We start from the raw sequence: 222,034 nt of genomic DNA on the forward strand, positions 1-222,034 counted from the left end.
GAACGTTCCGAGTGCACGATGCCGCGGCCGGCCGTCATCCAGTTGACCTCGCCGGGCAGGATGGTCTGAGTGTTGCCCGCGCCGTCGCGGTGCACCATGGACCCTTCGTACAGGTAGGTCACGGTGGACAGGCCGATATGGGGATGCGGGCGCACGTCTATGCCGGTACCGGGCGCAAACTCGACCGGCCCCATGTGATCCAGGAAGACGAACGGCCCGACGGTGCGGCGCTGCGCGGACGGGATGGCGCGGCGCACGGAAAAGCCGCCCAGGTCGCTGGTGCGCGGCACCACGACGGATTCAATCTGGCTTTCGCCGGCTTCGGACAAGGTGGACATGATCAGACTCTCCGGGTTGTAGGGCCAATGGCCATCTTAAGGCCTGCCGCTTGCATGGAAAAACAGCGGCGGGCGGGCTTCATCAGCCCGCCCGCCCAGGGGCTTTACGCCAGGTCGAACACCAGGACTTCGGCATTCTTGCCGCCCGAGAGCTCCACGAGGGTCTCGTCGGTGATGGCCAGAGCATCGCCAGCCGAAAGCTCGACGCCGTTGACCGTCAGGCTGCCACGGGCCACGTGCACCCAGGCGCGGCGGCCAGCGGCCAGTTCCAGCGCGGCGGACTCGTCGCCATCGAACAGGCCGCCGTACAGCCGCGCGTCCTGATGGATCTTCATCGAACCGTCAGCGCCATCCGGCGACACCAGGGCCTGCAACCGGCCGCGCTTCTGCTCGTCGCTGAAGCTGCGCTCTTCGTACTCCGGCGCGATGCCGGCGACGTCGGGCTCGATCCAGATCTGCAGCATGTGCGTTTCGCGGTCCGACAGCGGGTTGAACTCCGAGTGCATCACCCCGCGGCCGGCGCTCATGCGCTGCACGTTGCCGGGCTGGATGGTCGAGCCGCTGCCCATGCTGTCCTTGTGGGCGATCGCGCCGTCCAGCACATAGGTGATGATTTCCATGTCGCGGTGGCCGTGCGTGCCGAAGCCGCGGCCGGCCGCGATGCGGTCGTCATTGATCACGCGCAGGGCGCCGAAGCCCATGTGGGCCGGGTCGTAGTAGTTGGCAAAGGAAAAGGTGTGAAACGAGTCCAGCCATCCATGGTTGGCGTGACCCCGTTCAGCAGCGCGGCGAGTGGTAAGCATTGCGGACTCCTATTTCAATAATGTGAATGGTTGTGCAGCCTGCCTTTCGTCACCTCCTTTCGGAGCGAAACCGCTGCACCACCGGCATGAGTGATATTGTGCGCGTGCGCCCCCGCCTGTTTGGCGCTATATTTTGACGGAACCATTCAAATTTTTTGAATACTCATTCCAGGCACATCCATGCAAGCCATCACCCCCGAACTGCTGATCCTGGTGGACGCCATCGCGCGCCACGGCAGCTTTGCCAAGGCGGCCCGTGAACTGGGCAAGGTGCCCTCGGCGGTGACCTACTCCATCCGCAAACTGGAAGACGGGCTGGACGTGCTGCTGTTCGACCGCTCGGGCCACCGCGCGCTGCTGACGCCGGCAGGCGAAACGCTGCTGAAGGAAGGCCGCCACGTGCTGCAGTCGCTGGACGACCTGGCCTGCCGCGTCAAGCGCATCGCCACGGGCTGGGAAGTGGAACTGCGCATCGCGGTCAGCGCGGTGCTGCCGTGGCGGCCGTTGTACGACCTGATCGAGGAGTTCCAGGCGCTGGGCAGCGCCACCACGCTGCGCTTTTCCAGCGAGGTGCTGAGTGGCAACTGGGACGCGTTGACTTCCGGGCGGGCCGATCTGGTCATCGGCGCGGGCGCCGCCGGCGAACCCACCGGCCCGTACCGCTCGCAAGCCATGGGGCAATCGCAATTCGGCTTCTGCGTGGCCGCGCACCATCCGCTGGCGTCCCTGCCGCAGCCCCTGAGCCGTGCGGACATCACGCGCTACTGCGCGGTAGTGGTGGCGGATACGTCCCGCAACCTGGCGCCGCAGACGCGCGGCATCCTGGCCGAACAGCCCACGCTGGTCATGCCCACCATGCAAGCGAAGATAGACGCCCAGGTGCGCGGCCTGGGCTGCGGCTACCTGCCGCTGACGCTGGCCGCGCCCTATCTGGCGCAAGGATTGCTGGTGGTATGCGAGACGGACGAAGGCATGTCCCTGACGGAACACCTGACCTACGCCTGGCGCTCCGAGCCCCCCGGCGAAGCCTTGAAATGGTGGCTGCAGAAACTGAAGTCGCCGCGCCTGTGCGAGAGCCTGCTGGGGATGGGGTAAGGCGCGCGGCCGCGCGCCCTACTCGTCCTCGATACCCAGCTCGCGCAGCTTGCGCGTGATGGTGTTGCGGCCTATGCCCAGGCGCGAAGCCGCTTCCACGCGGCGGCCGCGACTGGCGTCCAGCGCGCTTTGCAGCAGGATTTTCTCGAACTGGCGCGTCAGCGTGGCCATGACCGCGGGCTCGCCACGCTCCAGCCGGTACTGCGCGTCGCGCACCAGGGAATCCTGCCAGTTGCGCGATGAGTCATCACCCGCCGGCGCCGCGGCCTGCACCACGGCACCCACGCCGGCCATGGGCGCGGCGGGACGGGCAAGCGCCGGACCTGGCTGTTGCTGATGCTCCATGGCGCGGATTTCCGGCGGCAGGTCGGCGCGCTCCACCGTCTGGCCGGGCGCCATTACCGTCAGCCAGTGACAGAAGTTCTCCAACTGGCGCACGTTGCCCGGAAAATCGAACTTGGACAGCACGGCCAGGGCTTCCGGCGTCAGGCGCTTGACCGGCACCCCCAGCGCGCGGGCGCTGGCCGTCAGGAAGTGGCCGGCCAGGGCCGGGATGTCCTCGACCCGTTCGCGCAAAGGCGGCAGGCGCAGCCGGATCACATTCAGGCGATGGAACAGGTCCTCGCGGAACAGGCCCTGCTCCACGCGCTGCTCCAGCGGCTGGTGGGTAGCAGCAACGATGCGCACGTCGACGCGCACCGGCTGCGCACCGCCGACGCGGTAGAAGCTGCCTTCGGCCAGCACGCGCAACAGGCGCGTCTGCAATTCGATCGGCATGTCGCCGATTTCGTCCAGGAACAGGGTGCCGCCGTGCGCTTCCTCGAAGCGGCCACGGCGCAGGTTGTTGGCGCCGGTGAACGCGCCGCGCTCATGGCCGAACAGCTCGGCCTCCAGCAGGTCGCGCGGGATGGCTGCCGCGTTCAGCGCCACAAAGGGGCCGCCGGCGCGCACGCCATGGCCATGTAGGGCGCGCGCCACCAGTTCCTTACCGGTGCCGGACTCGCCCGTGATCAGCACGGTGACCTTGGATTGGGCCAGCCGGCCTATCGCCCGGAACACTTCCTGCATGGCGGTGGACGAGGATTGCGTCATCATCCAGCGTTCGTTGTTCTGCGCCGACTCCCCCTGCCCTTCAGGCCCTTCGGGCTGGGCGGACTCCTGCATGGCGCGCTGGATCAGCGCCACCGCCTCGTTCACATCGAAAGGCTTGGCCAGGTAATCAAAAGCGCCGCCCTGGAAGGCGGACACGGTGCTGTCCAGGTCCGCGAACGCAGTCATCACGATCACGGGCAGGCCGGGATGGCGTTCCTTCAGCTGGCGCAGCAGTTCCAGGCCATTGCCGCCCGGCATGCGGATATCGGAAACCAGCGCGGCTGGCGTATCCGCGGCCGGCTTGTCGCGCGACAACGCGTCCAGCACGTCGGCCGATTGGGAAAAGCTGCGGGTGGGCACCCCGGCGCGCGCCAGGGCTTTTTCCAGGACCCAGCGGATGGCCTGGTCATCGTCGACGATCCATACGGGTTTCATCAGAGTGCAGGCTCCATCGGAAGGACCAGGCGGAACTCGGTGCGGCCGGGCCGGGATTCAAATTCGATGATGCCGCCGTGCTGCTGCACGAAGTCCTGCGCCAGGCTCAGGCCTAGGCCGGTGCCTCCGGCGCGGGCCGTGACCAGCGGATGGAAAATGCGGTCGCGGATCTGGTCCGGCACGCCGGGACCGTTGTCGATGATGGACAGCTCCAACGCCAGGCGGTGCTGCCGGTGGGCCAGCATCACCTGGCGCGCCACGCGCGTGCGCAGCGTAATCACGCCGGGTTCGGTCTGCGGTCCCTGCGGCCGCGCCACCAGTTCTTGCGCGGCATTGCGGGCCACATTCAGGACGGCCTGCATCAGGCGGGCGGCGTCGCCCTTCAGGTCCGGCACCGAGGCGTCGTAGTCGCGCAGCAGCGTGACGTCGTTGCGGAACTCGGCCTGGATCAGCGCGCAGACGCGCTCGCAGATTTCATGGATATTGACCGGCCGCGCGTTCAGCGGCACACGTTGCGGGCCGCTCAGGCGGTCCACCAGCGCCTGCAGGCGGTCGGCTTCGGAAATGATGACCTGGGTGTACTCGGCCAGGGCCGCGCTGGGTAGCTCGGCTTCGAGCAGTTGCGCGGCGCCGCGCAGGCCGCCCAGGGGATTCTTGACTTCATGCGCCAGATTGCGCAGCAGTTCGCGGTGGGCCTCGATCTCGTCAACCAGCCGGTGGTTGCGGTCGGCCAGCACGCGTTGCTCGATCTCGCGGGTTTCTATCAGCACGGGCCAGCGCTGGCCCGTCAGTCCGACGGTCGTGACGGAGACTTCCACGGATTCGGCGGCGCGGCGCAACGAGGCCAGTTGCCTGACGTCGGCGTAGCGTCCGGCAGCGGCGCGGTCGATGGAGGATTGGATGTTTTCCGGACTGTCGAACAGCGTGGCGGCGGATTGGCCGCCCAGTTGCTTGCGCGAGCGGCCGAACAGGTCTTCGGCGGCCGCATTGGCGTATTCGATATGACCGCGTGCGTTGACCAGGAAAACGGACGTGGCTAGCAAATCGAGAGCTTCTACATTCATTTTCTACATACCCGAATGTGAGGGGACGGCGGAACGCGACGGCCGCGCCGGAAGCCGGCGCCCTGCCCGCCAGGCGCAGCGCCTGGCGGGTAGCACGTCGAACCGCGATCTGGCGGTGCGCTTGCTGCGGGCCCTGGTTTCTGCCTGCAGCATCGCGCCACCTCCAGCTACTGCCTCAAGCCATCAGAGGCTGTAGTACATGTCGAACTCGACCGGGTGCGGCGTCATGCGCAGACGGTTCACGTCGCCCATCTTGAGTTCGATGTAGGCGTTGAGCATGTCGTTGCTGAACACGCCGCCGCGGGTCAGGAACTCGCGGTCGTTGTCCAGGGCTTCCAGCGCTTGCTCCAGCGATGCGCAGACGGTCGGGATCTTGGCGTCTTCTTCCGGCGGCAGGTCGTACAGGTTCTTGTCGGCGGGATCGCCGGGGTGGATCTTGTTCTGCACGCCGTCCAGGCCGGCCATCATCAGGGCCGAGAAGGCCAGGTACGGGTTGGCCAGGGGGTCCGGGAAACGCGCTTCGACGCGGCGGCCCTTGGGGTTGCCGACGTACGGAATGCGGATCGAGGCCGAACGGTTGCGGGCCGAGTAGGCCAGCTTCACGGGCGCTTCGTAGTGCGGAACCAGGCGCTTGTACGAGTTGGTGCCGGGGTTGGTGATGGCGTTCAGCGCGCGGGCGTGCTTGATGATGCCGCCGATGTAGTACAGCGCGAATTCCGACAGGCCGGCGTAGCCGTTGCCCGCGAACAGGTTCTGGCCGTCCTTCCAGATGGACTGGTGGACGTGCATGCCGGAGCCGTTGTCGCCGACGATGGGCTTGGGCATGAACGTGGCGGTCTTGCCGTAAGCGTGGGCCACGTTGTGGATCACGTACTTGACGATCTGCGTCCAGTCGGCGCGCTGCACCAGGGTGCTGAACTTGGTGCCGATTTCGAGCTGGCCGGCGCCGGCCACTTCATGGTGGTGCACTTCGACCGGCACGCCCATCTGTTCCATCAGCAGGCACATTTCCGAACGCATATCCTGGAAGGAATCGACCGGAGGCACGGGGAAGTAGCCGCCCTTGACGGTGGGACGGTGACCAGTATTGCCGCCTTCGAATTCCAGGCCCGAGGACCAGGGCGCTTCTTCCGACTTGATCTTGACGAAGGTACCGGACATGTCGCTGTTCCAGGTCACGCCGTCAAAGACGAAGAATTCGGGTTCCGGACCGAAGTAGGCGGTGTCGCCCAGGCCGGAGGACTTCAGGTAGGCTTCGGCGCGCTTGGCCAGCGAACGCGGGTCGCGGTCATAGCCCTTCAGATCGGAGGGTTCGACCACGTCGCACGACAGGATCAGGGTCGGTTCTTCGCGGAACGGATCCAGGTTGGCGGTGGACATGTCGGGGATGAGCAGCATGTCGGAGGCTTCGATGCCCTTCCAGCCCGGGATCGACGAACCGTCGAAGGCCTGCCCGCTTTCCAGCTTGTCTTCGTCGATCTGGCTGACCGGCACGGAGATGTGGTGTTCGCGGCCAATCGTATCGGTAAAGCGGAAATCCACGAATTTGACTTCGTTGTCGGCGATCTGTTTCAGGACGTCTTTCGGGCTTGCCATGTCATCTCCATTAGATAAAAAGGTCGAGGGCTATACCCGTCGACTGGCATAAAAGAGGGAAGCAATAAGCGTGCCAGGTTTTACCCCCGGGATTCCCCGGGGAAGGCAGCTGGGTCACGGGAAAATGTAGCACCATAATGGTGCAAATAGTGGGGCACGTCAGCCCCACTATGGTGCATGCACGCTACAGGAACATTTCCTGCAGGTCGTTGAGGAATCTCCAGCCCAGCGGGGTCGCGCGCAGACGGGTCGGATCGGCATCCAGCAGCCCGCGCTTGGAGGCCGCCTCCAATTGGTGCGCGATGGCGGCCAGCGACAGGCCCGTGCGTTCGTTGAAGGCAGTGGCGGCGACGCCGTCCTTCAGGCGCAGGGCATTCAGCATGAACTCGAACGGCAGTTCGTCCGGGCCGACCTGGCGGCTTTCGGCAATGTGGCTGCCGTCGCGCGCCATGGCTGCCTGCATCCAGGAGTCCGGACTGCGCAGCCGCGCCTCGCGCAGGATGCGGTCATGGAAGGACAGCTTGCCGTGCGCGCCCGGCCCCAGGCCCAGGTAGTCGCCGAACTCCCAGTAATTCAGGTTGTGCCGGCAGCGCGCGCCGGGCTTGGCATAGGCCGAGACCTCATAGCGGGCCAGGCCGGCTGCCGCCAGTTCGGCTTCCACCGCGTCCTGCATGGCGGCGCTGGTGTCGTCGTCGGGCAGGTCCTCGGGCGGGAACTTGGCGAAGACAGTGTTGGGCTCCATCGTCAGGTGATAGAGCGACAGATGCTCCGTGCCGAAAGCCACGGCTTGCCGCAGGTCGGCCACACAGGCCTCCAGGGTCTGGCCGGGCAAGGCGAACATCATGTCCAGGTTCACGCGCGAGACGGCGCGCTGCGCCATCTCGATCGCCGCCCTCGCCTGCGCGCTGTCATGGATGCGGCCCAGCTTCTTCAGTTGCGCATCGTCAAAACTCTGGATGCCCAGCGAGAACCGCGTCACGCCGCTGGCGGCATAGTCGCGGAAGCGCCCGGCCTCGGCCGTGCCGGGATTGGCTTCCATCGTGATCTCGGCGTCGGGCCACAAGTTCAGACAGGCGCGCAGCATGGCCAGCAGTTCGTCCAGCCCCTCGGACGACAGCAGGCTGGGCGTGCCCCCGCCGATGAAAACCGACACCACCTGCCGCCCCCAGATGGAAGGCAGCGCCTGTTCCAGGTCGCTGCGCAGGGCATCCAGATAGGCGCGCTCGGGGATCTCGCCCGGCGCCGCGTGCGAGTTGAAGTCGCAATAAGGGCATTTGCGCACGCACCAGGGCACGTGCACGTAGACCGACAGCGGCGGCAGGCTGGACAACGTGGCGCCGGCCGGCAGCTTCAGGCGCGACGGCTGCGCGCCCATGTCGTTGCGGATGGGAATGATGATGGACATGCGTAATTCCTGGACCGGGCGCCACGCGGCGCCCTCGTCAAGCCTGGCTCAGCTTGCTCAATAGTTCGCGCAGGGCGCGGGCACGGTGGCTCAGCCGGTTCTTTTCCTCGGGATCCAGGGCTGCGGCGGTCAGGGCCTGGTCGGGCAGGTAGAAATGCGGGTCGTAGCCGAAGCCGTTGGCGCCTTCGGGCTGGTCGATGATCTCGCCGTGCCACAGGCCTTCGCCTATCAGGGGCCGCGGGTCGTTCTCGGCGCGCACCAGCGCCAACACCGCCACGTACCAGGCGCTGCGGTCCGCCACGCCGGCCAGCTTGCGCACCAGCAGTTCGTTATTGGCCTGGTCGGATTTTTCGCCGCCATGCATCTTGGCATAGCGCGCCGAATACACGCCAGGCGCGCCGCCCAGCGCCGCCACGCACAAGCCGGAATCGTCGGCCAGCGCGGGCAGCCCGGTCAGCCGGCTGGCATGGCGGGCCTTGGCCAGCGCGTTCTCGACGAAGGTGACGTGCGGCTCTTCGGCTTCAGGCACGCCCAGTTCGCCTTGGGGCACCAGCTCCATGCCCAGAGGCGCGAACAAGGCGGAGAACTCGCGCAGCTTGCCGGGATTGTTGGAGGCCAGCACGACGCGGCGCAGGGAATCGGGAATCTTGGGAGCGGTCATGGGCAAATTGTATAGGGCGCGGGTCCGATGCGCCGCCGCCGGGCGGGATGCCCCCGCCCGCTCGAAGGATATGCCTTCGGCCGGGGTTGACAGTGATACGTACCCTAATTGAAGATGGCGCGCCCGTCGTCGACGCAACAACGCCGACATATTTTCTTGTCAATATGATCAAACTTGTCACTGATAGTATCTGAACGCACCGGCGATGGACCCCATTCACGCTTTGCCCCGGCCGGTAGCGGCCCGCGCGCCCTCATCTTCCCAGGACAGCGCGTCAGCGCACATGAGCCTGGCCGGCATCCTGCGCGAACGGCTGTTGCGCCCGCGCTTCCAGCCCGTGGTCGACCTTTCGCACAGCCGCATCTACGGCCATGAAAGCCTGATCCGCGGCCCGGCCGACACCGCCCTGCACTTTCCCGACGCGCTGTTTGCCGAGGCCCGCCGCCAGGGCCTGCATCCGCAACTGGAACTGGCCAGCTTCCGCGCCGGCGCCCAGGGCTTTCATCAGCACGACGCCGCCGGCATGCTGTTCCTGAACCTTTCCGGCTCGGCGCTGCTGCACTACTGGACCCTGTGGGGCGAAGAAATGCCCCAACGCCTGCTCAAGAACTGCTCGCTCGCGCCGTCCAGCATCATCGTCGAACTCACCGAACAGGATCCGCTGTCCGAACACATGGCGGAGCTGTCCAGCGCCTTCGCCTGCCTGCGCGAACACGGCATGCGCGTTGCGCTGGACGACTACGGCGTGGGCAACTCCAATCTGCAGCTCTGGGCCGAGATGCAGCCGGACCTGGTCAAGATAGACCGCTATTTCTTCGACGGCATCGGCCAGGACGAGCGCAAGCAGAACATGGTGCGCGCCATCCTGAAGGTGGCGCAGCACCTGGGCACCACCATCGTCGCCGAAGGCATCGAAACCGCCGAGGACCTGGCCGTGGTGCGCGAACTGGACATCCGCTACGCGCAAGGCTGGCTGCTGGGCCGGCCGGAAGAAATGCTGCTGACCGAGCTGGCGCCGCCGCTGCGCGATTCGCTGCGGCAGCGGGCGCCAGCGGCCGCGCTGCAACGCGGCATCGGCGGCACCGCCGCCAGCCTGCGGGTCGAAGCACCCGCGGTGCAATTGAGCGGGCACACCAACGACGACGTGCACCGGCTGTTCATCGAACACAAGGAGATGCACGCGGTGGCCGTGGTGGACGACGACAACCGCCCGGTCGGCATCATCAACCGCCGCGACTTCTCGGAACACTACGCCCAGCGCTATACGCGCGAACTGTTCGGACGCGACGCCTGCTCCACCTTCATGAACGCGGAGCCGGTGCTGGTGGACCTGAACGTATCCATCGACCAGTTGAGCCATGTGCTGATTTCCGAGGACCAGCGCTACCTGATGGACGGGCTGATCATCACGCACGAAGGCCGCTACGACGGCCTGGCCACGGGCGAAACGCTGGTGCGCTCGGTTACCGAAATGCGCATCGAGGCGGCGCGCTACGCCAATCCGCTGACCTCCCTGCCCGGCAACATCCCCATCAGCCGGCACATCGCTACGCTGCTGGAAGATGCGGATGACTTCACCATCTGCTACGGCGACCTGAACAACTTCAAGCCCTTCAACGACGTCTACGGCTATTGGCGCGGCGACGACATGATCATGCTGACCGCCGACGTCATCAAGCGCCATTGCGACCCGCAACGCGACTTCGTCGGCCATGTGGGCGGCGACGATTTCGTGGTGCTGCTGCGCAGCCCCGATTGGATGGCGCGCGCCCAGCGCATCATCGCCGAATTCAACGAGCGCGCGATGGACCTGTACGACGACGAGGGCCGCCGCAACGGCGGGATCGAAGCCGAGGACCGCTACGGCGTGCCCCGCTTCTTTCCCTTCGTGACGCTGGGCGTCGGCGCCCTCACCGTCACGCCCTCGCTATGCGAGCGCATCCGCCCTGAGGACATCGCGTCGGCCGCCGCTCATGTCAAGCACAAGGTCAAGCACGGGAACCTGTCGCTGGTGGCCGAGCGCTACACCGGCGGCATCCTGCCGCAGCTCGACAGCTAAGCCCTGCCCAGCCGCGCCACCGGCCGGCTGGGCGATCTGGAACACCGCCACCGCCCTGCGCAAGCCCTGCGCCTGCGCTTCCAAGGCAGCCGCCGCAGCCGCCGTCTGTTCCACCATGGCGGCATTCTCCTGCGTCGAGCGCTCGATGTCCGCCACCGCGTGGTTCACCGAGGCGATGCCGGCGGCCTGCTCTGCCGTGGCGCTGGAAATCTCGGCCACGATCTGCGTCACCCGGTCCACCGACTGCACCATGTCGCGCATGGTGTCGCCCGCCAGGCTGACCTGGCGCACCCCCGCCTGCACGCGCGCCGCGGAGTCCTCGATCAGGCCCTTGATCTCCTTGGCCGCCTGCGCGCTGCGCTGGGCCAGCGAGCGCACCTCGCCCGCCACCACCGCAAAGCCCTTGCCCTGCTCGCCCGCGCGCGCTGCTTCCACGGCGGCGTTCAGCGCCAGAATATTGGTTTGAAAGGCGATGCTGTCGACCACGCCGACGATCTCGCCGATGCGGCGCGCGCTCTCGGCAATGCCCTGCATGCTCTGCACCACTTCTTCGACCGCCGCGCCGCCGCGCTGCGCCAGCTGGGTCGCGCCCAGCGCCTGGCGGCTGGCCAGGTCGGCGTTGCCAGCGGTCAGCTGCACCGTGTGCGCCAGCTGCATCATGTTGGCCGACGCTTCCTGCAGCGAGCCCGCCTGGCGCGCGGTGCGGTCCGACATGTCCGCCCCGCCCGCGGCGATCTCGCCCGAGCCGGTATGGATTTCCTCGACGCCGTGGCGCACCGAGGCCACGGCCGCCGACAGCCCTTTCTGCATGCGCCGCATGGCGCTATACAGGACGCCAATCTCGTTGTCGCCGCGCATGGCGATCGCGCCCGTCAGGTCGCCGTCGGCGATGCGGTCGAAATGCGCGCCGGCCTCGTTCAGCGGCCGCAGGATGCCGCGGCGGAACGCCAGCCGGATCAGCACGGCCAGCAGCAACACCAGGGCCAGCACGCCGGCCGCCACCGCGATCACCCGCTGCAGCGTGAGGCTGGCGCTGGCCACCGCCGCCTGGCCCTGGTCGCGGGCATAGGTCTGGTAGGCGTCGGCCTGCTTGACGTAGGCGGCGCCGCTGCCCGGCAGCACCTTGTCCACCAGGCGGTTCACCTCGATGCCGTTCCAGCCCTTGATGGCCGCATGCATGGGCGCCAGCGTCTTGTCCGCGAAGGCGGCATAGGCGGCCAGCACCGCGTCGAACAACGGCGCGCCCTCGGCGCTGGCGTCGGGGTTGGCGCGCAGGCGCGCCAGGCTGGCCGCCGCCTGCTTGAATAGCGTCTCAGCGTGCGCCAGGGACTCGTTGCGCGCCTCTTCCAGGCCGCCTTCCATTGCCGTCTTGGCATCCGTCAGCGCGGCGCGCGCCTGGAACAGCCGGCTGCTCATGTCGGCCAGGTCGCCGGCCCGTTCGATGCTGCCCCGGCCCAACGCTTCAATGTCCGCGCGGTTGTCCCGCAGCACCGAGATTCCGGCCGCCGCCGCCAGCGCGAACAGCACCACGAACAACGCAAGAATGGCCGACACCGCCGTCGTGACCCTGATGTTTTTCCGCATATCAGTCCATACAAAACCTGCCGCCAGCGGCGGCGTTCACAGGGATTATGGACATCCAGTTTGGCAATTTCTTGACACAACCCCGGCGCCGGGATGACAAACTCCCGTCACGAAACCGAACCCCGTATTAAGCAATTGTGAATTGGCAGGGCCCGCGGCTTGCGGCACATTCAATGCTGTAACGATCCATCACCCATATAGAAAACAGCAACATGCCCAACGCCTCCCACGCCTATCAGGACATCCGCGAAGCCGTGCGCGACCTCTGCGCCCAGTTCCCCTCCGAATATTTCCGCAAGGTCGACGAAGAACGCGGCTACCCCGAAGCCTTCGTCCGCGCGCTGACCGAGGCCGGCTGGCTGGCTGCGCTGATCCCGCAGGAATACGGCGGCTCCGGCCTGGGCCTGACCGAAGCCTCGGTCATCATGGAAGAAATCAACCGCAGCGGCGGCAACTCCGGCGCCTGCCACGGCCAGATGTACAACATGGGCACGCTGCTGCGCCACGGCTCCGAAGCCCAGAAGCGCGAATACCTGCCGCGCATCGCCGCCGGCGAGCTGCGCCTGCAATCGATGGGCGTGACCGAACCCACCACCGGCACCGACACCACCAAGATCAAGACCACCGCCGTCAAGCGCGGCGACCGCTACGTCATCAACGGCCAGAAGGTCTGGATCTCGCGCGTGCAGCACTCGGACCTGATGATCCTGCTGGCGCGCACCACGCCGCTGGACCAAGTCACGCGCAAGTCGGAAGGCATGTCGATCTTCCTGGTGGACCTGCATCACGCCGTCAAGCACGGCATGGCTATCCGCCCGATCCCCAACATGGTCAACCACGAGACCAACGAGCTGTTCTTCGACAACCTGGAAATCCCCGAAGAAAATCTGATCGGCGAGGAAGGCAAGGGTTTCAAGTACATCCTGGACGGGCTGAACGCCGAACGCACCCTGATCGCCGCCGAGTGCATCGGCGACGGCTACTGGTTCGTGGACAAGGTCACCGCCTACGCCAAGGAGCGCATGGTGTTCGGCCGCCCCATCGGCCAGAACCAGGGCGTGCAGTTCCCCATCGCCCGCGCCCACATCAACGTCGAAGCCGCCAGCCTGATGCGTTACGAAGCCTGCCGCCTGTTCGACGCCCATGAGCCCTGCGGCGCTCAGGCCAACATGGCCAAGCTGCTGGCCGCCGACGCGTCCTGGGAGGCCGCCAACGCCTGCCTGCAATTCCACGGCGGCTTCGGCTTCGCCACGGAATATGATGTGGAGCGCAAGTTCCGCGAAACCCGCCTGTATCAGGTTGCGCCGATCTCGACCAACCTGATCCTGTCCTACGTGGCCGAACACATCCTAGGCCTGCCCCGTTCCTTCTGACCGGATCCCGACATCAATGACCGTTGTCAAAGACACCCCGCACCTGAGCGCCGAGCTCGCGGCCTTTGCCGCCAACTTGCGCTATGAAGACATCCCGGCCCCGGTACTGCGCCGCGCCGAGGACCTGCTGCTGGACTGCCTGGCCTCTATCCTGGCGGGCGCTTCCGCCCGCGCGGTGCAGGCCATCGACCGCTATGCCGCCGCCATGGGTCCGGCCGACGGCCCCAGCGAAGTCCTGATCACCCGCCGCCGCACCACGCCGCTGTTTGCCGCCATGGTCAACGCGGCGGCCGCCCACGTGGTCGAACAGGACGACGTGCACAATGGTTCCGTGTTCCACCCCGCCGCCGTAGTGTTCCCGCCGGCGCTGGCCGTGGCCCAGGCCTTGGGCCGTTCGGGCCGCGACCTGCTGGTCGCCTCTGTTGCGGGCTACGAAGTGGGAATCCGCGTCGGCGAATTCCTGGGCCGTTCGCACTACAAGATCTTCCACACCACCGGCACCGCCGGCACGCTGGCCGCCGCCGTCACCACCGGCCGGCTGCTCAACCTGTCGCCCGAGGAAATGCTGCACGCGCTGGGATCGGCCGGCACGCAGGCGGCGGGCCTTTGGGAATTCCTGCGCGACGCCGCCGACTCCAAGCAACTTCACACCGCCAAGGCTGCCGCCGACGGCATCACCGCGGCCTACCTGGCGCGCGAAGGCTTCACCGGCGCGCGCCATATCCTGGAGGGCCCGCAAGGCATGGCGGCCGGCATGTCAACCGACGCCGATCCCAGCCGCCTGTGCGACCGGCTGGGCGAGCGCTGGGCGTTGGCCGAGACCTCGTTCAAATTCCACGCGTCCTGCCGCCACACCCATCCGGCCGCCGATGCGCTGCAGCAGGCGTTGCGCGACAACAATCTGACCGAGGCCGATGTCGAACGGGTCGTGGCCCACGTGCATCAGGGCGCCATCGACGTGCTGGGCCCGGTGGTCAATCCGCAGACCGTGCACCAGTCCAAGTTCTCGATGGGTACCGTCTTGGCCCTGATCGCCCGGCAGGGCCGCGCCGGCCTGGCGGAATTCGACGCCGGCCTGGACGATCCCGGCGTTGCCGCGTTCCGCGGCAAGGTCGAAATGGAGTTGGACGCGGAAGTCGACGGCGCCTACCCCCAACGCTGGATCGGCAAGGTCACGGTCTACACCCGCGACGGCCGCAAGCTGCATGGCCGCGTCGACGAGCCCAAGGGCGATCCGGGCAATACCCTGAGCCGCGCCGAAATCGAGGACAAGACGCTAAGCCTGGGCCGCTACGCCGACGCCGCCACCGAGCTAGAGCTGCGCGGGCTGATCGCGGCGATCTGGAACCTGGAAAAAGCGGAGAAGCTGGGAGCGCTGCTGCCGCGGGGTTGATGGCGACAGACTGCTCGACGGGTTGGCCGGAATGAGTCCGTCCAACCCGTCATTTTTTTGTGCCGATCAGGTCAGCGCCGCTCGCTGTTCGCGCACCAGGCCAGCGATGCCGCCTTCGGCCAGCACCAGCATCGTGTCCAGTTCCGCGCGGGTGAAGGTCGCGCCCTCGCCCGTGCCCTGCACTTCCACGAACGCGCCGCCGCCGGTCATGATCACATTCACGTCGGCGTCGCAGGCCGAGTCTTCCTCGTAATCCAGGTCCAGCACCGCGCGGCCCTGCACCAGTCCCACCGACACCGCCGCCACCGCGTCGCGGATCGGGTTCACGGCCAAGTCGCCGCGCTTCATCAGCAAGGCGATCGCTTCGGACGCCGCGACCCAGGCGCCGGTAATGCTGGCGCAGCGCGTGCCGCCGTCGGCCTGCAGCACATCGCAATCCAGATGCAGGGTGCGCTCGCCCAGCGCCTTCATGTCGAATACCGCGCGCAGGCTGCGGCCAATCAGGCGCTGGATTTCCTGCGTGCGGCCGCTCTGCTTGCCGCGCGCGGCCTCGCGATCGCCGCGCGTGTGGGTGGCGCGCGGCAACATGCCGTATTCAGCCGTTACCCAGCCTTCCCCCTTGCCCTTCAGAAAAGGCGGTACTTTCTCCAATACGCTGGCCGTGCACAGCACATGGGTGTTGCCGGCCTTCACCAGCACCGAACCTTCGGCGTAGCGCGTGAATCCGCGCTCCAGGCTGAACGGCCGCAGTTCGTCGACGGCGCGGCCCGAGGGACGGGCGATGGCGGGGGGTGTGGTCACAGGCAGACTCCAGACGTGGCTTAGATCCGCCGCATTGTACGGGGTGGCGCCGCAGGAAAACGCCGCTTGGAGTATCCTGCCGCGATATAACCGGTACAAACACAAGGGTCCGCGCCGAAATACCGGCTGGCGCGGGCTGGGCCGCAACCGGTTCCCAATAAAAAGCATTACCAGGACACGCACATCATGATTCGCAGCATGACCGCTTTCGGCAACGCCCGCGCAGATCTCGAGCAAGGCACGCTTGCGCTCGAATTCCGCAGCGTCAACAGCCGCTTTCTCGACCTCTATTTCCGCCTACCCGATGAATTGCGCCACGTCGAAACGCCACTGCGCGAACTGCTGACCGCCAACCTGGCGCGCGGCAAGGTCGAGATCCGCGTCTCCTACACGCGCAACGCCAGCACCGACTTGTCCAAGTTGGAACCGGCCTGGCTCGAAAGCCTGGCCGAACAGCTGCAGGCCGCACGCCGCATCCTCCCCGACATCGCCGCGCCGCGCCTGGTGGAACTATTCAACTGGCCTGGCCAGCGCGCCAACGATGCGCTCGACCCGCAAGTCTGGGGCGCCGCCTGCCTGCAGGCCGCCCAGCAGGCCCTGACCCAATTGCAGGAAGGCCGCGAGCGCGAAGGCGAACGCCTGGCCGGCATGATGCGCGAATGCGCCGACGGCGTGGCGCGCATCGTCGAACTGGTGCAGGCACACCTGCCCCAGTTGCTGGCCGACCATCGCGACAAACTGGCTTCCAAGCTGCGCGAAAGTGTGGAATCCGCCTTCCCCGGCGGCTTCACCCACATTTCCGGCGCGGAACTGTCGGAACGCCTGTCGCAGGAAGCCAATCTGTTCGCGCTGCGCATCGACGTGGCCGAAGAGCTGTCGCGCCTGCGCTCGCACCTGGAAGAGCTGCGCCACCTGCTGGGCGACGGCGGCGGCAAGCAAGCCTCCGGCAAGAAGAACGCCGGCAGCGCCGGCAAGCGCCTGGACTTCCTGTTCCAGGAAATGAACCGCGAAGCCAACACCCTGGGCTCCAAGGCCGGCAGCATGGAAGTCACCCGCGCCGCCATGGACTTGAAGCTGCTGATCGAGCAGATGCGGGAACAGGCGCAGAACATCGAGTAAGCACATGCCCGGGCGGCGCGCGATCTGAGCGCCCCCGCCTTTGGTGCAAGAAGGCAGCCCTTACCTGCTGGATGGACGGTCCAGTACGTAAGGGCTGCTTTTCGTCTGGTTTTTGAGATGAGAGGGGCCAGGCGATCATCCACATCTGTTGATATAGCCCACTACCGCGCTTGTCGCCGGGGGCGCGTTGCCAATCAACATCTACGTGGGCAGAAAACATCTTGAACACCGCATTCGACTGCATCAGTCAGGCTTTGCAAGCAGTCGTCCCTGTAGACCATGATTGACATTTCTGTATGTCATGGTTCACAATAAATCCAATTGAAGTCGTCCAAAGTCGCGAGTTCAAAGTTTGGCATGACAATCTGCGCGACAGGATTGCCCGCGCACGCATTACAGCCAGAATCAACCTTGCCGAGCACGGCAATCTGGGCGACTGGAAGCCCTTGCGCGATGGCATTTCGGAAATGCGTATCGACGTCGGTCCCGGCTATCGCCTGTACTTCACCCGCCGCGGCAACAAAATAATTGTGTTGCTGTGCGGTGGCGACAAGGCAAAGCAGGACATTGACATCAAGCGCGCCATCGATCTCGCCAAAATGCTGAAGGAGTGAACCATGAGCGAACATCTCAACGCCGACATCCCCGCAGGATTCAGCCGATGGGATGCCGCTGACACCCTCAAGACCGATGAAGATGCCGTACTGTATTTCGAAGCTTGCCTGGCGGAAGACCCAGGCGATGGCAGCCTGATCCGAGCGGCCTTGGGCGACATCGCCCGCGCGCGCGGCATGAGCCAGCTTGCCCGCGAGACGGGTCTATCCCGCGAAGGGCTGTATCAGGCGCTGTCCGCCAAAGGCAACCCGGAGTTCAGCACCATCATGAAAGTGATCCGTGCCTTGAGACTCAAACTACACGCGAAGATTGCACACACTTGAGAGACTTGTGCAGGTTGCGTTACCGCAGCCCGCAAGGAGGCAGCACTCATGCCGCCCCCTTACTCGCCAGCCTCTCAGCGCGCCTCACCCGCCGCAGGCTCCCCCCGCAGCGCTGAATCCAGATACGCGCTGCGCGCCCGCGCATCGGGGAACTTCATGTCACGGTAGTTCACGAAGCGCGAGCCGCGCGCCAGCCGGTAGCCGGCCCAGATCAGCAGGAACAACGGAATCCCGATATAGGTCGCGACCACGCCGCCCCAATCGATCTTGTCCTGCAGGAACGCCTGATAGTTCTGTCCCAGGGTAATGATCAGGCACAGCACAAAGGCGAAGATCGGCCCGAACGGAAAGAACGGCGACACATAGGGCAGATCGGCCAGGTTGTGGCCCTGCTTGACGTAGCCGCGGCGGAACCGGTAGTGGCTGATGGCGATGCCCAGCCAAGCGATGAAGCCCGTCATGCCTGACGTGTTCAGCAACCAGATGTAGACCGCGTTGGGGCTGAAGATGAAGGTAAAGAAGCACAGCGCCGCCACGGCCGTGGTCGCCAGCAGCGCCCACAGGGGCACGCCGTTGCGCGAAATGCGGCCGAAAATGCGCGGCGCCTTGCCGTCGCGCGCCAGGCTGTAGAGCATGCGCGTGGCGGCATACATGCCGGAGTTGCCCGCCGACAAGACCGACGTCAACACCACCGCGTTCATGACCGAAGCCGCTCCCAGCAGACCGGCGCGTTCGAAGATCAGGGCGAAGGGGCTGACGCTGATGTCCTCGACCTCGTTGCGCAGCAGATGCGGATCGGTATACGGAATCAGCAGGCCGATGACCAGGATGGCCGCCACGTAGAACAGCAGGATGCGCCAGAATACCTGGCGCACCGCGCGCGGCAGGTTGCGCGCAGGATCCTTGGATTCGCCCGCGGCGATGCCGATCAGCTCGGTGCCCTGGAACGAAAAGCCCACCACCATCGCCACGCCGATCAGCGCCGCGAAGCCGCCCGAGAAAGGCGCGTCGCCCACCGTCCAATTGGCCAGGCCGCCGGTCTCCCCGCCGCGGATGATGCCCAGCAGCATCATCACGCCCATGGCCACGAACGCCAGCACGGCGACCACCTTGATCAACGCGAACCAGAACTCCGCCTCGCCGAAGCCGCGCGCCGACATGGCGTTCAGGCCGAAGGTGATAGCCAGGAACAAGGCGCTCCAGTAGAAGCCTGGCACGTCCGGAAACCAGTAGGCCATGACGAGCTGCGCCGCCACCAAGTCCACCGCCACGGTCACCGCCCAGTTGTACCAATAGTTCCAGCCCAGGGCGAAGCCGAAGCCATCCTCGACGTAGCGCGCGCCGTAAGTGGAGAAGGATCCCGAAACCGGCATGGCGGCGGCCAGTTCGCCCAGGCTGGTCATCAGGAAATAGACCATGATGCCGATCAGCACATAGCCCAGCAGCGCGCCGCCGGGGCCGGCCTTGGCGATGGTCGCGCCCGAGGCCACGAACAGCCCGGTGCCGATCGACCCGCCTACCGCGATCATGGTCAGGTGGCGCGCGGACAGCGTGCGGCGCAGCTCGGAAGGCCGTTCCGCCTCCGCTGTGCGCGTGCCGCCTGAGCGACGTTCATCGTGTTCCGATGGTGCCAAAATGCATTTCCTTCAGGTCATGAAGGCACCCGCGCCACGCGCCCGGGTGCCTGGGGATTTCCAAGCAACCGGCGAGGATAGCGCAAGAGGCCCCATCCGGTGAAATCGCGGGGCCTCGGGGACGGATCAATCAGGCTATTGAAACGCCGTTTCCATGAAGGTGCGCAGCTTGCGCGAATGCAGGCGTTCCGGCGGCATGTCGCGCAGTCGCTCCAGCGCGCGGATGCCGATTTCCAGGTGCTGGTTCACCTGCCGGCGATAGAAGGCGCTGGCCATGCCGGGCAGCTTCAACTCGCCATGCAAAGGCTTGTCCGACACGCACAGCAAGGTGCCGTAAGGCACCCGGAAGCGGAAGCCGTTGGCCGCGATAGTGGCGGATTCCATATCCAGCGCGATGGCGCGGGACTGGGCAAAACGCTCCACCAGCTCCAGATGGTCGCGCAGCTCCCAGTTGCGATTGTCGATGGTGGCGACCGTGCCCGTGCGCATGATGCGCTTCAAGTCCCAGCCCGACAGCCCCGCCACTTCTTCGACCGCCTGTTCCAGCGCCACCTGCACCTCGGCCAGCGCAGGCACCGGCACCCAGGTGGGCAGGTCGGCGTCCAGCACGTGATCCTCGCGCACATAGCCGTGCGCCAGCACGTAGTCGCCCAGGCGCTGCGAATCGCGCAGGCCGGCGCAATGGCCCAGCATCAGCCAGGCGTGCGGACGCAGCACGGCGATATGGTCGGTAATGGTCTTGGCGTTGGACGGACCCACGCCGATGTTCACCAGCGTGATGCCGGAATGGTCGCCGCGCACCAGGTGATACGCCGGCATCTGCGGCAGGCGGACCGCCTGGTCCTCGTCACCCGGGCCGCTTTCGCCGCGGCGCGTGATGCGGTTGCCCGGTTCCACCAGCATTTCATAGTCTTCGTTGCCGCTGGCCATGAGCGCGCGGGCGCGGGCGCAGAACTCGTCCACGTAGAACTGGTAGTTGGTGAACAGCACGAAATTCTGGAAGTGCGCCGGCGCGGTCGAGGTGTAGTGCTGCAGGCGGTGCAGCGAATAGTCCACGCGCTGGGCCGTGAAAGGCGCCAACGGCTTGGGCTCGCCCTCCTTGCCGCGCCAGGAACCGTTGACGATGGCATCGTCCGTCACCGCCAGGTCCGGCACATCGAACAGGTCGCGCAGGGGCCGCTTGAGCGCCTCCAGGTGCTCGCCTTCGACATAGGCGCCCTCAGGGAAAGCGAAATGCAGCGGGATGGGCGAATCGGACTCGCCGACTTCCACCGCCACGCGGTGATTCTGCAGCAACTGGCCCACCTGCTCTATCAGGTAGTCGCGGAACAGCGCGGGCTGGGTGATGGTGGTCTGGTAAATGCCTGGCTCGGCCACGTGGCCGTAGGACAGCCGCGTGTCGATCGGGTCGTAGGTTTCCACCACGATGCGGATGGCTGGGTAGTAGGCGCGGGCGCGCTCACGGCCGTTGGTCGAACCTTTCAGCACTTCGCGGAAAGCGGCGCGCAAGAAAGCGGTGTTGCGCGCATAGATTTCAATCAGGCGCTCCACCGCCGCCACCGCATCCTGGTATGGCTCGAAGGGCAAGGCCTCGGGCCGGCTCATGGAAGACAAAGGGTGCACTGCGTTCATCATCGAGCTTTACTCCGCTTCTCACCTTATCTGTTTCAGCGGCCACCGCCGGCTTGCTGTGCCGCAGGGCCGATGCCGCCGATTATGCCCGAGCCAGCGCAAGATGAAGTGTCATATTCAGGCCTGCCGAAGCGGCGCGGCGCCGTAACGTCTGCCGACAAGAATGCTGCATTGCACTACAAATGTAATGAAACATTATTCCATTACAATCATGTGGCAATCCGGGGTTTTGCGTCCCGGTGTTGCCCCCCCTTTCCGCCGGCTTGCCTGTCCAGGCAAAGCCATGCCGCCCACTCCGATTCTTGAAGTGACGTAATGACGCCGCCCACGCGAAAAGCCCGAATTGCCCAACTGCGCATTCCCGTATTCCTGTCAGCGCCCATCATCGCCCTGACCCTCTCCTGGATCCCCGACGCCGCCCAGGCGTCCATCCGCCCCGAGCAGGCCCGCCCCTCGCTCACCGGCCTGCGCCTGGCGCAGGAACCCACCGTCCCCACCCTGCGCGACCGCGTCGTGCAAGCCGGCCTGGAGGCCATCGGCACCCCCTATAGCTGGGGCGGCGACGATGCTGAAGGTTTCGATTGCAGCGGACTGGTCCTGTACGTCTTCCGCGAAATCGCCGGCCTGGAACTGCCCCGCACGGCCCGCGCCCAGCGCACCGCCGGCGAATCCGTCGCTGGCAAGCAGGAGCTGCGCCCTGGCGACCTGGTGTTCTTCGCCACGCGCGGCCGCGGCGTGACCTCGCACGTCGGCATCTATATCGGCCAAAACAAGTTTGTCCACGCCCCGCGCCGCGGCACCAAGGTGCGTGTGGATGAAATGAAGAATCCGTACTGGACCAAGCGCTACGTCGGCGCCCGGCGCTACCTGGATATGCAACCGGGCCAGATGCTGGCCCAGGCCTCCGCGCCCTGACGAAAAAAAAGCGCGCTTGCGGCGCGCCATAGGGGCGGCACCACAGCCTGCCGCGGCCAGTCCTCGATGGACGCGCCGCCGCAGGCTGAACGCGTTTCAGCCCCGGCCCACGAAGGGCATGTTGGTCGCCATGATGGTCATGAATTGCACATTGGCTTCCAGCGGCAGGCGCGCCATGGCGGCAACCGCTTGCGCCACGTGCGCCACGTCCATGCGCGGTTCCACCTTGGTGCTGCCATCGGCCTGCAGGATGCCTGCGGCCATGCGTTCGGTCATATCGGTGGCGGCGTTGCCGATGTCGATCTGGCCGCAAGCGATGTTGTAGGGCCGGCAATCCAGCGAAATCGACTTGGTCAGCCCGGTCACCGCATGCTTGGTGGCGGTGTAGGCGATGGAGAACGGACGCGGCGCGTGCGCCGAGATCGAACCGTTGTTGATGATGCGCCCGCCGCGAGGATTCTGTGCCTTCATCACGCGGATGGCGGCCTGCGCGCACAGGAACATGCCAGTCAGGTTGGTGTCGACCACCTCGCGCCAGACAGCGACGGGCAGCTCCTCGATCGGCATCGCCGGCGCGCCGCGCCCGGCATTGTTGAACAGCACGTCCAGCCGGCCGTATTCGCGTTGCGCCGCGTCGAAGAGCTCGCGCACGGCCTGCTCGTCCGACACATCCGTGGGCACCACCAGCGCCCGCACGCCATCCTCGCCCGCCGCGGTGCGAGTCGCTTCCAACGGTTCGCGGCGGCGGCCGGCCAGCACGACCCGATAACCTTGCGCCAGGAATTCCAGCGCCACCGCGCGGCCTATACCGGTACCGGCGCCGGTGACCAGCGCTACGCGCGGGTGTTCGATCTCGTTCGCTTGCATCGGATTCTCCTTGTTATCGATCGGCGGAATGCTACCCGAATCGTTCTGGCGATGCTGCAAGCGAAGGTTCCAGCCGTGACACTTACGCAGCCGTCACACGCAAGCAAAAATTACGCGGCACGGCAGCTTGCCGGAAAGCGGGAGACGAGGCGATTTTCCGCAAGCGCCCGCACCTCGCGGTTGCCTGCGCACGCGGCTTTTCTTCAGGCATATCCCACCGCGGAAACGCGCGCAGCGCATGCCACCGAACCGATAATCCCGTGTTGATCCGTCACAAGTTTTTATATAATTCCTAGAAATTAGCTTATTACCAAAAATCCAAAGATACCTATGGAGCAGCATCCATGACCCCAAGGTCCCTGACTGGCGCACTCGTCCTCGGCGCGCTCTACACCGCCTCGGCCGCAGCCCAGGGCGCGCCTGACGGCAAGCAGATCAGCACCCAGGGCGCGAATGGCGCGCCCGCCTGTATTACCTGCCATGGCGCCCGTGGCGAAGGCAATCCGGCCGCCGGTTTTCCGCAGCTGGCCGGCATGGGTAGCGCCTACCTGGAAGAACAGCTCGAAGCCATGGCCAACGGTTCGCGTATCAGCCCCGTCATGGCCGCCACCGCCAAGGCGCTGGACCCGGCGCAGCGCAAGGCCTTGTCGCAGTACTACGCTTCGCTGCCGTCCACGTTGGATACCGACAAGCTCGCCGCCACCGCCATGCATCCGGTCAAGCCGGCCGACACCGGCGCCTGGCTGGCCACCCGCGGCGCCTGGGATAAGAACGTGCCGGCCTGTAATCAGTGCCACGGGCCGGGCGGCATCGGCGTCGGCGCGAATTTCCCCGCGCTTGCGGGCCAGCCCGCCGCCTACATTGCGGGCCAACTGCGCGCCTGGCAACAAGGCCAGCGCCCGCCGGGTCCGCTGGGCCTGATGCCTGCCGTGGCCACCCGCCTCTCCAGTGCCGAGATCGACGCCGTGTCCGCTTACTACGCAGGCCTGCCCAAGGCCGCCGACCAGCTTGCCGCGCAAGCCAACACCGCTGCGGGAGCCCAGCAATGACCGCCACCAGCCTGCGCCTGCTGTCCGCCGCCTGTCTGTTCGCATCCGCCGCCACTTTTGCGGCCGAACCCCGCCCATCCTTCACGCCGCCGTCCGCCGCGTCCATCCCCGACAACGATTTCGGCAAAGCCGTACGCGAAGGCGAGCAGATCTTCCTGCATACGCCGCAGAAGGCCGGCAAGTTCGTCGGCAACGACCTGAACTGCGCCAGTTGTCACCTGGATGCCGGCCGCCGCGCCGATTCCGCCCCGATGTGGGCGGCCTATGTGCTGTACCCGGCGTATCGCGCCAAGAATGGCCACGTCAACACCTTGGCCGAACGCCTGCAAGGATGTTTCCGCTTCAGCATGAACGGCAAGGCGCCAGCCGCCGACGATCCCACGCTGACCGCGCTGCAGACCTATATGTTCTGGCTGGCCAGCAAGGCGCCCACCGGCGTGGTGCTGGAAGGCCAGGGCTACCGCAAGTTGCCGCCGCCCGCCCAGAAAGCGGACTACGTGCGCGGCAGCGAGGTCTACGCGCAGTATTGCGCCGTCTGCCACGGCGCCGAGGGCGGGGGTCAGAAGAACGGCAAGCATTGGGTATTCCCCGCCCTGTGGGGCGCGGACTCGTTCAACTGGGGCGCGGGCATGCACCAGATCGGCAATGCCGCCGGCTTCATCAAGGCCAATATGCCGCTCGGGCAGGCCGGCATGCTGAGCGACCAGGAAGCCTGGGACGTCGCCTACTTCATGAACGCGCATGAACGCCCGCAGGATCCGCGCTACACCGGCTCGGTCGCCGCGACCCGGGCCAAGTACCACGACTCCGACGACTCGCTGTACGGCATCGAGGTCAACGGCCACCTGCTGGGCAGCGACTCCTCACCAGCCGGAGGCAAGCTGACCCAGGCCGCCGCCAAGGCTGGCGGCTGAATCCGGAAGGCGCAAATCACGCGGCAGGCTTGCGGGTTACCCCCTGCCCGGCCGCGTGATTTGTTATTCTTCGTGTCTCAGCATCACACGCCCGCCACATTCATGTCCGCCAATCCCGGAAACGTCTTCATGGTCGTCGCGCCCAGCGGCGCCGGCAAGTCCAGCCTGGTCAAGGCCTTGCTCCAGCAAGACCCCTCCATCCTGCTCTCCATTTCCTGCACCACCCGCGCGCCCCGCCCCGGCGAGGAAGACGGCCGCGAATACCGCTTCGTGTCGGCGGACGAGTTCAAGCTCCTGCGCGAAGGCAACAATCTGCTGGAATGGGCCGAAGTGCACGGCAATTTCTACGGCACGCCGCGAGACCGCATCGACGAAGCCACCCGCGCCGGCCGCGACGTGCTGCTGGAAATCGACTGGCAAGGCGCGCGCCAGGTGAAGCAGCGCTTTCCCGGCGCGATCGGCGTGTTCGTGCTGCCGCCGTCCATCGATGAACTCGAAAGCCGGCTCAAGGCGCGCGGCCAGGATGCGCCCCAGGTGATCGCGCGCCGCCTGATGGCCGCGGGCGGCGAAATCGCCCACGCGCCTGAATGCGAATATGTTATTATTAATCAAGAATTTAGCGTGGCCTTGTCGGAACTGACTCAAATAGTTAGCGCCGCGCGGCTGCGCTTTTCGTCTCAGGCCGCCCGCCACAGCCAGTTGTTCTCGCAACTTGGCATCCCGGCCGAGCACTGAGCCGAACGCATTCTCCCTATCCTCCATCAGCACCAGGTGTCCTAATGGCTCGCATTACCGTCGAAGACTGTCTGAATCAAATCCCCAATCGTTTCAAGCTCACGCTGGCCGCGACCTACCGCGCCCGCGAGTTGGCGCAAGGCCATGCCCCGCGCCTGGACAGCAAAGACAAGCCCACGGTCACTGCCCTGCGCGAAATCGCGGGCGGCCTCACCGGCGTGGAAATGCTGCGTAAAGTACCCACCTGATCGTTTCCGGGGGCGGCAAGCATGGCTTTTCCCGGGCTGAAGTACGCTTCATCAGGTCTGCTTGCCGCACTGCGTGCCGGCTCCCGTCTCGGGCGCCGCACGGGCAAGAAAGACAAGACTCCCCCCACGCCACCGTCCGTCGCCGCGCAAGAAGCGGCGGACGCGACCGCCTCGCCGGTCGCCTCGCTGGCGCCGCTGACCGAAATCATCGGCAGCTATCTCGACAAGAAAGACGTAGAGCGCGTGCGCGAAGCCTATCGCTTCGCGGACCAGGCTCACCTGGGCCAGTTCCGCGCCAGCGGCTCGCCCTACATCTCTCATCCCATCGCCGTCACGGAAATCTGCGCAGGCTGGAAGCTCGACGTCAACGCGTTGTCCGCCGCCCTGCTGCACGATGTGATGGAAGACCAGGGCATCGCCAAGCACGAGCTCGCCGAGAAATTCGGCCCTGAAGTCGCCGAACTGGTCGACGGCCTGTCCAAGCTGGACCGCCTGGACTTCGCCACCAAGGCCGAACAACAGGCCGAGAGCTTCCGCAAGATGCTGCTGGCGATGGCGCGCGACGTGCGCGTCATCCTCATCAAGCTGGCCGACCGCCTGCACAATATGCGCACGCTGGACGCGGTCAATCCGGAAAAGCGCCGCCGCATCGCGCGCGAAACCCTAGACATCTACGCGCCCATCGCGCACCGCCTGGGCCTGAACCTGCTGTTCCGCGAACTGCAGGATTTGTGCTTCGCGGCCATGTACCCGAACCGCTACCAGGTGCTGTACAAGGCCGTGCTGGCCGCGCGCGGCAACCGCCGCGAAGTCATCACCAAGATCGCCGATTCGGTGCGGGCCTCGCTGCCCGCCGCCGGCATCGAGGCCGAAGTCACCGGCCGCGAAAAAACGCTGTACGGCATCTACCGCAAGATGGTCGACCAGAAGAAGTCGTTTTCCGACGTCCTGGACATCTACGGCTTTCGCGTCATCGTGCACACCCTGCCCGAGTGCTACCTGGCCCTGGGCACGCTGCATCAGCTCTACCGGCCCGTGCCCGGCAAGTTCAAGGACTACATCGCCATTCCCAAGGTGAACGGCTACCAGTCCTTGCACACGACTCTGGTCGGCCCCTACGGCACGCCCGTGGAGTTCCAGTTCCGCACGCGCGACATGCATCACGTGGCGGAAGAAGGCGTGGCCTCGCACTGGCTCTACAAGGGCGCGGACCTGACCCTGAACGACCTGCAGAAGCGCACCCACCAGTGGCTGCAGTCGCTGCTGGACATCCAGAGCCAGACCGGCGACTCCGGGGAATTCCTGGAGCACGTCAAGGTCGACCTGTTCCCCGACGCCGTCTACGTGTTCACGCCGCGCGGCAAGATCATCTCGCTGCCCCGCGGCGCCACGCCAGTGGACTTCGCCTACGCGATCCACACCGACATCGGCAACCAGGCGGTGGCCGCCAAGGTCAATGGCGAATTCGTGCCCCTGCGCACCGAGATGAACAGCGGCGACACCGTGGAAATCGTCACCTCGCCGGCCTCGCGTCCAAACGCGCAATGGCTCAACTACGTCCGTACCGGACGGGCGCGCTCCGAAATCCGCCACTACCTGCGCACGGTCAAGTACGAAGAGTCCGTGGCCTTTGGCGAACGCCTGCTGGGCCAGGCGCTGCAAGAACTGCACATGCCTCTGCCCGCCACCGACGACCCGGCCTGGCAGAAGCTGGCGCGCAGCACCGGCGCCAGCTCGCGCGAGGAAATCCTGGCCGACATCGGCCTGGGCAAGCGCCTGGCTGCCGTGGTGGCGCGCCGTTTCGCGCCCGAGCATCAACTGGTGGCGACCACGGCCGCGGCGGTGGACGAGCTTACCTCGGCGCGCAGCGCCCCCATCCTGATCCAGGGCAATGAAGGCCAGGCCGTGCAATTGGCGCCTTGCTGCGGCCCCCTGCCCGGCGACCCCATCATCGCCGGCATGCGCATGGGACACGGACTGGTGGTGCATACCGCCGACTGCCCGGTGGCGATGCGCCAGCGCCTGCGCGAGCCGGAACGCTGGATCAATGTCGCCTGGGACGCCCACACTGCCAAGCACCTGGCCACGCGGCTGGACATCGTCACGCGCAACGAGCGCGGCGTGCTGGGACGGCTGGCCGCGGAAGTCACGGCGGCCGACGCCAACATCGTGCACGTCACCATGCACGACGACGCAGTCGCCACGGTGTCGCTGCATCTGACCATCCAGGTCGACAGCCGCAAGCACCTGGCGCAGGTCATCCGCGCCATCCGCCATGTGCCGCAGGTGCAGAAGATCGTGCGCGTGAAAGGCTGAGGTGCAAAGCGGATGTGCAGGGCTGAACCCCGCCCTGCACGCCGCAATCAGGTCACGTGCTGCAGGAAATCCTTGAGCCGCTGGCTGGGCGGATTGCTCAGCAATTCGCCCGGGGGCCCATCATGGGCGATCTTGCCGGCATCAATGAAGATCAAACGGCTGCCCACCTTGCGCGCGAACTCCATCTCATGCGTGACCACCACCATGGTCATGCCCTCCTCGGCCAGGTCGCGCATGACCTTGAGGACTTCGTGGCGCAGCTCCGGATCCAGCGCCGACGTGGGCTCGTCGAACAGCATCAGCTTGGGCTTGATGGCCAGCGCCCGCGCAATCGCCACGCGCTGCTGCTGGCCGCCGGACAGCTCCGACGGATAGTGGTTCATGCGCTCGGCCAGGCCAACCTTGGCCAGCAGGCTCTCGGCCAGTTCGCGCGCCTCGGCGCGGCTCTGGCCGCGCGTATGCACCGGGCCGAACATGACGTTTTCCAGCGCGGTCATCTGCGGGAACAGGTTGAACTGCTGGAACACCATGCCCGCTTCACGGCGGATCTCGCGCACTTGCGCGGCCCCGCCGTTCACGCTCAGGCCATCGACCAGCAGGTCGCCGCCATTGATGGTTTCAAGCACGTTGATGCAACGCAGGAAGGTGGACTTGCCGGAGCCCGACGGCCCAACCACCACCACGACCTCGCCCGCGTCGATGTTCAGCGAAATCCCGTTGAGCACCATGGACTCGCCGAAGTTCTTGGTGACGTTGTGAAATTCGACCATGCTCATAGTATGCGCATCCTTCTTTCAACCAGATGCAGGGCCAGCGCCATGAGGCCGGTCAGGATCAGGTAAACGATCGCCACCGCCGACCAGATCTCGACGGCGCGGAAATTGCTGGCCATGATTTCCTGGCCCTGGCGGGTCAGCTCGGCCACGCCGATCACGATAAACAGCGACGAATCCTTGAGGCTGATGATGCATTGGTTGCCCAGCGGCGGAATCATGCGGCGAAACGCCACCGGCCCGATGATGTGCAACAGGATCTTGTGGAACGGCAGCCCCATGGCTTGACCCGCTTCCTTCAGGCCCTTGTGCACGGATAGCAGTGCGCCGCGCACGATTTCAGAGATATAGGCCCCGGAATTGATGATGAGCGTGACAATCGCCGCCCATTCCGCGTCCACCCGGATGTTCGCCAGCAAGGGCAAGGCGAAATAGATGAACATCACCTGCACCACGATGGGCGTGCCGCGGATGACCGCGACGTAGACCTGCGCGATGGCCGACAGCACGGGATGCCCATAGGCCCGCGTCACGCCTGACAGCGCGCCCAGCAAGAAGCCGCCAAACAAGCCCCAGAACGTGATCTTGATGGTCATGAGCGTACCCTCGAGCAGATTGGGTAGCGCGTCCCTGATTACAGTCCAGTCAAACTCCACGATATTCCCCCTATGGCGCGGCGCCGCGGCATGGCACGGCGAGAGCGGCGCGGGACCGCCCGCCGGACTGCGGCGCAGCGGCCGGCATCAGCCGGCGCTGGCCGCTGCCGAGCGGTCCCGGAACGCAAAGCGAACCCGTATGCTCAGGGCTTCTTGCCGAACCACTTGGTGTAGATGGCGTCGTACTGGCCGTTGGCCTTCAGCGTGGCCAGGGCCTTGTTCACCTGCGGCACCAGATCGCTGCCCTTGGGAAAGGCTATGCCGTAGAAGTCGCCGCTCTTGACCGAACCCACCACCTTCACGCGGCCCTTGCCCGCCGTATTGGCGTAGTACTGGACATTGGGCGTGTCGTGCACCGCCGCGTCCACCCGGCCCGTGGCCAGTTCCAGATAGGCGTTGTCGATGTTCGGGAACAGCTTGAGCTTGGCGTCCGGCACCTGGGCCTTCAGGAAGTCCACGGTGGCGGTGCCGGTCTTGACCGCGACGGTCTTGCCGGCCAGGGACTTGGCGTCCTTGATGTCGGTGTTCTTTTCGCCGACCAGGATGGCCAGGCCGCTTTCGTAATAAGGATCGGAGAAGTCGATGACCTTCTTGCGGTCGTCGCGGATCGTGATGCCGGCCAGCGCCGCGTCGATGTTCTTGGTCTGCAGGCCCGGGATGATGCCGGCGAAGTCCATGGGCTGCAGCTTGTACTTGAGGTTGAGTTCCTTGGCGATGGCCGCCCAGAGATCCACGTCGAAGCCCACATAGGTATTACCCTGCTTGAACTCGAACGGCACGAAAGCGGTATCGGTGGCCACCACCAATTCCTTGCCTTGGGCCTGCGCGCCGGAGGCGGCGCCGAACATGGCCACGGACAGGCCGACCAGCGCGGCGGCGACTTTGCGTTTGATCATGAAACTCTCCTCTTGGGGACCAGTCGGCACCCCGGGGTTGTTGTAGGGGCATGATTCCTAGGCCGCGCCGGGGTCTCCGGCACAGCTTACCGCCGATCTTAACGCATACGTCCCCACCCGGCAGCGGCCGGAAAATTTACAATCCGCATGACACCCGGAGGATTCCCATGGCCTACAAATATGTGCGCATTGCCGGCAACCGGCGTCAAACCGGCCTGGCGCTGGGCAAGCTGGCGCGCCCCCTGATGGCAACCTACCTGGAGCAAAGCCGCAGCTGGGATGCGCTGCGGCCGTGGCGCGGCCACGCCTTCCTGGACGAGTTGGCACGGCAGGCGCAAACGGCGCTGCCGGCAGTCTGGGAAGAGCTGGAAGGCATGGCGGAAGGCCTGCGCATGCCGATCGAGGACGTGCTGCTGTGGAACTGCCGCGGCGACCTGCTGCACAGCACCACCGACGGCTGCACGTCGGTCGCACTACGGGCGGCGGACGGCACGCGCTGGATCGGCCACAACGAGGACGGCGATCCCTACTTGCATGGGCGTTGCCATCTGGTCGACGTGGCGCTGGACGACGCACCCGGCTACGTCAGCTTCTATTACCCCGGTTCCCTGCCCGGTCACACCTTCGGCGCCAACCGCGCCGGGCTGGTCCAGACCATCAACAACCTGCGCATCCGGCAACGGCATCCGGGCGTGCCGCGCATGCTGATGGCGCGCGCGCTGCTGGATTGCGCCACGCTGGACGAGGCCGTCGGGCTGCTGCGCGAACTGCCGCATTCCGGCGGCTTCCATCACACGCTGGGCGCGGCCGGCGACCCGCGCCTGCTCAGCGCCGAAGTCGCGCCGGGCTCGGTCTCCATCCTGGAGATCGGCACGCGCTACGGCCATGCCAATCACATCGTGCATGCGGACATGGGCGGCGTGGCGCAGCTGGTCACGGACTCGTCGCGGGCGCGGCAGAACCGCATCGAAGGAATCGTGGACGGCTGGTCCGGCAGCACCGGCCGCGACGATGTGATCGCCGCCTTGCACGACACCGAGGGAAAGCTGCCGATATTGCGCACCGCGGCGGACGATCCCGATGACGAGAACACCTTGGCGACCGCGCTATTCGAGATCGGAGAAAGCGAAGTGACCCTGCGGGTTTACGACCGCAAGGCGAAGGCGGACATTGCGCTGGACGTGATGTCGGACACGGAATCGTAGTCATCCGCCACGCCCGAAAAACAACGGCCGCGTCATTGCTGACGCGGCCGTTGCTTCATCCGCTACGGGTCAAGCCTGGCCGTAGCCCCCGCCTCCGGGGGTTTCAACGACGAAGATGTCACCCGGACACAGCTGCGCGCTGTCTTGCGGCCCCAGTTCCTGTACCGAACCATCGGCGCGCTCGACCGAGTTGCGGCCCATGGCGCCGGGCTGCCCGCCTGCCAGGCCGAACGGCGCGTACAGTCGGTTGTTCGACAGGATCGCCGCCGTCATGTCTTCCAGGAAGCGGATGCGGCGCACGCCGCCGTCGCCGCCCGGATAGCGGCCGGCGCCGCCCGAACCCTTGCGGATTTCGTAGGACTCCAAGCGCACCGGAAAGCGGAACTCCAGCACTTCGGGATCCGTCAGGCGCGAATTGGTCATGTGCGCCTGCACCAGCGAAGTCCCTGCGAAACCTTCATCGTGGGGACCCGCCGCATCGATGCGCACCGGACCCGCGCCCGTGCCGCCCGAGATGGTCTCGTAGTACTGATGGCGCGCATTGCCGAACGTGAAGTTGTTCATCGTGCCCTGGCTCGCGGCCAGCACGCCCAGCGCGCCGTACAGCGCGTTGACGATGCACATGGAGGTTTCCACGTTGCCCGCCACCACCGAGGCCGGCGGATTCGGGCGCAGCATCGAGCCTTCCGGCAGGATGATGGACAGCGGCACCAGGCAGCCGTCGTTCAGCGGAATATCGTCATTGACCAGCGTGCGGAACACGTACAGCACCGCCGCCACGGCGATGGCGCCGGGTGCGTTGAAGTTGTTGTCCAGCTGGTTGGACGTGCCGGTGAAATCCACCACGGCGCTGCGCGCCTGGGTGTCGACCTTCACGGCTACGCGGATCATCGCACCGTTGTCCAGCGGATACTCGTAGCTGCCGTCCTTCAACACCGAGATCACGCGGCGCACCGCTTCCTCGGCGTTGTCCTGCACATGCCCCATGTAGGCGCGGACCACCTCCAGGCCGAAGTGGTCGCACATGCGCAGCAGCTCCTGCACGCCCTTTTCGTTGGCGGCGATCTGCGCGTGCATGTCGGCGATGTTCTGGTCCGGATTGCGCGCGGGCCAGCGGCCCGAGCCCAGGATGCCGCGCGCGGCGGCTTCGCGGAACTCGCCGTTCTTCACCAGCTGGAAGTTGGTGAAGAGCACGCCTTCGTCTTCCACCGTCTTGGAATCCGGCGGCATCGAGCCCGGCGTGGTGCCGCCGATGTCGGCATGGTGCCCGCGCGACCCCACGTAGAACAGGATTTCGCGGCCATCGCGACCGAACACCGGCGTGATGACCGTGACGTCCGGCAGGTGCGTGCCGCCGTGGTACGGATCGTTCACCACGTAGGCGTCGCCGGGCTGCATGCGACCCGCGTTGGCGCGCATGACCGTGCGGACGGACTCGCCCATGGAACCCAGGTGCACAGGCATGTGCGGGGCATTCGCGATCAAACGGGCCTGCGCATCGAAAATCGCGCAGGAGAAGTCCAGCCGTTCCTTGATGTTGACCGAATAGGCCGTGTTCTGCAGGCGGTAACCCATCTGCTCGGCGATCGACATGAAGAGGTTGTTGAAGACCTCCAGCATGACCGGATCGGCCTGTGTGCCGATGGCGCGGCGTTCCGGACGAGCTTCGACGCGGCGGATCACGAAGTGATCCTGCGCCGTCAGTTCAGCCTGCCAGCCTGCTTCGACCACCGTGGTCTGGTTGGGCTCGGAAATGATGGCGGGCCCCGCCACCACGTCGCCGCCCGCCATGTCCTCGCGCACATACAAGGGCGTGTCGCGCCAGGCGCCGCCGCTGTACATGCTGACGACGCGGCTGGGAGCCAGGGCGCCATCGCGCAGCCGCGCGGTGGTCGCTTCGCTGACGCGTTCGCCGCCGCCCGTGGCTTCGACGGAGATGGTTTCCACCACCAGCTCGCGGTTGGGCATCAGGAAGGAATAGCGCAGGCGGTAGGCCGCCTCGAAATCCTTGCGCGCCTGGTCCAGGTCCGTGTAGGCCACTTCCAGCGAGGTGTCCGTGCCGCGGTACTTCAGGTGCAGGCGGCGCTGCACGCTGATATCGCTTTCGGCCACATGCTGGCGGCGCAATTCGCCCACGGCCTGGCCGGCCAGCTCGTCCAGCTCGCCCTGGAGCGCCTGCATCAGGTCCGCGTCCAGCACCTTCTCGACCGTCTTCTGGCGCATGTCGGTCTGGTCGGCCAGGCCCATGCCATAGGCCGACAGCACGCCGCCCAGCGGATGCGCGAACACGGTCGTCATGCCCAGCGCGTCTGCGACCAGGCAGGCATGCTGGCCGCCCGCGCCGCCGAACACGGTCAGCGCGTATTCGGTCACGTCATGGCCGCGCTGCACCGAAATGCGCTTGATGGCCTCGGCCATATTGCCCACCGCGATTTCCAGGAAGCCCTCGGCGAGCTGTTCCGGACTCATCTCGCGGCCGGTGGCCGCACGCACTTCGTCGGACATGGCCGTAAAGCGCGCCACGACCGCGTCGCGGTCCAGCGGCTCATTGGCCTCGGGGCCGAAGACCTTGGGGAAGAAATCGGGTTGGATCTTGCCCAGCAGGACGTTGCAGTCCGTCACCGCCAGCGGGCCGCCGCGGCGATAGCACGCGGGACCAGGGTTGGCGCCGGCCGAATCCGGACCCACGCGCAGCCGCGCGCCATCGAAATGCAGGATCGAACCGCCGCCCGCCGCCACCGTGTGGATACTCATCATGGGTGCGCGCATGCGCACGCCGGCCACCTGGGTCTCGAATTCGCGTTCGAATTCGCCGGCATAGTGAGACACGTCGGTGGAGGTGCCGCCCATGTCGAAGCCGATGACCTTCGGAAAGCCCGCGATCTCGCTGGTGCGCACCATGCCGACGATGCCGCCGGCAGGCCCCGACAGGATGGCGTCCTTGCCCCGGAAACGGTGCGCGTCGGTCAGGCCGCCGCTCGATTGCATGAACATCAGGCGGATGCCCGGCAGTTCGCCAGCCACCTGGTCCACATAGCGCATCAGGATGGGCGACAGATAGGCGTCCACCACCGTGGTATCGCCGCGCGACACGAACTTGATCAGCGGGCTGACCTCGTGCGAGGCCGACACCTGCGGGAAGCCCACTTCACGCGCGATGCGGGCGGCGATGCGCTCGTGTTCCGGCGCATGCCAGGCATGCATGAAGACGATGGCGACGGCGCGGATGCCGCTGTCGTAGGCGGCCTGCATGGCCGCGCGCAGCGCTTCCTGGTCCAGCTCGCGGATCACCTCGCCGTCGGCGGCCACGCGCTCGTCCGCTTCCACCACGGATTCGTACAGCATCTCGGGCAGAAGGACGTTGCGATCGAACAGGCGCGGACGGTTCTGGTACGCAATGCGCAGGCCGTCGCGGAAACCCTTGGTCGTCACCAGCAAGGTGCGCTCGCCCTTGCGTTCCAGCAAGGCGTTGGTGGCCACCGTGGTGCCCATCTTCACGCACTCGACCTGATCGGCGGGCACGGGCTGGCCGGGCGCGATGCCCAGCAGCTTGCGGATGCCGGCCACGGCCGCGTCGCGGTACTGCTCCGGGTTTTCCGAGAGCATCTTGGCCGTGGTGGTCGTGCCATCGGGACGCCGCGCCACGATGTCGGTAAAGGTACCCCCACGGTCAATCCAGAATTGCCACTTCATAGCTGTCCTTGCAAACAAAGAGTCGCCGCGGCGCATGCGGCCGCGCGCGGATAAATGGAATCAAAGAGAGGTCGCCGCGCGGGCGGCCTGGTCGTACAGGCCGGACAGCGCGCGCAGCGTGTGCGCCAATTGGCGGCTGTAGTCCAGCCCGCCCCCACCCGGCGCGTCCAGGCCGGCGGTCAGGCATTGTTCGCGGATCTCGGCGTAGCGCTTGAGGATGGCCGCGCCGTCCGGGGTCACGCTGTAGAAGACTTCCTTGCTGTTGCGCTCGCCTTTGACCACGCCCAGGCGGTCCAGCTTCTTGAGCGCATAGCTGACGATGTGCGTGTCCTCGACGTTCAGCGTGAAGCAGATGTCGGCCAGCTTCTTGGGCCGTTCACGGTGATAGACATGATGAAAGACCATTACGTCGGTGGGCGTCAGGTCGGGCAGCCCGGCCGCCGCCATGCAGCGCACGGTCCAGCGGTCGAAGGCGTGGCTGGCGATCATCAGGCCGAATTCCACCTCGGAGAGGTCGGGCGCGCTGCCGCCGGCCAGATGGGCCGACGATGCAATCAAAGCGGGTGTCATGGGAGCCGCAAGCCGAGTTTATATGAGTGAAATACTAATAATTTATCTATATTTCATCAATAAAAAATACGAACGGAGCGCCAGAAATCCCCTCTTTCGAGGGAATACCCCTAGAAAACTCCAAACCAGAAAGGCGGTTTAAGGCGCCGACCAGCCCATGGGCAGATTGGCCCGGATCAGCCCGCCTGCGATGGAAATCCGCGGCGCGATCTCGGGCATGGGATCGCCCGGGCCGAACCAGCGCGCATCGGCGATCTCGTCTTCCTGGACACGTATGTCCCCCGACACGTAGTCCGCCGTAAACGCAACCATGAGCGAATGCGGAAACGGCCAGGATTGGCTACCGAAATACTGCAGGTTGCCGACCTTCAAGCCGACTTCCTCGTGGACCTCGCGATGGACGGTCTGCTCGATGCTTTCGCCAGGCTCGACGAAGCCTGCCAGCGCGGTGTAGCGCGAGGTGGCCGTGGTGGTGTGGCGCGCCAGCAGAATGCTGTCACCCTTGCGGATCAGCACCATCATGGCCGGCGAAATACGCGGATAGGCCGAAAAGCCGCAGGACGGGCAACGCAGGCAAAACTCGGTGGGCACGCGTTCCGCCGGCGTGCCGCAGACGCCGCAGAACCGGTGTGTGCGCGCCCATTCGGCAATCTGGTAGGCGCGACCGGCCAACGCCATGCGTTCATCGTCCAGTACGCCGAACAGCGAGCGCAGCTTCCTGAAGGCATAGCCCTGCGGCGGCTCCACGCCGGGTTCGACATGCACGGTGCGGTACGGCGAACCGGGCAGCGCCCAGATCGGCTGCAAGGCCGCCGCCGCCAAGCCTATCTGTACGCACAAGGCGGTGTCCGGCAAGACTGCGGACGTCTCTTCAACCAGCAATTCATCACGACGGAAAACGAAGTTCACACGCGCCTCTGCACCATGCATTCGATACGCAATGTTAGAAGAAAAACGGCCGCTGCATTGCGTTTGCGCAAAGATTGAACCCTCAATGATCGACGCTGCGCGCGGCTGTTAGGAATAACCCGTAAAGACGCGATTTCACGCGCCCTGCCGCCGCATAGCAACATAGAATGGCACGGCTTTTCAGCTGCGCGTCATCGGCGCAGCGCACTCTTTCGCAATGCCTTTCGGGCACAACCCGGCTTCACCATTCGCAAAGAAGGACCCACCCATGCACAAGAAAATTTCCCTGCTCGCCGGCAGCATCGTCCTGGCGTTCAGCGCAGGCGCACAGGCGCAAACGAAATGGGATCTGCCCACGGCCTATCCGGCCAGCAACTTCCACGTCGAGAACCTGACCACCTTCGTCAAGGACGTGGATACGCTGTCGGAAGGCAAGCTGAAGATCACGCTGCACAACAACGCCTCGCTGTACAAGGCGCCCGAGATCAAGCGCGCGGTGCAAGGCAATCAGGCGCAGATCGGCGAGATCCTGCTGACCAACTTTGCGAACGAAGACCCGATCTACGAACTGGACGGCCTGCCCTTCCTGGCCACCGGCTACGACGCTTCGTTCAAGCTCTACCAAGCGCAGAAGCCCTTCCTCGAAAAGAAGCTGAATTCGCACGGCATGACGCTGCTGTACGCGGTGGCCTGGCCGCCCCAGGGCATCTTCGCCAACAAGGACATCAAGCAGATCAGCGACATGAAGGGCCTGAAGTGGCGCGCCTACAGCCCGGTGACGGCCAAGATCGCCGAACTGGTCGGCGCGCAGCCCGTCACGGTGCAGCAGGCTGAACTGGCCCAGGCCATGGCCACCGGCGTCATCGATTCCTACATGTCCTCGGCATCGACCGGCTACGACACCAAGACCTACGAGTACATCAAGAAGTTCTACGACACCCAGGCCTGGCTGCCGAAGAACGCCATCATCGTCAACAAGAAGGCGTTCGACGCGCTCGACCCCGCGACCCAGGCTGCCCTGAAGAAGGCCGGCGCGCAGGCCGAGGAGCGCGGCTGGAAGCTGTCGCAGGAAAAGAACAAGTGGTACCAGGAAGAGCTGGCCAAGAACGGCATGGAAACCATCAAGCCCACGGTCGAGCTGAAGGAAGGCCTGTCGGTGATCGGCAAGCGCATGCTGGACGACTGGCTGAAGAAAGCCGGCGCTGACGGTCAGGCCATGATCGACGCCTACAAGAAGCAGTGATATTTCCATGCGCCGCTTTCTAGATGGTTTATACGGCGCGGCCGGCCTGCTGGCCGGCCTGTGCACGATCGGCGTCCTGGTGTCGGTGCTGGCCGCGATCATCGCGCGCCAGCTCAGCATGAACATTCCCGGCACGGACGCCTATGCCGGGTACTTCATGGCCGCCGCGGGTTTCCTTGCGTTGGCCAGCACGTTCAAGCACGGCGAGCACATCCGCGTCACGCTGCTGCTCAATTCGCTCAAGCCGGCCGCCGGCCGCAAGCTGGATATATTCGCCCTGGCGGTCGGCTGCCTGCTCGCTTCCGCCTTCGCGTTCTTCAGCGTCAAGCTGACTTACGACTCCTGGCAGTTCAACGACATCTCCACATCCAACGACGCCACGCCGCTCTGGATTCCCCAGCTCAGCATGGCCGTGGGCACGGTGCTGTTCCTGGTCGCCCTGATCGACGAGCTGATCCGACGCTCACGCGGCCTGTCCGCCGCCACTTCGCAGCAAACCCATGAATGAACTACTCGTCATAACCCTATTGGTCGTCTCGATCTTCGCGCTGCTGGGCTGCGGGGTCTGGGTCGGCCTGACCCTGGCGGGAACCGCCTGGATCGGCATGGAGATCTTCTCCAGCCGGCCGGCCGGCGACGCCATGGCCGTCACCATCTGGGGCGCGTCCTCCAGCTGGACGCTGACCGCCCTGCCGCTGTTCCTGTGGATGGGCGAAATCCTGTTCCGCACGCGGCTGTCCGAAGACCTGTTCAAGGGGCTCGCCCCCTGGCTCAACCGCCTTCCCGGTCGGCTGCTGCACACCAACGTGATCGGCTGCGCCATCTTCGCGGCGGTCTCGGGTTCGTCCGCGGCAACCTGCGCCACGGTCGGCAAGATGACCATTCCGGAACTCACGCGCCGCGGCTATCCCGAGGACAAGATCCTCGGCACGCTGTCGGGCGCCGGCACCCTGGGCCTGCTGATCCCGCCATCCATCATCATGATCGTGTACGGCGTGGCGGCGGACGTGTCCATCGCCAAGCTGTTCATCGCGGGCATCGTGCCGGGCATCCTGCTGGCCCTGCTGTTCATGGGTTACATCGCCTGGTGGGCGATCCGCAACCCCAGCCAGGTGCCGGCGGCCGATCCGGGCCTGTCGCTGATGCAGAAGCTGTCGCGTTCGCGCCACCTGATCCCGGTGATGCTGCTGATCGGCGCGGTGCTGGGGTCGATCTACACTGGCATCGCCACCGCCACGGAAGCGGCCGCGGTCGGCGTGGTGGGGGCCCTGTTCCTCTCCGCGCTGCAGGGGTCGCTCAACCGCTCCACCTTCATGCAATCGCTGCTGGGCGCAACCCGGCTGTATTGCATGATCGCGCTGATCCTGGCGGGCGCGCAGTTCCTGACGTTGGCCATGGGCTATATCGGCCTGCCGCGCGCGCTGGCCGAATGGATCGGCGGACTAGGCCTGTCTCAATTCTGGCTGATCATGGCGCTGATGGTGTTCTTCATCATCCTGGGCTGCTTCCTGGACGGCATTTCCATCGTCGTGCTGACCATGGGCGTGCTGCTGCCCACGGTGCAGGCCGCCGGCATCGACCTGATCTGGTTCGGCATCTTCATCGTATTCGTTGTGGAAATGGCACAGATCACGCCGCCGGTGGGGTTCAACCTGTTCGTGCTGTCCGGCATGAGCGGCAGGGAATTGCCCTATATCGCGCGCGCCTCGCTGCCCATGTTCTTCCTCATGATCCTGGCGGTGCTGCTGCTCTATGCCGTGCCTGGCATAGCGACGTGGCTGCCGCTGCACATGACGCTGTAGCCTGGCGCCAACATGAAACCCCGTTCCTGCAACGGGGTTTTTTTTAACCCCTGCCCGCGCACTCTACCCGCCCCCTGTTTTGCGTTCCTGTAAACCAGGGAAAACTCCAAAAAACTACAGGTGTTGTTTGCTCCTCAACTTTTCTAGAATTCCCAGGCGCTGATACGTTGCAACATTACGGCGTATATGTGCATATGCGGCCATCGCCCGGACCCGCGCTTACCCAAAGCGTCGGAGCGACGGCCCAGCGCCTGACGATCCGCCAGGCGCGACCAGCCGGGCCAAAAGCCCGGCGCCATTAAAAATAGCGCTACCCAGGAGGAGCCCCCCGCATGAAACGCATCACTCTATCCCTCGCCCTTGCAGGCCTGGGCCTGGCCGCCGGCACGGCCCAAGCCGAAACCAGCGTCACCCTCTACGGCATCGCCGACGTCAGCATCCGCTACCTCAGCACCAGCGCCGGCAGCGTCGGCGCGGACGGCAGCCGCGTGTCGATGGAGAACGGCGCCATTTCCAACAGCCGTTGGGGCCTACGCGGCTCCGAAGACCTGGGCAACGGCAACCGCGCCTTCTTCCGCCTGGAAAACGGCTTCAACATGCAGAACGGTCGCGGCTCGGATCCCAGCAAGACCTTCAGCCGCCTGGCCTATATCGGCCTGGACGGCGGCAATATCGGCGCACTGACGCTGGGTCTGCAGAACACGCCGATGTTCGACCTGCTGGCCGACTACTTCGACCCGCTGACTGTCGGCAACTACGACCAGAACGCCTGGCTGCCCGCCGCCATGTCGCGCGTGCGCACCAACAACATGACCAAGTACTCCAACACCATTGGAGACCTGGCGTTCGTGCTGTCCTGGGCCAACGGCGACGACTACAACGACCACAAGGCCGGCCAGCAGTACGGCGCCAGCCTGCGCTACACCGTGGGCAACCTGGGCCTGGGCGCGGGCTACCAGCAGACCTACGACGGCACGGATTCCGATCTGCGCCAGCGCGTCTGGAACCTGAACGCGTCCTATCAGTTCGAAGGCGCCAAGGTGTTCGCCGGCTACTACAACGGCCGCGACGAAACTGGCTGGGTCAACGCCGTCATGGGCGGTGCCCAGGCTCCCGGCCTGGACCGCAAGGACAACGGCTACTTCGCCGGCGTCACCTGGCAGGCCACGCCGCGCTGGGCCATCACCGGCGCCGCCTACTACGACCAGAGCAAGAACGTGGTCGAAGACGGCGACAAGGGCAAACGCTACGCGCTGGTCGCCGTGGCCGAGTACTCGCTGTCCAAGCGCTCGCAGATCTACGGCACCGTGGACTGGAACAAGGTCAGCGATGCCGCCAGCGGCGAAATCACCGGCAAGAGCAACCAGCTCGGCGCCGCAGTGGGCTTCCGCCACATCTTCTGATGACTGTCCGCGCCGGACGCCTTGCGCGTCCGGCGCGGTTTCGTCACATCCCCCGATTTACATCCCCAGATACGCCTTGCGCACCTCGTCCGAGGCCGCCAGTTCCGCCGCTTCGCCCGACAGCGCCACCCTCCCGCTCTGCATCACATAGGCGCGCGCCGCGACTTCCAGCGCTTGCGCCATGTTCTGCTCCACCAGCAGGACCGACAGGCCGTCGTCGCGGTTCAGGGCCGCCAGCGCATCAAATACCTGCTCCACCAACAACGGCGACAGACCCAGGCTGGGTTCGTCGATCAGGAGCAGGCGCGGGCCGCTCATCAGCGCCCGGCCGATGGCCAGCATCTGGCGCTCGCCGCCTGACATGGTGCCGGCAAGCTGCGCGCGGCGCTCCTTCAGCCGCGGGAACAACGCGTATACCCGCTCCAGGCGTTCGCCGTAGACGCGCTCGTCCCGCACCGTATAGGCGCCCAGGCGCAGGTTCTGCTCCACCGGCTGGCGTGCGAATACGCGGGCGCCTTCGGGGATCATGGAGATCCCCTGAGTCACCAGCCTGTCCGGCGGCGTGCCGGTGATGTCCCGGCCTTCGAACACCACCCGCCCGCCCTTGGGCTTGACCGCCCCGACAATGGCCAGCAAGGTGCTGGACTTGCCCGCGCCATTGGCGCCCAGCAAGGCCGCAATCTCGCCCGGCCTGACTTCCAGCGACACACCGCGCACCGCCTGCACGCCGCCATAGGCCACGCTCAGCTCTTCCACTTTCAGCATCGCATCAGGCACGGTGCTTTCTCCCCAGATAGGCTTCGATCACGGCCGGGTTGCGCACGATCTCCTGCGGCGCGCCCTCGGCGATCATCTGGCCGAAGTTCAGCACCAGCACCCGCTGGGCCAGCCGCATGACCACCTCCAGCACGTGTTCCACGATGATGAGCGTGACGCCCGACGCATGGATGCCGCGCAGGATCTCGGCCAGGGCGATGGCCTCGGCCGGGTTGAGGCCGCCCGCCACTTCATCGAGCAGCAGCATGCGCGGCTCGGTCGCCAGCGCCCGCGCCAGCTCGACGCGCTTCTGCCCGGCCACGTTCAGCTCTGCCGCCCGCACGTCGGCGCGCTCGGCCAGCCCCACCAGCTCCAGCACGCGGGCGGATTCGCGGCGCGCGTCCTGCAGGCGCGGATGGCGCAGCAGCGCGCCGACCATGGCGTTCTCCAGCACCGTCATCTGGCCGAAGCTGCGCGGGATCTGATACGTGCGCACCAGGCCCATGGCGGCCACCTGTTCGGGACGGCGTCCTATCATGGACTGGCCATCGAAGGTCACCGAGCCGGAGGTGGGTTCGTGATGCCCCACCAGGCCGTTGAACAGGGTGCTCTTGCCCGCGCCGTTGGGACCGATGATGGCGACGATTTCACCCGCTTCGACCGACAGCGAGATGTCCTTGTTCGCGACCAGGCCGCCGAATTGCTTGGTCAGGTTCTTAACGTCGAGCAGAGCCACGGCGCCTCCTCAGTGTGACCAGCCCGCCCGGCAGGAACATCGTGACCAGCAAAATGGCCAGGCCGAAAACCAGCAGGTCCAGGCCCATGCCCGAACTGCCCCACAGCACGCGCGTGCCCTCGGACAGCGGCAGCAGCACCGCCGCTCCCAACCAAGGACCGATCAGCGTACCGACTCCGCCCAGGATCGTGACCAGCACGACCTGCACCGACATCGTCAGGTTGAACATGGACTCCGGATCGATGAAGCCCACGTACATGGCGAAGAAGCCGCCCCAGACCCCGGTCATGCCCGCCGACATCACGAAGGCCAGCATCTTGTAGCGGTCGGCCGGCACGCCGAGGCTGCGCGAGGCCGCCTCGTCGCCGTTGATCGCTCGCCAGTAGAAGCCGGTCTTGGAATGCACCAGGAAGAAGGTGGCGCAGAAGGTCAGGAACGCCAGGCCCACCGCGATCCAGTAGTACGGCACCTTGCTGCGGAACAGCAGCATCCAGGCAGCGTCGCCGATCGGCGCCTCCAGGCCGACCGCGCCGCCCGCCCATTCCCAGTTGATCATCAGCAGCAGCCCGATCTGCAGCAGCGCGATGGTGGCCATCGCGAAGTAATGGCCAGACAGCCGCAGCGTGGGGCCGCCCACCAGCCAGGCCAGCGCCGCGCTGATCACCCCGCCCAGCGGAATGCCCAACAGCGGCGTGAGCTTCAGATGGTGCAGCAGCAGCAACGTGGTGTAGCCCCCCACCCCCACGAACACGCTGTGGCCAAAGGAGATCCGTCCCAGGAAGCCGCCGACGAGGTTCCAGCACGCGCCCAGCGCGCCGAACATGATGGCCAGCAACAGCACCTGCAGGGTGAAGGCGTCCTTCACCACCAGCGGCACCAGGGCCATCAGGATGGCGGCCACGGCCGCCGCCGCGACCGGCCACTTCGGTACGCCCGCATACGCGGCGTCGATTCTGTTTGTCTTGTTCATCTCACCACCGCCCGAATAGGCCGCGCGGCCGATACCAGAGAACCAGGATGAACAGGATGAACACGCTCACCGTCTTGAGCGCAGGCGCGACGAAGTAGCCCGTCATGGCCTCGATGATCCCGATCAGAATCCCCGCGATGAAGGCGCCGGGCAACGAACCGAAGCCGCCCATGCACACCGCCACGAAAGCCAGCAGGCCGAACACCGTGCCCACCGAGGGAAACACGTAGAAGAAGGTGGTCAGCAAGGCGCCGGCCAGGCCCACCGCGGCGCTGCCCAGCATCCAGACCTGGGCGTTGACCCGGTCGGGTGAAATGCCCACCAGCGCCGCCACCTGGCGGTCTTCCGCCACCGCCTGCAAGGCATGGCCCCAGCGCGTGCGGTACACCAGGATGAACAGCGCGACCACTACCACCAGCGCGATCAACCCCGTCACCACCTGTGGCCTGCCCAGCGAAATGCCAGCCACCGTGACGCTGCCTGACACCAGGGTGTCGGGCAGGCTGCGGTAATCGGGACTGAAGGCGATGAAGGCGACCTGGCGCAGCACCAGCCCCAGGCCGAAGGTGGCCAGGATGACCGCCATCGCCGGCCCCTTCTGCAAGCGGCGGATGATGAGCGCGTAGGTCAAAAAGCCGACGAAGGCGAGCACGATGGCCACCAGCGGCGCCGATAGCGTGGGATCGATGTGGCCCAGCGTGTAGAGCCAATAGGCGGCATACATGCCCAGCATCAGGAATTCGCCGTGGGCGAAGTTGATGACGTCGGTGATGCCCCAGATCAGCGCCAACCCCACCGCCACCGCGGCATAGATCAGGCCGTTGAACAAGCCTGCCGAGAGAGCTTCAAACATGGAGTGCTCCTGCGGCGGACCCCGCGGCCCGCCGCGTCTGTGGTTACTTCCAGGCGAACGGCAGCGTCGGCAGGCTCTTGTCCGTGCGGTATTTTTCCGGCCAGACCGTCTGGTAGGACGAGCCCTTGAGCTCCAGGATCAGGCCCGAGCCCTTGGTGTTCTGGCCCTTGGCGTCGAATTGCACCCCGGCCCAGGGCATCGCGACCTGCGCCTCGCCCAGGTCGGTGGCGGCCAGCGCCTTGCGGATCGCCTCGGGATCGGTCGAACCGGCCCGGTTGATCGCGTCGGCCAGCACCAGCACGCCCTGCATCGAACGGGCGTTGTTGCCGTTGAGATCCTTGCCAGTCTTGGCCTTGTACATGTCGTTGATCTTCTTCAGCCCGGCCTTGGACGCCGCCACGTCATTGCCCCAGACGTCGCGCGTCAGCACGCCCTGGACCTGCGGCCCCACTTCCTGCACGAAGCGCGAATCGATGAAGCCCGCATCGTTGGCCAGCAGCACAGGCGGCGCGTACTTGCTTTCCCGCATGGTACGCACGAACAGCATGGCGTCCGAGGTATAGCTGGCGAAGATCGCCACGTCGGCCTTGGCGGCGGCCAGCTTCTGCACTTCCGCCGTCACCGAGGCCGAGCCCGCGCTATAGGCAATGTTGGCGACCAGTTGGCGCTTGTATTGCTTGGCGAACTTTTCAACGGCCTTGTAGGTGTTCACGCCGAAGTCGGTGTTTTCGTACACCACGGCGATCTTGGCGGTCGGCACGGCCTTCACGCCGTCCAGGAACTGCATCATGTTCTCAACGAAGGTGTCGTCGTTGGGCGAGGTGCGGAAGAACCACTTGTAGCCGCGCTCGGTCAGGTCCGGGCTGCTGGATTCGCCATTCACATAGGGAATGCCGCGCTGCTCGGCGATGCGGCTGGCGGTCTTGGTCACGGCCGACTGGTAGGCGCCGGTCAGGGCCACCACCTTCTCCTGGTCGATCAGGCGCTGGGCGTCGGCCAGACCCACTTCGGGCTTGCCCTGCGAATCGCCGAACACCACTTCGATCTTGGCGCCGCCCAGCGCCGGCAGGCCGCTGCCCGCCGCCAGCGGTATGCCTTCCAGTTCGGGATGCGGATTGTTGATGATGTCGACCGCCAGTTCGACGGCCGCCTTGATTTCCGCCCCGGTGGAGGCCAGGGCGCCTGACAGGGGATAGATCGCGCCGATGCGCACGGCCTGCTGGGCCTGCGCGGGCACGGCGCACATCAGCGCCAGGCTCGCGGCGACACCCGCGATGAGCTTCATCTTCATAACTGGACTCCTGGATTGAACCGGCTAGGTGTGAAAGCAATTCATCTGCGCGGGCGGGTGCATCGCCTGGGCAATGGCCCCGTTCGCGGCGTCACGGGACCCTCCGGCCAGCCGGAAGGCCCCAGATTCAAAGCGTTGTCGCCATTTCCCCTTGTCCTATGATGGATCGTTCTGGTGGCACAACGGATACTGCTGCACAAGTACGACTGCTGCCGCTTCCTGTTTACGCGCTGCCTGGAAACGGCAGGCGAGCGGTCAGAACACCGCCATCCTGCTGTTGATGAGGTCCGTGACCAGCATGTGGCCCGGCGCGTGGGTAATGCAGAACTCCGGCCGCACAGCCGCGACCACCGACTGCGGCGTCACGCCGCAAGCCCAGAACACAGGCATTTCGCCTTCGCGTATCTCCACCGGATCACCATAGTCCGGGCGGCTGATGTCGGCAATCCCGATCAACGCGGGGTCGCCGATGTGCACCGGCGCGCCGTGGACCGAGGGAAACCGCGAGGTCACCTGGATGGCGCGGATGGCGTCCGCAGCCTTCAGGGGACGCATGGACACGACTAGCGGGCCGCCGAACACGCCCGCGGCATGGGTTGGAACATTGGTGCGGTACATCGGCACGTTGCAGCCCTGCTCGATATGACGCACGGGCAGGCCGTTATCCAGCATCGCTTCCTCGAACGAGAACGAGCAGCCGATCAGGAACGACACCAGGTCGTCGCGCCAAAGATCCCGCACGTCGGTGGGCTCGGCCACCAGCTCGCCGTTCTGCCAGACGCGGTAGCGCGGGATGTCGCTGCGGATATCGATGTCCTGCCCCAATTCCGGCAAGGCGGGATCGCCCGGCTCGGACATGGCCAGCAAGGGACAGGGTTTGGGATTGCGCTGGCAGAAGTGCAGAAAGTCCGCGGCCAGCGCGCGCGGCAGGATCGCGAGGTTGGCCTGCACATGGCCCGGCGCGAGGTTCGCCGTGGGGCCGGTGAGCTTGCCGCTGCGCGCATCCAGGCGCGCCTGGCGGGCCAATTCCACGCTGGTGCGCACGGCAGGGTTCGTATGCATGTCCATCCCTTCAATGATGATTCCGGTATGGGGACATTGCACAGGAACCGCGGACCAGCGTCCAATCACAAGTTGCGATAGACCCCGATCAATATTCCTTATCAGGGTTAAGCCGGATAGCGCAGCGCCTCTTCACGCGCAATCTGCTGTGCCGCCTCGGCCACCGCGCGCGGGATCTGGCTATCCGGCCCCTGCATCCAGCAAGCGGTGTAGTGCAGCGGCGGCAAGGCCGGCGCCTTCACCTCCAGGATGCGCAATTCGCCCTGCGCCAACTCTTTGTGCAGGATGACGGGCGCGATGACGGCGGTGCCGATTGCGTCCTGCGCCATCCGCACGATGACGCTGAGCGCGGAACTGCCATACATGCGCGGCGCCTCCACGCCGGCCTGCTGCAGCAACTGGCGCACGGCGCGGTGCGGATCGGTGGTCGACGGATAGGTGATGACGGGCCATTCGGCCAGCCGCTTCAGGGCGATCGGCTGGCGTCCGACCTTGAGCTTGGGGCTGGCCACCCAGGACAGGGGGTAGTTGCAGAGATAGAGATTCTCGATGCGGGGCTCTTCCATCGGCCCCAGCAGGAACGCCAGGTCGATCTGGCGCGAGGCCAGCTGCGTCTTCAGCACCGTGGTCGTATCCACCTGGATCTCGACCATCAGCGCCGGATAGACGTCGTGCAGATGCTCCATCAAGGTAGGCAGCCAGGTATGCACGATGGTTTCCGAGACGCCCAGCCTGAGCGTGCCGCTCATGACGCTCTTGGCGCGCGCGGCCTCCTGCATGTCGCGCCGCATCTGCAGCATGCGCTCCGCATGCGACAGCAGTTCGCGGCCCTTGCCCGTCAGCTTGATGCCGCGGGTGTCGCGGTCGAACAGACGCACGCCCAGATCCGATTCCAGCGACGCGATGCGCTGGGAAATGGCGGGCTGGGTGGCGTTGAGCTTCTCGGCCGCGGCCCGGAACCCGCCCAGGGTGGCGACCCAGAAGAAGGTCTCGATATTGCGCAGATCGATCATGGCGGCGGCGTCCGGCTATGCAGCCGCCATCTTAGCGCCCGGGACGGGCCGGCGGCCGCGTCCGCCCCGGCCTTGCATCACTGGCCGGCGTACAGCGCTTCCACCGCCAGGCCGATGCTCAGGATGCGGCGGTCAGTACCATTGCTGCCCGCGATCATCAGCCCCACCGGCGCCGTGCCGGACGCATGGCAAGGCAGCGACAGCGCGCAGCCATCCAGGAAATTGATCAGCGTCGGATTGCGCAGGATCAGGCCGTTGGCCGCGTAGTAGGCGTCGTCCGAAGCCTGCAGGTCGGCCACTGCCGGCGCCACGATCGGCGTGGTCGGCATGATCAGGGCGTCATAGCCCGCGATGCGGCGGTCCACCGCCGCCACCCAGGCTTCGCGCGCGTCCAGCAGGTCCAGGTAGTCGGCCGCGCTCATGTCCTTGCCGCGCATGATGCGCGACACCACGCGCGGGTCATAGCGCTTGCCGGCGCGGGCGATCAGGTCGCGGTGCCAGGCCCAGGCCTCGGCGGCGGTGAAGCCGCCCTTGGCGTTGATGGCGGCCAGTTCCGCGAATTCCGGAATCGCGATCTCTTCGACCAGCGCGCCCGCGTCCTTCAAGCGGCTGACCGCGGCCGCAAAGCTGTCGGCGACGTGCTTGTCCATGGCGTCCAGCGCCAAGGTGGTCGGGATGGCCAGGCGCAAACCGCGCAGCGCCGCCGCTTCCGGCACCGGGCCGCCGTCGCCGGACAGGATGGCATCCAGCTCGGCGCAGCAGCGCACGCTGGCGGCGATGGGACCAATGGAATCCAGGTTGGCCGACAGCGGCAGCACGCCTTCCATGGAGACGCGCCAGGCGCTGGGCTTGAAGCCCGTCAGGCCGCAAAGCGCGGCGGGGATGCGCACCGAGCCGCCGGTGTCCGAACCGATGGCGGCTGCCGCCATGCCGTCGGCGACCGAGACGGCGGCGCCCGAGGACGAGCCGCCGGGAATGCGGCCGGTGGCGCGGTCGTAGGGATTCAGCGGCGTGCCGTAGTGGGGGTTGATGCCCAGGCCCGAATAGGCGAACTCGGTCATGTTGGTGCGGCCGATGATGACCGCGCCCGCCGCCACCAGGCGGCGCACGACTTCAGCGTCGGCGTCGGCCGCCGGCTCGCCTTCGCGCGCCACGGAACCCGCCATCGTAGTCTCGCCCTCGATGTCGAACAGGTCCTTGATGCTGATGGGCAAGCCCTCGATCGCGGAGCGGACGATGCCGGCCGCGCGCAGCGTGTCGGACGCCTGCGCCTGGGCCAGCGCCGTATCGGCGTACAAGCGGGTGTAGGCGCGCGCGCCCTCGCCCGCTACGTCCTGGGCGCGGGCCAGTGCGGCCCGCGTCAGTTCCACGGAGCTGCTGCGGCCCTCTTGCAGGGCCAGGGTCAGATCATTCAGAGTCGAAACCATAGTCATCCTAGTGCCGCCTTGCGGCATGAGTGCAAACAGGCGCGCCCGCGGGCGCGCCTGGCGATAGGCGCCGGAGGCCGGAATCAGGCCACCACGGGCAGCGTCTCGACATGATAGCGGTGACGCAGGCTGCGCTGGCGGCGCGGGTCGTGCAACTCCATCGTGAAGTCGGCCGAGGGGCGGATGCCGCCGATCGCGCCGACGGTGCCGCAGGTCATGCCGGCGCCCGCCGGCAGCACGGCCGAGCCGCCGGTGTAGCCGGCGACCAGATCCTGCGGCGTGCGCAGCGACGCCAGCGGACCCTCTTGATACAGCACTTCCACGCCGTTCTCGACGATGTAGGAACGGATCACGAGTTCGTCCCAGTAGTCGGCCACATCGGCCAGGCGCCAGGCGCTATTGGCCAGCGGCTTGACGCAGACCTGCTTGGACATCGCCACGCTATAGGTCTCCAACTTGCGGTCGGTGTGATCCGAGGCGATGCTGACGTACATCTCGCCGTCCACCGCGAACACGAAGGTTTCCACTTCGCCCGAGGAGTCCTCGCCCAGGGCCTGCACAGTTTCCTTCTGGGTCAGCTGGTTGTCGGCGATGCGGTAGTACAGCGGCACGCTGCTGGGACGCGGCACGCCGATGGCGGCCAGTTCTTCGATGTGGTGCTCGATCGCGGCGATGTCGCGTCCGGCCCAGCCGGCGACGATCAGGGTGTCGAACTCGACTTCGACCTGGCGGGGTTGCGAATCTTCGATCTGGAATACGGCTTTCATATCTGTCCTGCTGAAATAAGGGAGTGAAGGACGCGGCGGCTCGCCGCGCCCGGAATGTCTATGGAATGAAGGTCAGCCGAACACGCGCGGCAGCCACAGCGCCACGTCCGGCCAGAAAGCCAGCAGCGCCAGCATCACGAACATGGCCAGCACGAACGGCAGACTGCCGACGATGACCGCGCTCATGGAACCGCTCTTGCGCAGGCTTTGCACCACGAACAGGTTCAAACCGACGGGCGGCGTGATCAGGGCGGCCTCGACCAGGATGATGATGACGATGCCCAGCCAGATGGGATCGAAACCCAGGCCGATCATGATGGGCGCGACGATGGGGATGGTCGTGATCATCATGGACAGCGTTTCCATGAAGCAGCCCAGCACCAGGTAGAAGATCACCACGATCAGCAGCATCCAGCCGGGCGACAGGCCCAGGCCCGTGATCGACTTGGTCAGTGCATCCGTCAGACCGGTAGCGGACATGACGAAGTTCAGGAAGCTGGCGGCCACCACGATCAGCATGATCATGGCCGTCGACCGCATGGTGCCTTCCATGACCTCGCGCAGCATCGACCACGACAGGCGGCGGAACCAGGCCGCCAGGATGAAGGCGCCCAGCACGCCCAGCGCGGCCGCTTCCGTCGGCGTGGCCAGGCCGGCGTAGATGGAGCCCACCACCAGGAAGAAGATCCCCATGGGCGGCGCCAGGTGCACCAGGCTGGCGATGCGCTGGCCCCAGGTCGCCTGGATCTTCTTGCCGCCCCAGGACGGCTTGGCAACGCAGGCGATGACCACCGTCAGCATGAACAGTGCGGCCATCGCGAAGCCCGGGATGATGCCGGCCAGGTACAGCTTGGGCACCGACGAATTGGTCAGCACGCCATAGATGACCAGGTTGATCGATGGCGGGATCAGGATGCCCAGCGTACCGCCGGCAGCCAGGCTGCCCAGGAACAGCGGCTCGTTGTAGCCGTACTTGCGGATCTGCGGGATGGCCACGGTACCCACGGTCGCGGCGGTCGCCACGCTGGAGCCGGAGGTGGCCGAGAACAGCGTCGAGGCGCCGATGTTGGCGTGCATCAGCCCCCCCGGCAGCCACGACAGCCACAGGCTCATCGCGCCATACATGCGTTCGGCGAAACCGGCGCGCAGCAGCACCTCGCCCAGCATGATGAACAGCGGAATCGCCACCAGCAGGAACTCGTTGTTGGTGCTCCAGGACACTTCGCCGATCGCGCGCGTCAGCGGCAGCATCGAGAACAGCGGGTCCAGGATCAGGCCCAGCACGCCCAGCGCCGCGCCCACCGGAATGGACAGGCCGATCAGCACCAGGAGCAGTATCAATGCGGTGGAAATCATGCGGCTTCTCCCTTCACCATGCGCTCGCCGGCGGCGGCTTCCTCGTCGGCCTCTTCCTGCGCCGAACGCACGCCGCAAATGTTCTTGACGAGTTCGATGTCGCCCGTGACCAGCGCGGCGGAGGCGCGCGCCAGCATCAGCGCGACCGTGATGCACATCCAGCCCAGGCCCAGCAGCCACAGGCCCTGCGGAATCCACAAGGGCGTGGCCAGCGGCGTGTTGGCGGCGGATTTCTGCGCCCAGGAGGTCTGCACCACCTCGGACGCGTAGTAAGTCAGGTAGACCATGAAGACCGCCAGGGCCACCATGGAGATCCAGTCCAGCACGGCCGCGATGCGCACCGGCATGTACTGGTAGACCACGTCCACGCGCACGTTGGCGCGTTGCAGCGTGGCGAACGCCAGCGCCCACGAGGTGCTGATGGCGAAAGCGTAGCTGGACAGCTCATCCGCGCCGCCCGTCGTGAAGCCCAGGAATTTGCGGGCCAGCACGTCAAACGAGATCAGCAGCACGCTGGCCACCGTCAGTGCGCCGCCGGCCCACACGGCCACGCGAGAGAAGCTCTCAGCGCGCCGCAATAGCCCGCCCAGCAGGCGAAAGTGTTCAGTTTGAGTCATGAGTAAAACCTTTGCAGGGTCGGGCGCGCAGCGCCCTCCCAGCTATGTAACGAACGATCCCATAGGGACGCCACGAAGCCGGCTATGCCGATCTGCAGCGACTCCCCCCATCGGGATGCCGCGGGTCCGGCTCAGCCGGTCCGCAGGCATGCCCCCCCTGGGGGGGGAAGCGCGCAGCGCTTCGGGGGGAACTACTTGCTGGCAGTCAGGCCCAGCGTCTTGCCGACCGTCGCGTTGAAGTCCTTCACGCACTGGGCCGAGCAGCGCGCGGCCCACTTGGGCAGCACGGCTTCCTCGGTGACCTTCTTCAGCAGCGCGCGGTCGGCGTCCGAGGGCTGGACCAGGACCATCTTGCCCTTGACCGGGAACGGGCAAGCGGCAGCGCCCGTGTTGCAGTCATAGCCTTCCTGCGTCTGGCGTGCGGCGGCGTCCCAGATGTTGTCGACCAGGGTCTTCACATTGGTCTGCAGGAACGTGCGCACCTTGGGATCCAGCTTGTCCCAGGCCTTCTGGTTCACGGCGTGGATCTGCTGATTCCAGTTGATCGGCAGCGCGACCAGGTGCGTCGACACTTCGTACCACTTGGCCGAATAACCCGACAGCGAACCCGTGATGGCGCAATCCACCACCTTGTTCTGCAGCGCGGGCACCACTTCGCCGAAGGCCATGGTCACGCTGGAACCGCCCAGCGCCTCGACGAACTCGGCGGTGGTGCGGCTGCTGGTGCGGACCTTCTTGCCCTTGATGTCCGCCAGGCTCTTGATTTCGGCGTTGCAGAACAGCACTTGCGCGGGGTAGGTGGAAATGCCCAGCAGCTTGACGTTGTTGCCTTCGCCATACAGCTTGGCGTAGACCGGCTCGAACGCGTCGGTAACGGCGCGCGCGGTCTTGACGTCAGGCGCCAGGCCGGCCAGGTCGATCGCTTCGTTGATGGGGTTGTCGCTGGCGAAGTACGCCAGGGTGGCGGTGCCGAACTCGACCACGCCCTGCGACATCAGGCGCAGCAGTTCGGGACCCTTAAGGCCCATTTCGTTGAAGCCCTTGATATCTGCCGTGACCTGCCCCTTGGACAGCTCGGGAATGGTCTTGGTCCAGAACGGCTTTTCGTAATCGTTGTAGGCGGTCAGGTTGCTCAGGCCGCCCACGACCTTCAACTGCGTCTTGGGCAGGTCCTGCGCCTGGACGGCGCCGGCCAGCAAGCCGGCGGCGACAGCGGCGAAAACTAGCGACTTCTTCATGGACAAAACTCCTAGCTGGCGGGATGGTATGCCGCGCGCCGGATCCCGTTATCCTGGCGGCGCGCGGTGGCAATCGGAGAGTCTGGAGATCAGCCGCGCAACGACAGGCATCGCGCCTGCGCGGCTTGGCTTGCCGCCCGGGTCTGGGAATGGGACATACGCTGGTTCATGCTTCCCCCGCTCTATGCATCCAGGCGATCGTTATTGATGTGCCGCCATTGCAGCGTCAGGGGCGCGGAGCGTCCAATCGTATGTTGCGATACGGGGGTATAAATTTTTCTTTGGTCTCGCCCGGCAGGCGCGTTGCGTTTCGCGCAGACGACGCAGTGGCGCGGCTCAGCGGGCAGCTAGCCACGCCGGGCCGCAGCCCTGCCAAATGGCTGATTGCGCCGCCCTCGCGACGCCTGCTGGGGTAAACACCTAGATAGGCACCCCGTCCGCTGCCTGCTCGGCCACCTTCTGGGCCATCTGAGCGATGACGCGCACCGCGTGGCTATCCGGCCCCTGGACCCAGGTCGCCGTGAAATTCAGTTCCGGCAAGGGATCGGCCTGCACGCACAGGATGCGCAGTTCGCCGCGGGCCAATTCCTTGCCAAGGAAAACAGGCGCGATCACGCTGGTGCCGATTGCATCCTGGGTCATGCGCACCATCATCGACATCGACGCGCTACCGTACATGCGCGGCGCGGTCACCCCCGCACGCGTCAGCATGTCGCGCACCACGCGGTACGGCGCGCTGTTGGAGGGATAGGTGATGATGGGCAGCTTGCCGATCTGCTCCAATGTCAACGGTTCGGGTCCAAGGTCCAGCACCGGGCTCGCGACCCAGGCCAGCGGATAGGTGCAGAGCGGCAGATTTTCGACCCGCGCCTCCAGCACAGGTCCCATCAGGAAGGCCAGATCGATCTGGCGCGACATCAGGTGCGAACGCAACACATGGGTCGTGTCGACCTCGATCTCCAGCACCAGCGCCGGATAATTCGAATGGATCAGTTCGATCAGCGTGGGCAGCCAGGTCTGCACGATGGTCTCGGCCACGCCGATGCGCACCGTGCCGCTCATGACGTTCTGCTCGCGCGCGGCCTCGAACATGTCGCGCCGCACCTGCAGCATGCGTTCGGCGTGCGACAGCAGCTCGTGCCCCTTGGCGGTCAGCTTCACGCCGCGCGCCTCGCGCTCGAACAGGCGCACGCCCAGGTCGGCCTCGAGCGAGGCAATGCGCTGCGATACCGCAGGCTGCGTGGTGTTGAGCTTGTCCGACGCGGCGCGAAAGCTGCCCAGCGTGGCTACCCAGAAAAAAGTTTCGATATTGCGTAGTTCGATCATCAGCCTGTTCCCCCGGCGCGATGAGCGTATCATGTCAGCCGCCCGGTGCCCGCAAGCCGGCGTCCCAGCCAGATAAGGAGTTTGTCGATGACCCCGGCCGATCACGGTCGCACGCGCTCAACCGCGCCCGCCTCCGGCGGCCCGATGATGGGGGTGCTGTTGCTGGTGCTGTCGATGTGGACGTTGTCGTGCCTGGACGCCAGCGGCAAGTGGGTGATGAACGCGGGCGTACCGTTGCTGGTGCTGTCGTGGTTCCGCTACGCCGTGCACTTGGCGCTGGTGCTGGCCCTGGTGCTGCCTGCGCGCGGCCTGGGCGTTTTTCGCAGCAAGAAGCCGCGCGAACAGATCCTGCGGGGTGGCTCGATGTTCCTGGCCACGCTGATGTTCTTCACCACGCTGAGCTACATCCCCCAGGCCGAAGCCACCGCCATCAATTTCCTGGCGCCGCTGCTGGTGCTGTCGGCCGCGCCCTGGGTGCTCAAGGAACCTGCCCGCCTGTCGCGTTTCGTCGCCGCGGGCATTGCTTTCATCGGCGTGATCATCGTGATCCGTCCCGGCGGCGGCCTGGATCCCGTCGGCACGGTGTTCGGCCTGCTCACGGCCTGTTGTTTCGCGGTGCAGTTCATTGCGACGCGCCGCGTCGCGGGCGACGACCCGTTCACCTCGCTGATCTGGAGCGGCGCCGTCGGCACCATCTGCCTGACGCTGGCCCTGCCCTTCATCCTGCCGCCCGCCCTGCCCATCCTCAAGGCGCTGGCGCCGTTGGACTGGGTCGTGCTGATCTCCACCGGCATCACCGGTGGCCTTGGGCATCTGTTCCAGATCGCCGCCTACCGCCGCGCGCCCGCTTCTACCCTGGCGCCCTTTGTCTACCTGCAGATCATCAGCGCCACCTCGGTCGGCTGGCTGGTCTGGGGCCATTTCCCGGATCCTCTGACCTGGCTGGGCATCGCCATCATCTGCGCCAGCGGTATCGGCATCGGCCTGATCGAATGGCGCCGCAGCCGCGCCCAGGCCGCGCCGCTGGCCCGGGCCGGCGTGCGCTGAGCCAGCAGCGCGCGGGCGCCTCCTCCCGTACAATGCGGGTCGCTTTTTGCGCTTTCGCGCATGGGCGATCCAGGCAATCCCCGAATCGAGGCTCCCATGATCATCAAGCCCCGTGTGCGCGGCTTCATCTGCGTCACCACCCATCCGGCCGGCTGCGCCGCCAACGTCCGCAATCAGATCGACTACGTCCAGGCCCAGGGGCCGATAGCTGGCGGGCCGAAACGCGTGCTGGTGCTGGGCGCATCCACCGGCTATGGCCTGGCGGCGCGGATCAGCGCGGCCTTCGGCTGCGGCGCGCAGACGCTGGGCGTGTTCTTCGAACGGCCCGGCGACGCTGCCAAGGCTGGCACCCCGGGCTGGTACAACACGGCGGAGTTCCACGAGCAGGCCCACGCCGCCGGGCTCTACGCCAAGAGCGTCAATGGCGACGCCTTCTCCGACGAGATCAAGCGCAAGACCATAGATCTCATCAAACAGGACCTCGGCCAGGTCGACCAGGTGATTTACAGCCTGGCCGCGCCGCGTCGCACGCACCCGAAAACCGGGGAAGTCTTCAATTCCACGCTCAAGCCCATCGGCCAGGCGGTCAACCTGCGCGGCCTGGACACCGACCGCGAAGTGGTCAAGGAATCCGTGCTGGAACCGGCCACCCAGGCCGAGATCGACGCCACCGTGGCCGTCATGGGCGGCGAAGACTGGCAGATGTGGATCGATGCCCTGCTGGAAGCGGGCGTGCTGGCCGAAGGCGCCACCACCACGGCCTTCACCTATCTGGGCGAGAAGATCACCCACGACATCTACTGGAACGGCTCCATCGGCGCCGCCAAGAAGGACCTGGACCAGAAGGTGCTGGAAATCCGCGCCAAGCTGGCCGCGCGCGGCGGCGACGCCCGCGTGTCGGTGCTCAAGGCGGTGGTGACGCAGGCCAGCTCGGCGATCCCCATGATGCCGCTCTACCTGTCACTGCTGTTCAAGACCATGAAGGAAGCCGGCACGCATGAAGGCTGCATCGAACAGGTCTATGGCCTGTACCGCGACAGCCTCTGCGGCCAGGCGCCCATCCTGGACCAGGACGGCCGCCTGCGCGCCGACTACAAGGAACTGGATCCCGAAATACAAGCCCGCGTGCAGGCGCTGTGGAGCCAGGTCACCAACGACAACATCTACCAGCTGACGGATTTCGCGGGCTACAAGCAGGACTTCCTGCGCCTGTTCGGCTTCGAGATCGACGGCGTCGACTATGAAGCCGACACCGATCCGGCCGTGGAAATCCGCGGCCTGGCGTAAGCCGCGCCGCTAACGCGCCATCAGCTCCAGCAGGCGGTCCAGGCCGCCTTCGTCGATCGCCACCTTGACCTCCTCGCGCACGGCCGGCTTGGCGCGGTAGCCCACCGACAAGCCGGCGGCGCGCATCATCGGCAGATCGTTGGCGCCATCGCCCACGGCGATGGCGCGCTCCGGTCCCACGCCCAGCGCCGCGCACACTTCGAGCAGCTTGCGGCGCTTCTCCTCTCCGTCGCAGATATCGCCCCAGGCCTGGGGCAGCAGCCGGCCCGTCAAGCGGCCGTCTACGATTTCCAGCACATTGGCGCGCACGTCGTCCAGGCCCAGGCGCACCCGCAGGCGGTCGGTGAAGCAGGTAAAGCCGCCGGTCACCAGCAGGCAGGTCAGGCCCGCGGCCTTGCAGGCCGCGATCAGCGTCTCGGCACCAGGATTGATGCGCACGCGCTGCTCGTAGACCTCGTCCAGCGCCGCTTCCGGCATACCCGCCAGCAGCGCCACGCGCTCGCGCAGGCTCTGCTTGTAGTCCTTGATCTCGCCGCGCATCGCGGCTTCGGTCAGCGCCGCCACCTCGGCCTTCTTGCCCATCAGGTCCGCCATCTCGTCCAGCGTCTCGATCGAGATCAGCGTGGAGTCCATGTCGAAGGCGATGAGCTTGTAGTCCCTCAGCGCCAGCGGAGGCGCAATGCCGCGCCAGTGCAGGCCGGGTATCGTCGAGGCGGAATGCATGAGTTGTCCTTGTCTATGCGGAATGGGAGGGGTCGCGCCCTTGCTCGCGCAGCCACTCGATGAACAATTGCGCGGATGCAGCGGCGGGACCGTCCTGCCGGTACAGGGCGTGGATGCCGGCGTTGGGCAGTTGCGGGCCGTCGAACAGCGGGCGCAGCCGGTCAGCGCGGATATCGTCTTCCAGCAGGCACCAAGGCGCCAGCGCGATGCCGAGGTCGTTCATGGCAGCCTGCATGCACAGGAACTGGTGGTCGAACACCGGCCCGGGCAACTGCGCGGGCACGTCCACCTTGGCCAGCGCGAACCAGCGCGGCCAGTGGTCCATGCCGCCCGCGATCTTCAGCAGCGGATGCCCCAGGCAATCCGCAGGCGCGGCCAGGCGGTTGCGCTCGATGAAGCGCGGCGACGCCACTGGCACGTGAAAGTCGTCCAGGCAGTGCACACAGGCCAGGTCCGAATGCGCCATGTAGCCATGGCGGATCAGCACGTCGCTGCCCGTATCGCCGCCACGGTCCAGGAAGGAGCGCCCCTGCGTGGTGAGCTGCACGTCCACCCCCGGATGCCGGGCCTGGAACGCCGACAGGCGCGGAATCAGCCATTTCATGGTCAGGGACGGCGTGGCGCAGACGCGCAGCACGCCGCCATAGGCGGGCGATTTCAGCTTGGCGGTCGCGGCCGCGATGCGTTCCAGGCTGGCCTGGATCTCGGGAAAATAGGCCTGGGCGCAAGGCAGCAGCGCCACGCCGCGCGCCTCGCGCGCGAACAGGGGTTGCCCCACGTACTCTTCGAGTATGCGGATCTGCTGGCTGACCGCGCTGTGCGTAATGCTCAGTTCGTCGGCGGCCGCGGTGAAACTGCGCAGACGCGCCGCGGCTTCGAACACGCGCAAGGCCTTGAGCGGCGGCAGGCTCTGCCCCGCCATCTCAGTTGCGGCCCGCCCGCGCGCCGGCCCGGCGCCGCGCTGTGCTGCTCTTTCCCACGTTTTCCCTTGTCGTCTATTTTTCTATGGGCGCGGCTTGCGCGCGCCTCTGCCATCCAGCCGCATTCTAGGTGATAGCCCGCGCGCCGACCTCTTAGAAAAACTAACGACTACCCTTAAAAAACACCGCTGGTCGGGCGCACAGCGCGTTCCTATGATGCCGACAACCTCAAGCAGGAAGCGAAACATGGCATCAATCACCGTAGACGGCATCGTCAAGACTTTCGGCGGGCAGCAAGTGCTGCGCAATCTGTCGCTGCACATCCCCGACGGCGCGTTCTACACGCTGCTGGGACCCAGCGGCTGCGGCAAGACCACGCTGCTGCGCTGCATTGCCGGCTTCTATGCGCCCGACGGCGGACGCCTGCTGTTCGACCAGGACGACGTGACCCATGTGTCCGCGCACCGCCGCGACATCGGCATGGTGTTCCAGGACTATGCGCTGTTCCCCGACAAGACCGCCTTCGACAACGTCGCCTACGGCCTGCGCGCCCGCGGCGTGGCGCGCGCCGAAATCACGCGGCGCGTCAACGAGGCGCTGGACAAGGTCGGGCTGCTGGCCCTGGCGGAACGCTATCCCGCGCAGATGAGCGGCGGGCAGCGCCAGCGCGTGGCCCTGGCGCGCGCGCTGGTGATCCGCCCGCGCGTGCTGCTGATGGACGAGCCCCTTTCCAACCTGGACGCCAAGATGCGTCTACAAATGCGCGACGTGATCCTGGACCTGGTGCGCGAGGCCGGCATTACCACGGTGTTCGTGACGCATGACCAGGAAGAAGCCCTGGCGATGTCCGACCGCATCGCCATCATGGATCGCGGCGACATCGCCCAGCTGGGCACGCCGGAAGAACTCTACGGCACGCCCGTCAACGCCTACGTGGCGGACTTCATCGGCTCGGCCAACGTGATCCCGGTGCCGGCCCGCAACGGCCAGGCAGGCGCTCCCGCCGGCCATGTGCGCTACGAGATCTGCGGCCTGGGCTTTGACGGCGTGCAAGGCAGCGACCAGCTGGACGGCAAGGGCGTGCTGATCGCCCGCCCGGAGGAACTGGCCCTGATGGCGCCCGCCCCTTACGTGCCCAATACCTTGCCCGGCAAGGTGTTGCGGCGCCAGTACCTGGGTTTCAAGACGGCCTATCGCATCGCGCTGGACAATGGCTCCGAGATCCGCGTCGAACTGCATGCCGGCAATATGGTGGCGCAGTTCCAGCCCGGCGAAGCCGTGCAGGTGCTGATCCCCGCCGACAGCCGCGTCGTCAACGCCTGAGGACGCGCCGACCATGAAAATCAAATGGTGGCCCTGGGGCATCTTGACCGCGATCAGCCTGGCCTTGCTGCTGTTCTTCGTGCTCTATCCGCTGGGCGTGCTGTTCAGCAACAGCGTCACCGGGCAGGACGGCGGCTTCACGCTGGAGGGCTTCAAGGCCCTGCTGGCCGATTCGCAGTATGTGGAGGCCTTCGGCAATACGCTGATCCTGGGCCTGGCGGTCACGACCTGCACGGTGCTGGTGGGCGTGCCTTTCGCCTACATGGTGGCGCGCTTCGACTTTCCGCTGAAGAACCTGGTGGCGATCCTGCCGGTGCTGACAATCGTGATCCCCGAGATCATCGTCGGCCAGTCCTGGCTGCTGATCCTGGGCAACAACGGCATCCTGACCAATCTGCTGGGCGACGCCGGCATCTCGCTGCCTTCGTTCTACGGCTGGACCGGCATGGTGTTCTCCATGACGCTGGTCTACTACACCTACATCTACCTGGGCGTGCTGGCCGCGTTGCGCGGCTTCGACGGCCAGTTGGAAGAAGCCGGCCTGAGCCTGGGCACGCCGCCGCTGCTGACCAAGCTGCGCGTGCTGGTGCCGGTGCTGCTGCCGGCGGTGCTGGTCAACGCGCTGGTGGTGTTCACGCTGGTGGTGGGCAACTTCGCCCTGGCCATGCTGCTGGGCAGCCGCGTGCCGCTGCTCTCGGTCATGACGTACAACACCTTCGTCAGCGAAATGGGCGGCAGCCCGACACTGCAGAGCGCCATGTCGGTGGTGTCCATCGCCATCGTCGCCATCGTGCTGTTCTTCCAGAAACGCGTGGTCGAACGCAAGGTCTACACCATGACGCAGGGGCGCGCGCCGGCCGCCACCCGCGTGCGGTCGTGGACCGCCCTGCTCTACACCAGCGGCGTCGGGCTGATCATCTTCATTTCGCTGCTGCCGCTCATCGTGGTGTTCATCGCCGCCTTCACCAAGACCAGCGGGCCGGTGATGCAATGGGGCCAGTGGTCCTTGGCCAGCATGCAGCGCGCGCTGCATGGCGCGCCGGAGCCCATCCTGAACTCGCTCAAGTTCGCGTCCCTGGCCACGGTGTTGGGCGTGGCCTTCGCGGTGCTGGTGAGCTACCTGACGATCAAGAAGCGCAGCGCGTCGACCCAGGTGCTGGACTACATCGTGGTGCTGCCGCTGACCATTTCCGGCACGGTGCTCGGCATCGCGCTGGTGCAGACCTTCAACACCGGCTGGCTGGTGTTGGCGGGCACTTCGGGAATCATGGTGCTTTGCTACACGGTGCGGCGCCTGCCCTTCGCGGTGCGCAACGCTTCGTCGGTGCTGTTCAACATCCCCGAATCGATCGAGGAAGCCTCGATCAGCCTGGGCGTGTCTCCGCTCATGACGTTTTTCAAGGTAGTCCTGCCCGCGATGAAGGCATCCATCATCTCGGCAGCCATCCTGATGTGGCTCACCACGATCTCCGAGCTGTCGGCCTCCATCGTCGCCTACAGCGGCGGCCTGGAGACCATGCCCATCGCCATCTTCCGCCAGGTCGACGGCGGCAGGCTGGGCATGGCGTCGGCCTACGGTGCGGCGCTGGTCACGGTCATCGTGCTGCCCATCATCGTGTCGGTCAAGGCGTTCCGCATCAAGCTGTTCTCCGGTAAATAACCCACTCGCACAGAGGCTAACCATGCAACTCAAGCACCTACTTCAGTACAGCGTCCTCGCCGCCGCCCTGGCAACCGGCGCCGCGCAGGCCCAGAACGTCGTGCTCTATTCGTCCAACAACACGGAGACGATCGAAACCGCCCTGGACGCGGTGAAGCAGAAGTCGCCGAAATTGAACGTGCAGCCCGTCACCGGCGGCACCGGCACGATGATGAAACGCATCGAGGCCGAAGCGCAGAACCCGCGCGGCGACCTGTTCTGGAGCGGCGGCTTCGGCACGCTGGGCGCCTACCGCCAGCACCTGCAGCCCTACCGCCCGGCCGACCTGGACAAGATCCCCACCGAGTTCCGCGGTCCGGACGACCTGTGGGTGGGCACCAACGTGCACGTCATGGTGATGATGGTCAACGAACGCCAGCTCAAGGGCCTGCCGGCCCCGGCCACCTGGTCCGACCTGATGCAGCCGCAGTGGAAGAACAAGTTCGCCATCACCGATCCGTCCAAGAGCGGCACGGCCTACATGCTGGTGTACGGCCTCTTCAAGCAGTTCGGCCAGGAAGGCCTGGACAAGATCGCCGCCAACGCGGTCGTCACGGCCTCGTCGGGCACCACCTACAAGGGCGTGGCCGCGGGCGAGTACGCCGTCGGCATGACGCTGGAATACGCCGCGCAGGAATACGTGGCCGGCGGCCAGAAGGAGATCAAGCTGGTCTACCCGACCGAGGGCAGCTACCTGGCGCCTGAAGGCATGTTCATCATCAAGGGCGCGAAGAACATGGACGCCGCGAAGGCGCTGTACGACGGCCTCTTGAGCAAGGAATCGCAGGAAGCCCAGCTGGTGAAGAACTTCCGCCGCCCGACCCGTACGGACGTGGCCGTGGCCAGCCTGACCACCTTGCCTGAACTGAAGACCATCAAGATCTTCCCGGTCAGCCAGGATGCGGCGGCAAAGGAGTATGAGGCTGTAGTGTCGGCCTGGAATCAGGCCGTGGCCAAGGCGAAATAAGAAGCCCCCCCACGCCGCGCCCCTCCGGGACTAACTGTCCCCAAGGGCGCTGGCCCACCTAGGGGCGACCCGGCGGTGGGCGGCGGCGTCAGTCGCCGTTGACCATGCGCCCCGCAGCCAGCACCAACTGGCGCCCGCAACGGGCCGCCAGCTGCGGATCATGGGTCACCAGCACCAGCGTGGTGCCGTGCTCCCGGTGCAGATCGAACATCAGGTCGATGACCGTCACGCCCGTGGCGGCGTCCAGGCTGCCAGTGGGTTCATCGGCGAACAGCAAATCCGGCTGCACCACGAAGGCGCGCGCCAGCGAAACGCGCTGCTGTTCGCCGCCCGACAGCGTGCGCGGATAATGATGCAGGCGCTTGCCCAGCCCCACCCGTTCCAGCATGGCTTGCGCCGCGTCGCGCGCCGGCTGCCCCGCCAACTCCAGCGGCAGCATCACGTTTTCCAGCGCCGTCAGGTTGGGCAGCAGCTGGAACGACTGGAACACGAATCCCACATGATTGGCGCGCAAGCGCGCGCGGCCGTCCTCGTCCAGCGAGAACAAATCCTGTCCCGCCAGGCGCACGCTGCCCACGCTGGGAACATCCAGGCCCGCCAGCAGTCCCAATAGAGTCGACTTGCCCGAACCCGAACTGCCGGTGATGGCCACGGCGCTACCCGCCTCGACCGTAAAATCGATACTTTCCAGGATGGAGAGCGTGCCGCCGGCATCGGCCACCTGCTTGCCCAGCCCTTTCACCTCGATCGAATTCTTGTTATCCATGCGCCTATTTTCCCGTCTGCTACTCGTGACCGCCGTGGCGACCGCCATCATGGCGCCCGCCCACGCTCAGACCGCCTCGGCCGCCCAGGGTTCCGCGCCACGAACCGTATTGGTCCTGGGCGACAGCCTGTCGGCCGAATACGGCATCAAGCGCGGCACCGGCTGGGTGCCGCTGCTCTCGGCCCGCGTAGCGGAACAATACCCCAAGTACCAGGTCGTCAACGCCAGCATCAGCGGCGACACGACCAGCGGCGGCGTGGCCCGCCTGCCTGCCCTGCTGCGCCAGCATGCGCCGGCGGTGGTGGTGCTGGAGCTGGGCTCGAACGACGCCCTGCGCGGCCTGCCCCTGAACATGACCGAGCAGAACCTGCGCACCATGGCCCAGACCGCCCGCAAGGCCGACGCCGAAGTCCTGATCGTCGGCATGCAGATCCCGCCCAATTACGGCCGGGACTACACCCAGCGATTCGCCCAGGTGTTCCCCACGGTCGCCAAAGACGAAAACGCCCGGCTCGTGCCCTTCCTGATGGAAGGTATCGCAACGAACCGGGCGATGTTCCAGGCCGACGGCATCCATCCGAACGAGGATGCCCAGCCTCTTTTGCTGGACAACGTGTGGCCGACGCTGCGGCCACTGTTGAACTGATTCCGCGCTGATCAGCCGGCTGCCGGCTGCTCGCCGCGGATGACCGCGGCGGCGGCGGGCAGCACCTGCACCTTGTACTCTTCGCGCAGCATGCGCACCAAGGCTTCGTTTTCGGCCTGGCCCCAGGCGCCCGACAACTGCTGCGCCAGGCGCTCCTTGTCGGCCGGATCGACCGTGCCGGCCTCGACCTTCTCCAGGCGCGCCAGCGTGTAGTCCGCACCCGATTGCACGCCGGCGTAGGCCGGCAGCGTGGTGGCGGGCAGACGCATGACGGCGTCCAGCACCGGACGCGGCAGATCCTTGGGATCCTGGCGCGACACGATTACCGGGGCGCCAAAGCCTTCCGGCGTGGCGGCGGGGTTGGCCTGATCGGCGGCCAGCGCGGCCTCGCCGGCCTTCTTGGCGGCTTCGGCCGAACGCTCGTCGAGCAGCTTGGCGCGGATGATCTCCGACACCTTGTCCAGCGGCGGCACGTGGGCCGGCTCGACCGCGGCAACGCGCAGGGCCAGCATGGTATCGGGCGACAGTTCGATCACGCCGGAGTTCTGCTTTTCACGCAGCACGTCGGGCGAGAACAGCACCTGGCGCACGCGCGGGTTGTCCAGCAGCGCGGCGTCGGGGCTGGCGGCAGCCGAACCCGGGCCGGCCTTGTCGGCAGGCAGCAGGCCTTCGCGGGTCACGCCGGACGCGGTGCGCAGTTTCAGGCCGACGGTGTCGGCGGCGGGCTGCAGGCTGTCGCGCTGGTCGTAGACCTGCTTGTTCAGCTGGCTGGCCATTTCCGAGAAGCGCACGGCGGCGAGCTGCTTGCGGACTTCAGCGGTGATCTGGTCCTTGACCTCGGCCAGCGGCTTGATGGCGGCGGGCTGGATCTCGGTGACCTTGACGACGTGCAGGCCGGACGGGGTTTCGATCACGCCGGACACCTGGTCCTTGGCCTGGCCGAAAATGGCCTTTTCCAGCGGGCCGGTCAGCATGCCCGGAGCCAGCCAGCCCAGATCGCCACCATTGGCGGCCGAACCTGCGTCCTGCGAGTTCTTGCGCGCCAGTTCGGCGAACTGCGCCGGATCGGCGGCGGCCTGCTTGGCCAGATCCTCGGCCTTGGCGCGGGCGGCCTTGCGGGCGTCTTCCGAGGCGCCAGGGGCCAGGTTGATCATGATGTGGCTGGCGCGGCGGCGTTCGGGCTGGCCGAAGCGGTTCTTGTTCTGCTCGTAGTAGGAGGCCAGGTCCTCGTCCTTGACCTGCACGCCTTGCGTGGCGGCAGCCTCGTCCAGCACCAGGTACTGGACCTGGACCTGTTCGGGAATCTGCAGCTGCTGCTTGTTGGCGTCGTACCAGGCCTGGATGTCGGCCGGGGTCGCGCTGACCTGTGAGCGGAAATCGGCGGCGGCGAAGCGGCGCAACTGCACTGTGCGCTGCTGCGTCAATGCCGTTTCCAGCGCAGCCACGACCTCGCCAGGCGCGCGGGCCGACTGGCCGACGGGCTCCAGCACGCGCGCGACCGCCAGGTCGCGGCGCAGGCCGGCTTCGAACGAGGTCGGCGACATGCCTTGCGCGGCCAGCACCTGGCGGTAGCGCTCGGGCGAGAAACGGCCATTGTCCTGGACTTCCGGAATCGCGGCGATGGTGTTGCGCAGCGTTTCGTCGGACACCGAGAAACGGTTGTCGACGGCGACGTTGGCCAGCAGGCGCTGATTGATCAGCTGGTTGAGCAGGCCTTCGCGCAACGCCGGCGTGTCGATCACGGCCGGGTCGAACTGGGCGCCGAGGCGCTGGCGGAACTGCTCCAGCTGGTTGCGGTGCGCCTGGTCGAATTCGGCCCGCGTAACGGGCTGACCATTGACCGTGGCCAGTTCAGGCTCGGCGCGCATGAAGCTGTCATAGCCTTGAATACCGACCAGGAAGAAGGACGGCACAATCAGAAGCAGCAGGATGAACTGCATCCAGCGCCGATGGCTGCGAATAAATTCGAACATGGAATCCCTGTTGCCGCACTCCAGGCAGGCGCCCGAAGCCGCAAGAAAACGCATAAAAAAAGGCGAAGTCGATTCGCCCTATTCCCATACCGGTCAATACCGGATCAGCGGGCGGATTTTAGCATTTCTCATTCGCCGCGCAGGCCTGGATTCTTCCGAATGGCGTCCGGGGCTGCGCCCTGGCTCCGGCGGCACGGAACCGGGGACCGAGTCAACCCGGGGAACCACCATTTCCAGGCCCTTGCGGCCCCCGTATCGTGGCCTGTCAGGGTAAGTCCCCATTACCCCGACGCCGCGCCTCCGAGGACGCGGCCCCCTCCACGCACGCTCAGAGGTACACACTGATGCCGTTCCCATCTCCCCGCCTGCCACTCCTGCGCACCTGCATCGCCCTGGCCTTCATAAGCGGCGCCCCCGCCGCGCTGGCCGCGCCCGTCGCCGCCGTCCACCAGGCCGCGCAAGCCCAGCAGCAAGCCATGCTGGACACCATGCGCGACCTGGTCGGGATAGAGTCGGGCAGCAAGGACGTCGAGGGCGTGGAGCGCATCGCCGTACTGATCCGGGACCGCCTCAAGGCGCTGGGCGGCACGGTGGAGATCATCCAGCCCACCGACGTCTTCCGCCTGGACGACACGCCGGAGAAGGTCGGCCCCATGGTCCATGCCGAGTTCAAGGGCAAAGGCCAGAAGAAAATCATGCTGATCGCCCACATGGACACCGTCTACCGCAACGGCATGCTCAAGGACCAGCCCTTCCGCGTCGACGGCGACAAGGCCTACGGCCTGGGCATTGCCGACGACAAACATGGCGTGGCCGCCATCATCCATACCCTGACCCTGCTGCAGAAGCTGGGTTTCGATGACTACGGCACCATTACCGTGCTGATCAACGGCGACGAGGAAATCAGCTCGCCCGGCGCGCGCAGCACCATCACCCGCCTGGGCGCCGATCAGGACGCGGTGTTCTCATTTGAGGGCGGCGGCGCCGAGGCGCGCCTGACGCTGGCCACCAGCGGCATCGGCGCGGCCTACCTGACCGTGCAGGGCAAGACCTCGCATGCCGGCGCGCGCCCGGAAGGCGGCGTCAATGCGCTCTATGAACTGGCGCACCAACTGCTGCAACTGGACAAGCTGTCCAAGCCCGAGGAAGGACTGAAGCTGAACTGGACCGTGGCCCAGGCGGGCACCAACCGCAACGTCATCCCGGGCCAGGCCACCGCCCAGGCCGACGCCCGCGCATTGCGCGTCTCTGACTTCGACGCGCTGTCGCGCACGCTGGAAGAGCGCATACAGAAGAAACTGCTGCCCGAATCCAAGGTCAGCGTGAAATTCGAGGTGCGCCGCCCACCGCTGGAAGCCACCCCGGCCTCGCGCGCCCTGGCCCAGCACGGCGTGCAGATCTACAAGGAACTGGACCTGCCGATGAAAGTCGTGGACCGCGCCAGCGGCGGCGGCACCGATGCGGCCTTCGCCGCCCTGAAGGCGCGCGGCCCGGTGATCGAAGGCATGGGCCTGAGCGGTTTCGGCGCGCACTCCAACGACGCCGAGTACATCCAGATCAACAGCATCGTGCCGCGCCTGTACCTGGCGGCGCGGATGATCATGGACGTGTCGCAGGACAAGGCGCCCATGAAGTAGGCCCATGGGCAGGCCGCGGCGTCCGCGCGCGCCGCGGCAGGCCGGGATCCGGCGTGCAGAAGGAGTATCCTTGCAACCCTGTACAAAAGAACCCGAAGCAACACCTAAATGAGCGCAAAACTCCCCTCCTGGCCCTACTCCCGTTACATCGCGCACCGCGGCGGCGGCCGTCTGGCCCCGGAGAACACCCTGGCCGCCATGCGCGTGGGCGCCGAGCACGGCTTCACGATGTTCGAATACGACGTCAAGCTGAGCAGCGACAACGTGCTGGTGCTGATGCACGACGACAACGTGGACCGGACCTCCAACGGCCAGGGTCCGGCCGCCGCCAAGACCTACTCGGAGCTGGCCCAGCTGGACTTCGGCAGCTGGCATTCGGCCGCCTACGCCGGCGAGCCGCTGCCGACCTTCGACGCCGTCGCCCGCTATACGGTGGCCAACGGCATCGCCAGCAACGTCGAGATCAAGCCCTGCCCGGGCCGCGAAGCCGAAACCGGCCGCGCCGTGGCGCTGGCCGCGCGCCAGCTGTGGCAAGGCGCTGCTGAACCGCCGCTGTTGTCCTCGTTCGCCGAAGAAGCGCTGCAGGCCGCAAAGGAAGCCGCCCCCGAACTGCCGCGCGCCTTGCTGGTGGAAAAGGTCCCCGCCGACTGGCGCGAGCGCCTGGTCAAGTACGACTGCGTGGCCCTGAACATCAACCAGAAAGACGCTACCCGCGAGCTGATCGACGCCGTGCACGCTGCCGGCTACCGCATCGCGGCCTGGACCGTCAACGACCCCGAGCGCGCGCGCCTGCTGCTCGACTGGGGCATCGACGGCATTTTCACCGACGAGCTGGCCGCGATCCGGCCCGCCGCCTGAGGCAGAACGCCCGTGTTCAGTTACCGCCACGCCTTCCACGCCGGCAACCACGCCGACGTGCTCAAGCACGCCATCCTGATCCACACGCTGGATTACTTCAATAAAAAGGACGCGCCCTACTGGGTCGTGGACACCCACGCCGGCGCCGGGCTGTACAGCCTGGACAGCGACTGGGCGGCCAAGACTTCGGAGTTCGCCGACGGCATCGGCCGCCTGTGGGAAGCCGAAGACCTGCCACCTATCCTGGCCGACTATGTCGCCCGGATCCGCGCCTACAACACCAACGGCCGCCTGCGGCGCTATCCTGGCTCGCCGTGGCTGGCGCTGGACGCGCTGCGCCCGTCGGACCGGCTGCGCCTGTTCGAGATGCACCCGACCGAAATCGACACGCTGGTCGCCAACCTGGAGCACCAGGGCCGCGCCGCGCAGCGCCAGACCACCATCTACGGCGACGACGGCTTCGAAGGGGTCAAGGCGCTGCTGCCGCCGCCCACGCGCCGCGGCATGGTGCTGATCGACCCGTCGTACGAAGACAAGAACGACTACCGCCGCACGTTCGTCACCATCAAGGAATGCATCAAGCGCTTCGCCACCGGCACCTATGCCGTCTGGTACCCGCTGGTGCAGCGCCGCGAGGCCAGCGAAATGGCGCGCCACCTGGAAAACCTGAAGGTCAAGAGCTGGCTGCACGCCACCCTGACCGTCAAGAAGGCCACCATCGATGGCTACGGCCTGCACGGCAGCGGCATGTTCCTGATCAACCCGCCCTGGACCTTGCATGACGCCCTGAAGCAGGCCATGCCTTATCTGGCGCGCACGCTGGGCCAGGATGAGCGGGCCGGCTTCACGCTGCAATTCCGCGAGAATCCGTTCCCGGTGCCGAAGAAGCAGTCGGACGACTGATTCCGCACCGAACGCAAAAAAAGGCCACGATCACTCGTGGCCTTTTTTCTTGCCAGGTCGTGCAATCGCTATTGCGGCACTCAGGCTGTTTCGCTTTCCGGCTCTTCACGGCGCAGCGCCTCTTGCGCCCGGGCCAGCTTGGCCGCCGCGTCGCGCAGCGCGGTGCGCAGGCCCTCTTCGATCACGGGGTGATAGAACGGCATCTCCAGCATGCGCGCCACGGTCAGTTCCTGCTGCACGGCCCAGGCCAGCAGGTGGCCGATGTGCTCGGCGCTGGGGCCGACCATTTCGGCGCCCAGGAAACGGCCCGTCTCGATATCGGCGTAGACGTGCAGCATGCCGCGGTTCTTCAGCATGACGCGCGAACGGCCCTGGTCACTGAAGTCCACCTCGCCGGTCACGAAGGTACCCGGCACCAGCCGCGCATGCCCCTGGCCCGCCATGGCGATCTGCGGGTCCGAGAACACCACGGCCAGCGGCGCGCGGCGCAGGCCCTGGCGCACTTCCGGATAGCGGGCGGCGTTCTCGCCAGCGATGCGGCCTTCGTCGGCCGCTTCGTGCAACAGCGGCGCGTCGGCATTGGCATCGCCGGCGATGAAGATGGGCGCGTCGCCCGCCTGCATGGTTGCGCGGTCAAACAGCGGCACGCCATGCTTGTCCAGTTGCAGCGAGGTATTTTCCAGCCCCAACCCGTCCACGTTGGCGCGGCGGCCGGTGGCCACCAGCGCATAGTCGAAGCGTTCGGTGCGTTCGGTATTGTCCAGCGCCACATAGCGGACTTCCACTTCATCGCCGACGCGGGTCGTCTCGAGCACGCGGGCGTCCGGATCCAGATAGAACTCGCGCTGGAAGATCTTGCGGGCGGTGTTGCGCACTTGCGGATCGCTGATGCCGGCCAGGCTGCCGCTGACGCCGAAAACGCGCACCTCCACGCCCAGACGCGCCAGCGCCTGGCCCAGTTCCAGTCCGATCACGCCCGGACCGAACACGGCCACGCGTCCCGGCAGATCGTCCCAGGCGAACACGTCGTCGTTCAGCACCAGCCGGTCGCCCAACGCGCGGAACGGCGGCGGCACCGCGGGGCGCGAGCCGGTCGCGATCACCACGCGGGACGCGCGCACTTCCGTGTGCTCGTCCACCTGCAGCACCGTGTCCGACACGAAGCGCGCGTAGCCGCGCAGCTTGTCCTCGGCGGGTATGCTTTCCACGCCTTCCAGCACAAAGCCCACGAAACGGTCGCGCTCGCGCTTGACGCGGTCCATCACCTCTACCCCGTCCACCGTGATCTCGCCCCCCACGTGCACGCCGAAGGGCTCGGTGTGCGCGGCGCTGTGAGCCGCTTCGGCAGCGGCGATCAGCAGCTTGGACGGCATGCAGCCGACGCGGGCGCAGGTGGTGCCGTAGGGACCGCCTTCAATCAGCAGCGCGCGCTGGCCCGCGGCGCGGGCGGCGCGATAGGCGGCCAGGCCGGCCGTGCCGGCGCCGATGACGGCGATATCGGTATGCAGAGTTTTCATGACTGGGGGTCCCCCGATGTGGCGTGGAGCAGGAATTCAGGAAGGCGGGTTCCGCCTTGTTGCGCACCCTCAGGACGTAGGCCGTCCCGCAGCGCCCGCGAGGGGCCGTGCGCAAAGGTGCGTAAAAAGGGAAACTCGTGAAGGTGGCGGCGGGCGGCGAACCGCCCTTCCGCCCTGCGCGGCCCCAGGACGAACCCAGGAGCCGGCAGGTTTGCAGACGCTTAGGCGAAGTGCGCCTTGAGCTCTTCCAGGCCGCCGATCAGCGAACCGTTGATGAACACCTGCGGGGCGGTGCCCTTGCCGGACACGGCGCCGATCACACGGCCGCGGACCTTGTTTTCCAGCGGGATCTCGATCGGAGCGTAGCCCTTGGCATCCAGCAGCGCCTTGGCTTCCACGCAGAACGGGCAGCCCGGCTTGGAGAACACGACCACCTGGTCGGGCTTCTTGGCCGACGGGGCGAAGTGAGCCAGCATGGTGTCGGCGTCCGACACTTCAAACGGGTCGCCTTCCTTTTCCGGCTCGATGAACATCTTCTGGACCACGCCGTCCTTGACCAGCATGGAATAGCGCCAGCTGCGCTTGCCGAAGCCCAGGTCGCTCTTGTCGACCAGCATGCCCATGCCTTCGGTGAAGGCGCCGTTGCCGTCGGGCAGCAGCGTGATGTTGGCCGATTCCTGGTCCTTGGCCCATTCGTTCATGACGAAGGTGTCATTGACCGAGACGCAGACGATGCTGTCCACGCCAGCGGCGAAAAACGCGGGAGCCAGTTCGTTGTAGCGCGGCAGGTGGGTCGACGAGCAGGTCGGCGTGAAAGCGCCGGGCAGCGAAAAGACCACGACGGTCTTGTTCTTGAACAGGTCGTCGGACGTGACCTTCTTCCAGGTGTTGTCCTCACGGACCGGGAACGTTACGTTCGGAACACGTTGGCCTTCGCGGTTTTGCAGCATTCAAATCTCTCCTTGGGGTAGCGGGGTTGTTTGATTAACCACCATGGAAAGAATGATAAATCCTTGCTATCAATTATTCAAATTTAATAAATTCAATAGATCGATAGATTTTGGCAATGAAGAAATAACCGATGCGAGGCCGGACCTATCATAGCCCGGCCTCGCATCTGGGGAGATTACACCGCCACGGGCGCGTAGCCGGCGTCACGGATCGCGTCTTCGATCTTGTCGGCGTCATCGGCTCCGGTCACGGTCACGCGGTGCGTGGGCAGGTCGATCGCGACAGTCGCGCCCGGCGCCGCCTGGGCCACCGCGGCCGTGATGGTCTTGGCGCAATGGCCGCAGGTCATGTCAGCCACTTGGAACTCGATGCTCATAGTTATCTCCATAGGATTCAAGGGTGATGGACATCATTTCGTCCACCATGGAAAACAGCTTAAACCTTCCTATGATGGCAAGGTCAAGCGTAGAATCGGAGTCAGGCTACACAGGAGCACAGCAATGAATATCGGCGAAGCATCCAAGAGTTCCGGCATTTCCGCCAAGATGATCCGCTACTACGAAAGTATCGGCCTCATCAGCCCCGCCGGACGCACGGATTCCGGCTACCGCGTGTATAGCGACCACGACCTGCACACGCTGCGCTTCGTGCGCCGCGCGCGCGACCTGGGCTTCTCGGTGGAACAGATGAATGAGCTGCTGGCGCTGTGGAAGGACCGCAGCCGCGCCAGCGCCGACGTGAAACGCATCGCGCTGGAGCACGTGCAGGAACTCGAGCGCAAGGCCGAGGCGCTGCGCGACATGGCGGCCACTTTGAAGCATCTGGCCGAGCACTGCCAGGGCAACGACAGGCCGGACTGCCCCATCCTCGAAGGCCTGAGCTGCAAGCACTGAAGCGGCCCAGGCCCCACGCGATCAGTCCTGGGCCTGCGCCTCGGCCGCTACCTTGGCGTGGTACGCCTCGGTCGCGGCCTGCTTGGCGGCCGCCTTCTCGGCGGCGGCCGCGGCCTTCGCCTCTTCCGCGGCAGCCGCTTCCGCCGCGGCCTGGATGGCGCGCTGGCGCGCCCGTTCCCGCACTATCGCGATGCCTTCGGCGTCCAAAGACTCGAACACCGCGATGGACTCCACGTGGCCCGTGTGCGGGAACATGTTGATCACGCCCGCGCTCTTCAGTACATAACCGCCTTCATGCACCATGATGGCCGCATCTCGCGCCAGCGTGGCCGGGTTACAGGACACGTAGACGATGCGCACGGGACGCTCGTGCGCCTCCAGCAGCGACAATGCCTGCGCCACCGCGTGCGCGCCTTCGCGCGGCGGATCGATCAGCATGCGGTCGAAGTAGCCCAGCCCGCGCAGCCATTCCACGTCCACCTCGAACAGATTCAGGGTGGCGAAGCTGGTGCGATCGCCCAGGCCGTGGCGCGATGCCGCATCGAACGCGCGGTCGGTCAGCGCCTTGCTGCCTTCCACGCCGACCGCTTCCTTGCCCTGCGTCGCCAGCGGCAGCGTGAAGTTGCCCAGGCCGCAGAACAGATCGGCCACGCGGTCGGTAGTCTGCACTTCCAGCAGCTTCAGGGCGCGCGACACCATGGCGCGGTTGATGGCGTGGTTGACCTGCGTGAAATCGGTGGGCCGGTACGGCATGCGCAGGCCGAATTCCGGCATGGTGTAGGCCAGGGTTTCGCCATGCTCGCGCTCCAGCGGATGCACGGTTTCCGGACCCTTGGACTGCAGCCACCACTGCACGTTGTGCTTGGCGGCAAAGGCGCGCAGGATGGCGATGTCGCCGTCGGTCAGCGGCAACAGATGGCGCAGGACCAGGGCGGTCACGCCCTCGCCCAGCGACACTTCGATCTGCGGCATGCGGTCCGGCGCCGACATGGAGCCGATCATTTCGCGCAAGGGGATCAGCAAGTCGCTGACGTGGCGCGGCAGCACATGGCATTCACGCATGTCAGCCACGTAGCTGCTCTTGCGTTCGTGGAAGCCGACCAGCACTCCGCCCTTCTTCGGCACCACGCGCACCGACAGGCGGGCGCGATAGCGGTAGCCCCAGGTCGGGCCTTGCAGCGGCGCCAGGATGCGCGCCGGGCGCAGCTTGCCGACGTGCCAGAAGGTGTCTTCCAGCGAACGCTGCTTGATGGCCACCTGCGTGCTGGGCTCCAGGTGCTGCATGGCACAGCCGCCACAGACGCCGAAATGCGGGCAGCGCGGCGCCACCCGCTGCGACGAAGGCCGCAGCACCTCGTCCACGCGCGCAATCTCGTAGGACGGCTTGCGGCGCAACGTGACCGTAGTAACCCGTTCGCCCGGCAAGGCGCCTTCCACGAAGACCACCTTCCCGTCGCGGCGGGCGATACCCCTGGCTTCCAGGTCCAGGGATTCAATACTCAAAACGTCAGACATCTCACGCAGTCCAGAAGAATTACACGCAACCCGCTATTGTAGAAGGACTGCGGCCAATCCTGGAAATGGAAGTAGCGGGGCCGGAACGCACCGCTGTCGGCCCTAGCCCCTTGGCTGTCGGGCGATGCCCCGGGCCTGCGTGCGCGCCCGCTGCAAGCGCAGCGCGGCCATGGCCGCCACGGCGGCAACGGCTCCCACAAGCGGCAGCCACGCCAGGCCGGCATGGACGATGGTCAGGCTGCCCAGCCCGCCGCCCGCCGCGGTTCCAAGATTGAAGGAAGCGATGTTCAGGCCGGCCGCTACCGCCGTGGACTCGGGCACATGGCGCTGCGCCAGCTTCAGCAGCCGGAGCGTCAGCAAGGTGACGATGCAGAAGAACACCATGCCCAGCGCGCCGGCCAGCACCACCACCGCCAGCCCGGAACCCCGCGACAGATATAGTCCCAGCAGGTTGACGGTCAACCCCGCGAGCGCATACAGCGCGGCGCGATCCCCGTCCATCGCGTCAGCCAGATAGCCGCCCAACAGATTGCCAGCAATCGAGCACAGGCCGAACAGCAGCATAGCCGCGCTGAGCCACCGCACATCCGCCCGCGTGACCTGTAGCAGATAGGGAGAGATGAAGGTGAAGAAACTGAACGTCGCCACACTGACCAAGGCGCCCACTCCGGCCGTCGCCAGCATGCGCGGATGCGCCAGCGCCTTCAAGCCAGCCCGCACGCCCGCCTGCGGCTTGCCCGGCCCGCGCACCGGCATGAAGCGCAGCAGGCCGATGACGCCGGCCAGCGCCAACGCGCCCACACCAGCGAAAATGGCACGCCACGACCAGATGCTGCCCAGGAATGTGCCTAACGGCACCCCCAGCGCCAAAGCCAACGTCAGGCCGATCCACACCACCGACAGCGCCCGCCCGGCCCGCGGGGCCGGCACCAGCCTTGCGGCCGCATCCGACGCCACCGCCATGAACACCCCGTGCGCTAGTCCCACCAGAAAACGCACGCCCAGCAAGACCGGCAAAGTGGGCGACAGGCTCATCAGCACGCTGCCCGCGGCCAGCACGGCCATGGCTAGCGCCAGGATGCGGCGGTCCGTCCAGGGCGCGAGCAGCGCGGTCACCAGCGGTGCGCCTATGGCTGCCCCCAAGGCGTAGACCGCGATTGAGGCGCCCGCCGCCTCGATGCTGGCGCCAAGGCTTGCGGCCATGGCCGATATCAGGCCGGCCGCGACAAATTCGGAAAGGCCGAATGCAAAAGTGCATACGGAAAAGACGTAGACGGCGACAGGCATGACGATCCCGGACTCAAATGGAAAGGTCCGGCGCAAACCGCGAGGCGCTGTGAGGCGCTCGGCCGGATCCTGGGACTGAGCTTAGGGATCTGTCGCGGGTTCGTAAAATATCTTATTTATTAAAAAATAAGACTTTCAACGTCTGAAAAGGCCTGCTGCATGGTGCAGACCAGACGGTCGCGGGCGGGCGACGCCCGCTCCGGATTCCAGGCCATCAACAGGTCCAGATGCGTCAGCGCCATGGGCGCGTCGCTCTCGATGGCGCGAAAGACGACGTCGTCGCGCCGTTGCGCGGCCAGCGATCCTGGCAGCAGAGCGATACCGAAACCCGCGGCCACCAGTGCAATCAGTGTCTGCAGTTGACGCGCCTCCTGCGCCACCACGGGCCGGAAGCCCGCGGTCTGGCATAGCTGGATCAGCTGGTCGTGCAGGCCCTGCCCCAAGCTTCTGGGCGACGCGACAAACGCTTCATCCTTGAGTTTGGCGAGTTCGATCGAAGGCTGGTAGGCCAGGGGATGACCTGCCGGGAGGGCCACGCAGAGGGGTTCGCGCAGCAGGGCTTGAAAGCGCAGATCCGGCGTGCTGCCGCCCGGCGTGCGCAGGAATCCGATATTCGCAGTCCCGTTCTCCAGGGCCTCGACCTGCTCTCGCGTCGTGCCTTCGCGCAGGGTGAACGCCACTGCGGGGCACGTCAGCCGGAAATCGCGCAAGGCCCGCAGCAACGAGGCATAGGGCGCGATGTTGATGAAGGTCATCGTCAAATGCCCGTCCATGCCCTGCGCCACCCGCCGGGTACGCGCCACGCCTTCATCCAGCCCGTCCAGGATGCGCCGGGCCGTCTCGAGGAACGCCGCGCCTGCGGGCGTCAGCGCGACGCTGCGGTTGGTGCGCTCGAACAGCGTTGCGCCTATCTCGGCCTCCAGCCGCCGGATGGCCTGGCTCAGCGGCGGCTGCGCCATGTGCAGTCGCTGTGCGGCGCGGTTGAAGTGCAGGGTTTCGGCCACCGCGATGAATTGCCGCAATAGGCGTGTTTCTATCATTGGAACGCCTGAGGTTCTGATTCGATTCCCACAGTATATTTTTTATCTTGTCCGGCAAAAAAAAGGCTTGCCGTAGACAGCGCGCCAACAGCTGTCCCACGGCAAGCCCAACGCCGGCGCTGTCAGGCGCCGCCACGGATAAAGGTCAGAAGGAACGCGCCACCGAGAACACCGCGCCCAGGCGGCCCGAAGGATGGCCGTATTTCGTGGGCAGCCAGTTGTCCTTGGTCGCACCCACGGCGGCCAGGCCCAGGATCCAGCCCTTCAGGTCCTTGGTCACGCCGACCTTGTAGTCGACGTAATGGCCCATGGAGTCGCCGTCCATATTGGTCTGGTTCTTGAGCTTCTGGTAGCCCAGGTGGCCGACCAGGCCCCAGCCGTCGCCCAGGTCGAAATTGGCCGTGCCGTCCAGGTACCAGGTGCCCTTGCTGTCGGGCGTGCTGAAGAAGTCGCTGGGCGTGTAGGAGTACTTGAGGCTGTAGTTGCCGTAGGACGCGCCCAGGTAGAGGTCGGTGTTGTTGTAGTTGCCGCCCTTCGGCGAACTGGAGCCCGGGTAGTAGTAGTGCAGCACGCCCGCGTCCAGCGTGAAGCCGCCACCTACGTCGCCCTTCCAGCCGCCATAGAAATCCATCTCCAGGTTGCCGTCGGTGAAAACGAAGTCCGAGACGTTGGAGTTCCAGTTGCCCAGATAAAAGCCGGAACTGTGGGTCAGGTCGAAGCCCAGCTGCACGGCGGGCCGGAAGTCGGTCTGCGAGTAGCCGCGAAAACGGTAGTCGCTGACGATGGCGGCGTTGCCGCTGAGCGAGAATCCGCCGCCCAGATCGGTGGGTTCGGCCTGTGCCGCCGCGGCGAAACAAGCGGCGAACGCAAGGGGCACGGCTAGCAACGTCTTCTTCATGGTGCGGAGTCCTGATCGGATTTGTCGAGTGGGGGGATGGCCGCAGCGCATCCACAGGACCGGCTGGGCAACATTTCGTACCGGTTCCCACTACACCAAGCAATGTCCGTGCCAGGTCCGGCGCAAGCTGATTGCGACGCGCATGCGCCGCGGCGCCGCCTGCCGCGCACCAGGACAGTGCAGACGCAGGTCTGTGCGCAGGCATTCATGCGTCAAAACGGGGAGTCCTCGCCCGCATGGTTCGGCGCCGCTGGCGGGCATGTCACCGGCAGTGTCCGCAAATGAAAAACCCCGGCACGCGACTGCGTGTCCGGGGTAGTACGACCGGGCCGGCCAGGAAGGCCGGCTGCGACGTTTAGTTGGCGGCGGGCTTGGCCGGCGCGGCGGCCGCGGGCGCTTCAGCCCTGCCCTTGCCATGGCGCCCTTCCATGCGGGCGTGGCGCTCCTGCATGCGGTCCTGGCGCTCCTTGACGAACTTGGTCACCTGACCGCGCTGGGTCTCGTTCAGGCTGTCCCAGACGGCCAGCCACTGGTCGCGCACCTGCTTGGCCTGGGGACCGAAGGCTTCACGCGATTTTTCGGACTGTTCGACCAGTGCGCGGGGATCCAGCTTGCCGCTGTCCAGTTGCGCCTTCAACAGGTCGTGGCGCTTGCCGCCGGAGGCGCGCATGGCTTCGTGCAGGCTGCGTTGGCCGTCCTGGGCGGTCTTGAACAAGGCCTGCTGCTTGTCATCCAGCTTCAGCTCGGCGACCTGCGCCTTGGTCACGGGACCCAGGCCGGGAACGAAGAGGCCGTCGCGCATGCCTTTGTGGAAGCCGCCGCGCTGGCCATCGTGCATGGCGGCGGGACCGCCGTCAGCGGGAGGAGGAGGCGCAGCCATGGCGGAGCCGGCCACCATGCCGCCCGTCGCGGCGACAAATGCAAGAGCGGCCAAATTGGAGCGGATAGCGAATCGGGACATGTAGGTCTCCTGAAAGTGAAGAAAGCGAGGCCATTGTGCGGTTGCCCCGGTTTCATCCAGGTTTCGTCCAAGCAAGCAATGTTTCAGTCGATTGCGCCGGCGCCAGGCGCAAGAACGGGGCCGCGCGGGCCCCGTTTCTTCCTTGCTTCCCGACAGACGGATCTTGAGGCCGCCCAGGCGTTCAGTTGGCGTCCCAGGCCGCCATGTATTCCTTCCAGTGCGGCGCGTCGCTGGCGCTAAGGGTGTCGCGCACCAGCGCGATTTCCGCTTCGTAGGAAGTGCGGTCGAGTTCGCCGCGCAGGAAACGGAATCGGCAATACACCAGCCAGGTGTTGACCACGTCCGTTTCGCAATAGGCCCGTACCTCGTCGGCGCGGCCTTGGCTCCAGGCCTCCCACACCTTGCTGCCATCCATGCCGAGCTTGCCGGGAAAGCCGCAAAGCTTGGCCAGCTCGTCCAGCGGCGCATTGGCGCGGCCGTTGTACTTGGCCAGCAGGTCCATCAGGTCCAGATGGCGGGAGTGGTAGCGCGAGATGTAGTTGTTGAACTTGAAATCGCGGTCTTCCTCGCCCATGTCCCAGTAGCGCGGCGCGGGCACACCCTGGATCAGGCTGCGGTAATGCAGCACCGGCAGGTCGAAGCCGGAACCGTTCCAGCTCACCAGCTTGGGCGTGTAGCGTTCGATGGTCTTGAAGAAGCCCGCCAGCAAGGCGGCTTCGGGATCGTCGGGCTGGCCCAGCGTCTTGACGCGAAAGCCCTGGTCGTCGCGGAACACGCAGCCCACCACCGCCACCTTGTGCAGATGCAACGGCAGGAAATCATGGCCCACGGCCTCGCGCCGCGCAGTCAGCGCGCGCTCGACCACTTCCTGGTCAGGAACCTCGGGTCCCCAGCCATTGAGCTTGCGCAGCCCATCGGCATCGGGGATGGTTTCCAGGTCGAATACCAGGGTGGGCGTCATTTGGCAGGCAGGTACTGCATGGGGTCCACCGGCTGGCCTTGGCGGCGGATCTCGAAATGCAGGCGCGGCGAGGTGGTGTCGCTCTGGCCGAGTTCGGCGATCTTGGCGCCGCGCTTGACCGTCTGGCCTGTCTTCACCAGCACCGCGCGGTTATGCGCGTAAGCGGTGATGAAGCCGTTCTGGTGTTCGACGATGATCAGGTTGCCCAGGCCGCGCACGCCGTTGCCGCTGTACTTGACCAGGCCGTCCGCCGCGGCGGTGATGGGATCGCCCAAGGCGCCGGCGATGTCGATGCCCTTGCTGCTGTTGTTGAAGCCCTGCACGATCTGACCGCTGGCGGGCCAGGCCCAATTGATGACGGCCGCATCGGCCGCGCGCGTGGCGGGCTTGGTTTCGACCGGCGCCGTGGGCGGCGGGGTGGTGGTCTCGGTAGTGGGCGGCGGCAGGGTTTCCGGCTGGTCCAGCGGACGCGGCTGCGGCTTGGTGCCTGCGACCGGCGCGGTCTGCGCCCCGCCGCTGGCGCCGCCGGACATCTTCAGGACCTGGCCGACCGAGATCTGGTTGGGGTCGCTGAGGTTATTCCAGCGCTTGACGTTCTCGATGTCCACATTGTTGGCGCGGGCGATCTTGTACAGCGTGTCGCCCGGCTTCACTACATAGCTGCCGCCGGGTTGGGTCGCCGGCGCGGGTTGCCCGCCGGTCATGTCGACCACCGGGGCGCGAGTACCTTTCGAAGCGCAGCCCGCCAGAATGGACAGGCTGAGAGCCCCCGCGATGAAGAGCGGGCGGCGCAGGCGCGTCATGGACGCGCCCAGGGTGATATCGGTCAGTTGCAACTGCCCGTTGAGCATACGTTTCTCCTGTTTGCTCAAGATTGTATTCCGGCCCGTAGCGGCACAAAGCGCACGGCCTCTAATTCGGTGCGTTTCCAGCTGGCCGCGCCTGTGCGTTCGATGAGAACCAGGCGCTGGTTGGCGCCCCCTTCAGGAGCGATCAGGCGGCCACCCGGCGCGAGCTGAGACAGCAGCGCCTGCGGGATGGCAAGGCCAGCGGCAGCCACAACGATAGCATCGAACGGCGCCACGCCGGGCAGGCCCAGCATGCCGTCGCCGTAGATCAAACGGATCCTCGTGGTGAGCCGCAAGGCGCGCAGATGCTCGCGCGCCAACTCATACAGTCCGCGGATGCGTTCGATGGTGTGGACCTCGCGCACGAACTGCGCGAGCACCGCTGCCTGGTAGCCGCAACCCGCGCCGACTTCCAGCACACGGGTGGGCGTGCGGTCGTCGCAGGCAGCGGCGATCATGCGCGCCACCACCCAGGGTTGCGAAATGGTTTGCGAATGGCCGATGGGCAGCGCCGCGTCTTCGTAGGCGCGGCTGGCCAGCGCCTCGTCGACGAACAGATGGCGCGGCACGGCGCCCATGGCGTTGAGCACGCGTTCGTCGGTAATGCCCTGCGCCCGCAGGCGTTCCACCATGGCCTGGCGCAGGCGGTCGGAGTTCAGGCCCAGGTTGCTGCCGGACGCCGGCGTCGGCGCCTGCGTCTGGCGTTGCAGCGTGGCCGCGGAAATGCGCGTATTGCTGTTGGCGGGCGTGACGCCAGGACTGAGCCGGCCCGAGTCGTAGCGCACCGGGCCGGTGCGCCCGGACACGGGCTGGCTCACATCCGGTTGGCTTACGCGTTTGCGCATAGCGGCTCCGCCCAGGTCCGGATCTCGTCGAGCTGGCTGTGCTGGGTCAGGTCCAGGCGCAGCGGCGTGACTGACACGGTGCCCTGCTCGACGGCATGGAAGTCCGTGCCCGGCGTGGCGTCGGCCGCCATGCCCACGGGCCCGATCCAGTAGACGGTATCGCCATACGGCGTGGTCGTGCGCACCACCGGCTGCGAGGGATGGCGCTTGCCCAGGCGCGTGACCGCGAAGCCGTGCATGTCTTCGAAGCGGCGGCTGGGAATGTTGACGTTCAGCAGCACCGGCGCGGCCAGCGGTTGGGCAAGGTGGCGCTCGACCACCAGGCGCGCGGCGCGCGCGGCGGAATCGATGTGCGCCCAGCCCTTCTCGGCCAGCGAGAACGCGATGGCGGGAATGCCGAACAGATAGCCTTCGCTGGCGGCGGCCACGGTGCCCGAATAGAGGGTGTCGTCGCCCATGTTGGCGCCGTTGTTGATGCCGGACACGACCAGGTCGGGCCGGGTATCCATAAGACCGGTGAGGGCCACGTGCACGCAGTCTGACGGGGTGCCGTTGACGGCGATGTAGCCGTTGGAGGCGGTGCGCACCGACAGCGGCCGGTTCAGCGTCAGCGAATTGGACGCGCCGCTATGGTTGGTCTCGGGCGCGACGACGGTGAGATCGCCCAGGCCCTGCAGCGCGTCAACCAGCGCCTCGAGCCCGGGGGCGGAGTAACCATCATCGTTCGAAACCAGAATTCGCATTGTGCATCCGAAAGAAAATAAAACGCGGGTGAACGCGTCGGATTGTACCGTCCGCGGCCGCCATCCGTGCGATCTGCTGGCAGACGGGCGCCGGCATCCCGCTCGATAACCCGTAGCCGGGCCCCGCCCCGGGCGCGGTAGAATCCGCAGCCATTACGGTAACAACACAACAACAACGGACCCCTTTCATGGCGATAAACGACCCCTCTCTGGTCTTCAGCGCTGCGCTCATCCTGCTGGCCTACTTGATCGGCTCCGTGCCGTTCGCCGTGGTCGTCAGCAAGCTCATGGGCCTGCAGGACCCCCGCAGCTACGGCTCCAAGAACCCGGGCGCCACCAACGTGCTGCGCACCGGGAACAAGACCGCCGCCGCGCTGACGCTGCTGGGCGACGCCGCCAAGGGATGGTTCGCGATCTGGCTGGCCGAAAAACTGGCGCCCGGGATCTCCCCGATCGCGCTGGCGCTGGTGGCGCTGGCCGCCTTCCTGGGCCATCTGTACCCGATATTCCTGCGCTTCAAGGGTGGCAAGGGCGTGGCCACCGCCCTGGGCGTGCTGGTGGCGATCCAGCCCTGGCTGGCGGTCGCCACTGCCGCCACCTGGCTCATCGTCGCGGTGTTCTTCCGCTATTCGTCGCTGGCATCCCTGGTGGCGGCCTTTTTCGCCCCCGTGTACTACGTGTTCGGCTCGGGCCTGGCCTGGTATGCGCAGCCGCCCATGGGCGTCGCGCTGGCGATCATCGGCGTGCTGTTGTTCTACCGCCACCGCGCCAACATCACGCGCCTGGTGCAAGGCACAGAAAGCCGCATTGGCGGCGGCAAGAAGAAATAAGCAAGACGCGCATGTGACAGGGCGGCCCCAGGGCCGCCCTTTCATTTCAGGCGATGTCGGCGAGGTCCCAGCGCGGCTTGACGGTGAAGCTGTGCGCATCCGGGTCCAGGGTCGCCAGACCCGCCTTGACCCGCTCGGCGGCCGCAAACGCGATCATGGCGCCGTTGTCGGTGCACAGTTCCAGCGGCGGGAAATAGGCGCGCGCCTTGAGCGGCTTGAGCGCGGCGTCCAGCTTGGCGCGCAGCAATTGATTGGCGCCCACGCCGCCGGCCACCACCAGACGCTTCAGGCCGGTCTGTTTCAGGGCTTTGATGGCCTTGGCCGCCAGCACTTCCACGATGGCGGCCTGCGTGGCCGCGGCCAGGTTGGCGCGCGCCTGTTCGTCCAGCCCGCCCGCCGCCTCGGCAGCCTTGACCCGGGTCAGCACGGCCGTTTTCAGGCCACTGAAGCTGAAGTCCAGGTCGCCGCTGTGCAGCATGGGCCGCGGCAGGTCGAAACGCGCGGCGTCCCCGCTGGCGGCCAGCCTGGACAGCGCCGGCCCGCCCGGATAGCCCAGCCCCATCAGCTTGGCCGACTTGTCGAAGGCCTCGCCCGCCGCGTCGTCCAGCGTTTCGCCCAGCAATTCGTAGCGCCCCACGCCGTCCACCCGCATCAGCTGCGTGTGTCCGCCGGAAACCAGCAGCGCCACGAAGGGGAATTCCGGCCGCGGATCCGCCAGCATCGGCGACAGCAGGTGGCCTTCGAGGTGATGGATGCCGATGGCGGGCAGATGGCGCGACCAGGCGAACGACTGCGCGACGCTGGCGCCCACCAGCAAGGCGCCGGCCAGGCCCGGCCCTGCCGTGTAGGCGACCGCGCCGATATCGGACATCTGCAGGCCGGCTTCTTCCAGGACCTGCCGCGTCAGCGGCACGACCCGGCGGATATGGTCGCGCGAGGCGAGTTCCGGCACCACGCCCCCGTATTCCTGGTGCATGGCGATCTGGGTATGCAGCGCGTGCGCCAGCAGACCGCGTTCGGTACAGACGGCTGCGACACCGGTTTCGTCGCAGGAGCTTTCAAAGCCGAGAATAATCATGGCGGCAGAGTTTACAACTGATGCGAAAATACGCCCGTTTATGAAAAACCGGCGGGCAACCCGGCCCGCCTACAACAACCCGCAATCCTGCAAACACATTGGGGACTCGAATGCTCGAGAAGCTATTCAAGCTGCGTGAACACGGCACGACAGCGCGCACGGAACTGGTCGCCGGCCTGACGACTTTCCTGACGATGTCGTACATCATCTTCGTCAATCCGGACATCCTGTCGTCAACCGGCATGGACCGCGATGCCGTGTTCGTCGCCACCTGCCTGGCCGCCGCGCTGGGCTCGCTGGTGATGGCGCTGATCGCCAACTGGCCGATCGGCATGGCGCCGGGCATGGGCCTGAACGCCTTCTTCGCATTCACCGTGGTCAAGACCATGGGCTATACCTGGGAGCAGGCGCTGGGCGCCGTGTTCATCTCGGGCGTGATCTTCCTGTTCCTGACGTTCTCGGGCATCCGGGTCTGGCTGGTCAAGGGCATACCGCATTCGCTGCGCAGCGCCATCGCCGCGGGCATCGGGCTGTTCCTTGCCATTATCGCGCTATCCAGCGCCAACATCGTGGTCGCGCACCCGGCCACCAAGGTCACGCTGGGCGACCTGACCCAGCCCGGACCGCTGTTCGCCATCCTGGGCTTTTTCATCATCGCCGCGCTGGACGCCCTGCGCGTGCGCGGCGCCATCCTGATCGGCATCATCGTGGTCACGCTGCTGTCGATGCTGCTGGGCTACAACGAGTTCAAGGGCATCTTCGCCGCACCGCCCAGCCTGGCGCCCACGCTCATGAAGCTGGACATCCTGGGCGCGCTGCACAGCGGCTTCGTGCATGTGATCCTGGTGTTCGTGCTGGTTGAAGTGTTCGATGCCACCGGCACGCTGGTGGGCGTGGCCAAGCGCGCCGGCCTGGTGCCGGAGAACCGCCCCAACCGCCTGGGCCGCGCCTTGTTTGCCGACAGCACTGCCATTGTCGCAGGCTCGATGCTGGGCACCAGCAGCACCACTGCCTACGTGGAAAGCGCCTCCGGCGTGCAGGCCGGCGGCCGTACCGGCCTGACCGCGCTGGTCGTGGCGCTGCTGTTCCTGGCCGCGCTGTTCATCTCGCCGCTGGCCGGCGCCGTGCCTGCCTACGCCACCGCGCCCGCCCTGCTCTATGTGGCCGGCCTGATGATGCGCGAACTGATCGACATCGACTGGAACGACGTCTGCGAAGCCACCCCGGCCGCGCTGACCGCGCTGGTCATGCCGTTCACGTACTCGATCGCCAACGGCATCGCCTTCGGTTTCATCAGCTACGTGGTGCTCAAGACCGCCACCGGCAAGATCCGCGACGTGCATCCCGCCACCTGGTTGGTCGCGGCGCTGTTCGTGATCCGCTACGCCTTCTTCCCAGGCTAGACACGGGCGATTGGCCCGCGCCGCAGAGCGCGCCAATCGCCGGGATAGCGCAATTCAATCAACCCGCCACACCATAAGGTTGCTGGCGGGTCCGCTTGATTTCACCGATACACTCCCCATGTATAACGGCATATGGAGTCCGCCTTGCGCCTTACCCGCTTTGTTCCCGCCCTGTTGTCCTGTTCCGCCTCGAGCACGGAGGTGTCCGCATGAGCAGCCTGGCCCGCATCCCTTTTTCCGTACTGGACCTGGCCCCGATTGTGCAGGGCCGCGACGCGGCTGACGCTTTCCGCAACACCGTCGCGGTCGCGCAGCACGTGGAACGCCTGGGCTACAAACGTTTCTGGCTGGCTGAACACCACAACATCAACGGCGTGGCCAGCAGCGCCACGGCCGTGCTGATCGGCCACGTGGCTTCGCACACCAATACGCTGCGCGTGGGTTCGGGCGGCGTCATGCTGCCCAACCACGCGCCGCTGATCATCGCCGAGCAGTTCGGCACCCTGGAAACGCTCTACCCCGGCCGCATCGATCTGGGCCTGGGCCGCGCGCCCGGCAGCGACGGCGCCACGCAGCACGCGCTGCGCCGCGGTCCTCGCAGCGGACTGGAGTTTCCGGCGCTGGTGGAAGAATTGCGCGGCTTCCTGGCGCCCTCGCGCCCCGGGCAACCGGTGCGCGCGATTCCCGGCGAAGGCCTGGACATTCCGATCTGGCTGCTGGGTTCCAGCGACTTCAGCGCGCGGCTTGCCGCGGAGCTGGGCCTGCCCTTCTCCTTCGCGGGACATTTCTCGCCCGAAGGCATGGCGGCCATGCGCCTCTACCGCCACCTGTTCAAGCCATCGGCAACGCTGGCCCGCCCCTACGCCATGATAGGCGTGCCCGTCGTGGCCGCCGAAACCGATGAGGCCGCCAGGCGCCAGGCCACCACCCAGCAGCTGAAGTTCCTGTCGCTGGTACGCGGCAACCGACTGCAACTGCAGCCGCCCGTGGACAGCATGGACGGCCTGTGGAACGAATGGGAGCGCGAGGCTGTCCAACAAAGACTGGGCGCCGCCATCGTGGGCGGCCCGGATACCGTCCGGCGCGAACTGGAAGCCCTGGTCGCCGAGACCGAGGCCGACGAAGTCATGATCGTCTCGGATTTCTACGACATCGCAGACCGCCTGCGCTCGTTCGAGATTGTCGCTTCATTGAAAAACGGCGCCGCGGCAAGCACCGCGGCCTGAACGCGGCAGATTGCGCCCCCTGGGCGCCAACCATTGCGATGCGGCAGCCACACGCTCTACTATGACTTAAAGAGCACGGAAAACGCATCGCCTTATCGGGTCCGGGACCGGCACACCCCAGGCCTCCGACACCGCCTTTTGCGCCGCTCACGCGGCAAGGATTCAAAATGAGTATTGTTGAACTCACCAAAGACAGCTTCCAGGAAGCCATCACCCCCGACGGCACCCTGATCGTCGATTTCTGGGCGCCTTGGTGCGGCCCGTGCCGCGGTTTCGCGCCGGTTTTCGAGCAGGCCGCCACCGAGCACCCCGACGTCACGTTTGCCAAGGTCAACACGGACGTGGAGCAGGAACTGGCCGGCGCGCTGGGCATCCGCTCGATCCCGACCCTGATGGTTTTCCGCGAAAAGGTCCTGCTGTTCTCGCAACCGGGCGCCCTGTCCGGCGGCCAGCTCAACGAGCTGCTGGCCAAGATCAAGGAAGTGGACATGGAAAAGGTCCACCAGGAAATCGCCGCGGCCCAGAATGGGCAGGACGCTTGAGCGGGCACGGATGATGACGGGTCATGCGCGCTGAATGCCTGGCTTCTTGCCTGGGCTTTCACGCGCGGCATCCGTACTACGATTCCACTTCCCAGGCGGCGCGGCCGCGGGTGATGTTGGCGACCGTCACCTCCAGATCCGCCACCGCCGCGCGCGGCAGCGTGAACCGCAGCGCAACGCCTTCCTCATTGAAATCTTCTTGCAGGATCGTCGCGCCCGCCTGAGCCAGGCGCGACTTCAGCAGCGCCAGTTCGCCGAAGCCACAAGCGCAGGCGACAGTCGCCAGATCCACGATCTCCGTGCGCGCTCCCAGCCGCAGGCAATTGGCGGCGCAGCCACCGTAGGCGCGCACCAGTCCGCCTGCACCCAGCTTGATACCCCCGTACCAGCGCACCACCAGCACCGCCACGCGATCCATGTCCTGGCCTTCGATGGCTTGCAGGATGGGACGTCCTGCCGTGCCGCCGGGCTCGCCGTCGTCATTGAAGCGATATTCCTGGCCGATGCGGTAGGCCCAGCAGTTATGGGTCGCTTCCGGATCGCTGTGCTGGGCAAAGAAGCGCATGGCTTCGTCCACCCCGGACACGGGCGCCGCATACGCGACGAAGCGGCTTTTCTTGATGTCTTCCTGGTAGGTGCAAGGAGCGGTCAGCGTGTGCATGACCGGCATTGTATGTGCTGACACTGTCGCCCAGTGCCATGCCGAGGGCCCGCAGCGAGCGTCTCGCAGCGCCAGGACGCAGCCAATCAGGAGGCCGGCCTAGCCGTGGCAGTCAGGTACTTCTTGGTCCAGGTACACGTCGAAGGCCACGTCGCGCGCCCATTTCGCCGTCATTGCCTTCCAAGCGCCGGCACGGTCCCAGGCACGCATTTCCTGACTCAGCCAGTTGCGGCTGGCGGAGTCGGACGCCGGCAGCAGCCACACGCGTTCGCGCCTGGCGCCATCGGCCGCCAGCGTCGAGGAAAATTTCTTCCATTCCGGGAAGCGCACCAGCGGTTCCCAGACCGCATCGTCCACCAGCCCGATGTCGCAGCTGCCTTCGCGCACGGCGACCAGCGCATCGGACGGCACGCGGTAGGTGCGTACCACGGCGCCCCAGCTCTCGGCCAGGGCGCGGGAAGCGGTTGCGGCCTCGGCCATGCAGACGCTACGGCCGCGCACGTCGGCGGGCCGGCGCAGGCTGGTATCGCTGCGGATCACGGCCTTGGGACGAGCGGCATAGCCCGTGGCTTGCGTCGCGACGGCGTCGGGCTGGGCCGACGCGCCGTCGGTCAGGACTAGATCAACCTGCCCTGCCGCCAGCGCAGCAGCGGCCTGCTCCTGCGGCAATTGCACCAGGCGCACCGGCAGTCCCAAGCTTTGCCCCACTCTGTCGGTCATTGCGGCGTCCAGGCCGTCCGGCGTGCGGATCTTGGCGCCGGCCGCGGGCGGCGGCGCCAGGAAAGGCACTCCCACCACCAGTTCGCCGCGCGCCCGCGCCGCCGCGAAGGCTTCCGGCTGCGCCTGCGCGAGGCCGGACGCAGCCAGGCAGGCGCCAAGGACGAAGAGACGGATGCGGCCGATCATGCGGGACTCCTGTCGCCCTCAGACGTACTGATAGCGCAGCAGGCGATGCTTGAGGTTTTCAAGCACGAACTGGTCGATCAGCGCGGCCAACACGGCGATGACCAGGATGTTGGTCATGACGCCGGTCATGTCGGCAATTTCGCCGGAATAAGCCAGCGAGCGACCCAGGCCCTTGCCGAAGCCGATCAGCATTTCCGCCGAGATCAGCGCGCGCCAGGCATTGCCGAACGCCAGTTGGGCGCCGGTGATCAGTTCCGGCATGACGGCCGGCAGATAGACCCGCTTGACCAGGCCCCAGCGCGTGGCGCCCATGACGCGCGCCGCCGACACGTGCACGCGCTGCACGGATTCGGTGGCGTTCATCACGCTGAGCGCGGCCGGGAAGAACGCCGACAGCGCCACCACCACGATGATGGGCGTATTGCCAAAGCCCATCACGATCAGGAACAGCGGCACCCAGGCGATCGACGGAATCGACTGCAGGATGACGATGGCGCTGCGCAAGACTTCGCGGAAGAAGAACAGCACCGCCGCCACCAGACCGAAGCCGATGCCGGCGGCCAGCGCCAGGCCGTAGCCCGCGCCCAGCCGGCCCAGCGTACCCAGCAGGCTCTGGTGGAAGGATTGCTTGCCCAGGTCCTCGAACAGGCGCTCGACGACCGCAGGCACGCCCGGCATCAGGAAGTCCGGCAGCGCGAACGCCGCCAGTTGCCACAGGGCCAGGATGAACAACACGCCCAGAACGCCCGCGAAATGCTTGCGGGCGCCGGTGACTCGGGTAGATGCGCTCAAAGCTTGCGAGCCTCTTGCCAGGACAGGTCGACGATGCTGGAGACGTCATACGGCTTGCCGTCGCGCGTCTTCAGCGAACCCTGGGCTTGCAGGATATCGGCGATTTCCTGCATGCGGCGGGTATCCTTGTCGGTCAGCTTGGGCGTGAAGACCTGCGTGCCGATGGCTTCGGCGATGACGGTCTCGCGCGGCAGTTCGCCACGGGTCAGGGTCTTGAGCGTGGGCTCGGCGATGAAATACGAGGCGATCAGCTTGGAGGCCTGAGCGGGTTCCTTCTGCAACAGCTGGATGGCCTGGTTCTGCGCGTCCAGCGCCTTCCAGACGTCGTCCTTGCGCTTGGCCAGCGTTTCGCCAGAGGTGATCACCACCATGCAAGGGAACGGCCAGGCCTGGCCCACTTCGTAGATCTGCTTGACCGGCGCGATCAGCTGCGCGATGCGGTCGTAGGGTTCGAACAGGAAAGCCGCGTCCACGCGCTTGCCCACCAGCGACTGGACCGCCACCGCCGGGCTCACGCCCATCACGTTGACGTCATCGGCGGACAGATTGCCCTGCTTGAGCACCACGCCCTTGAGGACCACGTCCGCGGTGCTGCCTTCGGCTTGGGACGCCAGGGTCTTGCCCTTCAACCCCGCGATGTCCTTGATGCCGGAATCGTCGCGCACGATCAGCGAGTGGTAGCCCTGCTGCGCGCCGCCCACGACCTTCAGGTCCGCGCCCTTGGAAGCCCAGGCCACGGCGTTGGTGAATCCCAGCACGCCGATGTCCAGCTGGCCGCCGACGATGGCCTTGATCAGGTCGGTACCCGACTTGAACTCGATCAGCTCGGAATCCAGCCCGGCCTTCTTGTAGTAGCCGCCCTCTTGCGCAACGATGGCTTGCGCATCGTCCATCACGCGCAGATAGCCCACGCGGAATTTCTCGGCGGCCATGGCGGGGGCCGCCGCCAGCAGCGCCGCGGCCAGCGGCAGGGACAGCCATTGCTTCAATTTCATGGGAAGTGCTCCAGGGTATGCAGGGCTGGCCGGCGCGCAGGCGCCGGCAGCAAGGATTCAGATCGGGCCTGTCAGGCGGCCAGGGCCAGGTCGGCGTGCTCGCTGGAGCCGTCCACCGCGATGCCGAGCAGGCGCAGGATCTCGCGCTTCTCGGTAGCCAGACCGGACAGGTCATGGGTCTTTTCGCGGTGCGCCAGGTTGAATTCGCGCAGCACGCGAGCCGGGCGCGGGCTGAAGACGATGATGCGGTCGGCCAGGAACAGGGCCTCGTCCACGTCGTGGGTGACGAGCAGCACGGTGGGCTTTTCCTGGGCGATCAGCTGGCGCAGCACGTCTTGCAGGCTGAGCCTGGTCAGCGCGTCCAGCGCGCCGAAAGGCTCGTCCATCAGCATGGTCTGGGGCTGGGCGATGAAGGCCCGCGCCAGCGCGGCGCGCTGGCGCATGCCGCCGGAAACCTGATGCGGGTAATAGTGTTCGAAGCCGGCCAGGCTGACGCGCGCCAACCATTGGCGGGCGGCTTCGCGGGCGCGGGCCTTGGGCGTGTTCTGGAATTCCAGCGCCAGCGCCACGTTGTCTTCCAGCGTCAGCCAGGGGTACAGCGCATGTTCCTGGAACACCAGGGTACGGCTGGGATGGGGGCCTGCGACCGCCTTGCCGTCGGCCAGCACGCTGCCTTCGGTGGGCTTTTCCAGACCGGCCGCCAGATGCAGCAAGGTGGACTTGCCGCAACCCGACGGGCCTACCAGGGCGACCAGTTCGCCGGCCTTGATTTCACTGGTAAAGCCGTCCACCACGGGCAGTTCGCCGAAGTGCTTGTGGACATGGTCGAAGGTCAGGTTCATGGAACGTATCGTCGCGGGCCAAAAAATGAGCCTCCAATCTAACAATTCGTTATATGAATCCAAACTATCAATATTGAATGTCTTAACTTCTTTTCGTAATAAGGATCGAGTCCAACCCCGTCGGGAGCGCTGAGTGTAGAGGGACCCGCAATAGCCAAATCGAATCGATAACGCGCAAAACGATATTGGACCCCTGCCCCCTCCGTCATTAAGGTGAACCCAGACATAACGGGGTCCACCCCGATCGGAGCAACATGGAGCGAGACAACACCGCCGCCGCGCAACCGCGCGGCGCGCTATCCCATTTGAAGATCCTGGACCTGACCCGCGTGCTGGCCGGCCCATGGGCGACGCAGACGCTGGCCGACATGGGCGCGGACGTGATCAAGGTCGAGCGGCCCGAACACGGTGACGACACGCGCGGCTGGGGGCCTCCCTTCCTGACCGGCGCCGACGGCGCCGAAACCCGGGATTCGTCCTACTTCCTCAGCGCCAACCGCGGCAAGCGGTCGATTACCGTGGACCTCGCCACGGCCGAGGGCCAGGCGCTCATTGCGGAACTGGCCAAAGATTCCGACGTGCTGGTCGAGAACTACAAGGTCGGCACGCTGGCGCGCTTCGGGCTGGACTATGAAAGCCTGCGCGCCATCAATCCGCGCCTGATCTATTGCTCGATCACCGGCTTCGGCCAGGACGGCCCCTACGCGCCTCTGCCGGGCTATGACTTCGTGTTCCAGGGCATGGGCGGACTGATGAGCATCACCGGCGATCCGGCCGGCGAGCCGATGAAATCCGGCATTGCGATCACCGACCTGCTGACGGGCGTCTATGCCAGCACAGCCATACTGGCCGCGGTCGAGCACCGCCGCGTCAGCGGCGTGGGGCAATACATCGACATGTCGTTGCTGGACTGCGTGATCACGATCTCGTCTTACCAGGCCATCAACTACTTCCTGTCCGGACGGGTGCCGCAGCGCATGGGCAATGCCCATTCCAACATGGTTCCCTACCAGGTGTTCGCCTGCAAGGAAGGCTCGGTCATCGTCGCTGTCGGCAATGACGGCCAGTACCGCGCATTCTGCGGCGCCATCGGCCGCGCCGACCTGGCCGCCGATGAACGCTACGCCACGGCCGGACAGCGCAACCGCAACCGCGACACGCTGATCCCGCCGATCGCCGAGGCCATGCGCGCGCGCACCATGCTGGAATGGGTGGAAATACTGCAGGCGGTGAACGTGCCCTGCGGCCCCATCTACAACATCGAGCAAGTCTTCCAGGACCCACACGTGCGCCATCGCGGCATGCAGCTATCGCTGCCCCACGCCGCGGGCGTGGACACGCCGGCCGTGGCCAATCCCATCCGCATGCGCGACACCCCCATGCGCTACGACCGGGCCGCGCCCACCCTGGGCCAGCACACCGACAGTGTGCTGCGCGAACGGCTGGGCCTGGACGACAGCCGCATCGCCGAGCTTAAAACCCGCGGAATCATCTGACCCCAGCCGCCGGACAGGCGGCCATGACAACAACCCAGGAGACACCACCATGCGCATCATTACCGCCGCGGTCTGCGGCGCCCTGACACTGGCGGCCGTCGCGGCCGCGCCCGCGTTGGCCCAGGACGGCCCGGTCCGCTTCATCGTGCCCTATCCGCCTGGCGGCGCCGCCGACCAGATCACGCGCCTGGTGGCGCAGGAAATGAGCAAGGGCGGCGGCGAGACCATCATCGTCGAGAACAAGCCGGGCGCCGCCGGCATGATCGCCGCGGACTACGTCGCCCGCGCCAAGCCTGACGGCAAGACCTTCTTCGTCGGCTCCAACGCGCCGCTGGTCATAAACCAGGCGCTATACGCGAAGATGACCTACAACCCGGCCAAGGACTTCGTGCCGGTCTCGGGGCTGGCCAAGTCGCCGCTCCTGCTGGTGGTGCGGCACGACCTGCCGGCGCGCGACGTGAAGGCGCTGATCGCCCTGGGCAAGCAGTCCCCCGGCAAGCTGACGATGGGTTCGGCCGGCACCGGCAACATCACCTATCTTGCCGGCGAGTACGCCGTCAGCAAGCTGGGCTTCCAGGTCACGCATGTGCCCTACCAGGGCAGCGCGCCCGCCATCGTTGGCCTGATGGGCAGCAGCACCGACATGATGTTCGACGCGTTGCCCTCCAGCATGGCGCAGGCGCAGGCCGGCAAGATCCGCCCCTTCGCCGTGCTCGACGACAAGCGCTTCGCCGGCCTGCCCGACGTGCCCACCGCCGCCGAGCTGGGCTATGCCGGCATGGACGCCAGCGCCTGGTTCGGACTGGTGGCGCCCGCCGACACGCAGCCCGCCGTCGTCCAGAGCATGAACCGCGGCGTGAACCAGGCGCTGCAGCAGCCGGAATTGCAACGCAAGCTCACGCAGATCGGCGCTGTGTCCATGCCGGGCGACGCCCAGGTGTTCGCCGCCTTCGTGCAGGCAGAGCGCGACCGCTGGCTGCCGGTCGCCCGCGACCTGGGCCTGAAGGCCCAGTAAGGGAAGTCCGCCATGATCACCTTGGACTCCATCGCGGCGTTGCGCGCCTTTTCGGGGCAGCCTGCCGCCCTCACGCCCTGGCAGGCGGTAGACCAGGACACCATCAACCGCTTCGGCCTGGCCACCGGCGATACGCAGTGGATCCACATGGATCCGCAGCGCGCGCAGGCCGAATCCCCCTACGGCGCGGCCATTGCGCACGGCCTGCTGACGCTCTCCCTGCTGCCCAGCCTGTACGCATCCGCCATCCGCTTTCCCAACCGCAGGCTGGCGGTGAACTACGGCTTTGACCGCGTGCGCTTCACGCAGGCGGTCAAGGCCGGCGCACGCATCCGCGGTGCGTTCGCGCTGGCTGGCGTGGACGAGCTGCCCGACGGCCAGGCGCGTCTGGCCTGGGATGTGCGCATCGACATCGATGGCGAGGAACGGCCGGCGCTGGTCGCGCGCTGGCTCACGCAGATCGCGTATCACCCAGCCCAAAAGGAGCAGGCATGACACTGAAGATCACCCGCCACGGCGCCACCGCCGTGCTGGCCATGGACCGGCCCGATCAGCGCAACGCGCTCAGCCTTGAGATGCGCGATGCGTTCGCGCATGCCCTGCCGGAACTGCGCGAGGACGACGGCATCAAGGCCGTCGTGCTGACGGGTTCCGGCGGGCATTTCTGCGCCGGCGGCGACATCAAGTCCATCGCCCAGGCGCATGCGGCGGGCCTGGACGCCTTCGAAGGACGGGAACGCATCCGCAAGATCCACCGCTGGTACGACGCGCTGGTGGATCTGGAAAAACCGGTCATCAGCGCGGTCGAGGGCGTTGCCTTCGGCGCCGGCCTGTCGCTGGCGCTTTGCGCGGACTACGCCATCGCGCGGCGCGGCGCCACCTTCTGCGCCGTGTTCGCCCGCATCGGCTATGTGCCCGACATGCTCGGCATGTATCTGCTGCCACGCGCGGTCGGCCTGGCGCGCGCCAAGGAACTGGTGTTCACCGCCCGGGTCTGCGAGGCCGAGGAGGCGCTGGAACTGGGCCTGGTGCAGGCCCTGTGCGACGGCGACCCGCTGGAACAGGCGCTGGCCATGGCCGAACGCTTCCATGCGGCGCCGACGCAGGCGCTGGGCCTGGCCAAGACGATCATGAACCGGACTTTCGAGTCCAGCCGCGAGGACATCTACGCGCAAGAGGCCATGGCCCAGGCCATCTGCCGCGACAGCGCATTCCATCGCGACGCCGCCCGGCGTTTCGTGGAAAAACTGCCTCCTGCCTACAAATGGGATTGAACGACAAGGGATTGAACGACATGCCGACAGAAACCCAAGCTGCCGAACCCGGACCCCAGGCCTGCTACGAGGCCTATCTGGACGAAGGCCGTTTCATGCTGCAGCGCGACCGCGCCAGCGGCGAGTTTTTCTTCTATCCGCGCGTGGCCGCGCCGCGCAGCGGCTCACGCGACCTGGAATGGGCCGCCCCCAGCGGGCTCGGCCGGGTCCATGCCGCCACCGTGATCCATCCGCGCCCGCCCGAAACGCCCTACAGCGTCGTGCTGATCGACCTGGACGAAGGGCCACGGCTGATGTCGCGGGTGGACGGCATCCCCGCACAGGAGGTGCGTATCGGCGCCCGGGTGCGCGCCCGCGTCATCCAGGAGGCCGGACGCGGCCTGCTGGTATTCGAACCCACGGCGGAGCAGGCATGACCCAAGACCGTTTCCCGCGCGGCAAGGCCGCCATCGTGGCCGGCGCCACCTACGGCATAGGCCAGATGCCCGGCATGAGCTCCATGGACCTCGCGGTCGGGGCCAGCCTGGCGGCCCTGGACCAGGCGGGACTGCGCCCCGACCAGGTCGACGGCCTGTTCATCGGCCTGCCCGACGACTTCATGTCCGGCCTGGGCTTTGCCGAATACCTGGGCATCTCGCCGCGCCTGACCGACAACAACCGCACCGGTGGGTCCTCCTTCCTGACCCACGCCATGTGGGCCGCGCTGGCACTGGAGGCGGGCCAATGCGACGTGGCGCTGATCGCCTACGGCAGCAACCAGCGCAGCGGCGCGGGCAAGCTGGTCAGTTCCATGCGTCCTTCTCCCAACGAGGCGCCCTACCGGCTGGCGCGCCCCGTGGGCGCCTATGCGCTGGCGGCTTCACGCTACGCCCACCAGTACGGATTGAAGCGCGAACAGCTGGGCGCGGTCGCCATCGCCGCGCGCCAATGGGCCATGCTCAATCCCGAGGCTGCCATGCGCGAGCCCCTGGACATGGCGCAGTACCTGTCGGCCCGCATGGTGGCCGAGCCCCTGAGCGTGCGCGACTGCTGCCTGGTGACCGACGGCGCGGCCGCCGTGGTGATGACCCGCGCCGACCGCGCACGCGACCACTGCGCCCGGCCCGCCTACCTGCTGGGCGCGGCGGCCGCCACCGACCATCGCGAGATCACCAATATGCCGGACCTGACGGTGACCGCCGCCGTGCGCAGCGGTGCGCGCGCCTATGCCCAGGCCGGCGTGCGTCCGCAGGACATCGACGTGCTGGAGCTGTACGACGCTTTCACCATCAACCCCATCCTGTTCCTCGAAGACCTGGGATTCTGCGCCAAGGGCGAAGGCGCGGCCTTCGTTGAAAACGGCCGCATCGCGCCGGGCGGCGAACTGCCGGTCAATACCAACGGCGGCGGCCTCTCCTGCGTGCATCCCGGCATGTACGGCCTGTTCACGATGGTCGAAGCCTACGTCCAGCTGGCCGGCCTGGGCGGCGCGCGCCAGGTGCCTGGCGCCAGCCTGGCGCTGGCGCACGGCAACGGCGGCGAACTCTCCAGCCAGGCCACGTTGATCCTGGGCGCGGCCGAAACGCTCTGAACCCCACAAGGAAAACCATGAATCACACTGCTTATCTGCTCGACCAACGCAGCATCATCGTGACGGGCGCGGCCCAAGGCATAGGCCGCGCCATCAGCGAACTGGCCATGCAATTGGGCGCGCGCGTCACGGCCGTGGATATGAACGCCGATGCGCTCGCCGCGTTTGAGCGCGAGGCGCCGCAAGGCCAGTTGCTGACCCTGGCCGGCGACGTGTCGGACCCGGCCTTCGCCGAAGCGGCGGTGGCGCAGACGGCCGAACGTTTCGGCACGGTCGACGGCCTGGTGAACAACGCCGGCATCACGCGCACCGCCATGATAGAAAAGATGACCCAGGAAGCCTGGCAGAAGGTGATCGACGTGCACCTGACCGGTTCCTTCCAGTTCCTGCAGGCCGTCGGCCGCCATATGCTGGCGACAGCGCGCGAGACCGGCAAGCCCGGCGGGTCGGTGGTCAACATCACCTCGGACGCAGGCCGCCGCGGCACTATCGGCCAGATCAACTACGCCGCAGCCAAGTCGGGCGTGCTGGGGCTGACCATGAGCGCGGCGCGCGAATGGGGCAAGTACGGGATACGGGTCAACACCATCGGCTTTGGCGTGGTGGAAACGCCCATGACGGAAACCATACGCGGGGACAAGTTCCGCGACACCTATCTGTCGCAGATCCCGCTGGGTCGCTTCGGCCAGCCTGAGGAGGTGGCCTGGCCGGTGTGCTTCCTGCTATCGGATGCCGCCTCGTACATGACGGGGCAGCATCTTTATGCCAATGGCGGGATGACCATCGGCATGTAAGCCTGGTCCGGGGCCGCCGCGCCTGGCGGCCCGCGGCGTCCTCAGGCGTCGATGCCGCGCGAGGTCAGGTAGTCGTCGTAGCCGCCGCGGTAGTCGACGATCTCGCCCGTAGGCAGGATTTCGATCACGCGCGTGGCCAGGCCGGAAACGAACTCGCGGTCATGCGACACGAACACCAGCGTGCCTTCGTACTTTTCCAGCGCGAACTGCAGCGACTCGATCGATTCCATATCCAGGTGGTTGGTGGGTTCGTCGAGCAGCATGACGTTGTGCCGGCCCAGCATCAGGCGGCCGAAGGTCATGCGGTTCTTTTCGCCACCGGACAGCACCTTGGGCGCCTTGGGCAGGTCGTCCGCCGAGAACAACAGGCGGCCCAGCACCGAACGGATGGACTGGTCATCGTCGCCCGGCTGGCGGTGGTCGCCCATCCAGTCCAGCAGATTGATGTCGGTCTGCAGGAACTGGTCGGACACGTCCTGCGCCATGTAGCCCAGGTCAGCGTTCTCGGACCACTTCACGTCGCCCGAATCGGGTTGCAGGTCGGTGGCCAGGAGGCGCAGCAGCGTGGTCTTGCCGACGCCGTTGGCGCCGATGATGGCGATCTTCTCGCCCGCGTCGACCATGGCCGAGAACTTGCGGATGACGGGCGCGTCGTAGGCCTTGGTCAGGTTCTCGACGGTGACCGCCAGGCGGTGCATGACCTTGTTCTGTTCGAAGCGGATGTACGGGTTCTGGCGCGACGAGGGCTTGACCACGACCTGGTCGGCCTTGATGCGGTCGATCTGCTTCAGGCGCGAAGTGGCCTGGCGCGACTTGGACTTGTTGGCGGCGAAGCGGCGCACGAAGTCCTGCAGTTCGGCGACGCGTTCCTTGGCCTTGGCGTTGTTGGACACCAGGCGTTCGCGCGCCTGGGTGGACGCCAGCATGTAGTCATCGTAGTTGCCGGCATAGATGCGGATCTCGCCATAGTCCACGTCGGCCATGTGCGTGCACACCTGGTTCAGGAAGTGGCGGTCGTGGCTGATGATGATCATCGTGCTCTGGTAGCCGTTGAGCACGTTTTCCAACCAGCGGATGGTGTTGATGTCCAGGTTGTTGGTCGGCTCGTCCAGCAGCAGCACGTCGGGATTCGAGAACAGGGCCTGTGCCAGCAGCACGCGCAGCTTCCAGCCCGGCGCCACTTCGCGCATGGGCAGGTTGTGCTGGTCGACGGCGATTTCCAGGCCCAGCAGCAGTTCGCCGGCGCGGGCTTCGGCGGTATAGCCGTCGTACTCGGCGAACTTGGCCTCCAGGTCGGCCGCGCGCATGTAGTCGTCTTCGGTCGCTTCCGGGTTGGCGTAGATGGCGTCGCGCTCGGACATGGCGGCCCACATCTCGGTGTGGCCCATCATGACCACGTCCAGCACGCGCAGGTCTTCAAACGCGAACTGGTCCTGGCGCAGCTTGCCCAGGCGCACGCCCGGCTCCAGCGACACGTTGCCCGCCGATGCTTCCAGGTCGCCGCCGATGATCTTCATGAAGGTCGACTTGCCGGAACCGTTGGCCCCGATCAGCCCGTAGCGGTTGCCTTCCCCGAACTTGACGCTGACGTTCTCGAAAAGGGGTTTGGGACCGAACTGGATGGTGAGATTGGCGGTGGATATCACGGTGTGTTTTAGAGGCTAAAGGCGTCTGGGACGCGTGCGGGAAACCTGACATTGTACCAAGCCCGCTTGACGCCCGCCCTGCCCCACGCTTGGCGCCCCGCAATCCGTCTCGGAAGCCGGACCGGGAGCGGCCTTCCCACCGCCCACGCGCCTGCCCGCCGCTACTGGTTGACGTCGATGACGTACCTGCCGCGATTGCCGCCCGCCATCATTCTTGCGGCAAGCTCCGGCACCTGTCCCAAGCCAGCCGTCATCACAATATCGGCGAACGGCGTATCGCCGTACACCCGCCCCAGCCGCTCCCAGGCCTCGCGTCGCCGCGCAACCGGACACATCACCGAGTCCACCCCCAGCAGGCGGACGCCGCGCAGGATGAAGGGCATGACCGTGGCAGGCAAGTCGACGCCGCCGGCCAGGCCGCAGGCCGCGACCGCGCCACCGTACTCCGTCGAGGCCAACACCCGTGCCAGCACGGCCGATCCCACCGTGTCCACCGCGCCGGCCCAGCGCTGGTTCTCCAGGGGTTTGGAAGCCTGCGCCCAATCCGCGCCCGCAAGCACTTCGGACGCGCCCAACGAAATCAGATAGGGATGCACGGCCTCGCGCCCGGGCTGCACCAGCGCCGCGACCCGATACCCCAGGCGTGCCAGGAGCGCCACCGCCACGCTGCCGACCCCGCCGGACGCGCCAGTCACCAGCACCGTGCCGCTTCCAGGACCGATACCCGCGGCTTCCAGTTCCATGACGCATAGCATGGCGGTTAACCCTGCGGTGCCGATAGCCATGGCCTTGAAGCTGTCCAGGCCCGACGCCAGCGGCACCAGCCATTCCGACTTGACACGCTGCACCTGGGCATAGCCGCCCCAATAGCGCTCGCCGACACTCCAGCCGGTCAGCACCACCGGCGTTCCGACGGGATAGTCCGGCGCGTCAGAGTCAATCACCGTACCGGCCAGATCGATCCCAGGCACCATGGGAAAGTCGCGCACGATCCTGCCCGTGCCGGTTACGGCCATTGCATCCTTGTAGTTCAGGCTGGAGTAATCGACCTTGACCGTCACGTCCCCGGCCGGCAGTTGGGCTATGCTCAACTCCTGCAAATGGCACTGCGTCTTGCCGTCCTCCTGCGTCAGCACCAGGGCCTTGAATGGGTGGTCATGCTTCATGCTGCGTTCCTTTGTAGTTGGTTGGGTGTCAGTCCACCCGGCTGCCCGAGAGCTGCACGAGTTCGCCCCAGCTGCGGTATTCCTGGCGCAAGAGCTGCGAGAATTCCTCCGGCGTATCGACGCGCGCGAACGCGCCGATGGCCTTGAGCGATTGGGCCAGCGCCGGCGTGGCGACCGCGTCGCGTATTTCCTGGTTCATGCGCCGCACGACTGGCTGGGGCGTCCCTTTCGGAAACAGCATCCCCAGCCAGGGATTGGCCTGGAACCCGGGGTAGCCTGCTTCGGCGAAAGTCGGCGTATCCGGCAGCATGGGCAGGCGCTGGCTCGCGCCCACCGCCAGCGCCTTCAGGCGGCCGGACTGGATATGCGGCAGGGTCACCGCCACCGTGTCCAGGCCGATGGCGACGTTGCCGCCGATCATGTCGGTCATGGCTTTGGCGCTGCCCTGATATGGGATATGCGTCAGCTGCAGCTTGGCCTCGCGCTCCAGCATCACCATGCCCAGGTGCGACAGGGTGCCGTTGCCCGACGAGGAAAAATTCAACGCGCCGGGATGACGCTGCGCGTACTCCCGCAAGCTCGCCACGTCGCTGAACGGCTGAGCGGCATTGGCCACCAGCACCATGGGCAGGTCGGCCACCAGGCCGACGGGTTCAAAGTCCCGCAAAGTGTCGTAGCCGGTCGATTTGTAGAGGTGCGGATTGCTGACCAACGACGCGGTCGCCGACAGCATCATGGTGTAGCCGTCGGGCGCGGCTTTCGCCAGCGCCGCCAAAGCAATGCTGCCGCCCTGCCCGGGCCGGTTCTCCACGATCACGGGCTGGTTCAATCTGGGCGACAGCCTCTCGGCCAGCAGCCGCGCCACCGCGTCCGTCGCCTGGCCGGGCGGGAAGCCCACCAGCAGCTTGACCGGCTTGGCGGGCCACTCGGGTCCGGCCTGTGCTGGCGTCGCCGTGATCAGGCCCGCTGCCAAGATCCATCCTGCTGTCCATGCGCGCATCGTCGTCTCCTCCTTGTGGCGCCCGGAGCCTGTCTCAAGGCGGCTCCGTGGCGATGGAATCCGTACTAGATAACGCCCCGCTCCCGCAGGGCTGCCTGCTGTTCGCCGCTGATGCCCAGCGCGCCCAACACCTCCGCGTTGTGCTGCCCCAGGCTGGGGCCGGCGTGATGCACCGCGCCCGGCGTCGCCGAGAACCTGGGCACCACGCTTTGCATCCGTACCGGCCCCAGTTCTTCATCCTGCACCGAGACAATGCCCTGGCGGGCTGCGATATGCGGATCGCGGAAGATGTCGGCGATGTCATAGATCGGGCTGAAGCCGACCGAGTGCGCATCAAGCAAGGCCCCCAGTTCGGCCAGCGTATGGCGCGCGATCGCCGCGGCCACCAGGGCATCCAGCGCCTCGCGGTTGCGCACCCGGTCTGGATTTGTCAGGTAGCGCGGGTCCTGCGCCACGCCGTCCAATTCCAGCGCCACGCACAAGCGTTCGAAAATGCGCTGCGTCGATGCCGCGATCGAGGCCCAATGGCCGTCACGGGTCCGATAGACGTTGCCTGGCGCGGCATACTGGCTGCTGTTGCCCAGCCGGCCGCGGACGATGCCCAACTGGTCGTATTCGATGGGCAGGAAGTCCATGACCCGGAACATCGACTCCATCAGCGAACAATCGATCTCCTGGCCCTGCCCCAGCGGCGCGGCTTTTTCGCGGTACAAGGCGGCGACGATGCCCAACGCCCCGAACAGGCCAGCCACCGCATCCGCAATGGGAAAGCCCATGTGCAGGGGCCGGCCATCCGGTTCGCCGCAGATATTGGTCAGTCCGCTCATGGCTTCGAACACGCGGGCGAACCCCGGCTTGTTGCGGTAAGGGCCGGTCTGGCCGAAGCCCGTCACGCGCAGGATGGTCAACGCCGGGTTCTGCTGGCGCAGCCACTCGCCCGGCATGCCCCAGCCGTCCAGCGTTCCGGGACGGAAGTTTTCCACCAGCACATCGAAATCCGGCAGCAGGCGCGCCACGATGTCGCGGCCTTCGGCGGTGCGCAGATCCACCGAAATGCCCTTCTTGTTGCGGTTCGCGACCTTCCACCACAGCGGCACGCCATCCTTGTGTGGCGCCAGTGCGCGCAAGGGGTCGCCCGGTCCCGGAATCTCCACCTTCAGCACCTCGGCGCCCAGGTCCGCCAGCAGCGTCGCGGCCCAGGGGCCAGCCACCACGGTGGACAAGTCCAGGATACGCACGCCTTTCAGCGGCCCCGCATTTTCCTCGAAACTCATCTGCTGATTCCCCTGTTTCCAGCCGGACCTGTCCGGCGGGCACCGCCATGCGTACGCATCAAGTTGGGGGAATTCTGTGCTGAAATCAGCCCATCCGGAATGGGCATTCTTGATAAAGCAGTTATCTCCAATCGAGATGGGGCGCAGCCATGGACCTGAAGAACCTGAGGGTATTCACCCGCATCGCAGAAGCCGGCAGCCTGACCCGGGCGGCCGCAGCCCTGGGCATCGCGCAGTCCGCGTTGAGCCGCCAACTGTCCGAACTGGAACAGGAGTTCGGCGGCAGACTGTTCTTTCGCACGGGGCGCGGGGTGCTCTTGACCGAACTGGGCGAAAGCCTGATCCCGCGCGCCCAGGCTTTGCTGCTGGAGGCCGATCAGTTGCTGGAGGAAGCGCAGGCCGCCCAGCGCAAGCCTGCGGGCATCGTCAACCTGGGGGTGATTCCATCGCTGTCGCAGCCGCTCATCGGCATGCTGCTGACCTACACGCAGGCACGCTATCCGGGCATCCGGCTGCGGGTCTTCGAGGGTTACAGCGGGGAGATCGAGGCCTGGCTGGCCAACGGCAAGATCGACATCGGCATCTACAACCGGTACCGCGCCGCGTCCACCCGCCCGCAAGAGGTCCTGTTCGAAACCGAAATGAAATTGGTGACCAGCGCCGGCTCGGCGGTGGCCGCAAGCCGCGAACTACGCCTGGCCGATCTGGCCGCGGTGCCGCTGGCCCTGCCCGTACGTCCGAACTCCTTGCGTGCGGTGCTGGACAGCCTGACCTTGCGCGCCGGCATCGAACTGAATGTGGTGCTGGAAGCCGACTCCGGCGTCGTCATCAAGGATGCGATCCTGCGTGGCGGCCTGCACAGCATCCTGCCCAGCCACGCGGTATCAACGGAACTGGCGGACGGCAGCCTGGTTGCGATCGGTCTGGCAGATCCCGCTGTCCGGCAGACGGTACTGATGGACCTTAGCCGCCAGCGGCCCGCCACCGCGGCCACCCGGCAGCTGTTCAAGGCCTTGCCGGATCTTGCGCGGCAGGTTGTGGCCGGTGCGCCCGCCGACAAACCGCGCCGGCCGCGCGCGGCGCCCCGGAGCGGCTGAGGTCGCGCAACGGCCCGAGGCTCAGTGCGTGTGCTCGTCCAGCACCAGGTGCGCCATGCCCTTCTCAGTGGCCAGGCCCACCTTCTGCCCGATAGGCAGGGTCGCCTTGGTCGCGACGTGGCCGTACGGCAGGCCCGTCACCACCGGCACCTTGACCGTCCTGCGCAGCCAAGCCACCACTTCGTGCAGGTCGTAGCCGTTGTCGTGCGCGGCCAGCTTGTAGTCCGAGAAGCGGCCCAGCACGATGGCCCTCTGCTTGCCCAGGATGCCGGCCTGCGCCAGCTGGATCAGCATGCGTTCGATGCGGTAGGGATGCTCGGCCACGTCTTCCAGGAACAGGATGCCGCCACGCACCTTGGGCATGTAGGGCGTGCCCAGCAAGGACGTCAGCATGGCCAGGTTGCCGCCCCACAGGATGCCGCGGCAGTCCACCGCATCGGCGTCCTGGGTTTCGAAGCTGAGGATTTCCAGTTCGCCGCGCATGATCTCGCCGAACAGGGCTTCGGTCAGGTCGTCGACCTTCTTGCCGCCGAAGTCATAGATGGCCGAGGCGCCGGTATAGCTGACCGCGCCGGTCTGCGCCAGCAGGCCCAGGTTGAAGGCGGTGAAGTCGCTCATGCCGACGAAGCGCTTGCCGCTGTCGGCCATGGCCTTCCAGTCAATGGAAGGCAGCAGCCGGCCCATGCCGTAGCCGCCGCGCGTGACCATGACGATGGGCAACTTCTGCTTGGCGGCGCGCGTCAGGCTGGCCAGGCGCTGCGCGTCGGTGCCGGCGAAGCGCTGGTGCTCAGCCAAAGCAGTGCGGTCCAGGGCGGTCTTGAAGCCCTGCTGCTGCAGGCGCTCGCGGGCCAGTTCAACCGTGGCCGGGTCGCGCACCGCGGAGGACGGCGAGATCAGGTAGATGCCGCGGGCGTCCGGCAGCACGTGGGCGTGGCTGTGGTCATGCCCGCAGTCTTCATCACATTCGTGGCCTGCATGGCCATGATCGTGGTTGTGGTCATGCTCGTGGGCGGCGGCGGCTTTCGCACCGCGCGCCTTGGCGCCTTGGGATTTGCTCATGCTGCGGATTCCTTGCTGCGGCGTTCGCGGAAGAACCGGCGCAGCAATTCGCCGCAAGGTTCCGCCAGCACGCCGCCGGTGACTGAGGTGTGATGATTGAGTTTGGGGACCGAGCCTACGTCCAGCACGCTGCCGCAGGCGCCGGTCTTGGGGTCGTAGGCGCCGAACACCACGCGGGCGAGCCGCGCGTGCAGCATGGCGCCGATGCACATGACGCAGGGCTCCAGCGTCACATACACGGTGATGCCCGGCAGGCGGTAGTTTTCCAGCGCGCGCGCGGCGCCGCGCAAGGCGACGATCTCGGCGTGGGCGGTGGGGTCGTGGTCGATGATGGTGCGGTTGTAGCCCCGCCCCAGAATGTCGCCCTGGGCCGACACCACCAGCGCGCCCACCGGCACCTCGCCGATGTCGTAGGCGGCCTGGGCCTCTTGCAGCGCCAGTTCCATGAAGCTGGCGTCCTGCGCGGTCCAGGGTTGAACCGCCGCCAAAGGGATTGCTTCAACCACGGTACACCCGGGACTTCAGTGCGATGCGGCCGGCCAGGCTGGTCACGGCTTCTTCCAGCCATTGATAGAGTTCGGCATGCTCGTCGTAGCGGGCCTGGTTCAGGTTCGATACCCGGCCCTCTTCGATGAAGCCCCAGGCCCGGCTGCGCTTGTCCCGATGCTTGGGGTCCCAGACGCCGAAGGCGAAGCCGCCGGCGCGGCGGATCAGCGAAAAGCACGGAATGTCGGTGTAGCCGTCGCCGACGAACACCATCTGGTCGAACGGCACGCGCAAGCGGTCCTCGGGCACCTTGCGGTTGACCTCGAAGGGCTTGTTGCGGAAGTCGCGGCCGATGATGCCTTTCTGGATATGGAACAGGTAGCGGGTCTTGTCGGTAAAGCTGACGATGCGGCGCGGAAAGGCGATGCCGCCATCGGCGCCGTAGACGAATTCGGACGCCCAGATCTCGGTGAATTCATGCGCGATGGGCGTGGAGCGGACCACGTCGCCAATGCCGCTGGAGATCAGGTAGAACTCCAGCTGCACTTGCGGCTGTTCGGCCCGCACCGCGGCGCGCAGGCGCTGGAACAGCGTGGGAACGCCATCGTGCAGTTCCAGCCGCGCGCCCCAGTCCTTCAGGCGTTGCTGCGTGATGAGGCCATGCTTGCCCGATTGCGACAGCTGGATCATCTGGTACAGGTAGGCGGGCACGGGGTCCCAATCCTGCTGCGACAACAAGGGATCGACCTCATCCTTCCAGAAGGATGCCGTGTCCACGCCCATGCTTTCCAGGAAGCCGGACGTGCTGTCCGAGGCCAGCGTGTCGTCGAAGTCGAATATCAGGGCGATGACGTCGGACATGTATATGCGTGAAAAAGGGGCGACAGCCGCCATTTTGCCTGAATGTGGCGGCGGCTGCGCCCCTGTGGGCCCGGATGCAGGCCCTGTGCCCGACCCGTCCGCTTACTGGCGGACCGGCGCGGTCATGGGCGCCGCGGCGGGCGCGGGCGCCATGCCCGGCGCGCCGGCCGCGGGCGGCACCGTGTCGGCGGGCACCTGGATGACGGTTTCACGCAGCACGCCCCCGCCCTGCACGCTGCCGCGCACATTGGTGGGCGAAGTCATCTGTGTGACGCAATCTTGGCGCGATGCGGCCGGCAGGCGGTTGCAGCGGTCCAGCATGTTCTGCTGCAGCTGGTCGGTGCCGCCGTCCTTGAGATTGTTGCGGCCGCTCTCTTGCCGCGCCGCGCCGGCTTCGCGCATGCAGGCGGCCTGGTCCTGGCCGGTGGCGCCGCTCTTGCAAGCCGCCACATCCTGCTGGTACTGGGACTGGGCTGAGCCGCGGCCGCTCGCATCTGCCGCGTGGACCGCTCCCGCGGCCAACATCAGGCCTGCAGCGCAAAGCGTCGCCGCGAGGCGTTTGGTATGCATGGGACGTGTAGTCATGGTCAGCTCCTTGAGATTGGTTGATCCGTTACCCACTATCCCACGATGACGCTTCGGCTACATGTCCAGCGACTTGAATTCGTAAGACTACGTTTCAATTGACGCGGCGCAACAAACCCGCCCTGCCGGCTTAGCTGGCATCGCGCTCGGCGTCGGCTTTGCTCAGGCGGTTACGGTAGGTCGCCGCGCGCATCAGCAGCATGGCGGTCACGGGCGAAGACACGATCAGCAGCAAGGTGATGATGACTTCATGAAACACAGGCCGGGCAGACAGCGCCGAAAACACCAGGATGGAAGCGGCCAACACGCAACCGCAACCCATGGTGTTGCCCAGGGTGGGCGCATGGATGCGGGCATAGAAGGTACGGAAGCGCAGCAGGCCGGCCGACCCGGTCAGCGCCAGCAAGCCGCCGAGCACCAGCAGGATGCTGGCAGGTATGGTGGCCCACAGCGGGATCTGGGCGTCGATCATGGCTCGATCACCTCGCCGCGCAGCAGGAAGCGCGCCATCGCGGTGGAACCGACGAAGCCGAACAGCGCGATCAGCAGCGCGATGTCGAAGTACACGGACGTGCCGGAGCGGATGCCGAACACCAGCATGGTCAGCATGCCGTTGATGTACAGCGTGTCCAGGGCCAGCACGCGGTCCTGCGCGGTGGGACCGCGCAGCAGCCGGATGGCGGCGAAGACCATGCCCAGCGCGAAGCAGAGCAAGGCGAAGGACGCGGCCCAGTAAAGTATGTTGTTCATTCGAAAATCTCCATCAGCGGGCGCTCGTAGCGTTCCTGGACCAGCTTGATCCAGTCGCCCTCGTTCTGCAGGTCCAGCACGTGCAGCTTCAGGCGATGGTCGTCGGTCAGGTCCACCCAGACGGTGCCCGGCGTGTAGGTGACGATGCAGGCCAGCATCGCCAGGCCATGCGGGTCGCGCATGGTCAGCGGGATCATGATGAACCCGGGTGAAAAGTTATTGCGGCGCGGATTCAGGATCAGCCGCGCCACGGCGACATTGGATTTGATGATGTCCGCGGTCACGTGCAGGAACAGCGGCACCGCCTTCCACAGGCGGCGCGGCCGCGCCCGCAGCGGCCGCAGGCGGGATGCGGCCCAGGTGAACCACAGCGCCAACGCGATGCCCAGCGCGATCTGGCCGGCGGACGCGCTCTCATTGAGCACCAGCCACAGGACGAACAGGTAGACCGGCAGGAACAGGAAGTAGAGGCGGCGCATCAGCTTCCTCCCTTGAGGCCGCGCACGGTCTGCGCGGACATGACGGCGTCGATATAGGACTTGGGCTGGTCCAGCGAACGCGCCGCGTCGTCCAGGTAGGCCGACACAGGACCCGCGCCGGCCGCCAGGCCCACGCACAGCAGCAACAGCACTGCCACTGGCCCGGCTTCGATCAGCCGCAGGCGCGGCGTGCTGCGGTCATCGCTGGCCCAGAACACCCGGATGCCGGTGCGGCCCAGGCCGATCAGGCCGGCCAAACCGGACAGCAGCACGGCGGCCACCAGTATCCATGCGTCCATGGGCACGGCCGATTCGTTGGCGGCCGACACCGCCGCCGACAGCAGCGACAGCTTGGCGACAAAGCCCGACAGGGGCGGCAGGCCAGTCACCAGCAAGGCGCAGGAAATGAAGGCCAGGCCCAGGAAGGCCATGGCCGCGGGAATGGCCACGCCCACCACGTCGTCGGACCGGTTGACCGAGGCGGGATCGTCCAGGTCGAAGGCATCCAGGGTCACGGCCAGCACGTTGGCGCCGAAACTGCGGGTGCGTTCGATCAGCTCGGCCAACAGGAAGAACGCGCCCGTGGTCAGCACGGAACTGAGCAGGTAGAACAGCGCCGGACCGGTCAGCGTCACGCCCGGCATGCCCAGCGCGGTCAGCAGCGTGCCCGCCGACACGATCACGCAGTAGCCCACCATTTTTTCCAGCTGCTGCGTCGCCAGCAAGCCCAGGCCGCCGAACAGCAGCGTGGCCAGCCCCGCCGCGAACATCCAGTCCAGGCTGAATGCCGCTGGCGCGCCTGTCGGCAGCAGCAAGGAGCCGATGCGCAGCAGCGCGTAGATGCCGACCTTGGTCATGATGGAGAACATGGCCGCGACCGGCGCGCCGGCCGAACCGTAGCCCTTGACCAGCCAGAAGTTCAGCGGCCAGGCGCCCGCCTTTACCAGGAAAGCCACGCCCAGGATGGCCGCGCCAGCCTCGAACAGCATGCGGTCCGCGCCCGCCAGGTTGCCCGCGCGCACCGCCAGGTCCGCCATGTTCAGCGTGCCGGTGACACCGTAGATCAGCGCGATGCTGATCAGCAGCAGGAACGAAGCCACCAGATTGACCGCGATGTACTGCAGGCCGGCGCTGACGCGCGCCACGCCCGAGCCGTGCAGCAACAGGCCATAGGACGCGGCCAGCAGCACTTCGAAGAACACAAACAGGTTGAACAGATCGCCCGTCAGGAATGCCCCGTTCAGCCCCATCAGCAGGAACTGGAACAGCGAATGGAAGTGCACGCCGGCGCGGTCCCAGCGGGCCAACGCATAGACCAGCGTGGCCAATCCCAGCACCGCGGTCAGGGTCAGCATGACGGCGGCCAGACGGTCGACCACCAGCACGATGCCGAAGGGCGCGGGCCAGTCGCCCACCAGATAGACCCCTACCCCGTCCGGCCAGACACCGGGTACGCCGCCGCCCGCCACCACCAGCAGCGCAATGGCGGCGGCCAGTTGGCCCAGGGTGGAAACGAGCGCGATGGCGCCACGGGTATAGCGGCGGGTGTCAGCCAGCAGGAGCATCGCCGCGCCAGCCGCGAGCGGCGTGACAATGGGCAATACGGGTAGATGTTGCAGCCAAAAATTCAAGATTGGGACTCCCGTCCATCAACGTGGTCGGTACCCGTGAGGCCACGCGAGGCCAGCAGCACAACCAGGAACAGCGCGGTGGTGGCGAAGCCGATCACGATGGCCGTCAGCACCAGCGCCTGCGGCAGCGGATCCGCATACCAGGAAGGATCATGGGCCACTGCCGGATCCACCACGGGCGGACGGCCCGAGGTCAGCCGGCCCATGCCGAAGATGAACAGGTTCACCGCGTAGGAAACCAGCGACAGGCCCATGATGAACTGGAAGGTCCGCGGCCGCAGCAGCAGCCAGACGCCCGAGCCAGCCAAGACACCGATAGCGATGGCGTATATCAATTCCATCAGGCTTCCCCTGTTTGTGCGGCGGCCGCCTGGATTTCGACGGCAGCCTTGCGTTGCGCGCGCAGCGATTGGTGGGCCAGCGCCACCAGCACCAGCACGGTGGAGCCCACGACCAGCATGTAGACGCCCAGGTCGAACAGCAGCACGCTGGACAGGTGCACATGGCCGATCAGCGGCAGCGCGATATCCCAGGACAGCGCCGCCAGGAAGGGCTTGTAGGCCAGCCAGGCGGTCACCGCAGCCGTGCCGGCGAACAGCAGGCCGATGCCGATCCAGTTCTGCGGGTTGAGGCGGCTGCGCGACTCCACCCAGTACACGCCGCCCACCATGTATTGCAGGATCACTGCGGTGGCGAAGATCAGTCCGCCCACGAAACCGCCGCCCGGCTGGTTGTGGCCGCGCAGCAGGAAGTAAACGGAAATCAGCGCGGCGGTGGGCAGCAACAGGCGCACCAGCACGGTCGGCACCATCATCGAGCCCGTGGGCACCAGCGACTTGATGTCCGGCGCCTCCGGCACGCCGCCGTCCTGGTCGAGCTGCTGGCGCGGCAGGTCCGCGCTTTCAGCGGCCGGACGGAAGCGGCGCAGCAGCGCGTAGACCGTCAGCGCCACGATGCCCAGCACGGTGATTTCGCCAAAGGTATCGAAGCCGCGGAAGTCCACCAGGATGACGTTCACCACGTTGGTGCCGCCGCCGTCCGGCAGCGCGCGATCGACGAAATACGAGGAAATGGTGTCGCCTTGCGGACGCACCAGCACCGCATAGGCCAGCGCGGCCATGCCGGTGCCCGCGGCGCCCGCCATCAGCAGGTCGCGCAGTCGGCGCCCGCGCGCCCGCAGCGTGGCCTTCAGGCCTTCGTCCTCGTCCTGCGCGATGCGCCGCGGCAGCCAGCGCAGGCCCAGCAGCAACAGCACCAGGGTCACCACCTCGACCGACAACTGGGTCAGGGCCAGGTCAGGCGCCGAGAACCAGACGAAGGTCAGGCAGGTGATCAGACCCGCGCCGCCGGCCAAGGCCAGCGACGCCAGGCGGTGGTACTTGGCCTGGAAGGCCGCAGCCAGCGCGCAGCCCGCGCCCACCAGCCACAGCAGCGCGAACGCCGGGTCGATCGGCGTCATGCGGCCGGCGCCATCCAGCCAGCCGCCCCCGCGCAACGGCAGCCAGGCCACGAACAGCGTGCCCAGCACGATCAGCAGCATCTGCACCTGCAGGCGCGAGGACGCCAGCCAGCGCAGCAGCCAGGCCGCGGCCACGCTGGAGCCGTCCAGCAGCGCCTCGAAGCTGCGGCGGCCGTCCAGGCGGTAGATGAACGGCACCCGGCCCGGGTTGGCGCGCTGATGCGCGCGCAAGGCCAGGTAGAGCAGGATGCCGGCCGTGGTCGCCACCAGGCTCATGACCAGGGGCAGGTTCACGCCGTGCCAGACGGCCAGGCTGTATTCCGGCATGTCCTGGCCCAGGATGCTCTGTGCCGCCGTCGCCAGGAACGGGCCGATCGTCAGCCCGGGCACCACGCCCACCAGCAGGCAGATGGCCACCAGCAGCGCGCTGGGAAACAGCATCCAGCGCGGCGGCTCATGCGGCGCACGCGGCAGGTCGGTAGCCGGAGGGCCGAAGAACACTTGCAGGATGAAGCGCAGCGAATAGGCCACGCTGAACGCGCCCGCGATGGTAGCCACCAGCGGCAGGCCGATCTCGGTAATGCGGTCGCCGCTGACGAAAGTGGTCTCGGCGAAGAACATTTCCTTGGACAGGAAGCCGTTGAGCAGCGGCACCCCCGCCATCGATGCGGCCGCCACCATGGCCAGCGTCGCCGTAATGGGCATGGCCTTGTACAGGCCTGAGAGCCGGCTCAGGTCGCGCGTGCCGGTCTCGTGGTCCACCACGCCCGCGGCCATGAAGAGCGAGGCCTTGAAGGTGGCGTGGTTGATCATGTGGAAGATGGCCGCGACCAACGCCAGCGTGCTGTTCAGGCCCAGCAGCAGCGTAATCAGCCCCAGGTGGCTGATGGTGGAATACGCCAGCACCCCCTTCATGTCCTGCTGGAAGATGGCCGCGTAGGCGCCCAGCACCAGTGTGATCAGCCCCGCCCCGCCGATGATCCAGAACCACTCATCGGTACCGGACAGCACCGGCCAGAACCGCGCCAGCAGGAACACGCCTGCCTTCACCATGGTGGCCGAATGCAGATAGGCGGATACGGGCGTGGGCGCCGCCATGGCGTTGGGCAGCCAGAAATGGAAAGGAAACTGGGCGCTCTTGGTCAGCGCGCCCAGCGCCACCAGGATCAGGACGGCCGGATACCAGGGGTCGGCGCGCACCAGGTCGCCCGCCGCCAGCACCCGGTCCAGGTCATAGCTGCCGACGATGTGGCCCAGTATCAGCACCCCGGCCAGCAGGCACAGTCCGCCCCCGCCCGTGACCGTCAGCGCCATGCGCGCGCCGCGGCGCGCGTCCAGGCGGTGATGCCAGTAGGCAATCAGCATGAAGGACGCCAGGCTGGTCATTTCCCAGAACATGACCAGCTGGATCAGGTTGCCGGACAGCACCACGCCCAGCATGGCGGCCATGAAGGCCTGGAAGAACGAGAAAAAGCGCGGCACCGGATCTTCCGGCGACATGTAGTAGCGGGCGTACAGCACCACCAGCGCGCCCATGCCGGACACGATCAGTGCAAACAGCCAGGCATAGCCATCCATGCGCAGCGTGAACTGCAGGCCCAGGGCGGGCGCCCAGGGCATGTCGAAGCGGACCACGCCGCCATTGGTGACTTCGGGATACAGGCTGATGACCAGCACCACACAGGCCAGGGCGATGAGGCCTGCCAGCCAGGCCTCGGCATTGCGGGCGTTGGCTGGCAGGAGCGCGGCGCACAGGCTGCCGGCGAACGGCAGAGCGAGGATCAGGATCAGCGACATGGCGTTCCGAGAGTGTCCGGGCCCCCTCCCGCCAGCACAAGGCAGCGAAAGACGAACAGACCGGGGATTGAAAAACGGACGGAACCCTGGCCCGGTGCGTCGCTGCACTACACGTTGCCCCGCGGGGGACATCAACCAACGCCATTGAACGGCGCAGACAGAAACAAACGCAATAGCTTTCTTGCAAGACCGGCCAAGAATCTCATACGAAAAATATCAGATTCTTGTAAGTTATGCAGAGATTTATGTGTTTACGATGCGGATGACGGCACGATCGATGCGCAATCCTTGCGCAATTGAAATATTCCCGAAGCTTTTCATGTCGTTGTCAGCATTGGATTTTTTGGTCTATTGCGGTCTTCTTCGGACATCCGCGCCATAAAAAAATAACCCTGGACAAGCCAGGGTCTATCCGGGTTGACCGGCCGAAATTTACTGTGTGGAATGGCGCCCACGAAGCTCCGCCACGCCAGCATCCGGGCGCGGCAGGCTTCACCGACGCCGGCCCAAGAAGCCGGCCGGGTCGGAAATTCAAATAATCTGGAGAAGACTCTTGACCATGCTGTCCCAAGCCAAGGCCGTCCTGGCCGCCGCCGTCGCCGGCCTCTGCCTCACCACCGCCGCGCAAGCAGCCGACCCCTACCCCAACAAGCCCATCCGCCTGATCGTCCCCTTCGCCGCGGGCGGCACCACCGACATCGTCGCGCGCATCGTCGCCGAAGGCCTGACCCGCGAGCTCGGCCAGGCCGTGGTGGTCGAGAACCGCGGCGGCGGCGGCGGCTCGATCGGCGCCGACGCCGTGGCGCGCTCCACGCCTGACGGCTACACCCTGGGCGTGGCCACCGTCAGCACCATGGCCACCAACCCGGCCACCAATCCCAAGAACCCCTACAACCCGTTGAAGGACTTCGCTCCCATCACCAATATGGTGAACGTCCCCAACGTGCTCACGGTGAACCCGGCGGTGCCGGCCAAGAACCTGGCAGAGTTCATCGCCCTGCTCAAGGCCAACCCCGGCAAGTACGCCTACGCGTCCTCGGGCGCGGGCGGCATCGGCCACCTGGACGGCGAACTCTTCAAGTCCCTGACCAAGACCGACATGGTGCACGTGCCCTACCGCGGTTCGGGCCCGGCCCTCAACGACGTGATCGCCGGCCAGGTCAACGCCCAGTTCGACAACCTGCCCTCGTCCATGCCCCACATCCAGGCCGGCAAGCTGCGCGCCCTGGCCGTGGCCGCGCCCAAGCGCCTGCCCGCGCTGCCGGACGTGCCGACCTTCTCCGAAGGCGGCCTGCCGGAAATGGACAATATGGCCTGGTACGGCCTGGTCGCGCCCGCCGGCACGCCGCAGGCCGTGATCGACCGCATCCATGACGCCGCCGTCAAGGCGCTCAAGGATCCCAAGATCGTGCAGCGCCTGGCCGACGGCGGCTCGCTGGTGGACGGCAACACGCCTGCCGAATACGCCGCCCAGATCAAGCGCGAGCTGGAACTGCGCCAACGCATCGCCAAGGAACGCAACATCCAGTCGACCAACTGATCGTCCGCTGCGACGCGCCGGCCCGATCTTCGGGACCGGCCATGCCCGAGAGCCGGTCTACCCAGACCGGCTCTTTTACTGGGTCCGCGCTTTTCCGACAGGCGTACGTTCCCGAGGTCCGGCCTTGACTGCAATCGCCCCGGTGGTAGCATGTGCGACCGTGCGATCCCATTTTTCTCCCCTCCCCTGCGCCGCCTGCGCGCTTTGCGCCCTGCGCTCGACCCTGTTGAGCTCGCAGGAAGTCGCCGCGCGCTCCGCCTACGCCCGCTCCAAGCCCGGCTAATCGCCCGCTTTTCCCCTTCCTGAGCCCTATCCCGGCCCGCCGCCGGCTGCCTGCGCACACCCGCGCTTTCCGCAGCCCTGCAGCCGGCCGGCGCAAGCCCTGCCGCGTGGCCGGGCCCCAAGCCTCGTCTCTTTATCCGCAAGCCGCCGGAGGTTTGCGGCCAGGCCACGCACCGACCTATTCCAAGCGCCATGCAACTCACCAAGAATTTCGTCAAAGCCAAGAATCCCTGCGCGGGCGGCTACAAATGGTTCATCCGCGACCACAACGGGCAAGGAGACTATCAGGCCGTGCTTGACGCTCTGGTCGCTGACGGACGCGTCAGCGACGCCTGCTGGCTGCTGGACCAGTTCGGCCCCACCGACGCCGTGCTGCGGCTGGATTCGGTCGACGCCAATGCCATCGTCTTTGCCGGCACTCTCGAAGTGCGTATGGGCATCAATGTGGATAGCGTGGTGCGCGCCGGACGCAGCATCGTCACCGGCGGCGGCATCCGCGCCGGCGAAACCATCCAGGCGGGCGAGAACATCACCGCCGGCGCCACCATCGCCAGCGGCGGCAACATCCGCGCGGGTGGCGACATCATGGCCGACTGGGGCATCGAGACCGCCACCCGCCTGGATTGCGGCGGCAACGTCCGCGCCAAATGGGACATCTGCGCCGGCCAGGACCTGGCCGTGACCGGCCACCTGCATGCCGGACAGGACGTGCAAACGCAAGGCGCGATCAAATGCGGCCAAGGCATCAAGGCCGGCGGCGACGTGCGCGCCGAAAAGGAAATAGACGCGGCCTGCGGCATCCAGGCCGGCGGCTCCATCCAGTGCGGCGAACACCTCGCTTCGGGCTGGGGCCTGATCGCCGGCGAGGACATCCGCGCCGACGGCGCGATCCGCGCGGGTGAAGGCGTACAGGCCGAAGGCGTCATCGAAGCGGGCGCGGGCCACGGCATCTACGCCGGCCTGAGCGTGCGCCTGGACGCCTGGGCCGCCTGCGCGCGGGTCGTGGCGCAGAGCCGGCCCGAGCAACTGGTCAGCGGACACTGGGACGGCCAGGACAGCGCCGCGTACGCATAGCGGCTGCCCGGCGCGGCGTTCCTCGCCTACTCTGCCTGGATGTTCGCTTCCTGCATGCGCCGGCCCCAGGTGCCCAGTTGCGCCTGCACGAAAGCCTGCTGCTGCGCCTGCGTGTTCGGCGCCGCCGTCATGCCCAGGGCGGCAAACTTCTGCTGCACCTCGGGCCGCGCCAACGCGTCGTTCACCGCCTTGTTCAAGCGCTCCAGGATCGGTTGCGGAATGCCGGCGGGACCGGCCAGGCCGACCCAGACCACCAGATCGAAATCCTGGTAGCCGGTCTCGGCGAACGTCGGCACGTCCGGCAAATCCGGCAGCCGGCGCTCGGTGCTGATAGCCAGCGCCCGCAGCTTGCCGCCGCGCAGCAGCGGCGTCGCGACGGACAGGTCCGCCATCACGTAATCGACTTGCCCGCCTGCCAAGTCCGTCAGCGCCGGGGGCTGACTCTTGTACGGCACACCTTCCGCGCGCACGCCGGCAATGCGATTGAAAGCCGCGGCGCCGACCTGCCCGCCGGGAGAACCGTAGCCGTAGTTCAAGGAGCCCGAGGCCGCCTTCTTCACGAAGGAGGCCAGGTCCTTGTACGGACCATCGGCGCGCACCAGCAGCAGCATGGGCATGGTGGTCAAGCGCGACACGTGGCTGAAGTCCTTCTGCGCATCGTAGGGAAGCTTTTTGAACAGCCCCGGGTTGATGGAGTTCAACGAGCTGCTGGAGATCGTCAGCGTGTAGCCGTCGCCCGGCGAACGCACCGCGTACTCGGTGCCTATCAGGCCTTGGGCGCCGGGCTTGTTCTCGACGATCACATTGGCGTTCAGATCCTTGCGCAGTTCTTCCGCAATGATGCGGGCGCTGGTGTCGGTGGCGCTTCCTGGCGAAAAGGCCGCCACGATCTTGATGGGCTTGTCGCCCGGATAGCTATCGGCCTGCGCCGCGCCCTGCGCGGACAGGCCCAGCATGGCGCACGCCAACAGCGCGACTCGAATCGTTTTCATGGTTTGTCTCCTGGTTTTATGGGTACTGCCTGGTTTGCCTTACCGCTCTGACGGCGGTGTTGCGGCATTCATTTCGCCCAAGCGCGGCGGGCCCCGGCGTATGGCCGCAGGCGTGTCGGACAGCTTTATCGGTATGCCTGGCCCGTGGTAATCGTCACGGCGGACCACCATCTGGCGATGCTCGGTATGCGCGGCCGCGGCCACCGACGCCATGTCCAGAATCGGCGCGGCGGGCACGTTCTGCGCCAGCAGCTGCTTGCCGAACGTCTCGCCATCCACTTGCGCGAAAGCCTGGGCCAGCGCGGAATCCACGGCCTCGCGGTTGACCACCCGCTGCCCGTTGGACTTGTAGCGCTCGTCCTGCGCCATTTGCGCCATGCCCAATTGGCTGCACAACTTCGCGAACAGGCGATCGTTGGCGACCGCGATGAACAAGGGGCAAGTCCGGGTCTGGTAGACGTTGTAGGGCACGATGTTCGGATGCCCGTTGCCGCTGGGCCGCGGCGTGTTGCCCGACGCCAGATAGTTGGCCAGGAACGGATGCGCTACCGACACGGCGGAATCGTAGAGGCACACGTCAGCCATCTGCCCGCGTCCGGTCCGATGGCGGGCCTGCAGCGCCAGCAGCACGGCAATCGCGGCATTCATACCCGTGGTCAGATCGACCACCGGCACCCCCAGCCTCAAGGGCTCGCCGCCCGCCTCGCCGTTGATGCTGAGCAGCCCGGCCATGGATTGCACAGCGGCGTCGTAGCCCGGCAGTTCGCCGAGCGGACCATCGTCGCCGAAACCCGTGATGCGGCAATGGACCAGCCGCGGAAAGCGCTCGGTGATGGCGGATGGTTCGGCCACGCCCCAGCCGCGCAGCGTGCTGGCCTTGAAGTTCTCGATCAGCACGTCGGCGGTTTCGAGCAATTGCCAGAAGGTCTCGCGTCCGGCCTCACTGTTCAAGTCCAGCACCATGCTGCGCTTGTTGCGGTTCACGGCGCGAAAGTACGCCGAACTGCCGTCAACGAACGGCGGGCCGAAGCCGCGGCATTCATCGCCGTCCGGCGACTCGATCTTGATCACGTCGGCGCCGTGGTCGCCCAGCATCTGGCCGCAGAACGGGCCCGCCAGGACGCGCGAGGCGTCGATCACGCGCAGGCCGGCGAGTGCGCCGCCCGCATCGCTGCTATGCATGTCTGTCTCCTTTCCGATTCAGGACTCAGGCCGAGGCGCGGGCGATCAGCCAGCTGAATTCCCTGCCCTGCGCGCCCGCCTGGGTGCTCATGCGCAGCGCGAGCCGGTGGTTGTGCGCATCCAGCGCGCCTTCCAGCAGGCCGTTCCAGGCTTGCGCCACGCAAGGATGCGCATCGGCCACGCCGTCCATCAGGTTCCAGCCCGTTTGGGTCACGCGCACGCCTTCCGGCGTCTCGCTCACCTCGCACGGGTCGCCCTGCGCTTGCGCCAGCGCCACCATGAAGCGTCCGAACTGCAGGGCGGAGGCATCCTGCGCCACGCCCAGCGCCTGCGCCGTCTGGTGATAGAACTGCATGCCTATCATCCGTCCGGTCAAGTGCAGCAGGCCGGCCGCTTCCTCGGGCCCCCACAGGTTCACAGCCACGGGCAAGGCGCTGCGCACGTACTCCATCGCGTAGTTGCGGCTGGCCTTGGCCAGGCGCGTCGCGGGCCAATCCGCGGTGGGCAGCGTGGGCGCGGCCGCGGCGTCGAAATCGGGCGCGTCCTCATTGCGGCAAAAGCGCAGGCGTTCATGCGGCTGCAGGTCGCGGTCGTACTCGTAGTAATAGCCCTCAAGGCCGGATTGGCCGTCCACGGCCTGCTTGGTGCACACGAAACCCAGCCGCGGATTGTTGAGCGACACGCCGTTCTGCGCATGCCAGCCCGCCAGCATGGCGCGCGACACCTCCGACGGTATCGCGCACAGCGCGGTGCCCGACCAGATCCAGCGCGGCGCGGAATAGCGTATCCAGGCCTTGCGGTCGGACTCGTGCATGTACTGCACCGCCACGCCGCCGATATGGTTCGACAGGTAGTGGTACTGCGCCGCCGCGACGGCGGGCGGCAGATGCGCGATGCCCAGCTTCTTCAGGCCCGGCAGGAAGCGTTCGTTGCGCTGGCGGCAGAAGATCTCGTAGACCAGTTCCGCGGCGCGCGCGGTACCGCGGCGAGTCACGGCGGACAGGACGATGCCCGTGAAATAGGCGTGGTACCACTCGGAGACTGCCCGCCAGCCGCGCTCCTCGGATTGCATGTCATGCATGGCCATTCACTCCGGTGGGAGCCACCACGGAACCGGGCAGCAGGGATTGCATCGACGCGACGGCGAAATCCGCGATGTCGCGCGCGATGGCCTCGCGATCCACCTCTGATTCGCCCTCTCTCGGGCGATACCACATGGTGGTCCAGTTCAATGCGCCCAGCAGCGGCTTGACCTGCAAGGCTGGGGGACCGCGCCGGAAATCGCCCGCCGCCATGCCCGCCTCGATCACGCTGCGAAACAGCGACTCGTAGCGGTCGCGTTGCCGCACCAGCTCTTCCAGCTCGGCGCGCTGGCCCGCGGTGGTGCGTCCGGCCAGATGCAGCTCGACGCCCTGCACCGTGACGCGCTGGTATGGCAGATGCGCCATCATCAGGTGCGTGTGGGCATGGGCCATGTTCCACAGCCGCTGGGGCGGCGACGCGCCTGCGTCCTCGGCCAGCGGCGTCACCCTGTCCAGGTTCAGTTGCATGGCGCGCCGGTGCACGGCGAAGAACAGGTCGGTCTTGCTGCGGTAGTAGTAATAGACGCTGCCTTTGGTGACGCCGATCAGGTCGGCGACCGAATCGATGGTCGTGGCGGCGAACCCCATTTCGGTAAAGGCTTGCGCGGCTGCGTCCAGCAGCTCCACCTGCCGCAGCGGCATCTCGTCGTAGGGAATAACAGTCTTGGCTTTCATGATGTTCCTAGCGTTACGCGGCTGCGCCGGCGCTTTTCTTGATGGCGCGGGCCAGGACCACGCGCTGGATTTCAGAGGTGCCTTCGTAGATTTCGGTGATGCGCTGGTCGCGGTAGCAGCGCTCCACCGCGCTGGGCTTCACATAGCCGCGCCCGGCCAGGATCTGCATCGCGTCATCCACCACGCTGTGCGAGGTTTCGCTGGCCAGCAGCTTGGCCATCGCGCCCAGCGTGCCGATGTCCTGCCCGGCGTCGTAGGCGCGCGCGGCCTCATAGGTCATCATCCGCGACGACGACAACGCGGTGGCCGCATCGGCCAGCTTGAAGCCCACGCCCTGGTGGTCGATGATGCTGCGCCCGAAGGTCTGGCGCTGCACGGCGAAGTCCCGCGCTTCGGCATAGCTGCACAGGGCAATGCCGTTGGCCTGGGCGGCCACCACCACGCGGCCGATGCTCAGCGTCGCCAGCGCGAGCTTGAGCCCTTCGCCCAGCGCCCCGACCACGCTTTCCGCGCCGACCCAGGTGTCCACTTTCAAGTTGGTGGTGGTGGTGCCGCGTATGCCCATCTTGTCTTCGTAGTGGTCCACCACCACGCCCGGCGCATCGCGGTCCACCACGAATGCGCTGATGTTGTTGCGCGCGCCGGGTTCCCCCGTGCGCGCGAACACGATGAAGTAACGCGAATGCCCGCCGTTACCCAACCAGCATTTTTCACCCCGGATGCGCCATCCATCGCCTTCCGGCACCGCCGTGGTCGACAGGGCCGCCGCATCCGAACCCGCGCCGCGCTCGCTCAGGGCGAAATTGACCGCATGGCCGTCGCGCGCCAGGCCGCCCAGCAGCACCATCTTCTGTTCGGCAGAGCCTCCCAGGATGATCGGAAACGCGCCCAGCGACAGCGCCGCCAGGATTGCGGCCGTGGAGGCGCAGCCCTGGGCCACGGTCTCCACCACGGCCACCAGCGAGGTCAGCGATGCGCCTGCGCCACCGTATTCGGCCGGAATGAAAAGCCCGGAAATGCCGCTATCCCGCAAGGGCGCCAGGTGTTCGACGGGGTAACGCTGGTCCCGGTCGATGGCGGCGGCGGCGGGCGCGAACGCCCGCAACGTCAGGTCGGCGGCCTTGTCCCGCCAGGCGCACGCTTCCGGGTTGAGTGAGGGATTCCAGATCACGGACATGCTTGTCTCCAGCAACATACTAATCAGTATTTAGTGAGTTGAACGAGAACATACTACTTGGTATTTTTCTTCGATACCTGGGGAAAACCCGGCGTATGCGAACGAGGCCCCACAGGCGAACGCGAGTTCGCCCGTGGGGTGTTCCATCAACCGCTGACGGCCGCAGCTATGCGGCTTTCGCCTGCGGCGCCGGGTTGCGCAACACCAGCATCAGTCCCAGCAGGATCGCGCCCATTCCGCCCAGGCTCAGCGCCGACAGGCGGTTGCCCAGGATCAGGTAATCCAGGGCCGCGGTGCCGGCCGGGACCAGATAGAACAGGCTGGTGACGTTGACGAGATTGCCGGCCTGGATCATGCGGTAGAACAGCAGGGTCGCGCCGACGGATATCACCAGCCCCATCCAGATCAACGGCAGGACGAAGCCCGCCACCCACTCCACATGCATAGGCTGAAACGGCACGAACAGCAGGCACAGCGCCAGGCTGACAAGGTACTGCAGCGGCATGACGTCCATGGGCGCCTGACGCACGCGCTTCTGCAGGATGGCGCCCGTCGTCATGCAGACCAACGCGGCCAGCGCGAAGACCATGCCGGCCGCGGAAAAGCGCGCCATGCCTATGCTCTGGTAGACCACCATCACCAGCCCGCACAGCGCCAGGAACAGGCCGGCCAAGCGCGGCAGTGAATAACGCCGCTCCATCAGCGCCAGCGTCAGGATGGGCTGCGCGCCCAGCAGCGTGGCCAGCACTCCCGGCGTGATGCCGTGGTCCAACGCCAGCAGATAGCAGATGGAATACCCGCCGATCAGCAGCAGGCCCGTCGCCGCCACCGTCGCGCGCGTGCCGCGCTCGGGCAGCCAGCGCCGCCGCCATACGCAGATCAGCAGCAATACGGCCAGGGCCAGGATGAAGCGCAGCAGCAGGAAGCCGAAGGCGGAGGCATGGGACAGCCCCCATTTGGCGAAAATCGCGCCGCCGCTCCACAGCAGCACGAACAAGGAGGTGGAGCCATAGGAGGTCCACGCGTTTCTATCGAAAGACATGAGGTTTCTACCTGTCGGGGTATTAACAGGCTCCGGTCCCGTCCGCGCAGGCGCACGCAAGCGTGCGCTAGACGGATGCAATACGCATCAAGACGTCTGGCAAATCTGCTGGGGAAGAGACTGGAGTCGGGTTGCGGACGGCGTCAGCCGACGACGACCGCGCAAGGCGGGTAAGCGCCCGAGACCACGCCGCAAGGCGGCGCGACCGGCGGCGATACCACCGTGGACAGGACAGGAGAAAAACCGGGGGAAACTGCGGAGTGCCGCGACGACACGCGCGCACGCCGATCGGCTGCGGAGGCAGCGGATGCGAAGTCGGCGAGGAGCGTGTGATCAGGCATGGGGCGTAGCCTACCGTCTGCGCGCAACGCGGTCAAGCGATGCGCCGCTGCTCCACGCCCATGTCGCGCCACGCTTCGCCATGGCAGGTGAACATCAGGATCTGGTGCCGCGTGGCCGCGTCGAACAGCGCGCGCTTCATGAAGTCGCGGCGCGCGTCGTCCGTATGGACCAGTGCGTCGTCCAGCAGCAGCAGCGTCGGGCGCCCTGCTTCGCGCAGCAGGTCCGCGTAGGCGAAGCGGGCCAGGATGCCCAGTTGCTCGCGCGTGCCGAAGCTGAGCGCGGACAGCAGGTCCTCGCCGCCAGCGCGGCGCAGCGCCATGGGCAGCAGGGCTTCGTCCAGCCGCAGGTCGGCCTCGGGGAACAGCAAGGCCAGGTAGTGGTTCAGCCTGCGGGCCAGCGGCGCCTGCAGGCGCTGGGTGGCGGCGGCGCGCTTGTCCGCCAGCAGCTTCTGCAAAAGCTCCAGGGCACTCGCGCGCCGGGCGAAGTCGCCGCGCCGCCGTTCCAGGCGTTCGCAAGAGGCCTCGGCTTCGGACAGGCGTTCGCCCAGCCCTTGCGCGCCCGCCTGGTCCAGCTTGCCCTGCAATTGCAGGATTTCGCCGTGGCGTTTGTGCTGCGCATCGCGCTCGATGGCGGCGGACTTCTCGTAGCGCTGGACGTCCTGCTCGACCAGTTCGGGACGGTGGCCGGCCAAAGCCGTCTGCGCTTCGCGCACGCGGCGCTCCAGATCGTCGTGGCTGCTGCGCGCCTCGGCGAGCCTGCCGGCGCGGGCCTGGCGTTGCGCGCCGCGCTCGGACGACTGCAGTTCGGCGCCGCGGGCGGCGGCCTGGTTTTCCAGCAATTGGGCGCGCGCGCCGTCCGCGTCCAGGGCGCGCTGCGCGGCGGCCAACGCGGTCTCGGCTTGCGCCGCAACCGCCTCCGCTTCCCGCAGGGCCTGGAGCGCCGCGGGCAGATCGCCGCCCTCCGTGTCCTGCACGGCAGGCAGCTTGTCCAGCCGTTCCTGCAACTGCGCACGGCGCGCCAGCGCGTCGTCACGCTGGCCACGCAGCACGTCCACGCCCTTGGGCGCATGGATGCCCAGCGTCTTGCGCATGCCGTCCAATTCGCGCAGCAAGGCGCCGTAGCGGGCGTAGCGCTGTTCGGCTTGCGCCAAGGTCTCGACGTCCAGGCGCTTGAACAGGGCCGCGCAGGCCGCCTGGGCCGCGTCGACTTCGCGCTTGAGCGCGGGCAGGTCCTGGCCGCCCGGTTCGATGCGCAAGCGCCCCACGCCCGGCAGATCCAGTTCGGCCGCGGCCGTCAACAGGACCTCGTCGGCGCCGCTCAGGATGCGGCCGTCCAGCCGCGCTTGTGCGCCCGCATCCAGCTGGTACGACAGGCGCGTGGCGCTGGCCTGCTGCTGCAACTGCAGATTGGCCAGCTCGCGCTCGCGCTTGCGCAGCGCCTCGATATCGGTGTCGGCGATTTCGATCCGCATGGTCTCGGCCTTGAGCGCGGAGCCCTGCTCGATCAATGCGGTCACTTCCTTCAAGGCGCCGTCCAGGCGTTCGATCTCCGCGCCCAGCTGGACCAGTTGATGCTCCAGGTCGCGCCGGTCGGCCACGGCCTGCACCGAGGTGACGCGCAAGCGCGCCGCGTCCACCGCGGCGGCATGGGTCTGGCGCTGCTGCTGCGCGCGCGCCAGCGGCTCGCGCGCGGCTTCGACCCGGGCGCGCGCGGCGCGGGCCTCGTTGACCAGGGACTGGAGTTCGGCCTCGTCCTGCTGGTCGCGCCGGACCTGGTCCTGCAACAGCGCCAGCGTCTGCGCGGCTTGCGCCTGTTCACGGCGCAGGCCTTCGAAGGCCTCGCGTTCCTTGGCCAGGGCCGCCAGGCGCGCGCGCGCCTCGGCCGCCTTGGCCTCGAAGTCCTTCCAGGGTTCGCCGGCCTGGGCGCGTTCATGGTCGCGGCGCAATTCGGCCAGGCGATCCACGTCGGCGTTCAGCTGCGCCATGGCTTGCGCGCACTCGTCGCGTTCGGCCGCGGCGCGCGCGAGCGCGTCCTCGGCTTCTTTGTAGGCGCCCTTGGGACGGCCGTTGCGCGCGTCCAGCAGCGCGCCGCGCTCGGCCGCCACGCGTTCGTACAGGCGGTCGCCATCGCCGGAAGCCAGTTCGCCCGACAGCTGCGTCAAGGCGTCGCGCAGATGCGCGCCGGCATAACCGGCCGCTTCCTGCAGGTTGTGGCCGTCGCCCTGCTGGATCCACAGCAGGCCGGGGATGCCCGCCAGGTCTGGCTTGCTTTGGCCGCGTCCGGGCAATTCAAAGCCCAGCAGCGCCGCCAGCGCGTTCTCGGCCTCTTCGCCGTCCAGGCGCTGCGCGCCGCCATCGATCAGCAGTTCGCAGCGGGCGCGCGACAGGAATTGCTTCTTCAGCACATAGCTGTGCCCGGCATGTGTGAACTCCAGTTCCACGCTGGGCCGCGCGCCGGACTCGCCGTGCGGCGCCAGGTCGGCCACCTTGCTGGTGCTGTAGCGTTCGAGGAAGGCGGAACGGATGGCCGCCGCCACGGTGCTCTTGCCCGCTTCATTCGGACCCACGAACAGGTTCAGGCCGTCTTGCAGCCCCTCCAGCGCCATGGGCTGGCGGAACTTGCGGAATTCTTCCAGGGCGATGCGCGAGAGCTTCATTTGGCGGCTCCCGGCGCGGCGCTTTCGCGCTGGAACCGCAGCAATAGTCGCAAGGCCTCGCCGGCGACCGAGGCTTGGTCCGGGTCCGACTGCAATGCCTGCAATTGCGTCGCCACTTCGCCCACATAGCCGCTGGCGCGCAGATCGGCCAAGTCGGCTTCGTCTGGTTCCAACAGCAGGCCGGACAGGTCCGGCAGCAGCGCGCGCACCTGCGCCGCCGCCTGGTCCACGGCGCGTTGCAGCGCTTCCCAGGTTTCCATGTTGACGTGCCCTTGCACCTCCAGCCGCAACACGTCCTCGGCGCGCAGATCCGCCATGCGCCCGGCCAGCGCCTGCGCGTCGGTGGGCAAGCTCAGCGTTTCCGACCAGGCCGACCAGCGGTACTTGCCCGTGGCCACGCGTTCCACGACGGGCACGGCGCCCGGCGCGGCTATACGCACATGCAGCGCATAACCAGGTTCGTTGCCGCGGAAGCGGTCTTGCTCCGGCGTGCCGGCATACCAGGTGCGTTCGTCGATGGACAGGCAGCCATGCCAATCGCCCAGCGCCAGGTAGTCCAGACGCGCCCGCGCCGCGCGGTCAGGGGCGATGGGATTGGTAGCGTCTATGGTGTCCGGCAGGCGGCCCGCCACGCTGCCGTGCGCCAGGCCCACGCGGATGCGGCCGGCTTCGGTTTCCAGCGCGTCAAAGGCCTGAGTCACGTCGTCATAGGTATGGCGTTGCGTCAAGGGCGCAGCCAGCACGGCAAGATTGATCGCCGCCAGATCGACCACGCCGGTACGCAGCGGCACGTGCACGTTGGAAGGTATGCAGGCCAGCTGCATCGCCCGGCTCCAGACGCTGTCGGCCAGCGCCGCGTCGTGGTTGCCGGCAATCATGACCCAAGGCCCAGCGTAAGCCGCCATGGCGGCGAACAGCCGGCGTATCGTGCGGTCCGACACGCCTTGCGTATCGAACACGTCGCCCGCCACCAGCACGGCGTCCACGCCGCGCTCGGCGGCCAGCGCCGCGATGCGGGCGACGACGTCGAAGCGGGCCTCGGCCAGCATGGCGGCGTCGTCGGTTTCAAATTGGCCGTATTGCCGGCCGATCTGCCAATCGGCGGTATGCAGGAAATGGGTCATGCGCGGAATTGTAAGAGCAAGACCCGGCTTGCGGCGGAGTTCCCCTTCAGGAAGGCGAAGCCAGCAACGGCAAGACCTGCGCCAACGTCAAAGGCGTTTCTTGCAGCATCAGCCTGTCGCCCTGCGTCTCGCCGTCCTGGGCCGCGTCACGCAAGGGATCGGCCGGCAGCAGGTAATGGCGCAACACGGCGTCGGCAAGCAGCAGGCGCCTCGCATCCACGCCAGGCTGGCAGCTCTCCCAGGCCATGAATACCGCGGCCGACACGTAATAGAGCGCCGACGCCGCGCGCCGCACCTGCGCCTCGTGCTTTTCGTCCGCTCCCACAGCCTCGGCCAGGCCGACGGCCCGGCGCAGGCAATCCCGCAAGGTGGCGCGCCAGGCGGCAGGCAAGGCCGTCGCTTGCTCTATCCGGCTTTCCAGCAACGCGGACAGCGCCTCGTGCGCCCGCTCCTTGCGCACGGCGCGCTGGATGGCGTCGAGCGCATTGATGTTGCTGGTGCCCTCCCACAGCACGCCGATATGCGCGTCGCGCACCAGCCGGGCATTGATGAAGTCCTCGATGTAGCCGTTGCCGCCGCGTACCTCCATCGCGCCGGTCGCCACGCTGACGTTGTCGCGGCAAGTCCGCAGTTTCAACAGCGGCGTCAGCAGGCGCAGCACCGGCGCCGCGGCCGTATCGCCCTCTTGCGCGCGGCGCATGATGTCGGCGGTGGCCATGACCATGGACAAGGCCGCTTCCGTCGGCGTCAGCAGTTTCAGCAATTGGCGGCGCAGCAGCGGATAGGCCATGACATCGCGTCCGAACGCATGCCGATGGCGCGCCGCCAGCATGGCCTCGTTGAGGCAGCGGCGCATCATCGCCGCCGCGCGCACGCCATGCGACAGGCGCGACAGGTTGACCTGCTCCATCATGTGCTTGAGCCCCTGATCCACCTGCCCCACCAGGTATGCCTGCGCGCCTTCCAGCCGGATTTCGCCGCTGGCCATCGACCGCGTGCCCAGCTTGTCCTTCAGGCGGACGATGCGATAGGCGTTGCGGCTGCCGTCTTCCAGGCGGCGCGGCATCGCAAACAGCGCCAGCCCGCGCGTGCCTGCGGGCGCGCCTTCCGGGCGGGCCAGCAACAAGGCCACATCCGCGTCCGTGTGCGAGCAGAACCACTTTTCGCCGTGCAGACGCCAGGTGCCGTCGACCTGGCGCGCAACGGTCTCCAACGCGCCCACGTCCGATCCTCCAGCTTTCTCCGTCATGAACTGCGTGCCCTTCCAGAGCGTGTCCGGGTCGCTGGACAGCATGCGGGGCAGCAGCTTTTCCTGCAGGGCTGGACTGCCGAATTTCCGGATCAGATGGATCGACGTGTCCGATACGCTGATGGGACACATCTGGCCGAATTCGGCCTGGACGAACAGGTACTGCAAGGCGTACTTGGCCACGGGTGGCAGCGGCGCGTCGCAACCCAGTACGCCGGCGCGATGGCTCATGGCATGGAACTGGAAGTCGGCGAAGGCGATGTGCTCCATTTCCTGGTAGGCCGGGTGGTACTCGATCCAGTCTTCGTCTTCGCCCCAGCGCGTGCGCGGATGCAGTACGGGCGGGAACTTGTCCGCCACGGTGGCCAGCGCATTCAGGCGCCCTCCCGCCAGTTGCCCCATGCGCTGGAATTGCGGCAGCAGCTTGGCATGCGCGGCCTCGGGCACGTAAAGCCTCAGCAGATCCTGCAAACCCCGGTCCAGCGCGTAGAAATCCTGGCCTGCGCAATCGGGCGCGAGGAAATGCGAACTCTGCAAAGACCGCTCGGGACGCGGGCGGACGTATTCGTCGTATCTGGCGAGAAATGGCACAAGCAACTCCTGAAGGTCGTGGTTCGACGCCGCGCCCCCAATCGGCGCGGACGCATGATTCGCGAATGAAAAGTCAGATGACGCCGGCCGCGTGCAATTCGGTCAGGGTGGATTCCGACAGCCCGAGACGCTGCGCCAGCACCTCGCGGGTATGCTCGCCCAGCACCGGCGGACCCGCGCGATGGTCCAGCGGAGTCGCCGAAAAGCGCATGGGACTGGCGATACTTGGGCAGGTCCCGCCCGTGGATAGCGGCAGATCGACCCGCAAGCCCCGATGCATGACCTGCGGATCGGTGAACGTTTCGGCAAAGGTGTTGATAGGTCCGCAAGGAACCCCCGCGCCTTCCAGCCGGCTCTGCCATGCCGCGCTGGTATCCGTCGCCATGATTTCAGCCAGCAAGGGCAGCAGCGTGTCGCGATGGGTCAGGCGTCCGCTGACCTTGGCGTAGCGCGGATCCTGCGCCAGGTCCGGCCGCTGGATCTCCTGGCAATAGGCCGCGAACTGGCTGTCATTGCCCACCGCCACGATCAGGCGCCCATCCTGCGTGTCGAAGACCTGATAAGGCACTGCGTTGGCATGCGCGTTGCCGTAGCGCCGGGGCGTCTTGCCGGACACCAGGTAGTTGACCGCGGGGTTGCTGCCGAACGCCAGCACGCAGTCCAGCAAGGCCATGTCGATGTGCTGCCCCTGCCCGCTGCGTTCGCGCCACGCCAACGCGGCCGCAATCGCCAGGCTGGCGTACATGCCGGTGGTGATGTCCGCCACCGCGACTCCCACCTTCTGGGGACCCGCGCCCGGCAAGCCATCGGCCTCGCCGGTGATGCTCATCAGGCCGCCCATGCCCTGGAAAATGAAGTCGTAGCCCGGCCGGTGGCGGTACGGCCCGGTCTGCCCGAAACCGGTGATCGAGCAATAAACCAGCGCAGGGTTATCCGTGCACAGGTCTTCGTAGCCCAAGCCATAGCGCGCCAGCGTGCCGACCTTGTAGTTCTCCACCAGCACGTCCGAATCCGCGGCCAGGCGGCGGATGATGTCCTGGCCTTCGGCGGTGGAGATATCCACGGTCACGGATTTCTTGCCGCGATTGGTCGACGCGTAGTAGCCGGAATCTTCGCGCGGCCCGCCGTCGACATCCGGCATCCAGGGCGGCCCCCAGCCGCGGGTATCGTCGCCCGCGCCCGGGCGTTCGATCTTGGTCACGTCGGCGCCCAGGTCGGCAAGGTTCTGGGTGCACCAGGGACCTGCCAGCACGCGGGTCAGGTCCAGCACGCGGATATGGGATAGCGGTTTGATGGTCATGTGTCTTGGGTCTCGATGCCGTTGCGGCGCAGTCAATCGATGCGGATGTTGGCGTCTTTGATGACCTGCCCGTAGCGCGCGCTTTCCTCGCGCATGTAGGCACTGAAGGCCTCGCCGAAGTAGCCCACCGGCTCGCCCCCCGAACGCAGCAGGGCTTCGCGCACATCGGCCTGGGCCATGACCTGCTCGATCGTGCCGCTCAGCGACTTGACGATGGCGGGCGGCGTGCCTGCGGGCGCCAGGATGCCGACCCACGCGGACATCTTCATGTCGGGATAGCCCAGCTCCGCCGTGGTCGACAGTTGCGGCAGCACCGCGGAGCGCTTGTCGCTCATGACGGCCAGCGCGGTCAGCTTGCCCGCCTGGATCTGCGGCAGGCCGGTGAACGCGGGCTCGAACGTGACGGAGACTTCGCCGCCCATCACCGCCGCCTTGGCGGGCGCGCTGCCCTTGTATGGCACATGCAGCAGATTGATCTTGGCCCTGGACCGCAGCATTTCGCCCGCCAGGTGTGCGGTCGAACCGGCCCCGTAGGACGCGTAGCTGAATTCGCCCGGCTTGGCCTGGGCCAGGGTCACGAACTGTTCCAGCGTCTGCGCCGGAACCTTGGGGTTGACGACGATGACGCTGGGCGTGCTCGCGATCAAGGCGATCGGCGCAAAGCTCTTGACCGCGTCATAAGGCAGCTTCGGGTACAGCCAGGGATTGATGGTCAGCGTGGTGTTGGTCGCCGCCAGCAAGGTGTAGCCGTCCGGCTTGGCGTTGGCGACCATTTCCGCGCCGATGATGGTGGCCGCGCCCGTGCGGTTTTCCACGATCACGGGCTGGCCCAACCGTTCTCCCAATTTCTGGCCGATGACGCGGGCCACCACGTCGGTCATGCCGCCCGCCGAGTACGGCACGATCAGGCGGATCGGCATGCGGGGATAGTCCTGGGCTTTTGCGGCGCTGGCGGCTAGCAATGCGCTGGCGGCCAACGCGGTGAGGATGGAAATACGCACGAGAGTCTCCTTGGGGGATCGCGGGTCTGTGCCCGGATTCATTGCCGCATGTCTCTGCGGTGAAACCCATTATTGGCAGCGTGATTTTTCTCGTCCAATATATTTTTTTGTGCTATCCATACCGATATTGGATCAATCTTTTCCAAGCTGCCCGAGCGATCCGGCGTCCTTCCCCACCCGCGAGCCTTCCCATGGATCTGCGCCAACTCCGCTACTTCGTGGCCGTCGCCGAGGAGCTGCATTTCGGCAGGGCCGCCAAGCGCCTGGCCATCAGCCAGCCGCCCCTCAGCTTCAACATCCGCCAGCTGGAAGCCTCGCTGGGCATGGAACTGCTACGGCGCACCACCCGCGAAGTGGCGCTGACCGAAGCGGGCAAGGTGATCTATCGGGAAGCGTTGAAACTGCTGGCGTTGGCGCGCGATGCCGAGGAACAGGCGCGGCGCGCCGCCAATGGCGAAGCCGGCGCGGTGCATATCGGATTCGTGGGTTCGTCGTTCCTGACCCGGCTGGCCTCGGATGTGCGGGCCTACGCCGTGGCGCGCCCAGAGGTCGAGGTGGTGCTCTATGAACTCAGCAGCTACGAGCAGATCGACGCGCTGCAACGCGGCCAGATCGATATCGGGATCGTGCATCCGCGGGTCATGCCATCCGGCGTCTCGTCGCGCGTGCTGCACCGCGAAGACTTCGTCTGCCTGCTCCCGGCCACGCATCCGCTGGCAGCGCTCGAAACGATAGACGCGCAGCAGTTGCAGCACGATGACTTCGTGCTGTTTCCGCGGGACTTTTCGCCGGGCTACTACGACAAGATATTGGCGCTATGCCTGCAGGCCGGCTTCACGCCGCATATCCGGCACAAGGTGCGGAACATGTTGACGATCGCGACCTTGGTCTCGCATGAGTTCGGCGTGTCCCTGGTCCCGGCCTCCTTGGGCAAGGTGCAATTGCCGAACCTGGCCTGCCGTCCCCTGACGCATGCGTCGACCCCGTCGGACCTGCGCGGCATCTGGCGCCACGACGAAACGCAGCCCGCCGTGCTGGCCATGCTGGAGCAACTGGCGCAACCGCAACAGCCATGAAGACAGAGGCCCCGCCAGCGTTCTGTGCTGGCGGGGCCTCCGCGGGGCCGGGCTTGCGGCCCGGGCCAGAGAAAAACAGGAATCAGGCGCTCTTGCCGTCCAGCACCAGCGACTGGTTGGACGCCGCCTTGCGGTCGTAGCGCGACAGGTCCAGGCCGTCCGTGCGGATGGCGGGACGCTGGCCCATGACCTGATCGGCCACCAGCTTGCCGGAGCCGCAGGCCATGGTCCAGCCCAGCGTGCCGTGGCCGGTGTTCAGGTACAGGTTGCCGTAGCGCGTCGCGCCGACCACGGGCGTGCCGTCCGGGGTCATCGGACGCAAGCCGGTCCAGAACTCGGCCTGGGCCACGTGGCCGCTGCCCGGGAACAGGTCGTTGACGACCAGTTCCAGCGTCTTGCGGCGGGCCTCCTTCAGACGCAGGTCGAAGCCCGCGATCTCGGCCATGCCGCCGACGCGGATGCGCTGGTCGAAGCGCGTGACGGCGATCTTGTAGGTTTCGTCCAGGATGGTCGACACCGGCGCGGCCGATTCGTCGGCCATGGGGATGGTGAGCGAATAGCCCTTCAGCGGATACACCGGCAGGTCCAGGCCCAGCGGCGCGAGGAAATCGCGCGTGTAGCTGCCGAAGGCGGCGACGTAGCGGTCGGCGGTCAGCACTTCGTTGCCCACGCGCACGCCGGTGATCTGGCCGCCAGCCGTGTTCAGGCCCGACACCGTCTGGCCGAAGCGGAACTCCACGCCCAGGCCCTTGGCCAGTTCGGCCAGACGCGTGGTGAACAGTTGGCAGTCGCCGGTTTCGTCATTGGGCAGGCGCAGGCCGCCCGACAGCTTGTGCAGCGAGCGCGCCAGGGCCGGCTCGGCCGTCACCAGGCGGTTGCGGTCCAGCAGTTCGTAGGGCACGCCCACTTCTTCCAGCACGGCAATGTCGCGGCGGGCGGCTTCCAGCTGGGCCTCGGTGCGGAACAGCTGCAGGGTGCCGCGGGTGCGCTCTTCGTAGTGGATGCCAGTGGAGGTACGCAATTCGCGCAGGCAATCGCGGCTGTACTCGGACAGGCGCAGCATGCGTTCCTTGTTGACCGAGTAGCGTTCGGCGGAACAGTTGGCCAGCATGGCCGCCATCCATTTCAGCTGAAACAGGCTGCCGTCCAGGCGGATGGCCAGCGGGGCGTGCTTCTGGAACAGCCACTTGATGGCCTTCAGCGGAATGCCGGGCGCCGCCCAAGGCGTGGAATAGCCCGGCGACACCTGTCCGGCGTTGGCGTAGCTGGTCTCCTGCGCCGCCGCAGGCTGGCGGTCCAGCACCGTGACTTTGGCTCCCTGACGGGCCAGGTAATAAGCGGTGGTGGTGCCGATGACGCCGCTGCCGAGGACGATGACGTGCATGATTCTTTCCGATGATTGGTTTTGTTCAGGAATTTCGGTAGTCTATGGGCCTCTCAGTAGTGAAAAGCACTGAAGATTTTTCTTTGGCAGTGCTTTTTCCCGCCCCCTTCCTGTTTTTCCATCGCCAAAAGTGAAATGCGCGAGCTAGACCGTATTGACCTGAAAATCCTGGATATCCTGCAGCGGGAAGGCCGTATTTCCGTCACTGAACTGGCCGACCGGATCAGCCTGTCCGCCACCCCCTGCTCCGACCGCGTCAAGCGCATGGAGCGCGAAGGCGTCATCACGGGTTACCATGCGCGCGTCAATCCGGCGGCGCTGGGCAAGAACCTGCTCGTCTTCCTGGAGATCAAGCTGTCGGCCAAATCCGGCGACGTGTTCGACAAGGTCAAGAAAGAGTTGCTATATGTGCCCGAAGTCATGGAATGCCACCTGGTGTCCGGCGACTTCGACTATCTGGTCAAGGCCCGCCTGACTGAAATGAACGAATACCGCCGTCTCCTCGGCGAAATCCTCAAACGCCTGCCCGCGTCCGCCGAATCGCGCAGCTACGTGGTCATGGAGGAGATCAAGGAGACCCTGTACCTGCCTGTGGACCGCTAGGCGCCTGCCGCCTGCGCGGATTGCACGCCGATTGTTACCGGTCGGGTCCGCGCTGGCTGCTATGCTGGCGGCCCTTCGGCGCGTGCCTATGCCGCGTAATCCGACCCTAATTTATTTGCCTATGTCTATGACCCGTCTCTACAAGTACTTCTTCCGCGGCCTGATCACGGTCCTGCCGCTGGCCCTGACGATCTACCTGCTGTATATCTTCCTGGCCTGGACCGAAGCCGTGGCGCTGACCTTCCTGCGTCCCTTCATCGGCGGGTTCTACGTGCCGGGCATGGGCCTGGCGCTGGGCATCCTCGGCATCCTGGCCATCGGCTACCTGGTGTCCAAGGAACGCGTGCAGCGGGTGCTGGTGCTGCTGGAAATGCCGTTCACCAACCTGCCGGTGGTCAAGAGCATCTACTCGTCCCTGAAGAGCTTCGCGGATTATTTTTCGCCCAGCTCCAAGAACACCGCCCAGCAGGTCGTGATCCTGCGCGTGCCGGGCCAGCAGCTGGAACTGGTCGGCCTGGTCACCCGCCGCAACATGGAAGGCCTGCCCGAAGGCTTCACCCAAGGCGAGCGCGTGGCCGTGTACCTGCCGATGGGCTACATGATCGGCGGCTATACCGTGTTCGTGCCGCAGGAATGGGTCCAGCCCATCCAGATGTCGGTCGAGGAAGCCATGCGTTCGTCCCTGATCGCCTGGATGGCGCGCGCCGAAACCAACAACAACCGTCCGGCCGCGCAGGAGCCTCCCGCCCCCGCGAAGGACGGCGCCAACGGCGGCGGCCAGGCCTGAGCGCCCCGCCCTCACCTCTACGAAACTCACGCTATGCCCATCATCGAATTCACGCTGGCCCAAGGCAGCCCCTATATTGAAGTGAACCAGCTGCTCAAGGCCACCGGCGTCTGCGACAGCGGCGGCGCGGGCAAGATGCTCGTGGCCGAAGGCCACGTCAGCGTGGGCGGCGTGGTCGAAAGCCGCAAGACGGCGAAGATCCGCGCCGGCCAGATCGTCACCTGCGGCGACGTGCGCATCGTCGTGCGCGCCGCCGACGCCGGCGGCCAGGACGCCTGAAGCCCTACATCCCAAAGCATCACCGCGAGCCGCCATGAAATTCAAGATGTCCCAGAACTCCATCTTTGCCGTGCTGCTGCGCTCGCCCTGGTGGATGAGCGCCGGCGTGGCCGTGCTGCTGTCGGCCGCCGGCTTTGCCGCGCTGCCGCTGGAGTACGCCGCGATGGGCGTGTTCGCCGCGGTGCCGTTCGCGGTCATCGCCATCATGGCGGCCTACAAGCAGCTGCGCTCGCCCTCGGGCGCGCGGGTGCAGGCCGTGGCCGAGGCCGCCGCCGGCATGTCCTGGGCCGACTTCTCCAAGACCGTCGAAGCGGGCTTTCGCCGCGACGGCTGTGAAGTGCAGCGGCTGCAATTGCCCGGCGCCGATTTCGCGCTCACCAAGGACGGCCACGTCGCCCTGGTCAGCGCCAAGCGCTGGAAAGCCGCCCGCGTCGGCGTCGAGCCCTTGCGCGAGCTGCAGGCGGCGCGCGAGAAACGCGGCGCGCGCGAAGCCATCTATATCGCACTGGGCGAGGTTTCGGACAATGCGCTGCAATATGCCAAGTCGCAGGGGGTGTCGCTGATGATGGCGCCCGAACTGGCCAAGCTGCTGCGGGACCTCAAGCCCTGACCTCGGTACGGCAATGAACTACCGCCTGCTTGCCGACCTCGTGCTCATCGTGCACGGCCTCTTCGTCGCCTTCGTGGTGTTCGGCGGACTGCTGGCGTTATGGAAGCGCTGGGTCGCCTACCTGCACCTGCCGGCCCTGGCCTGGGGCGCTTTGGTCATAGGCATGGGCTGGATTTGCCCGCTGACGCCGCTGGAGATTTCGCTGCGGCAGCAGGCCGGCCAGCAAGGCTATGGCGGCGGCTTCATCGAACACTACGTGCTGGCGCTGATCTACCCCGAAGGCATCACCCGTGCGACGCAGATCGTGCTGGCGGCCTTGCTGATCGTGGGCAACATCATCGTCTACACGCTGTGGGCGCGGCGCGGCCGGCGCCAGCCGGCCGCCTAGGCCGCACCGTTTACAAGCCGCGCGCGATCACCAGGCGCTGGATGTCGCTGGTGCCTTCGTAGATCTGGCACACGCGCACATCGCGATAGATCCGTTCGACCGGGAAATCCTTCAGATAGCCATAGCCGCCCAGGGTCTGGATGGCGGCCGAACACACTTTTTCGGCCATCTCGGAGGCGAACAGCTTGGCCATGGACGCCTCCGTCAGCGCCGGCCTGCCGGCTTCGCGCAGCGCCGCGGCGTGCAGCACCATTTGCCGCGCCGCGTGGATCTGCGTCGCCATGTCGGCCAGGCGGAAAGCCACTGCCTGATGCTCCATGATGGGCTTGCCAAAGGCCTGCCGGTCGCGCGCGTAGTCGCGCGCGCACTCGAACGCGGCCCGCGCCATGCCCACGGATTGGGAAGCGATGCCGATGCGCCCGCCTTCCAGGTTGGACAGCGCAATCTTGTAGCCCTCGCCTTCCGCGCCGAGGCGGTAGGCCGCCGGGATACGCATGTCCTCGAACGCGATCTGGCAGGTGTCCGAAGCATGCTGGCCCAGCTTGTCCTCCACCCGCAGCACCTTGTAGCCCGGGGTGTCGGTCGGCACGATGAAGGCGGAAATGCCGCGTTTGCCGGCCTCGGGGTCGGTCACCGCGAACACGATCACGACCTGGCCGCTGCGCCCCGACGTGATGAACTGCTTGGCGCCATTCAGGATGTAGTCGTCGCCATCGCGCCGCGCCCGGGTGTGCAGGCTGCTGGCGTCCGACCCGGCCTGCGGCTCGGTCAGCGCGAATCCGCCGATATGTTCGCCGGTTGCCAACGGCCGCAGGAACTGCTCTTTCTGCGCGTCGGTGCCGAACTTCAGGATGGGCATGCAGGCGACCGAATTGTGCACGCTCATGATGGTGGAGCAGGCGCCATTGCCGGCAGCGATTTCCTCCAGCGCGACCGCATACGCGATATAGCCGCTGTCATTGCCGTCCCAGGCTTCGGGCACCAGCATGCCGAAAAAGCCCAACTGCGCCATTTCGGCGATGGCGTCGGCGGGATAGGCGTGGTCACGGTCCCAGGCCTCCGAGTTGGGCGCCAGGCGCTCCTGCGCGAAGCGGCGCGCCATTTCCTGGACGCTGAGCTGTTCTTCCGTCAAAAGCATGTCTGTCTCTCCTGGATGCGGTGGCGGCCGGCGCGCGGCCTGCTCTGTTCTGCGTTTCGGCGTCGGCTTGGGACGGCCGTCAGATCGCCAGAATACACCGGGCCGGCGCGCGCGCCGGACGCGCCTATTCGCGCGGCGCGTCCTGCTCGGCGCGCTGACGCGCCGGACCGCTGGCGCGGCTCAGGTTGTAGGCGGTGTTCACCAGTCCGATGTGCGAAAACCCTTGCGGAAAATTGCCCACCAGGCGGCGCCGGCCGACGTCGTATTCTTCCGCCAGCAGGCCCAGGTCATTGCGCAGCGCCAGCAAGTGTTCGAACAGGCGTTCGGCGTCGGCGATGCGCCCCTGCATGACATAGGCGTCGGCCAGCCAGAAGCTGCAGGCCAGGAACACGCCCTCCTCGCCCGGCAGGCCGTCGCTGGCGTGCTGGGTGGAATAACGCAACAGCAGGCCGTCGCGCAGCAGTTCGCGTTCGATAGCACGCACCGTGCCCGCCACGCGCGGATCGTCCGCGGGCAGGAAGCCCACTTGGGGGATCAGCAGCAGGCTGGCATCCAGTTCCTCCGATCCGTAGCTCTGCACGAAACAGCCGCGCGCCGGGTTGTAGCCGTGCTTGCAGATATCCGCGCGGATGCGGTCGGCAAGGCGCTGCCATTCATCGCGCGGCCCGCGCAGGCCGAATCGGTCGCAGGACTGCACCGCGCGGTCGAACGCGACCCAGCACATCAGCCGCGAATGCGTGAAGGCGCGGCGCTCGCCCCGCACCTCCCAGATGCCATGGTCCAGGTCCTGCCAACGGTGTTTCAGCGGCTCCAGCAGCACGTTCTGCAGGCGCCAGGCCTCGGCCAGCGGCGCCAGGTCCGCGGCGCGCGCGGCATACAGGGTCTCGATGAGTTCGCCGTAGACGTCCAGCTGGCTCTGGCCGGCGGCGCCGTTGCCGCGCCGCACCGGCAGGCTGCCCTCATATCCCGGCAGCCAGGGGATCTCCAGTTCGGGCAGCCAGCGCTCGCCGGCGATGCCGTACATGATCTGCAACTGGTCGGGATGCCCGGCCACGGCGCGCAGCAGCCATTGGCGCCAGGCCTCGGCCTCTTCGCGGTAGCCGGCATTGAGCAAGGCGTACAAGGTCAGCGCCGAGTCGCGCAGCCAGCAATGCCGGTAGTCCCAATTGCGGCTGCCGCCCAAGGCTTCCGGCAACGAGGTGGTGGGCGCGGCGATGATGCCGCCAGTGGGCTGGAAGGTCAGCAGCTTGAGCGTGATCAGCGAGCGGACCACGGCATCGCGCCCTTCCTCGCTGCCTTCCCAGCGGCAGCGCTTGGCCCACTCCTGCCACCAGGAGATGGTGCGGTCCATGCTTTCCACGCGGTCCGGCACGAAATGCGGCGTGCGGTGCGAGCGGTGATAGGACAGCGTGAACGGCACCACCCGGCCCGGATGCACCGAGAAGCGCGCCGTGGTCGTGAGCTCGTGCCCCGCCAGGTCCACCGGCGTATGCAGCTCGACCGCGTCGGGGCCGGCGATGGCGCTCAGGCCGTAGTCGCGCCGGCGTACCCAGGGGACGGCCTGCCCATAGTTGAAGCGCAGCGCCATCTCCATGTCCATCTGCACGTGCCCGGATTCGCCGCGCACGATGCGCACCACGTCGGCGCGCTCATCGTCGTCGCTCAGCGGCATGAAGTCGTACAGCAGCGCCGCGCCCGAGCTGGTCTCGTAGCGCGTTTCCAGCACCGCGGTATCCGGCACGTAGCGGCGCGAGACCGTGTATTTCTGCGCATGCGGCGCGATGCGCCAGTGTCCGTGCCGTTCGTCCCCCAGCAGCGCCGCGAAGCACGCCGGTGAATCGAAGTGCGGCAGGCACAGCCAATCGATGGAGCCGTCGCGCGCCACCAGCGCGGCCGACAGCATGTTGCCGATCAATCCGTAGTCTTCCAGGGGCTTGGACATGGTCTAGCCCGCGCCCCGGAACTCGGGATACAGCGTCATGCCGCCGTCGACGAACAAGGTCGTGCCAGTGACGTAGTCCGAGGCGTCGCTGGCCAGCCATACTGCCGCGCGCGCCACGTCTTCGGGTTCGCCGATACGGCCGTAGGGAATCAGCTTCAGCAGTTTGGCCAGGCTTTCCGGGGTGTCCCAGGCCGGCTGGTTGATGGCGGTGCGTATGGCGCCCGGCGCGATGGAATTGACCCGTATCCGGGCCGGAGCCAGTTCCTGCGCCAGCGATTTCATCAGCATGGACACGCCGCCCTTGGAGGCCGCGTAATTCACCTGGAAGGCCCAGGGAATGACCTCGTGCACCGAACTGATGAAGAGGATGTTGCCCGTCGCCAGCCCCTGCCGCGCCGGGTCGGCCGGCTGCGATTGGAACAGCCGGGCCGCGGCGCGCGCGCACAGGAAATGCCCCGTCAGGTTCACATCGATGACGCGTTGCCAATCGGCCAGCGTCATGTCGGCGACCGGGGCCGGATGCTCTATGCCCGCATTATTGACCAGGATGTCCAGTCGTCCGTAGTGCTGCAGCGCCTGCGCAAACAGGTGCTCCACCTCGGCCTCCTTGCTGATGTCGCCGGCCGCCGTGACGGCCGACCCTCCCTGGCGCTGGATTGCTTCGGCGACTGCCGCCGCGCGCCCCTGGGAATCGCCGCCCGCGCGATGATTCACCACCACCCGCGCGCCGGCCGCGGCCAGCCCGATCGCGGTGGCGCGGCCTATGCCGGAGGACGCCCCTGTCACCACGGCCACCCGGCCGCGCAGTTCACTCGGGTGTTGCATGCCTGCCTCCCTGGCGGCCGCTACCCATCGTGGCCGGCCGCCGCGTGTAGAAAGTCCAGGGTAGTACCGCGCACAGGTTCCATGCAACCCATTGCGCAACGTGCATAATGACGGCTATGCCGGCCCGCGCTCCTAATGGAGCGACGGGCCGCAGGTCCATATGCCCACCCGTATGCCCTCGCTTCCTGGAGACGCCGTGCTGGATCCGATACTTGCAGAACTGTCGACCACCCTGCCCGAGGCCAAGTCCGTCGAACAGCTGACGCGCCCGCTGCTGGACATGCTGGGCGCGGTGACCGGGCTTGAGTCCACCTATCTCACGTCCATCGACCTGAAGGCGGATCTCCAACACATCCGCTACGCGCGCAACGCCGGAGCACTGCAGATCCCCGAAGGGCTGTCCGTACCCTGGGACGACACGCTGTGCAAGCGCGCGCTGGACGAAGGACGCCTGTGCACCAGCGATGTCTCCAGCTGCTGGCCGGACTCCGACGCCGCCCGGCAACTGGGCATACAGACCTATCTGAGCGCGCCGGTGCGCAGGGATGACGGCGTGCTGTTCGGCACCCTGTGCGCCGCCAGCGCCACGCAACGCCAGATCGAGCCTCGGGCGGAATTGGTACTGAAGCTCTTCTCCAGCGTAATCGCCCGCTTCCTGGAACGCGAAATGCTGATGGAGCAGCTGCACGCCGCCAACGTCCAGCTCATGTCCTATGCGTTGACCGACACGCTGACCGGCCTGCCCAACCGGCGCGCCCTCTACGAGGCGCTGGACCGCCTGCAGGCGCGCGCCGTCCGCGAAGGCGGCAGCGTGCTGGTCGGCGTGGTCGACCTGGACGGCTTCAAGGGCATCAACGACGTCTACGGCCACCAGCAAGGCGACGTATTCCTGCAGGAGGTGTCGCGCCGCATCGCCGCTGCCCTGCGCGGCTCGGACATGCTGGGGCGGCTGGGCGGCGACGAGTTCGTGCTGATCGGGCCGGGCCCGGCCCTGGCAGCCGGCGACGGGCCGCATGGCGTGCACGCGCCGCGCGGCGAGGCCGAAGAAGCCGCGCGGTCGCTGGAAGAACGCGCCACCGCCGCCACCGTGGGGCGCTACCAGCTCGGCGAAGATGCCGTGCCGTACGAGGGCGCCAGCGTAGGCGTGGTGGCGCTGGACCCGCGCGGCCTGGACGCGGAAGCCGCCGTGCGTTTGGCCGACGCCCGCATGTATGAGGTCAAGCGGGCGCGCAAGACGGCGCGCGTCATTCACTAGCGCGAGAAAGGCGCCTTGTTCAGGCTGCCGCGGGCGCTACCGCGGCGCCTTCTATGCCGTGGCGGCGCAGCGCGTTTGCGACGAAGTTGCTGGCCTTCATCTCTTCGACAAACCCCGACAGGACTTCCATGGCTTCGGCGCCACGGTTCTTAGGCGCGCCCATGGCCTGGCGTATGGTCATGAAGCTGCCGGGCAGCAAGCGCAAGCCCTGCAACCGCCTGGCGTCCGCCTCCAGCTGCTGCAGCACACCCGCCGCCACGTCCGTGCCCTCGGCCAAAAAAGTGTCGACCACGGCCGGCGAGGTAGGCGCACGCGTAATGGTCGCCCGCTTCAGTTCACGGCTCAGGTACAGGTCGTACGCGCTGCCTTGTCCGACGGTGACGCGATGTCCCTCGCGGTCGACCTCGTCCAATGCGCGTAGCGCAGAATCTTCGCGCACGAGGTAGGCGCCCTGGATCAGGACATAGGCGTCGGTAAAGGCAATGCCGGCCGCGCGCAGCGGATCGATGGCGAAGAAGCCGATGTCCGCGTCCTCCCGCGTGACGGTCTCCACGGAAGCGCCCGCGCTATCCAGCACGACCAGGTCCAGCGGCACGCCCAGCCTTTCGGCGAAGGCGCGCGCCAGGTCCACGGACAAGCCGGCCGGCGCGCCGGCGGCATCGCGCCCCGCCAGGATGGGATTGCCCAGGTTGATGGATGCCCGCAGCCGGCCGGTTGGCGCGAAGGCGGAAATGATGTTCGTGTTCAGCTTCATAGGTTTGTGCAGGGTGGGAAGATCATGAACCATGGCGGCTGAAGACGCCGCCGCAGCAGAGGTCGATGCGCGTCGGCTCCAGCGTGTCGCCGAACCAGGCGTTCAACGCCGCGCGCCGTTCGCCGACATACACCGGCTGCCCGTCCGTGCCGAGCTTCATGCCCAGGTCATGGCCCGGCACCAGCAGCGTTCCGGGCGTCTTGCGCCACAGCTCCCAGATGCGGGCCAGCGTAGCGCGGCTGGCGTCCATATCGGCGGTGTCATTGACCGTGCCCGACAGCAGTTCGGCCCGGTTCTTCGCGGCATCGCCGGTGAACAGAACCGTTTGCCGACCATCGTCGACGTAGAACAGCAAGTGGCCCGGCGTGTGCCCCGGCGACGCAATCGCGCGCAGGTACGGCAGGAATTCGTCGCCATCGCGTATGCGCCGGACACGCTCCGACGACGCCAGTTCGCGCACGTAGAGCTCCGGCAGCGGATTGAACCCGGGCGGCTGGGCGGCCGCCCAGGCCAACTCCAGCTCGCCGATCCAGACGGTGGCGTTGGGAAACAGCGTGAAATTGACGGCGTGATCATAGTGGGCGTGCGTCAGCACCACGTCGGTGATGTCGGCCGCGGCCACGCCGCAGCGGCTCAGGTGCTGGCCCAGCAGATGGCGCACACCGAACGCGCCCACGTCCACCAGTATGTTGCGCCCGCCGCCCCGCAAAAGCGTGGTGGTGCTCCAGCCCAGTCCGCCATGGCACAGCGAACGCCCTGGATAGCCTTGTATCAATACCTCGATGTCATACATGGCCTACTCCGCTTGCACATGCGCGTCCGCGATCAGCTTGCGGTAGCGTTGCAGGTCTTCCTGGATCAGGCGCGCGAATTCCTGCGGGGTGCCCGCGACGATCTCGTTGCCGCCTTCGGTCTGGAGCTTCTGGATCACGTCGGGCTCGCGTGCGGCCTTGACCACCTCTTCATGCAGGCGCGACAGGATCTTGGGATCGGTGCCAGCCGGCGCCAGCAAACCCTGGAATTGCGTGACCACGAAATCCTTGAAGCCCAGTTCCTCCATCGTCGGGATATCGGGCAGGCCTTGCGCGCGGTTCGGTCCCGACACCGCATACCCGCGCAGCTTGCCGGAACGCAGATGTGGCGTGGCCGTCACCACCGTGTCGAACGTGAAGCTGAGCTGCCCGCCCAGCACGTCGGTCAGGGCCTGCGCATTGCCCTTGTAGGGAATATGCGTGAGCTGCGTCTGCGTCATGACCGCCAACAGTTCGCCCGCCAGATGCCCGCCCGCCCCCACGCCCGCGGAGCCGTAGCTTATCTGGCCCGGCTTGGCCCGCGCCGCCGCGATCAGGTCATCCACGCTGCGTATCGGCGATTGCTGCGGCACGACCAGCACGTACTGATAGCTGGTGATCTGGCTGATCGGCGCCAGGTCGGCCACCGGATCATATGGCGTCTTCTTGTACAGCGAGGGATTCACCACCAGCGGCCCGCTCGCATCCAGCAGCAGCGTGTAACCGTCAGGCGCGGCCTTGGCGACGAAATCAGTGCCTATCATGCCGTTGGCGCCCGGCTTGTTCTCGACGACGAAGGTTGCGCCCATGCTGACCGACAGCTTTTGCGCGATCACACGGGCGGTGATGTCCGCTGCGCCGCCCGCGACATAGGGCACGATCAGGCGCACCGGTTTGCTGGGATAGTCCGACGCCAGCGCCGCGCCGGCCGCCATCATGCCCAACGCGCCCGCCATCATTGCCGTAGCCATGGCTGTGTATTTCATGTCTGTCTCCGAAATGCTGCCGCCAGCGCAGGTCAGGCCGGCAGGGAATCCGCATGGCGGCGCAACAACGCCAGGACATCCGCGTCCAGTGCAATCCCCTGCTCCTTCTGGCGCGCCATCTTGGCCAGTTCGATCTCGCCGGGCTGAATCACCGGCCGCGCGGGATCGGCCGGCGCGCTGCCGTGCAGGATCTGCGCGAAGTCGGCCATGCGTTGGGCGAGCCATTGCGTCGAACCCAGCCTGCGGGTGTCTATCAGCAGGAAAAAGTGGCCAAGGTTCTGTGGCTGATCGGGCGCATCCACCCATGACTTCACATGCGTCAGATAAGCCGCGTTCGACAGCAGCCCGGCGAACAGGTCGACCATCAGCGCCAGGCCGTAGCCCTTGTGCCCGCCGATCGGAAGCAGAAAGCCGTCAAGCGCATCCTTGGGACTGGTCGTCGGCTGTCCGGCCGCGTCGGTGGCCCAGCTGTCGGGAATCTCCTGCCCGGCTTTCAGGGCGTTGCGGATCTTGGCGCGCGCCACCACGCTCATCGCCATGTCCAGCAGAAAGTGCGCGCCCTCCGGATTGGGCACGGCGAAGCCGATCGGACTGTTGCCGACCCGGGCGTCGGTGCCGCCCCAGGGCGCGATGGTAGTGGTGGCGTTGCTGCCGATGATGCTGGCATAACCCGCTTGCGCCGCGATCAGGCCATAGGGAGAAATGGGACCGAAATGATTGCTCTGGCGAGCGAACGCCATGCCTACCCCGCACTCGCTGGCGGCCTGCATGGCGGCGCGCAGCGCGTGCATGCCGACCAGCGGCCCGACGCCGTTGTCGCCATCGACCAGGCACAGGCCGGGCGCGGGGCGCTCGACTTGAATCCGGGCGCGGGGATTGATGCCGCCCACCTGCAGGCGCTCGCCGTACGATTCAATGCGGCTCAGGCCATGGGTGGACAGGCCGAACAGGTCCGCCAACACCAACACCTGGACAACATCGGCGGCATCCTGGGCAGGCAGCCCCAGGCTTTCGAACGCGCGTATGCCGAGCTGCGTCAGCTCCTCTTCGGCGATAAGAATCGGGTCTTGCTTTTGGCTACTCATGGCAATGCTTCTCGAAAAAGAATGGGGATTCGTGAAAGATGGATCATTCGGCGGACAGGCGGGCGCTGCGCACCACCTGCCCCCAGCGCTTCTCTTCGGCGTCGATGAAGGCGGCAAATTCGGCCGGTCCCGCGCCGGACGCCTCGCTGGCGTCGTGCGCCAGGCGTTCGCGCACGGAATCGGTCTGCAGCGCCTTGAGCGCGGCCTGGTGCAGGCGCTCGATGACGGGGGCCGGCGTGCCCGCAGGCGCCAACAGGCCGAACCACTGCGAACTTTCAAAGCCCGGATAGCCCTGCTCTGCCACGGTGGGCACATCAGGGAGCACGGGCAGGCGCCGTTCCGATCCCACCGCCACGATGCGGATCTTGCCCGCCTGGGCATGCGGCAGCAGTCCGGGCGTGCCGGCCGCCGCAGCGTCGATGTTGCCCGCCAGCAGATCGGTCACCTGCGCGCCGGTCCCCTTGTAGGGCACATGCACCACGTCGATGCCGGTCGCCGTCTTGAGCATCTCGAACGCCAGATGGCCCGCGCTGCCGTTGCCGGCGGACCCGTAGTTCAAAGCTCCCGGCCGGGCGCGCGCCAATGCCACGAACTCCGGCAGCGTCGACGCCTGGACCTTGCCGCCCACCGCGAACACCATGGGCAGCTTCGCCAGCAGCACGATGGGCGCGAAGTCGCCGCGCGGGTCATACGGCAGCTTGGCCACCATGGACGGGTTCACGGCCAGCGTGCCCACATGGCCCAGGATGAGGGTGTAGCCATCGGGAGCGGCGCGCGCCGCTTCCACCGTGGCGATCATCCCCTGCCCGCCGCCCTTGTTTTCCACGATGACCTGCTTGCCCAGATCGCGCGACATCTCTACCGCCACCGCGCGTGCCACCACGTCCGAACTGCCGCCGGGACCGTAGGGCACCAGCAGGCGGATCGGACGTTGCGGCCAGTCCCCGCTCTCGGCGCGCGAGGCCGGCGCCAAAAGCGCCATCAATGGCACGCAGGCCAGTGCAAGGGCGAATTGCCGGCGTAGGCGGCGGACGCGAATCATGAGCTTGTCTCCTGGTATGTGCCGCGCTCGGGGCGGCTTGGAAGACATGATGCGCAGCACGCACAATAGAGTAAAGTGCAAAAATTAGATCAATTCTTGACGAAAACGCATGAAATTCGATTTGGCCGATTTGCGCGCCTTCCTGGCGGTCGCCGACCTGGGCAGCTTCCGCGCCGCCTCCGAAGCCCTGCATCTTTCTCAATCCGCCCTGTCGCGACGCGCCGACAAGCTGGAAGCTGCGCTAGGCGTGCAGTTGCTGACGCGCACCACCCGCAAGGTCGAACTGACGACCATAGGCCGCGGCTTCGTGCCGCGCGCGCGCAACGTGCTCAACGAACTTGAAAGCGCCCTGGTCGGCATACAGGACGTGGCCGAACGCCTGTCGGGCCTGGTCACCATCGCTTGCGTGCCTTCGGCGGTGGCCTATTTCCTGCCTGGCGTGATCCGCAGCTACCATGAGCAATACCCGCGCATACGCATCCGGATCATCGATGAGTCCTCGTCGCAGATCCTGACCGCCGTCGCGCGCGGCGATGCCGATTTCGGCCTGACCTACATAGGCGCGAACGACGCCGACATCGAATTCAAACCCTTGCTGGAAGAGCCCTTCGTGGCCGCGGTCAGCCGCCAGCACCCTTTCGCGCAAAGAGAATCGGTCACCTGGGCCGACCTGGACACCCATCCCTACATCAGCCTGGCCCAGGGCAGCGGCAACCGCTTCCTGATAGATCAGGCGCTGGCGCACAGCGGCGTGCGGCCTCGCCATTTCTGCGAGGTCCAGCATGTGCCGGCGCTGGTGAGCATGGTCGAGGCTGGCCTGGGGGTAGGCGTCGTGCCACGGTTGGCCATGCCAGCCGGGGAACATGCCGATCTGGTCAGCGTGCCGCTGCGCGAGCCGGCCATCACGCGGACCATAGGATTGATCCATAGCCGGGGCAAGGCGATCAACCCGGTCGCCAAGCTGTTCTATGACCTGCTGGCGGCCAGGGTCGGCGAGCGGCAGGATGTTTGAACGGTGACTCCCAGCTCAGGACTCGCCTGATCCGGGAGTCGATGCCAGACCGAGCGCGTCCACTACCGCCTTTGCCATCGTGGCATCTTCAATCGCTTTCGAATGCCGACCGTTCATCAAGGATCGCCTGCCATCTCGCAGGGTCCAACGCCCATTGGGCATGTGGACTCTGCGCTGTTCGCAACCGGGCCCGTGGCTAGCTTCGATGCTCGCGCCGTGAACCAGCAGTTCATGGCTGGTGAGGCCTGCGATCCGCGCCACCACTTTTCGGCGATTGAATCGGAGCAGCGCAGCGTAATCCACCAAACCGAGCAGATCGCGCATCAAGGCATGAATATCCCGAGCCATCTTGCTGATGCTCTTTGCGCATGCGAGCAGGATGATGAAAGCGATGACGTAGAAAAACCCGCGCAAAAACGCGGTCAGTCCATAGAGCAAGACCGATTCCATCGAAAGGGCCTTTCCTTTGGTTGTGGCGACTAGCCAAATTAGTTCCAAAACAACACACCAAACATACAGAGGCAGAGACCACTTCCTGAACTGCTCCCTGCGCAGCGACTTTTGCTCCACAAAAGCCGGGCTGCTTCCAGGTTCGACACCTGCGCTAACGGATGCGTCCAGCATTTCGTCCAGGATTTCATCTTCGTCCACCCGCAAAGCTATCACCCTGCGCGCCGCAGGCAGCTCGTCCGCTATGGGTCGCCACCGTGACCAAGCCCCCACAATGCCGACAACCGTGCGGACGAAATCAAGAACCGCAACACCGACAGCGATCGTCACTGATTCCCATGTACTCCAGGAAATGGTTGGCCACAGCGCGTCCAAACCCGTATACGGCGCGCTGGCCAACAAGCCAAAGAACACAATTATCAACAGCACGAAGCGACTGAATACCGCCATCCCTCCAGAGGCGATTTCTTCAATCGTCAACTTCCTCAACGAGACAAATGGTGCAGCAATCGTGACCGCCCTTTCAACCGCAGGATGGTCGGCCGCCATTGCCGCCACTTGGCCGCCATACGAATGGCCGATCAGCACCACGGTATTCAGTGGAAACTTGGCCTCATCAAGCCACTTTCTGACGTTCTCCGCAGCGACGCTTCGCGATAGCTGCTTGTTTCCAGACTCCCAGCACAGGCCGTACACCGTCAAGCCAGCGGACTCTAGGCCCTTTCGGCATTGAGCCCACCGCGCCCAGTCGTACCTGGGCCCGCTCCAAGTGCCGGGAATAATGAGGGCTGTCCGAAGTCGCTCATGACTTTGGAAAGCTTGGCCGCAGGACCTCTCACTCAATAGGCGGATACTTGCGGCCTCCATTTCCTGCCCCGTGCGCCGATACGCAAAATTGCGGAATCGGCTACCGACGGAAAACAGGATGGCGCGGCGATGCTTGAACACGTACATGCACTGATCCGGGATCGAAAAAAGCGCACTCAGCAAAAGCTTCACGCTCCAGATCAAGAAAACGCCGCCGCCTGTCGCCAGGAATCCACCCATCAAGGCCAATGGAGTGGCAAGGACAGCAGCTATCGCCGGAGAACTGTGCAAAGGTACGGCCGGGTCCATCTATGCCTGAAGGTTGAAGTAACTAATGGTAAATCAATCTATCAAATTAGATCCTTCGCCACAAGCCGCCTCGAGAGTCTGCTGTGCGCACGATGGCCGCAACATTCCAGTCCAAAAAAAAAGCGCCGCCTTCCAGCGACGCTTTATTCAGGGAGTGTCAGCGTCTTACCTCACCTTGCCCTGCTTCCACGCATCCAGCAGCTTCTCATAAGCGATCGTCTCGCCCTTGGGCTTTTCGTTGGCCAGTTTCTTCCACGGCGCGTGCTGGTCGGACAGCCACTTGCTGGGATCGCTCTTGGCGTTGAGCTTGGGCGCGCACTGCGCCATCCCGGCCCGTTCCAAACGCGCCATGACCTGGTCCATTTCATTGGCCAGGTTGTCCATGGCGGCCTGCGGGGTCTTTTCGCCGGTGACCGCGGTGGCGACGTTCTTCCACCACAGCTGCGCCAGCTTGGGATAGTCAGGCACGTTGTTGCCAGTGGGCGTCCACGCCACGCGCGCCGGGCTGCGGTAGAACTCGATCAGGCCGCCGTAGTTCGCCGCGTTCTTGGTGAAGAACTCGCTGTTGATGTCGCTGTCGCGGATGAAGGTCAGGCCGGTGATGGACTTCTTCAGCGACACCGACTTGGACGTGACGAACTGCGCGTACAGCCAGGCCGCCGCCATCTTGTCGGGGTTGGTGGACTTGAAGAAGGTCCATGAGCCCACGTCCTGGTAGCCGTTCTGCATGCCGTCCTTCCAGTACGGTCCATACGGCGACGGCGCCATGCGCCACTTCGGCGTGCCGTCGTCGTTGACTACCGGCAGGCCCTTCTTGGTCATGTCGGCGGTAAACGCCGTGTACCAGAAGATCTGCTGGGCGATCTGGCCCTGGGCGGGTACCGGGCCGGATTCCGAGAAGGTCATGCCCATGGCCTGCTGCGGCGCGTACTTCTTCATCCAGTCCACGTACTTGGTCAGGGCGTAGACGGCGGCCGGGCTGTTGGTGGCGCCGCCGCGCGCAACCGACGCCCCCACCGGCGTGCACTTGTCGTCCGCCACGCGGATGCCCCACTCGTCCACCGGCATGCCGTTGGGCAGGCCCTTGTCGGCGGCGCCGGCCATCGACAGCCAGGCATCGGTGAAGCGCCAGCCCAGCGACGGGTCCTTCTTGCCGTAGTCCATGTGGCCATAGACCTTCTTGCCGTCCAGTTCCTTGACGTCGTTGGAGAAGAAGTCGGCGATGTCCTCGTAGGCGGACCAGTTGGTGGGCACGCCGAGTTCGTAGCCGTACTTGGCCTTGAATTTGTCCTTCAGGTCCTGGCGCGCGAACCAGTCGGCGCGGAACCAGTAGACGTTGGCGAACTGCTGGTCGGGCAGCTGATAGAGCTTGCCGTCGGGCGCGGTGGTGAACTTGGTGCCGATGAAATCCTTGAGGTCCAGGTTGGGATTGGTCCACTCCTTGCCCGCGCCCGCCATGTAGTCCGACAGCGGCAGGATGGCGCCGTAGCGATAGTGCGTGCCGATCAGGTCTGAATCGGAGATCCAGCCGTCGTAGATGGACTTGCCGGACTGCATGGAAGTCTGCAGCTTCTCGACCACGTCGCCTTCCTGGATCAGGTCGTGGTTGACCTTGATGCCGGTGATCTCGGCGAAGGCCTTCGCCAGCGTCTTGGACTCGTACTCGTGCGTGGTGATGGTTTCGGACACCACGCTGATTTCGTTCACCCCTTTAGCCTTGAGCTTGGCGGCGGCTTCGATGAACCATTTCATCTCGGCCATCTGCTGGTCCTTGGACAGCGATGAAGGCTGGAACTCCGAATCGACCCACTTCTTCGCTTCCGGTTCGCCGGCCCAGGCCGCCGAAGTCCCGATCAGGGCGATAGCGGCCGCCATGGCGTGCATGCGCAATTTCATGACCTGTCTCCTCGATAAATCTTCCCCATCGTTTGCTGCGGACCGCTGGCCGGGGAAGATGCTGGCCGATAGTCCTTCCACTACCTCTTGAATATGCAAGGAGTCTGGCGCCCCTCTTCAGCCTTTCCGCATGACGAAGGCCAGCAGCAGCATGGACGCAATGAAGCTGATCCACACCGATGGAGGCTCGTCCAGTGAAAACCATTCCGCCGCCTTCTGGCCCAGTCCCAGGAATGCCAGGTTGAGCCAGGCCGCGGCCATCAGGCCGATAAAAAGACGGTCGCCGCGCGTGGTACGCAGGGGCAGGAAGCCCTTGCGCTCCATCGTGGGCGATTTCAATTCCCAGACCGTCATGCCGACCAGCATCAAAACGATGCAGGAAAAGAACACGGCGACGGGCGTGGTCCATACCATCCAGCTGAACATGATCGAGTTCTCCTGGTATTCCTTGCAACTACACCCGGCCCATCGCGAAGCCCTTCGCGATGTAGTGCCGCACGAACCAGATCACGATGCCGCCCGGCACGATGGTCAGCACGCCGGCCGCCGCCAGCACGCCCCAGTCCATGCCGGAAGCCGACACGGTGCGGGTCATGGTGGCGACGATGGGCTTGGCGTTGACCGAGGTCAGCGTGCGCGCCAGCAGCAGCTCCACCCAGCTGAACATGAAGCAGAAGAATGCCGCCACGCCCACGCCCGACTTGATCAGGGGCAGGAAGATGGTCAGGAAAAAGCGTGGGAAGGAATAGCCGTCGACATAGGCGGTTTCGTCGATCTCGCGCGGCACGCCGGACATGAAGCCCTCCAGGATCCATACCGCCAGCGGCACGTTGAACACCAGGTGCGCCAGCGCCACCGCCAGGTGCGTGTCCATCAGGCCGAACGAGCTGTAGAGCTGGAAGAACGGCAGCAGGAACACCGCGGGCGGCGTCATGCGGTTGGTCAGCAGCCAGAAGAACACGTGCTTGTCGCCAATGAAGCGGTAGCGCGAGAACGCGTAGGCCGCCGGCAGCGCCACGGCCAATGAAATCACCGTGTTGATGACCACGTAGATCAGCGAGTTGATGTAGCCGGAGTACCAGGCTGGGTCGGTGAAGATGGTGCGGTAGTGCTCGAAGGTGAAGTCGCGCGGCCACAGCGTCAGGGAGCTGACGATTTCGGTATTGGTCTTGAACGACATGTTCAGCATCCAGTACAGCGGCAGGATGGCGAAGACCAGGTACAGGGTCAGGAAGACGCCGCGCCAGCGGGAATTTTTCTCACGCATTTGCGCGCTCCTCGTCGAAGCCGCCGGTGGTGCCGGCGCGCTGCATCCAGTTGTAGAGAATGAAGCACAAGAGCAGGATGATGAGGAAATAGACGATCGAGAAGGCAGCCGCCGGCCCCAGGTCGAACTGGCCCACCGCCTTCTGCGTCAGGTACTGCGACAGGAAAGTGGTGGCGTTGCCCGGCCCGCCGCCCGTCAGCACGAAGGGCTCGGTGTAGATCATGAAGCTGTCCATGAAGCGCAGCAGCACCGCGATCATGAGCACCCCGCGCATCTTGGGCAGCTGGATGTAGCGGAACACCGCCAGGCGCGACGCGCCGTCGATGCGGGCGGCCTGGTAATAGGCGTCCGGGATGGCGCGCAGGCCGGCGTAGCAAAGCAGCGCCACCAGCGGCGTCCAGTGCCAGACGTCCATGATCAGCACCGTGATCCAGGCATCGAAATCGTTGCCGGTGTAGTTGTAGTCCACCCCCAGCCAGGACAGCGTGGCGCCCAGCAGACCGATGTCGGTGCGCCCGAACACCTGCCAGATGGTGCCGACCACGTTCCACGGGATCAGCAGCGACAGCGCGATGATCACCAGCACGGCGGACGCGCGCCAGCCGCTGGCCGGCATGGACAAGGCCAGCAGGATGCCCAGCGGGATCTCAATGGCCAGCACCGCCAGCGAAAAGCCGATCTGGCGGAACAACGCGCCATGCAGCTCTTCGTCCTGCAGCACGGCGGCATACCACTCGGTGCCGACGAAGACGCGGCGTTCGGGCGAGATGATGTCCTGTACCGAGTAGTTGACGATGGTCATCAACGGCAGGATGGCCGAAAACGCCACGCACAGCACCACGGGCAGGACCAGGAACCAGGCCCGGTGATCTATGGGTTTCATCGGATCAGCTCCTCGTTGCGGTAGAAGCAGGTGTGCGGATTCACGACCGACAGCCAGACCGTGCCGCCGGCGGCGGCCGGAACGATGTTGCTGCCCAACCGGGCCCGTACCGGCGTGCCCTCGAAATCCGCCACCAGCAGCGTATACGTGCCTACGTCCTGTACCCGCTCCACGCGCATGGCCACGGCGCCCGGCGCGCCCGGCTCGGTGATGCGCAGGTACTCCGGACGCACGCCCAGTTTCACGGGACCCGCGCCGTCCAGCTTGGCCGCCATCTCCGCCGGGACCCCGACGACGCGGCTCTTGCCCACTTCCAGCCCGCCGTCGCGCCATTGCGCCGGCAGGAAGTTCATGCCCGGCGAACCGATGAAATGGCCCACGAAGGTGTGCGCCGGCCGCTGGAACAGGTCATCCGCACTGCCCACCTGCACCGCCCGGCCGCGCGCCATCACCATGACCTCGTCGGCGAAGGTCAGCGCCTCGGTCTGGTCGTGCGTCACGTAGATCAGCGTCAGCTTGAACTCGTGGTGGATTTCCTTGAGCTTGCGGCGCAACTCCCATTTGAGCTGCGGATCGATGACGGTCAGCGGCTCGTCGAACAGGATCGCCGACACGTCGCTGCGCACCAGTCCGCGCCCCAGCGAGATCTTCTGCTTGGCATCGGCCGTGAGGCCGCTGGCGCGCCGGTCCAGCACATTGGACATTTCCAGCATCTCGGCGATGCGCCCGACGCGCTCGCGGATGAGCTTGGGCGCCATGCCGCGGTTGCGCAGCGGAAATGCCAGGTTCTCGGCCACCGTCATGGTGTCGTACACCACCGGGAACTGGAACACCTGGGCGATGTTGCGCGCCTGCGGCGTCTTGTCGGTGACGTCCTGGCCGTCGAACAGGATGCGCCCGTGCGACGGCCGCAGCAGGCCCGACACGCAGTTCAGCAAGGTGGTCTTGCCGCAGCCCGACGGCCCCAGCAAGGCATAGGCTCCGCCGTCCCTGAAGGTGAAGGCCAGCGGCAGCAGGGCGTAGTCCTCGTCGGTCTTGGGATCGGCCACGTAGGAATGGGACAGGTCCAGCTCGATCTGCGCCATCAGGCCGTCTCCCCCGCGCCCACCGGCTGCCGGGGCGCGGCCAGCAGCCCGCCGCCCGCGCCGAAGGCATAGGTCTGCGCCGGGTCGAAGTACAGCTGCACGCGGTGGTCCAAGGTATAGCGGTGTACGCCGGGCAGTTGCGCCACCACGTCGCCCGCCGGCGTCTGCGCGTGCACGAAGGTGTCGGACCCGGAAATCTCGGCCAGTTTCACCACGCCGGGCAGCACAATGTGGCCCGGCCGCGCTTCCACGTCCAGCGCGCCGGCGCGCAGGCCGGCGGTGATGTCCGCATCGGCGCCTGCCGGCAGCGCCCGTTCGACCGCCACGTCTCCCTGCAGGACGAAGCCGGTGGCTGTGCGCTTGGCGGAGAACAAGTTCATGGGCGGATCGCTGAAGGCGCGCGCCACGCGTATGGAGTTGGGCCGGTGGAAGACTTCGGCCGTGGGGCCGTATTGCAGCAATTCGCCTGCGTCGAGCACCGCGGTGTGGCCGCCCAGTAACAGGGCCTCGCCCGGTTCGGTGGTGGCGTAGACCACCGTGGAACGTCCTTCGGCGAACAATTCGGAAAGTTCGTCGCGCAATTCCTCGCGCAGCTTGTAGTCCAGATTGACCAGGGGCTCGTCCAGCAGGATCAGCGGCGCGTCCTTGGCCAGGGCCCGCGCCAGCGCCACCCGCTGCTGCTGTCCGCCGGACAGTTCCGAGGGATAGCGTTCCAGCAGATGGTCGATATGCAGCCGCGCCGCCATGGCGCGGACCTTTTCGGCAATGTCGCCCGCCCCGCGCAGCTTGAGCGGCGAGGCGATGTTGTCGTAGACCGACATGGACGGGTAATTGATGAACTGCTGGTAGACCATGGCGACGTTGCGCTGCCGCACCGGCACCCCGGTCACGTCGGCGCCATCGGCCAGCACGCGGCCTTCGGTGGGCCGGTCCAGTCCGGCCATGATGCGCATCAGCGAGGTCTTGCCCGCCAGGGTGGCCCCCAGCAATACCGTCATGGCGCCCGCGACGGGGGCCAGGTTCATGGGATACAGGTGCGTCTGCGAGCCGGCCCGCAAACCTATCCTGTCCAAGTTCAGCTGCATCTGGTCTCCTCTACCTACTAATACGTCCCTGTTTTTTACGGCGGACTTCGGTATTCGGTACAGCGGCTCGGCCTGCATTCAATCGAACAACAGGATGAGCATACTCTTTCAGATAGCTTTCGTTTATTGTGCGTTTTACTCAAGAAGCGAACAAAAAACAATCTTGCGGCGCGTCATTATTTTTCGCTTTTGTTGTTTTACTATACGAACATGACACTGAACCCCAGACAGAGCGCCCTGATCGAAATGGTGCGGGCCCAAGGCTCGGCTTCGATCGAGGAACTCGCCAAACGCTTTGACGTCACCCTGCAGACGGTGCGGCGCGACGTCAACATTCTTTCCGAAGCGGGCCTGCTGTCGCGCTTCCATGGCGGTGTGCGCATCGAAGCGTCCACCATCGAGAACATCGCCTACCGCAAGCGCCAGGGCCTGCACGCCGCCGGCAAGCAGCGCATCGCCGAAGCCGTGGCGCGCGCCGTGCCCGACGGCTGTTCGCTGATCCTGAACATCGGCACCACCACCGAAGCCATCGCGCGCGCCCTGCTGCGCCACCGCGGCCTGCGCGTCATTACCAACAACCTGCACGTCGCCGACATCCTCTCGGACAACCCGGACTGCGAAGTCATCGTGGCCGGCGGCGTGGTGCGTTCGCGCGACCGCGGCATCGTCGGCGAAGCCACCATGGACTTCATCCGCCAGTTCAAGGTCGACATCGGCCTGATCGGCATTTCCGGCATCGAGGCCGACGGCACCCTGCGCGACTACGACTTCCGCGAAGTGCGGGTCGCGCGGACCATCATCGAACAATCGCGCGAAGTCTGGCTGGCCGCCGACAGCAGCAAATTCAAGCGCCAGGCCATGGTGGAACTGGCGCACATCTCGCAAATCGACCGCTTCTTCACCGATGCGCATCCGCAAGAGCCGCTGGCCCAGGTCCTGCTGGACGCTGGCGTGCGCTGCGACGTCGCGGCCGCCCCGAATACCTTGAAGCAAACACCTTGAATCCCATGAACCAACCGCTAGCCTCCGTCGCCCCGCCCGACCGCAACCGCCTCCTGAACACGCTGGACAACACGCACTCCTGGGACGTGATTGTCATCGGCGGCGGCGCCACCGGCCTGGGCACGGCCGTCGACGCCGCTTCGCGCGGCTATCGCACCCTGCTGATCGAAGGCGCGGACTTCGCCAAGGGCACTTCCAGCAAGGCCACCAAGCTGGTGCATGGCGGCGTGCGCTATCTGGCGCAGGGCAATGTCAGCCTGGTGCGCGAAGCGCTGCATGAACGCGGCCTGCTCAACCGCAATGCGCCGCACCTGGTGTGGCCGCTGGGCTTCGTGGTGCCGGCCTACAACCTGTTCGACCAGCCCTTCTACGGCGTCGGCCTGAAGATGTACGACATGCTGGCCGGCAAGCTGAACCTGGCGCCCAGCCGCTGGCTGTCGCGCCGCGACACGCTGGCCAACGCGCCGACCCTGGCCGAGAACGTGCAGGGCAAGAACCTCAAGGGCGGCGTGCTGTATTACGACGGCCAGTTCGACGACGCGCGCCTGGCGATGAGCCTGATGCGCACGCTGTTCGACCTGGGCGGCACGGCGGTGAACTACATGCGCGCCACCGGCCTGACCATGACGGGCGGCAAGGTCGACGGCGTGACGGTGCAGGACGCGATAGGCGGCGCCAGCTTCACGCTGCGCGCGCGCTGCGTGGTCAACGCCACCGGCGTGTGGGTAGACGCGGTGCGCCGCATGGAAGACAAGAATGCGCAGACCATGGTCGCGCCCAGCCAGGGTGTGCACCTGACCTTGCCGCAGGATTTCCTGCCGGGCAAGCGCGCCATCCTGATCCCCAAGACCGACGACGGCCGCGTGCTGTTCGTGGTGCCATGGAACGGCCACACCATCGTCGGCACCACCGATACGCCGCGCGACGACCTGCCGCTGGATCCGCAGGCGGGCGCCCAGGACGTGGATTTCATCCTGAGCACGGCGGCGCGCTACCTCAGCCGCAAGCCCACGCGCGATGACGTCACCAGCGTCTGGGCCGGGCTGCGTCCGCTGGTCAAGGCCACCGGCGAAGCCTCCACAAAGTCGCTGTCGCGCGAGCACACCATCCTGGTGTCCAAGGCCGGGCTGGTGACCGTCACCGGCGGCAAGTGGACCACCTACCGCCGCATGGCGCAGGACGTGGTGGACACGGCCATCCAGCACCAGCTGCTGACGCAGGCTACCTGCCGCACGGAATCGCTGCCGCTGCACGGCGCGGCGGGCCTGGCGCCCTCGCAGGAACATGCCGGTACGCCGGACAGCTACTACGGCAGCGACTTGCCGACCTTGAAGGCGCTGCCTGGCGCCGAGCGCATGCTGGTCAAGAGCAGCGGCCTGTCGGAGGCGCACGTGCGTTTCGCCGCGCGCTACGAACTGGCGCGCAGCGCCGAGGACGTGCTGGCGCGCCGCAACCGCGCCCTGTTCCTGGACGCCGAGGCTGCGATGCTGGCCGCGCCGGAAGTGGCGCGCATCCTGGCGGAAGAGCTGGGACACGATGCCGCCTGGCAGCAGCGCACCTTGCAGGACCTTGAAGTGGTCGCGGCGAATTACCGTCTCAAGTAGCGCGGTGGGCAATGGGTCGCGCGTGCTTGCGAGCGGCTTTCTTGCGCTCGCTCTCACGCGCCGCACCCATCGCCTACGGGACTCTTAGCCGGCTCTTCTGGATCATCGCCTCGAACGTGCGCAGCAGCGCCGGGTCGCACTTGGAGCCGGCCTCCTGGTTCAGGATGCGCATGATTTCCGCGTGCGTGCGCGCGGGGTGATAGGGCCGCGCGTCGCCCAGGGCGTCGTAGGAATCGGCCAGCGAAATGATGCGCGAATGCAGCGGGATGTCCTCGCCGGACAGGCCGGCCGGATAGCCCGAACCGTCGAAATGCTCGTGGTGGTGGCGCACCGCCAGCGCGATCAACTCGCGTTGCGGAATATCGCTGTGCATGATGATGTCGGCGCCCGCCGCGGCGTGCGCCTTCATGATTTCCCAATCTTCCGGGTCCAGCCGCTTGGGGGAATACAGCACGCGGTCCGGCGTGCCGATCTTGCCGATGTCGTGCAGGCGGGCGGCAACCGCGATCGCCTCCTGCTCCGCTTCGGGCAGGCCGCAGGCCCCGGCCAGCGCCACGCTCAACGCAACAACTCTTTCAGAATGGCGGCCCGTGGCCGGGTCGCGCGCCCGCATGGCGGCGAACAAGGCCGCCACGCAGGAACCAGCAGGATATTCGGGTACGTCTGGAGGCATCGGTCATCGCGCGCAAGCGGGTCGCGCCGCGTTGCGCTGTAGCAAAAGGTCGCGATTCTGACACATTGCGCAGCAATCCTTGCCGATCAGATGCCGCGCCCCAGACCAAAGCAGAGCCGGGCCGTCCGCGGACTTGCCGCGCGATGGCGCCGGCTGCGCCAGGCCTCAGCCCTTCAACCTGTCCAGCAGCGCGTTCGCCACGCCCACCGAAGATGCCGGATTCTGGCCCGTGACCAGCAGGCCGTCGCCGACCACATGCGGCTGCCAGTCGGGACCGCTGGTGTACAGCCCGCCCAATTGCTTGAGTTCATCCTCCACCAGGAACGGCACCACGTCGGTCAACTGCACCGCGGCCTCTTCCGCATTGGAGAAACCGGTGACCTGCCTGCCCTGCACCAGCGGCTTGGCGTCGGCCGTCTTGGCGTGACGCAGCACGCCGGGCGCGTGGCACACGGCCGCCACCGGCTTGCCCGCCGCCAGCATGGTTTCGATCAGCGCGACCGAATTCGGATCTTCCGCCAGATCCCATAAAGGGCCGTGGCCGCCGGGATAGAACACGGCGTCGTAATCGGCCGCCTGCACCTGCGCAAGCCGCAGCGTGGCGGCCAGTTGGCGCTGCGCGTCCTGGTCCTGGCGAAAGCGCCGCGTATCGTCGGTCTGGGCGTCGGGATCGTCGCTCTTGGGATCCAGCGGCGGTTGTCCGCCCGCGGGCGACGCCAGCGTGACCTTGGCGCCCGCGTCGACGAACGCGTAATACGGCGCGGCGAATTCCTCCAGCCAGAATCCGGTCTTGCGGCCGGTGTTGCCCAGCGTGTCGTGGGAAGTCAGCACGATCAGGATGTTCATGTGGCGCTCCTTTCATCCGGGCCGACGCGCACGATGCGCTTGCCGGCGTTTTCACCCTTGAGCAGCCCGATCAGGCCGCGCGGCGCGTTTTCCAGCCCATCGACCACGTCCTCGCGGTATTTGATGCGGCCTTGCTTGATCAAGCCTTCCATCGCCTCGCGAAATTCGCCGTAGCGGTGAGCGTACTCGTTGAAGATGATGAAGCCCTGCATCTTGAGGCGCTTGGTGAGGATGGTGCGCATCAGCAGGCCCAGGCGGTCCGGCCCCTGCGGCTGGCTGGTGGCGTTGTAGGCCGAGATCAGGCCGCAGACCGGTATCCGCGCGCGCGGATTCAAAAGCGGCAGCACCGCGTCGAAGACCGCGCCGCCCACGTTTTCGAAATACACGTCAATGCCCTGCGGCACGGCGCGCGCCAGGCGGCCCGGCAGATCGGGCGCCTTGTGGTCCAGGCAGTCGTCAAAGCCCAGTTCCTGGACCGCGTAACGGCACTTGTCCGCGCCGCCGGCGATGCCGACCACTTTGCAGCCGTGGATCTTGGCGATCTGGCCGACCACCGCGCCGACCGCGCCGCTGGCCGCGGCCACCACCACGGTCTCGCCCGCCTTGGGCTGGCCGATGTCCAGCAGGCCCATGTAGCCGGTGAAGCCCGGCATGCCCAGCACGCCCAGCGAATAGGACGGGTGCTCGGGATCGGGCCCCAACCGCAGCAGGCCGGCGCCGTCGGACAGGGCGTAGTCCTGCCAGCCGGATTGCGCCAGCACCCACTCGCCCGGCCGGTAATCAGGGTGATTGGAGGCCTCGACCCGCGTCACCGTGCCGCCGACCATGACCGCGCCGACCTGCACCGGTTCGGCATAGGACGGCGCGTCGCTCATGCGGCCGCGCATATAGGGATCGAGCGACAGGTACACGGTGCGCAGCAGCACCTGGCCTGGCCCCGGCTGTGGAACTTCGCCGGTTTCCAGGCGGAAATCGCTGTCCGCCGGCTCGCCCTGCGGGCGCGCGGCGAGCACGATGCGACGGTTGATGGAAGACGATTGCGGCATGACGGTCCAGCCTCCTGCAAGGAAGCCGCCCGGGCCTTGCGGGAACAGCCCGGGTGGCGGGATGGGTACCGGGCCATTACACCATCGATGCTCGCGCGGCCGACATGTAACCCTGGCCGCTGCCCCTCTTTTAATTAATTAATAATTTAATTAACATGCACTGCATGTGTCCTGAACCCCGCTCCGATTCCTCCGCGCCCGCTCGCCGGCCCGGCCGTCCGCCGCGCCCCGACAACGCCGCCGCGCGCGCCAAACTGCTGGACGTCGCCACCGGCCTGTTCGCGGCCCAGGGCGTCGCGGCCACCACGCTGACGCATATCGCGCAGCGCGCCGGCGTCACCTCGGCAATGGTGCACTACTACTTCAAGAGCCGCGACCAACTCATAGACGCGGTGGTGGAGGAGCGGATCCTGCCGGTCATCGGCTTCGTCTGGTCGCCCGTGCCGCAGGCGCAGGACCCGGCGGCCGACCCGACCGCCGCCGTGCGGGCCTTCATCACCGAGGTTGTCGGCCGCCTGGTGCAAAGCGCCGCCGAGCGCCCCTGGCTGCCGGCCTTGTGGCTGCACGAGGTCGTCAATGAAGGCGGCCAATTGCGTGACCGCGTGCTGCGCCATCTGCCTGCGGAACGCCTGCAGACTCTGATCGGCCTGATCGCCGAAAGCCAACGCATGGGCGCCATCACGCCGGGCGTGGAGCCGCGCCTGGTGTTTCTTTCCATCCTGGGCCTGACCCTGCTGCCGCTTGCCACCTCCAGCCTGTGGCGGCGCGTGCTGCAGGACGACGCGCAGGCGCAATCCATCGACACCCGCGCGATCGCGGCGCACGCGATCGCCATGCTGACGGGCGGCCTGTTCTCGCCGTCCGTTTCGATTTCCGCTCCTCCAGGACGCTGACCATGCGCATCCCTCCCGTCTTGCGCCGCCCCCTGCCCGCCAGCGCGCTGGCCTTGCTTGCCCTGGGCGGCTGCGGCAAGGAAGACCACGCCTTCTTCCAGGGCTACGCCGAAGGCGAATACGTCTACGTGGCATCCTCCGAGGCCGGCAGGCTGGCCGAACTGCCGGTGCGGCGCGGCCAGCAAGTGGCGGCCGACGCGCCGCTGTTCGCGCTGGAGGCCACGCGCGAAACCGCGGCGCGCGACCAGGCCAGCGCGCAACTGGCCGCCGCCGTGGCGCAGCAGGAAGACATTGCCACCGGCAAACGCCCGGCGGAAGTCGACGTCAGCCGCGCCCAGCTGGCGCAGGCCGAGGCCGCCAGCCGCCGCTCCGCGGCGCAACTGCGGCGCGACACCGACCAGTTCCGCATCGGCGGCATCGCCCGCGCGCAGTTGGACGACAGCCGCGAGCAGGCGCAGTCGGACGCGGCGCGGGTACGCGAACTGCAGGCCCAGCTGGAAGTGGCCCGCCTGCCCGGCCGCGACGAACAGCGCCGCGCCCAGGCCGCCGAGGTCGATGCCGCCAAGGCCGCCCTGGCCCAGGCCGAATGGACGCTGGCGCAGAAGCGGCTGGCCGCGCCGGCCGCGGGACTGGTGTTCGACACGCTCTACCGCGTGGGCGAATGGGTACCGGCGGGCAGTCCGGTGGTCAGCCTGTTGCCGCCGGGCAATATCAAGGTGCGCTTCTTCGTGCCGGAGGAAGCTCTCGGCGCGCTCAAGATGGGCCAGCAGGCCACCGTGCGCTGCGACGCCTGCGGCGATCCCATTCCCGTGCGCATCGACTACATCTCGACCCAGGCCGAGTACACGCCGCCCGTGATCTACAGCCGCGAAAGCCGCAGCAAGCTGGTGTACATGGTACAGGCCCGGCCCGCGCCCGAGGCCGCCGCGCGGCTGCACCCAGGTCAGCCAGTGGAGGTGACGCAGCAATGAACGCGCCGGCCGCCACGCAAGCGTCCAACGGGCAATACGTCATCGACGTGCACGGGCTGAACAAGCGCTTCGGCGACAAGCACGTCGTCAACGACGTGTCGCTGCAGGTGCGCGAGGGCGAGATCTTCGGCTTCCTGGGCCCCAACGGCAGCGGCAAGACCACCTGCATCCGCCTGATGTGCGGCCTGTTGACGCCGGACTCGGGCAGCGGCACTTGCCTGGGCTACGACATCCTGCGCGACAGCGAGCAGATCAAGCGGCACGTCGGCTACATGACGCAGAAGTTCTCCTATTGGGACGATCTGACCATACGCGAGAACCTGGATTTCGTGGCGCGCATGTATGGCATGCCGGACCGCACAGCCACCGTGGACCGCGCGCTGGAAGACCTGGGCCTGCAAAGCCGCGCCAAACAGCTGACCGGATCCTTGTCCGGCGGCTGGAAGCAGCGCCTGGCGCTGGCGGCCTGCCTGCTGCATCAGCCGAAACTGCTGCTGCTGGACGAACCGACCGCCGGCGTGGACCCGACCGCCCGCCGCGACTTCTGGGAGCAGTTGCATGAGCTGGCGGCGCGCGGCATATCGGTGCTGGTCAGCACGCACTACATGGACGAAGCCGAACGCTGCCACAAGCTGGCCTACATCTCTTACGGCAAGCTGCTGACGCAGGGCACGGCCGAAGACGTCATCGCCGAACAGGGCCTGACCACCTGGGCCATCCACGGCCACAACCTGGTGCCGCTGGCGCAGCGGCTGCGCGGCGCGCCGGGCGTGGACCAGACCGTGGCCTTCGGCTCCGCCCTGCACATCAGCGGCCGCGACGCCGCGCTGCTGGAACGCACGCTACGGGATGCCATCGCCGGCCAGGACCTGAGCCTGGAACGCATCGACACCAGCCTGGAGGACGTCTTCATCTACCTGATGAAGCGTTCCACCGACAATTTTGCGAGCCCGCCATGATGCGCCATCTGCAAGGCTTTTCCTGGTCGCGCTGGTGGAGCATGGTGCTCAAGGAGTTCCTGCAGCTGCGCCGCGACCGCATCACCTTCGGCATGATCGTGGGCCTGCCCATCATGCAGCTGGCGCTGTTCGGCTACGCCATCAACACCAATCCCAAGCAGATGCCGACGGCGGTCATCACCGCCGACCACAGCCCCTTCACGCGCAGCTTCGTCGCGGCGATGAAATCGTCGGACTACTTCCACATCATCGAGGAACTGGACACCGAAGAGGCCGGACGCACGGCGCTGGCCCAGGGCCGCGTGCTGTTCGTGCTGACCATACCGCCGGACTTCAGCCGCAAGCTGCTGCGCGGCGAGCGTCCGGCGCTGCTGATCGAGGCCGACGCCACCGACCCCATGGCGACCGGATTGGCCCTGGGCGCGGCCACGCAGCTGTCGCAGGCGGTGGCGACCAAGGACCTGACCGGCCCGCTGGCCAGCCTGGCGGGCGGCCAGCCGCCCTTCGACGTATTGGTGCACCAGCTCTACAACGAAGAGCAGATCTCGCAGTACAACACCGTGCCCGGCCTGATGGGCGTGATCCTGACCATGACGCTGGTGATGATGACCGGCCTGGCCATGACGCGCGAGCGCGAACGCGGCACCATGGAAAACCTGCTGGCCATGCCGGTGCGGCCGCTCGAAGTGATGACGGGCAAGATCGTGCCTTACATCGCGATCGGCCTGATCCAGTCCAGCATCATCCTGCTGGCCGCGCACTTCGTTTTCCACGTGCCATTCCTGGGGTCGCTGCTGGCCGTGTACCTGTCGGCGCTGGTGTTCGTCGCCGCCAACCTGACGGTGGGCATCACGCTGTCGTCGCTGGCGCAGAACCAGTTGCAGGCCATGCAGCTGACCATGTTTTATTTCCTGCCCAATATGCTGCTGTCCGGCTTCATGTTCCCGTTCCAGGGCATGCCGCTGTGGGCGCAATACCTGGGCAACCTGCTGCCCCTGACCCATTTCAACCGGCTGATCCGCGGCATCCTGCTCAAGGGCAATGGCTGGTGGGACCTGTGGCCCAGCATCTGGCCGCTGCTGCTGTTTACCTTGGTCGTGATGACCGCCGCCGTGAAGTTCTACCGCCGCACCCTGGATTGAACCGCCATGTCCCGCCCCACGCCCCTGCCCCTTCCGTCCGCCGCCGCGCACAGGCTGGCCGCGCCGGTCCTGTGCGCGCTGCTCGCGGGCTGCGCGGTCGGACCGGACTTCGAGCGGCCTGCGCCGCCGCAGGTCGACGCCTACGCCTCGCCGCGCGCGTCCGCCCCTTCCGCGGACGCGCAGCGCCTGCAGGCCGGCGCCGACATCCCCGCGCAATGGTGGCGGCTGTTCCGTTCCGAGGCGCTGGATCAGCTGGTGCGGCAGGCGCTGCAAGCCAGCCCCACTCTGGAGCAGGCGCGCGCGCGCTTGCGTCAGGCCGGTGAAGACCTGAACGCCGAAACCGGCGGCCGCATGCTGCCCCAGGTCGACGGCAACCTGTCGGTGACGCGACAAAAGGTGGATCCGTCGGCCTTCGGCGTGCCGGTAGCCGAGCAGCCCGCGCCCTTCACGCTCTACAACGCATCCATCGACGTGTCCTACACGCTGGACGTGTTCGGCGGCAACCGCCGCGCGCTGGAAGGGCTGGGCGCGCAGGTCGACTACCAGGCGCATGAACTGCAGGCCGCGCGCATGTCGCTGGCCGCCAATGTGGTCACTGCCGCCATCCGCCAGGCCGACCTGGACGAACGCCTGGCCGACACCCGCGAGCTGCTGGCGGCCCAAGTGCGGCAGCAGGACATCATGCGCCAGCGCCAGCAGGCGGGCGGCATTTCCGAGGCCGACCTCCGCAACCAGGAGCTGCTGGTCGCGCAGACGCGGGCGACGCTGCCGCCGCTGGAGTACCAGCTGGCGCAGGCCACGCACCAGCTGGCGGCCTACCTGGGCCTGGCGCCGGCCGATCTGCGCTCGGCGCCGCTGCGGCTCGCGGACCTGACGCTGCCTGCCGACGTGCCCACCGGCGTGCCCTCGGCCTTGACGCGCCAGCGCCCCGACATCCTTGCCGCCGAAGCGCTCTGGCACCAGGCCTCGGCCAATGTAGGCGTGGCCGTCGCCAACCAGTATCCGCAATTCACCCTGACCGCCAGCTTCGGTTCGCAACGCACCCGCGTGGGCGACCTGTCCAATGGCCTGAACGTCTGGAGCCTTGGCCTGGGACTGGTCCAGCCGCTGTTCCACGGCGGCGAACTGCGCGCGCGCACGCGCTCGGCCGAGGCCGCCTACGATGCGGCTGCCGCCGGATACCGGCAAACCGTGTTGGAGGGCTTTCGCCAAGTGGCCGACGCCTTGCGCGCGGTACAGACGGACGGCGATGCCTACCAGGCCAGCGACGAGGCGTGGCGCCGCGCCGACCAGGCCGAGCGTATCGCGCAAGGCCGCTACCAGGCCGGCGGCATCAGCCACTTGAGCCTGCTGGACAGCCAGCGCCAGCTGTTGCAGACACGCATCGCGCGCACCGCCGCGGACGCGGCCCGCCATGCCGACACCGCCGCCCTGTTGCAGGCGCTGGGCGGCGGCTGGTGGAACGAAGCGCCCGGCGGCGCACCATAACGGTGCCGTCCATGGGCAATGCGTAACCATGTCCGAGAATTCGGGTAAGAAACTGGCGTTGTGCGAGGTTTAGGAAATCGCTGTATCCGATGCATCATGCATGCGCTCATGCTGCACAGACACAACGATTCATGAATGACCTACTAGACCTGATCGTCTTCTCTCCCGCCCCCGGAGTACGCGCGCAGCGCAGCGCGGCGCTGGCGGAAATGGGCTTCTCGCCCCGGCCGTGCGAAGACTCCAACAGCCTGTTCCGGCTGTTCCAGGCCCACCGCACTCCATTGCTGGTGATGGAAGCCGGACTTTCCGAGCTCTGCATGGCCGTGGCCGGCCTGCGCGCCATGGACACCACCGCCGGCATCGTCGCCGTGTCCACCTTCGATTCCCCTGAAAACCGCATCCTCGGCCTGCATTGCGGCGCCGACGTCTGCCTGCCGCCCGATGTGTGCGCCGCGGAAATCGCAGCCGCGCTGCAAGCGCTGGTACGCCGGATTCCCGCCGCCAGGCGCGCCGCGGACGCCGAGCCGCGCCCGGCACAAGCCGCGCCAAGCGAAGCCGCCGGCAAATGGCAGTTCCATGACGCGGCCTGGACCCTGGTCAGTCCGCAAGGCACGCGGCTGGCATTGACGCTGGCCGAGCGGGAGTTCCTGCTCAAGCTGACGGCTTCCGCCGATAAGCGCCTGCCGCGCGCCGACGCGGCCAGCACCGACACGCACGGCGGCCACGAATCGATGCGCCGCACCGACGTGCTGGTCAGCCGCCTGCGGCGCAAGGCGCAAGACCTGAACCTGGAACTGCCGATCCGCACGGTCTGGGGCTGGGGCTACGCCTTCACCGGAGAAATCTGAGACCGCTGGCCCGGCCCCGCGGGCGCGCCCGCCGCCGCGGCCCGCGGCGGGCGTATCATGCGGCGTACGAGGCCGATTCCCGGCCTGCGCCCGCCACGCTCCCTCCTTCGCGCCCGACATGGAAGTCTTCGAACGCCTGCAAGCCCTGCTTGCCCTGAACCAGGCCCGCTACCGCCTGATTGAACACCCCGCGGCCGGCCGCTCCGTCGAGGTCGCGGCGATCCGCGGCACCGAGGTCAGCCAGGGCGCCAAGGCGCTGGTGTGCCGCGTGAAGATATCGTCCAATCAACGCAAGAACGTGCTGGCGGTGTTCCCTGCCGACAAACAGGCCGACCTGGACGCCATCGCCCGCGCGGCGGGCGGCAAGAAGGCCTCGCTGGCGTCGCAGGACCTGGCGCGCGAACTCACCGGCTGCGAAATCGGCGCCATCCCGCCTTTCAGCTTCAACCCCGAACTGCACCTGCTGGTGGATCCCAGCCTGCGTCTGCGCCATGGTGAAATCGTGTTCAATGCGGGGCGTCTGGACGCCTCCATCCTCCTGAACACGGAAGACTATTTCCGGCTGGCCGCGCCCGCAGAGGCGCCGCTGATCAAGGCCTGATCCCCAGGCCGCGCCACGAGGCCGCCATGTTCCGCTCCTCGCTGAAACATGCCGCAAGCGGCTCCAATATGCGTTGGCTGATGAGCCTGGCGCACATGGAGCCTTCGCCCGTCAGCCGCTGGGTGGCGCTGCGCGCCGCCCTGGCCATCGGCCTGCCGTCGGCCGTCGGACTGGCGCTGGACCAGAGCGCGGCCGCGGCGCTGGTTGCGCTGGGCGCGCTGCCCGCCATCACCGGCGACAACGGCGGCCCCTACCGCAACCGCGCGCTGTCCATCGGTGCCACCGTGTTCGGCGGCGCGCTGGGGTATTTCCTGGGCACGATGATTGCCGGACATGGCCTGTGGACCTCCGCCGCCATGACCTTGCTGGTGCTGGCGGCCAGCCTGGTCGGCACCTTCAACAACATTGCCGCCGTCGCCACGCTGCAATTCGCCGTCTACGTCATCGTCGGCGCCAGCCTGACTTCCACCCTGCCGCCCTGGCTGCCTTCGGTCCTGGTGGGCGCCGGCGGCCTGTTCGGCCTGGCGCTTACCCTGACGGGCTGGGTGGTCAACCCAATAGCGCCCGAGCGCGCCGCGGTCGCCATGGCCTACCGCAAGCTGGCGGCCATGTTCGCCGCCATCGGCACCTCGCGCACCATGAGCGCGCGGCGCGACATGGAAGCGGCCATGACCACCGCCTACGACACCGTGCTGGCCGCCCGCCGCGGCGCCGCCGGCCCCTCGCCCCGGCTGGCGCGGCTGGCCGCGCAGTTGCAGGCCTGCACGCCGCTGACCAACGCCGCGCTGGCGCTGGCCCGCGCCGGACGGGTGCTGCCGCACGATTGCGCCCGTGTCATGAACCGGCTGGCCGACCGCGTGGAAAACGACGCGACGCCGGACCCGCGCGACGACATCGCTACCTTGCGCCAGGCGGGCATGGACCCATTGGCCGACGCGCTGGCCCAGGTGCAGCCGCTGCTGGACGGCGCCGCGCTGACCGAGGCCGACGCCTTCGCCGGCCTGCCGCCGGCGCGGCCGCGCACGCCCTGGCGCGTGCTGGCGCGCACCTACCGGCCGGGGCCCACCACGCTGCGTTATCTGGTTCGGCTGGGCCTGTGCCTGATCGCCGCCGAAGCCGTGGCGATGGCGGCCTCGCTGCCGCGCTCCTACTGGGTGCCGCTGATCGTGGTGGTGGTGTTCAAGCCCAACTTCGGCTCGGTGTTCGCGCGGGCGCTGCAAAGCTGCGCCGGCAGCGTGGTCGGCGTGGCAATCAGCGCGACCGTGCTGGCGCTGGACCGCAACGGCATCGTCAGCCTGCTCACGGTGGCGGCGCTGGCATCCCTGCTGCCCTGGTCGGTGCGGCGCAACTACGGCTTGTTCTCGGCCATCATGCTGCCCATCCTGATGCTGCTGATCGGCGCCCTGCAACCGGGCAGTTGGCCCATCGCGCTGGCACGCCTGATCGACGTGGCAGTGGCCGCGGGCATCGTGCTGCTGGTGGGCTACCTGCCCTGGATACGCATCGAACGCGGCAACCTGGACAACGCGGTCGCCGCCGCCATGGACACGCTGGCCGCCTATCTGAACACCGTGTTCCAGGCCGACCCCACGGGCCGCCACGACCTGCGCGCCAGCGCCTATGCGCGGCTTTCCGACCTGCGCATCGCCTTGCAGCGCGGGCTGTCCGAGCCCCGCCTGGTCAGCCGCCGCGCGCTGGCGTGGTGGCCAGTGGAGGTGGCGCTGGAACGGGTCGCCAACGCCATTTCCGACACGGCATGGTCGCTGCCCGCCGATCAGGCCGCGCCCAGCGCCGCCGAACTGGCGCAGTTGGCCGCGAGCCTGCATCAGATGAGCGCCGCGGTCGTCCAAGGCGTAGCCATGCCGTCCGCCGCCATCGCCTCGTCCGCGCCCGCGCTGCGCGACGTGGCGGCCCAGATCGAAGCCTTGCGCGCCGCGCTGGCCGGCCCGGATTTCGCGGCCGCGCCAGGCAAAGCCCTTCCCCACAAACCCGCCAACCAGGTCTGAACCATGTGTCTTGCCGTACTGGCCCTGCATGCCCTGCCGGGCATCCCCGTCCTGATCGCCGCCAACCGCGACGAGTTCCATCAACGCCCCACCTTGCCTGCCGCGCAATGGCCGGACGCGCCCGAGGTCTACGCGGGCCGCGACGGCCTGGCCGGCGGCAGCTGGATGGGAGTCACGACCGGCGGCCGCCATGCCCTGGTGACCAACTTCCGCGAACCCGGCAAGCTCATCCAGAACGCACCTTCGCGCGGCGCGCTGGTGGAAGACTATCTGCGCGGCGCGGCGTCCCCGGCCGACTACCTGGCGCAGGTCCATGCCGCCGGCCAGGCCTACAACGGCTTCAACCTGATCGTGGGCGACGCGCATGAAGCCTGGTATCTCAGCAACCGCGACGGCGGCCCGCGCCGCCTGGCTCCCGGCGTCTATGCCCTGTCCAACCATCTGCTGGACACGCCCTGGCCCAAGCTGGCGCGCACCAAGGCGGCTTTCGAAGCCGTGCTGCGCAGCGGGCCGCAGCCAGACCTGCCCGCGTTGATGGCCGCGCTGGCCGACCGCCAGCCCGCCGGAGACGCTGAGCTACCTGCCACCGGCCTGCCGCTGGATCGGGAAAGGCTATTGAGCAGCCCCTTCATCGTCAGTCCGAACTATGGCACCCGCAGTTCCAGCGTGCTGGCGCTGCGCGACGATGGCGCCGGACAGCTGGATGAAAGGCGCTTTGGCCCGGACGGCACCGTCAGCGGCGAAAGCAGGCTGACATTTTCCTGGCGCGCGACTAGCGGTACGCTTGCATAGGCTGCGGAAACAATCGGTTGATATCGGAGGCCCGCGGGAGCGAACTCCGCGCCGGCATGCGGGTCGAACTGTTCATGCGCGCCGGGCAGGCGTGCAGATCGTCCTATTCAGGAGAGTCTCATGAACAAGCGTATAGAACGCTGCACCATGGCCGCCGCGATGGCGCTGGGCAGCATGGCCTTTGCCGGCATCCTGTCCACCGCGCAGGCCGGCCTGCCGCCGGTGCAACAGCAAGGTTCGGTGCAGTACGTCAGCGGCGGCATCGGGCTGGACGAATCCGAAGCCATGAAGGCTGCCGCCAAAGACTATCCACTGGCGCTGACGTTCGCCGCGCAACGCGACGGCAAGGCCGACTACGTCGCCAATGTCGCCGTCACCATCACTGACGCGCATGGCAAGTCCGTCTTGCAAGTTACCGCCGAAGGTCCGTACATGCTGGTGAAGCTGCCTGCCGGCAACTACAAGATCTCGGCCACCTACAACGGCCAGGCGCAGCAACGCGAAGTGTCCGTGCAGAACGCGGGCACCGCGCGCGCCGTGTTCGAATGGAAGTAGCGGGCGTCATGGCACGCGCTTGAACGCGCGCGCCACGGCTTCGATTTCGTTGGTCCAGATTCCGCCCGCGTAACCCGCCGGCACGCGGCGGATGTCCTCGGGCGTGTCGATGCCCGTGGAAAACCCCTCGCCGCCGTAAGGGCCGATCAGGAACGCGCTGCTGCCTGCGGCATCCATGCGTTCCAGGAAGCGACCGGGCCAACCCCACAGCCAGGGCGCCACGTTCACCGGCACCATCAACACCATGCCGCGGCAGACCTGCGGCACATGGCCGCTCCAGCCTGCGGCCACGTAGCGCAACAGGCAGGACTTCAAGTCCGAACGCGTCAGCGTCCGCAGGTCCGGCGCCAACTGGCGCAGCCGGCCTACCGGCTCCTCGCCGCCGTACACCATGAAGTCGGCCCGCCTTGCGGATGGCATGCCATTGAGCACGGCCGCCAGCGCCGCGCCCTCGGCCGGGTCGCGGCTCTTGACGTTGATCAGGAAACGCTGGCGCGGAAAGGCCTCCAGCACTTCGGACAGCGTGGGCATCAGGCCCACGCCGCGCCCGCGGAATGGAAAGGTCTTGCCGCCGTCGGCGGTATAGCCGTAGCCGATGTCCAGCCCCTTGAGCTCGGCCATCGTGTGCGCGCGCGTCTCGCCGCGGCCCTCGGTACGGCAGTCAACCGTCCAATCGTGGAACACGGCGAATTGGCCGTCGGTAGTGGGATGGACGTCGATCTCCACGATGTCGGCGCCGGCGTCGAAGCTGGCGCGCATGGACGCGATGGTGTTTTCCAGATAGCCGTGCGTGGGCGCGACGATGCGGGTGGCGGTGCAGGTGTCCTGCTCCATGCCCGCCGTGTCGTAGCGTTGGGCGATGCCGCGATGCGCCAGCAGCGTCGCCCTCGCGCCGGGATCGGGAACGGTCCGGTCGGCGTTGTTGAGATAGACGAAGCCCAGCAACGCGATGGCTGCCAGCGCTGCAACGCGCCGCTTGCGCATGCCTGCTGCCCCTTAGACGCCGGAGAACAGGATCGCGATGATGAAGCCCACGCTGATGGTCCAGACCAGCGAGCGCAGCGCGCCCCAGCCTGCCAGGTACATGGCCAGATAGCCCAACCGCACGCCCAGCCAGCAGGCCATCAAGGTGGCGACATGCGCGGGCGGCGCCTGGGTATACAGCGCGAACAGCACGGCCGCATAGAAGAACGGCAGCGATTCGAAGGTATTGGTCTGCGCCGCGTTGGCGCGTGCCCGCCAGCCTTCCTGGCGCGCCAGCCAGGCGCGCGGATCATTGTTGTCGAACTTCTGTCCGCCCGCCTTGGCGACTATCGCCGATACGAAAGGCAGCAGCGCCGCCGCCAACATCAACCACGCGATCATTTTCATAGTCTGGCTCCCAGGTATCCGGCAGGCGCCAGGATACCTTTGTTCGGAGCGCGGCGGCAGAGAATGAAGTGCAGGGCCTGGTCCGCGCGGCTTGCGCCGGGCCGCGTTTACACTCAGCGCTTGCCAAGTCCATCCACCTCCATGCCCCTGCTCAGCCCCTGGTCCGCCCTGTTTCTTGCCGCCGCCATGTTGTGGCCGCCCGCCACGCGGCGCTGGGCGCTGGCGCCATTGGCCGCCGCCTACGCCTGGGCCTGGGCCGAGGGCACGATAGATCCCGTGGCGCTGGCCTGGCCTGCGCTGCTGATCCTGGCTGGGGTGCTGGTCCAATCGGCATCGAACGCAACGACGCGCGCCGCTGGCCACACCCTCTTCATCGCGTTGGCGGCCTTGTTGTTCCTGCATCGGCTGCCGGGCTTTCACAACCCGCAGGTCATCGCGCCGGCGCCGCTGACTCCGGACGCCGTGCCTTTCGGCATGTACCTGAACCTGGACAAGCCGCTGGTGGCGTTCTGGGTGGTACTCGCCATGGCGCCGCCGATGGCGGGAGCGGATTTCCGCGCAACGCTGTCGTCGGCGTTCCTGGCCTGCGCGGCCGCGGTGGCCGTCTGCCTGGGTTGCGCCCTGGCGCTGGACGTGGTGGGCTGGACGCCCAAATGGCCGCCATCGGGCTGGATCTGGCTGATCAACAACGCCCTGCTGGTAACGCTGGCGGAAGAGGCGCTGTTCCGCGGCTACCTGCAGCAGCGGCTGACGGACTTGTGGAGCGGCCGCAACTGGGGGCCGTGGGCGGCATTGATCATCGCGGCCGTGCTGTTCGGCCTGGCGCATTACGCTGGCGGTTGGCAATGGATGCTGCTGGCCGGCCTGGCAGGCGCGGCCTACGGCCTGGCCTACCGCTACGGCGGCTTGGCCGCGGCGGTGCTGGCGCACCTGGGCCTGAACGCGGCGCACTTCGGCTTGTTCACCTATCCGATGCGCGCCGTGCTCTGAAGGCTGGGCCTTTTACCTACGCCAGTGCCGGATAGTCGGTATAGCCCCCCGGACCCGGCGCATAGAAGGTGGCCGGGTTGGGCCGGTTCAGCGCCGCCTTGAGTTCGAAACGGCGCGCCAAGTCCGGGTTGGCGATGTACTGCACGCCGAAGGCCACGGCATCAGCCCGGCCCGCGGCGATGGCAGCCTCGGCGGACTCGCGGCCGAATCCTTCGTTGGCGATGTAGGTGCCGCCGAATTCGGCCTTGAGCATCGGGCCCAGGCTGTCAGCGGCTTCGTACTCGCGCACGCACAGGAAGGCGATGCCGCGCTTGCCGAGTTCGCGCGCCACATAACCGAACGTGGCGGCCGGATTGGAATCGCCCATGGTGTGGATTTCCCCGCGCGGCGACAGATGCACGCCCACGCGGCCCGCGCCCCACACCGATATACAGGCATCCACCGCTTCCAGCAGCAGCCGCGCGCGGTTTTCCAACGAGCCGCCATAGGCGTCAGTGCGGTGGTTGGTGCTGTCCTGCAGGAACTGGTCCAGCAGATAGCCGTTGGCGGCATGCACTTCCACGCCGTCGAAACCGGCCTCCATGGCCATCTTCGCGCCATGGCGGTAAGCCTCGACCACACCCGGAATCTCGGCCGTTTCCAGCGCGCGCGGGGTGACGTAGGCGCGCTGCGGGCGCACGTGGCTGACGTGGCCCTTGGCAGCGATAGCGCTGGGCGCCACGGGCAACTCGCCGTCCAGGAACATGGGATCGGAAATGCGGCCCACGTGCCAGAGCTGCGCCACGATCAGGCCGCCGGCCTGGTGCACCGAGGACGTGACCTTGCGCCAACCCTGGACCTGCTCGGGGGTCCACAGGCCCGGCGTATCGGCATAGCCCACGCCTTGCGGCGTGACGGCCGTGGCTTCGGTCAGGATCAAGCCGGCGCCGGCGCGCTGGGTGTAGTACTCGACCATCAGCTCATTGGGCACGCGGCCCGGGCTGGAATGCATGCGCGTCATGGGCGCCATGACGATGCGGTTGCGCAGCGACAGATCGCCTGCGCGCAGGGGTTTGAAAAGTTGGCTCATGCGTAAATCCTTGGCCCCAGCTCAGGGACCGCTGGCGACGTAGCGGGGGCTACATATCCTGGTTCAAGCGCCGCAGGAACGCGGCGATGACGGCTTCGTTGCGACGGTAGAAGATCCACTGCCCCACCTTGGTGGCCGATATCAGGCCCGCGCGCTGCAAAACGGCCAGGTGCGAGGACACGGTGGACTGTGACAGTCCGCAGCGTTCATCGATGTGGCCCGCGCATACGCCATGCTCCAGCGTATGGCCCGGGCGCTCCTCGAAGTACGCATGCGGCGTCTTCAGCCACGTCAGGATGTCGCGCCGTACCGGATTGGCCAGCGCCTTGAGGATGGCGTCGGCGTCGACGGCAGGTAGCGCGGCGGCGGAGTCTGGGCTGGGAGTGGGGGCAGTCATATTCAAATATCGCAATTTACCGAATCTTATATCGGAACTATTCGATATATAGTCATGCCCCTGCGGTGGTCAGGGCTATCCGAGGCTATCCGCCCGAGGCTTTCCGCCCCGGCGGCGCCCTTCCCCGTGCCGTACCGCTCAGACCGGGCACCGGTCCAACACGGACCACCCCGCGCGCGCCTCGATGGCCTCGCCCGCGGCCAGGCACAGGTCTTCCCGGAAACGCCCCGCCACCAGCTGGACGCCCATCGGCACGCCGTCCGCCAGGCCAACGGGGACCGACAAGCCCGGCAAGCCGAGTATCGCGGTCGAGACCAGCGGACTCTGGGCGCGCAGCATGTCGCCCATGGCCGCGTCGCCTTGCTGGTCCTGGTCGATCGGGAACGGGCGTTCGAACGACACCGGCATGAGCAGAACCGGATAGCGGTCGAAGAACGCGCCCCACTCCCGCAGGAGCGTGGTGCGCATGGCCAGCGCCTGCACCAAGCCGTCCTTGTCCAGGGACGAGGTGTGGGCCAGCATGCTGCGGTACGCGCGCTGGATCGCCGCGTCGCCGGCGCGCTCGATTTCGCGGCCCATGGAGCCGGACGCCTCGTTCATCAACACATTGCGCCAGAGCTCGGCGGCCTCCTCGAACCTGGGCGGCGCCGCCGTTTCCACGATGTAGCCGGCGTCTTCCAGGCTTTTGGCGGCACGCAGCAAGGCGTCCACTACGGCGGGATCGGGCTGCAAGGCCGAGGTGCCGCAGAATAGCGCCACCCGCCGGCTGTCGCCAGGCCGCCGCAAATCCAGCGGCGCGGGGACCCACCACGGATCGCGCGAATCGCCCGCGGACATGGCTTCCAGGCCCAGCCGCAGATCGGCGATGCTGCGGCCCAATGGCCCCTGGGTCGCAGCCAGTTGGGAGGCGACCGGACGCTCCGATTTCTGGGTGGCGTTGTAGGCCGGCACCCGGCCTTGCGATGGCCGCAGCCCCGCCACGCCGCAGGCATAGGCCGGGTAGCGGATCGATCCGCCCTGGTCGCTGCCGTGCGCCAGCGGCCCCATGCCCAGGGCGGCGGCGACGGCCGCGCCGCCGCTGGATCCGCCCGGCGTGCGCGCGGCATCGAACGGGTTGACGGTGCGGCCATGCAGGTCGTTGTCCGAGAACCAGCGCCAGGAAAATGCCGGGACATTGCTGCGACCGATCACGACCGCGCCCGCCTTGAGCCAGTTGTCGACCGCCGGATTGTTCTCGCTTGCGATGAGGTCGCGGTACGCGACGACGCCATTGGTCGTGGCCGATCCCGCCAGATCGGCATTGGCCTTGATCGTCACTGGCACGCCGTGCAGGAGGCCTAACTGCGCCCCCTCGCGCACCGCGGCGTCGGCGGCGTCGGCCGCCTTCAGGGCCTGCTCGGCGCAGATCTCGGTCAGCGGATTGAAGACCGGGTTGAGTTGCTCCGCCCGTTGCAGGCAGCTCTGCACGGCTTCGCGGCTGGAAACTTCCCGCTTGCGGATGGCAAGGGCCAGGTCGACGGCGCTCCAGCGCCAGAGTTCGTTCGTCATGATGGCTCCGGATGATTGTGAACGCGGTCAGTCGGCCGACGCGCCGGAGCGCTTCACCATTTCGCCCCAGCGCGGAATCTCGGTGGCGATGAGGCTGGCGAATTGTTCAGGCGTGGAAGGCGTCGCGTCGACGGACAGCGTTTCATTGAGCTTGAGGACCGCGGGATCCCGCAGCGCCTTGGCGATGGCGGCGTTGAGCTTGTCGATGATGGGCTTGGGAGTGCCGGCGGGTGCGACGATGCCGCCCCAGGACACCACTTCGAATCCCTTCAAGCCGGATTCGTCGACGGTAGGCACGCCCGGCAGGACCGGCACGCGCGCAAGGCTGGTCGCGCCCAGCACCTTGACTTGGCCGGAGCGGATGAAGGGCAGCACGCCCGCAACGTTGTCGATCATCACGTCGAGCTGGCCGCCCACGATGTCGCCCACCGCCTGCTGGCCGCTCTTGTAAGGGACGTGCAGCATGGTCGTGCCGGTTTCGCTCTTGAGCATTTCTCCGGCCAGGTGGGCGCTGGAACCCACGCCCAACGAACCGACGCTGACCTTGCCAGGATGCTGCCTGGCATAGCTGATCAGGTCCTGCACATTGCTTGCCGGGAAGTCGTTGCGGGCGATCAGCACCAGGGCATTGCTGATGGCAAGGCTGATGGGCGCAAGGCTGCGTTGCGGGTCATAAGGCAGCTTCGAATACATGCTCTTGTTGATCGCCAGCGTCACCAGATTGCCGAAGCCTATCGTGTAGCCGTCCGGCGCCGCCGCGGCCAGGGCCTGGGTGCCGACGATGCCGCCCGCCCCGCCGCGGTTGTCGACGATCACCGGCTGGCCCAGTTCGCGCCCCAGGGCATCGGCTATCGGCCGCAGCACCACGTCGGGCCCGGATCCCGCCACATACGGCACGATCAGCTTGACCGGCCGCTCGGGCCAATCCGCCTGGGCCGTGCCGGCGCCGGCCGCTCCCAGCAAGGCAAAGCACAAAGAAATGGCCTGACGGACACGAGGGGAAAAGATCTGCATGGCTTGCTCCTGAACTGAAGTACGGGACTGCACCGAGTCTTGTCGTCGTGAAGCTTAGAGACCGCCCGCGCTGCGCATAAGGCTATTTCTTTGTTAAGGTGACAACTTCAAGTTGTCGCTATCGAGGGCGCATGAAAGACCACCATCTCCGGGCCTGGCTGAAGGTCGCCGAACTGCGCAGCATCCGGGCCGCCGCCCGCAGCCTGCACCTGAGCCAGGCCGCGGTGACCAAGGCCATCAAGGAACTGGAAACCGAACTCGAAGCGCCGCTGCTCACGCGCAGCCCCCAGGGCATCGAGGTCACCGAATGCGGCGCACACCTGACGGTGCGGGCGCAGCTCGCCCAGGCCCAGCTCTCATTGGCGCGCCAGGACATCCGCCAACTGCTCAGCGGCGCCCAGGCGCGGGTGGCCGTGGGTGTCACGCCCATGGTGATGCTGAGCGTGCTGCCCGAGGTGCTGAGCGATTTCAGGCAAAGCATGCCCGCGGCCAAACTCAAGGTCTCGGAAGGCTTGCTGGCGGCGGTCCTGCCCGCGCTGCGCAACGGCACGCTGGATTTCGCGTTGGCGTCCAGCATGGCGGACAACCATGGCGGGCAGGAATTCGACTTCGAGGAACTGCGGCCGCTCGAATTCATGGTCGCCTGCCGCCGCGGGCATCCGCTGGCGGGCGCCACGCGATGGCACGACATCGCGGGCTGCGAATGGCTGCTCAACACCTCGGGCGGCAGCCACACCGACGCCTTTCTGCAAGGCTTGCGCGCAAACGGTCTGAAGCCACCCGAACGCGTCATCGACTGCGATACGTTCGGGGTGATGTGGAACCTGATGGTCCGCAGCGACGCGTTGATCGTCTGCCCGGCGGGCATGCTCGATATCCCGCCCTACGGCGCTGAAGCCAGCCAGATCCTGACGGAGGCGCCCATGCCGGTCGCCAGCATAGGCATCATGACGCTGCGGGGGACGCCACTGTCGCTGGCGGCGTCCACCATGGCGGACCTGTTCCGGCGCCGCATCCAGCGACTGACCCAGGCAGGTGCCGTAGCTAACCGCCAGGCTGGCGGCGCGGCTTGAGACTGTCGGCCCAATCGCGCGCCAGGTCACGGCGGGCGCGCCGGTTGACCAAAGCGGTGATGGCCATGGCGATGACCGCGCCCCCGGCCGCCAGCGCCATGTCCTTCTGCGCGTCCCAGATGTCGCCCTGGGTGCCCAGATAGGCCGCTCCCAGCTCGCTGCCCACGGTGGCGGCGGCGCCCCATTCCAGCAATTCGTAGAGCGCCGAGGTCGACAGCGTAACGTCCATGGGCAGGAAGTAGGCCCAGAAGCCCCGCACCTCGACCACGCGCAGGAAGATCTCGCGGATGGGATAGGCCAGCAACAAGCCGTAGGAAAAATGCACCACGCGGTCGAAATTATTGCGTTCCCAGCCAACCATGCCGTTGAAGCTGTGGCCCGTCAGCGCCCGCCACCAGTCGTCATAAGGCACCAGCGAATAGGTGTAATGCGCGCCGACCGCATGCAGGCACAGGTAAAGAAAGATCAGCGTGTACGAGGTCCGCGAAAACACGAACCAGCGGCGCGTGAAGAACAGCGCCGCGCCGAAAGCCAGCACCAGCGCGTTCTCCAGGGCCCAGTCCGCGCGGTCGTGCGGCGCGATGGCCAATGCCGTCCAGATGAGCGCGAACAGCGCGCCCAGCGTGTACAGGTAGCGCCGGCGCGGGTCGGCCACGGTCAGTCTCCCTGGACCCGGCCGCGCAGGCGCTTGACTTCGCCGTGCAGCACCTTGCGCTGCACTCGCCGGCGTTGCGAGGCGCGGGTGGGCTTGGTCGGGCGGCGCGGCTTGTCGGTGCGCGCCGCCGCGCGCACCATGGAGATCAGGCGTTCGATGGCTTCGGCGCGGTTCTTTTCCTGGCTGCGGAACGCCTGCGACTTGATGACGATGACCCCGTCCTTGGAGACGCGGTGATCGCTCAGCGCGCACAACGCTTCCTTGATTTCCTCGGGCAGGCTGGAGGCGCGCACGTCGAAACGCAGGTGCACGGCGCTGGACACCTTGTTGACGTTCTGGCCGCCCGCGCCCTGGGCGCGGATCATGGTGAACGCCAGGTCGCGTTCATCGAGGTAGATGGAATCTTGGACGTGAAACATAGGCCGCAAGTATAGATGCGCCGCGCAAAGTAAAATAATGCGCTTTTGCCTGATTTATCCGAGGTCCGGCCTTATCCGGCCGCCGGCACCACCATGACTTATTCCGCCAAAGAAATCTTCAAGACGCTGCAGGGCGAAGGCGCCCACGCCGGCCGCGCGGCGGTTTTCTGCCGCTTTGCCGGCTGTAACCTCTGGACCGGCCGTGAAAGCGATCGCGCCAGCGCCGCCTGCACCTTCTGCGACACCGACTTCATCGGCACCGACGGCGAAGGCGGCGGCAAGTTCGCCACGCCCGAACTGCTGGCCGACGCCATCGCCGCGGCCTGGGGCCCCGGCGCCACTGACCGCTACGTGGTCTTTACCGGCGGCGAACCGCTGCTGCAGCTGGACGCGCCCCTGCTCACGGCCGTGCACGCGCGCGGCTTCACCATTGCCATCGAAACCAATGGCACCATCAAGCCGCCCGCCGGCATCGACTGGATCTGCGTCAGCCCCAAGGGCACGGCGCCCGTGGTCCTGGAACGCGGCGACGAGCTCAAGCTGGTCTATCCGCAAGCCAACGCGCGCCCCGAAGCCTTTGCGCACCTGGACTTCGACCACTTCTTCCTGCAACCCATGGACGGCCCCGCGCGCGCGGCCAACACCGAGCAAGCCGTCCAGTACTGTATGCAGCACCCGCAATGGCGGCTCAGCCTGCAGACCCACAAATACATAGGCATTCCATGATTTACCCTTGCCCCCTGCGGAGCGCGCCATGATTTCCGTGACCCGCAGGCTGGAGTTCGACGCCGGCCACCGCATTCCCGACCACCGCAGCCAGTGCCGCAACCTGCACGGCCATCGCTATGTGCTGGAAATCACCCTGACCGGCGACGTGGTGCAGGCGCCCGGCGAGTCCGACAACGGCATGCTGATGGATTTCTCCGAAATCAAGCACATCGCCAAGACCCACATCGTGGACGTCTGGGACCATGCATTCCTGGTCTATGAAGGCGACGCCGCGGTGCGCGGCTTCCTGGACAGCCTGCCCGGCCACAAGACCGTGGTGCTGGACCGCATCCCCACGGCCGAAAACCTGGCCGCCATCGTCTTCCAGACCCTGGCGCCGCACTATCACGGCCACTACGGCGCCGAGCTGCGCCTGACCCGCGTGCGCCTGTACGAAACGCCCAACTGCTGGGCGGACTGCAACGGCTGAACGCCGGGGCGCGGCCGCCGCTGCCGCGCCTGTCTTTTCCTCACCGCCGCCCCCTGACCTTCGGTTTTCCATAGACGGGAAACCCGCCCCCTATTTTCCCGATTGAGAAAATCCATGGAGATAATCGCCATTTTCAATTATTAGTAAGCTAATAGATAGGATACAATCTATTCCATGAACACGCCCACCGACTCCCAGCTCATGGCCACCACCTCTGCCCTGATGGTGCTGTCGCGCGCCTACCGCGGCGCCGCCGACAAAGCCCTGGCCGACTATGGCCTGTCCCAGGCCACCGCCTGGCCCGTGATCCTGGCCGGCCGTCTGGGAGACGGCGTGCGCCAGGGCGCATTGGCCGAGGCGCTGGGCGTGGAAGGCCCTTCGCTGGTGCGGGTGCTGGACCAGTTGGTCGCCGCCGGCCTGATGGAACGCCGCGAAGACCCGCACGACCGCCGCGCCAAGACCCTGCACCTGACCGACGCCGGCCAGGCGCTACGCGCCACGGTCGAGGACGTGCTGGTCGACCTGCGCCGCCGTCTGTTCCGGGGCGTGAGCGAAGCGGATCTGGAAGCCTGCCTGCGGGTCTTCGACAGCCTGAAAGTCACCCTGGGCCGCGGCGGCGCGGGCACCCAGCCACAGGACGAACAAGCGTGAAACTCCCCAACGTCCGCGAATCCATCTTCTCGCTCAAGAGCTACCTGAGCGCCATCATGGCGCTCTACCTGGCCTACAGCATGGGTTTGCCGCGTCCGTTCTGGGCCATGACTACGGCCTATGTGGTAGCCCAGCCCTGGTCGGGCGCGGTGCGCTCCAAAGCGCTGTACCGCTTGGCCGGCACCTTCTTCGGCTCGGCCGCCACCGTCTACCTGGTGCCGCGGCTGTCGAATTCGCCGGTGGTCATGACCGCCGCCATGGTGCTGTGGGTGGGCGCCTGCCTGTACCTGTCGGTGCTGGACCGCACTCCGCGCTCCTACCTTTTCATGCTGGCGGGCTACACCGCCGCGATGATCGGCTTTCCCAGCGTGACGGCTCCTGCCCTGGTGTTCGACACCGCGCTCGCCCGCGTCGAGGAAATCAGCCTGGGCATCGTCTGCGCCACCCTGATCCACAGCATCGTGCTGCCGCGCGGCCTGGCCCCGGCCCTGACGCTGATGCTGGACAAGGCGGTGCGCGACGCCCGCAACTGGATGCACGACACGCTCAGCGGCCAGGCCACCCAACAGAAGGACCGCGACCGTCGCGTGCTGGCCAACGACATCACCCAGTTGCGCCTGATGTCCACCCACGTGCCTTTCGACACCAGCAACCTGCGCTGGACCTCGGGCGCGGTGCGCGCCATGCAGGACCAGATCGCGGCCCTGACGCCTACCGTGTCCGCCGTGGAAGACCGCATGCGCGCCCTGCAGGCCGGCGGCCAGCCGCTGCCGGAGCCAGTCTCGGCCCTGCTGGCAGACATCTCCGAATGGATCAACGCCGGCGCCCAGGCCACGCACGAAACCGCGGTACAACTGCGCGCTGCCGCGACCCAGCTCACGCCCGCCATCGACAGCCGCTCCAGCTGGCGCGACGTGTTGCTGGCCAGCCTGATGACGCGGCTGCGCGAACTGGTCGACACCTATGACGAATGCCTGGCGCTGCGCCGCGAGATCCGCGCAGGCCTGGCCGGCGCGCCGCTGCGCGCGCCGCGCTCCAAGCCCGCGCCCAACGCCGCCCTGCACCGCGACCGCGGCATGGCGCTGCTATCGGCCCTGGCCGCCGGCGTGGCCATTTCGGTCTGCTGCGCTTTCTGGATCGGCACGGCCTGGAGCAACGGCGCCACCGCCGCGCTCATGGCCGCCATCTTCAGCTGCTTTTTCGCGTCGCAGGACAACCCGGTTCCCGGCATCATGCAGTTCCTGACCTACACGGTGTATTCGATTCCGTTGTCGGCGCTGTACCTGCTGGGCATCATGCCCGCCCTGCACTCGTTCGAAATGCTGGCCCTGGCCATGCTGCCCACGACCTTCGTGCTGGGCATCTTCATCGCCCGTCCGGCCACGGCCGGCAAGGCCATGGCGATGCTGTTCGGCTTCCTCGGCACCATGGCGCTGCAGGACACCAACACTGCCGACATCGTGTCGTTTATCGACACGCAGGTCGCGCAGTGCATGGGCGTGGCCACGGCGGCCATCATCGCCGCCATCTTCCGCACCGTCAGCGCCGACTGGAGCGCGCGCCGCATCCAGGCCGCCAACTGGAAGGAACTGGAAACGCTGGCAAGCTCACCGCGCGCGCCCTCGCGCCATACCTATGCCGCCCGCATGCTGGACCGCATCGGCCTGTTGCAGCCGCGTTTGGCGCTGGCCCAACGCCCCGACGACCTGGTGGCCGCCGACGCGCTGAAGGACCTGCGCGTGGGCCGCGACATCACCGAACTGCAGCGCGCCCGGCGTCACCTGCCCATGGCGGAACCGGCCATCCAGCCGGTGCTCGACGGGCTGGCCCGATTCTTCCATGCGCGCTCGGCCTGGCAAGTCGGCGAGAAGACGCCCGAGTTCCTGGCGCAGATCGACCGCGCGCTGGCCAGCGTGGCCGCCACGCCCCCGGGCGCCGCCGCGCGTGACCGCGCCGTGGTCGCCCTGGTGGGCCTGCGCCGCGCCTTCTTCCCCGACGCGCCCGACTACCAACCCGCCCATCCCACCCTGGAGGGCCAAGCATCATGATCGGCGAATTCAATCTTTACGGCGTTTATTTCCCCTGGCTGCTGGTGCTGGGCGTGGTGACCCTGGGCGTGGCCTGGGCGGTGCGCCGCGTGCTGGCGCGCGCCGGGCTGTACCGCCTGGTGTGGCACCCCGCGCTATTCGACCTGGCGCTGTTCGTGGTGCTGCTGTACGGCGTATCCCTCATTTCCCCCTATTTACTCCAGAGATAAGCATGAAACTCCCCAACGCCCTGCGCCCCGCAGCCATCGGCAAGTTCGCGGTGACCGCCGTCGTCGTCGCCGCGGCCGCCTACGCCGGCTGGCAGCTCTGGGTGCACTATGAAGTCGAACCCTGGACCCGCGACGGCCGCGTCAAGGCCTACGTGGTGCAGGTCGCGCCCGATGTGTCCGGCCTGGTGACCAGCGTGCCGGTGCACGACAACCAGGACGTGAAGGCCGGCGACGTGCTGTTCGAAATCGACCGCGCGCGCTTCCAGCTGGCCTTTGATCAGGCCCAGGCCTCGGTGCGGTCGGCGCAAGTGGCGCGCGACCAGGCGGTGCGCGACGCCAAGCGCAACCGCTCGCTGGGGCAATTGGTCGCCGCCGAGGCGCTGGAACAAAGCCAGACCAAGCTGCAGCAGACCGAAGCCGCGCTGGCCCAAGCCGAAGTGCAGCTCAATACCGCGCGCCTGAACCTGGACCGCAGCCGGGTGCTGGCCGTCAACGACGGCCGTGTCACCAACCTGGACCTGCGCGCCGGCTCCTACGCCACCGCCGGCCGCGGCGTGATGGCGCTGGTGGATTCCGGTTCGTTCTATGTCGAAGGCTATTTCGAGGAAACCAAGCTGCCCGGCATCCACGAGGGCGATCCCGTCACCGTGACGCTGATGGGCGATTCGCACCATATCCGCGGCCACGTGGAAAGCATCGCCATGGGCATCGCCGACCGCGACCGCAGCACGGGTGCCAACCTGCTGCCCAACGTCAATCCCACGTTCAACTGGGTCCGCCTGGCGCAGCGCATTCCAGTGCGCGTGAAGATCGACGACGTGCCGGAAGGCGTGCGCCTGGTGGCCGGCCAGACCGCCACCGTGTCGGTGGATTCCGGCCCGGCCCATGCGCTGAACGAGGCTCACCAGCCGTCCTGATCGCCGTTTTTTTCAACCTCTCACCCCTAATCGACGCACAGCCGTAATTGCCATGAACACCAGACACCTCCTGCCGCTGCTGCTGGCCCTGACGCTGGCCGGATGCACCACCGTGGGCCCTGACTATCAGGTGCCCGCCGGATCGGTGGCCGAGCGGCAGAGCGCGCAAACGCCTTTCACGGAAGCGCGCAACGCGGCCTTCCGGCAGGATGCGGTGCCTGGCCACTGGTGGCGTCTGTACGACGATCCCGTGCTGGACGGATTGGTGGAGAAAGCCCTGGCGGCCAACACCGACCTGCGCGTCGCCAGCGCCAACCTGGAACGCGCCCAGGCCGCGGTGAAGGAAAGCCAGGCGCAGCAACAGCCTACGATCGGCGTCAATGCCTCGCCCACTTTCGGCCACGTGTCGGGCTTGCAGGAGCTGCAACCCGGCATCAATCCGCCCAACCGCTGGTCCTATTCCATGGGCGCCAGCGTGTCGTATCAGCTGGATCTGTTCGGCCAGATCCGCCGCGCCGTGGAAGCGGCCAGCGGCGACGAGCAGGCCGCGCAGGCGGCCTACGACGCCACCCGCGTCACCGTGGCCGCCGAGACCGCCCGCGCCTACGCCAATATGTGCGCAGCCGGCATGCAACTGGCTTCCGCCCAGCATTCGGTGCAAGTGCAGAAGCAATCGCTGGACGCAGTGGACCGGCTGCAACGCGCCGGCCGCGGCACCACACTGGACGTGACCCGCGCCCGCAGCCAGCTACAACAATTGCAGGCCAACCTGCCGCCGTTCCAGGCCCAGCAGCGCACGGCCCTGTACCGGCTGGCAGCGCTGACGAGCCAGACGCCAAGTGAAATCTCGCCCGCGCTGTTGCAATGCGCCCAGGCGCCGCGCCTGACCGAGACCATCCCCGTGGGCGATGGCGCCGAACTGCTGCGCCGCCGTCCGGACATCCGCCAGGCCGAGCGCACGCTGGCCGCGTCCACCGCCCGCATCGGCGTGGCCACGGCCGACCTGTATCCGAAAATCTCGTTGGGCCTGTCGTCCGCCTCGGGCGGACCAGCCAGCATGTTCGGCGACCGCGGCACCTTCAGCTGGAGCGTTGGTCCGCTGATCTCCTGGACCATCCCCAACACCGGCGCGGCCCAAGCCCGCATCGCCGAGGCACAGGCCAGCACCAAGGCCGCGGCGGCGCGCTTCGACGCCACCGTGCTGAACGCCCTGCGGGAAACGGAAAGTGCCTTGGTGGTCTACGCGCGCCAACTGGACCGCGACGCCGCCCTGCGCGCCGCGCGCGACCAGAGCGCCGAGGCGGCCTCGCAGGCCAGCCGCCTGTTCCAGTACGGCAAGACCGACTACCTGACGGTGTTGGACGCCGAACGCACGCTGGCTACCAATGAAAGCGCGCTGGCCGCCTCGCAGGCCGACCTCAGCAACGACCAGATCGCGCTGTTCCTGGCGCTGGGCGGCGGCTGGGAAAAGTGATCAATGCACCGAGGCGCCGTCCGGCGGCGTCTGGTTCAGGCCCAGCGCGGCCTCCCAGCTGCGCAGCGGCACGCAGGTCTTCAGGCGCACGATGGCGCGCTCGATCAAGGCCGGATGCAGCGCGTGCCCCACATTGCTGGCGATATCGATGGTCGAATCCCCATGCAGTTCGCTCAGGCGCGCCTGGGCGGCCTGGATGTGGTCCACGCTCATGATGGGATCGGCCTCGCCATGCAGCAGGTGCAGCGTGGTGTATTGCGGCGCGGACTTGGGCAGCTGCGCATAGCGGCCTGAAAACGCGATCACGCGGCCGGCCATGCCGTCGTGCGCCTGTACCAGTTCCAGCGCCATGATGGCGCCCTGCGAAAAACCCGCCAGCGCCGTATCCGATTGCAGCAGGCCGAAGCGCGCCTGCGCCTCGCGCATATAGGCTTCCAGGGGCGGCAGCGCCCGCGCCACGCGCTCGGGGCGGTTTTCCTCGGTCACGCCGCGCACCGAGAACCATTGCCGGCCCTCGCCGCCGCCGTCGAAAGGCTCGAACCCCTGGGGCACCAGCACCGCCGCGCTGGGGAACGCCGCGCGCACCGCCTGCGCCAGGGGCTGCATGTCAGCGGGGGTGCCGCCCACGCCGTGCAGCAGGATGAACAGCTGGCGCACGTCGACGCCGGCATCGGGAAGGAATTCGATAGAAGAGGAAGACGCCATGAAACCGCTCCGTGCTGGCTGGGGCCGCCGAACAGCCCCGGAATAGCCGCATTGTAAAATGCGCGCCTTGAAGCAACCTTTGCCGCACCGCCACGGACCGGCTGGCTTGCGGCGTTGCCCGGCGGGCAGGCCCGCATGCCCGTGCCTGATGGGTCCGCCGCCCCGGCAACCACCTACCCAGCAATGCAAACTCCGACGACAGAATCCGGCGCCACGCCTGCCAGCCAGAACCAGCTGCATCGCGTGCTCAAGGCGCGCCACCTCACGATGATAGCGTTAGGTGGCGCCATCGGCACCGGCCTGTTCGTGGCCTCCGGCGCGGCCATCGCCCAGGCGGGCCCGGGCGGCGCGCTGATGGTCTACCTGGCCATCGGCCTGATGGTCTACTTCATCATGACCAGTCTGGGCGAACTGGCCACCTTCATGCCGGTATCGGGCTCCTTCTGCACCTATGCCTCGCGCTATGTGGATGGCGGCTTCGGCTTTGCGCTGGGCTGGAACTTCTGGATCAGCTGGGCCACGGTCGTGGCGGTGGACGTGGTCGCCGCGCAACTGGTCATGGCGTACTGGTTCCCCGACACGCCCGGCTGGATCTGGAGCGTGGCCTTCCTGGCCCTGACCTTCGGCCTGAACGCCTTCTCCGCGCGCAGCTTCGGCGAGGCCGAATACTGGTTCGCCATCATCAAGGTCGTGGCCGTGCTGTGCTTCATCGGCGTCGGGCTGGCGATGCTGGTCGGCATCATCCACGGCGGCACCACGGTAGGCCTGGCCAACTGGACCATCGGCGACGCGCCCTTCGTGGGCAACGCGGCCACCTGGGTGGGCGTGGCAATGGTGGTGGCCTATTCGTTCCAGGGCACCGAACTGGTGGCCGTGGCTGCCGGCGAATCCGAGAACCCCCGCCGCAACGTGCCGCGCGCGATCAACCACGTGTTCTGGCGCATTCTGCTGTTCTACGTGCTGGCCATCCTGATCATCGGCCTGCTGCTGCCCTATACCGACCCGCAACTGCTGCGCAACGAAGTGGAAGACATCGCGGTCAGCCCCTTCACGCTGGTATTCCAGCACGCGGGGCTGCTGTCGGCGGCCACCGTGATGAACGCGGTGATCCTGACCTCGGTGCTGTCGGCCGGCAATTCCGGCATGTACGCGGCAACGCGGATGCTGTTCAACATGGCGGCCGAAGGCCAGGCGCCCGCCCTGTTCCGGCGCGTGACCCGCAGCGGCGTGCCGCTGTACGCGCTGATGGCCACCGCGCTGCTGGCCTGCCTGTGCCTGTTCAGCCTGGTATACAGCCCCAAGGCGGTCTACATCTGGCTGCTGAACTTCGCCGGCATGACCGAATTCATCGTGTGGCTGAGCATCGCCGTCAGCCATTACCGCTTCCGCCAGGGCTATGTGAAGCACGGCTACGACACCGCCGACCTGCCCTACAAGGCCGGCCTGTTCCCCTTCGGCCCCCTGCTCGCCTTCGTCCTGTGCCTGCTGGTCACGCTGGGCCAGAATTACCAGGCCTTCCTGCAAGACCGCATCGACTGGATCGGCGTGATCTCCACCTACCTGGCGATTCCCCTGTTCCTGGCCTTGTGGATCGGCCACCGGCTGGTGCGCAAGTCGCACTGGATCCGGTACGAGGATATGCGGTTTTATGGGCTGGATCTGGATCGCGCGGCGGGGACGGAGACCTCGGTATCTACTGCGGAGAACGCCCGGGCTTGACCGTGGATCCGCGTGCCTGAAGCGACTAAAATCGCACTCAACACGGCCCACCCCTCTGCATCGAAAGGTGTACGGGTGGGTTTTCTTTTGGGCCACGGCGTTACCGGCGCAAAACTATTCGCGGCACGCTCCGCCCCTTTTAACTACTGTATATACATACAGCTATAATGGCGCATCGGCCACTACCCCGGTTCCTGCCATCCAGGAACCGATTGCCATGCAGTCCCCAGAACGTATCCACCCCGCGTTGTGGCGCGCCACCCAGTTGGCCCAAAGCGCCGCCCGCACCCTGCCCACCGGGCATGCCGCGCTGTCCGCCGAGCTGCCGGACGGCGGCTGGCCGCTGGGTTCCCTGATCGAATTGATGGCCCCGCATCCCGGCATCGGTGAAATCCGCCTGCTGCGTCCGGCGCTGGCCCAACTGGAAACACGCCGCGCCATCGCGCTGGTGCAGCCGCCGCACGCGCCTCACATCGCCAGCTGGATGAGCTGGCGGCTGGATCCGCGCCAATTGCTCTGGGTCGCGCCGGAAAAACCCGTGGACGCGCTCTGGGCCGCCGAACAGATCCTGAAGAACGGCAGCTGCGGCGCCCTGATCTGCTGGCTACCCCACGTGCGCCCCGAATCCCTGCGCCGCCTGCACCTGGCCGCCCAGGCCAGCGACCTGCTGTTCATCGCCGTGCGCCCCAGCAGCGCGGCGCAGAACGCCACGCCCGCCCCCTTGCGGCTGGCGCTTGCGCCGGCCGCGGGCGGCCTGTCCGTGCACATCCTGAAGCGCCGCGGGCCTGCCTGCGACACCCCCTTGTACGTGGGCCTGGAATCCGGCGCCCCCATCCCTGTTTCTCCCCGCCATGCGCCTCTGGATCGCCGCCTTCCTGCGCTGCCTGCCGCTGGACGCACTGCGCCCGCACTGGCCGCTTGAGGGGCAGGCGTTCGCGGTCCTGGAACAGGAACGCGTCGCCGCCCTGACGCCCGCCGCCCGCCGGGCCGGCGTCAAGCCGGACATGCGCCGCGCCGGCGCGGCCGCCATCGCCCCCGAGGTCGAGCTGCTGCCCCGCGACGTCCAGGCCGAGGCCGAAGCATTACAGGGCGCGGCGCTGGCCTTGCTGCAATACACCCCTGAAGTCGCACTGGCCGACGGCGACACCCTGCTCCTGAACGTAGGCGCCAGCCTGATGTTCTTCCGCGGTCCGAAGGCCCTGCACCGCAGGGTGGCCGCCACCCTGCACGCGCTGGACCTGCGCGCCTCGCTAGGCATGGCGCCCACCGCCGCCGGCGCCTGGCTGCTGGCGCGCAGCCCCGGCCGGCGCGCGCCCCGACGCACCCTGACGCTGCCCACGCTGACCCGGCGGCTGGACGCCCTGCCGCTCACCCTGCTGCCGCAGGCGCAGACCCGCCGCGACTGGCTCGACGACATCGGCTGCCATACCCTGGCGGACCTGCGCGCCCTGCCGCGCGCGGGCCTGCAGCGGCGCAGCGCCCCCGAACTGCTCCAGGCCCTGGACGCCGCCTACGGCCAGGCGCCCGAACTGCATCGCTGGATCGAACCGCCGCACCAGTTTTCGCGCCGCATCGAACTCACGGACTACGTCGAGCACACCGACGCGGTGCTGGCGGTGGCGCGCCGCCTGGCCGAACAGCTGGGCGGCTGGCTCAGCGCCCGGCAACTGGCGGTGCGCCGCGTGGTGCTCAGCATGGAGCACGAACGCGGCCGCCACGCCCGGCCGCCCACCGAACTGGAGCTGGCCCTGGCCCAGCCGGTGTGGCAGGCGCCGCAGATCCTCCACCTGCTGCGGGAAAAGCTGGCCCGTTTCACGCTGGAAGCGCCTGTAATCGCCGTGATGCTGCTGGCGCCCGACACGGTCGAGCAGCCCGCCGCCAGCACCACCCTGTTCCCCGAGCCCGGCGGCACGCCCGCCGACCATGCCCGGCTGCTGGACCTGCTGGTCGCGCGGCTGGGCCGCGACCAGGTGCGCCACGCCCATCCGGTTCCCGATCACCGCCCCGAGGCCGCCAACGCCTGGGGCGACGCGCTGTCGCCGCCCCAGCGGCCCGCCCCTCTGCCCGCGCTACTGGACCGACCCTTCTGGCTGCTGGACCCGCCGCTACCCTTGAAGCTGTCCGGCCATCGCCCGCAGTACGGCGGCCAGGCGCTGCGGCTGATGCGCGGCCCGGAACGCATCGAAAGCGGCTGGTGGGATCCGGCCCTGACCGTGCGCGACTACTTCGTCGCCGAGGACGCCGCCGCCGCGCGCTACTGGATCTACCGCGAGCGCGACGACGAGCACGCCCGCTGGTTCCTGCATGGGCTCTACGCCTGAAGCGGCATGCGCATGGACGACGACGATACCCCCGGCATCCTGGCGCAGCTGCCCGGCTACGCCGAGCTGCAATGCCAGTCCAATTTTTCTTTCCTGCAGGGCGCTTCGCACCCCGAGGAACTGATCGACCGCGCCGCCGAGCTGGGCTATGCCGCCCTCGCCATCACCGACGAATGCTCGCTGGCGGGCGTGGTCCGCGCCCACGTGGAGGCCCGCGCCCGCAAGCTGCCGCTCATCATCGGCGCCACCTTCCAGCTGCGCGCCGCGCCCGACGCCGCGCCGCTGGGCCTGACCCTGCTGGCGCAGACCCGCGAGGGCTACGGCAACCTGTCCGAATTGATCACCCTGGCCCGCACCCGCGCGCCCAAGGGCGAATACCGGCTGGCGCCCGAAGACCTCACCGATCCGCCCGCGGGCTACGCCCATCTGCGCCACCTGCCCGAATGCCTGGCCATCCTGAGTCCCGCCTACGGCACCGATGCCGACCGCATGGCCGAGCAGGCGCGCTGGCTGGCGCGCGTCTTCCCCCACCGCGCCTGGGTCGGGCTGACCCTGCTGCACCGCTCGCGCGACGACCTGCACCGCGCCGCGGTCGAACAAGCCGCGCAGGCCGCGGAACTGCCCCTCGTGGCCTTGGGCCAGGTGCAGATGCACCTACGTTCGCGCAAGCCGCTGCACGACACGCTGACCGGCATCCGCACCCGCCAGCCGGTGTCGCAGTGCGGCTACGAACTGTCCGGCAACGCCGAGCAGCACCTGCGCACGCGCATGCGGCTGGCCAACCTGTACCCGCCGCAAGCGATGGCCCAGACGCTGGCCGTGGCCCGCCGCTGCGCCTTCTCATTGGACGAGCTGCGCTACGAATACCCGGACGAGATCATTCCGCGCGGCCACACGCCGGCGACCTATCTGCGCCAGGAAACCCTGGCCGGAGCCGCCCGCCGCTTTCCTTTGGGCACGCCGGACAGCGTCACCACGCAGATCGAAAAAGAACTGGCCCTGATCACGGACCTGCACTACGAAGCCTATTTCCTGACGGTCTACGACATCGTCCAATTCGCCCGCGGCCAGGGCATCCTGTGCCAGGGCCGCGGGTCGGCCGCCAACTCGGCCGTCTGCTACTGCCTGGGCATCACCGAAGTGGACCCGGTGCGCGGCAACAACCTGTTCGAACGCTTCATCAGCAAGGAGCGCAACGAACCGCCCGACATCGACGTGGACTTCGAGCACCAGCGCCGCGAAGAGGTCATCCAGTACATCTACGGCAAGTATGGCCGCGAGCGCGCCGCGCTGACCGCCGTGGTCATCTCCTACCGCCCGCGCAGCGTATTGCGCGATACCGGCAGCGCGCTGGGCGTGGACCTCGGTGTCATCGACGCCGTGGCGCGCGCCCACCAATGGTGGGACGGCAAGAAGGAAATGCTGCGCACCCTGGGCGCCTGCGGCCTGGACCCGGAATCGCAGGTGGCGCGGCACTGGGCATCGCTAGCGCAGACGCTGATGGGCTTTCCGCGCCACCTGTCGCAGCACCCCGGCGGCTTCGTGATTTCACGCGGCAAGCTGTCGCGCCTGGTGCCCATCGAGAACGCCGCCATGGCGGACCGCAGCGTCGTGCAATGGGACAAGGACGACCTGGACGCACTCGGCCTGCTGAAGGTGGACGTGTTGGCGCTGGGCATGCTGTCGGCGTTGCGCCGCACGCTGGAGCTGGCCGGCCAGCGCCGCGGCCAGCCCTTGCGGCTGCAAGACATCCCACCGGACGACACACCTACCTACGACATGATCTGCGACGCCGACACCATAGGCGTGTTCCAGATCGAATCCCGCGCCCAGATGACCATGCTGCCGCGCCTGCGTCCGCGCCAATACTACGACCTGGTGGTACAGGTGGCCATTGTGCGCCCAGGGCCGATCCAGGGCGGCATGGTCCATCCCTACCTGCGCCGCCGCCAGGGCAAGGAGCCCGAAACCTATCCCAGCGAAAAAGTGCGCGGTGTGCTCAGCCGCACCATGGGCGTGCCCATCTTCCAGGAACAGGTCATGCAGATCGCCGTCGTGGCCGCCGGCTTCACGCCCGGCGAGTCCGACCAGTTGCGCCGCTCCATGGCCGCCTGGAAGCGCAAGGGTGGCGTGGACAAATACCGTACCAAGCTGGTCGGCGGCCTGCTGGCCCATGGCTACAAGCTGGACTTCGCCGAGGCGCTGTTCCGCCAGATCGAAGGCTTCGGCGAATACGGCTTCCCCGAAAGCCACGCCGCCAGCTTCGCCCTGCTGGCCTATGCCAGCTCGTGGCTCAAGCGGCACGAGCCCGAAGCCTTCCTGGCCGCCCTGCTCAACTCCCAGCCCATGGGCTTCTACGCCCCCGCGCAACTGGTGCAGGACGCCCGCCGCCACGGCGTCTGCGTGCTGCCGCCGGACGTGACGATCAGCGGCTGGGACTCGGCGCTGGAAACCCTGCCCGAAGGCCACCCCGGCGCCCGCCGTACCACGCATCCGCACGCCCCCTCCACCGACGGCCCCCGCCCCGCCGTCAGGCTGGGACTGAGCCTGATCCAGGGCATGCGCGAAGACGCCGCCCGGCGCATCGAGGACGCGCGCGCTACCGCACCCTTTGCCGACACCGGCGACCTGGCCCGCCGTGCCGCGCTCAACCGCCATGACCTGAACGCCCTGGCCGCCGGCGACGCCCTGCGCACCCTGGCCGGCCATCGCCGCCAGGCCAGCTGGGAAGCCGCCGCCAGCGTGCAGAGCCGCGACCTGCTGCGCGACGCCGCCATCCAGGAAACCCAGGCGCCGCAACTGTCCGCCCCCTCCGAGGGCCAGACCGTGGCGGCCGACTACCGCAGCGTGGGCCTGACCCTGCACAGCCACCCCGTGGCCCTGCTGCGCCCCCAACTGGCGGCGCGCAATTTCCAGCCCGCCTCGGTGTTGAACGGCTACCCCGACAAGCGCGTGGCGCGCGCCTGCGGCATCGTCACCGTGCGCCAGCGCCCGCAGACCGCCAAGGGCGTGATCTTCGTCACGCTGGAAGACGAGACCGGCCCCGTCAACGTGGTCGTGCGTACGGAACTCATCGAACGCCAGCGCCGGGAACTGTTGGGGGCCTCGCTGCTGGGCGTCTATGGATCCTGGCAAAGCGTGGACGGCGTGCGCCACCTGATCGCGCAACGCCTGGTGGATTTGTCCGAACTGCTGGGCGACTTGAACACCCAGAGCCGCAATTTCCACTGACCGCTCCGGACGCATCTCAATCGCCGAACAGCGTGGCCAGATCCAAGGCCTGCGCCATGGCCTGGTAGCCGGCATCGTTGGGATGCAGGTGGTCGCCCGAGTCATACGCGGCCAGCAGCCGCGCCGGATGCGCCGGATCACGCAGCACCGCGTCAAAATCCACCACCGCGTCGAACACGCCGCTTTCGCGAATCCAGCGGTTCACCTCCCGCCGCACCGCATCCTTCGCCGGGTTGTAGTGGCCCGACAGCGGCGTGCCGTGCAGCGAGCCTTCATACGGCGCGATGGTGCCACCCACGATGCGCACGCCGCGCAGGTGGGCGGCCTCCGCCAGTTGCCGGTAGCCCTCGGTCAACCTTGCCGCCGTCATGGGCGCGTCGTCCGGCGCGAAGCCGCTGTCCGGCCAACCGATGTCATTGATGCCCATCATCATCACCACCGTGCGCACGCCAGGCTGCGACAGTACGTCGGCATCGAAGCGCGCCATCGCGTTCACGCCCATCTTGTCGCCCCAGACCCTCGCGCCCGAAATGCCCGCGTTCGCCACGCCCATGCCCTGCGGCGCCAGACGGCGCGCCAGGAAGTCCGGCCAGCGGCGATTGGCGCCGGGCGTCGAGCCATTGCCATCGGTCAAGGAATCCCCAAACGCCACCACCACCGGCGCGCGCGACGGGCTCTCGACCCAGATCCCGGCCAGGAAGGCCCGGCCTTGCAGCGCCTGCGCATCCGGCAGCTCCGCCGCCGCAGTGGCATCGCCCCGCACCAGGGCGCCGGTCTGCTGCGCGCCCCAATGGAAGGTCGTCACCGGCGTGGCCTGCGGGAAGTAGAGGCTGACGGCCAGCTCGGCCAGCGCGGCTACCGGCAGGTCCACCGGATCGCTGACGACCTGCGCGCCCGGCGCCACCGTCACGCTTGGCCGACCGCCAAAGGCCAGTCCGCGGCTGGACGCCGGACTGATCTTTGAAGGGCCGGAGGCCAAGGCAACGCTGGCCGCCCCGATCTCCAGGGGCTGCGTGCCATAGCGGTTGGACAACACCACCCGCAGGCGCGGTCCGCCCACGCTGAGCATCAAGGTCTGGCGCAGCGTCTGGCCGCGCAATTCGGCCGGCATTTCCGTGGGCAGCACGAAAGAATCCTCCCACAGCGGTTGCGGGCTGGCGAACCAGGAACTGACCCAACTGGAACGCGCGGCATCGGCCTGAACAGGAGGCTGCGCGGCGATGGCGGCGGACGGGGCCAGGACCGAAAGGCCACCGGCCAACGCAACGGCCGAAACCAGGGAATGAAGATTGAAGCGATTCATGACGACTCCAGAAAAAGAGAAAGTGACGTCACGATAGGTTCTTCCCAATTTCACCGGTAGAACCCTAAACTGCATACCACTTCTTCCAAAAAGGAATGACCATGGATACCCTGCGCGCCATGCGGGCCTTCGTCCGCGCCGTGGAGCTGGGCACACTGTCGGCCGTGGCCCGCGAACAGGCGCTGAGCCAACCGGCCCTGAGCAAGATCGTCGCCGCGCTGGAAAAGGACCTTAACGTGCGGCTGCTGGAACGCAGCACCACCCGCGTCGTACCCACCGAGCAAGGCAAGCGTTTCTACGAGCGCGCCACCCGCGTGCTGGAGGAATATTCCGAAGCCGTCGCCGACGCCCGCGGCCAGACCGAAAAGCCCGCCGGCTTCCTGCGCATCAACGCGCCCGTGGCGCTGGGCCAGTTCCGCTTGAATGCACTGGTCCGCAAGTTCCTGGACGAATACCCCGACATCCAGGTCGAACTGATCCTGAACGACCGGTTCGTGGACCTGGTGGAAGAAGGCGTGGACGTGGCGCTGCGCCTGGGCGGCAACCTGCCGCCCAACGCCATCGCGCGCAAGGCGGCCGAGTCGCCGCGCTACCTGGTGGCAGCCCCCTCCTACCTGGCGCAGCGCGGCAAGCCCCGCGCGCCCCGCGATCTGGCCGCCCACGAATACGTGCGCTTTGCCTGGCTGGCCGCGGGCGACACCCTGGAACTGCACCAGGGCGCCACCCTCGCCACCGTCCAGACCCAGGGACGTTTCCGCGTCAACAACGCCCTGGCCATCCGCGAAAGCCTGGCCATGGGCGCCGGCATCGGCCTATGCCCCGCGTGGCTGGTGCAGGACCTGGTCGCCAGCGGCGAACTGCTGCGCGTGCTGCCCAAATGGAGCGCCACGCCGCAAGAGGCCTACCTCATCTACCCGTCGCGCCGTTACCAGTCGCTGCGCGCGCGGCTGCTGATCGACTTCCTGAACGACCGGCTGGCCCGCCTGCCCGGCATGCAAACGCCTCAACCGCAGACGGCGCGGACCAGCGTCCGATAGATGTCGCGCGCGCCTTCCAGCTGCTCCAGCGCAATGGATTCGTCGATCGTGTGGGCATCCTCTTCATTGCCCGGGCCCAATCCTATCGTCGGGATACCGCGGCGTCCGGCCGATTCCGACCCGTTGGTGCAGAATGCCCAGCTGCCCACCACCGGATCCCGGCCGCTGGCGCTGACCGCCGTGCGCGCGGCCTGCAACAAGCTGGCCTCTGCATCGCAACGCCAACCCGGCAACCAGCGCGGCGGCGTGGCATGCTGCCCGGTATAGGTCGCCACCTGGTCCTCGCTGACCCGCAAGGTGAAATCGGACAGGCCATGGGCGGCCAGATGCCCGCGGATCTGCGCCAGCACGTCCTCCAGGCTTTCGCCCGACACGGTGCGCCGGTCAAAACGTATCGTCGTCGAAATCGGAATCATGGAAATCGACGGGTAAGGATGCGACACGATATCCGTCGGCACCAGCAGCGCCTGGCCCAGCACCTCATCGTGCGGCAAAGGCAAGCTCTCCAGGACCGCCAGCGCCCGGGCTGCGGCATGCAAGGGGTTGACGCCGATGTGCGGCGTCGCGGCATGGGCCGGCTTGCCGTGGAAGGTCAGCAGCAACTCCACCCGTCCCTTCTGCCCCGCCTTGATCTGCAATTTCGAGGGCTCGCAGATGACCACCGCCTGCGGTGCGCAGATGTCCAGCACCGAAGCCAGCGCATGCCCTTCGATGACTTCCTCCAGCACGCTGGCCGACACCGCCACGCGGCGCTTCAAGCCATCCCGCGCGGCCTCCGCCACGCCGCAAATCGCTGCGGCGATGCCACCCTTCATGTCGGTGCTGCCGCGCCCATACAGCCGTCCATCCCGGATCTCGGCGCCGAACGGATCGAAGCGCCACTCGCCCGCCACCGGCACCACGTCCATGTGCCCGTCGAACAACAGGGCCACGTCCGCATCCTCGGGGCCGATCAATCCCAGCACCGAGCCATTGCTATCGGTCGTGACCGAACTGAAGCCCGCCTCCCGCATGGTCGCGGCCATCAGCGCCGCCATCTCGCCTTCCTTGCCCGAAAGGCTCGGAACCCGCACCATCGCCTGCGTCAATGCAACTACGTCCAGAGTCATCATCATTCCTGTCTGAGAGTGGCGGGCGCGGCGCGCCCGCCGATGTGGAGAGGCGCGACGCCTACCGGTTGACCAGGCTCTTCGGCACGCGATACACCAGCACCGCCCCGATCAGCGCGAAGCTGGCGAGGAAATACATGCCCCAGTCGGTCGAACCGGTCAGGTCCTTGATCCAACCGATCGCGTACGGGCTGACAAAGGCCGCCAACCCTGCGAACGAATTGATCCCGGCAATACCCGCCGCCGCGCTCTTGCCTTCCAGGAACGCCGTCGGCAGACTCCAGAACAGCGGCGAGCACACCATGCAACCGGCGGCCGCCACCGACAGCATGGCCACGGCCAACATCGGGTTATGGCTGAACAGCGTGCTCAGCGCCAGACCCGTCCCACCCACCAGAAAGGGCACGATCATGTGCCAGCGGCGCTCCCGCGTCGCGTCCGAATGGCGGCACACCAGCACCATCGAGATCACTGCGCATATGTTCGGCACCGCCGTCAGCAGGCCGATGTCCAGCAGCGACACCACGCCGGTGGAGCGGATCACCGACGGTATCCAGAACGCCAGGCCGGACAGGCTGGACACCGTGCAATAGCAGATCAGCGCCATATGGACCACGCGCCGGTCCTTGAGCAGCGTCAGCATCGACACGTGTTCGGTCTTGGCGGTCTTCTCGCGCAGCAGGTTCTGGCCCAGCCGCGACTTCTCTGTGGTCGACAGCCAGCGCGCATCGTCGATGCGGTCATCCAGGTACCAGAACACCGCCAGGCCCAACAGCACCGAAGGAATCGCCTCGATGATGAACATCCATTGCCAACCAGCGAGACCATGCGTGTCATGGAAAGATTCCATCACCCAGCCCGACAGCGGCCCGCCCAGGATGCCGGCGAACGGCACCGCCGTCATGAACACCGCCACGATCTGGCCGCGCCGGTTCGACGGAAACCAATAGGTCAGGTACAGGATGATGCCGGGATAGAAGCCGGCCTCGGCCGCCCCCAGCAGGAAGCGCAGGATGTAGAACTGGGTCGGCGTCTGCGTCAGGGCCATGGCGGCCGAGATGATGCCCCACAGGATCATGATGCGCGCCAGCGTCTTCTTCGCGCCGATGCGGTGCATCAGCACATTGCTCGGCACCTCGAACAGGAAATAGCCGATGAAGAAAATGCCCGCGCCCAGGCCGTACACCGTTTCGCTGAACTTCAGATCGTCCAGCATCTGCAGCTTGGCAAAGCCTACGTTCACCCGGTCCAGAAACGCCGCGATGTAGCACACCATCAAAAACGGCAGCAGCCGCCACGCCACCTTCCGATACAGCGCGTCATCCCGCGCCGCCAGGGGATCCTTGTCTGCGGCAACCGGAGGCGCCGCAATACTCTCGACTGACTGGTCCATATTTTCACCTTGGGGTCTGTTTTTTTAGGCCGAACGCTCCCCTGCAGGCGCTCGGGGCGTCCGCATGCTGTTTTTTATGGGAAGGAAACGTCCGGACCGGTTATGCGGACGGTCTATCGACGGTCCGCGCTGGCCGCGCCGCAGGTCAGGCGGTTGCCGCCACCTCCGGCGCAGGTTCCACCGCGCCTCTGCGTTCCGTGATCAGGCCGTAAGCCTCGGGACGCCGGTGCCGGCCGAAATTGAAAGTCGTGCTCTTGTAGGACAGGCACAGGTCCAGGTCGCAGCGCGCGATCGCCAGCTCATCGCCCTTGGTCGAGCAGGCGGCCACGATCTCGCCCGACGGCGCGATGATGCAGCTGCCGCCTATCATCTCGCAGCCCTCTTCCTTGCCGGCCTTGGCCACGCCCACCACCCAGGTGCCGTTCTGATAGGCGCCCGCCTGCATCACCAGGTGGTTGTGGAACATGGACAGGTCGTCATGCTCGGGCGCCGGCGGATTGTGCACCGGCGTGTTGTAGCCGAGCAGAATCATTTCCGCGCCTTGCAGGCCCATCACGCGATAGGTCTCGGACCAGCGGCGGTCGTTGCACAAGGCCATGCCCATCACGCCGCCAAAGCCGCGCCAGACATCGAACGACTCGCCTGGCTCGAAATAGTGCTTCTCCAGATGCTGGAATGCGCGCCACGGCTCATGCTCGGCATGCCCAGGCAAATGCACCTTGCGGTACTTGCCGATGATGTCGCCGTTCTGGTTCACCAGGATCGACGTGTTGAAGCGGCGCTTGACGCCCTGCTCCACCGCCAGCTCCGCATAGCCCAGGTAAAAGCCTATGCCCAGCTTGCGCGCGGTCTCGAACAGCACCCGGGTCTGCGGACCGGGCATCTCGCTTTCATAGAACGCGTCGATCTCGGCCGGATCTTCCATGTACCAGCGCGGAAAGAAAGTCGTCAGCGCCAGTTCCGGAAAAACCACCAGCTGGCAGCCCATGGCATGGGCCTGGCGCAGATGCGCGAGCAGGCGCTCGACGACGTCGCGGCGTGTGTCGCTGCGCTGAATCGGCCCAAGCTGCGCGGCCGCGACATTGATGATGCGTGACATGTTCAGTCTCCTACGGTTTCATTGTTCTGCGAGTTCGAGCATCAGCTCTAGCAACACGCCGGCGCCCGCCTCGATATCCTGGTCATGCGTGAATTCGGCGACGTTGTGCGACAGCCCGCCCACGCTGGGAACAAACACCATGCCCGTCGGGCACATGCGCGCCAGCATCTGGGCATCGTGCCCGGCGCCGCTGGGCAGCCGCCGCACGCGGTGCCCGCGGCTACGCGCGATGTCCTCGACCCGGCCGACGATGGCCTCGTCGAACGCCACCGGCGCAAAATCGGCCAGCACCCGATGGCTCAGTTCCACCCCTTCGTCCGCCGCAGCCTGCGCCGCGTACTTCATGCAGCGCGCAATCGCCTCCTGCAAGGCCGCGCCATCGGTGTTGCGCAGGTCCAGCGTGAAGGTGGCGCGGTTGGGGATGACGTTGATCAGGTTGGGAAACAGATTGACCTGGCCAACAGTCGCCAGTTGCCCCGCCCCCAATTCGACGGTCAGATCCCGTGCAAAGCACGCGATGCGCGCCGCCACGATGCCGGCGTCATGGCGCAACGCCATTGGCGTGGTGCCGGCATGGTTGGACACTCCCCGCACGGTGAACTCGATCCAGTGGATGCCCTGCACCCCGGTCACCGCGCCGATGGTGTAGTCCTCATGCTCCAGCACCGGCCCCTGTTCCACATGCAGCTCGACAAAGGCATGCACCTCGTTATTGCCTACCGGAGCCGTCCCGGCATAGCCGATGCGGGCCAGGTTCTCGCCCACCGTGGTGCCGTCTATACCGACCGTGGCCAGCGCATCCGCCAGCGCCAAGTCGCCCTGGAACACCAGGCTGCCCATCATGTCCGGCGCAAAGCGCGCGCCTTCCTCGTTGGTGAAGAACGCCACCGCTATCGACCTTTCAGTGACCACGCTCGCGTCGTTCAAGGCCGCGACCACTTCCAGCCCGGCCAGCACCCCCAGGTTGCCGTCGTAGCGACCGCCGGTGCGTACCGTGTCGATGTGCGACCCTGTCATCACGGGCGGGCCGGCCTTGCGCCCGGCCCGCAGGCCCACCACATTGCCTATGCCGTCCACCGTCACGGCCAGGCCCAGTTCGCGCATCCACTGCACCACCAGATCGCGTCCCTGCCGGTCCGCGTCCGTCAGCGCCAGGCGGCAGACGCCGCCGCCCTCGATGGCGCCGACCCGCGCCAGGTCGGCAATGCGGCGCAACAGGCGGGCGCCGTCGATCCGCACGGCCTCGCGGCCGGCCTCAAGCGTGGCGCCAGTCATACCACAGCCTCGGCTTCGACTTCGGCGGCGCTCCGCCCGACGATGCGTTGATACAGTTCCGGGTCGGTCGCCCCTTCGCTGCCGAACACCAGCACGCGGCTGCCTGCGTCCAGGCCCAGCGCATCACGCACTGCCGGCTCGGCCAGCGCAGCAAGACAACCGGTCAGCCCAGCGACGGCCGATTCGCCAGCCACGATGGGCGCGTCGCCATACTTGCCGCCAGCCAATAGACGCACCGTCTCCAGCGCGGCCTCGTCGTCAACCGTCAGGAAAGCCTGCGCGCCGGGATGCAGCACCTCCCACGCCAGCAGCGACACTTCCCCGCAGGCCAGCCCGGCCATCACCGTATCCAGATCGCCATGCACCGCCACCGGCTTGCCGGCGCGGGCGCTCTCGTACAGGCAGGCCGCCTTGTCCGGTTCCACCACGATGAAACGCGGACGACGCTCGCCCAGCTGCTCCCAGAAATGCGCGCAGACCGCGGCAGCCAGCCCGCCCACGCCGCCTTGCAGGAACACGTGCGTCGGCAACTCGCCATCGCCCGCCTCGCGCAGCTGGCGCAATGCCTCGTCGGCCATCACGGCGTACCCCTGCATCACGTCCTTGGGCACCTCCATATAGCCGGGATACGACGTATCCGACACCACATAACGTCCGAGCCGAGCCGCGTCTTCCGCCGCCTGCCGCACCGAATCGTCGTAATTTCCAGGCGTGCGCACAACCTGCGCGCCATATTGCTCAATCGCCCGCTTGCGCCCTTCGCTAACGGTCGCGTGGATGTAGATCACGCATAGGCAGCCAAAGCGTTGCGCGCCCCAGGCGACAGAACGGCCATGGTTGCCATCGGTCGCGCAGGTCACCGTCATGGCCTGGGTCAATTCCCGATAGCGGCCGGACAGCAAATCCTCGACCGACAGATCGTCACGCCCCAGCTTGGCCGCCAATTCCCGCAGCAATTGGCGACTGACGGCATAGGCGCCGCCCAAGGCCTTGAAGCTGCCCAGCCCGAAGCGGCCGCCCTCATCCTTGTACCGGATACCCGCCACGCCCGCGGCCCGGGCCAGCCCCGACAAATCCCGCAACGGTGTCGGCTGATAGCCGGGCCAGCGGCGGATCTGCGTCTCGGCAAGCGCATAGGCCTGGCCACCCAGCACGTCCAGCTGCCGTTGGCCATAAGGCGCGGCCGGCTCAAAAGCCGGGTTGGGCGCGTACTGCAGCCGGATGTTCGGAATGGGATGGTTCAAGTCAGTCTCCTCTTGGAATTCAGCGATGCAAGTCGCCGTAGTGTTCGTGCAGGCGTTCTATGTTCTGCAGACGTTCGCGCGCGGCAGGTCCAAGCTTGCGAGCCAGGGCCGAGCACAGATGATTGATGACGCTGGTGGCGGCGACGTAGGAATCGAACACGGCCGCGCCGCTGTTCACGCATCGCAATACCAGGTCCGAGCGCGCGGGCAATTCGGTAGCGGTCGGATCGGTCAGCACCACGACCTTCGCGCCTACCCGGTTCGCGTGTTCGACGATGGGCTTGAGCAGCGTGACGCGACGCCGGAAATCCATCACCAGCAGCACGTCGTCAGGCCCCAGGTCGGCCAGATCCTCGGCCAGGTTCAAACCCGCACCCGGCACCAACGCAACGCCGTCGCGCAGCTGCGTCAGCAAGGCCCAGGCGTACTGCGCCAGCACCCGTCCATTGCGAAAGCCTGCGATGCAGATGCGGCGAGCGCCGGCGAACAGCTCGATGGCCCGCTCCACGTCGCGGCTGTCCAGGCGCTCGAAGGTCTGCGCCAGGTTCTGCAAGTCCGTGGCCAGATGCTCCGCCAGCGCGTCGCCCGTCGCGTCCGGCGGGCGCACGCCCGCCATCTCGTACAGCGGCGACCCACGATCCGCCTCGTCGCGCGCCTGCGCACGCACCTCGTTGAAATTTTCGTAGCCCAGACGCCGGAAAAACCGCCCCGCCGTGGCCTTGGACACGCCCGCCTTCTGCGCCAGCTCGGCGCCCGAATAGGCCGCGATATTGCCCAGGCACTCCAGGGTCACGCTGGCCAGCCGCTGCTCGCTGTCCGTGAAGCTGTCCTGCAGCGCGAGGATGCGCTCCTGCAACACCGAAGTCATGATGATCCCGTCTATGAAACTGTAGTTTCACAAATATATATTCATGAAACTACAGTGTCAACGCAAAAATCGGATCGTCGCGCAGCGGCGAATGCCCACGGAAATCTGGACGCCTGGAAAGGAATTCGATGAGCGGGCGTCAAGGCCATGGCGGCCCTGCATGCGCAAGAACGCGCACAGCGTCCTATAACGGCAACACCTCGCGCCGGCCGCATCCGCTCCCGGTCACAGCCCGCCATGGCTGGTCTATCATGGCTTTTTCGACGAGTTGTTGTAAGGAGCGTTACATGATCCGAAAGCTGATCCCTTTCCTGCTGGTCGCCAGCCTGACCGCATGCGCCAACACCGGCGCCCCGCGTTCATCCAGTGCGCCGGCGGCCTCCAGCTCCTCCGGCAGCGCGTCCTCCTCTGACGCCGGGACCAGCACGTACGGCGGCTCGTCCTATGGCTCGTCGTCCTCCATGGGCGGCGGCAAGACCTGCGACGCCGCGGCGCTGCAATCCCAGATCGGCCAAAAGGCCACCGCATCCGTCATGGAAGAACTGCGCACCCGCAGCGGCAGCGCCACGGCCCGCATGTTGCGTCCGGGCCAATTGGTCACGATGGAGTACAACGCTACGCGCTTGAACCTGATCGTTGACGATAAGGACGTCATGACCGCCATCCGCTGCGGCTGATGCCTCGCGGGGTCGGCCCGGCCGGCCTCGCGCTACGCCTCTGGCGGCCTGACCGCCGGCGGCACATGGGGCAGGAACGCCCCCGCCACCTCGAAAGCGCATTCCTCGCGCGCGATATCGATCACCCGGGCCACCACCGGGTTGACGATGTTCTTCTTGTGCACCGCGTAGTAATTGATCGTGGGCAGGTCGGGTTGCACATTCAAGCGGCATAGCGCGCCGCGCTCCACCAGCGGCGCGAAATACGCGCCCGGCAGATAGCTGATGCCCAGGCCCAGCATCGTCAGCTGCGCCATCATTCCCAGGCTGTTGCAGGTCAGCACACGTTTGACCGGCAGGCCCTGTTCCGCGAACCAGGCATCGTACAGATGCGACAAGGCCGAATTGGTAGGCTGCGAGATCACCGGATAAGGCGCCAGGTCCTGCGGCGTCAGCTTCGCGGAAAAGTCGATATCCAGCGCCGGACTGGCCATCCAGACATTGGTGACCGCGCCCAGGTGCACGCAATCATATTGATAGCCCCAGAACGGACCCGGCATGATGGCCAGGTCCAGCTCGTCCTGCTCCAGCCTTTCATACAGCGTGATGCCGCCATCGATCTCCGGCATCAGCTGCACGCGCGGATAGCGCAGGCTGATCTGGCTGATCAGCCGCGCCAGCCAGGTCATACCCACCAGTTCCGTCACGCCCAGCCGCACCACGCCTTCGAAGCTGGCCGGGTCGGCCATGTTCTGCACAATGCGGCTGTTCAGGTCCAGCATTTCCCGCGCCAGCTCGTACAGCTTGCGGCCCTGCGGGGTCATGATCAGCTTCTTGGCGCGGCGCTCGAACAGCGGCGCGCCGGCAAAGGCTTCCAGTTCGCCCACCCGTTTGGCGACCGCCGACTGGGTGGTGTGCAATTTGCGGGAAGATGCGCTGAAGCTGCCCAGCTGGGAACTCCAGTAGAACGCCTCTAGCTGTTTGAGGGTGTACATCGCGGCGGTCGATGCGAAACGCATGGAAACCCTCACCTTACCATCATGGCAACGCCTGCCGCCCGGCCTCAGCCGCGCGGATGCAGGATGTCCGCCAGGAAGCGTTGCGCGCGCGGATGCGAGGGCGCGCTGAAGAAGCGCTCGGGCGTATCCATCTCCAGGATCTCGCCCGCGTCCATGAAAACCACCCGGTCGCACACGTCGCGCGCGAAGCCCATTTCGTGGGTCACGCACACCATGGTCATGCCGTCCTTGGCCAGGCCCTTCATCACTTGCAGCACCTCGCCCACCATCTCCGGATCGAGCGCGCTGGTCGGTTCGTCGAACAGCATCACCGGCGGCTGCAAGGCCAGCGCCCGGGCGATCGCCACGCGCTGCTGCTGGCCACCGGACAGCGAGCCCGGATAGGCGTCGATCTTGTGCTCCAGCCCCACCCGCTCCAGCAACCCGCGCGCCAGCTCCACGGCTTGCTTGCGCGGTTGCTTGCGGATGCTGACGGGCGCAAAGATCACGTTCTCCAGCACGCTCATGTGCGGGAACAGATTGAACTGCTGGAACACGAAGCCGATCTTCTGGCGCAGCGCGTTCAGGTCCGCCCCCTTGGCATAGATGTCCTTGCCGTCGATCAGGATGCGCCCCTTCTCGATGGGCTCCAGCCGGTTGATGGTGCGGATCATGGTGGACTTGCCCGAGCCCGACGGGCCGCACACCACCAGAACCTCGCCGCGCGCCACCGAAAGATCCACGTCCTTCAGCACGTGATGCGCGCCGTACCACTTGTTCACTTTTTCTAGATTGATCATGTTTTGTTCCTTCAAGCCATGGCGCGCGAGCGGCGGATACGCAGGTCCAGCCAGCTCAGCCCGCGGCTCAGGCTGAAGCACACCAGGAAATAGATGATGGCCAGGATGCCGAACACTTGCAGCGGCTTGGTCAGCACCAGGTTGTTGACCTGGTTGGCCGCGAAGGTCAACTCGTTGACGCTGATGACATAGCCCAGCGAGGTCTCCTTGATGGTGGAGACGAACTGGCTGGTCATGCTGGGCAGCACGTTGAACAGCGCCTGCGGCAGCACCACCCGCCGCATCGTGGTCCAGTAGCCCACGCCCAGCGAACGCGACGCTTCGATCTGGCCGCGCGGCACCGCCTCGATACCCGAGCGGATCACTTCCGACAGATAGGCGCTTTCATAGACCACCAGCGCAAAGATCAGCGTCCAGAAGCCGCTGATCACCTGCCCGGTCAGCTTGGGCACCACGAAGTAGGCCCAGAAGATCAGCATCAGCAACGGCATGCCGCGCACCACGTTGACCAGCGCCTTGCTGGCCGTGCGCAGCCAGCCATAGGGGCTGACCCGGGCCAGCGCGATCAAGAGCGCCAGCGGCAGCGACAAAGCCAGGCCGCAGGCGGCCAGGATCAGCGTCAGCGCCAGTCCGCCCAGCGGCCCGTTGGGGTATTGGCCAACCAGCAGCGTGGGCCAGTATTGAGACAGTAGATCAAGCACCGTGGCCTCCCCGGTTCAAGCGATAGCGGTCATAGATGCGCGATCCGATCAGCATGATGAGGAACGATCCCAGCAGGTACATGATCGTGGCGGCGCCAAACGTGGCGAAGGTGCGGTAGGTCTCGTTTTCGATCTCGCGGGCCTGGTAGGTCAGCTCCATCACACCGATGGCCATCGCCACGCTGGTGTTCTTGAACAGCAGCAGCGCGCGCCCCACCAGCGGCGGAATCGAAATCCGCACCGCCTGCGGCACGATCACGAAACGCATGCATTGCAGATAGCTGGCGCCCAGCGCGCGGGCGGCCTCGAACTGCGTAAAGGGAATGGCGCGCAAACCGCTGCGGATGTCCTCGGCGATATACGCCGCCGACCCCAGCGCCAGCGCGATCGCCGCCAGCGACATCTCGGCGTTGTGCTGGTACAGCCACATGCGGAAACCCTCGGGCAGCAGCTCGGGCATGCCGAAATACCAGAACAGCACCTGCACCAGCAGCGGCACATTGCGGTGGTATTCCACGTAGGCGTCGACCAGCCAGCGACAAGGCGCCAGATTGGTCGCGCGCACCACCACCAGCGTCACCGCAATGGCAAAGGCCATGACCCAGGCAACCAGGAACAGCTGCACGGTCACAGCCATGCCGCTCAACAGCAGTTGGTATTGGGAAGCGTCAAGTAGGCTCATAAAACAATCAATCTCCTGCTAGCGCGAGGCCCAGGCCAAACGTCACGGGTTCCGGCCGCCCGCTGGATGCGGCGCCGGAACCCGTGACGAGGGACTCGCGGTGGTGCTTGACCCGACCTCAGCCCGCAATCGGACCGATCTTGAAGCCGCGCTCCAACTTGTACGGCGTCTCGGGGCCGAACCACTTGTCGAACAGCTTGGCGGCCACGCCCGAGGCTTCGGCCTCATCAAGCGCCTGGTTCACCGTTTCCAGGAAACGCGGTTCGGACTTGCGCACGCCCAGGCCCCAAGGCTCGTCGAACACCGACTTGGCGATCACGCTGACGGGCGCGGTCGGCGGGCTTTGCAGCACCAGGCGCACTAGCACCAGCTCAGAAGCGAACTGCGCGTCCACCTTCTTCTGCTGCAAGGCCAGATAGGTAGCCGAGCTGTCGCCATAGCCAATCACCTGCGACTTGTCCAGAATGCGCTTGATCTCGCGCTCCGAGCTGGAACCCTTGGTCGCGCCGATGCGGCGGCCGTTCAGCGCTTCCACCGTTTCCAGCCCTGAATCCTTGCGCACCAGCAGCTTCTGCGGGCTGACGTAATAGGCGTGGCTGAAGCCGATTTGCTGCGCCCGGTCCGGCGAATAACCCAGGTTGGCCGCCAGGATGTCCACCCGCCCTTCATTCAGTTCCGGCACCCGCGCCGCCACCGACAGCAGCTTGTAGCTGATCTTCACGCCCAGCTTGTCCGCGACCAGCTTGCACACGTCCACGTCATAGCCCACCAGCTGGCGCGTCGTGCCATCCTGGAAACTGAACGGCTGCGACGTGCCCAGCGTGCCGCAAATCAGCTCGCCGCGCGCCTTGATGTCATCCACCTGGTCGGCCTGGGCGACGGCGCCCAGGGCCAGCGTCGCCAGGCCCAGGCAGGCGGCGAAAAGAGTGTGACGTTTCATGCTTGATTCCCCTTGTATGGTTGTATGGTGAACTGACTGCTTAGCCCGGCCTCAGGCCAGCTTGGCGCAAGCTTCCCGGATGGCCGAGCAGCCCTGCTTGATATCGTCCATCGAAGCCGCGAACGACAACCTGAACGTGCCCGGCGCGCCATAGGCATGGCCGTCGATGACCGCCACGCCCGCTTCGCGCAACAGATAGTGCGTCAGATCGGTATCGGTCGCGATCACGTCGCCCGCCGGCGTCTTCTTGCCCAACAGGCCCGAGCAGTCCGGGAACACATAGAACGCGCCCTGCGGCACGACGATATCCAGGCCCTGCGTACCCGACAATTCCGCAATCGCCAGATCGCGGCGCTGGCGGAACACCTGCGCAAACTCGGCCACGCAATCCTGCGGCCCCGACAAGGCCTCCAGCGCCGCCGCCTGGCTCACGGACGATGCGCCCGACGTGCTCTGCGACTGCAGGATAGCCATCGCCTTGATCAGCTCATCCGGACCCGCACCATAGCCGATGCGCCAGCCCGTCATGGCATAAGCCTTGGACACGCCATTGACCACCAGCGTGCGCGCCGCCAGTTCCGGCGCGACCTGCAGCGGATGCACCGTCGGCTCGCCGGTGAAATTCAGGCGGGCGTAGATATCGTCCGTCATCAGCCACACCTGGGGGTGGCGCTTCAGCACCTCGGCCAGGCCGCGCAGCTCGTCCGCACTATAGACCGAGCCCGTAGGGTTGCTGGGCGCGTTCATCATCAGCCACTTGGTGCGCGGCGTAATCGCGCGCTCCAGCGCTTCGGGCGTGACCTTGTAGCCGGTCGCCGGCGAGGTCTCCACCGCCACCGGCACGCCGCCGTTGACCAGCACCATGTCCGGGTACGACACCCAGAACGGCGCGGGGATCAGCACCTCGTCGCCATCGTTCAGCGTGGCGGCCAGGCCGTTGAAGATCACCTGCTTCGCGCCCGTGCTGACGATGATGCGCCCCACGGGATAGTCGACGCCGGTCGCTTCCAGCAAGTGCTGGGCGGCGGCGCGGCGCAGCGGCACCGTGCCCTGGGCCGGCGGGTACTTGGTTTCGCCGCGGTTCATGGCGGCGGTGGCTGCCAGGCGGATGTGTTCGGGCGTCGAGAAATCTGGCTCGCCGATGGTCAGGTCGATGATGCGGCGGCCTTGTTCGCGCAGTTCCGCGATGATGGCGCGCGCGGCTACGCTGGGCGACAGCTTGATGCGCTTGATGCGGTCGGCGACGATGCTGGTGGGTTGCGGGGTTTGGGTTTGGCTCGAGGTTTGGCTCACGCTTTGGCTCATTTCGCGGCTCCCGTCTTCTCGGCCAGGGTCTTCTCCAGCCAGGGCTTGGTATAGGTGCCGGCGCGCAGCTTCTCCTTCGCCACCACCTCGTCGGCTTCCTTCTTCTGCGCCAAAGCCAGCACAGCCGCGGCATGCTCGGCGGGAATCACCACCACGCCATCGGCGTCGCCCACCACCACGTCGCCCGGGTTGACCACCTGGCCGCCCACCGACACCGGCACATTGATCTCGCCCGGACCATCCTTGTACGGACCCTTGTGCGACACGGCCCGCGCATAGCAACCGAACTCGCCCTGCGCAAACACATCCAGATCGCGCACCGCGCCGTCGATCACAAAACCCTCGATGCCGCGCGACTGCGCATCCATCATCATCAGCTCGCCCACCAGCGCATTGCTGGTGTCGCCCGCGCCGTCGACAACAATCACGTCGCCCGCGCCGCCAAGCGAAATCGCCTTGTGGATCATCAGGTTGTCGCCCGGGCGGGTTTTGACGGTCAGCGCCAAGCCGACCGTGCGGCGGGCGCCGGCGTGCAGCGGGCGCAGGCCCGAAACGCCGTAGAGGCGGTTCATGCAGTCGCTGATCTGGGCCGAGCCTATGGCGGCGAAGCCGGCCAGCACGTCGGCCGAGACGGCCGGGCCGGAACGGGGAAGAATGCGGTATCCGATGGGATTCATGAGTCTGGGGGTAAATGCGTGGACAGCGTTAAGCGAACACGCATTACAAGGCCCCAGGGGGTGTTCCTCAAAACGATATAAATTCCCGGTGATGTAGGAATTTTATTCGTGAATGGTGATGACTAGGGTTATCCCTTATTCGTGGTTGAGTGGGGTCGAGTCCGGGGTCCAGAGGTTAGACGTTGTCTTTGGCGTCGTGTGTTTCCATCAACGCCACTGCCCCGGGGAAGAAGGTAGTGCCCGCCTGCACTTCGATGTCGGCTTCGACGTCGAGACTGTAGGCGAACACCATTCCCTTGGTACTCCTGGATCAGCGATCGGCGCGTCGCGCTTTCGTCGCCACTACTGAATCAACGCCAGCGCCTCGTGCATCGCGTCACCTGCATCTGCGTCGTCCTTTCCATGCAGCGCTTGTTCCAACATGGCGTCGGTCAAAATAGCCATGTGTTCGCAAAGGCCCTCCACTCCTCCCATTAACGCAGCCACCGACCAGGCATCCAGCGGCGGCGAGCCGGTTGCATCGGGTTCGGATGCGCTGTTACCGACCATGCGGGCGATGGTCTGGATGGCGTAGCGGGCACGGTCTATTTGGTGGATGTGGGAAAGGGAGACTGGGCCGGATTCGAGATTGGTATCGATGGACCAAGGGTTTTCGGTCAGGGGGTGGTGCAGCATGGGGCTGCCTCCTATAGGGATGAGTCAAGCCGCATGCGTTGCAGCTATCCGCCTATAGCTTTCCGGCTTCCAAACCGAACTACCGGTGGGGTAGTGGGGAAAAGTCTACCGCATGGACAGCGGCTGAGCGCCACAAGAGTGGCAATTCCGCTGCGGTGTAGGAGGTGCTGAACTTCACACATTGAGAGACCGGTTGAATGCACAACCCAAAGCGGCCATTTACCTTGCGCGCGAAAATCTCCTTCAGAGCTGAAGCTACCTGCTGCGGGGATAGAGCTGATGCCTAACGCGGTGCCCCAGCGAGCCGCGCGTCGGACCCACGGTGCCCGCGAGGGCATGGAGGCGGCGAATGCGGCTAAGCCGCGCGCGACAAGCGGCAGTACGTCCATCCACAGGGCCGACGGCGCCAGCGGTAGCAGGGAAGTTGGCGGCGCAGGATTGCGTCGGTCTCAGCAGCCGGACGTGGCAAGGGCCGTTCAGGTCGACCAAACTGCCGGTCACTGAGATTACGCTGCAGCAGGCGAGTACATGGGAATTGAACACCACTTTTAGCTCGACTGGCGCGCCGCTCTGAGCCGGGCTGATGGAAAGTTCAGGGCGGGACAGATGAAGCGGAGCTGAGCGAGCTGAGAGGTCAGCTTGGCGCACAAATCTTGTGCAGTTAGCATCGGCCTACCGTAGCGCGAACGGCCGCCGGTCGCCTGCACGGAACTGCCTCGGCTGCTCGCCGCTGTAGCGCTTGAACGCGATCGAGAACGCCGCCTCGGACTGGTAGCCCACCTGCCAGGCAATCCGGCCCACCGACATCGAAGTGTCGGCAAGCAGGCGCGCGGCTTCCTGCATCCGGATGCGAGTCACGTAATTGAAAATGCCCGCGCCCAGCTCGCGTTGCGCCGCGGCGATCAGCCGCGAGCGCGAGGTGCCGGCAGCGCTGGCCAGCATTTCCAACGTCCAAGGTCGGGAAATGTCGCGGTGGAACTCGCGCAGCGCCAGCGCCACCCTTGAATGCTCGGGCAGCGCTATCCATGCCGGCAGTAGCGCCGTGTGCGTAGCGATGTAGTGCCGGATCAAGTGGATCACGACCAACTCGGCCTGGCGCAATGCCACGGCGCGAAAACCCGGGCGCTGCGAAGTCAATTCGTCGCGGATGGATTCGGTCGCGCGGCACAGCCACAGCGGCAGTTCATCGAAGTCCAGTTGCAGCACGTCGGGCAACGCGTCGAACAGCGCTGTGCTCGTGCCCTTGGCCGGCGCCATGCCGGCGTAGAACGTCGACGTGACGCCCGTATCAGGCGACTCGCCGAACGCGAGCGTACGGAAGCGGTCGGCATTGGCGGGATTGCGCAGATCCACGGGTTGGTTGGGAGAGGTGTGCAACGCGTCCTGGACGATATGTTCCTGGGCGCGCAGGATCAGGCACACGGTCTTGTCGCGCACCGCGCTCTTTTGCCCCGAACGGGTCATGAGCAGGTTGCAGCCCGCGCCGGTGAACACATACAGCGACACCGGCCACACGCCGCCAGGCATGTGCACGGCCCATGGGCTGCTTGATTGCGCCTGACCCGCCTCGATCTCGGCGAGGCGGCAAGCGTCAAGCGCGGCGCTTATCGGGTCCATCTGTGTCCTTCATCCATTTCGACCCTCCGGGGAGGGGCATGCGGCACCAATTTTTACTCGAGCGGCCATGCCGGAAGCTAAACACTGTCGGACAGGCGCGCAATCCGTGAATCCCCGAACATCCGGACAGCCCCCCGCCGGTGGCGCTTTCGCAAAAGGAAACGAGTCCCTTGCACGGCGGCGCGAAACCATACTCCCGCCAGGCCGACGCGCAGACGTTCCGAGCACAGGAGACACTAAGCTGGGACTCAAGACGCGCGGCGGATCGTTCACCCATTTCAAGAAGAATGCGATGCGCCCTACCGACATCCCCGATCTCAAGTCCGCGGCTTTCCTCGCCGACCGATATCCGACCTATCGCCGCCTGCAAAGCGACTTTCCTCATTTCGAGATGGACATCAATGGCGAAGAGTGCATCGTCCTAACGCGTTACAGCGATGTGGACGAAGTGCTGCGCAATCCGCTGGCGACCGTGCAGCAGGCACCCGGCGTGTTTCCCGAGCGCATCGGCCAGGGCGCGGGGGCACGCTTCTATCGGGAGTCGCTGCCGAACATCGACGCGCCCGACCACACCCGCATCCGCCGCATCGTCACCCCTGCGTTCAATCCCAAGACCGTCGCCAACATGCGCGGCTGGGTGGAAAAGGTCATCGTCGAGCATTTGGACAGGCTCGAGGGCCAGGATGAAATCGACTTCGTGTCTTCGTTTGCCGACCCGGTGCCCGCGGAAATTGCTTGTCAGTTACTGCACGTGCCAGTGTCCGACGCCCCAGAGTTGTTCGCGCGTCAGCATGGCCTGAATGCGGTATTGAGCGTATCGGACATCACGCCGGAACGTCTGGCCGAGGCTGATGCCTCGGCAGCCTACTACTACGAGTACATGGATGACGTGCTGGACACGCTCAAGGGCAAACTGCCCGAGGACGACTTCGTCGGCGCACTGATGGCCGCCGAGGGCGGGGACAACGGCCTGACGCGCTCCGAGCTGGTGACCACGCTGATCGGTTTCCTGGTGGCCAGCTACCACACCACCAAGGTGGCGATGACCAACACGGTACTGACCCTGCTGAACCACGACGGCGAACGGGCGCGGCTGGTGGCTCAGCCCGACCTGGCTCGCAACGCCTGGGAAGAGTCGCTGCGCTATGACTCGCCGGTGCATTTCGTGCACCGCTACGCGTCCGAGCCTCTCACGATCGGCGGCCAGCCCGTCGCGCAGGGCAAGCGGCTATTGCTGGGGCTGCATGCGGCGAGCCGGGACGAGAACCGCTTCGCGCAGGCCGATCACTACCTTATCGACCGTCCCGACAACCGCCATCTGGCGTTCGCGGGCGGCGGCCATTTCTGCCTGGGGTCTCAGCTGTCCCGGCTGGAAGGCGACGTGCTGCTGCGCACGATCTTCCAGCGATTTCCCGCCATGCGGCTGACGGAAACGCGCTTCGAGCGCGTGCCGGACCTGACCTTCCCGATGCTCCTGCGCATGACGGTCTCGCTCCGCGCCGGGCAAGGTTGAACGGCCATGAGTCAAATCACTGTCCAGATCCTGAACGGCATGTGTTGCGGCTTCGGCAACTGCGCGGCGCTTTGCCCCCAGGTCTTCGCGCTCGACTACGACACGAACCGGACGCGAATCGTGCCTGACGCGCCGCTGGCCGACTATGCGGCGGCGATCTCGCAGGCCGCCAGCGAGTGTCCGACACAGGCCATTTTCTTCAGCGCGTCCGACGACCCAGCGCGGGCTTCGCATGGTTGAGCACGCTCCGGGCCGTGAGACGGCGGATTGGCGGCCAATGCTGCTGGCGGGGCGCCAGCGGATCGCCGAAAACATCTATGCGGTGACGCTGGCCTGCGAACAGGGCGCGCCGCTGCCCGACATCGCGCCGGGCGATCACATCGAAGTACAGGTGCCGGGCGGCACGCGCGCCTACTCGCTGTGCAATCCACCCGACGCGCGGGATGGCTACCACTTGGCCATCCATTGCGCGTCCGCGCACGGCGTAGCGCATTATCTGTGCGAGACGCATGCCATCGGCGCGCCCTTGCTGGTGCGAGGGCCGCGCAATCTTTTCGCGCTGTCGCCCCGACATCGTCGGGTTGTGCTGGTCGCGGGGGGCATCGGCATCACGCCCATCATCGCGATGGCGGAATACCTGGCGCGGCGCGGCCTGGACTTCGCGATGCACTACTGCGCGCGCCGCCGCGCCGCCGCCGCGTTCCTGAACCGGCTCGATGCCGGCGCCTGCCGGCACCAGGTGCGATACCACTTCGATGACGAACCCGAGGACGGGAGGTTGGACCTGGACAGGCTGTTTGCCGACCTGGACGCGGACCAGCACGTGTATCTATGCGGTCCGAACGCGATGCTGGCCGACGCCGTGGCTTCGGCCGAGCGGCATGGCCTGGCCGGCCGCCTGCATTACGAGCGCTTCGGCGCGAGCCGGCCGCCAGCGGCACAGGCGGCGGCAGAGGGAGCATTCGAAGTGGTGGCGGCACGCAGTGGCCGGCGCGTCGACGTGCCGCCGGACTGCTCGATCGCCACCGCGCTGGCCCGCGCCGGCGTGGAGGTACCGCTGTCCTGCGAGCAGGGCGTGTGCGGCATGTGCATGACGCGGGTCCTCGACGGCATCCCCGACCATCGCGACGACGTGCTGTCGGAGGCCGAGCGCGCGTCGAACAACCTCATCTTGCCCTGCGTTTCGCGCGCAAAGTCGGCGTCGCTCACGCTGGACCTTTGAGTCGGCGCGCGGGGGCAATCGAACATCACTTGCACCCGTCATCCGGTTCGCTGGCGGTCGGGCGCCACAACATACCTAGGAGATAGGATGAAACTTGCCATGTTCCACGAGGGCGGCCGAGACCGCCTGGGCGTCGTCGAGGCGGACGCGATCATCGACGTGACCGCGGACCTACCGGCGTTGTCGCCCGATCTTGCCGACTGGCTGCCAGGGCAGGACACGTCGTGGCGGCTGCTTGCGCTGCTGGCGCGCGAGTCCAGAGCACGCCTGCCGCTGTCCGCCGTGCGGCTGCTGCCGCCGCTGCGGCGGCCGTCAGCGTTTCTGGCCATCGGCGGCAACTATGCCTCGCATCTGCGGGAGATCGCCCGTTTGAACGTCAGCGTGGGAGAGCACCAGATCTGGTTCAACAAGCAGGCCTCCTGCATTACCGGGCCGTTCGATGACCTGATCATTCCCCCGGGTATGTCGACGCTGGACTACGAAGTGGAACTGGCGGTGGTTATTGGCCGGCGTTGCCGCAACGTGCGAGCCCGCGACGCCATCCACTACATCGCCGGATACACAGTCTGCAACGACGCCAGCATCCGCGAACGCCATCACCGCAGTCCGACCATCACGCTGGCCAAGTCATTCGATTCGCTGGGCCCGCTGGGGCCGTGGCTGGTCACGGCCGACGAGATCGCCGACCCGCACGCGCTCCAGATCCGCACCTGGGTCAATGGCGAACTGCGGCAAGACGGCAACACGGCGGAGATGCGCTTCAACATCTTCGATCAGATCGAGGAGCTGAGCAGCGCCATGACACTGGAGCCCGGCGATGTGTTGGCCACGGGCACGCCGGCGGGCATCGGCGCCGCGCGCCAACCGCCGTTGTTCCTCGCGCCGGGCGACGTCGTTCGCATGCATATCGAAGGCATCGGCGACATCAGGAACCGCGTCGTGGCCGCACCGCCTGCGCAGGCCTGAACGGCGGCGCCACATCCCGCGCCACCGTCTTGATGGCGGCGCCCGCACCTTCCAAGCAGGACTTCCGATCATGCTATGCATCACGTTTGACAACTTCGGTAGCGCGGCCGGCGACGCGCTGCCCTGGCCTTGCCCCGCCAGCATTCCCACCGCCGAATGGGCTGCCTACAACCAAATCGGCCTGGAGTTGGGCCATCCGCGCATCCTCCAGCTGTTGGATGAATTACAGATCCGCTGCACCTATTTCGCCGAGGGCTATGCAGCCCTGCGGTATCCGGATGAGTTGCTGGCCTGGCATGCGGCCGGGCATGAGATTGCCATGCACGGCTGGAAACATGAAATGTGGACGGGCATCGCCTCGCGCGAAGAAGAAGACCGCCTGATCCAGCTCGCCGTATCGAGCATCCGCGGGTTGACAGGGCTGGCGCCGGTGGGTTTCCGGCCGCCGGGGCTGGCCATCAATCCCTGGACGGACGAGGCGCTGGCGGCGCACGGCATCCGCTATGTGTCGCTGGCGCTGCCTGGCAGGACCGACGCGACGACGATGCCGACGCGGGTGGCGGTGCTGCCTACCGATCCCGCGCTGATCGATGGCGCGGTCATCCATCCACGATTCGGCGGCATTTTCGGCACGCTGGACGCGACGGCAGCCTATGAGCAGCTGTATCGGTCCGCGCTGACCCACGAGACGGCGCGTCCCGACGAACCCTGGGTGCTGGTCGTGCATCCGTTCACCTCGGGCAACCGGGCCTGGTTCGGCTTTGAGGATTTCATGCGGCGCCTGGCCTTGGCATTCGGCCCCGCGCGTTTTGCGCTGGCGAAGGACGCGGTGCCATCAATGACGCACGCCCGCGCGCCCCTGGATTGATATCAGACCGTCCGTCTGTGCATCGGCGCGGGCCGGCAGGCCCTGCGGGCCCGCGCCATTTAAGCAGCAGTCGCACACACAAAATACATATAAGGGAGACAAATCATGAGGCATTTCGTTTTCATCGGCATCCTGCTCTGGGCCTGTGCGCGCAACGCGCTGGCGGCGCAAGGTGTGACCTATGGTGGTCCGGTCGGGGGCACCGACATACAGAGCGCCTACTTGCCGCCGCATCCGGGCCTATATGGTTCGGCCATCGCCGTGGGCGCGTTGGGGGAAAAGTTCTATGACAACGCCGGGCAGAGTTCCACGACTTCCGGAAGGCTGCCAGGCGGAATTGCGCAGTTCGGTCTTCTCTTTGTCTATCCGCATAAGCTGTTCGGTGGGACCCTGGGCAGTTCCGTCTCCACTGGCTACGGTTGGGGCAGTATCACCGTCAACGGCAAGCATCAGAACTTCAAGGGTATGAACGACATCTACACCGACGTACTCATGTGGAGCAAGCATCTTGGCACTGTCGAAGAGGGCCGACCGCGCGGCTTGACGATGAAGCTGGGGTATTCGATGGTACTGCCCACTGGCAAGTACGACGCGAAAGAACTGTACACGACAGGACGCAATACGCTCTATTACATCCCGAACGGTGCGTTCACCTATCTGACCGGGCCGAATTTCTTGGGCGACGGCACCGAGTTCAGCATGAGCTATTTCCTGGACATTGCCCGCAAGAATTCTGCGACCGGCTACCGGAACGGGATGGTGGTGGACGTGGACATGGCGATCAGTGAGGTCATCGGTCGATGGCAGCTGGGCGTGGCGGGGTACTACGCGCGCCAGATCGCCGACGACAGGCTGAACGGGCAACGTGTGTCGGGTAATCGCTTCGCCAGCGCGGCGGTCGGGCCGGTCATCGCGTACAACATGCCGGACTGCAAATGCAGCGTCAAGTTCAAGGCACAGTTCTCCGTGTTCACGCGAAATTCACTGGCGCCTAACGCCGCCTATCTATTCTTCAACAAAGCATTCAACTAGAGCGAACTATGAATATGACGCGATGTTTCAGCGATAAAACCACCGCTTGCTGCGTTGGGCCGGTGTGCTGTTGTCTTAGAAGATAAGGTGTCAGACTACAATTTCACAGTATCTAAGTGGCGAAATTGTAGTCTGACACCTTTTTCTGCGTCACCATCGGCCCTTCCGACGATACCGCGCACCCTTTAGGAGGCTGGATAGAACGCGCGACATTCGCTGCCAAGATGCCCATCCGCCATGACGTTACCGCTGCAGCAGTCCAACCCATCGCGTCCGACATAGCTACCGGCGTAACAGGCCCCTGGCAGCAGCTTTTTCCAGGTTACGCCTTTGGAATTCGGCCCCCCCGTACCTCTAGCCTCATAGGCGCAGTCGCTCGATCTCTGCTGCGCGACTGGCTTGGTCTTGTTGAACTGCGTAGCTCCCAGAGATCTACATTGCTGATAGCTGACCAGATCCGTCTCCTGCTGTGCTTTGGCCTGGGCTACCAGATCTTTGCAAGTCACGTGTTCCGGCGTGCGAATACAGTTGATTCTGTTTTTGAGGGCCGTAGCGTCCCGGATCAACTCATCGCATTTCTTCTTTAGCGATGGCAGCCCATCCGTACTTTGGCAGCGTGCCTCGAAAAACGCAGGCGTGAAGTCGAATGTATTTTTGCTCGGACCGGCGCCACGGTACATCACGATGAGACACTGCTTCCTGCCTGAAGCAATGCATACTTCGCAATCGGCTCCCTTTGTGCATGCACTATACGAGGCAGTGGTGCTCGCAGGTGTGTGCGCATACTCTGTGCCGTTCAGTTTGGCATCAAACACCACGTGCGCATCACAGTTGGCAGGACAGGACTTGCCATCCGCGTACATGGTCAGTCGGATCTCGGACGCCTGCACCCCACCCGACCAAATAAAAAACCCCAGCATCAATACTATTGCCCGAAAAATATGAACAATTTTCGTTTTCATAGATGTGACTCCATTTAGTAAATAGCTGTCTTAGGAGCTTGCCAGCATCAGTGCAAAGAACCAATCTGGCTCTGGAGTTATCAGGGTTCAGTGGACACCTAATTTCCGCTTGCTATGCGCAGCTTCAAACTCATTCGGACTAACACCGCCGAGATAGCTGTGTCGTCGCACTGAATTGTAGAAATCATCAATGTACTCGGCCAAGCTTAAAGTAGCAGCATCGCGGTCCGAGTAGATATGCTTCTTGATGTGCTCCTTCTTCCGGCCACCGAAGAACGACTCGGCTACGAGGAAAAGGTGGCAGACTACAATTTCGCCACCGACTGCTGCGGAATTGTAGTTTGACACCTTTCTTGTTGAATCCCCCCCGCAGCTCCCGCCCCTATCTGCTTGTGCGCAAACCGAAACGAGTTGTGGCCATCATCCTGATACGGTTGGACGAATTGACGGATGGGGTGTGCAGCACGCGCATATCCATCAAAAAAACATCGCCAGCCCGTCCCGACATCTCGATGATTTCGGTGTTGGATGCGCTGAGAACAGCTTCGAGATCAACAGGCGTTTTCAACGACCTACGAAGTCTCCCAGCCGTTTCACCCGCCACGCGATGAGAACGGGCCAGCGCTAAAGTCGCGCCCCCGTGTTCAATAACGTCGTCGATCAGATAGAACACCTGGATGCCGGGAATCTCAGCGCCAGATGTCGCAGCCAGGTCAACGTGCCAGTTCAGGCTGCCCAGAGACCAAGGCCCTTGATGAGGCAGAGACAGCAAGGGCTGCGTGCCTTGGCTGGATTGCCGGGCTCTGCCGGTCAGGTCAGCAATTGCGTTGCGGATTTCCGCCGTGTTCAGCGTTCTATCCAGATCCGCAATCTTCACCATCGAGGATAGCTTTGCGATCTGCTGGAAGGGCGACAAATTATTCAGTGAGCTGCCAAGACTTTTTCCACCGGCCCAGACCTTGAGCCGCGATAGCTCACGCAGAATGCACTCTCGAAGCGGCTTCAGACAGCGCTTGGAATGTGCACCGCTCAATCGCAAGTACCCTTCTCTATGGAAAAAATCGAGCTCTGATTGATTGAAAGTTTTGCCTGTCATGTTCGAGACTTTCGTATAACGGCTTCTGTCTGGACAGTCGTAAACGTCATTTAATCCGTAGGTTGCTGGCTTCGATAGATTACACATTCCAACTCGCTGAACATCCGCAACTGGCCGGGAGCCGCCTTTGATAGCCAACCGTTCTCGACCCACAACGGCCAATCGAGCCCGTGCCAACCGGACATTCAGTTCGGTGCCCATGCTGTTATCACTAGCTTCCGATATCTGTGGGGAGCGTGGCGATTTCAGTCAGGCGTTGCCCGTCGTTGCCATCCTCGACTCTCCAGCCTCGGGTGTTTAACATCTTCCGTATCTCATCGGCTTTTACCCAGTTCTTTGCCTCTCGGGCTTGAGCGCGTTCACCGAGTAGCACCCGGATACTTTCCGGAATGTCAGACGCAACTGGGTTCCAATCGCGTAACCCGAGGCCCAGTACAAAATCAAAGCTGTCCACAGTCGCTTTCAAGGTCGCAGGGGGGAGCTCGCTCTTGACGAGTTCCCATAGCACGGCCAATGCCCTCGGCAGATTCAGGTCATCATTCAATTCGGCGTTGAAGCGCGCGGCGAAATCCGGATCGATGCGGCCACCGTCAGGCCAACCGGAATAGAGATGCCGCAGCCGGTTCAAGGCTGTCTGCGCGGCACCAAGAGACGCCCAACTGAAATGCAGCTTGCTCCGGTAATGCGCTGTCATGCACAGGTAGCGGTAGGCAAGCGGATCGATGTTCCGACTGCGCAAGGTCTGCAAGCGAACAAAATCCCCGCTCGACTTCGACATCTTGCTGTCGGCATTGAGTGTTAGAAAATGTCCGTGTATCCAGAAGTTCGCAAGACGAGTGCCGTGGGCCGCTTGTGTTTGCGCAATTTCGTTGCTGTGATGCACGGCGATATGGTCTTCTCCGCCACAGTGGATGTCGAACCAGATGCCGAGGTGTTTCGCCGACATGGCCGAGCACTCAATGTGCCAGCCCGGAAATCCACGCCCCCATGGGCTATCCCATTCCATCTGCCGGACCACGCCCTCCGGACTGAACTTCCATAGCGCAAAATCCGTGATGTTCTGCTTCGCGCCAAGTGCTACGCGCTTGCCCGCCTGCAGGCCGGCACGGTCAAGCCGGGCCAGAAAGCCGTAGTCATCCTGTTTGCTTGTGTCGAAATAGAGACCGTCGTTGGTCCTATACACGTAGCCGGACCGATCCAACTGGCCGATAAACGCGATCTGTTCGGCAATGTGATCGGTCGCGCGGCACCATACCGTCGGCTCCAGCAAGTTGAGGGCTTGCCAATCCGCGACGAAGGCCTCGGTGTAGCGCTGAGCAATAGCATATGCGGACTCCCCGGTCCGTCTGCTACCTTTTTCCATCTTGTCTTCGCCTTCGTCGGCATCCGAAGTCAGATGACCGACGTCGGTGATATTGACGACGTGACGGACCTCATAGCCGTTGCGAATGAGTACCCGACGCAGAATGTCTTCAAACACATACGTTCTTAAATTGCCAATATGCGCATGGTCGTAGACGGTGGGGCCGCAGCAATACATGCCGACGTGGCCAGCGTGGATTGGCGTAAACGAGCGCACGGTACGCGACCAGGTGTCATACAACGCAAGCGGCATCAACTCTCTCCGTATGGAAGGGCGCAGGCAAAAACAAAAAAGCCGCCGGTTTTGCAACGGGCGGCCAAAGGCGATTGATTCAACGTGCAGCTAATGGCTAGACGCAGCTTCCCCCCGGCACGTTCTGACAACATGCACGGACCAGCGGAAAGAGGGATTTGAAGCGAGTAGACATGCCCACAATCCTAGCGGCTTTTGGCTGAGCAGGTCAATACTGGCGGAAAAAAGATGCCCTCTTGCCCGTCCAGAAACTAGGCGTAATCCGGGCGATAGGATGAACGCGTCTTGAGTACGCCGAAGCACAGATGAGCGAGCTTTCTCATTGCAGCGCTCACCCCGACCCAGCATCGTTCTTGGAACCGGGCGACGAGCAGCCGGCAAGCAAGGCGACAAGGCACAGCGCTGCAACACAGAGCATCAACAGCCCCTGTGCGCTGCGATATCAGCCATAATCAATTCAACCTGGCCCCGCGTGACGGCAGGAGTTCAGTTTTCGCTCCCACATAAGCCGGTAGCGGGTGGGTCGTAGCGTACTCAGTGCGGAGTATCTCAGTGATGACACCGGAAACGCCAGACGACGACTTGGTACGGACCCGCAGCCACAGGCCCCGCGAACTGCCCCAGGGCTATCGGGCGGGATTGATTACGGCCATCACGGTATTGCTGGGCTTTTCGCTGGGTTTCCTGCGCTACTGGGGCTTCGACGCGCCGGGCGATTGGAGCGCGCTGTCCATACTGCCGGGCCTGTCCCTGGTGCTCGCCAGTCTGCTGCAGATAATTGCTCTTTACCGCGCCTTGCGCTTGGAGGATGACGCCGAGGATGAATACCGGAAAACCGTGCGATGGTTCATCGCGTCGGCGGTACTGCTATTGCTGGGTCTGACAGCGGCGCTGTGGGAAGCGGCGTGATAAGAGAGGGATTGGAGCGGGTGTAGGGAACCCAGTGGTCGCCAACGAGACCATCTACCCTCCAGCAGCCCGTTCCAGCGGCAGGGTAAAATGCGCCCCCCATGCGCTACTCCGACTTCGACCAACGCCTCGCCGCTCTCGGCGCCCTGCCCGTCCATCGTGGCCGGATCCTGCGCGTCTGGCTGCAAGGGCAAGCGCTCGACACCGGCACGCGACGCCGGAGCTCCGAGCATTTTCTGCCTCTCGCACTACGCGACGCCGTGCCCGTCTTGACGGCGGAACTGGACGCCCTCGCCCGCGTCCGCTCCGAACACGCCGGCAACGACGGCTCGCGCTTGCTGGTCGAACTTGCCGACGGGCAGATGGTGGAAAGCGTGCTGTTGCCGCGCGACGGACTCTGCGTCTCCACGCAGGTCGGCTGCGCGGTCGGCTGCCGCTTCTGTATGACCGGCAAGAGCGGCCTGATCCGCCAGGTCACTAGCATGGAAATCCTTGCCCAAGTCGTGCTGGCGCGGCGTCAGCGCGCGGTGAAGAAAGTCGTCTTCATGGGCATGGGTGAACCGGCGCACAACCTCGACAACGTGCTCGAAGCCATCGACCTGCTCGGCACCGAGGGCAATATCGGCCACAAGAATCTCGTGTTTTCCACCGTGGGCGACCTGCGCGTGTTCGAGGCCCTACCCCAACAACGCGTCAAGCCCGCGCTGGCGCTGTCGCTGCACACGACCAAGGCCGAACTGCGCGCACACTTGCTGCCGCGCGCGCCGAGAATTGCGCCGGAAGAACTGATCGAACTGGGCGAGAGATACGCCCGCGACACCGACTATCCGATCCAGTATCAATGGACGCTGCTCAAGGACATCAACGACGGCGACGACGAACTCGATGCGGTCGTGCGCTTGCTCAAGGGCAAGTACGGCGTGCTCAACGTCATTCCCTTCAATAGCCTCGAAGGGGATGACTACCAACGCCCCGATACCGAGCGCATCCACGAGATCGTCCGCTCTCTGCAAAGCCGTGGCGTGCTGACCAAGGTGAGGAATAGCGCCGGGCAGGACGTGGATGGAGGCTGTGGGCAGTTGCGCGCGCGGGCTGTCGGCGCAGCGCAAGTGGTCGAACTGCGCCGCACGCGCATTGCAAAGCTGGAAGCTACCTAGGACGGGACCGCCCGTAGCCTGATCCTTTCTCTGCTTACGGATTCACGAGTAGTTCCGCAGAGATTCGCCTGGTCAGTCATTCACAGATGGAATTTTGTAGGTCCCATTTTGAACCGCCTGCTGAGCGCGTCCGGGATCGTATTCCCAATGCCATGGCTCACCACTGACGGTGCGAACGAATCCAAACCGAGGCGCGCTCTGTTTTAGCCACTCATAAACCTCGTTGCCGTCCGCGCCGGCGACAGCAATATCGATGGCGATTCCGTTCTGGTGGTTCGAGTT

211 protein-coding genes and 2 pseudogenes (2 of these 213 only partly in view) are annotated in these 222,034 nt (G+C 66.4%); 85 read left to right on the forward strand and 128 right to left on the reverse strand.

What is annotated here, in order from left to right:
• Together AXYL_RS16590 and AXYL_RS16595 are read right to left on the reverse strand one after the other, a co-directional pair.
• Positions 1 to 338: the start of a pirin family protein gene (locus AXYL_RS16590; RefSeq protein ID WP_013393977.1), read on the reverse strand. The gene continues 568 nt to the left of window position 1, outside the view; 338 of the gene's 906 nt are visible here — the first part of the coding sequence; the start codon lies at positions 336 to 338; its stop codon lies off the left edge, out of view.
• A gap of 104 nt (positions 339 to 442) precedes the next feature.
• The gene (locus tag AXYL_RS16595) at positions 443 to 1,141 is read right to left on the reverse strand and encodes a pirin family protein (RefSeq protein ID WP_013393978.1); all 699 of its coding nucleotides are present in this window, start codon (positions 1,139 to 1,141) and stop codon (positions 443 to 445) included.
• 180 nt (positions 1,142 to 1,321) lie between these two features.
• On the opposite strand from AXYL_RS16595, the gene AXYL_RS16600 reads away from it, so the two are divergent.
• The gene (locus tag AXYL_RS16600) at positions 1,322 to 2,236 is read left to right on the forward strand and encodes a LysR family transcriptional regulator (RefSeq protein WP_013393979.1); all 915 of its coding nucleotides are present in this window, start codon (positions 1,322 to 1,324) and stop codon (positions 2,234 to 2,236) included.
• 18 nt (positions 2,237 to 2,254) lie between these two features.
• Here AXYL_RS16600 and ntrC read toward each other — a convergent pair whose 3' ends face one another.
• The 5 genes from ntrC to rdgB form a co-directional block, all read right to left on the reverse strand.
• A complete protein-coding gene (gene ntrC, locus AXYL_RS16605) occupies positions 2,255 to 3,763 on the reverse strand; it encodes a nitrogen regulation protein NR(I) (RefSeq protein ID WP_013393980.1) in 1,509 nt (502 codons plus the stop codon).
• Positions 3,763 to 4,827 (reverse strand): nitrogen regulation protein NR(II), encoded by a 1,065-nt coding sequence (gene glnL / locus AXYL_RS16610; protein WP_013393981.1) that lies wholly within the window; start codon positions 4,825 to 4,827, stop codon positions 3,763 to 3,765. The genes ntrC and glnL overlap by 1 nt, the downstream gene beginning before the upstream one ends.
• Before the next feature lie 183 nt (positions 4,828 to 5,010).
• Positions 5,011 to 6,423: a type I glutamate--ammonia ligase gene (glnA, locus tag AXYL_RS16615; protein ID WP_013393982.1), complete on the reverse strand. Its 1,413-nt coding sequence runs from the start codon at positions 6,421 to 6,423 to the stop codon at positions 5,011 to 5,013.
• Positions 6,424 to 6,607: 184 nt separating this feature from the next.
• A complete protein-coding gene (gene hemW / locus AXYL_RS16620; protein WP_013393983.1) occupies positions 6,608 to 7,828 on the reverse strand; it encodes a radical SAM family heme chaperone HemW in 1,221 nt (406 codons plus the stop codon).
• A 37-nt stretch (positions 7,829 to 7,865) separates the two neighbouring features.
• Positions 7,866 to 8,489 carry an RdgB/HAM1 family non-canonical purine NTP pyrophosphatase gene (rdgB, locus tag AXYL_RS16625; protein WP_013393984.1) on the reverse strand — a complete coding sequence of 208 codons (624 nt, stop codon included), beginning with the start codon at positions 8,487 to 8,489 and terminating at the stop codon, positions 7,866 to 7,868.
• A 283-nt stretch (positions 8,490 to 8,772) separates the two neighbouring features.
• Between rdgB and AXYL_RS16630 the strand changes: the two genes are divergently transcribed.
• Positions 8,773 to 10,548 (forward strand): EAL domain-containing protein, encoded by a 1,776-nt coding sequence (locus tag AXYL_RS16630; RefSeq protein ID WP_013393985.1) that lies wholly within the window; start codon positions 8,773 to 8,775, stop codon positions 10,546 to 10,548.
• Between the two features lie 198 nt (positions 10,549 to 10,746).
• On the opposite strand, the pseudogene AXYL_RS34355 reads toward AXYL_RS16630, so the two are convergent.
• Positions 10,747 to 12,132 (reverse strand): annotated as a pseudogene (locus tag AXYL_RS34355) (methyl-accepting chemotaxis protein); the annotation flags it as partial.
• Between the two features lie 212 nt (positions 12,133 to 12,344).
• Here AXYL_RS34355 and AXYL_RS16635 point away from each other — a divergent pair.
• Both AXYL_RS16635 and AXYL_RS16640 read left to right on the forward strand, forming a co-directional pair.
• Positions 12,345 to 13,505, forward strand: a complete 1,161-nt coding sequence (locus AXYL_RS16635) for an acyl-CoA dehydrogenase family protein (RefSeq protein ID WP_013393987.1) — start codon at positions 12,345 to 12,347, stop codon at positions 13,503 to 13,505.
• A gap of 16 nt (positions 13,506 to 13,521) precedes the next feature.
• Positions 13,522 to 14,898 (forward strand): MmgE/PrpD family protein, encoded by a 1,377-nt coding sequence (locus AXYL_RS16640; protein WP_013393988.1) that lies wholly within the window; start codon positions 13,522 to 13,524, stop codon positions 14,896 to 14,898.
• A 66-nt stretch (positions 14,899 to 14,964) separates the two neighbouring features.
• On the opposite strand, the gene rph is transcribed toward AXYL_RS16640, so the two are convergent.
• Entirely contained in the window at positions 14,965 to 15,699 is a 735-nt protein-coding gene (gene rph / locus AXYL_RS16645; RefSeq protein ID WP_013393989.1) for a ribonuclease PH, read from the reverse strand.
• A 186-nt stretch (positions 15,700 to 15,885) separates the two neighbouring features.
• Here rph and AXYL_RS16650 point away from each other — a divergent pair, with 186 nt between their 5' ends.
• From AXYL_RS16650 to AXYL_RS16660, 3 genes are all read left to right on the forward strand, one after another.
• Positions 15,886 to 16,818 (forward strand): YicC/YloC family endoribonuclease, encoded by a 933-nt coding sequence (locus AXYL_RS16650; RefSeq protein ID WP_013393990.1) that lies wholly within the window; start codon positions 15,886 to 15,888, stop codon positions 16,816 to 16,818.
• 296 nt (positions 16,819 to 17,114) lie between these two features.
• Complete coding sequence (locus AXYL_RS16655; protein WP_013393991.1) at positions 17,115 to 17,432, forward strand: type II toxin-antitoxin system RelE/ParE family toxin; 318 nt, start codon at positions 17,115 to 17,117, stop codon at positions 17,430 to 17,432.
• A 3-nt stretch (positions 17,433 to 17,435) separates the two neighbouring features.
• Complete coding sequence (locus AXYL_RS16660) at positions 17,436 to 17,756, forward strand: addiction module antidote protein (protein WP_013393992.1); 321 nt, start codon at positions 17,436 to 17,438, stop codon at positions 17,754 to 17,756.
• Between the two features lie 74 nt (positions 17,757 to 17,830).
• Here AXYL_RS16660 and AXYL_RS16665 read toward each other — a convergent pair whose 3' ends face one another.
• Together AXYL_RS16665 and AXYL_RS16670 are read right to left on the reverse strand one after the other, a co-directional pair.
• Positions 17,831 to 19,318 (reverse strand): amino acid permease, encoded by a 1,488-nt coding sequence (locus AXYL_RS16665; RefSeq protein WP_148260709.1) that lies wholly within the window; start codon positions 19,316 to 19,318, stop codon positions 17,831 to 17,833.
• A gap of 207 nt (positions 19,319 to 19,525) precedes the next feature.
• Positions 19,526 to 21,025 carry an AMP nucleosidase gene (locus AXYL_RS16670; RefSeq protein WP_013393994.1) on the reverse strand — a complete coding sequence of 500 codons (1,500 nt, stop codon included), beginning with the start codon at positions 21,023 to 21,025 and terminating at the stop codon, positions 19,526 to 19,528.
• A 312-nt stretch (positions 21,026 to 21,337) separates the two neighbouring features.
• Here AXYL_RS16670 and AXYL_RS16675 point away from each other — a divergent pair, with 312 nt between their 5' ends.
• Complete coding sequence (locus AXYL_RS16675) at positions 21,338 to 21,937, forward strand: C40 family peptidase (protein ID WP_013393995.1); 600 nt, start codon at positions 21,338 to 21,340, stop codon at positions 21,935 to 21,937.
• 96 nt (positions 21,938 to 22,033) lie between these two features.
• Here the strand turns inward: AXYL_RS16675 and AXYL_RS16680 are convergent, their stop codons facing one another.
• Positions 22,034 to 22,804, reverse strand: coding sequence for an SDR family oxidoreductase (locus tag AXYL_RS16680; RefSeq protein ID WP_013393996.1), 771 nt, complete (start codon positions 22,802 to 22,804; stop codon positions 22,034 to 22,036).
• Between the two features lie 344 nt (positions 22,805 to 23,148).
• Between AXYL_RS16680 and AXYL_RS16685 the strand changes: the two genes are divergently transcribed.
• From AXYL_RS16685 to AXYL_RS16705, 5 genes are all read left to right on the forward strand, one after another.
• Positions 23,149 to 23,853, forward strand: a complete 705-nt coding sequence (locus AXYL_RS16685; RefSeq protein WP_013393997.1) for a c-type cytochrome — start codon at positions 23,149 to 23,151, stop codon at positions 23,851 to 23,853.
• Positions 23,850 to 24,767: a c-type cytochrome gene (locus tag AXYL_RS16690; RefSeq protein WP_013393998.1), complete on the forward strand. Its 918-nt coding sequence runs from the start codon at positions 23,850 to 23,852 to the stop codon at positions 24,765 to 24,767. Before AXYL_RS16685 ends, AXYL_RS16690 begins: the two co-directional genes overlap by 4 nt.
• Positions 24,768 to 24,869: 102 nt before the next feature.
• Positions 24,870 to 25,502, forward strand: a complete 633-nt coding sequence (gene gmk / locus AXYL_RS16695) for a guanylate kinase (RefSeq protein ID WP_013393999.1) — start codon at positions 24,870 to 24,872, stop codon at positions 25,500 to 25,502.
• A 44-nt stretch (positions 25,503 to 25,546) separates the two neighbouring features.
• A complete protein-coding gene (gene rpoZ, locus AXYL_RS16700; RefSeq protein ID WP_006219679.1) occupies positions 25,547 to 25,750 on the forward strand; it encodes a DNA-directed RNA polymerase subunit omega in 204 nt (67 codons plus the stop codon).
• Positions 25,751 to 25,771: 21 nt separating this feature from the next.
• Complete coding sequence (locus tag AXYL_RS16705; RefSeq protein ID WP_013394000.1) at positions 25,772 to 28,066, forward strand: RelA/SpoT family protein; 2,295 nt, start codon at positions 25,772 to 25,774, stop codon at positions 28,064 to 28,066.
• A 47-nt stretch (positions 28,067 to 28,113) separates the two neighbouring features.
• Here AXYL_RS16705 and glnQ read toward each other — a convergent pair whose 3' ends face one another.
• From glnQ to glnH, 3 genes are all read right to left on the reverse strand, one after another.
• Positions 28,114 to 28,842 carry a glutamine ABC transporter ATP-binding protein GlnQ gene (gene glnQ, locus AXYL_RS16710; protein ID WP_013394001.1) on the reverse strand — a complete coding sequence of 243 codons (729 nt, stop codon included), beginning with the start codon at positions 28,840 to 28,842 and terminating at the stop codon, positions 28,114 to 28,116.
• The gene (gene glnP, locus AXYL_RS16715) at positions 28,839 to 29,495 is read right to left on the reverse strand and encodes a glutamine ABC transporter permease GlnP (RefSeq protein ID WP_041653760.1); all 657 of its coding nucleotides are present in this window, start codon (positions 29,493 to 29,495) and stop codon (positions 28,839 to 28,841) included. Before glnP ends, glnQ begins: the two co-directional genes overlap by 4 nt.
• Before the next feature lie 143 nt (positions 29,496 to 29,638).
• Complete coding sequence (gene glnH / locus AXYL_RS16720) at positions 29,639 to 30,391, reverse strand: glutamine ABC transporter substrate-binding protein GlnH (RefSeq protein WP_013394003.1); 753 nt, start codon at positions 30,389 to 30,391, stop codon at positions 29,639 to 29,641.
• A gap of 167 nt (positions 30,392 to 30,558) precedes the next feature.
• Here glnH and AXYL_RS16725 point away from each other — a divergent pair, with 167 nt between their 5' ends.
• The gene (locus AXYL_RS16725; protein WP_013394004.1) at positions 30,559 to 31,596 is read left to right on the forward strand and encodes a C45 family autoproteolytic acyltransferase/hydolase; all 1,038 of its coding nucleotides are present in this window, start codon (positions 30,559 to 30,561) and stop codon (positions 31,594 to 31,596) included.
• 69 nt (positions 31,597 to 31,665) lie between these two features.
• On the opposite strand, the gene AXYL_RS16730 is transcribed toward AXYL_RS16725, so the two are convergent.
• The 3 genes from AXYL_RS16730 to nudC all read right to left on the reverse strand — a co-directional run bounded on the left by AXYL_RS16730 (position 31,666) and on the right by nudC (position 36,768).
• On the reverse strand, positions 31,666 to 35,289 hold the full coding sequence (locus tag AXYL_RS16730; RefSeq protein WP_013394005.1) for a hydantoinase B/oxoprolinase family protein: 3,624 nt from the start codon (positions 35,287 to 35,289) through the stop codon (positions 31,666 to 31,668).
• Between the two features lie 60 nt (positions 35,290 to 35,349).
• Positions 35,350 to 35,859: a winged helix DNA-binding protein gene (locus AXYL_RS16735; RefSeq protein ID WP_013394006.1), complete on the reverse strand. Its 510-nt coding sequence runs from the start codon at positions 35,857 to 35,859 to the stop codon at positions 35,350 to 35,352.
• 138 nt (positions 35,860 to 35,997) lie between these two features.
• Positions 35,998 to 36,768, reverse strand: coding sequence for an NAD(+) diphosphatase (gene nudC, locus AXYL_RS16740; RefSeq protein WP_013394007.1), 771 nt, complete (start codon positions 36,766 to 36,768; stop codon positions 35,998 to 36,000).
• A 268-nt stretch (positions 36,769 to 37,036) separates the two neighbouring features.
• On the opposite strand from nudC, the gene AXYL_RS16745 reads away from it, so the two are divergent.
• From AXYL_RS16745 to AXYL_RS16760, 4 genes are all read left to right on the forward strand, one after another.
• Positions 37,037 to 38,011 (forward strand): TRAP transporter substrate-binding protein, encoded by a 975-nt coding sequence (locus AXYL_RS16745; RefSeq protein WP_013394008.1) that lies wholly within the window; start codon positions 37,037 to 37,039, stop codon positions 38,009 to 38,011.
• Positions 38,012 to 38,018: 7 nt separating this feature from the next.
• Positions 38,019 to 38,519 (forward strand): TRAP transporter small permease, encoded by a 501-nt coding sequence (locus AXYL_RS16750; protein WP_013394009.1) that lies wholly within the window; start codon positions 38,019 to 38,021, stop codon positions 38,517 to 38,519.
• Entirely contained in the window at positions 38,512 to 39,813 is a 1,302-nt protein-coding gene (locus AXYL_RS16755; RefSeq protein ID WP_013394010.1) for a TRAP transporter large permease, read from the forward strand. The genes AXYL_RS16750 and AXYL_RS16755 overlap by 8 nt, the downstream gene beginning before the upstream one ends.
• A 332-nt stretch (positions 39,814 to 40,145) precedes the next feature.
• Positions 40,146 to 41,216, forward strand: coding sequence for a porin (locus AXYL_RS16760; RefSeq protein ID WP_013394011.1), 1,071 nt, complete (start codon positions 40,146 to 40,148; stop codon positions 41,214 to 41,216).
• Positions 41,217 to 41,273: 57 nt separating this feature from the next.
• On the opposite strand, the gene AXYL_RS16765 is transcribed toward AXYL_RS16760, so the two are convergent.
• The 13 genes from AXYL_RS16765 to AXYL_RS16825 form a co-directional block, all read right to left on the reverse strand.
• On the reverse strand, positions 41,274 to 41,981 hold the full coding sequence (locus AXYL_RS16765) for an ABC transporter ATP-binding protein (protein WP_013394012.1): 708 nt from the start codon (positions 41,979 to 41,981) through the stop codon (positions 41,274 to 41,276).
• Between the two features lie 4 nt (positions 41,982 to 41,985).
• Positions 41,986 to 42,708 (reverse strand): ABC transporter ATP-binding protein, encoded by a 723-nt coding sequence (locus AXYL_RS16770; RefSeq protein ID WP_013394013.1) that lies wholly within the window; start codon positions 42,706 to 42,708, stop codon positions 41,986 to 41,988.
• Positions 42,689 to 43,678: a branched-chain amino acid ABC transporter permease gene (locus AXYL_RS16775; protein WP_013394014.1), complete on the reverse strand. Its 990-nt coding sequence runs from the start codon at positions 43,676 to 43,678 to the stop codon at positions 42,689 to 42,691. Before AXYL_RS16775 ends, AXYL_RS16770 begins: the two co-directional genes overlap by 20 nt.
• 1 nt (position 43,679) lies before the next feature.
• On the reverse strand, positions 43,680 to 44,531 hold the full coding sequence (locus AXYL_RS16780; RefSeq protein ID WP_013394015.1) for a branched-chain amino acid ABC transporter permease: 852 nt from the start codon (positions 44,529 to 44,531) through the stop codon (positions 43,680 to 43,682).
• Positions 44,532 to 44,574: 43 nt separating this feature from the next.
• Positions 44,575 to 45,822, reverse strand: coding sequence for an ABC transporter substrate-binding protein (locus AXYL_RS16785; protein ID WP_013394016.1), 1,248 nt, complete (start codon positions 45,820 to 45,822; stop codon positions 44,575 to 44,577).
• Between the two features lie 255 nt (positions 45,823 to 46,077).
• Positions 46,078 to 46,884, reverse strand: a complete 807-nt coding sequence (locus AXYL_RS16790) for a putative hydro-lyase (protein WP_013394017.1) — start codon at positions 46,882 to 46,884, stop codon at positions 46,078 to 46,080.
• Between the two features lie 107 nt (positions 46,885 to 46,991).
• Positions 46,992 to 47,897, reverse strand: coding sequence for a LysR family transcriptional regulator (locus AXYL_RS16795; protein WP_013394018.1), 906 nt, complete (start codon positions 47,895 to 47,897; stop codon positions 46,992 to 46,994).
• Positions 47,898 to 47,974: 77 nt separating this feature from the next.
• The gene (locus AXYL_RS16800; protein WP_013394019.1) at positions 47,975 to 49,324 is read right to left on the reverse strand and encodes an amidase; all 1,350 of its coding nucleotides are present in this window, start codon (positions 49,322 to 49,324) and stop codon (positions 47,975 to 47,977) included.
• 83 nt (positions 49,325 to 49,407) lie between these two features.
• The gene (locus tag AXYL_RS16805; protein WP_013394020.1) at positions 49,408 to 50,091 is read right to left on the reverse strand and encodes a DUF2848 domain-containing protein; all 684 of its coding nucleotides are present in this window, start codon (positions 50,089 to 50,091) and stop codon (positions 49,408 to 49,410) included.
• A gap of 72 nt (positions 50,092 to 50,163) precedes the next feature.
• Entirely contained in the window at positions 50,164 to 51,447 is a 1,284-nt protein-coding gene (locus AXYL_RS16810) for a TRAP transporter large permease (protein WP_013394021.1), read from the reverse strand.
• Entirely contained in the window at positions 51,444 to 52,064 is a 621-nt protein-coding gene (locus tag AXYL_RS16815) for a TRAP transporter small permease subunit (RefSeq protein ID WP_013394022.1), read from the reverse strand. The genes AXYL_RS16810 and AXYL_RS16815 overlap by 4 nt, the downstream gene beginning before the upstream one ends.
• Before the next feature lie 191 nt (positions 52,065 to 52,255).
• Positions 52,256 to 53,302, reverse strand: coding sequence for a TRAP transporter substrate-binding protein (locus AXYL_RS16820; RefSeq protein WP_013394023.1), 1,047 nt, complete (start codon positions 53,300 to 53,302; stop codon positions 52,256 to 52,258).
• A 420-nt stretch (positions 53,303 to 53,722) separates the two neighbouring features.
• A complete protein-coding gene (locus AXYL_RS16825; protein ID WP_013394024.1) occupies positions 53,723 to 54,628 on the reverse strand; it encodes a LysR family transcriptional regulator in 906 nt (301 codons plus the stop codon).
• A gap of 87 nt (positions 54,629 to 54,715) precedes the next feature.
• Between AXYL_RS16825 and AXYL_RS16830 the strand changes: the two genes are divergently transcribed.
• Together AXYL_RS16830 and fabV are read left to right on the forward strand one after the other, a co-directional pair.
• Entirely contained in the window at positions 54,716 to 55,675 is a 960-nt protein-coding gene (locus AXYL_RS16830) for a DMT family transporter (RefSeq protein ID WP_013394025.1), read from the forward strand.
• Between the two features lie 96 nt (positions 55,676 to 55,771).
• On the forward strand, positions 55,772 to 56,962 hold the full coding sequence (fabV, locus tag AXYL_RS16835) for an enoyl-ACP reductase FabV (protein ID WP_041653761.1): 1,191 nt from the start codon (positions 55,772 to 55,774) through the stop codon (positions 56,960 to 56,962).
• A gap of 9 nt (positions 56,963 to 56,971) precedes the next feature.
• Here the strand turns inward: fabV and serB are convergent, their stop codons facing one another.
• Entirely contained in the window at positions 56,972 to 57,685 is a 714-nt protein-coding gene (serB, locus tag AXYL_RS16840) for a phosphoserine phosphatase SerB (RefSeq protein WP_013394027.1), read from the reverse strand.
• 13 nt (positions 57,686 to 57,698) lie between these two features.
• Entirely contained in the window at positions 57,699 to 58,607 is a 909-nt protein-coding gene (locus tag AXYL_RS16845; RefSeq protein ID WP_013394028.1) for a LysR substrate-binding domain-containing protein, read from the reverse strand.
• A 244-nt stretch (positions 58,608 to 58,851) separates the two neighbouring features.
• Between AXYL_RS16845 and AXYL_RS16850 the strand changes: the two genes are divergently transcribed.
• Genes AXYL_RS16850 through AXYL_RS16860 form a run of 3 tightly spaced genes read left to right on the forward strand, consistent with a single transcriptional unit; the run spans position 58,852 to position 62,594 of the window.
• Positions 58,852 to 59,928: an ABC transporter ATP-binding protein gene (locus AXYL_RS16850; protein ID WP_013394029.1), complete on the forward strand. Its 1,077-nt coding sequence runs from the start codon at positions 58,852 to 58,854 to the stop codon at positions 59,926 to 59,928.
• 13 nt (positions 59,929 to 59,941) lie between these two features.
• Positions 59,942 to 61,588 carry an ABC transporter permease gene (locus tag AXYL_RS16855; RefSeq protein ID WP_013394030.1) on the forward strand — a complete coding sequence of 549 codons (1,647 nt, stop codon included), beginning with the start codon at positions 59,942 to 59,944 and terminating at the stop codon, positions 61,586 to 61,588.
• A 22-nt stretch (positions 61,589 to 61,610) separates the two neighbouring features.
• Positions 61,611 to 62,594 (forward strand): ABC transporter substrate-binding protein, encoded by a 984-nt coding sequence (locus tag AXYL_RS16860; RefSeq protein ID WP_013394031.1) that lies wholly within the window; start codon positions 61,611 to 61,613, stop codon positions 62,592 to 62,594.
• A gap of 88 nt (positions 62,595 to 62,682) precedes the next feature.
• Here AXYL_RS16860 and AXYL_RS16865 read toward each other — a convergent pair whose 3' ends face one another.
• Positions 62,683 to 63,360, reverse strand: a complete 678-nt coding sequence (locus AXYL_RS16865; RefSeq protein WP_013394032.1) for an ABC transporter ATP-binding protein — start codon at positions 63,358 to 63,360, stop codon at positions 62,683 to 62,685.
• Between AXYL_RS16865 and AXYL_RS16870 the strand changes: the two genes are divergently transcribed.
• Positions 63,359 to 64,006, forward strand: a complete 648-nt coding sequence (locus AXYL_RS16870; protein WP_013394033.1) for an arylesterase — start codon at positions 63,359 to 63,361, stop codon at positions 64,004 to 64,006. The genes AXYL_RS16865 and AXYL_RS16870 overlap by 2 nt on opposite strands.
• A gap of 11 nt (positions 64,007 to 64,017) precedes the next feature.
• On the opposite strand, the gene AXYL_RS16875 is transcribed toward AXYL_RS16870, so the two are convergent.
• The gene (locus AXYL_RS16875) at positions 64,018 to 65,979 is read right to left on the reverse strand and encodes a SurA N-terminal domain-containing protein (RefSeq protein WP_013394034.1); all 1,962 of its coding nucleotides are present in this window, start codon (positions 65,977 to 65,979) and stop codon (positions 64,018 to 64,020) included.
• A gap of 344 nt (positions 65,980 to 66,323) precedes the next feature.
• On the opposite strand from AXYL_RS16875, the gene AXYL_RS16880 reads away from it, so the two are divergent.
• From AXYL_RS16880 to AXYL_RS16890, 3 genes are all read left to right on the forward strand, one after another.
• Positions 66,324 to 67,616, forward strand: a complete 1,293-nt coding sequence (locus AXYL_RS16880) for a M20/M25/M40 family metallo-hydrolase (RefSeq protein ID WP_013394035.1) — start codon at positions 66,324 to 66,326, stop codon at positions 67,614 to 67,616.
• A gap of 108 nt (positions 67,617 to 67,724) precedes the next feature.
• Positions 67,725 to 68,474, forward strand: coding sequence for a glycerophosphodiester phosphodiesterase (gene ugpQ / locus AXYL_RS16885; RefSeq protein WP_013394036.1), 750 nt, complete (start codon positions 67,725 to 67,727; stop codon positions 68,472 to 68,474).
• A gap of 12 nt (positions 68,475 to 68,486) precedes the next feature.
• Complete coding sequence (locus AXYL_RS16890; protein ID WP_013394037.1) at positions 68,487 to 69,377, forward strand: 23S rRNA (adenine(2030)-N(6))-methyltransferase RlmJ; 891 nt, start codon at positions 68,487 to 68,489, stop codon at positions 69,375 to 69,377.
• Between the two features lie 80 nt (positions 69,378 to 69,457).
• Here the strand turns inward: AXYL_RS16890 and AXYL_RS16895 are convergent, their stop codons facing one another.
• The 3 genes from AXYL_RS16895 to AXYL_RS16905 form a co-directional block, all read right to left on the reverse strand.
• The gene (locus AXYL_RS16895; protein WP_013394038.1) at positions 69,458 to 70,894 is read right to left on the reverse strand and encodes a dihydrolipoyl dehydrogenase; all 1,437 of its coding nucleotides are present in this window, start codon (positions 70,892 to 70,894) and stop codon (positions 69,458 to 69,460) included.
• Positions 70,895 to 71,115: 221 nt separating this feature from the next.
• Positions 71,116 to 71,844 carry a glutathione peroxidase gene (locus AXYL_RS16900; protein ID WP_013394039.1) on the reverse strand — a complete coding sequence of 243 codons (729 nt, stop codon included), beginning with the start codon at positions 71,842 to 71,844 and terminating at the stop codon, positions 71,116 to 71,118.
• A gap of 176 nt (positions 71,845 to 72,020) precedes the next feature.
• On the reverse strand, positions 72,021 to 72,221 hold the full coding sequence (locus tag AXYL_RS16905) for a heavy-metal-associated domain-containing protein (protein ID WP_013394040.1): 201 nt from the start codon (positions 72,219 to 72,221) through the stop codon (positions 72,021 to 72,023).
• A 124-nt stretch (positions 72,222 to 72,345) separates the two neighbouring features.
• Here AXYL_RS16905 and cueR point away from each other — a divergent pair, with 124 nt between their 5' ends.
• Positions 72,346 to 72,738, forward strand: coding sequence for a Cu(I)-responsive transcriptional regulator (cueR, locus tag AXYL_RS16910; protein ID WP_013394041.1), 393 nt, complete (start codon positions 72,346 to 72,348; stop codon positions 72,736 to 72,738).
• 21 nt (positions 72,739 to 72,759) lie between these two features.
• On the opposite strand, the gene rlmD is transcribed toward cueR, so the two are convergent.
• The 9 genes from rlmD to surE form a co-directional block, all read right to left on the reverse strand.
• Positions 72,760 to 74,253, reverse strand: coding sequence for a 23S rRNA (uracil(1939)-C(5))-methyltransferase RlmD (rlmD, locus tag AXYL_RS16915; RefSeq protein ID WP_013394042.1), 1,494 nt, complete (start codon positions 74,251 to 74,253; stop codon positions 72,760 to 72,762).
• 102 nt (positions 74,254 to 74,355) lie between these two features.
• Entirely contained in the window at positions 74,356 to 75,456 is a 1,101-nt protein-coding gene (locus tag AXYL_RS16920) for an MFS transporter (RefSeq protein ID WP_237709905.1), read from the reverse strand.
• A 203-nt stretch (positions 75,457 to 75,659) separates the two neighbouring features.
• Positions 75,660 to 76,580 (reverse strand): LysR substrate-binding domain-containing protein, encoded by a 921-nt coding sequence (locus AXYL_RS16925; RefSeq protein WP_013394044.1) that lies wholly within the window; start codon positions 76,578 to 76,580, stop codon positions 75,660 to 75,662.
• A 145-nt stretch (positions 76,581 to 76,725) separates the two neighbouring features.
• Entirely contained in the window at positions 76,726 to 77,478 is a 753-nt protein-coding gene (locus AXYL_RS16930) for a TorF family putative porin (RefSeq protein ID WP_013394045.1), read from the reverse strand.
• Between the two features lie 355 nt (positions 77,479 to 77,833).
• Entirely contained in the window at positions 77,834 to 78,439 is a 606-nt protein-coding gene (locus tag AXYL_RS16935) for a hypothetical protein (RefSeq protein ID WP_013394046.1), read from the reverse strand.
• A 181-nt stretch (positions 78,440 to 78,620) separates the two neighbouring features.
• Positions 78,621 to 79,400, reverse strand: coding sequence for a 3'-5' exonuclease (locus AXYL_RS16940; protein WP_013394047.1), 780 nt, complete (start codon positions 79,398 to 79,400; stop codon positions 78,621 to 78,623).
• The gene (locus AXYL_RS16945; RefSeq protein ID WP_013394048.1) at positions 79,397 to 80,251 is read right to left on the reverse strand and encodes a peptidoglycan DD-metalloendopeptidase family protein; all 855 of its coding nucleotides are present in this window, start codon (positions 80,249 to 80,251) and stop codon (positions 79,397 to 79,399) included. Before AXYL_RS16945 ends, AXYL_RS16940 begins: the two co-directional genes overlap by 4 nt.
• A gap of 17 nt (positions 80,252 to 80,268) precedes the next feature.
• Complete coding sequence (locus tag AXYL_RS16950) at positions 80,269 to 81,093, reverse strand: protein-L-isoaspartate(D-aspartate) O-methyltransferase (protein ID WP_013394049.1); 825 nt, start codon at positions 81,091 to 81,093, stop codon at positions 80,269 to 80,271.
• Positions 81,078 to 81,836 (reverse strand): 5'/3'-nucleotidase SurE, encoded by a 759-nt coding sequence (gene surE, locus AXYL_RS16955; RefSeq protein WP_013394050.1) that lies wholly within the window; start codon positions 81,834 to 81,836, stop codon positions 81,078 to 81,080. Before surE ends, AXYL_RS16950 begins: the two co-directional genes overlap by 16 nt.
• 188 nt (positions 81,837 to 82,024) lie before the next feature.
• Here surE and plsY point away from each other — a divergent pair, with 188 nt between their 5' ends.
• The gene (gene plsY, locus AXYL_RS16960; RefSeq protein WP_013394051.1) at positions 82,025 to 82,666 is read left to right on the forward strand and encodes a glycerol-3-phosphate 1-O-acyltransferase PlsY; all 642 of its coding nucleotides are present in this window, start codon (positions 82,025 to 82,027) and stop codon (positions 82,664 to 82,666) included.
• 46 nt (positions 82,667 to 82,712) lie between these two features.
• Here plsY and tsaD read toward each other — a convergent pair whose 3' ends face one another.
• Complete coding sequence (gene tsaD / locus AXYL_RS16965; RefSeq protein WP_013394052.1) at positions 82,713 to 83,744, reverse strand: tRNA (adenosine(37)-N6)-threonylcarbamoyltransferase complex transferase subunit TsaD; 1,032 nt, start codon at positions 83,742 to 83,744, stop codon at positions 82,713 to 82,715.
• A 110-nt stretch (positions 83,745 to 83,854) separates the two neighbouring features.
• On the opposite strand from tsaD, the gene AXYL_RS16970 reads away from it, so the two are divergent.
• The 3 genes from AXYL_RS16970 (at position 83,855) to AXYL_RS16980 (ending at position 86,915) form a co-directional block, all read left to right on the forward strand.
• On the forward strand, positions 83,855 to 85,147 hold the full coding sequence (locus tag AXYL_RS16970) for an NCS2 family permease (RefSeq protein ID WP_013394053.1): 1,293 nt from the start codon (positions 83,855 to 83,857) through the stop codon (positions 85,145 to 85,147).
• A 209-nt stretch (positions 85,148 to 85,356) separates the two neighbouring features.
• Complete coding sequence (locus AXYL_RS16975) at positions 85,357 to 86,373, forward strand: LLM class flavin-dependent oxidoreductase (protein WP_013394054.1); 1,017 nt, start codon at positions 85,357 to 85,359, stop codon at positions 86,371 to 86,373.
• Between the two features lie 167 nt (positions 86,374 to 86,540).
• On the forward strand, positions 86,541 to 86,915 hold the full coding sequence (locus AXYL_RS16980) for a thioredoxin family protein (protein WP_013394055.1): 375 nt from the start codon (positions 86,541 to 86,543) through the stop codon (positions 86,913 to 86,915).
• A 76-nt stretch (positions 86,916 to 86,991) separates the two neighbouring features.
• Here the strand turns inward: AXYL_RS16980 and AXYL_RS16985 are convergent, their stop codons facing one another.
• The 5 genes from AXYL_RS16985 to AXYL_RS17005 form a co-directional block, all read right to left on the reverse strand.
• Positions 86,992 to 87,585, reverse strand: coding sequence for an IMPACT family protein (locus tag AXYL_RS16985; RefSeq protein ID WP_013394056.1), 594 nt, complete (start codon positions 87,583 to 87,585; stop codon positions 86,992 to 86,994).
• A gap of 90 nt (positions 87,586 to 87,675) precedes the next feature.
• Positions 87,676 to 88,482: a transporter substrate-binding domain-containing protein gene (locus AXYL_RS16990; protein WP_013394057.1), complete on the reverse strand. Its 807-nt coding sequence runs from the start codon at positions 88,480 to 88,482 to the stop codon at positions 87,676 to 87,678.
• Positions 88,483 to 88,500: 18 nt separating this feature from the next.
• Positions 88,501 to 89,274, reverse strand: a complete 774-nt coding sequence (locus AXYL_RS16995) for an ABC transporter permease (RefSeq protein WP_013394058.1) — start codon at positions 89,272 to 89,274, stop codon at positions 88,501 to 88,503.
• Positions 89,271 to 90,269 (reverse strand): ABC transporter substrate-binding protein, encoded by a 999-nt coding sequence (locus tag AXYL_RS17000; RefSeq protein WP_013394059.1) that lies wholly within the window; start codon positions 90,267 to 90,269, stop codon positions 89,271 to 89,273. Before AXYL_RS17000 ends, AXYL_RS16995 begins: the two co-directional genes overlap by 4 nt.
• Positions 90,270 to 90,340: 71 nt before the next feature.
• Positions 90,341 to 91,111, reverse strand: a complete 771-nt coding sequence (locus AXYL_RS17005; RefSeq protein WP_013394060.1) for an ABC transporter ATP-binding protein — start codon at positions 91,109 to 91,111, stop codon at positions 90,341 to 90,343.
• A 254-nt stretch (positions 91,112 to 91,365) separates the two neighbouring features.
• Here AXYL_RS17005 and AXYL_RS17010 point away from each other — a divergent pair, with 254 nt between their 5' ends.
• From AXYL_RS17010 to AXYL_RS17040, 7 genes are read left to right on the forward strand one after another with little or no spacing between them, the layout of a single operon-like run.
• The gene (locus AXYL_RS17010; RefSeq protein ID WP_013394061.1) at positions 91,366 to 92,607 is read left to right on the forward strand and encodes a CaiB/BaiF CoA transferase family protein; all 1,242 of its coding nucleotides are present in this window, start codon (positions 91,366 to 91,368) and stop codon (positions 92,605 to 92,607) included.
• A gap of 49 nt (positions 92,608 to 92,656) precedes the next feature.
• On the forward strand, positions 92,657 to 93,622 hold the full coding sequence (locus tag AXYL_RS17015) for a Bug family tripartite tricarboxylate transporter substrate binding protein (RefSeq protein ID WP_013394062.1): 966 nt from the start codon (positions 92,657 to 92,659) through the stop codon (positions 93,620 to 93,622).
• A gap of 12 nt (positions 93,623 to 93,634) precedes the next feature.
• Complete coding sequence (locus AXYL_RS17020; protein WP_013394063.1) at positions 93,635 to 94,117, forward strand: MaoC family dehydratase; 483 nt, start codon at positions 93,635 to 93,637, stop codon at positions 94,115 to 94,117.
• A complete protein-coding gene (locus AXYL_RS17025; protein ID WP_013394064.1) occupies positions 94,114 to 94,896 on the forward strand; it encodes an enoyl-CoA hydratase/isomerase family protein in 783 nt (260 codons plus the stop codon). Before AXYL_RS17020 ends, AXYL_RS17025 begins: the two co-directional genes overlap by 4 nt.
• A 20-nt stretch (positions 94,897 to 94,916) precedes the next feature.
• A complete protein-coding gene (locus AXYL_RS17030; RefSeq protein ID WP_013394065.1) occupies positions 94,917 to 95,312 on the forward strand; it encodes a Zn-ribbon domain-containing OB-fold protein in 396 nt (131 codons plus the stop codon).
• Positions 95,309 to 96,466 carry a thiolase gene (locus AXYL_RS17035; RefSeq protein WP_013394066.1) on the forward strand — a complete coding sequence of 386 codons (1,158 nt, stop codon included), beginning with the start codon at positions 95,309 to 95,311 and terminating at the stop codon, positions 96,464 to 96,466. Before AXYL_RS17030 ends, AXYL_RS17035 begins: the two co-directional genes overlap by 4 nt.
• A 17-nt stretch (positions 96,467 to 96,483) precedes the next feature.
• The gene (locus AXYL_RS17040; protein WP_013394067.1) at positions 96,484 to 97,260 is read left to right on the forward strand and encodes an SDR family NAD(P)-dependent oxidoreductase; all 777 of its coding nucleotides are present in this window, start codon (positions 96,484 to 96,486) and stop codon (positions 97,258 to 97,260) included.
• Positions 97,261 to 97,301: 41 nt separating this feature from the next.
• Here the strand turns inward: AXYL_RS17040 and AXYL_RS17045 are convergent, their stop codons facing one another.
• The 4 genes from AXYL_RS17045 to AXYL_RS17060 all read right to left on the reverse strand — a co-directional run bounded on the left by AXYL_RS17045 (position 97,302) and on the right by AXYL_RS17060 (position 102,346).
• Positions 97,302 to 98,906 (reverse strand): ABC-F family ATPase, encoded by a 1,605-nt coding sequence (locus tag AXYL_RS17045; protein WP_013394068.1) that lies wholly within the window; start codon positions 98,904 to 98,906, stop codon positions 97,302 to 97,304.
• 161 nt (positions 98,907 to 99,067) lie between these two features.
• Positions 99,068 to 100,072, reverse strand: a complete 1,005-nt coding sequence (locus tag AXYL_RS17050; RefSeq protein WP_013394069.1) for an MDR family oxidoreductase — start codon at positions 100,070 to 100,072, stop codon at positions 99,068 to 99,070.
• Between the two features lie 28 nt (positions 100,073 to 100,100).
• Complete coding sequence (locus AXYL_RS17055) at positions 100,101 to 101,072, reverse strand: Bug family tripartite tricarboxylate transporter substrate binding protein (protein WP_013394070.1); 972 nt, start codon at positions 101,070 to 101,072, stop codon at positions 100,101 to 100,103.
• Positions 101,073 to 101,137: 65 nt separating this feature from the next.
• The gene (locus AXYL_RS17060) at positions 101,138 to 102,346 is read right to left on the reverse strand and encodes a CaiB/BaiF CoA transferase family protein (RefSeq protein ID WP_013394071.1); all 1,209 of its coding nucleotides are present in this window, start codon (positions 102,344 to 102,346) and stop codon (positions 101,138 to 101,140) included.
• Positions 102,347 to 102,495: 149 nt separating this feature from the next.
• Here AXYL_RS17060 and AXYL_RS17065 point away from each other — a divergent pair, with 149 nt between their 5' ends.
• A complete protein-coding gene (locus AXYL_RS17065; RefSeq protein WP_013394072.1) occupies positions 102,496 to 103,443 on the forward strand; it encodes a LysR family transcriptional regulator in 948 nt (315 codons plus the stop codon).
• A 21-nt stretch (positions 103,444 to 103,464) separates the two neighbouring features.
• Here AXYL_RS17065 and AXYL_RS17070 read toward each other — a convergent pair whose 3' ends face one another.
• From AXYL_RS17070 to AXYL_RS17115, 10 genes are all read right to left on the reverse strand, one after another.
• Entirely contained in the window at positions 103,465 to 104,502 is a 1,038-nt protein-coding gene (locus AXYL_RS17070; protein WP_013394073.1) for an LD-carboxypeptidase, read from the reverse strand.
• Positions 104,499 to 104,948: a tRNA adenosine(34) deaminase TadA gene (gene tadA / locus AXYL_RS17075; protein ID WP_049797936.1), complete on the reverse strand. Its 450-nt coding sequence runs from the start codon at positions 104,946 to 104,948 to the stop codon at positions 104,499 to 104,501. Before tadA ends, AXYL_RS17070 begins: the two co-directional genes overlap by 4 nt.
• 52 nt (positions 104,949 to 105,000) lie before the next feature.
• Entirely contained in the window at positions 105,001 to 105,849 is an 849-nt protein-coding gene (locus AXYL_RS17080) for an HAD family hydrolase (RefSeq protein ID WP_013394075.1), read from the reverse strand.
• A gap of 102 nt (positions 105,850 to 105,951) precedes the next feature.
• Positions 105,952 to 106,434, reverse strand: coding sequence for a hypothetical protein (locus AXYL_RS17085; RefSeq protein WP_013394076.1), 483 nt, complete (start codon positions 106,432 to 106,434; stop codon positions 105,952 to 105,954).
• A gap of 130 nt (positions 106,435 to 106,564) precedes the next feature.
• Entirely contained in the window at positions 106,565 to 106,906 is a 342-nt protein-coding gene (gene mnhG / locus AXYL_RS17090) for a monovalent cation/H(+) antiporter subunit G (RefSeq protein ID WP_013394077.1), read from the reverse strand.
• Positions 106,903 to 107,184 (reverse strand): K+/H+ antiporter subunit F, encoded by a 282-nt coding sequence (locus AXYL_RS17095; protein ID WP_013394078.1) that lies wholly within the window; start codon positions 107,182 to 107,184, stop codon positions 106,903 to 106,905. Before AXYL_RS17095 ends, mnhG begins: the two co-directional genes overlap by 4 nt.
• Positions 107,181 to 107,663: a Na+/H+ antiporter subunit E gene (locus AXYL_RS17100; protein WP_013394079.1), complete on the reverse strand. Its 483-nt coding sequence runs from the start codon at positions 107,661 to 107,663 to the stop codon at positions 107,181 to 107,183. Before AXYL_RS17100 ends, AXYL_RS17095 begins: the two co-directional genes overlap by 4 nt.
• Complete coding sequence (locus AXYL_RS17105) at positions 107,663 to 109,228, reverse strand: monovalent cation/H+ antiporter subunit D (protein ID WP_413772861.1); 1,566 nt, start codon at positions 109,226 to 109,228, stop codon at positions 107,663 to 107,665. The genes AXYL_RS17100 and AXYL_RS17105 overlap by 1 nt, the downstream gene beginning before the upstream one ends.
• A gap of 62 nt (positions 109,229 to 109,290) precedes the next feature.
• Entirely contained in the window at positions 109,291 to 109,635 is a 345-nt protein-coding gene (locus tag AXYL_RS17110; RefSeq protein WP_013394081.1) for a Na+/H+ antiporter subunit C, read from the reverse strand.
• On the reverse strand, positions 109,635 to 112,550 hold the full coding sequence (locus AXYL_RS17115; RefSeq protein ID WP_013394082.1) for a monovalent cation/H+ antiporter subunit A: 2,916 nt from the start codon (positions 112,548 to 112,550) through the stop codon (positions 109,635 to 109,637). Before AXYL_RS17115 ends, AXYL_RS17110 begins: the two co-directional genes overlap by 1 nt.
• A 559-nt stretch (positions 112,551 to 113,109) precedes the next feature.
• Between AXYL_RS17115 and AXYL_RS17120 the strand changes: the two genes are divergently transcribed.
• Entirely contained in the window at positions 113,110 to 114,090 is a 981-nt protein-coding gene (locus AXYL_RS17120; protein WP_013394083.1) for a Bug family tripartite tricarboxylate transporter substrate binding protein, read from the forward strand.
• A 474-nt stretch (positions 114,091 to 114,564) separates the two neighbouring features.
• Complete coding sequence (locus AXYL_RS17125; protein ID WP_013394084.1) at positions 114,565 to 115,446, forward strand: hypothetical protein; 882 nt, start codon at positions 114,565 to 114,567, stop codon at positions 115,444 to 115,446.
• A gap of 26 nt (positions 115,447 to 115,472) precedes the next feature.
• Here the strand turns inward: AXYL_RS17125 and AXYL_RS17130 are convergent, their stop codons facing one another.
• The 11 genes from AXYL_RS17130 to AXYL_RS17180 all read right to left on the reverse strand — a co-directional run bounded on the left by AXYL_RS17130 (position 115,473) and on the right by AXYL_RS17180 (position 129,859).
• Positions 115,473 to 116,438, reverse strand: a complete 966-nt coding sequence (locus AXYL_RS17130) for a Bug family tripartite tricarboxylate transporter substrate binding protein (RefSeq protein WP_013394085.1) — start codon at positions 116,436 to 116,438, stop codon at positions 115,473 to 115,475.
• 39 nt (positions 116,439 to 116,477) lie between these two features.
• Complete coding sequence (locus AXYL_RS17135) at positions 116,478 to 117,620, reverse strand: CaiB/BaiF CoA transferase family protein (protein ID WP_013394086.1); 1,143 nt, start codon at positions 117,618 to 117,620, stop codon at positions 116,478 to 116,480.
• Between the two features lie 25 nt (positions 117,621 to 117,645).
• Entirely contained in the window at positions 117,646 to 118,701 is a 1,056-nt protein-coding gene (locus AXYL_RS17140; RefSeq protein WP_013394087.1) for a hypothetical protein, read from the reverse strand.
• Positions 118,694 to 119,377: a TetR/AcrR family transcriptional regulator gene (locus AXYL_RS17145; RefSeq protein ID WP_013394088.1), complete on the reverse strand. Its 684-nt coding sequence runs from the start codon at positions 119,375 to 119,377 to the stop codon at positions 118,694 to 118,696. The genes AXYL_RS17140 and AXYL_RS17145 overlap by 8 nt, the downstream gene beginning before the upstream one ends.
• 13 nt (positions 119,378 to 119,390) lie before the next feature.
• Positions 119,391 to 120,554 carry an acyl-CoA dehydrogenase family protein gene (locus AXYL_RS17150; RefSeq protein ID WP_013394089.1) on the reverse strand — a complete coding sequence of 388 codons (1,164 nt, stop codon included), beginning with the start codon at positions 120,552 to 120,554 and terminating at the stop codon, positions 119,391 to 119,393.
• Between the two features lie 166 nt (positions 120,555 to 120,720).
• A complete protein-coding gene (locus AXYL_RS17155) occupies positions 120,721 to 121,596 on the reverse strand; it encodes a DMT family transporter (protein ID WP_013394090.1) in 876 nt (291 codons plus the stop codon).
• A 373-nt stretch (positions 121,597 to 121,969) separates the two neighbouring features.
• Positions 121,970 to 124,594, reverse strand: a complete 2,625-nt coding sequence (locus tag AXYL_RS17160; protein ID WP_013394091.1) for an AAA family ATPase — start codon at positions 124,592 to 124,594, stop codon at positions 121,970 to 121,972.
• Positions 124,591 to 125,718, reverse strand: a complete 1,128-nt coding sequence (locus tag AXYL_RS17165; RefSeq protein ID WP_013394092.1) for a metallophosphoesterase family protein — start codon at positions 125,716 to 125,718, stop codon at positions 124,591 to 124,593. The genes AXYL_RS17160 and AXYL_RS17165 overlap by 4 nt, the downstream gene beginning before the upstream one ends.
• A 46-nt stretch (positions 125,719 to 125,764) precedes the next feature.
• Positions 125,765 to 127,558 carry an acyl-CoA dehydrogenase family protein gene (locus tag AXYL_RS17170; protein ID WP_013394093.1) on the reverse strand — a complete coding sequence of 598 codons (1,794 nt, stop codon included), beginning with the start codon at positions 127,556 to 127,558 and terminating at the stop codon, positions 125,765 to 125,767.
• Between the two features lie 73 nt (positions 127,559 to 127,631).
• Positions 127,632 to 128,858, reverse strand: a complete 1,227-nt coding sequence (locus tag AXYL_RS17175) for a CaiB/BaiF CoA transferase family protein (RefSeq protein ID WP_013394094.1) — start codon at positions 128,856 to 128,858, stop codon at positions 127,632 to 127,634.
• Between the two features lie 32 nt (positions 128,859 to 128,890).
• Positions 128,891 to 129,859 carry a Bug family tripartite tricarboxylate transporter substrate binding protein gene (locus AXYL_RS17180; RefSeq protein WP_237709906.1) on the reverse strand — a complete coding sequence of 323 codons (969 nt, stop codon included), beginning with the start codon at positions 129,857 to 129,859 and terminating at the stop codon, positions 128,891 to 128,893.
• A 191-nt stretch (positions 129,860 to 130,050) separates the two neighbouring features.
• On the opposite strand from AXYL_RS17180, the gene AXYL_RS17185 reads away from it, so the two are divergent.
• Entirely contained in the window at positions 130,051 to 130,935 is an 885-nt protein-coding gene (locus tag AXYL_RS17185) for a LysR family transcriptional regulator (protein ID WP_013394096.1), read from the forward strand.
• Positions 130,936 to 131,017: 82 nt separating this feature from the next.
• Here the strand turns inward: AXYL_RS17185 and AXYL_RS17190 are convergent, their stop codons facing one another.
• The gene (locus AXYL_RS17190) at positions 131,018 to 132,319 is read right to left on the reverse strand and encodes a D-amino acid dehydrogenase (protein ID WP_013394097.1); all 1,302 of its coding nucleotides are present in this window, start codon (positions 132,317 to 132,319) and stop codon (positions 131,018 to 131,020) included.
• Positions 132,320 to 132,454: 135 nt separating this feature from the next.
• On the opposite strand from AXYL_RS17190, the gene AXYL_RS17195 reads away from it, so the two are divergent.
• The 5 genes from AXYL_RS17195 to AXYL_RS17215 all read left to right on the forward strand — a co-directional run bounded on the left by AXYL_RS17195 (position 132,455) and on the right by AXYL_RS17215 (position 134,986).
• A complete protein-coding gene (locus tag AXYL_RS17195) occupies positions 132,455 to 132,922 on the forward strand; it encodes a winged helix-turn-helix transcriptional regulator (protein ID WP_013394098.1) in 468 nt (155 codons plus the stop codon).
• Between the two features lie 127 nt (positions 132,923 to 133,049).
• Positions 133,050 to 133,709 (forward strand): DUF502 domain-containing protein, encoded by a 660-nt coding sequence (locus AXYL_RS17200; RefSeq protein ID WP_013394099.1) that lies wholly within the window; start codon positions 133,050 to 133,052, stop codon positions 133,707 to 133,709.
• Between the two features lie 33 nt (positions 133,710 to 133,742).
• Positions 133,743 to 133,988 carry an RNA-binding S4 domain-containing protein gene (locus AXYL_RS17205; protein ID WP_013394100.1) on the forward strand — a complete coding sequence of 82 codons (246 nt, stop codon included), beginning with the start codon at positions 133,743 to 133,745 and terminating at the stop codon, positions 133,986 to 133,988.
• Positions 133,989 to 134,022: 34 nt separating this feature from the next.
• Entirely contained in the window at positions 134,023 to 134,598 is a 576-nt protein-coding gene (locus AXYL_RS17210) for a restriction endonuclease (RefSeq protein ID WP_013394101.1), read from the forward strand.
• Positions 134,599 to 134,611: 13 nt separating this feature from the next.
• Positions 134,612 to 134,986: a DUF2784 domain-containing protein gene (locus AXYL_RS17215; protein WP_013394102.1), complete on the forward strand. Its 375-nt coding sequence runs from the start codon at positions 134,612 to 134,614 to the stop codon at positions 134,984 to 134,986.
• Between the two features lie 10 nt (positions 134,987 to 134,996).
• Here AXYL_RS17215 and AXYL_RS17220 read toward each other — a convergent pair whose 3' ends face one another.
• The 3 genes from AXYL_RS17220 to AXYL_RS17230 form a co-directional block, all read right to left on the reverse strand.
• Complete coding sequence (locus AXYL_RS17220) at positions 134,997 to 136,124, reverse strand: acyl-CoA dehydrogenase family protein (RefSeq protein ID WP_013394103.1); 1,128 nt, start codon at positions 136,122 to 136,124, stop codon at positions 134,997 to 134,999.
• A 124-nt stretch (positions 136,125 to 136,248) separates the two neighbouring features.
• Positions 136,249 to 138,066 (reverse strand): glycoside hydrolase family 15 protein, encoded by a 1,818-nt coding sequence (locus AXYL_RS17225; RefSeq protein WP_013394104.1) that lies wholly within the window; start codon positions 138,064 to 138,066, stop codon positions 136,249 to 136,251.
• A 3-nt stretch (positions 138,067 to 138,069) separates the two neighbouring features.
• Positions 138,070 to 138,891 (reverse strand): SDR family oxidoreductase, encoded by an 822-nt coding sequence (locus tag AXYL_RS17230; protein ID WP_013394105.1) that lies wholly within the window; start codon positions 138,889 to 138,891, stop codon positions 138,070 to 138,072.
• 160 nt (positions 138,892 to 139,051) lie between these two features.
• Here AXYL_RS17230 and AXYL_RS17235 point away from each other — a divergent pair, with 160 nt between their 5' ends.
• The gene (locus AXYL_RS17235; protein WP_013394106.1) at positions 139,052 to 140,146 is read left to right on the forward strand and encodes a sensor domain-containing diguanylate cyclase; all 1,095 of its coding nucleotides are present in this window, start codon (positions 139,052 to 139,054) and stop codon (positions 140,144 to 140,146) included.
• A gap of 19 nt (positions 140,147 to 140,165) precedes the next feature.
• On the opposite strand, the gene AXYL_RS17240 is transcribed toward AXYL_RS17235, so the two are convergent.
• From AXYL_RS17240 to AXYL_RS17260, 5 genes are read right to left on the reverse strand one after another with little or no spacing between them, the layout of a single operon-like run.
• Complete coding sequence (locus AXYL_RS17240) at positions 140,166 to 140,900, reverse strand: transporter substrate-binding domain-containing protein (RefSeq protein ID WP_013394107.1); 735 nt, start codon at positions 140,898 to 140,900, stop codon at positions 140,166 to 140,168.
• 22 nt (positions 140,901 to 140,922) lie between these two features.
• Positions 140,923 to 141,693, reverse strand: a complete 771-nt coding sequence (locus tag AXYL_RS17245) for an MBL fold metallo-hydrolase (protein WP_013394108.1) — start codon at positions 141,691 to 141,693, stop codon at positions 140,923 to 140,925.
• Between the two features lie 3 nt (positions 141,694 to 141,696).
• The gene (locus tag AXYL_RS17250) at positions 141,697 to 142,677 is read right to left on the reverse strand and encodes a Bug family tripartite tricarboxylate transporter substrate binding protein (RefSeq protein WP_013394109.1); all 981 of its coding nucleotides are present in this window, start codon (positions 142,675 to 142,677) and stop codon (positions 141,697 to 141,699) included.
• A 32-nt stretch (positions 142,678 to 142,709) separates the two neighbouring features.
• On the reverse strand, positions 142,710 to 143,762 hold the full coding sequence (locus AXYL_RS17255; RefSeq protein WP_013394110.1) for an Ldh family oxidoreductase: 1,053 nt from the start codon (positions 143,760 to 143,762) through the stop codon (positions 142,710 to 142,712).
• A gap of 43 nt (positions 143,763 to 143,805) precedes the next feature.
• Complete coding sequence (locus AXYL_RS17260) at positions 143,806 to 144,804, reverse strand: Bug family tripartite tricarboxylate transporter substrate binding protein (RefSeq protein ID WP_013394111.1); 999 nt, start codon at positions 144,802 to 144,804, stop codon at positions 143,806 to 143,808.
• A 109-nt stretch (positions 144,805 to 144,913) separates the two neighbouring features.
• Between AXYL_RS17260 and AXYL_RS17265 the strand changes: the two genes are divergently transcribed.
• Entirely contained in the window at positions 144,914 to 145,816 is a 903-nt protein-coding gene (locus AXYL_RS17265; protein WP_013394112.1) for a LysR family transcriptional regulator, read from the forward strand.
• A 15-nt stretch (positions 145,817 to 145,831) separates the two neighbouring features.
• Here AXYL_RS17265 and AXYL_RS17270 read toward each other — a convergent pair whose 3' ends face one another.
• The 7 genes from AXYL_RS17270 to AXYL_RS17300 form a co-directional block, all read right to left on the reverse strand.
• A complete protein-coding gene (locus tag AXYL_RS17270; RefSeq protein ID WP_013394113.1) occupies positions 145,832 to 147,382 on the reverse strand; it encodes an alpha/beta hydrolase in 1,551 nt (516 codons plus the stop codon).
• A gap of 165 nt (positions 147,383 to 147,547) precedes the next feature.
• The gene (locus AXYL_RS17275) at positions 147,548 to 149,278 is read right to left on the reverse strand and encodes an ABC transporter substrate-binding protein (RefSeq protein ID WP_013394114.1); all 1,731 of its coding nucleotides are present in this window, start codon (positions 149,276 to 149,278) and stop codon (positions 147,548 to 147,550) included.
• Between the two features lie 117 nt (positions 149,279 to 149,395).
• Positions 149,396 to 149,704: a DUF2160 domain-containing protein gene (locus AXYL_RS17280; protein WP_013394115.1), complete on the reverse strand. Its 309-nt coding sequence runs from the start codon at positions 149,702 to 149,704 to the stop codon at positions 149,396 to 149,398.
• A gap of 28 nt (positions 149,705 to 149,732) precedes the next feature.
• On the reverse strand, positions 149,733 to 150,545 hold the full coding sequence (locus tag AXYL_RS17285; RefSeq protein WP_013394116.1) for a carbohydrate ABC transporter permease: 813 nt from the start codon (positions 150,543 to 150,545) through the stop codon (positions 149,733 to 149,735).
• Positions 150,538 to 151,428, reverse strand: coding sequence for a carbohydrate ABC transporter permease (locus AXYL_RS17290; RefSeq protein ID WP_013394117.1), 891 nt, complete (start codon positions 151,426 to 151,428; stop codon positions 150,538 to 150,540). Before AXYL_RS17290 ends, AXYL_RS17285 begins: the two co-directional genes overlap by 8 nt.
• Positions 151,425 to 152,513, reverse strand: a complete 1,089-nt coding sequence (locus AXYL_RS17295; protein WP_013394118.1) for an ABC transporter ATP-binding protein — start codon at positions 152,511 to 152,513, stop codon at positions 151,425 to 151,427. Before AXYL_RS17295 ends, AXYL_RS17290 begins: the two co-directional genes overlap by 4 nt.
• The gene (locus AXYL_RS17300; protein ID WP_013394119.1) at positions 152,513 to 153,598 is read right to left on the reverse strand and encodes an ABC transporter ATP-binding protein; all 1,086 of its coding nucleotides are present in this window, start codon (positions 153,596 to 153,598) and stop codon (positions 152,513 to 152,515) included. The genes AXYL_RS17295 and AXYL_RS17300 overlap by 1 nt, the downstream gene beginning before the upstream one ends.
• A 210-nt stretch (positions 153,599 to 153,808) precedes the next feature.
• Here AXYL_RS17300 and AXYL_RS17305 point away from each other — a divergent pair, with 210 nt between their 5' ends.
• Both AXYL_RS17305 and AXYL_RS17310 read left to right on the forward strand, forming a co-directional pair.
• On the forward strand, positions 153,809 to 154,600 hold the full coding sequence (locus tag AXYL_RS17305) for a DeoR/GlpR family DNA-binding transcription regulator (protein ID WP_013394120.1): 792 nt from the start codon (positions 153,809 to 153,811) through the stop codon (positions 154,598 to 154,600).
• Positions 154,601 to 154,605: 5 nt separating this feature from the next.
• Positions 154,606 to 156,204 carry a glycerol-3-phosphate dehydrogenase/oxidase gene (locus AXYL_RS17310; RefSeq protein WP_013394121.1) on the forward strand — a complete coding sequence of 533 codons (1,599 nt, stop codon included), beginning with the start codon at positions 154,606 to 154,608 and terminating at the stop codon, positions 156,202 to 156,204.
• A 73-nt stretch (positions 156,205 to 156,277) separates the two neighbouring features.
• Here the strand turns inward: AXYL_RS17310 and AXYL_RS17315 are convergent, their stop codons facing one another.
• The 3 genes from AXYL_RS17315 to AXYL_RS17325 form a co-directional block, all read right to left on the reverse strand.
• On the reverse strand, positions 156,278 to 156,877 hold the full coding sequence (locus AXYL_RS17315) for an HD-GYP domain-containing protein (RefSeq protein ID WP_013394122.1): 600 nt from the start codon (positions 156,875 to 156,877) through the stop codon (positions 156,278 to 156,280).
• A 165-nt stretch (positions 156,878 to 157,042) separates the two neighbouring features.
• Complete coding sequence (locus AXYL_RS17320) at positions 157,043 to 157,723, reverse strand: type 1 glutamine amidotransferase domain-containing protein (protein ID WP_013394123.1); 681 nt, start codon at positions 157,721 to 157,723, stop codon at positions 157,043 to 157,045.
• On the reverse strand, positions 157,720 to 158,769 hold the full coding sequence (locus tag AXYL_RS17325) for an NADP-dependent oxidoreductase (RefSeq protein ID WP_013394124.1): 1,050 nt from the start codon (positions 158,767 to 158,769) through the stop codon (positions 157,720 to 157,722). The genes AXYL_RS17320 and AXYL_RS17325 overlap by 4 nt, the downstream gene beginning before the upstream one ends.
• A gap of 164 nt (positions 158,770 to 158,933) precedes the next feature.
• Between AXYL_RS17325 and AXYL_RS17330 the strand changes: the two genes are divergently transcribed.
• From AXYL_RS17330 to AXYL_RS17375, 10 genes are all read left to right on the forward strand, one after another.
• Entirely contained in the window at positions 158,934 to 159,662 is a 729-nt protein-coding gene (locus AXYL_RS17330) for a TetR/AcrR family transcriptional regulator (RefSeq protein WP_013394125.1), read from the forward strand.
• Positions 159,663 to 159,664: 2 nt separating this feature from the next.
• Positions 159,665 to 160,633, forward strand: a complete 969-nt coding sequence (locus tag AXYL_RS17335) for an HlyD family secretion protein (protein ID WP_013394126.1) — start codon at positions 159,665 to 159,667, stop codon at positions 160,631 to 160,633.
• Positions 160,630 to 161,592: an ABC transporter ATP-binding protein gene (locus AXYL_RS17340; protein ID WP_013394127.1), complete on the forward strand. Its 963-nt coding sequence runs from the start codon at positions 160,630 to 160,632 to the stop codon at positions 161,590 to 161,592. Before AXYL_RS17335 ends, AXYL_RS17340 begins: the two co-directional genes overlap by 4 nt.
• Positions 161,589 to 162,734 carry an ABC transporter permease gene (locus AXYL_RS17345; protein ID WP_013394128.1) on the forward strand — a complete coding sequence of 382 codons (1,146 nt, stop codon included), beginning with the start codon at positions 161,589 to 161,591 and terminating at the stop codon, positions 162,732 to 162,734. Before AXYL_RS17340 ends, AXYL_RS17345 begins: the two co-directional genes overlap by 4 nt.
• Positions 162,735 to 162,740: 6 nt before the next feature.
• Positions 162,741 to 164,222 (forward strand): efflux transporter outer membrane subunit, encoded by a 1,482-nt coding sequence (locus AXYL_RS17350; RefSeq protein WP_013394129.1) that lies wholly within the window; start codon positions 162,741 to 162,743, stop codon positions 164,220 to 164,222.
• A 131-nt stretch (positions 164,223 to 164,353) separates the two neighbouring features.
• Positions 164,354 to 165,070 (forward strand): transcriptional regulator, encoded by a 717-nt coding sequence (locus AXYL_RS17355; RefSeq protein WP_013394130.1) that lies wholly within the window; start codon positions 164,354 to 164,356, stop codon positions 165,068 to 165,070.
• 118 nt (positions 165,071 to 165,188) lie between these two features.
• Positions 165,189 to 165,671 (forward strand): YbaK/prolyl-tRNA synthetase associated domain-containing protein, encoded by a 483-nt coding sequence (locus tag AXYL_RS17360; RefSeq protein WP_013394131.1) that lies wholly within the window; start codon positions 165,189 to 165,191, stop codon positions 165,669 to 165,671.
• Between the two features lie 26 nt (positions 165,672 to 165,697).
• Complete coding sequence (locus AXYL_RS17365) at positions 165,698 to 167,677, forward strand: FUSC family protein (RefSeq protein WP_013394132.1); 1,980 nt, start codon at positions 165,698 to 165,700, stop codon at positions 167,675 to 167,677.
• Positions 167,678 to 167,680: 3 nt separating this feature from the next.
• A complete protein-coding gene (locus AXYL_RS17370) occupies positions 167,681 to 168,469 on the forward strand; it encodes an NRDE family protein (protein WP_013394133.1) in 789 nt (262 codons plus the stop codon).
• 120 nt (positions 168,470 to 168,589) lie between these two features.
• Entirely contained in the window at positions 168,590 to 169,024 is a 435-nt protein-coding gene (locus AXYL_RS17375; protein ID WP_013394134.1) for a carboxypeptidase-like regulatory domain-containing protein, read from the forward strand.
• 6 nt (positions 169,025 to 169,030) lie between these two features.
• On the opposite strand, the gene AXYL_RS17380 is transcribed toward AXYL_RS17375, so the two are convergent.
• Both AXYL_RS17380 and AXYL_RS17385 read right to left on the reverse strand, forming a co-directional pair.
• Positions 169,031 to 170,008 (reverse strand): glycerophosphodiester phosphodiesterase family protein, encoded by a 978-nt coding sequence (locus AXYL_RS17380; protein WP_013394135.1) that lies wholly within the window; start codon positions 170,006 to 170,008, stop codon positions 169,031 to 169,033.
• Positions 170,009 to 170,020: 12 nt separating this feature from the next.
• Positions 170,021 to 170,395, reverse strand: coding sequence for an MAPEG family protein (locus AXYL_RS17385; protein ID WP_013394136.1), 375 nt, complete (start codon positions 170,393 to 170,395; stop codon positions 170,021 to 170,023).
• A gap of 141 nt (positions 170,396 to 170,536) precedes the next feature.
• Between AXYL_RS17385 and AXYL_RS17390 the strand changes: the two genes are divergently transcribed.
• Complete coding sequence (locus AXYL_RS17390; protein WP_013394137.1) at positions 170,537 to 171,385, forward strand: CPBP family intramembrane glutamic endopeptidase; 849 nt, start codon at positions 170,537 to 170,539, stop codon at positions 171,383 to 171,385.
• Positions 171,386 to 171,401: 16 nt separating this feature from the next.
• Here the strand turns inward: AXYL_RS17390 and AXYL_RS17395 are convergent, their stop codons facing one another.
• The 4 genes from AXYL_RS17395 to AXYL_RS17410 all read right to left on the reverse strand — a co-directional run bounded on the left by AXYL_RS17395 (position 171,402) and on the right by AXYL_RS17410 (position 175,413).
• The gene (locus AXYL_RS17395; RefSeq protein WP_013394138.1) at positions 171,402 to 172,454 is read right to left on the reverse strand and encodes an alkene reductase; all 1,053 of its coding nucleotides are present in this window, start codon (positions 172,452 to 172,454) and stop codon (positions 171,402 to 171,404) included.
• 49 nt (positions 172,455 to 172,503) lie between these two features.
• A complete protein-coding gene (locus tag AXYL_RS17400; RefSeq protein WP_013394139.1) occupies positions 172,504 to 172,851 on the reverse strand; it encodes an ArsR/SmtB family transcription factor in 348 nt (115 codons plus the stop codon).
• A 138-nt stretch (positions 172,852 to 172,989) separates the two neighbouring features.
• Positions 172,990 to 174,399 (reverse strand): amidase family protein, encoded by a 1,410-nt coding sequence (locus AXYL_RS17405; RefSeq protein WP_013394140.1) that lies wholly within the window; start codon positions 174,397 to 174,399, stop codon positions 172,990 to 172,992.
• A gap of 27 nt (positions 174,400 to 174,426) precedes the next feature.
• A complete protein-coding gene (locus tag AXYL_RS17410; RefSeq protein WP_013394141.1) occupies positions 174,427 to 175,413 on the reverse strand; it encodes a Bug family tripartite tricarboxylate transporter substrate binding protein in 987 nt (328 codons plus the stop codon).
• Positions 175,414 to 175,544: 131 nt separating this feature from the next.
• On the opposite strand from AXYL_RS17410, the gene AXYL_RS17415 reads away from it, so the two are divergent.
• The gene (locus AXYL_RS17415) at positions 175,545 to 176,486 is read left to right on the forward strand and encodes a LysR substrate-binding domain-containing protein (RefSeq protein ID WP_013394142.1); all 942 of its coding nucleotides are present in this window, start codon (positions 175,545 to 175,547) and stop codon (positions 176,484 to 176,486) included.
• Here the strand turns inward: AXYL_RS17415 and AXYL_RS17420 are convergent.
• Both AXYL_RS17420 and arfB read right to left on the reverse strand, forming a co-directional pair.
• On the reverse strand, positions 176,458 to 177,141 hold the full coding sequence (locus AXYL_RS17420) for a DUF2238 domain-containing protein (RefSeq protein WP_013394143.1): 684 nt from the start codon (positions 177,139 to 177,141) through the stop codon (positions 176,458 to 176,460). The genes AXYL_RS17415 and AXYL_RS17420 overlap by 29 nt on opposite strands.
• A 2-nt stretch (positions 177,142 to 177,143) precedes the next feature.
• Positions 177,144 to 177,560, reverse strand: coding sequence for an alternative ribosome rescue aminoacyl-tRNA hydrolase ArfB (arfB, locus tag AXYL_RS17425; RefSeq protein WP_013394144.1), 417 nt, complete (start codon positions 177,558 to 177,560; stop codon positions 177,144 to 177,146).
• Between the two features lie 93 nt (positions 177,561 to 177,653).
• Between arfB and queE the strand changes: the two genes are divergently transcribed.
• From queE to AXYL_RS17460, 7 genes are all read left to right on the forward strand, one after another.
• A complete protein-coding gene (gene queE / locus AXYL_RS17430) occupies positions 177,654 to 178,286 on the forward strand; it encodes a 7-carboxy-7-deazaguanine synthase (RefSeq protein WP_041653863.1) in 633 nt (210 codons plus the stop codon).
• 28 nt (positions 178,287 to 178,314) lie between these two features.
• Positions 178,315 to 178,758 (forward strand): 6-carboxytetrahydropterin synthase QueD, encoded by a 444-nt coding sequence (queD, locus tag AXYL_RS17435; RefSeq protein ID WP_013394146.1) that lies wholly within the window; start codon positions 178,315 to 178,317, stop codon positions 178,756 to 178,758.
• Positions 178,759 to 178,932: 174 nt separating this feature from the next.
• The gene (locus tag AXYL_RS17440) at positions 178,933 to 179,409 is read left to right on the forward strand and encodes a MarR family winged helix-turn-helix transcriptional regulator (RefSeq protein ID WP_013394147.1); all 477 of its coding nucleotides are present in this window, start codon (positions 178,933 to 178,935) and stop codon (positions 179,407 to 179,409) included.
• The gene (locus AXYL_RS17445) at positions 179,406 to 181,457 is read left to right on the forward strand and encodes an FUSC family protein (protein WP_013394148.1); all 2,052 of its coding nucleotides are present in this window, start codon (positions 179,406 to 179,408) and stop codon (positions 181,455 to 181,457) included. Before AXYL_RS17440 ends, AXYL_RS17445 begins: the two co-directional genes overlap by 4 nt.
• Positions 181,454 to 181,666: a DUF1656 domain-containing protein gene (locus AXYL_RS17450; RefSeq protein WP_013394149.1), complete on the forward strand. Its 213-nt coding sequence runs from the start codon at positions 181,454 to 181,456 to the stop codon at positions 181,664 to 181,666. Before AXYL_RS17445 ends, AXYL_RS17450 begins: the two co-directional genes overlap by 4 nt.
• A gap of 2 nt (positions 181,667 to 181,668) precedes the next feature.
• Positions 181,669 to 182,583 carry an HlyD family secretion protein gene (locus tag AXYL_RS17455; RefSeq protein ID WP_013394150.1) on the forward strand — a complete coding sequence of 305 codons (915 nt, stop codon included), beginning with the start codon at positions 181,669 to 181,671 and terminating at the stop codon, positions 182,581 to 182,583.
• 52 nt (positions 182,584 to 182,635) lie between these two features.
• Positions 182,636 to 184,057 carry an efflux transporter outer membrane subunit gene (locus AXYL_RS17460; protein ID WP_013394151.1) on the forward strand — a complete coding sequence of 474 codons (1,422 nt, stop codon included), beginning with the start codon at positions 182,636 to 182,638 and terminating at the stop codon, positions 184,055 to 184,057.
• Here AXYL_RS17460 and ypfH read toward each other — a convergent pair whose 3' ends face one another.
• The gene (gene ypfH, locus AXYL_RS17465) at positions 184,058 to 184,762 is read right to left on the reverse strand and encodes an esterase (protein WP_013394152.1); all 705 of its coding nucleotides are present in this window, start codon (positions 184,760 to 184,762) and stop codon (positions 184,058 to 184,060) included.
• A gap of 183 nt (positions 184,763 to 184,945) precedes the next feature.
• On the opposite strand from ypfH, the gene AXYL_RS17470 reads away from it, so the two are divergent.
• The 4 genes from AXYL_RS17470 (at position 184,946) to AXYL_RS17485 (ending at position 192,033) form a co-directional block, all read left to right on the forward strand.
• Positions 184,946 to 186,481, forward strand: a complete 1,536-nt coding sequence (locus tag AXYL_RS17470) for an amino acid permease (RefSeq protein ID WP_049797803.1) — start codon at positions 184,946 to 184,948, stop codon at positions 186,479 to 186,481.
• A 217-nt stretch (positions 186,482 to 186,698) separates the two neighbouring features.
• Positions 186,699 to 187,403: a translesion DNA synthesis-associated protein ImuA gene (gene imuA, locus AXYL_RS17475; RefSeq protein ID WP_013394154.1), complete on the forward strand. Its 705-nt coding sequence runs from the start codon at positions 186,699 to 186,701 to the stop codon at positions 187,401 to 187,403.
• On the forward strand, positions 187,333 to 188,802 hold the full coding sequence (locus tag AXYL_RS17480) for a Y-family DNA polymerase (protein ID WP_013394155.1): 1,470 nt from the start codon (positions 187,333 to 187,335) through the stop codon (positions 188,800 to 188,802). The genes imuA and AXYL_RS17480 overlap by 71 nt, the downstream gene beginning before the upstream one ends.
• 6 nt (positions 188,803 to 188,808) lie before the next feature.
• A complete protein-coding gene (locus tag AXYL_RS17485) occupies positions 188,809 to 192,033 on the forward strand; it encodes an error-prone DNA polymerase (protein WP_013394156.1) in 3,225 nt (1,074 codons plus the stop codon).
• Between the two features lie 16 nt (positions 192,034 to 192,049).
• Here AXYL_RS17485 and AXYL_RS17490 read toward each other — a convergent pair whose 3' ends face one another.
• The gene (locus AXYL_RS17490; protein ID WP_013394157.1) at positions 192,050 to 193,336 is read right to left on the reverse strand and encodes an SGNH/GDSL hydrolase family protein; all 1,287 of its coding nucleotides are present in this window, start codon (positions 193,334 to 193,336) and stop codon (positions 192,050 to 192,052) included.
• A gap of 101 nt (positions 193,337 to 193,437) precedes the next feature.
• On the opposite strand from AXYL_RS17490, the gene AXYL_RS17495 reads away from it, so the two are divergent.
• Positions 193,438 to 194,373: a LysR family transcriptional regulator gene (locus AXYL_RS17495; protein WP_013394158.1), complete on the forward strand. Its 936-nt coding sequence runs from the start codon at positions 193,438 to 193,440 to the stop codon at positions 194,371 to 194,373.
• Here AXYL_RS17495 and AXYL_RS17500 read toward each other — a convergent pair.
• From AXYL_RS17500 to AXYL_RS17525, 6 genes are all read right to left on the reverse strand, one after another.
• The gene (locus AXYL_RS17500) at positions 194,340 to 195,488 is read right to left on the reverse strand and encodes a YgeY family selenium metabolism-linked hydrolase (protein WP_041653866.1); all 1,149 of its coding nucleotides are present in this window, start codon (positions 195,486 to 195,488) and stop codon (positions 194,340 to 194,342) included. The two genes, AXYL_RS17495 and AXYL_RS17500, sit on opposite strands and share 34 nt — an antisense overlap.
• A 55-nt stretch (positions 195,489 to 195,543) precedes the next feature.
• The gene (locus tag AXYL_RS17505) at positions 195,544 to 196,875 is read right to left on the reverse strand and encodes an MFS transporter (RefSeq protein ID WP_013394160.1); all 1,332 of its coding nucleotides are present in this window, start codon (positions 196,873 to 196,875) and stop codon (positions 195,544 to 195,546) included.
• A 145-nt stretch (positions 196,876 to 197,020) separates the two neighbouring features.
• On the reverse strand, positions 197,021 to 197,974 hold the full coding sequence (locus AXYL_RS17510) for an N-carbamoyl-D-amino-acid hydrolase (RefSeq protein WP_013394161.1): 954 nt from the start codon (positions 197,972 to 197,974) through the stop codon (positions 197,021 to 197,023).
• Between the two features lie 18 nt (positions 197,975 to 197,992).
• The gene (locus AXYL_RS17515; RefSeq protein ID WP_013394162.1) at positions 197,993 to 199,249 is read right to left on the reverse strand and encodes a M20 family metallo-hydrolase; all 1,257 of its coding nucleotides are present in this window, start codon (positions 199,247 to 199,249) and stop codon (positions 197,993 to 197,995) included.
• Positions 199,246 to 200,493, reverse strand: a complete 1,248-nt coding sequence (locus AXYL_RS17520; protein WP_013394163.1) for a diaminopropionate ammonia-lyase — start codon at positions 200,491 to 200,493, stop codon at positions 199,246 to 199,248. Before AXYL_RS17520 ends, AXYL_RS17515 begins: the two co-directional genes overlap by 4 nt.
• 19 nt (positions 200,494 to 200,512) lie before the next feature.
• Entirely contained in the window at positions 200,513 to 201,361 is an 849-nt protein-coding gene (locus AXYL_RS17525) for a MurR/RpiR family transcriptional regulator (RefSeq protein ID WP_013394164.1), read from the reverse strand.
• Between the two features lie 287 nt (positions 201,362 to 201,648).
• Here AXYL_RS17525 and AXYL_RS17530 point away from each other — a divergent pair, with 287 nt between their 5' ends.
• On the forward strand, positions 201,649 to 202,038 hold the full coding sequence (locus AXYL_RS17530) for an I78 family peptidase inhibitor (RefSeq protein WP_013394165.1): 390 nt from the start codon (positions 201,649 to 201,651) through the stop codon (positions 202,036 to 202,038).
• A gap of 32 nt (positions 202,039 to 202,070) precedes the next feature.
• On the opposite strand, the gene AXYL_RS17535 is transcribed toward AXYL_RS17530, so the two are convergent.
• The 9 genes from AXYL_RS17535 to AXYL_RS34055 all read right to left on the reverse strand — a co-directional run bounded on the left by AXYL_RS17535 (position 202,071) and on the right by AXYL_RS34055 (position 210,412).
• Positions 202,071 to 203,036: a LysR family transcriptional regulator gene (locus tag AXYL_RS17535; protein ID WP_013394166.1), complete on the reverse strand. Its 966-nt coding sequence runs from the start codon at positions 203,034 to 203,036 to the stop codon at positions 202,071 to 202,073.
• A 44-nt stretch (positions 203,037 to 203,080) separates the two neighbouring features.
• Complete coding sequence (locus tag AXYL_RS17540; protein ID WP_013394167.1) at positions 203,081 to 203,815, reverse strand: amino acid ABC transporter ATP-binding protein; 735 nt, start codon at positions 203,813 to 203,815, stop codon at positions 203,081 to 203,083.
• Positions 203,816 to 203,826: 11 nt separating this feature from the next.
• Positions 203,827 to 204,516 (reverse strand): amino acid ABC transporter permease, encoded by a 690-nt coding sequence (locus tag AXYL_RS17545; RefSeq protein ID WP_013394168.1) that lies wholly within the window; start codon positions 204,514 to 204,516, stop codon positions 203,827 to 203,829.
• Positions 204,509 to 205,198, reverse strand: a complete 690-nt coding sequence (locus AXYL_RS17550; RefSeq protein ID WP_013394169.1) for an amino acid ABC transporter permease — start codon at positions 205,196 to 205,198, stop codon at positions 204,509 to 204,511. The genes AXYL_RS17545 and AXYL_RS17550 overlap by 8 nt, the downstream gene beginning before the upstream one ends.
• A 118-nt stretch (positions 205,199 to 205,316) precedes the next feature.
• A complete protein-coding gene (locus AXYL_RS17555; protein WP_013394170.1) occupies positions 205,317 to 206,138 on the reverse strand; it encodes an ABC transporter substrate-binding protein in 822 nt (273 codons plus the stop codon).
• Between the two features lie 51 nt (positions 206,139 to 206,189).
• Entirely contained in the window at positions 206,190 to 207,443 is a 1,254-nt protein-coding gene (locus AXYL_RS17560; protein WP_013394171.1) for an aminotransferase class I/II-fold pyridoxal phosphate-dependent enzyme, read from the reverse strand.
• The gene (locus tag AXYL_RS17565; protein ID WP_013394172.1) at positions 207,440 to 208,120 is read right to left on the reverse strand and encodes an RraA family protein; all 681 of its coding nucleotides are present in this window, start codon (positions 208,118 to 208,120) and stop codon (positions 207,440 to 207,442) included. The genes AXYL_RS17560 and AXYL_RS17565 overlap by 4 nt, the downstream gene beginning before the upstream one ends.
• Positions 208,121 to 208,462: 342 nt before the next feature.
• Complete coding sequence (locus AXYL_RS17570; RefSeq protein WP_013394174.1) at positions 208,463 to 208,795, reverse strand: hypothetical protein; 333 nt, start codon at positions 208,793 to 208,795, stop codon at positions 208,463 to 208,465.
• A gap of 672 nt (positions 208,796 to 209,467) precedes the next feature.
• A complete protein-coding gene (locus AXYL_RS34055; protein WP_013394175.1) occupies positions 209,468 to 210,412 on the reverse strand; it encodes an AraC family transcriptional regulator in 945 nt (314 codons plus the stop codon).
• A 292-nt stretch (positions 210,413 to 210,704) separates the two neighbouring features.
• On the opposite strand from AXYL_RS34055, the gene AXYL_RS17580 reads away from it, so the two are divergent.
• The 6 genes from AXYL_RS17580 to AXYL_RS17605 all read left to right on the forward strand — a co-directional run bounded on the left by AXYL_RS17580 (position 210,705) and on the right by AXYL_RS17605 (position 216,013).
• Entirely contained in the window at positions 210,705 to 211,925 is a 1,221-nt protein-coding gene (locus AXYL_RS17580) for a cytochrome P450 (RefSeq protein WP_013394176.1), read from the forward strand.
• A gap of 6 nt (positions 211,926 to 211,931) precedes the next feature.
• Positions 211,932 to 212,165 (forward strand): ferredoxin, encoded by a 234-nt coding sequence (locus AXYL_RS17585; protein WP_013394177.1) that lies wholly within the window; start codon positions 211,932 to 211,934, stop codon positions 212,163 to 212,165.
• A 37-nt stretch (positions 212,166 to 212,202) separates the two neighbouring features.
• On the forward strand, positions 212,203 to 213,147 hold the full coding sequence (locus AXYL_RS17590) for a PDR/VanB family oxidoreductase (RefSeq protein ID WP_013394178.1): 945 nt from the start codon (positions 212,203 to 212,205) through the stop codon (positions 213,145 to 213,147).
• Between the two features lie 87 nt (positions 213,148 to 213,234).
• On the forward strand, positions 213,235 to 214,113 hold the full coding sequence (locus AXYL_RS17595; RefSeq protein ID WP_013394179.1) for a fumarylacetoacetate hydrolase family protein: 879 nt from the start codon (positions 213,235 to 213,237) through the stop codon (positions 214,111 to 214,113).
• A 70-nt stretch (positions 214,114 to 214,183) separates the two neighbouring features.
• Entirely contained in the window at positions 214,184 to 214,981 is a 798-nt protein-coding gene (locus AXYL_RS34060) for a polysaccharide deacetylase family protein (RefSeq protein ID WP_013394180.1), read from the forward strand.
• A 105-nt stretch (positions 214,982 to 215,086) separates the two neighbouring features.
• Positions 215,087 to 216,013 carry a transporter gene (locus tag AXYL_RS17605; RefSeq protein WP_013394181.1) on the forward strand — a complete coding sequence of 309 codons (927 nt, stop codon included), beginning with the start codon at positions 215,087 to 215,089 and terminating at the stop codon, positions 216,011 to 216,013.
• Positions 216,014 to 216,198: 185 nt separating this feature from the next.
• Here AXYL_RS17605 and AXYL_RS34875 read toward each other — a convergent pair whose 3' ends face one another.
• From AXYL_RS34875 to AXYL_RS35315, 5 genes and pseudogenes are all read right to left on the reverse strand, one after another.
• Positions 216,199 to 216,975, reverse strand: a complete 777-nt coding sequence (locus tag AXYL_RS34875; protein ID WP_013394182.1) for a hypothetical protein — start codon at positions 216,973 to 216,975, stop codon at positions 216,199 to 216,201.
• An 87-nt stretch (positions 216,976 to 217,062) separates the two neighbouring features.
• Positions 217,063 to 217,323 (reverse strand): IS3 family transposase, encoded by a 261-nt coding sequence (locus AXYL_RS35470; protein WP_013394183.1) that lies wholly within the window; start codon positions 217,321 to 217,323, stop codon positions 217,063 to 217,065.
• A gap of 34 nt (positions 217,324 to 217,357) precedes the next feature.
• Positions 217,358 to 218,272, reverse strand: coding sequence for a phytanoyl-CoA dioxygenase family protein (locus AXYL_RS17610; protein WP_237709907.1), 915 nt, complete (start codon positions 218,270 to 218,272; stop codon positions 217,358 to 217,360).
• Between the two features lie 10 nt (positions 218,273 to 218,282).
• On the reverse strand, positions 218,283 to 219,686 hold the full coding sequence (gene cysS / locus AXYL_RS17615) for a cysteine--tRNA ligase (protein ID WP_013394185.1): 1,404 nt from the start codon (positions 219,684 to 219,686) through the stop codon (positions 218,283 to 218,285).
• A 251-nt stretch (positions 219,687 to 219,937) separates the two neighbouring features.
• Positions 219,938 to 220,063, reverse strand: a pseudogene (locus AXYL_RS35315) (IS110 family transposase); the annotation flags it as partial.
• A gap of 178 nt (positions 220,064 to 220,241) precedes the next feature.
• Here AXYL_RS35315 and AXYL_RS17620 point away from each other — a divergent pair.
• Both AXYL_RS17620 and AXYL_RS17625 read left to right on the forward strand, forming a co-directional pair.
• A complete protein-coding gene (locus AXYL_RS17620) occupies positions 220,242 to 220,595 on the forward strand; it encodes a hypothetical protein (RefSeq protein WP_013394186.1) in 354 nt (117 codons plus the stop codon).
• A gap of 101 nt (positions 220,596 to 220,696) precedes the next feature.
• Positions 220,697 to 221,752, forward strand: coding sequence for an RNA methyltransferase (locus tag AXYL_RS17625; RefSeq protein WP_013394187.1), 1,056 nt, complete (start codon positions 220,697 to 220,699; stop codon positions 221,750 to 221,752).
• 72 nt (positions 221,753 to 221,824) lie between these two features.
• Here AXYL_RS17625 and AXYL_RS34065 read toward each other — a convergent pair whose 3' ends face one another.
• On the reverse strand, positions 221,825 to 222,034 hold the 3' portion of the coding sequence (locus AXYL_RS34065) for a M15 family metallopeptidase (protein WP_013394188.1). Its footprint extends 564 nt past the window's final position; 210 of the gene's 774 nt are visible here — the last part of the coding sequence; the start codon falls outside the window, past its right edge; the stop codon is at positions 221,825 to 221,827.

The sequence above is a fragment of the Achromobacter xylosoxidans A8 genome (assembly GCF_000165835.1).
Lineage (GTDB): Bacteria > Pseudomonadota > Gammaproteobacteria > Burkholderiales > Burkholderiaceae_B > Achromobacter > Achromobacter xylosoxidans_B.

What these genes read in the sequence shown, in the direction of transcription:
- AXYL_RS16595 (WP_013393978.1), bottom strand. Translation starts at nt 1,141, where the DNA reads ATGCTTACCACTCGCCGCGCTGCTGAACGGGGTCACGCCAACCATGGA.
- AXYL_RS16600 (WP_013393979.1), top strand. Translation starts at nt 1,322, where the DNA reads ATGCAAGCCATCACCCCCGAACTGCTGATCCTGGTGGACGCCATCGCG.
- ntrC (WP_013393980.1), bottom strand. Translation starts at nt 3,763, where the DNA reads ATGAAACCCGTATGGATCGTCGACGATGACCAGGCCATCCGCTGGGTC.
- glnL (WP_013393981.1), bottom strand. Translation starts at nt 4,827, where the DNA reads ATGAATGTAGAAGCTCTCGATTTGCTAGCCACGTCCGTTTTCCTGGTC.
- glnA (WP_013393982.1), bottom strand. Translation starts at nt 6,423, where the DNA reads ATGGCAAGCCCGAAAGACGTCCTGAAACAGATCGCCGACAACGAAGTC.
- hemW (WP_013393983.1), bottom strand. Translation starts at nt 7,828, where the DNA reads ATGTCCATCATCATTCCCATCCGCAACGACATGGGCGCGCAGCCGTCG.
- rdgB (WP_013393984.1), bottom strand. Translation starts at nt 8,489, where the DNA reads ATGACCGCTCCCAAGATTCCCGATTCCCTGCGCCGCGTCGTGCTGGCC.
- AXYL_RS16630 (WP_013393985.1), top strand. Translation starts at nt 8,773, where the DNA reads ATGAGCCTGGCCGGCATCCTGCGCGAACGGCTGTTGCGCCCGCGCTTC.
- AXYL_RS16635 (WP_013393987.1), top strand. Translation starts at nt 12,345, where the DNA reads ATGCCCAACGCCTCCCACGCCTATCAGGACATCCGCGAAGCCGTGCGC.
- AXYL_RS16640 (WP_013393988.1), top strand. Translation starts at nt 13,522, where the DNA reads ATGACCGTTGTCAAAGACACCCCGCACCTGAGCGCCGAGCTCGCGGCC.
- AXYL_RS16650 (WP_013393990.1), top strand. Translation starts at nt 15,886, where the DNA reads ATGATTCGCAGCATGACCGCTTTCGGCAACGCCCGCGCAGATCTCGAG.
- AXYL_RS16655 (WP_013393991.1), top strand. Translation starts at nt 17,115, where the DNA reads ATGTCATGGTTCACAATAAATCCAATTGAAGTCGTCCAAAGTCGCGAG.
- AXYL_RS16660 (WP_013393992.1), top strand. Translation starts at nt 17,436, where the DNA reads ATGAGCGAACATCTCAACGCCGACATCCCCGCAGGATTCAGCCGATGG.
- AXYL_RS16670 (WP_013393994.1), bottom strand. Translation starts at nt 21,025, where the DNA reads ATGATGAACGCAGTGCACCCTTTGTCTTCCATGAGCCGGCCCGAGGCC.
- AXYL_RS16675 (WP_013393995.1), top strand. Translation starts at nt 21,338, where the DNA reads ATGACGCCGCCCACGCGAAAAGCCCGAATTGCCCAACTGCGCATTCCC.
- AXYL_RS16680 (WP_013393996.1), bottom strand. Translation starts at nt 22,804, where the DNA reads ATGCAAGCGAACGAGATCGAACACCCGCGCGTAGCGCTGGTCACCGGC.
- AXYL_RS16685 (WP_013393997.1), top strand. Translation starts at nt 23,149, where the DNA reads ATGACCCCAAGGTCCCTGACTGGCGCACTCGTCCTCGGCGCGCTCTAC.
- AXYL_RS16690 (WP_013393998.1), top strand. Translation starts at nt 23,850, where the DNA reads ATGACCGCCACCAGCCTGCGCCTGCTGTCCGCCGCCTGTCTGTTCGCA.
- gmk (WP_013393999.1), top strand. Translation starts at nt 24,870, where the DNA reads ATGTCCGCCAATCCCGGAAACGTCTTCATGGTCGTCGCGCCCAGCGGC.
- rpoZ (WP_006219679.1), top strand. Translation starts at nt 25,547, where the DNA reads ATGGCTCGCATTACCGTCGAAGACTGTCTGAATCAAATCCCCAATCGT.
- AXYL_RS16705 (WP_013394000.1), top strand. Translation starts at nt 25,772, where the DNA reads ATGGCTTTTCCCGGGCTGAAGTACGCTTCATCAGGTCTGCTTGCCGCA.
- glnQ (WP_013394001.1), bottom strand. Translation starts at nt 28,842, where the DNA reads ATGAGCATGGTCGAATTTCACAACGTCACCAAGAACTTCGGCGAGTCC.
- glnH (WP_013394003.1), bottom strand. Translation starts at nt 30,391, where the DNA reads ATGATCAAACGCAAAGTCGCCGCCGCGCTGGTCGGCCTGTCCGTGGCC.
- AXYL_RS16725 (WP_013394004.1), top strand. Translation starts at nt 30,559, where the DNA reads ATGGCCTACAAATATGTGCGCATTGCCGGCAACCGGCGTCAAACCGGC.
- AXYL_RS16730 (WP_013394005.1), bottom strand. Translation starts at nt 35,289, where the DNA reads ATGAAGTGGCAATTCTGGATTGACCGTGGGGGTACCTTTACCGACATC.
- AXYL_RS16735 (WP_013394006.1), bottom strand. Translation starts at nt 35,859, where the DNA reads ATGACACCCGCTTTGATTGCATCGTCGGCCCATCTGGCCGGCGGCAGC.
- AXYL_RS16745 (WP_013394008.1), top strand. Translation starts at nt 37,037, where the DNA reads ATGCACAAGAAAATTTCCCTGCTCGCCGGCAGCATCGTCCTGGCGTTC.
- AXYL_RS16750 (WP_013394009.1), top strand. Translation starts at nt 38,019, where the DNA reads ATGCGCCGCTTTCTAGATGGTTTATACGGCGCGGCCGGCCTGCTGGCC.
- AXYL_RS16755 (WP_013394010.1), top strand. Translation starts at nt 38,512, where the DNA reads ATGAATGAACTACTCGTCATAACCCTATTGGTCGTCTCGATCTTCGCG.
- AXYL_RS16760 (WP_013394011.1), top strand. Translation starts at nt 40,146, where the DNA reads ATGAAACGCATCACTCTATCCCTCGCCCTTGCAGGCCTGGGCCTGGCC.
- AXYL_RS16765 (WP_013394012.1), bottom strand. Translation starts at nt 41,981, where the DNA reads ATGCTGAAAGTGGAAGAGCTGAGCGTGGCCTATGGCGGCGTGCAGGCG.
- AXYL_RS16775 (WP_013394014.1), bottom strand. Translation starts at nt 43,678, where the DNA reads ATGAACAAGACAAACAGAATCGACGCCGCGTATGCGGGCGTACCGAAG.
- AXYL_RS16780 (WP_013394015.1), bottom strand. Translation starts at nt 44,531, where the DNA reads ATGTTTGAAGCTCTCTCGGCAGGCTTGTTCAACGGCCTGATCTATGCC.
- AXYL_RS16785 (WP_013394016.1), bottom strand. Translation starts at nt 45,822, where the DNA reads ATGAAGATGAAGCTCATCGCGGGTGTCGCCGCGAGCCTGGCGCTGATG.
- AXYL_RS16790 (WP_013394017.1), bottom strand. Translation starts at nt 46,884, where the DNA reads ATGCATACGAACCCTGCCGTGCGCACCAGCGTGGAATTGGCCCGCCAG.
- AXYL_RS16795 (WP_013394018.1), bottom strand. Translation starts at nt 47,897, where the DNA reads ATGATCGATCTGCGCAATATCGAGACCTTCTTCTGGGTCGCCACCCTG.
- AXYL_RS16800 (WP_013394019.1), bottom strand. Translation starts at nt 49,324, where the DNA reads ATGGTTTCGACTCTGAATGATCTGACCCTGGCCCTGCAAGAGGGCCGC.
- AXYL_RS16805 (WP_013394020.1), bottom strand. Translation starts at nt 50,091, where the DNA reads ATGAAAGCCGTATTCCAGATCGAAGATTCGCAACCCCGCCAGGTCGAA.
- AXYL_RS16810 (WP_013394021.1), bottom strand. Translation starts at nt 51,447, where the DNA reads ATGATTTCCACCGCATTGATACTGCTCCTGGTGCTGATCGGCCTGTCC.
- AXYL_RS16815 (WP_013394022.1), bottom strand. Translation starts at nt 52,064, where the DNA reads ATGACTCAAACTGAACACTTTCGCCTGCTGGGCGGGCTATTGCGGCGC.
- AXYL_RS16820 (WP_013394023.1), bottom strand. Translation starts at nt 53,302, where the DNA reads ATGAAGAAGTCGCTAGTTTTCGCCGCTGTCGCCGCCGGCTTGCTGGCC.
- AXYL_RS16825 (WP_013394024.1), bottom strand. Translation starts at nt 54,628, where the DNA reads ATGATCGAACTACGCAATATCGAAACTTTTTTCTGGGTAGCCACGCTG.
- AXYL_RS16830 (WP_013394025.1), top strand. Translation starts at nt 54,716, where the DNA reads ATGACCCCGGCCGATCACGGTCGCACGCGCTCAACCGCGCCCGCCTCC.
- fabV (WP_041653761.1), top strand. Translation starts at nt 55,772, where the DNA reads ATGATCATCAAGCCCCGTGTGCGCGGCTTCATCTGCGTCACCACCCAT.
- serB (WP_013394027.1), bottom strand. Translation starts at nt 57,685, where the DNA reads ATGCATTCCGCCTCGACGATACCCGGCCTGCACTGGCGCGGCATTGCG.
- AXYL_RS16845 (WP_013394028.1), bottom strand. Translation starts at nt 58,607, where the DNA reads ATGGCGGGGCAGAGCCTGCCGCCGCTCAAGGCCTTGCGCGTGTTCGAA.
- AXYL_RS16850 (WP_013394029.1), top strand. Translation starts at nt 58,852, where the DNA reads ATGGCATCAATCACCGTAGACGGCATCGTCAAGACTTTCGGCGGGCAG.
- AXYL_RS16855 (WP_013394030.1), top strand. Translation starts at nt 59,942, where the DNA reads ATGAAAATCAAATGGTGGCCCTGGGGCATCTTGACCGCGATCAGCCTG.
- AXYL_RS16860 (WP_013394031.1), top strand. Translation starts at nt 61,611, where the DNA reads ATGCAACTCAAGCACCTACTTCAGTACAGCGTCCTCGCCGCCGCCCTG.
- AXYL_RS16870 (WP_013394033.1), top strand. Translation starts at nt 63,359, where the DNA reads ATGCGCCTATTTTCCCGTCTGCTACTCGTGACCGCCGTGGCGACCGCC.
- AXYL_RS16865 (WP_013394032.1), bottom strand. Translation starts at nt 63,360, where the DNA reads ATGGATAACAAGAATTCGATCGAGGTGAAAGGGCTGGGCAAGCAGGTG.
- AXYL_RS16875 (WP_013394034.1), bottom strand. Translation starts at nt 65,979, where the DNA reads ATGTTCGAATTTATTCGCAGCCATCGGCGCTGGATGCAGTTCATCCTG.
- AXYL_RS16880 (WP_013394035.1), top strand. Translation starts at nt 66,324, where the DNA reads ATGCCGTTCCCATCTCCCCGCCTGCCACTCCTGCGCACCTGCATCGCC.
- ugpQ (WP_013394036.1), top strand. Translation starts at nt 67,725, where the DNA reads ATGAGCGCAAAACTCCCCTCCTGGCCCTACTCCCGTTACATCGCGCAC.
- AXYL_RS16895 (WP_013394038.1), bottom strand. Translation starts at nt 70,894, where the DNA reads ATGAAAACTCTGCATACCGATATCGCCGTCATCGGCGCCGGCACGGCC.
- AXYL_RS16900 (WP_013394039.1), bottom strand. Translation starts at nt 71,844, where the DNA reads ATGCTGCAAAACCGCGAAGGCCAACGTGTTCCGAACGTAACGTTCCCG.
- AXYL_RS16905 (WP_013394040.1), bottom strand. Translation starts at nt 72,221, where the DNA reads ATGAGCATCGAGTTCCAAGTGGCTGACATGACCTGCGGCCATTGCGCC.
- cueR (WP_013394041.1), top strand. Translation starts at nt 72,346, where the DNA reads ATGAATATCGGCGAAGCATCCAAGAGTTCCGGCATTTCCGCCAAGATG.
- rlmD (WP_013394042.1), bottom strand. Translation starts at nt 74,253, where the DNA reads ATGTCTGACGTTTTGAGTATTGAATCCCTGGACCTGGAAGCCAGGGGT.
- AXYL_RS16920 (WP_237709905.1), bottom strand. Translation starts at nt 75,456, where the DNA reads ATGGCCGCAAGCCTTGGCGCCAGCATCGAGGCGGCGGGCGCCTCAATC.
- AXYL_RS16925 (WP_013394044.1), bottom strand. Translation starts at nt 76,580, where the DNA reads ATGATAGAAACACGCCTATTGCGGCAATTCATCGCGGTGGCCGAAACC.
- AXYL_RS16930 (WP_013394045.1), bottom strand. Translation starts at nt 77,478, where the DNA reads ATGAAGAAGACGTTGCTAGCCGTGCCCCTTGCGTTCGCCGCTTGTTTC.
- AXYL_RS16935 (WP_013394046.1), bottom strand. Translation starts at nt 78,439, where the DNA reads ATGTCCCGATTCGCTATCCGCTCCAATTTGGCCGCTCTTGCATTTGTC.
- AXYL_RS16940 (WP_013394047.1), bottom strand. Translation starts at nt 79,400, where the DNA reads ATGACGCCCACCCTGGTATTCGACCTGGAAACCATCCCCGATGCCGAT.
- AXYL_RS16945 (WP_013394048.1), bottom strand. Translation starts at nt 80,251, where the DNA reads ATGCTCAACGGGCAGTTGCAACTGACCGATATCACCCTGGGCGCGTCC.
- AXYL_RS16950 (WP_013394049.1), bottom strand. Translation starts at nt 81,093, where the DNA reads ATGCGCAAACGCGTAAGCCAACCGGATGTGAGCCAGCCCGTGTCCGGG.
- surE (WP_013394050.1), bottom strand. Translation starts at nt 81,836, where the DNA reads ATGCGAATTCTGGTTTCGAACGATGATGGTTACTCCGCCCCCGGGCTC.
- plsY (WP_013394051.1), top strand. Translation starts at nt 82,025, where the DNA reads ATGGCGATAAACGACCCCTCTCTGGTCTTCAGCGCTGCGCTCATCCTG.
- tsaD (WP_013394052.1), bottom strand. Translation starts at nt 83,744, where the DNA reads ATGATTATTCTCGGCTTTGAAAGCTCCTGCGACGAAACCGGTGTCGCA.
- AXYL_RS16970 (WP_013394053.1), top strand. Translation starts at nt 83,855, where the DNA reads ATGCTCGAGAAGCTATTCAAGCTGCGTGAACACGGCACGACAGCGCGC.
- AXYL_RS16975 (WP_013394054.1), top strand. Translation starts at nt 85,357, where the DNA reads ATGAGCAGCCTGGCCCGCATCCCTTTTTCCGTACTGGACCTGGCCCCG.
- AXYL_RS16980 (WP_013394055.1), top strand. Translation starts at nt 86,541, where the DNA reads ATGAGTATTGTTGAACTCACCAAAGACAGCTTCCAGGAAGCCATCACC.
- AXYL_RS16985 (WP_013394056.1), bottom strand. Translation starts at nt 87,585, where the DNA reads ATGCCGGTCATGCACACGCTGACCGCTCCTTGCACCTACCAGGAAGAC.
- AXYL_RS16990 (WP_013394057.1), bottom strand. Translation starts at nt 88,482, where the DNA reads ATGATCGGCCGCATCCGTCTCTTCGTCCTTGGCGCCTGCCTGGCTGCG.
- AXYL_RS17000 (WP_013394059.1), bottom strand. Translation starts at nt 90,269, where the DNA reads ATGAAATTGAAGCAATGGCTGTCCCTGCCGCTGGCCGCGGCGCTGCTG.
- AXYL_RS17005 (WP_013394060.1), bottom strand. Translation starts at nt 91,111, where the DNA reads ATGAACCTGACCTTCGACCATGTCCACAAGCACTTCGGCGAACTGCCC.
- AXYL_RS17010 (WP_013394061.1), top strand. Translation starts at nt 91,366, where the DNA reads ATGGAGCGAGACAACACCGCCGCCGCGCAACCGCGCGGCGCGCTATCC.
- AXYL_RS17015 (WP_013394062.1), top strand. Translation starts at nt 92,657, where the DNA reads ATGCGCATCATTACCGCCGCGGTCTGCGGCGCCCTGACACTGGCGGCC.
- AXYL_RS17020 (WP_013394063.1), top strand. Translation starts at nt 93,635, where the DNA reads ATGATCACCTTGGACTCCATCGCGGCGTTGCGCGCCTTTTCGGGGCAG.
- AXYL_RS17025 (WP_013394064.1), top strand. Translation starts at nt 94,114, where the DNA reads ATGACACTGAAGATCACCCGCCACGGCGCCACCGCCGTGCTGGCCATG.
- AXYL_RS17030 (WP_013394065.1), top strand. Translation starts at nt 94,917, where the DNA reads ATGCCGACAGAAACCCAAGCTGCCGAACCCGGACCCCAGGCCTGCTAC.
- AXYL_RS17035 (WP_013394066.1), top strand. Translation starts at nt 95,309, where the DNA reads ATGACCCAAGACCGTTTCCCGCGCGGCAAGGCCGCCATCGTGGCCGGC.
- AXYL_RS17040 (WP_013394067.1), top strand. Translation starts at nt 96,484, where the DNA reads ATGAATCACACTGCTTATCTGCTCGACCAACGCAGCATCATCGTGACG.
- AXYL_RS17050 (WP_013394069.1), bottom strand. Translation starts at nt 100,072, where the DNA reads ATGAAGCATGACCACCCATTCAAGGCCCTGGTGCTGACGCAGGAGGAC.
- AXYL_RS17055 (WP_013394070.1), bottom strand. Translation starts at nt 101,072, where the DNA reads ATGCGCGCATGGACAGCAGGATGGATCTTGGCAGCGGGCCTGATCACG.
- AXYL_RS17060 (WP_013394071.1), bottom strand. Translation starts at nt 102,346, where the DNA reads ATGAGTTTCGAGGAAAATGCGGGGCCGCTGAAAGGCGTGCGTATCCTG.
- AXYL_RS17065 (WP_013394072.1), top strand. Translation starts at nt 102,496, where the DNA reads ATGGACCTGAAGAACCTGAGGGTATTCACCCGCATCGCAGAAGCCGGC.
- AXYL_RS17070 (WP_013394073.1), bottom strand. Translation starts at nt 104,502, where the DNA reads ATGAGCAAATCCCAAGGCGCCAAGGCGCGCGGTGCGAAAGCCGCCGCC.
- tadA (WP_049797936.1), bottom strand. Translation starts at nt 104,948, where the DNA reads ATGGAACTGGCGCTGCAAGAGGCCCAGGCCGCCTACGACATCGGCGAG.
- AXYL_RS17080 (WP_013394075.1), bottom strand. Translation starts at nt 105,849, where the DNA reads ATGTCCGACGTCATCGCCCTGATATTCGACTTCGACGACACGCTGGCC.
- AXYL_RS17085 (WP_013394076.1), bottom strand. Translation starts at nt 106,434, where the DNA reads ATGACTACACGTCCCATGCATACCAAACGCCTCGCGGCGACGCTTTGC.
- mnhG (WP_013394077.1), bottom strand. Translation starts at nt 106,906, where the DNA reads ATGATCGACGCCCAGATCCCGCTGTGGGCCACCATACCTGCCAGCATC.
- AXYL_RS17095 (WP_013394078.1), bottom strand. Translation starts at nt 107,184, where the DNA reads ATGAACAACATACTTTACTGGGCCGCGTCCTTCGCCTTGCTCTGCTTC.
- AXYL_RS17100 (WP_013394079.1), bottom strand. Translation starts at nt 107,663, where the DNA reads ATGCGCCGCCTCTACTTCCTGTTCCTGCCGGTCTACCTGTTCGTCCTG.
- AXYL_RS17105 (WP_413772861.1), bottom strand. Translation starts at nt 109,228, where the DNA reads ATGCTCCTGCTGGCTGACACCCGCCGCTATACCCGTGGCGCCATCGCG.
- AXYL_RS17110 (WP_013394081.1), bottom strand. Translation starts at nt 109,635, where the DNA reads ATGGAATTGATATACGCCATCGCTATCGGTGTCTTGGCTGGCTCGGGC.
- AXYL_RS17115 (WP_013394082.1), bottom strand. Translation starts at nt 112,550, where the DNA reads ATGTCGCTGATCCTGATCCTCGCTCTGCCGTTCGCCGGCAGCCTGTGC.
- AXYL_RS17120 (WP_013394083.1), top strand. Translation starts at nt 113,110, where the DNA reads ATGCTGTCCCAAGCCAAGGCCGTCCTGGCCGCCGCCGTCGCCGGCCTC.
- AXYL_RS17125 (WP_013394084.1), top strand. Translation starts at nt 114,565, where the DNA reads ATGCAACTCACCAAGAATTTCGTCAAAGCCAAGAATCCCTGCGCGGGC.
- AXYL_RS17130 (WP_013394085.1), bottom strand. Translation starts at nt 116,438, where the DNA reads ATGAAAACGATTCGAGTCGCGCTGTTGGCGTGCGCCATGCTGGGCCTG.
- AXYL_RS17135 (WP_013394086.1), bottom strand. Translation starts at nt 117,620, where the DNA reads ATGCATAGCAGCGATGCGGGCGGCGCACTCGCCGGCCTGCGCGTGATC.
- AXYL_RS17140 (WP_013394087.1), bottom strand. Translation starts at nt 118,701, where the DNA reads ATGCATGACATGCAATCCGAGGAGCGCGGCTGGCGGGCAGTCTCCGAG.
- AXYL_RS17145 (WP_013394088.1), bottom strand. Translation starts at nt 119,377, where the DNA reads ATGAAAGCCAAGACTGTTATTCCCTACGACGAGATGCCGCTGCGGCAG.
- AXYL_RS17150 (WP_013394089.1), bottom strand. Translation starts at nt 120,554, where the DNA reads ATGTCCGTGATCTGGAATCCCTCACTCAACCCGGAAGCGTGCGCCTGG.
- AXYL_RS17155 (WP_013394090.1), bottom strand. Translation starts at nt 121,596, where the DNA reads ATGTCTTTCGATAGAAACGCGTGGACCTCCTATGGCTCCACCTCCTTG.
- AXYL_RS17160 (WP_013394091.1), bottom strand. Translation starts at nt 124,594, where the DNA reads ATGAAGCTCTCGCGCATCGCCCTGGAAGAATTCCGCAAGTTCCGCCAG.
- AXYL_RS17165 (WP_013394092.1), bottom strand. Translation starts at nt 125,718, where the DNA reads ATGACCCATTTCCTGCATACCGCCGATTGGCAGATCGGCCGGCAATAC.
- AXYL_RS17175 (WP_013394094.1), bottom strand. Translation starts at nt 128,858, where the DNA reads ATGACCATCAAACCGCTATCCCATATCCGCGTGCTGGACCTGACCCGC.
- AXYL_RS17185 (WP_013394096.1), top strand. Translation starts at nt 130,051, where the DNA reads ATGGATCTGCGCCAACTCCGCTACTTCGTGGCCGTCGCCGAGGAGCTG.
- AXYL_RS17190 (WP_013394097.1), bottom strand. Translation starts at nt 132,319, where the DNA reads ATGCACGTCATCGTCCTCGGCAGCGGCGTCATCGGCACCACCACCGCT.
- AXYL_RS17195 (WP_013394098.1), top strand. Translation starts at nt 132,455, where the DNA reads ATGCGCGAGCTAGACCGTATTGACCTGAAAATCCTGGATATCCTGCAG.
- AXYL_RS17200 (WP_013394099.1), top strand. Translation starts at nt 133,050, where the DNA reads ATGACCCGTCTCTACAAGTACTTCTTCCGCGGCCTGATCACGGTCCTG.
- AXYL_RS17205 (WP_013394100.1), top strand. Translation starts at nt 133,743, where the DNA reads ATGCCCATCATCGAATTCACGCTGGCCCAAGGCAGCCCCTATATTGAA.
- AXYL_RS17210 (WP_013394101.1), top strand. Translation starts at nt 134,023, where the DNA reads ATGAAATTCAAGATGTCCCAGAACTCCATCTTTGCCGTGCTGCTGCGC.
- AXYL_RS17215 (WP_013394102.1), top strand. Translation starts at nt 134,612, where the DNA reads ATGAACTACCGCCTGCTTGCCGACCTCGTGCTCATCGTGCACGGCCTC.
- AXYL_RS17220 (WP_013394103.1), bottom strand. Translation starts at nt 136,124, where the DNA reads ATGCTTTTGACGGAAGAACAGCTCAGCGTCCAGGAAATGGCGCGCCGC.
- AXYL_RS17225 (WP_013394104.1), bottom strand. Translation starts at nt 138,066, where the DNA reads ATGTCCAAGCCCCTGGAAGACTACGGATTGATCGGCAACATGCTGTCG.
- AXYL_RS17230 (WP_013394105.1), bottom strand. Translation starts at nt 138,891, where the DNA reads ATGCAACACCCGAGTGAACTGCGCGGCCGGGTGGCCGTGGTGACAGGG.
- AXYL_RS17235 (WP_013394106.1), top strand. Translation starts at nt 139,052, where the DNA reads ATGCCCACCCGTATGCCCTCGCTTCCTGGAGACGCCGTGCTGGATCCG.
- AXYL_RS17240 (WP_013394107.1), bottom strand. Translation starts at nt 140,900, where the DNA reads ATGAAGCTGAACACGAACATCATTTCCGCCTTCGCGCCAACCGGCCGG.
- AXYL_RS17245 (WP_013394108.1), bottom strand. Translation starts at nt 141,693, where the DNA reads ATGTATGACATCGAGGTATTGATACAAGGCTATCCAGGGCGTTCGCTG.
- AXYL_RS17250 (WP_013394109.1), bottom strand. Translation starts at nt 142,677, where the DNA reads ATGAAATACACAGCCATGGCTACGGCAATGATGGCGGGCGCGTTGGGC.
- AXYL_RS17255 (WP_013394110.1), bottom strand. Translation starts at nt 143,762, where the DNA reads ATGAGTAGCCAAAAGCAAGACCCGATTCTTATCGCCGAAGAGGAGCTG.
- AXYL_RS17260 (WP_013394111.1), bottom strand. Translation starts at nt 144,804, where the DNA reads ATGATTCGCGTCCGCCGCCTACGCCGGCAATTCGCCCTTGCACTGGCC.
- AXYL_RS17265 (WP_013394112.1), top strand. Translation starts at nt 144,914, where the DNA reads ATGAAATTCGATTTGGCCGATTTGCGCGCCTTCCTGGCGGTCGCCGAC.
- AXYL_RS17270 (WP_013394113.1), bottom strand. Translation starts at nt 147,382, where the DNA reads ATGGACCCGGCCGTACCTTTGCACAGTTCTCCGGCGATAGCTGCTGTC.
- AXYL_RS17275 (WP_013394114.1), bottom strand. Translation starts at nt 149,278, where the DNA reads ATGAAATTGCGCATGCACGCCATGGCGGCCGCTATCGCCCTGATCGGG.
- AXYL_RS17280 (WP_013394115.1), bottom strand. Translation starts at nt 149,704, where the DNA reads ATGTTCAGCTGGATGGTATGGACCACGCCCGTCGCCGTGTTCTTTTCC.
- AXYL_RS17285 (WP_013394116.1), bottom strand. Translation starts at nt 150,545, where the DNA reads ATGCGTGAGAAAAATTCCCGCTGGCGCGGCGTCTTCCTGACCCTGTAC.
- AXYL_RS17290 (WP_013394117.1), bottom strand. Translation starts at nt 151,428, where the DNA reads ATGAAACCCATAGATCACCGGGCCTGGTTCCTGGTCCTGCCCGTGGTG.
- AXYL_RS17295 (WP_013394118.1), bottom strand. Translation starts at nt 152,513, where the DNA reads ATGGCGCAGATCGAGCTGGACCTGTCCCATTCCTACGTGGCCGATCCC.
- AXYL_RS17300 (WP_013394119.1), bottom strand. Translation starts at nt 153,598, where the DNA reads ATGCAGCTGAACTTGGACAGGATAGGTTTGCGGGCCGGCTCGCAGACG.
- AXYL_RS17305 (WP_013394120.1), top strand. Translation starts at nt 153,809, where the DNA reads ATGACACTGAACCCCAGACAGAGCGCCCTGATCGAAATGGTGCGGGCC.
- AXYL_RS17310 (WP_013394121.1), top strand. Translation starts at nt 154,606, where the DNA reads ATGAACCAACCGCTAGCCTCCGTCGCCCCGCCCGACCGCAACCGCCTC.
- AXYL_RS17315 (WP_013394122.1), bottom strand. Translation starts at nt 156,877, where the DNA reads ATGCCTCCAGACGTACCCGAATATCCTGCTGGTTCCTGCGTGGCGGCC.
- AXYL_RS17320 (WP_013394123.1), bottom strand. Translation starts at nt 157,723, where the DNA reads ATGAACATCCTGATCGTGCTGACTTCCCACGACACGCTGGGCAACACC.
- AXYL_RS17325 (WP_013394124.1), bottom strand. Translation starts at nt 158,769, where the DNA reads ATGCCGCAATCGTCTTCCATCAACCGTCGCATCGTGCTCGCCGCGCGC.
- AXYL_RS17330 (WP_013394125.1), top strand. Translation starts at nt 158,934, where the DNA reads ATGTGTCCTGAACCCCGCTCCGATTCCTCCGCGCCCGCTCGCCGGCCC.
- AXYL_RS17335 (WP_013394126.1), top strand. Translation starts at nt 159,665, where the DNA reads ATGCGCATCCCTCCCGTCTTGCGCCGCCCCCTGCCCGCCAGCGCGCTG.
- AXYL_RS17340 (WP_013394127.1), top strand. Translation starts at nt 160,630, where the DNA reads ATGAACGCGCCGGCCGCCACGCAAGCGTCCAACGGGCAATACGTCATC.
- AXYL_RS17345 (WP_013394128.1), top strand. Translation starts at nt 161,589, where the DNA reads ATGATGCGCCATCTGCAAGGCTTTTCCTGGTCGCGCTGGTGGAGCATG.
- AXYL_RS17350 (WP_013394129.1), top strand. Translation starts at nt 162,741, where the DNA reads ATGTCCCGCCCCACGCCCCTGCCCCTTCCGTCCGCCGCCGCGCACAGG.
- AXYL_RS17355 (WP_013394130.1), top strand. Translation starts at nt 164,354, where the DNA reads ATGAATGACCTACTAGACCTGATCGTCTTCTCTCCCGCCCCCGGAGTA.
- AXYL_RS17360 (WP_013394131.1), top strand. Translation starts at nt 165,189, where the DNA reads ATGGAAGTCTTCGAACGCCTGCAAGCCCTGCTTGCCCTGAACCAGGCC.
- AXYL_RS17365 (WP_013394132.1), top strand. Translation starts at nt 165,698, where the DNA reads ATGTTCCGCTCCTCGCTGAAACATGCCGCAAGCGGCTCCAATATGCGT.
- AXYL_RS17370 (WP_013394133.1), top strand. Translation starts at nt 167,681, where the DNA reads ATGTGTCTTGCCGTACTGGCCCTGCATGCCCTGCCGGGCATCCCCGTC.
- AXYL_RS17375 (WP_013394134.1), top strand. Translation starts at nt 168,590, where the DNA reads ATGAACAAGCGTATAGAACGCTGCACCATGGCCGCCGCGATGGCGCTG.
- AXYL_RS17380 (WP_013394135.1), bottom strand. Translation starts at nt 170,008, where the DNA reads ATGCGCAAGCGGCGCGTTGCAGCGCTGGCAGCCATCGCGTTGCTGGGC.
- AXYL_RS17385 (WP_013394136.1), bottom strand. Translation starts at nt 170,395, where the DNA reads ATGAAAATGATCGCGTGGTTGATGTTGGCGGCGGCGCTGCTGCCTTTC.
- AXYL_RS17390 (WP_013394137.1), top strand. Translation starts at nt 170,537, where the DNA reads ATGCCCCTGCTCAGCCCCTGGTCCGCCCTGTTTCTTGCCGCCGCCATG.
- AXYL_RS17395 (WP_013394138.1), bottom strand. Translation starts at nt 172,454, where the DNA reads ATGAGCCAACTTTTCAAACCCCTGCGCGCAGGCGATCTGTCGCTGCGC.
- AXYL_RS17400 (WP_013394139.1), bottom strand. Translation starts at nt 172,851, where the DNA reads ATGACTGCCCCCACTCCCAGCCCAGACTCCGCCGCCGCGCTACCTGCC.
- AXYL_RS17405 (WP_013394140.1), bottom strand. Translation starts at nt 174,399, where the DNA reads ATGACGAACGAACTCTGGCGCTGGAGCGCCGTCGACCTGGCCCTTGCC.
- AXYL_RS17410 (WP_013394141.1), bottom strand. Translation starts at nt 175,413, where the DNA reads ATGCAGATCTTTTCCCCTCGTGTCCGTCAGGCCATTTCTTTGTGCTTT.
- AXYL_RS17415 (WP_013394142.1), top strand. Translation starts at nt 175,545, where the DNA reads ATGAAAGACCACCATCTCCGGGCCTGGCTGAAGGTCGCCGAACTGCGC.
- arfB (WP_013394144.1), bottom strand. Translation starts at nt 177,560, where the DNA reads ATGTTTCACGTCCAAGATTCCATCTACCTCGATGAACGCGACCTGGCG.
- queE (WP_041653863.1), top strand. Translation starts at nt 177,654, where the DNA reads ATGACTTATTCCGCCAAAGAAATCTTCAAGACGCTGCAGGGCGAAGGC.
- queD (WP_013394146.1), top strand. Translation starts at nt 178,315, where the DNA reads ATGATTTCCGTGACCCGCAGGCTGGAGTTCGACGCCGGCCACCGCATT.
- AXYL_RS17440 (WP_013394147.1), top strand. Translation starts at nt 178,933, where the DNA reads ATGAACACGCCCACCGACTCCCAGCTCATGGCCACCACCTCTGCCCTG.
- AXYL_RS17450 (WP_013394149.1), top strand. Translation starts at nt 181,454, where the DNA reads ATGATCGGCGAATTCAATCTTTACGGCGTTTATTTCCCCTGGCTGCTG.
- AXYL_RS17455 (WP_013394150.1), top strand. Translation starts at nt 181,669, where the DNA reads ATGAAACTCCCCAACGCCCTGCGCCCCGCAGCCATCGGCAAGTTCGCG.
- AXYL_RS17460 (WP_013394151.1), top strand. Translation starts at nt 182,636, where the DNA reads ATGAACACCAGACACCTCCTGCCGCTGCTGCTGGCCCTGACGCTGGCC.
- ypfH (WP_013394152.1), bottom strand. Translation starts at nt 184,762, where the DNA reads ATGGCGTCTTCCTCTTCTATCGAATTCCTTCCCGATGCCGGCGTCGAC.
- AXYL_RS17470 (WP_049797803.1), top strand. Translation starts at nt 184,946, where the DNA reads ATGCAAACTCCGACGACAGAATCCGGCGCCACGCCTGCCAGCCAGAAC.
- imuA (WP_013394154.1), top strand. Translation starts at nt 186,699, where the DNA reads ATGCAGTCCCCAGAACGTATCCACCCCGCGTTGTGGCGCGCCACCCAG.
- AXYL_RS17480 (WP_013394155.1), top strand. Translation starts at nt 187,333, where the DNA reads ATGCGCCTCTGGATCGCCGCCTTCCTGCGCTGCCTGCCGCTGGACGCA.
- AXYL_RS17485 (WP_013394156.1), top strand. Translation starts at nt 188,809, where the DNA reads ATGCGCATGGACGACGACGATACCCCCGGCATCCTGGCGCAGCTGCCC.
- AXYL_RS17490 (WP_013394157.1), bottom strand. Translation starts at nt 193,336, where the DNA reads ATGAATCGCTTCAATCTTCATTCCCTGGTTTCGGCCGTTGCGTTGGCC.
- AXYL_RS17495 (WP_013394158.1), top strand. Translation starts at nt 193,438, where the DNA reads ATGGATACCCTGCGCGCCATGCGGGCCTTCGTCCGCGCCGTGGAGCTG.
- AXYL_RS17500 (WP_041653866.1), bottom strand. Translation starts at nt 195,488, where the DNA reads ATGATGATGACTCTGGACGTAGTTGCATTGACGCAGGCGATGGTGCGG.
- AXYL_RS17505 (WP_013394160.1), bottom strand. Translation starts at nt 196,875, where the DNA reads ATGGACCAGTCAGTCGAGAGTATTGCGGCGCCTCCGGTTGCCGCAGAC.
- AXYL_RS17510 (WP_013394161.1), bottom strand. Translation starts at nt 197,974, where the DNA reads ATGTCACGCATCATCAATGTCGCGGCCGCGCAGCTTGGGCCGATTCAG.
- AXYL_RS17515 (WP_013394162.1), bottom strand. Translation starts at nt 199,249, where the DNA reads ATGACTGGCGCCACGCTTGAGGCCGGCCGCGAGGCCGTGCGGATCGAC.
- AXYL_RS17525 (WP_013394164.1), bottom strand. Translation starts at nt 201,361, where the DNA reads ATGACTTCGGTGTTGCAGGAGCGCATCCTCGCGCTGCAGGACAGCTTC.
- AXYL_RS17530 (WP_013394165.1), top strand. Translation starts at nt 201,649, where the DNA reads ATGATCCGAAAGCTGATCCCTTTCCTGCTGGTCGCCAGCCTGACCGCA.
- AXYL_RS17535 (WP_013394166.1), bottom strand. Translation starts at nt 203,036, where the DNA reads ATGCGTTTCGCATCGACCGCCGCGATGTACACCCTCAAACAGCTAGAG.
- AXYL_RS17540 (WP_013394167.1), bottom strand. Translation starts at nt 203,815, where the DNA reads ATGATCAATCTAGAAAAAGTGAACAAGTGGTACGGCGCGCATCACGTG.
- AXYL_RS17550 (WP_013394169.1), bottom strand. Translation starts at nt 205,198, where the DNA reads ATGAGCCTACTTGACGCTTCCCAATACCAACTGCTGTTGAGCGGCATG.
- AXYL_RS17555 (WP_013394170.1), bottom strand. Translation starts at nt 206,138, where the DNA reads ATGAAACGTCACACTCTTTTCGCCGCCTGCCTGGGCCTGGCGACGCTG.
- AXYL_RS17560 (WP_013394171.1), bottom strand. Translation starts at nt 207,443, where the DNA reads ATGAGCCAAAGCGTGAGCCAAACCTCGAGCCAAACCCAAACCCCGCAA.
- AXYL_RS17565 (WP_013394172.1), bottom strand. Translation starts at nt 208,120, where the DNA reads ATGAATCCCATCGGATACCGCATTCTTCCCCGTTCCGGCCCGGCCGTC.
- AXYL_RS17570 (WP_013394174.1), bottom strand. Translation starts at nt 208,795, where the DNA reads ATGCTGCACCACCCCCTGACCGAAAACCCTTGGTCCATCGATACCAAT.
- AXYL_RS34055 (WP_013394175.1), bottom strand. Translation starts at nt 210,412, where the DNA reads ATGGACCCGATAAGCGCCGCGCTTGACGCTTGCCGCCTCGCCGAGATC.
- AXYL_RS17580 (WP_013394176.1), top strand. Translation starts at nt 210,705, where the DNA reads ATGCGCCCTACCGACATCCCCGATCTCAAGTCCGCGGCTTTCCTCGCC.
- AXYL_RS17585 (WP_013394177.1), top strand. Translation starts at nt 211,932, where the DNA reads ATGAGTCAAATCACTGTCCAGATCCTGAACGGCATGTGTTGCGGCTTC.
- AXYL_RS17590 (WP_013394178.1), top strand. Translation starts at nt 212,203, where the DNA reads ATGCTGCTGGCGGGGCGCCAGCGGATCGCCGAAAACATCTATGCGGTG.
- AXYL_RS17595 (WP_013394179.1), top strand. Translation starts at nt 213,235, where the DNA reads ATGAAACTTGCCATGTTCCACGAGGGCGGCCGAGACCGCCTGGGCGTC.
- AXYL_RS34060 (WP_013394180.1), top strand. Translation starts at nt 214,184, where the DNA reads ATGCTATGCATCACGTTTGACAACTTCGGTAGCGCGGCCGGCGACGCG.
- AXYL_RS17605 (WP_013394181.1), top strand. Translation starts at nt 215,087, where the DNA reads ATGAGGCATTTCGTTTTCATCGGCATCCTGCTCTGGGCCTGTGCGCGC.
- AXYL_RS34875 (WP_013394182.1), bottom strand. Translation starts at nt 216,975, where the DNA reads ATGAAAACGAAAATTGTTCATATTTTTCGGGCAATAGTATTGATGCTG.
- AXYL_RS17610 (WP_237709907.1), bottom strand. Translation starts at nt 218,272, where the DNA reads ATGGGCACCGAACTGAATGTCCGGTTGGCACGGGCTCGATTGGCCGTT.
- cysS (WP_013394185.1), bottom strand. Translation starts at nt 219,686, where the DNA reads ATGCCGCTTGCGTTGTATGACACCTGGTCGCGTACCGTGCGCTCGTTT.
- AXYL_RS17620 (WP_013394186.1), top strand. Translation starts at nt 220,242, where the DNA reads ATGACACCGGAAACGCCAGACGACGACTTGGTACGGACCCGCAGCCAC.
- AXYL_RS17625 (WP_013394187.1), top strand. Translation starts at nt 220,697, where the DNA reads ATGCGCTACTCCGACTTCGACCAACGCCTCGCCGCTCTCGGCGCCCTG.